Raw genomic sequence first — 223378 nt, forward strand, 5'->3', positions numbered from 1 at the left:
GGGTGGTGGGCAGTGCCCACCCTACAGGGGAATGCCTCCTACAACGCCAGCGCCATAGCCTCGCCCATGGCCTCGGACAGGCTGTGGGAGACATCGCGGCAGTAGCGGTTGAACTGGGCGGAGGTGCGGTAGTCGGGGTCGCGGGGGTGGGGGCTGTCGATCGCAATTTCCGCCACCACTCTTCCCGGTTTCGAGGCCATCACCACCACTCGGTGGGCCAGGTATACCGCCTCATAAATGCTGTGGGTGACAAACAAAATCGTCAGGTTGCGCTGATGCTGGAGCTGGAGTAAATCCTGGTTGAGCTTGCCTCGGGTCATCTCATCCAGCGCGCCGAAGGGTTCATCCATCAGCAGCACGCTGGGGCGGGTGACCAGGGCGCGGGCGATCGAGGCCCGCATTTTCATGCCGCCGGAGAGTTCGCGGGGGTAGACGCGCTCGAAACCCTGGAGACCGACCTGGGCGATCGCCTCCGAAACCAGCTCCAGCGCCTGCCGTTTGGGCACCCCCGCCAGCTTCAGCGGCAGGCGAATGTTGTCGATCACCGTGGCCCAGGGCATGAGCGCCGCTTCTTGGAAAACGTAGGCCAGCTTGTGACTGTCGCTGCTCTGCCAAGTCATGCGCCCGGTGGTCAGATCGCCCAGTTCTGAAATAATTCTCAGTACCGTACTCTTCCCGCAGCCCGATGGCCCCACCAAACTGGTAATCGTCCCCGGCTCCACCGCCAGGTTAAAGTCTTGCAGGGCTACTGTGCCGTTGGCATAGGTTTTGCCCACATGCTCCAGGGTGAGGATGGGTTGGGTCTGCATGGCGATCGCATTGGGTAACGTTGAAACAATCATCGGCCAAACCTCCGGCCTGGAGGGTCGAGAGTGAACAATTCGATAGCGGGCGGATAGGCGTACTTTGGTTTGAATTTTTAAGGAGGTTAGGCTATGCCATCCCCTGCTGGGAGGGTTGCCCAGAGGGCGGGGTGAGTTTAGCTCTGATACGCATCAGCCCCTTTGTTCACAAAGTCCAGAGAATACGCCTGCTTATAGTCCACCGAGGCGTCAAACGCGCCCAGGTCGGCCATAGTGGTAAAAATCTCCTGCCAGCGCTCCGCCGTCATCGCCCCAATGCCCTGGGTTTCGGCATCGCCGCTATTGATAATGCCGTACTCATTGAGCTTTTCTAAGCCAAAGGCTAGCTGTTCGTCGCTCATCTCGGGGTTGTCTTGCTTAATCAGCTCGTTGCCGGGGGCCGGGTCTGCTAAGTAGCTATACCAGCCCTTAATCGAGGCATCTACAAACCGTTGCACCAGGTCGGGGTTGCTCTCCATAATTTCGCGGCGGGTCTCAATGGTGGTGGTGTAGTTGGGATAGCCATGGTCGGCCATCAGCAGTACCACCGGCTCAAAGCCACCCTCCTTTTCAATGGCAAAGGGTTCTGAGGTAATGTAACCCTGCTGCACCAAGTTTTTGTCAGCCACAAACGGCCCCACGTTGAAGGTGTAAACCCCCATCTGGTCGTCACTCAGGCCATACTTTGCCTTGATGAAGGGCCAGTAGGTGGTGTGGGCACTGGTGGACATCAAAATGGTTTTGCCCTTCAGGTCTTCAAAGGATTCAATACCCACATCGGGGTGAGCCATTAGACCCTGGGGGTCTTTCTGAAAGATCGCCGCCACGGTCACCTTGGGCACCCCTTCTTGAATGGAGTTGATGGCGTCGATCGCATAGCCCATCTTGAAATCCTGCGCCCCAGCCATCAGCAGCTGGTTGCCATTCACCTGGGGGCCACCCATGCTGATGGTCACATCCAGCCCATGCTCGTTATAAATGCCCGTGGCCACGGCCTGGTAAAAACCGCCGTGCTCGGCCTGGGCAAACCAGCTGGTGCCAAAGGTCACTTTATCTAGCTCACCTTCACCAGGGGCCGCAGCCGAGTCAGCGGGAGCCGTCGCACTGGGGGAACCGCCACAGGCAGCCAGCACCCCGGCCCCCAGAGCCAGAGAGCTATAGCGGAGAAATCGACGCCGATTGAGCGCTACGGCAAACGCATCTGCACTACGAGAAACTGTCATGGCAAAACGCTCAGCTAGAGGAGAACAACAGCAAAACCTTCCAGACCGGGAGCCAACTACGACTCCCCAAGAAATTCTTAACCCCTAGTATTCAGAACCTAGGAGGTTGCGTATACTAGACATACACCGCTGAATGCCTTCGTGAATTCAACGTTGTATACAAGAAACGTTAAGGGCTTTAATCCATCGCTTCTGTAGCCTTTGGCACTATTTTTTGTTCATCCTGACATCTGGAGTGCGATCGTGGTCAAAGCAGGTTTTCAGGCTCCTGGGGCTCAGACAGCCAAGGCCCAAGCCCCCCCGGCAGGTCGTAAACCATCGGGCAGCAGCGTCGATCGCATCTATCAGCAGCTCAAGCAAATGGCGATGACCTACAAGTTTCGCCCCGGCGAACCCCTCAACGAGGTAGAACTAGCCGCCTCCTTCGGCGTCAGCCGCACCCCTCTGCGCGAAGTGCTCAACCGCCTGGTGGCCGAGGGGTTACTCGACTTCGTGCCCCGCAAAGGTTTCTCCTGCAAACCGCTGGATACCAAGCGCGTCTTTGACCTCTACGAAGTGCGCTGCGGCCTGGAGATGATGAGCGCCAAGCTGGCTACCCAGCGCGCTAGCGACGACGAAATCGATGCCCTCATTCAATTTTGGAAGGCCGCTGCCGAAAAGTTTTGCACACTTACCCCCGTAGACTGCGCCCGCTGCGACGAAACCTTCCACGAGCGGCTGGCAGAGCTATCGCAGAACAGCGAGCTGCTGCACATGCTGCAAAACGTCAACGCCCGCGCCCACTACCTACGACTGATCTCAATGGAGCAAGAGCCCTACCGCCGCAACACCTGCGCCGAGCACCAGCTAATTTTGCAGGCCATCCAAGACCGCAATGTGGAGGCGGCGGTGAACTGTATGGCCGCTCACGTCAGCCTGCGCCAAGAGCAGCTGGTGGAAGTCATTAAAGAAGGCGTGGCACGGCTCTACATGAGTTGAGCAAAAAATGTTAAATAGACGTCAAAAAATTTATGGAAAACCAAGATCTACCCGAAGACGTTCAGGAGTTGATTAAGCAACTGCCTGAAGACCGTCAAGAAAATCTTAAAGAAATAACTCAATCCGCAGTCAGGTATATGGAATCCGTTGTCTTACCTAGACAAGATTTTGTATATCCTGAAGCGCAAGAATCACTTCAACTGCCTTTAATAAAAGATATTCAACATCAAAGCTTAGAGTTTGATACTGTTGTCCTAGAGGATAACGAAATTAAAACCATTCACAAGACGGCCCAATATTTTACTGAAGATTTAGGAAGCGATACTAAGCTGGACATGATTTTGATTCCCAGCGGAGACTTCACCATGGGTTCGCCTGAGGAGGACACTTACGTCGGCTCGCCTCCACCGCATGAAGTGACAGTTTCTGAGTTTTATATGGGCAAGTTTCAGGTTACGCAAAAGCAGTGGAAAGTCATCATGCAGCATAATCTTTCTTCCCATGAAGGCGATGATCTGCCTGTGGAAAATGTTTCATGGTGTGACGCTATTGAGTTTTGCACGAGGGTTTCTGCACTAACAGGAAGGAGTTACAGATTACCAAGCGAAGCCGAGTGGGAATATGCCTGCCGTGCTGGTACTACTACTTACTATAGTTTTGGTTCAGAAATTAACACTCGACTCGCGAATTACTGGGATATGGATGCTTCTGAAAGCTTGCCTGTAGAAGCCCCTATTCCATCAGAGGGGTGTGTAGCGGCTTACAACCCAGATGGAGTGCAGTACTTGCAAACAATGCCGGTTGGCAGTTATTTCCCAAATGCATTTGGGCTTTACGACATGCACGGTAATGTTTATGAGCTTTGCCAAGATGCCTGGCATTATGACTACACAGGCGCACCTAACGATGGCAGTGCATGGGGAAGTGGAAGAGATACAGGCTTAGTTGTCATTAGAGGCGGTTCATTTGATTACTACGATTTCAACTGCTGCTCAGCATTTCGCTCTGATACCGGAATAAGTTACAGGTATCACGGTACTGGGTTTCGAGTTGCGTGTTCAATAAGTGATTTGAGAACAACTTAAATAGTATTTTTTCCATTGCGTCGATAAATCTAATTGTGATGAAGCGAGGCATTCGTATAACTAAAGTTAGGCTCGACAACGATACGGTTGAACTGAGAATCTCTGTGTCAGGCGGAGAATCGCTATTCTCGAATCGGGTCTATGTTGGGTACTCGCAGCTTGCTGATATTGTTGCACAGCTTGATGTATTTAAAGACCATATCTACGGCGGCCTGCTAGATATCCAATTTGGGGAGTTTGGCCCAGAGTATGCTATGGGAGCATTTCACGCACGGTTTCATTTTGCGAAGCCAGGTGAACTTTACATCAGTTGTAAGCAGCAGTCAGAATTCAAAGATTTTTCGGTCACAAAAGTCGCTAGTGAAGCAAAATTTTATTTAAAAACAGAGCCTGCTCTCTTGGATAATTTTTTAAATGATTTAAAGAGCCTCTATGAGAAGAGAAGTGAGGAAGCTTATCTTGAAACGATCTGATTAGAGCTTTTTTAGCGATCGCATCCATACCAATTATTCTACAAACCCCCGAGACCGATACAGTTCTAGGTCATTTTTGCCGAACAGTTCTGCAAAGCTGAACTGTTGCGGTAGCAATTCGCTGTAGCTGCATCTGTTCCGGTCGCCGCAGGTACACGAAAATTGAGCTATCGAACACAGCGATCGCGGGTTTTACCCAAACGAGCGGCGTTCCTCCCTCAAACTTTCTGACTAGTCGGAGGACGATCGCCATCATCAAGCTTGTCGTCCCTTCTGTCGGCCTGTGAGGCATTGGGGGTGGCTGGATTGCGCGATCGCTTGGCAAAACATGGTCACACCACAACATAAAAGGAGCTAGCATGCTTAGAGCCAATCACATTTCCAAAACGGTTCACAACCCTCAGGGCTGGACCCAACGCCTGCAAAACGCAATGACTCAGTTTTGGCGCTTTAGTAGTTTCTATGGTGACTACCAGTCTCTGCCTCCGGCGGAACGGCGACGGTTTGTTATCGAGCGACAAAAGCGAGACCAATAAGTTGCCCCTAAGTTGGCGAAACAGTGATTTGCTGGCTGCATTGGGGGGATGGTGGGCAGTGCCCACCCTACATTTAGGGTAAGTCGATGTTGCTTAGTTCGGCTTGCAGAGCGGCGATCGCATCGTATTCCCGCTCAAACACCACCGTCAGGTGCTCGAACACCGGCAAAATCTTTTGGTAGGCCCGCACATTCTCTGCGATCGGCTGGTGGCGATAGGTTTCGCCAATCATGGTTGATACTGCATCTAGGGAGGGCACTCGGCGCAGGGCGTAGAGGCCCAGCACTGCCGCCCCCAGGCACGAGCTTTCGTAGTGCTCCGGAATCGTCACCTCGCGGTTAAAGATATCGGCCATCATCTGTCGCCACAGGGGTGACTCGGCAAAGCCCCCCGTCGCCTGAATTAGAGTGGCGGGGCCAGCAAAATCTTCTAGCGCCTTAAGCACCAGGTAGAGGTTGTAGACAATGCCCTCCAGCACCGATCGCACCAGGTGAGACTTGGTGTGCTTGACGCTGAGGCCAAAAAGCGAGGCCCGCGCATTGGCATTCCACAGAGGCGATCGCTCGCCCATTAGGTAGGGGTGAAACAGCAGCCCCTCGGAACCGGCAGGCACCGCCGCCGCCATCTGGGTCAGCAGGCTGTACACATCTTTGCCCAGGCGTTTAGATGTCGCTACCTCGGCATCGGCCAACTGGTCGCGCACCCAGCGCAGGGCAATGCCGCCGTTGTTCACCGCGCCGCCAATCACCCAGTGGTGCTCGGTGAGGGGGTAGCAGAACAGCCGCTCTTGGGGGTCGGTCATGGGGCGATCGACCACGGCCCGCACCGCGCCGCTGGTGCCCACGGTGACGGCGACCAAGCCTGGCGAAATCGCCCCCACCCCCAGATTCGACAGCACGCCATCGCTGGCCCCCGCAATCAGCGGTGTCTCGGTCCGCAGGCCCATGGCCTCGGCCATGGCGGGCTTGAGCCCGGTGAGCACGGCAGAGGTGGGCACCAGTTCTGACAGGGAAGCGGGGGTGACTCCGGCGATCGCCAGCGCCTCCGCATCCCAATCCAGAGTCTCGATATTCAGCAGCCCCATGGCCGTGGCAATGGAGTGGTCAACTACGTAGCGACCCAGCAGCCGATAAAACACATATTCTTTGATCGAAATAAACCGCGCCGCCCGCTGAAACAGCTCGGGCCGCTCGTGGCGCAGCCAGGCCAGCTTCACCAGGGGCGACATGGGGTGAATTGGGGTGCCGGTACGTCGATAGACGGCGTGGCCATCCATATCGGCCTTGATGCGCTTTTCCCAGCCGGCGCTGCGGTTGTCGGCCCAGGTGATGCTGCGGGTAATAGGCTTACCGGCCGCATCGACCAAAATCAGGCTGTGCATCGCCGAGCTAAAGCAAAGCCCCAACACCTGGGAAGGGTTGAGCACGTAGGCTTCCATCAGCCGCCGCACGGTTTTGACCACGGCGGCAAAGATCTCCTCCGGGTCTTGCTCGGCGGTAGCGACATCGGGGGTGTAAAGGGGATAGGTGACCAGGGCTTTGCCCACCACCTTGCCCGCCTCGGTAAACAGCACCGACTTGGTGCTGGTGGTGCCAATATCGACCCCGATGATGTAGTTTTGGTCAGTCATAGTGAGGAAGGGTGTGAGAAAGGTTGACGGGGGGCAAACGCTGTAGGGGCAAACGATCGTTTGCCCCTACAGCGTTTGCCCCTATAGAAAGAGACTCACGATCAGCATAATCCCCAGGCCCACCAGGCCAACGATGGTTTCCATCACCGTCCACGATTGCAGGGTCTGCTTCTCGGTCATGCCCAAAAATTTGCCCACCAGCCAAAAGCCCGAATCGTTGACGTGGGAGAGCACCGTGGCACCCGATGCGATCGCAATTACAATCGCCGCCACCATGGGGGCTGAATAGTTGGCCATCTCCACAGCCGGAGCCACCAGGCCCGCCGCCGTCACCATCGACACGGTGGCTGACCCCTGGCTGACCCGCACCACCGTGGCAATCAAAAACGCCAGCAGAATGATCGGCAAATTTGAGGCGGCCATCGCCCCGGCCAGGGCTTCTCCGACCCCGGTTTCAATCAGAGTACGGCCAAACACGCCGCCTGCCCCGGTGACCAAAATGATCATGCCGATGGGCTCAAACGACTTGGTGGCAATGCGCTGAATGTCGTTGCGGGTGTAGCCCCGCATAGTGCCTAAAAAGTAGAACGACAGCAGCGTCACCAGGGTAAGCGCCACAAACGGGTGCCCAATAAAGGCCGCCCAGTTGCGCACCGCGTTGCCCTCGGGCAGCGTTACCCCCAGCACGGTGTTGAGCAAAATCAGCACCAGGGGAATCGCCACCAGGGTGATCACCATCGTAAAGCTGGGCAGGTCTTTGAGCGGTGTGCCCTGGGGCGGTGGGGCAGCTTCTTCCATCTCGGCGGGGACGTTGAGGTGAATTTTGCCCGCAATTTTTTTGCCGAAAAAGACCCCTCCAATGGCCATGGCCGGAATGCCCGCGATCAGGCCCATGAGAATCACCCAGCCCAGGTCGGCTCCAATCAGCGAGGCCACTGCCACCGGCCCCGGCGTCGGCGGAATGAATGAGTGGCCCACCGCAATGCCTGCCACCAGCGGAATGGCGTAGTAGAGCAGCGATCGCCCCGTGCGCCGTCCCAGGCTATACACCAGCGGAATCGACAAAATCAGCGCCACATCAAAAAATACCGGAATGGCAATCACTAGCCCGGCCAGGCCCAAGGCCCACTGGGCATTGTTTTCGCCAAACTTTTTTACCAGGGAGTTGGCGATCTGCTCGGCCCCGCCCGACACCTGCAACATCTCGCCAAACATCGCCCCCAGGGCAATCACAATGGCGATGTAGCCCAGGGTATTGCCCATCCCCGTCTGAATCACCCCGGCAATTTCAGCGGGGGGAATGCCGCCAATAACGGCGACGAAAAGACTCACCAACAGCAGGGCCAAAAAGGCCTGCAGCCGCACCACAATCACTAAAAAAAGCAGCAGGGCAATGCCCAACACTGCAATAAACAACAACGAAAAAGTAGACATCTTTGAAAACCCTAAACATCGATCATCGAGCAGCCATCTCACCCAACGCTTTGCGCCGCAGGGGAGTTTTAATCGTCACAAGTAGGCTAAAAATTTCTGGATTTCAAAAAGGTCAATCAGCCAAAAGACAGATATTTTACAATCGATGCCCCGCAATGAAAGGCTTGAGGCAACTATTCAACCTAGCTCAGACGCTATCTAAACCGCAACTCTGGCGCTAAACCAGGGGCGAACGCCCTCGATTCAGATTCAGCAGTTATTGTCATCAAAAAATCAGAAGAAAATAAAGTCTCTGTTTTTCTGAGACTCTAGTGCCGAAATTTCGTGTCAACTTTTATCTTAAAAAGAAAGGGTCAGTAAATATGAATCTGATTTACAAAAATAAACTGATATCCCATAAAAATGGAGAGATGACTGTTATCAACAAGACATCTCTCCATCGTTTCATCTGAGCAAAGTTGCCCCTAGCCCTTCATTAGTCGTCCAGAGTTGTAGCTTGCACAGCTCCGGCGTGCCGATTGGCAGTGCCCCGATAGCAGCCGCAGCAGATGCCGCTCGTCATGGTGTGCCGCCCTCGACTCGCGCCCTGGGGCACTGCCCCAATTGTCTGCTGCGATCGCCCAAAATGTCGTTCGTCAGCGTAGACTTATCCACCCTCGCAGCCTCGATCAGCGCTAGGGTAGGCCGTAAGTGCTGGGTAGGGCAGGCCGCTGCCCCTGCCTCAGGCAGAGCGTCGCCAACCTTGAAATAAATCTATAAATCCTGAGGGGGTGACTAAAATTCTGGCTCATTCAGGGAACACTAGCGCCCAGAGAACTTTCTCTAATAAACCAGTGACTGTTTAAGGGATAGTGATGATTAATGTTACTGCGGCTATCTTGTTAGCTCTTGGCATAACACTAGACTCTCTAGGAGAAAACTATACGCTTTTGGCGGCGATCGGCATTTTGTTCGCCATGGCGTTCTTCTTATTAATGTATCTGCAATATCCAGTTCTATTTACCGGCGCAGCGCGATATCCCTTAGCCAGAAAGTATTTTCCCCTTGTCCGCTGGGCCATCTTTGGCGTTTACTTCGCCGACCTGTCTACCACGCTCATGCGCTACTACGACGGCCCCGAGTTGAGCATTTCTGTCCATGCGTACAGCATTTGGGCTGGGGTTTACCTGGTGGTCTACAGCCTAGCCATCTTGACTGGGCCGCCCAAGCAGCGGCGGCGCAAAAAAATCGTCCTTCGCTATGGCCGAAGACGTTGGCAAGAGCAATTAGTCCCTGTTCCGGTCTGATACTCAGCCCAAAATTAACGCATTTAACCCAAATTATTCTCGAATTGTCAATATTCTCTCTCCCTGCCGCTAAAAAAGATAATTGTCTCGATCTAATCTCCAAATCCTTAGGATTGATCGGGATTTGCTTGCTGGCGATCGCAGCAACAGTAAAAAGCCGTCCCCGATTCGGGAACGGCTTTTAGAAGTAGGAGCCCTACAGGAACAGCTAATACGGCTAGCAGGTGGCAGTGGCCAAGTTGCTCTACTGGCCGGATATCGCTTGGCTAGAAAAGGCATCGCCACTGTAGGCAGGGACGCGATCGCCGAAATCAGTGGACTGGCCGGTCACCGACTGCGCCAACTGGTCAAAGGAGTCAGAACGCCAGTTGCGCTCGTGGATGGGCTTGGTTTGCTCGCCCCGAAAGTAAGCCTGGGTACCAATCAGAGCCGCGGCAACCCAGCCAACTACAAAGAGAGAAATCAGTAGAGCAGTCATAGGTAGAACCTCCAGTTCGGGATCGGGACAGTCGCAAAATACGCCGCTTACCAAACTCAGATTGGCAGGCAATGCCGACGCATTTCGCTTATGTAACTTAATGTAAAACAAATGTAACAAAATGTCAAATTAAGTTGCGCCAAGTAAATGCAAGGTGCTAAGCCCTAGGCCGCAACTGCGATCTCCGAGCACCCGGAAACAATGGGCCGCTTTAGGCCTGTCAACCCTTTAGAGCATGAACGGCTCCTGGGCAACCAGCCGCAGCTCTCTAGGGAGACACAAATATTTAAAGAGGCTGTCGGGTACGAGCCCTCTAAAACCACCTAGGATGACATTAAGGGTCATGCGCCAGTGACCAGTCACCGCAAGGGTTCCGAGCGACTGGTTAGACGCGTCAGTCATCTAAAGTGTGCAGGCGATCGCCTCCCTGCGATCGCTCCATCCCAGTCTGCTCTTCACGGCCTGCCCATGTATCCCTACACCCGCTATTCCCTTGATCTCCTCACCCAAAACTACACCCGTGGGCAGCTTCAGTTTCACCATCTCGATCTGCGAAACGTCTCGCTGGAGGGCATCAAGCTGCCCTTTGTAGAATTTATTGACTGCAACCTCTCTGGCTTAAATCTGTCGGGCGCGTTTATGCCTGGGGGCGTGTTTACCCACAGCCTGTTTCGCAAGAGCAAGCTCAACTGGGCTAACTTGATTGGCAGCGACTTTTTTCGGGCCGACTTATCGGCTGTTCAGATGAGCCGGGCGCTGCTGTCAGGGGCCAAGCTGACGGGCGCTAATTTTCAGGGGGCAACGCTCAAGGAAACCGTTCTCAGCGGTAGCGATCTGCGCGGGGCTAACCTCAAGCGGGCCAACTTGCGCGGCGCTAACCTCAGCTACGCCAACCTCCAGGGAGCTGACCTGCGCGACGCTGACCTCACTGACACCGATCTCGACGGGGCCAATCTGATCGGGGCCATGATGCCTGACAACACCTACATTGACTATCGCTTTGATCTGCTGCCCGCCGGAGCAGACTAGCCTCTATATGGGTTGACGCCCCTGGCTAATTGGCAGTTATCGAGAGGATGAGGCAAGGTGGGCGATCGCGCTAGTGCAGCGCTACCCCGGTGCCCCCAAACAAGACCAAAGACAGAAAAAAGTCGACCATAAAGAGCCCTACCCAGGTGGTAACCACCGCTGAAGTCGCTGCCCGACCGACCGATCGACTACAGGTGGTCGTTAGGCCCCAGGTGCAGCCCGCCAGGGCCACGAGTGCCCCAAACAGAACCGATTTGATCAAAACAGCAACCAGGTCGTTGAGCACCATCAGCGATCGCACCGAGTCTAAAAACTGCCCGACCGGCATTTCGTAGAACAAAAAGGCCACCCCCGCGCCGCCCGCGATGCCCAGCACCAGGCCCAATACCGTGAGTACCGGCAGCATTACGCAGCAGGCCACCACCCGAGGCACTACCAGATAGTCAATCGGATCTGTGCGCAGCACTTTGAGGGCGTCGATCTGGTCGGTCACCTTCATACAGCCAATTTCGGCAGCGTAGGCGGTGCCCACCTGCCCAGCCATAATGGCCGCAGTCAGAATGGGAGCCAGTTCTCGACAAAAGGCCATGGCAAAGGCACCCCCCAGGGCATGCATGGCCCCAAAGCGCTCTAGCTCGCGGGCGGTTTGAATAGTGAAAATCATCCCGGCAAAAACGTTCGTTAGCAGCACGGGGGTGAGGGTCTGTGGCCCCGCTGCAACCATCTGCTCTAGGGTGCGTTGGCGGTTAACTCTAAACCGCAAAATGCGCATCAGCACTTGCCCACCCAAAAAGCAGCCCATCACCATGTGATAAGGACAGGATTTTGGCCGCACTGCCATTGGCGCTCGGGAGTCAGTCCTAGGGCTACAGCCTGAGTTGGTTAGCTCTGGCAGGGCGAGAGAACGCCGCAGGGTTTTGTCGTAGGCCTTAACCATGGCAAAAACTCATAGGGTAGATCGGGCACGGGCAAATTACTAAGCTCAGAGTGCCCCAATAGAGCAGTTCCGTGGATCTATCTTGCAACGGCAGGGACGATAAAAAAGGTCTCCTGCCCCAGGGTCAAACCAAGCGTTTACAACGGCTACACCGTGCTGCAAGCCAGTACAGTCGCCATTGCCAAGACGAGCCCCAAAGGGCAATTGTGATAAATCGTCACCCGAGTGACCTCAATTTACAGAGTCGGCCTGAGTTACTGCCGTTTCTGCGGATAGTTTTTACATTGCTGGCCTAGGGGCGGGGCAAAACCGTCCGGCAGAACGGATCCCAATACTTATGTCACGTCTAGATCAGGCTATAGCTGGCCGATTGGTCAGCTATCCCGCTGCGGCTTCTCAAAAAGCCAAGCAGAATAGTACGCTCTTAGTACATATCCCCAGGAATGTGGTACACTTGTATCATATTCCTTCGGGGCTCTACTCGGTCTGGTGACTGATGGTCAACTCTGCACCAGTCAAAGTAGCCCGAAGGGTGGGGTTTGTAGTTTTTGGCGGCTCTCCACTCGGGTACTGGGCAATGGATTTTCAAAGCATTCAAACCAAACTCACCAATACGGTCAACGCCCTGAGCCAAAGCGATACCACCGTGCAGGTGGACTGGGCGGGGGAACCGGCGCTAGGGTCAGCAGTGAGCAACGCCAAGCCTATCCCTGGAGGGTCGTCGCGCCCCGGCGTCGATTTTTCCACCGCTGTTGCGGCGCTGCAGTGGCGAGCCGAACAGGGAGCCACTGAGCCAGCAACCGATTCGCCGACTGGCTCAGCACCTGCGGAAGTTTATCTCAAACGCCTAAACGCCATGGCCCAGCGGATCAACCAGCTGTCGTCAGAGCAGGAGCGGGCGATCGCAGAAATGCAGCTTATTCGTGTTCGCCTGGCCCGCGTGTATCCCACCGTCAATCTCCAGGGACAGCCGATTGACCCCCCCGAACTCGACACCGATCGGGCTGTGCTGGCCTCGGCGGAGATAGATAATCAGGGCAACATCGTGCTGGCCTATCGAACCGCTCGCCCCAGCCCACCGCTTGGGCCTCGGGCTAACCCTATCCCTGCCGAGGAGCTGGCGGGCCATCTGCGCACCACCTACGGATCGCCTAGAAACCGAGGCCGAGGCCAGTGGAGCGCCCTTGCCACAGACCTGTTGGCCCTAGGGCAAGAGCCTGCCCAACTGATCGCTCAACTGAGTCGCACCCTCTGGGATGCCGGGTTGGCGATCGCCCGATTTGTCACCCCTCGCCAACCCAGGCCCCGCACCCCTAGTCGCCCTCTGGGGCATTCCACTGGGGGCGCGTCTCTCTCCCTTGTCGATGGGGTGCTGTGGCTGGGGGGTGGAGTCATCGGTCGACTGGCGCTCAATCTTCTGTTGGCTGCATTTCCGGCCCTTTGGTCGGTGGCGGTGGCAGCGATTACCGCCATCACCGCCTATGCTCTCTACCGAGCCACCCTGGCCCCCAAACTGGCCTTTGGCCCAGCTATTCGGGTGTTTCTATTGGTCTTAGGGCTGGTGGTGGGCGGCCAACTCTAGTGCGGTGTAGCTCCATTCTTCACTGAGTTTCAAGGAGTCAGCTTATGGTTTCAATGCATCCGCAGGGGGAGAGAATCACCCTGGCAACCGCCAAGCCCTTTATCGCCGGAGGAATTTTGCTGGCCATTGGGCTGCTGGCTATTGACGGTGAGGGGGTGGGGGGCTGGTTGCAGGCCGCCAGCCCTCAGAGCGCCGAGGGGTGCGAAAAAATTGTGCAGAGTACGGCCCAGCTCAGCCGTGAACAGCTCGCTCAGCTGCTGGTAGTACCCGAGCGAGACCCTAAAGAAAACGTGCGCAAGATTGTGGCCGAGCCCTACTGCAGTCTGTCCCAGCTCCAGGTGCGCTCTGGGGTGGTCTCAGAGCGCGAAGCCTACCCGATGGCTTGGGATCCTACCGTTCAACTAGTAATTTTGTACGAAAATGACGAGTACGCAGGCTACCGCTTTCGGTTTCAATAGTGCTCTGCTGTTGGTGAGCCAGTTTGGCTGGGGATGTTCGAGCCTGTGGGCGAAACGGCCATTGTTTCAGCCCAAATTTCCACGCTTGGGTGCACTGCCCCCTCGTCTAGGTCGGTTGGCCCTGGGGCTGGGCTTAGGCCTACTGATGGCTGGCCTGGGCAGCTGTGGCCGGTTGAGTTCAATTACACCCCGTCAGATCGTGCTGAAGCAGGCCTGGGAGATCGAATCGGGCGATCGCGTAGCCGGGCAGTTGGTCACCGGCAGCCTAGGCGATATTTCCCTGCGACTCCAGGGCGCGCGGCTGCGCGCTCCGTTTACGGGCCAGGTAGAGCTGGCCGCTAAGGGATTCAACTGCATTTATTTTTCGACCCCCGAGGTACCGGCCTACCTGTTTCGCTACTGCGGCGTTAGCCAACCGCGCGTGGGGCCAGTGGAGGCCGGTACCGTCATGGGGCGCGGGCGCTACATTCACTTTGCCACCCTGCGACGCCAGCCCGATGGCTCTTGGGCCATGGTTGAGCCCTCCGATCGCGTACTGGAGCGATCGCTCAATCGTCCGCCACCCCGCCTACCGTTCTAGGCCCAGCCGTACTTACTTCAGAATTCACGCTTCCTGCTTAGCACCCCAATATTCTCGGCAATCTATCCCCCGCTGCCCCATGAAGCTACATCCCACTCTTCTAGCCGCCAGTGTTCTGCTAGCCCTGTTTAGCCCCACTGCCGTACGGGCCGACGACGGCATTCTCAGCTTTGAGCTCGCACAGCCTCAGTGGGCCAAGCAGCCCCCCGTTGTCGAAGCCGCGGCCGCGGTCCCAGCGGTAGACATCACCAATCAGCCCCTGCCTATTCCGGCCCAGGCCATCAACCCGCCCATGCGCTACCACTCACCCCAGCAGCTTCCCGCTGGGGTGTATCGGCGCGGGGTCGCCGTAGGCCTCAACGAAAGCACGTCGGCCACCGCCCTGCTGCCCCCGGCTCCGCCGTTGCCCGAGGCCCCAGTGATGGTGGCAGCAGCTCCCCCGCCTGCCCCCGAGCCCCAGGCCGAGCCCCCCAAAGAACCCCCGATCTTAGCCCTCGACTTTGGCCTAGAGCCATCGGCCGCAGTGGTTATGGCCCAGGCCAAGGCAGCTGAGCCCAAAGTTCCGGCGAATCCGCTGCCGGGTTTGTTTGAAGGCAATTCAGACTCGCTGGTGGCCTGGGCCGTGGGCAGTGCTGAGGGCACCCGCACCCCCAATGGCGCTATCAATCCTGCCTACTTTGGCCACACTGACCCCGGCAACCGGGTGTGGAACATGGGTACATTTTCTTACCAGCACGGGGCCAACACGCCAGCAGAAGCCGATCAGAAGCAGCTAGCGCGGCTTCAAAACCAGGGCGATGTGCTGCGGGCAAGGGCGCTCAAACACGGCCTCAATCTCACTCTGGAAGAAACCCTCAACGGGCTAGATCTGGCGAATCAGTCGCCCCTGGCGGCGATTGGGCGGGTGGGCTACATTGAGCGGCTGGCTGAAGCTAAAGCCAACGGCTATGAGGGGTCGGAAGCTATTTTAGTCGCCCGCACCCGCTCTTATATCAACCCCAATACCGGACGCTGGAATGCGCCTGGCTTGGGCAATACGGAGCCCAGCATTCGCCGCGATCAGCAGCGTCGCGCCGATGCTGTTGCTAAGGCGATCGCCGCCTATGAAGCCCAAAATCCTGAACTTCATGCTCAGAATTGGGTGCTTACCCCCGCTCCCGAACCAGAAACCCCGGTTGCTCCCGAGATCGCAGCGGCGGAACCTGTGGACGAGGTCCTCCAGATGTGGACTTCTCCCAGCGACTCCGTTGCCCAAGCTGAACCGGCAGAAAACGAGGCGATCGCCGCCGCACCTGACCAGGAAACGACTGATGCAGATCCCTTGGCAGCACTCTGGCAAGTCACCGTCGATCGCTTCTCCCAGGCCGCATTACCGTCTGGGGGCAGCACCTCCCCCCAAATCGCCTCTATTGCTAACGTGCTGTTCAACCGAGGCGATACGCCTCCTCCTACAGCCGCCGCCGGAGCTGACGGCGATTCCCAGATTCTCCCAGAGCCGCCGTCTGACGATAGTGCAAAGCCCGCCGAACTGGAAGCGCTATTGCCCCCAGAGGGCTCACCCGTTACCGATAGCAGCAGTGCAGAGGCTGTAACAGAGGTAGCGCCGCTGGCGATCGCCCCCTCAGCCGAGGTGACAGAAGCAGAGTCCGCTGTGATTCCGGATCGGAGCGATTCGCAAATTGCGCCACCCTCCTGGGCCGATGCCAAGGAAGGCAGTCAGACCGTTGCGACTCCAGGGATGACTGTATCCCCTGTACCTGGGGCAGTTCCCGAAAGCACGGTCTACCTGCCCCAGGCCGACGCCCCAGCGCCCGAGCACCCGGCAGCAGCCACACCCCAGAAAGATGCTGGATCTCCCGCAACCGACCTGACGGCTCCATCTGAACCCTTGGCCGAGTCCCTAGCTCCAACCCCAGAGGCTGCCGAGCCAGTGGCTACCGATGTTGTTCCCGCTTCCCCACCCCAGGCATCGCCCTTAGAGATCCCCAGCCCGGCTGACCTAACGATTGCCCCCGCGCAGGAGGAACCCCTGGGGTTTGAACCGGTTAGCGCCGCCGATCTATCGGCTGAGCCTTCCCCGCCGGATGCAGAGACCGCAGCAGAAGCGGCGATCGCCCCATCGGCTCCCGAGCCAGGCCAGGCCCCCACCCCAGACACGGCTCGGGAAGGAGCACCGATGCTGTAGCTCCTAAATCACCGGTGGCAGAGTTGCCTGGGAAGCTCTGCGGGAAGAAAGCTGCGATCGCAGAGCCGTCAGCCGGTTTGCGGGAGCAGAGGAATGACGCATTAGCAAAAACCTGATGGCAATCATTTCTGATAGTGTTTTAGGCCTTAAAAACGCTTTTTTCATCAACCACAGCGCTCATAGGGCCAAGGAAGGAAGGCCTCAAGTCTGGTGTAATGGTAAAGTTTCCCATAAAGATTGGTAGGCTGGTCTTAAGAAATCAACCCTGTTTCTTGCCCCACGCATAGCATAGGGGAATCCTGATCGTTAACTTGCCAGGCCCATGCCGGAGCCCAACACCCCCGCGCTACCTAACGACCTGTTTGCCCTAGACGTACAAAGCGGCAGTAAGGCCATCGATAGCCGTCTCAACGTGGCTCAAATGCTGTCCCTAATCGACAGCATTTTGCCCTTTGAGGCCTGTCTTTACCACGAAATTATTCCTCTTTCGGTCGAGTCGAGCTGCCTACACCTCGGCATGGTCAACCCGTCAGATACTGTTGCGACAGAATATGCCCGCAGGCAAGTCTCATTTATTCACTGCTCAGTGAAGTCGTGGCCCGTGGCCTCTGACTGGCAGCGCAAAATGCTGTCTAAGTATCTAAGCTACGCATCTCGTCAAAAGGCTCGACCCCAGCCGCAGATTGAGGCACCGGCCCACGCCCAAAACCAGGCTGATGAGTTTCTGACCTTTATTGTTGACAGCCCTGAGGATCTGCGCAGCGATCGTCCGTTGGGGCCGGTCTCTGACCATCGCCCCGCCCCAACACCTGATCTGCCACCGACGCCTGACCCGCCACCGGCTCCTTCCCCTCCCCCCATAGACCCACCTTCAGCGGCTGATCCAGAGTCTCAACCCCTCACCCTTACCCTCAATCCGATTCTTAGCCAGGTGCCCCTCGATCAGCTGCATCGCTTGCCGCCGCCCAAACTCACCCAGGCACTGCTCTACCAGGTTTTAACCGAAGGTATTGGGCGGCTCTATTTAGAACGACGCCCCAACCATGGCCAGGTACTTTGGAGCAAAGATGGCGTGGTGCAGGCCGCGCTAAAAAACCTCAGCCTTGACCAGGTTCAAAGTGTGATCAACGAACTCAAACGGCTGACTCACCTGCCCCTATTGCCAACCACTCAATCTAAACAGGCCGATATTGAACGGCTATACCAAGGCGATCGCGTGCTGCTGCGCCTGCGGCTGATGGCAGGCACCCACGGCGAAGAAGCCACCCTCCAGGTGCTGCGGGGAGCGGCGCTGAAATTCTACCAACAGCAGCAAATCAAGCAGATGGGGGAAGACGCCCTCGGCGTCGCCCAAACCCTGCAAAAACGGATTTGCAAAATTCGCCAGCGGGCTCGCCAGTCGCTTACCATCGAACCTCCCTCGGCACGCACCCTAGAGGCCCTGAGCCAGCTACTCAAAACCATGGAAGATCAGATTGAACAAATTATGCAGGCGGCTGTCGAACCAGACAGTGAGGACTAGATCGGAGCGAACAGTTATGTTCTCAGAGTCCACCGCTATAGCTATAGTCACCCGGGGTAGGACATTTAGAAGACGTGCCAGCGTCTAGAGGGCAAATGTCTCTACCAGACTGGCTACAGCTATAAAAGTCTTCCCACCAAAACTTATCCGGAACCTCACTGCGATCGGCCCAGTGGCCCAGTTCACGTTCTCGGGAAGGATGTTTTTTAGTTTGAATACGCTGACCCTAACGCTCTGACTTAGCACCCCAAGCGCTAGTCATACGGCCAAAGTTGAGCCGAAACTCATCTAGTCCCAACCGGGTGCCGGGGCGATCTTCATCCCAGGAAGCCGACAGCACACCGTAGGTAAGCCCCACCACTCCTAAGCCAAAGCAGCCCAGGGTAACCAGTAGCACAAAATAAGAAGGCAACTCCACCACCTGATTGGCCACCAGGTAATAGCTGACGAAAAATGTCAGTATTCCTGCCCCGGTCGGGACGCCAGAAAAGGCCAGCATCCGCCGCAGCATGCGATCGCTCACCACCTCAGGAATAGCGGTCGCTGCACTAGCCGTCGGCTTAGCTTTCTCTTTCCTTTTAGAAGCAACCCCCGGCTTTGCCGGAGCAGTCTTCTTGGCAGAAGCTGATTTCTGAGCTGCAACCTTAGCCGCCGATGGCTTAGCAGCAGCCTTTTTGGACTCTTCAGCAGGCTTGGCAGCACTCTTGCGAGGCTCAAAGGGTAGGCGCTTGCGAGACGAATCAGGGGCCATAGCGCTACATGACAACAACAGAAATATTGAGGCCAGGCTGCTATCCCTACTCATTCAGCTTGGATGCGTAGCCTGGGCAAATTGCTTGCAGGTCTGACGTGGAAACACAGTTCCAGTCGTCAACCCAGCCTACGCGCAGTCTTTAGCCTTGAGCGGCTTTTGGACAACAGTTTATCCAGTGGTGGGCATTGCCCACCCTACAGTTACTGGATAACACTGGGTCGTCTTTCCTGGAAATCTTCTTGTCAGACAAGCTCTAGCCGCGAATACCGAGCTTTTGAATCAGAGCCCGGTAGCGCTCTGAGTCTTGCTTTTGCAGGTAGGCCATGAGGCGCTTGCGGTGGCCAATCATTTTGAGCAGGCCCCGGCGAGACGAGTAATCTTTTTTGTTTTTTTGCAGGTGGGTGCTCAGCTGATTGATCCGAGCGGTGAGCATAGCAATCTGCAAATCGGCAGAGCCGGTGTCAGTTTCGTGCACCTGGTAGTCGGAAATAAGTTCCTGCTTGCGCGCTTGCAACAGAGTCATGGGACAGACAGCTTCTCTAGAAGGATAGGTTTGAGTCAGGATTTTCCACTATAGCATAGGGGTCGCTGCCCCTATCAACTCTAGCCAGAAGTCGAAGGCAGGATTACTGGCTGAGCCAGGCGATCGCCTCGCGTACCCAGCTTTCAGGATCCGCCGTCTTTTGCAGAGTCGAGTTACGACCTACGGCTTGCAGCGTCTTGAGAATTTCGCTCTGGCTATAGCCCAGGGCGCTGAGGGTGGTTTCAACCTCTTCGTAGAGGGTAGGCACCGGCCCAGCCGTGGGCACCAGCCCCACACCCGACTGGGTCTGCCAGTCTTGGAGCTTGGTTTTGAGCTCTAGCACCAGGCGTTCGGCGGTTTTATTGCCCACCCCTGGGGTGCGCGACAGCAGGCGGATGTTGCCGCTCACCACGGCCTGAGTCAGCTCAGCTTCGCCCAGGGTATCGAGCAAAGCCAGGGCCATCTGGGGGCCAATGCCGCTGACGCTAATCAACAGCCGAAACAGGTCGCGCTCTTGCCGCAGGCCAAAGCCAAAGAGAACCGCCTGGTCTTCGCGAAAGTAGAGGTGGCTAAAGAGCTGCACCATCTCCCCTAGGGGCGGCAGCAGCGATAGCTGGCGGGCGGGCACCTGCATGTCATAGCCCACCTGATTCACGTCCAGGGTCAGGATGATTTTGTGGTTGCCAGGCTTTTGAATGTCGGCCAGCACCCCCTTGAGATAGCTGATCATGGGTCGGCGGCAGGCTTTTGCGGCGATCGGGGGCGATTGGCGAAGCGCTCTGTGCCCGCATCAGCTCGTGGATCTGACGGTGGGGGGCTCGGCGGAGGCGCTTTGCTAACCTTAGGTCGCTGGGTTGGCGCAGGGGCCGGGGGCTCTTTGACAGGCTGAAGGTGGCTGCGCCCGTTTTGAATGATGCGCAACATTTGAGAGAGCTGCTGCTCTACGTTGGAGAGTACCTGGTCGGCATAGCCATCGGCCTCCTGCTGAATCATGTCTTGCTCGTCTAGAGCCTTTTGGCGCAGAGCCTCCCATTCGCGCTGGGCCTGGAGCTGCATTTGCTCAATGTCGCCCATCACCTGGGTGCGCAGGCCGTCGCAGTCTTGCTGGGCCTGGGTTTTAAGCTGTTGAGCCATCTGCTCGGCCTGGCGCACAATGCCTAGCTCATCGAGCATTTGGGCAGCCTGCTGCTCAGCGGCGGCAATCAAGTCTTGGGCGTAGCGCTCGGCTTCGGCTAGCAGGGTGTTGCGCTGCTGCAAAATTTGCACCGCCTGACGAAAGGCCGGTGGCAGGTCGAGGCGAATGGCGTCGAGCTGGTCGAGCAGCTGATCTTCATCTACCAGGGTGCGACCGCTGAAAGGCACCCGCGGGCTGGCTAAAATCAGCTCTTCGAGCTTATTGAGCTCCTGCTGAATGTCAATATCACCGGGGTTGGGCAGGGCCGAATTGGTTTCCGCCGCCTCTACCGGCAATCCATTGGCTTGGGCACCGGCACTGCGGGGCTGGGCACTGCGGGGCTGGGCATTGAGGCGGGCGGGGTCTGGGCGTAGCATTGGTAAATGTCTCGCGCTACATGGTGGGGAACTAGGTGGTCGATGGGGCCGCCAAAGCGGGCGATTTCTTTAACCAGGCTGCTGCTAAGAAAGCTGTATTCAGTGGAAGTTGACAGAAAAAGAGTCTCAATGTCGTCGGCCAAGGTTTTATTAGTATGCGCCATTTGCAGCTCTTTTTCGAAATCGGAGAGCACTCGCAGCCCTCGCAGCAGCACCTGGGCATGGCGCTGCCTGGCGTAGTTAATAGTGAGACCGTCGTATTGGTCAATTTCAATATTGTTGAGATGTGCCACCGATCGCTCGATTTGCTGAATGCGCTCATCGGTAGAGAACATCGGCACCTTGTTGGGGTTGCTAGACACCAGCACAATCACCCGTTCAAACAATCGACTGCCACGGGTGATGATGTCTAAATGACCCAGGGTGATGGGGTCAAAACTGCCGGGATAGATGGCAATCAAAGCAGGCTAGCCAGTATTCCAGTATTAATGTGGCGATTATAGCTAACTTCTGACTGTTGAGGCTGAAGCCAGCGTTTCTAGCCAACGGGATGAGCGGAAGCAGAGGGTAGGCGCTTGCGGTAGACGCGATCGCACCGAGCCGTTTCCACCCCGCTGGCAGGTTCATAACCGCTGGCTTCGTATAGCCCCACCGCTTCCTTTAGCACCGAGGCGGTTTCTAACCAAATATCGGTGAAGCCGCGCTGCTGAATGACAGATTCTAGCGTGCTGAGCAGATAGCGCCCCAGCCCCAGCCCGCGTGCCTGAGGCAGCAGATACATCTTGCGCAGCTCCACGGCACCCTCCCCGCGCTGGGTAGGACGATACCCAGCGGTACCGACCAGCACGCCATCGATTTCTACGACCCAAAATTCGCCACCCGTCTCCCAGTAGCAGGCCTCTACTTCTAGGGCATCGCGATCGCTGTCAGTCGGTTCGCAGGTGAGGCAGTATTCCTTCAGTACCTCGTCAATGATGGCAACGGCGGCGGCGCGATCGCCCGACTGCCAACTGCGAATCAGATAGGGGCCAAAGGTGCTGTGGTGGTCTAACGGCATGAAACGTCTCTAGCTATGAATGCGGGGCTGGGGATGCAGGCTGGCTAAAATCTCGCTTTCGGCGGTGGCCAGTTGCGCTAGTCGAGTTTCTACCTCGGCACGGGGAAAGCGCCCGGTGGCCAGTACCCAGTAGGCACCGTAGTGGCGAGCCTCTGAAGCCATGAGGCTGCGGTAAAACTGGGCGAGTTCAGGGTCGGGGCAGTGCTGGCCCAGCAAGCCTAACCGTTCGTGGCTGCGTGCTTCGATCAGTGCCGACACCAGCAGCACGTCGAGCTGACGGTGGGGTTCGGCGGATCGCACCTGCTGACGCAGGGCGGCTCCATAGGGCGGTGGCGGCAACGGGCCAAAGGGAATGCTGCGCCGATCTAGCCACTGATTAACCTGGGCAAAGTGGGCCAGTTCTTCTTGGGCGATCGCAGTCAGCGCCTTCACTAACTCAGCATCTGACGGGTAGCGGTTGATCAGGCTCATGGCCACCCCCGCCGCCTTGCGCTCGCACTGGGCATGGTCGAGCAAAATTACGTCCAGATTAGCCAGAGCTTGCTCAACCCACGCCTGGGAAGTTGGCGTCTCTAAAAATTTAATCGTGGCGGTGGCCATACAAATTCGCGGAAGGTCTAGCGTAGATCTATCAGCTATGGTCACATTGATTAGGACACCGAGAAATCTTGAAACGCTTCAACGTTCAAACGTTTCAGAGAAAATGTCTCAATCAGATGGGCTACAGCTAGTCTAAACCACTAGGAACCGGCGGGTATTGGCTGAAGGTCTTGAAGGTGCTTCACTAATGCGTGCAGTCCCAGACGATAGCTGTCGGCCCCAAAGCCGCAGATCTGGCCCACGGCCACCGCAGCAATATACGAGTGATGGCGAAAGGCTTCGCGCTTGTGGATGTTGCTGAGGTGCACCTCAACGGTGGGAATACCAACGGCGGCGATCGCATCTCGAAGGGCCACGCTGGTGTGGGTATAAGCCCCAGGATTGATTAAAATGCCGTCTTTTTGCCCAAAAGCAGCCTGGATGCAGTCCACTAACGCCCCTTCGCTGTTGGATTGAAAGCAGTCTAAAGCAACTCCCAGGGCATTTGCTTCGGCCACTAGGGACGCCTCGATGGTAGCTAGGGTTTGCCGACCATAGATATTGGGTTCTCGCAAGCCCAGCATGTTGAGATTTGGGCCATGGACGACTTGAACCCTCAGCAATGATCCTTATCCTCATGCATTAGTATTTGCGTTGGCAAAGCCAGTCACCCATCCTCTACGCGGGTGGGGCATCCTAGAGACTGAATACTACACCCAAGAATGATGTCAAGCGACAGTATCGCTAAACCTTGATCAAAAGCTGTTGAGAGCACCCTATCGGCGGGGTTCTTCTACCGGAATAGGAATCAAGTCAGGCTCTGCCTGGTGCTCAGGGCCAAATAGAGCCTCAATGACTCTATCAACCCAGTCGCGCAGTTTTTCGAGAGCCTTTTCGATGTAGTCCATTAGGGCAAAACTCCTTACTGGCACACGCCACCCTGGTTGCTCTTACCTAAAACCGGCCCTAGGCCAGCGGGGGCTGCATTCATCCATAATTACATAATAGCCATTTGAAGCAAATGATCAACCCAACCGTTACAGCAGGTTGCGCCGCAGAGCATCCAGGGCAGAAAGGGCGCTAAGCTGGCGCACCCAGTCACGACCTCGATATCCAGAGAACTCATGCTTATGGGTCAACACATTGCCCTGGGGAGTAGCCAGGCCAATGTAGACCAGTCCTACCGGTTTGGTCTCGCTGCCTCCGTCTGGCCCGGCAATGCCAGTGATGCTCACGGCCCAGTCGGTTTGCAGCAGGGTTTTGACGCCTAATGCCATCTGCTCGGCCACGATCGCACTCACGGCCCCCTGTTCTTCTAAAACAACCGGATCCACTTTGAGGATGTTGGTCTTGACTCGGTTGTCGTAGGCAATCACGCCGCCATAAAAGTAGGCAGAACTGCCCGCAATATCGGTTAAAAGCTGCCCTAGGCCACCGCCCGTACAAGACTCGGCCACCGCCACAGTTTGCTGCCGCAACCGCAGCAGTTGTCCGACCACCGAGGCCAGGGTATCGTCGTCGGCACCGTAGCAGTCGTGGCCCACCAGCGATCGAATCCCCGCTTCGACCGGCTCAATTTTGGCCAGGGCAGCGGCGGTAGAGTCGGCCCGCACGCTAATTCGCAGTTTGGCTTCACCTTTGCTGGCGTAGGGGGCCACCGTGGGGTTTCCCTGGCTCAGATAGGGGGCAACCTGCTCCGCCAGGGCCGACTCGCTAATGCCCCAAAACCGCAGCATGCGGCTGACAATAGTGGTCGTCACCCAGCCCTGGCTACGCAGGTAGGGTACGGCGGTTTCCTTCCACATCGCCTGCATTTCCCTTGGCACACCGGGGAAGGTCATCAGGGTCAGCCCAGGCCGGGGCGACCAGATAATCCCTGGAGCAGTGCCCTGGGGGTTGGGCAACACCGTGGCTCCCTGGGGCAGCAGCGCCTGCTTGCGGTTGCTGGGGGGCATCGTCCGGCCCCGGGCGGTAAATTTGGCCTCAATGTCGGCCAATAGGTCAGGGTGTTCAACCAGAGGCGCACCAAATAAATCGGCCAGCGTCTCTATGGTCAGATCGTCGGGGGTGGGGCCAAGGCCGCCGGTAAAGAGCAGGAGCTGGGATGCGGTTCCCGGCTCCTGGGCGAAGCGATCGGCAGCAGTGGTCACCGCCTGCTGAATGCGGGCCGGGTTGTCGCCCACCACGGTTTGGTAGTAGTGGGCAATGCCCAGACTGGCCAGCTCTTTAGCCAAAAACTGGGCATTGCCGTTGAGAATATCTCCCAGCAGCAGCTCGGTGCCTACGCAGATAATCTCTGCACTGGGGGGCGAATTTTCGGTTTCGGCAGGCTGAAACGCTGGACTGTGGGTCATGGGGCGTCCTTAGGGCGATGGGGGTCGATGGGATGGCCGGGGCGCAATAGTGTCATTATGACCATTGCAGGGAAGCCAGGAAAAGCCCGTTTGGCCCATTGGCGAAGTCCCTAGATTATGTCGCGGATTGGTTGTTTTTAAGGAGAGGCTACCCGATGGCAGGTTGGAGCGAGGGGGATAGAGCCGTCAGGGGGGGCGATGGTCAAAGACCCGCCCTAGGGGGCGATCGCAACAAACCAGGCTGGGCCACCGGGCTGCTAGCCCTAGTGCTGGGAGGTCTGCTCTACCGCACCATTGTTGCCATCTGGCTGTTTCCAGGATTTGACGAAGCCTACTACTATCTCTACAGCCGCTACCTGAGTCTGAGCTATTTCGACCATCCGCCCGTGGTAGCCCTTACCACCGGGTTGGGCTGGTGGCTTACGGGGGTGATCTCGCCCTTCACCATTCGCCTGGGGGCGCTGGTGCTTTATTGCCTCAGTTTAGGGCTGCTGTACCTGGCGGCAACGCGGCTGTTTTCAGCGGCGGTGGGGCAGATGACGGTGGCCATTGTCACGCTGATACCGCTGTTTACCATCGGCTTTGGCATTCTCACCTCCCCCGACAATGGGCTGATTTTATTTTGGAGCGCCACGCTGCTGGTCGCTGCCTGGGAGTTTTTTCCCCACAGCAGCCGGATTGGGAACTCTGAGGTGATTAGAGCGACCTACGTGCCCACCTGGCGCATTGTGCTGCTGGGGCTGACGGTGGCCCTGGCGGGGTTGAGCAAGTACCACGGCTTCGTGCTGGGCGTTAGTCTGGTGGGGTTTTGTGTAGCCTATCGACCCTACCGCGCGGCGCTGCGATCGCCCTGGACGCTCCTGGCCCTAGGCGTCTTTATCCTTACCCTCTTCCCCCTCTGGTACTGGAATAGCCAGAATGACTGGATTTCCTTTCGCTTTCAGCTGGGTATGCGGTTTGACGGGGGCACTGCAAGCAGCGGCTTTAGCCTGGGGCAAATGGTTGGCTACTGGCTGCTGTCGAACGTCTATCTGTTTCCCCTGTTTGGCTTTCCGCTGTGGTGGGTGGCGGCGCGACAGAGTGCCAAGCAGGCTTTGTTCTGGCGTTCTCCCAGGCTAGAGAGCGACGACGCGCAAGATCACTACAAACAGGGTCTCGTTTTGTGGCTATCGCTGCCGATCATGCTGCTGTTTACCCTGCTGGGGGGCAAGCAGCAGATTTTGCCCGCTTGGCCTGCCCCCGGCTACTGGGGCATCGTCATTTTGCTGGCCGCTCAAGTGCTGATTTGGCAGCGCGATCGCCCCCGCCTCATTCGCCGCTGGCTGTGGGGTTCGGGGCTGTTTTTAGTCTCTCTGTCGATGGTGGCGCTGCTGCACCTCCAGCTCGGCGTTCTGCAAAAACCCAGCACCTACGCCCTGTTTGGTGGGCTAGTACCTGTCGCGCAGGATGGCTCTACAGAACTGATCGACACTAGCCAGCTCAAACGGCGGTTTGCCAACACCCCAGAGATTCGCACAGCTCTTGATGAAGTGGGGTTTGTCTTCACCAACGAGTACTACCTGGGGGGCTACTTTGCTATGGCGATTCATCCCCTAGTCGATCTGCCGGTGACAGCCTTCAGCCAAGACCCGCGCGGATTTGCTTACTGGTTTAACCCCCAGGACTGGGTAGGTGAAGATGCCCTCTATATGACCTTAGATCGCTTCGCCCAAGACGACGAGATTGTTGAGGGCTACCGACCCCTCTTCGACAACATTGAGCCCTTGGCCACCGTGCCGCTAATGCGCGGCGGCGAAGTAACCGAAACTATCCACGTATACCGCGCCAATACTTTGCGGCGAGTCTACGAATACCCCTATGGCCCCTCAGCGGGTGCGTTGCCGCAGCCGCCAGCCGGTGTAGCTGAGTAGCGCCGTGGCGGCTAGGGCATAGACCAAACCGCTGGGCATGCCCGCAAACGCCAGAGCCAAACTGCCAGCCCACAGGGTCAGCACATAGATAAAGAGCACGGTTACTCGGTGAGAAAGTCCCGCCTGGAGCAACCGGTGATGCAGGTGGCGCTTGTCAGCTACAAAGGGGGATTTGCCGGCTCGCAGGCGATCGAGAATTACGGCTGACATGTCGAGAATCGGTACGGCCAGGATCAGGTAAGGCAGCAGTACCGCAGCGGTAGTCACTGTTTTAACCAGACCGATGACTCCCACCCCCGCCAGGGTAAAGCCCATAAAGTAGGCCCCCCCATCTCCCATGAAAATTTTGGCCGGGTTGAAGTTGTAGCGCAAGAAGCCCAGAGCCCCACCGGCTACCGCCGCTGCAATTAACGCCGCTGCGGGCTGATTCATGTAGAGACTCACCACCAGCATAATGAGCGCAGCAATGCCTGAGACCCCCGCCGCCAGGCCATCGAGGCCGTCAATCCAGTTGATGGCGTTGGCCATGCCCACTAGCCACAAAATGGTCACCGGCAGGCTAATAAAGTCGGGCAGCTGGATAAGTCCGTAGAAGGGAATGGTGAGGAAGTCGATACTCACACCCACGTACCAGGCCATGGTCGCCACTATGGCCTGCATCAGCAGGCGGCTGAGGGGCGAGAGACCAAATAGGTCGTCGGTGAGACCAATCAGAAAGAAGGCTAGCCCGCCGAGGGTAACTCCCCAAATTTGAAACTCCTGGGGGGGGGCTAGGTGGGCACCAGTGGCGTCGATGAAACCGCCCAGGGACCAGACCGCCAGTAGGGCCAGCAGAGTACCAATGAAAATTGACACTCCGCCCAGCCGCACCATGGGCTTGTCGTGTACCTTGCGATCGCCGGGCTGATCGACTCGCCCGCTCTTGAGACCAATGCGGCGCACAATGGGCGTCGTACCGAGTACCACCGCGGCGGAGATACCAAAGGCCAACACGTGATACAGATAAAACGGCATCTCACTCCCCTCTATTGTTGGAGACTCTGTCCCTAGCAGCCACCTCACCAGCCCAGGACTAACCCCGGCAAACTAGCGTTTTGGCACAGTCGAATGGCCTATGGAAGCCCTAGGGTACCGCCCCAGAATCCCAATCAAACAGGCCAAAGGGTATTTTGGCCTGAAACAGTCCATAGGATAGGTCGAGTCTTGCTAAACAGACAAAAACTCCATGCAATTATGACAGATCATTAAGGTGTCACCCTAACTTTCTGCGCATTGCCTGGAGTTAATGTCCCACTCAAGGGGTAAAAAGCCTCCCTAGAGGCTGGCGTAGCGCTTAGACCAAGGCCGGAACTAAGCCGCCCAGGTGGGTGTAGAGGGGGAAGCGATCGCACAAGGCCGCCACCCGTCGCTTGCAGTGCTCAGCGATCGCTGCATCTTCGGGGTTGAGCAGGCGATCGGCGATGATGTTGGCGATCTCGGTGAACTCAGCCTCGCCCATGCCGCGGGTGGTCATCGCCGGGGAGCCCAGCCGCAGACCGCTGGTGACAAAGGGCGACTCGGGGTCGTAGGGCACGGTGTTCTTGTTGGCGGTGATGTTGACCTCGCTCACCAGCTGATCGGCGCGCTTGCCCGTCATGCCGATGGAGCGCAGATCTACCAGTACCAGGTGGTTGTCGGTACCGTCAGACACCACCTTGATGCCGCGCTCCTGGAGCTGGGCGGCTAGGCGCTGGGCGTTAGCAATCACCTGAGCGGCGTAGGTATGAAACTCGGGCTTGAGGGCTTCGCCAAAGGCCACGGCCTTGGCTGCAATCACATGCTCTAGGGGGCCGCCCTGGCTACCGGGGAACACCGCCTTGTCAAACTTTTTACCCAGTTCGGCATCACGGGTCAGGATCAGACCGCCACGGGGGCCGCGCAGGGTTTTGTGGGTAGTGGTAGTGACTACGTCACAGTGGGGTAGGGGGTTGGGGTGTAGGCCAGCGGCCACCAGGCCAGCGATGTGGGCGATGTCGGCCATCAGATAGGCACCAACTTCGTCGGCGATCGCGCGAAACTTCTCAAAATCGATCACGCGGGGGTAGGCCGAATAGCCGCAGATGATCAGCTTTGGGCGGTGCTCCAGCGCCAGCTCGCGAATCTGGTCGAAGTCGAGCTGCTCACTGTCGCGGCTGACGCCGTACTGAGCCACCTTAAACCACTTGCCTGATACGTTCACGGGCGAACCGTGGGTCAGGTGCCCGCCGTGGGAGAGATCCATGCCCAGAATGGTGTCGCCGGGCTGGAGGAGAGCCAGAAACACGGCAAAGTTGGCCTGGGCTCCCGAGTGGGGCTGCACGTTGGCGTGGGCGGCACCGAAGAGTTCTTTGGCGCGATCGATCGCTAGCTGCTCAGCCTCATCCACAAAAGCGCAGCCACCGTAGTAGCGCTTGCCCGGCAGCCCCTCGGCATACTTATTGGTGAGCACCGACCCCTGGGCCGCCAACACCGCAGGCGAGGTAAAATTCTCGCTGGCAATTAGCTCTAGGTGGTCGCGCTGGCGCTGCAGCTCGCGCTGCACAATGCTGGCCAGCAGCGGATCAGACTCTTGTAGAAAATCAAAGTTAGTTTGAGGCACGGGCAAGGCTCCCAACAATCGACAGAACTAGACAGACAAAGGGGACCGTTAACGGGTAGCCGATAGAGCGCCTTCCCCCGGAGCGGTGCTGCTTACCGCCCTGCAATTCCCCAGAAACCGCTTCGCGCGGCGCAGCGCCGGGTTGGAGCTAGGAGAAGCCGCGCGAGGGTCAGGCATTGAGCAGGGCTAATACGCAGTCTATTATCTTATCTGGATGGCCTTCAAATGGGTAGTCAGCCCCCAACAGGCTTGCAACAGAAGGCTTGTCTTTAGAATTTGCGGGCAAACGTTACAGATTGCAACATATAATCTGTAGAAACGGCAGAGGCGGGGTTGCTTCGGGGAATGGGCCGATTTCAACTGTTTTGCCAAAGTTGGGTGCAGTTGTGAGAGGCTAAGTTAAGCAGAATTGCCTGTAGTCGGTTTGAGATTTATATTCTCCAGGTTTGGGTCATTAATGCTGCAACTGACGGATTCTCCCACCATCCAATCTCTATCCTCCGTTGAGGATGCCTACGAGGTGTGCCGACGCGTCACGGCAAAGTATTCCAAGACGTTTTACACAGGCACCATGCTAATGGCCCCCGCTAAGCGGCGCGCTATTTGGGCCATTTACGTCTGGTGCCGCCGCACCGATGAGCTGGTGGATGGGCCGCAGGCGCAGTTCACCAGCGAAAAGACGTTGGATCGATGGGAGTCACAGCTAGAGTCGATTTTTGCCGGCTGCCCAGTGGATGACGAAGATGTAGCTCTCGTCGATACTCTAGAACGGTTCCCCCTCGATATTCAGCCTTTTCGCGACATGATTGCGGGCCAGCGGATGGATTTGCACCGCAACCGCTACGAGACCTTTGAAGACCTAGAGCTGTACTGCTACCGTGTGGCCGGTACCGTAGGGCTGATGTCGACCACGGTGATGGGTATCAACACCCAGTTGCAAACCGCTCCCTGGAGCCAGCAGCAGCACCTTGACCCAACCCCTCAGGCGATCGCCCTAGGCATTGCCAACCAGCTCACCAACATTCTGCGCGACGTGGGCGAAGATGCTCGCCGGGGCCGCATCTACCTGCCCCTGGCTGACCTGGCCGCCTTTGACTACACCGAGGCCGATCTGATGGCCGGCGTAATCGACGATCGCTGGCGAGCCATGATGGCCTTTCAGATCGAACGCGCCCGTCGTTTTTACGCCGAAGCAGAGAGCGGCATTGGCCTGCTAAGTGAAGACGCCCGCTGGCCCGTGTGGTCGGCCCTGGCCCTCTACCGCCAGATCTTGGACGTGATTGAAGAAAACGGCTACGACGTGTTTACCCAGCGGGCCTACGTGCCTTCTCTGCGCAAGCTGCTGACCTTACCTGGGACGCTGCTCAAAGCTCGGGTGCTATAGGGCCGTTTAGCTCGAACGGGCGATCGCCCATGGCCCATTCAGCAGGCGAACGTCAGAGTTGTTAAGATATGTATAGGGATAATCTCTCTATTTCGCGTCTTAGCCACAGGTTTCTATGACGACTACCTCTGCCCCTGCTGCTACCCCAACCCCCCCCGCCGCCGGTTGGCAAATCAAGCTGCTCTATGACGGCGACTGCCCCCTGTGCCTGCGAGAGGTAAATTTTCTACGCCAAAAAGACAACGGGCGTGGACTGATCGCCTTTACCGACATTGCCGACGATGACTACAACCCCGATGACAACGGCGGCGTTGACTTTGCTACAGCCATGGGCCGTATCCACGCGGTCAAGGCCGATGGCACTGTGATTCAGAATGTGGAAGTCTTTCGCCAGGTCTACGACACCCTAGGCATTGGCTGGGTCTATGCGCCCACCCGTTGGCCAATCTTGGGTGCTCTAGTCGATTGGGCCTACGGGGTGTGGGCTAGCTGGCGGCTGGCGGTTACCGGCAGGCCCAGCCTCAAGACAATTTTGGCTGAGCGTGAGGCCCGATTGGCCGTAGGGTGTGGCGCGTCAGAGACCCAGCGCTGTCGTGTTTAGGTCTAGCATTGGCCAGAGCTTTCTAGCTGACAATCGGCAATCTAAAAATGCGGCCATCAGCTTTTTTTGATCAAGAAAGCGATCGCTGCGAGTACAGGCTACACCAAATCTCGAATGAATACCCCCTACGGGGTTCTTGACTATGAATCGGGGTTTACCAGATCGGATTTCGTATTACAGCTCTGCCAAACCAACAGAACGCAAAAAAGACCGAGTCTCTCAAAAATAGGACTCGGTCTTTTTACATCGAACCTTAAATTGTTTGAATAGAGCCCTTACCGCTCAGGCTCAGAGCCGCTATCTTCTGTGTCATCGATGGAGCTACCGGTGCCGTTGTAGAGAGCGTCGAGCTGCTCACGGGCGTCTTTAACCGAGATCGAGCGCATCACCAGCAGGGGTTCACGAATGACTTGACCATCTTGGTCGAGTAGCTCGGGGTGAGGCATGGAGCGATTCCCCCCTGGGGAGGCTTCGCCGTTGCCCTGGGCCGCAGACTGGCCGCCATAAGCTCTAGGCGCTTGGGGGTTGCGGGCATTGCCGCCCAGCAAAATTAAGTTTCTGACCAGATTTGCGATCGCCATAATGGCCAGAACCGCAAATGCGATGATGTAAATGACGTGCCACATACGCTGCTGTCCTCTGGCCAACCTTTGCCTGTATTGACTTTAACGCGTTTCAGGCCTGCGTGCTTCGCCAGACTCAAAACTCAAATATCCAGACTCTTTACCCTCTAGTTTAACCAGAATATGTCTTCCTCAGCCTTGGGGGGTGGAGGGCTGAGGGGTTGCCAACCCGGCTGCCAGAGGGAACGGTTTTTGAGCTGTTTGGCATTGACCCACAGTCGTACCGTGGGGTCGCAAGAGGCCACCAACTCCGCAAACACCCACTGGCCCTCCTGCTTGCGGTTGGCCACCTGAAAATGTCGCCAGCCTTCGGTTTTTTGGCAGGCCGTCCATTTAGAGCCGAGCAGATGGGGATACTTTTGCTTGCGGGGCATTGGGGAGTGATGCGTGGGTGAAGGTGACAGAGACAATTTCAAAGGTCATACCCATGATATTGCGCTACACCACTCGCCTGCCCATTAACGAATGCCGCTAGCCTCAAGCCGCTTCTTGATGCCGCCCATGTGAACAGCCCGGCTGCTGATTTGCACCTGTTTATCTTTAAGCAACACGTAGACCCGGCCTGACAGCAACTGACGAAAAAATGGACGACCATAGACCAAAACCCCGTCCAAGTTGGCGTCTGCGTCTTCGGCATAGCCCATGTCGGCTAGGGCGGCATCCAGTTCACGTTTAAAGGTTTTACGGCTGCTGATGGGCAGCTCTAGGTTAGTACTGCGGTTAACTGAGGCCCCTAGCAGGCCGCCAACAATACCAAACAAAAAGCCGTACTGATTGGGTAGCCCCGTCTCTAGGCCAATGCCTAAGGTTTTTACCGCCAGCAGAGAGGTGACTAGGGCGGTACCGCAAAAATAGTACAAAAACGTGAGGCCAAAGCTAGGCCCGGCTGGTAAAGTTGGTTCGTCGGTCATGGCAACACCCAGTCGTTATCGCATTGGAGCTGGGTCTATCTTGTCATTAAATCTCGTGTTTTTCACGACAAAGCTAGCCTAATGATAGATGTTTTCAAAGTTACAAAGCAGAATCATTTACATAACCCTGATATTTGATCATACGAATCTGAGCCATATTGGAACTTAGATACAGAACCTTGGGTCATACCTGAAGTAGAGTTCTGAAGCCTGACAGACGCCCCTAAGCCCAATCAGAATGATGCGACAGGATCTTTGCCTGCTAATGTCGATCTATCAAGCTGCCGAGCAGATTGTCGACACTACGAATCGCTGCACAAAGGAACGATTTCTGTCCAGTGTACAATTGCAAACAGCGGCCATCGTTAAGCTTTTGGCAGCGGCTGAAAGCGCGAAGGCATTGACAGCGCAGACCTATCAGAGTCTGCCCCAGGTTGCTGGCAAAGCCCTGGGCGATCTGCGGGACGGCCTTGTCGATGACGATGACAATGTTGACCCAGAGCAGCTTTGGCAGGTTGTCAGTCAGGAGGTGCCGCTGCTGGCGGCAGAGCTAAAATTCAGAATTCCTCCCCACGTCTGACTGACCCGTAGGCGGGATGAAATCGTCCCTGGTAGGCTGAGGTGGGATTGTTCAGGAGGCTTCTATGCTCGACCTGCTTCAGCTCACTGGTAAGCAGCGGCAGTTTGTAGATCTATCGCAGCACCAGCAGACGGTGGCTAGTTTGCGATCGCTCTGTGCCCAGGCCGGATTCGACTTTAACTTTATCAACGGCTTTTTGCGCAGCGGGGCGCTCGATGGCTACGTGCAGTGGCAAGAGCACAGCCAGCAAACCTGGGTGCTGACGGCTAAGGGAGAAGAGGTAGACGGGGTGCTGCCTGGATTTCCGCTGGTGGAACGGCTGTTGCAGGGGATAGGCGATCGCGCTACCCTCCAGGCTGAGTTAGGCACCGCCTTTAGCCTCAACTACGGAGCCCTGCGCCGTGAGCAGGCCGTAGATTTGGTGGATGGCGATGGCGAAGGGGTCGTGGCAGTGCTGAAGTCATCGGTGCTGGGGGCCTACCAGCAGCGGCAGGGGGTGTTTAAGGCGATCGCGGCGGGTCAAGTTTTAGATGGCAGCGCGTCATCTTCCCTGGAGTGGCTACAGCAGCAGGGCTACATTGTCAGTCGAGTCGAAACAGACTATAGCCTCACCGTGCTCCCAGCCTTGCACACCCTAGAGCTAGGGGATGTGGTGACCACCCTCACCAGCGACTTAATTTTGTCGGGTCAGTGGCGGCAGGCCGACCTCAAACCCTACGACATCCATGCCGAGGTGCCCGATGTTGCTTACGGACGGCCCACCATTCTCACCCAGTGCATTCAGCGCATTCGCGATATTTTTCTGAACATGGGATTCGACGAAATGTCGGGCTATATGGTGGAATCGGCCTTTTGGAACTTTGACGCCCTGTTTACCCCCCAAGACCACCCCGCCCGCGAGGTGCAGGACACCTTTTACCTGGCTAACCCCCAAACCCTACCCCTGCCCGAGGATGCAGCGCTAGTGCAGCGGGTCAGGCAGGTACACGAAGCCAACTACGGCGGCCAGTGGACTGAGGCCGAAGCCAGCCGCGCCATTCTGCGCGCCCACACCACCACCTCTACCGCCCGCCGCCTGCACCAGCTCCAGGGCAAAGACGGCAAGTATTTCTCCATCGATCGCGTGTTTCGCAATGAGACAGTCGATCGCACCCACCTGGCCGAGTTTCATCAGATCGAAGGGGTAGTCGTGGGCGAACTGCTCAGCGTGCGCACGCTAATGGGCTACCTCACCTATTTCTACGAGCGACTAGGGTTTAAGGATCTCAAGTTCAAGCCCACCTATAACCCCTACACTGAGCCGTCACTGGAGGTGTTTGCCTACCATCCGCCGAGCGATCGCTACATTGAAGTGGGCAACTCGGGTCTGTTTCGTCAAGAAATGCTCGAACCCCTGGGCTGTGGTGAAAAATCGACGGTGGCCTGGGGTCTGGGCCTAGAGCGCATCGCCATGCTGCTCTACGGGATAGAAAAACTCTCCGACCTGATTGGCCCCGATATTAAGCTCTAAAGGATTGCGTGAGGAATTGCCTTAGGCTGCAGATTCTTCGGGCAGGTCGTCCACAGAGCCAACCAGTACCTCTAGCTCTAGGGTAAGCTGCTCAGCGGGTTCAGCTTCGGCCTCTGCGTCTAGAGCCGTTTCCTCGTCACTCTCGGCTTCGCCATCGCGCTCTAGCCAGGGAGAGTCGAAATGATGCCAGGGCAGCACGGGTTCGTTGGGCAAGCTCTCACTCAGCACAGTAATGTTGCTGGCGTCTGGCTCAGGCAGCACTACGCGTCTTTCTAAGGTTGTCTCTTGCTGTGCATCACTCATACTGGTCCCCGCCGAAGGCGGTCAAAAACGTTAGAGTCAGCGCTTCTAGCCATTATGTCTAGACTGGGGCTAGATTAACCCAGAAGACGACCCACCTGCCACGTAAATTACCAGGATATGTACCAGCATAATAACAGTTGTGCCCCAGATGGTGTAGGCCGCGTATTTGAGGCTTTGGGACGTATCTTCGAGGCGCTGCTTGTTGGCGTTGTAGGTTTCCGACAGGTTGACCAGCATTTGCAGCTGGTAGTCTTGCTCGGGCAGCGCCAGGTAGGTTTCTAAAAATTTACGGTCTTCTAAATTCGGGGTGACGGCCACCTGACGGGGCAAAAACGCCCCCATCAGCAGCGAAAAGCTGGCCAAAAATCCGATAATTTCGGCCAGGCTAAACACGCTGCCGCTGACCAGCAGCCGCGAGATACTAAGGCTGGTCAGCAGCGCCCCGTTGGCCACAAACAAAATGTTGAGTTTGGTGGTCAAAATCTGGCTCTGCTCGTTTTGCTCGCGCAGCACCATGCGCACGTCTTGAGCCGCCAGCGTCAGGGTCGCTGGGGCGATCGCGGCAGGCTCAGGGATAGGGTCTTCTACGGGCAGGCTGAGCTGCACCTCATCGGGGGGCAGGGCTTCCACCGGAGGCAGGGTGTCGGCAGGGGTAGAAACGGCGTTGACCATGGCGGCGGCCACTGATAAGAGGAGCAGAAGAAAACTTGACGGGTGGCCGGGCGAGGATTCGCGGCATGCACTATTCCCATAGTAGTCAGAATTCCCCTGGCTGAGGGCGTTTGGGCGGGCTAAGTTGACTTCTATAGCAGCGGCATTAGCCGTCTTTTTGCAGCACTTCGGCAAACTCTAGCTCCTCGGAGGCCAGCACCAAGATTGTGGGCGGCAGTGAGGCGGTGCGCTTTTGCAGATCGAGATAGTAGTCGGTGAAATTTTCGCTGGGGGTGGCCAGGCCCAAAAACACCAGATCGGCGGTTTGAGACGAGGTTTGGAGAATGTCGTCAAAGCTGCGATCGCCCGCCACAATTACCCTCGGGATTGCCCCAATACGCAGGTTTTTCACCACACCCTTTAGGTTTGACTCAGCGGCGGCCTGAGCCTGGTCATTGGGCACCACCAAGTTTAGATAGACCTCGGCATTGCGCCAGCGATCGCTGGTGCGCAGCAGGTAGGCCAAAATCAGCATCAGGCCCCCGTTGGCCTGGAGACCGCCCCACCAGACATCGATCCGGCGATTGGTGAGCACCCGGCCCCCAAAGGCGGGGTAGTGCTCGGGCTGGCTGCGAAAGATCAGCACATTGCGCCGCGCCTGGTGGCAGGTGGCAATCATCTGGCAGAAGCGATCGCGCGTGTTTTCGGCCTCAGTGTCGCCCAGCAGCACCGTGTTGGGCACCAGCGGGCCAATGCCGTAGGCATCCACCAGTTTTTCCATGCCGCTAAAGGGGTCGGGGGCCGTGACCAGCCGCACAAAGGCCTCAGTGCCCTGACGCTCAAGATAGTCCTTGATCGTAGACTCAAGGGCATCTTGCTGACTGCCGCTGCGCGCCCCGGGAGGCAGCACGCTAGATAGGGTGATCAGCCCTCGGTTGTGGGTCAGATCAACGGCCAGCTCAGTGAGGTGGGGCCGCTTGGTCGGTGCACCCGAAAACACCAGCAGGTGAGGCCGCCAGTTTTTGGCGTCGGGAGTGGTCTGGAGTTGAAACAGGCCGGTGCGCACCAGGGTCATCCACAGACCGTTGCGCAGGTCGCCCCAGGCCCCCTCCATTTCTCGCCGTTGCAGCCAGAGAAAAATGCCCAGCACGATCGCAGCAGCCATCACCGTTGCGATCGCGTTGATCAAAAACATCACCATCAGGCAGCCCACCGCCCCCAGCAGCGACAGGCTCCAGTGCACCTTAAACGTGGGCCGAAACGACGGGCTCTGCAAAAACGTCTCCAGCCCCGCCGAGACATTCAGCACCAGGTAGGTGGTCAAAAAGAACATGGTCAGAATCGGCGCAATCAGGTTTAGATCGCCAACGCTGACCGCCGCCAGGGCAATGCCGAGGGTGAACCACGTCCCCATGCGCGGCTCATCCATCGGGCCGTAGCCCCGGCCCAGCCACCGCAGCCGACCGGGCAAAATGCCGTCGCGGGCCAGGGCCTGGAGTACGCGGGGGGCACCCAAAATACTGCCGATCGCGCTCGACAGCGTCGCCCCCCACACCCCCAGCAAAATCGCGTCGCCCCACAGCGCCATGCGCCGCATCACCAGCGGTTCGGCAATCAGCGTGGCCGGGTCGGCCCACCACGCCAGCAGAAACGGGATCAGCATGTAGATGACGTAGCCCACGGCGATCGCCGCCAGAGTACCCTTAGGAATCGCCCGCTGGGGTTCTTTCAGGTCGCCCGACATGTTGACCCCGGCCATAATGCCCGTCACCGCCGGAAAAAACACCGCCAGCACCGCCCAAAACCCCACCGACCCCGGTGCCTCGGTGGCGGGCAAGGCAGTCGGCTCTACCCCCTGCCCCAGCAGCAGCGACCCCAGCGACAGCAAAATCGCCGCCATGATGAAATACTGGGCCTTAATGGCAATATCCGCCGATTTCAGCGCCAAAATCGCCACCAAGATCGTGGTGATTAGCGCCACCAGAGTTTGAGACAGCGCCGGAAACACCTGCACCAGGCTCTCGGCAAAGCCAATGGTGTAAAGCGCCACCGAAAACGCCTGGGCTAAATACAGCGGAATGCCCACCGCGCCGCCGGTCTCAATGCCCAGGGAACGGCTGATCATGTAGTAAGCACCGCCCGCTCGCACCACCTGATCCGTGGCAATGGCCGAGATCGACAGCCCGGTCAACAGCGTGATCGAGGTGGAAATGGTGACAATCAGCAGGGTTTGCCACAGCCCCACATGGCCCACCACCCAGCCAAAGCGCAGATACATGATCACCCCCAGGATGGTCAAAATTGAGGGAGTAAACACGCCGCCAAACGTCCCCAAGCCCTGGGATGCAGCACCTTTGGAGACAATTACGCTGCTGTCGGGCGATTTAGACATGGGGTATTCCTAAACATTTGGTTTTACACCCTGCCACCAGTTCGGCGCGGGATATCTAGCTAAAATCCGATTGCTGTGCTGGATTGGATCCAGAGTGGGGCCGTTGCGGTGGTTCAGCCTGCCCCGGTAGGATTTTAGCCTTGATGCGACAGGGGCGTAGGCTATTTCTTTGAAGCTTTGAAGTTGGCAGGGCTGTGCCCATGGGTGCTGAGCAAGCGTCGATAGTGCTGGAGATGCAGCTCGGCTGAGCGAGACCAGGCATACTGAGACAAAACGGCGCGACTTTGATTAACTAGCCCTTGGGCGATCGCAGGCTCTAGCACCGCGACCATGGCCTGGGCGATCGCCTCTATCGACCCCGGATCCACCAGCAGTGCCTGAGCGGGGCTAAGAAACTCGGTAAAGGGCGGCTGGTTGGCGGTAATGATGGGGAGACCCGATGCGATCGCCTCCAGCACCACCAACCCCCAGCCCTCTTTGGTGGAAGGGAAGCAAAATACATCGGCAGCCCGATACAGCGTGGGCAAATCATCATCGGGGATCACCCCTGGCAGCAGGACAGATTTGCCAATCATTGGCCCGTGCTGTTGCTCTAAGGTTTCCGCTAAAGCGAAGAACGACCGGCGGTAGGGTTCGTAGTCGAATAGGGTGGCTCCGCCTGCAATCACCAGCTGCGCCTGGGCATAACTGGTCAGCACCTGGGCAAAAGCCGCCAGCAGCCGCATCGAATTCTTGCGCGGCTCGATGCCGCCCACAGTGAGAAAGATCGGTGAACCCGTGAGGCCGTAGCGAGCTTTGAGGGCATCCTCCTGGCCTGAGGAAGCTAGGGAAAAGCGCTTGAGGTCTACGCCATTGAGCACTCTGGGGGCGGCGATGTCGTACTCGTCGCGGAGGGCCGTCTGCCAGCGATCGCTCACACACAGACACAAATCTGGGTCACGAATCGACTTATCCTGGCACTGCCGCAGGTAGACGCTGGCGTAGTCTTCAATATGGTGGACGGTGCGCACCACGTTGGCCACTCGCCCCAGCTGTCTGAGCTTCACCAGGGCGTTGGCCCCAATGCAGTCTTGAGCATGGTAAATGTCGTGATTTTCTTCGGAATGGGCCAAAAAGTAATCGACAAATTCTTGAATGCGCTGGCGAATTAGCGCATCGGTGGCCTGGTTGGGGGAAAGGCGCGACGGCGGCGGCTGGGCAGGCACCAGCTGCACCCTGGCCGGAATCGCCCGATCAAAGCCCTGACCGTCCTTATCTAGCGCGTAGACGCACACCTCGTGGCCTAGCTCTGTGAGGGCGGTTGCTAGCTCTAGCGTGTGTACCACACTACCCCGCAGCTTGGTGGCGTAGGTCAGCAGAGCAACCCTGAGAAGATCTGCCATTAAAGGATTAACCAGCCAAAGATATCAGCAACCGTGAGCGACAGCTCAACACCTTCGATGACGGGCAGCAACGCCTCTCCTTCAAGAAATTGCACCCGTTGATCGGGCCAGACAATCAGCACGGTTTCTTCATCTGGATCGACGAGCCAGCCTAGCTCAGTGCCATGCTGAGCGCAGTGGAGCAGATTGCTCAGCACCCGCGACTGGCTTTGATCGGGCGAGAGGATTTCAATCGACCAGTCGGGGTGGAGGTTGAACCGATTGGCAATCCGCCCGGAGGACTGACGAGGAATTCGCTGCCAGCGAAAGACCGCCACATCGGGCACCACCGATTGATTGCCAAAGGTGCAGCGCAGTTCTGGAAACGCCATGGCCACAGCGACTTCTCTAGCCTGCTGGTTGATGGTTTCGCAGAGCTTGCCCTGTAAGAGGCTGTGTTCTCCCTGGGGCATGGGCTTTTGAATGATTTTGCCGTTGATAAATTCTGCGGCGGGCCTGGTCTCAGGGAGTTCTAAAAACTCGTCGAGGGTGAGGAGTTGGGTGGCAATAGTCATAGGCAGCGTCCTCGCAACAAACAGAACCAGCGATGCTTTCTTTCTAGCTTATGCAGATTGTGAGTCATTGGTTGATCTCGCTAGGTCACCCCTGCCAAATCCGGTAAGGGATTCGGTGGCAAAGTCCCAAAAGCAGAGGGAGGCATCACCCAGTTGCAGAGTGAGGGTTTGACCCTCGGTGATGGTGCCCACAGGGTTGCATACTAGCCCTTGGTTGTGAAACTGGGGCTGAATTTGCTCTACAGCTTCGGGGCGCACGCTGAGCAGATAGCCGTAGCTAGGGAAGCTGAGCAACCATGGGAGGAGTTCTACGCCGGGTGGGGGGGCGATCGCCCCCAAATCCAACACCGCCCCACAGCCCGATGTTTCCAACAGCATCAGCGCCGTGCCAACAATGCCGCCCATGCTGATGTCTTTGCCGGTGTCGCAGAGGCCCGCTTCGGCGAGATGGGGCAGTAGCTCTAGGTTGGCGCGCAGGCGATCGCGCTCACCTTCCGTCGCCGCATTCCAAAAGGGATACTGAGGGTGCATTTTCCCGGCCATATCTGTGACGTGCAGCAGCACATCCCCCGGCTGGGCGCTGAAGCTGGTGATCAGCTGGTTGGCGCGACCGAGGATGGCGACCGACAGCGCCGCGTAGGGGCTATGGCAGCTGGTGTGGCCCCCGACGATGGGGACGTTGAAGGCTTGGGAAGCGGCGACCATGCCCTGCCACAGGGGATCGACCGCTTCAGGCGACTGGCTCCAGATGGTGTCTACCACGGCGATCGCACGGCCACCCATGGCGTAGATGTCGCTTACGTTGACCATGACGGCGCACCACCCGGCAAACCAGGGGTCGGTGTCCACCAGGGTGGGCCACATACCCTCCGCCGCTAGCAGTAAATAACCATCGCCATCGGGGATGGCGGCGCAGTCATCGCCTAAGAGAATCGGCTCTTGGTGGGCTGATCCGACGTGGGCACCAAGGCGATCCGCCGCTGTTTGGATGTCTTGCTTGTGGAGAATGCCGAGCGATCGCCGCAGCTCGGCGGCCAGTTCCCACAGCTTTAGCTCGTCGGTCATAGCGGCATCACGACACCTGCTGCACCGACCAGGGTAGTTGTGGCCGCACCTCGTCGCCGGGGGGATAGTGGGCCAGGTCGGCTTCCATGAGGTGGTGGGTGCGATCGCACAGCACCATCTCCTCCAGCGAGTCCCAGTGCAGGCGCTGGAAGAAGCGCACGTTTTGCTCTTGCACGGTGGCGAGAAAGCGATCGCAGCCCCAGGTATTAGCCGTGGTCACCGCTTTGTGAATTAGCCCCTTGCCGATGCGCCCCACCCGGCGATAGTCAGGGTGTACCCCCAAGCGCCCGCCGTACCAGAGGCGGGGGGACTTCTCGTAGATGCGTACGACGCCGACCACGCGATCCCCTGAGGAGGCTTCATGATCTAGCGCGACGATGGGGTAGGCGACACCATCGAGGTTATCGGCATCGTCGTTGTCGAACAGGCCCTGTTCTTCGCAAAAGATGGCCTGACGGAGCGCGAAATAGCCTTCCAGGTCGTGGGGAGTTCGAGTCAGTTCAAAGCTATAGCGATGGAGTGCCATGGTCGTTAACCCTCAAACGTAGACAGGGCCGAACACGCGCCGCACTTGGCGCAGCCCGCTTTCATATCTGCCGAGGCCATACCCGACTGCTTTAGCAGTGTCCCTACCTGCTGGTAGAGGGCAAACATAAACTCGCTGCTGGGGGCGGGATGGTGAGCCAGCGGCGTTTCGCCAATGGGCACAAAGGGCACCACAAAGGGATACACGCCTAGCTGGATGAGGCGATCGCTCGCTTCCACTAGCGTCTCCAAACTGTCGCCCAGGCCCGCCAGCAGGTAGGTGCTCACCTGGCCCCAGCCAAACACGTTCACCGCCGCCTCAAAGGCTTGGTAATAAACCGTTAAGGGGACTTCGGCCTTGCCCGGCATGATTCTGGCCCGCACTTCGGGATCTACTGCCTCCAAGTGCATGCCCAGACTGTCGATGCCCGCCTCTTTCATGCGCTCGAACCAGACGAAATCGTCGGGCGGTTCGCACTGGGCCTGAATGGGCAGGTTTAGCACCCGCTGGCGAATGGCGGCAGCGCATTCGGTCAGGTAGGCCGCCCCGCGATCGCTCGTATTCGGCGTCCCCGTCGTCATGATCATGTTGGTCACGCCGTCCAGCCGCACCGCAGCTTCCGCGACTTCAGCCAATTGCTGGGGCGTTTTGCGGGCGATGGTGCGCCCGGCATCGAGGGATTTTTCGATGGCGCAGAATTGGCAGGCGGTAGCGGGGTCGCGGTAGCGCATACAGGTCTGCTGCACTGTGGTGGCCAGCACGTCGCGCCCGTGGAGCAGGGCAATTTTTGAATAGGGAATGCCGTCGGCGGTGGTGAGGCTGTAGAACCGGGGGGCGTTGGGCACGTCGATGGGGGTGATGGTCTCCCCGGAAGCCTCTAGATGCAGCGGGCTCGCGGCGGTAGCTCTGATGCTATAGGGAGATTGAGCGGCGCTGTCGGTGTAGACCGGCACCATGACGGTGGTGCCGTCGATGGTGATGGCGCGGTGATCCGAGGGGCCTGCGCCGCCCCGTCGCCCCGCTGCCCCTGGGGTCGAATCCACCACTCGCAGCCCGTGGGTTTGTAGCTCTGTAATCAGCCGTTGCTTGTTCATGGCCTGCTATGCGATACCCGATAAAAACCTGCGTCAATCTGCGCCACCCCTGCGAGTGACCTTTTTGTAGAGAAAAATTTGACCTCGAAAGCAACCCTCTCCAGAAACTCACTTTCTAAGTTTCTGGGTTGCACCCTGACAAATCGTTGGCCCCAGAAATCGGATTTCTCTTAACCCGCGCCTTAGACCGCTGGAAGCTCCACCCCGTTAGGCGATAGGCTGCCTGATTCGGCATCGATCAAGGAAACATCGTTTGCTCCGGTGGGTTGGGGAGAAAACGCTGGGGCGGCGGGCGTTTCCACCACCGCCCAGGGTTCGGCGTTTACCTTCAGGCGCAGCAGGTCGGGGCGGGCATAGTGGCCCACCGAGTCCATCATCCGCTTGCGTTTGGTGATGAGCGAGAAGTCTAGGTCTGCGATCGCCAGCCCCTCCCTCTCAGTAATTGGCTCGCTCAGCGGTACCCCCTCCGGGCTAATGATGGCGGTGTAGCACCCCCCCGACAGCACCCGATGCAGATTCTCATCGGGGGTGATCTGCCGCTTTTGCTCTTGGGTTAGCCAGCCCGTGGCATTGACCACAAAGCAGCCCGACTCCAGGGCGTGGTGGCGCATGGTGACTTCCATCTGGTCGCCAAAAATCTGCCCCACCATAGAGCCCGGAAATTGGCCGCAGTGGATTTGCTCATGCTGGGTCATCAGCGCGTAGCGGGCCAGGGGGTTGTAGTGCTCCCAGCAGGCCAGAGCGCCCACTCGCCCTGCCGCCGTTTCCACCACCTTCAGCCCGGCCCCATCACCCTGGCCCCACACCATGCGCTCGTGGTAGGTGGGGGTAATTTTGCGCCGCTTGAGCACCAGGGTGCCGTCGGCGTCAAAGATTAGCTGGGTGTTATAAAGGGAGCCACCGTCGCGCTCGTTCACCCCCAGCACCACCACCATGCCGTAGGAGCGAGCTGCCCGGCTCACCGCATCGGTCACCGGCCCCGGCACTGCCACCGCCTCGTCGTAGAGCCGCAGGTGCTCTTTACCCATCAGAAACGGCGGCTGCACAAAGGAGAAGTAGGGGTAGTAGGGGATGAAGGTCTCTGGAAAGACGATTAGCTGAACACCCGACTGGGCCGCTTCGGCGATGGTTTCCAGCACCTTTTCGGTGGTGCCGTCGCAGCTAAACAGCACGGGGCTGATCTGGGCGGCGGCGGCGCGAATGGTTTTGGCGTAGTCCATGGGCGTTGGTGGTGGGATGATGAGAGTTGCAGCCGATGAGCGAAGGGTGAACGGCGGAGCGAACCGCAGATGGGTGGATTGCAGCTTGGGTAGATGGTGGGCAGTGCCCACCCTACGGGGTCTGGGCGGTAGGGTGCATTCGCGGCCATCCAACTTTGGTCAAACACACCAGATTTAACCCCTGGGCCGCAATGCACCACCTACGTCATAGGGCTACATCGTCCAGGTGTCGAGAATAAAGGCCCCTTCTTTGCGGTGCATAAGCACAATATCGAGCACGTCGAGGGGGTTAATCGGGCGAATGCCGGGGATGAGAGAGGGCTCGCCGTGGCCATAGAGTGCCTGGAGGGCAAAGCGACAGGCGTAAATCTTGCAGCCCATCTCCAGCAGCTTGACAATCTGGTTATTCATCGCCAAGTGCCCAGGAAAGGCCTCGTCGTTGAGCTTGGGGAAGCCGCGCTGTACGCCTAGGGTGACGCCAGGGCCGTACAACAGCACCGAAGTCTCAAAGCCTTTGCGAATTAGGCGAGTGGCTTGCAGCAGGTTGACCAGACCAATAGAACCTTCAAAGGCCACAGTGTGGAAGGTGACGAGGGCTTTTTCGCCCGGCTCAGCCTGCACATCGGGAAATACTTTCTCTTCGTAATCAACCAGAAAATCCCCAGCCTGGTGAGCTGGCAAAGTTACTTCAGGCATAAATTTCAGTTCCTTGCAAAATTGCTGGCAGCGCTGGATGTCTGGCTGCACGTTCCAGCACATTAGGGGCGATCGCCCTGGGCTCCCGTATCAGCAACTACAAACCTTGGCGGTCTGGCCTAATCAACAGGGGCCGGGCTGCAAATTGCTAGTTCGACGTCCCAGGCTGACGGATACCCCTATCACTTTCGATAGGTACCCTGTTCAGATTCACGCCAATTGAGACTATGGCAGGGCGATCGCACTCACCCTCCCTCCCACTAGCGCTAGATCAATCCTTTCGGTAGCCGGGGTTACAAGCAGTCCCTAAGCAACGACCTAGGGTACGAAAACAAGGGAAATGAAAACAGAGCAACAGGAAAGTATTTCTTCCCAGATTTGCCCATCCAAAATCCAAAAAAATTGGTATCAGCTATGGCTATGCAATACGGCGTAATTGTTATCGGCGGCGGCCAAGCGGGGCTGTCGATTAGCTACTGCCTGCACCGCCTAGGCATTGACCACATCATTTTTGAACAGCACCAGGTAGCTCACTCCTGGCGCACTAAGCGGTGGGATTCGTTTTGCCTAGTTACCCCCAACTGGCAGTGCCAGTTACCGGGCTTTCCCTACCCCGGCGACGACCCCGACGGCTTTATGGGCCGCGATGCCATTGTGGAATACATTGAGCGCTATGCCAGCCACTTTGACCTGCCGCTCAAAACCGGAGTCAAGGTAGAACGGGTGCGCCAGCCCGAGGGCGGAGGCTTTGAGGTTGTTACCAACCAGGGCACCTTTACCGCTGACCAGGTAGTGGTGGCCACAGGTGGCTACCACACCCCCAAAATTCCTCGCCTTGCCGAGCGTTTGGCTCCCGATATTGTGCAACTGCACTCGGCGGAATACCGCAACCCTGAGTCGCTGCCGGAGGGGGCGGTGCTGGTGGTGGGCACGGGCCAGTCGGGCTGCCAGATCGCCGAAGACCTGCACCTAGCTGGGCGGAAGGTGCATTTGTGTGTGGGGGGTGCGCCGCGATCGCCCCGCCGCTACCGAGGCAAAGACGTGGTCGAATGGCTTGACCAAATGGGTTACTACGACCTGGCGATTGACGACCACCCTCAAAAAGAAACCGTGCGTCACAAGACTAACCACTACGTCACCGGGCGCGGCGGCGGGCGGGAAATTGATCTGCGCCACTTTGCCCTTCAGGGCATGGGGCTCCACGGACGGCTGATGGATATTCAGGGTACCCAACTCACCTTTAGCGACGACCTGAAGGAAAACCTCGACAAAGCCGACGCCGTTGCCGAAAGCATCAAGCGCACCATCGACACCTACATCGAGAAGAACGGCATCGACGCTCCCCTCGACCCGCCTTACCGTCCCGTGTGGGAACCGGAAACCGTTGAAACCTGCATCGACTACCGCGAGGCCAAGATCACCTCGGTGATCTGGTGCATCGGCTACGGTCTCGACTTTGGCTGGATTGAGCTACCTGTTTTCGATGGTCAGGGCTATCCCGGCCACCGCCGAGGAGTTACCACCGTACCGGGGCTGTATTTCCTTGGCTTGCCCTGGCTCTACACCTGGGGCTCTGCCCGCTTCTCGGGTATTGCCCGTGATGCCGAGTATCTAGCGGAACAAGTTGCTACCCGATCTGGGAGCAGTCATCCCCGTGCCCTGCAAACCGTCAACGAAGTAGCAATGGGGTCGTAGAGGTTTCTGTTAAGACTGCCCCAGTTCCTTAGACCGCAGGTAGGCCGATCGCACCGCTTCGATCAGGGCCGATCGCAGCCCGCCCGCCTCTAGGGCAGCAATGCCCGCGATGGTAGTACCGCCGGGGCTAGTCACGCGATCCTTCAGGACGGCAGGGTGTAGGTCGCCCTGGTGCAGCAGTTCGCCAGTGCCGCGTACGGTGGCGATCGCTAGCTCCAGCGCGATCGCCCTCGGCAACCCTACCGCTACACCGCCATCCGCCAACGCCTCGACCACCAGGGCAATATAGCCTGGCCCAGACCCCGACAGCGCCGTTACCGCATCCATTTGTGATTCAGGTACTTCTACTACAGTGCCGACGCTGGCAAAAATAGTGCGGGCCTGTTCTCGCTGGGCAGCACTTACTGCCTCCCCGGCGGCTAAGGCCGTCACCCCGGCCCCCACGGTAGCGGGCGTATTGGGCATGGCTCGCACCACTGCCCAGCCCAAAAATTCCTGTTCTAGCCGGGCCAGGGGCACCCCGGCCAAAATCGATAGCAGCAGCGGCGGCTTCTCGCGCTCTGGGAACCTGAGATTTTCTGCTACGGTCCCCAGCATTTGGGGCTTGATCGCCAGCAAAACGGTTTCAGCGGCATCGATAACTGCCTGGTTGTCGCCGGTGGTTTGCACGCCGTAGGTGTGGTGCAAAACCTCTCGCCGAGCAGCCTGGGGGTCGCTCACGACTACCGCCCCAGGCGCAAAAATATTCTGATCAAGAAGGCGGGCGATGAGAGCTTCTCCCATCATCCCGCCGCCGATAACCCCAAATGTTGCCTCAGGCATAACCATCCTCACCGACGACTCGATCGTTTGCGATCGCTAGTGAAGACAATAACCTAAGGTAGCCCCCGGCACTAGACCAGGGGCAGTGATAGTCATGTGTTGATCAAGCGTGGATAACGCTAGGCCATGCGAGCCATGGTCTCGGCACCCCAAGCGGGAGCGGGGGGCATTTGGCCGGGCATGGGCATACCCTGGGGCTGGCCCATGAAGACTTCTTCTTCGTACTCGGTGGGGGTGCTTACCTGTACGCAGTTGGGCGTAAACAAGAAGATGCTTTCGCCGATGCGCTCTTGGTGCCCGTCGATGGCGTAGGTGCCGCCCGCCACAAAGTCAACGGCCCGCTGAGCCTGATCGGGATCCATAATGGTAAGATTAAGGACGACCGACTTGCGCTCGCGCAGCGCCTGAATGGCCTGGGGCATTTCTTCAAAGGAGCGGGGTTCCATTACCACCACTTCGGAGGTGCCGTTCATGGCACCGGGCATACCAATTACGTTGCTGGCCATCGGGGTCATTCCTGAATCAGTGGGCATCATTCGTTCGCGACGGGGGCGGCTCCGGCGAATTTCTTCGGGCTGGGGCTGCTGCACAATCGGCTGGGTGTTCTCTTCTTGGTAGAGGTTCTGGTACTCCTCTCCATCCATTTCTTCGTATTCGTAGTCGTAATCTGCTGGGTCGTTAAGGCCAACGAAGTCCCGCAGTTTAGAAAACATGTTGCTCACAACTTACACTCCACGATGACTATCACTCTGGTAGACCAACCCCGTGGCCATTGACCAATGGGGGGCATCATGCTCCGGTTATCCGAGGGCCATGATAGCGCCAAATTTCCATTTGCAACGGCTGTTGTGAAAATTAGTGGGGTTAGTCTGGGGTTATGGGGTAGTCAGTCCCTCTAGGAGGGTGGCTGACCGCCTAAACCTATTCTAAAAACCCAGCGACAGAACGACACCGTGGGTGACTCTTCTCTCTGAGCTAGGGCAGGCTTAGGACTAATATCCTTACACAGAATATTGAGTTCACAGTATACACGAAAGCAAAAAAAGGAAGAGTCGATTCACAATTAGTTAAAGTTTTTTCTAACCAAGTTTTGGGTTTGGGTCAAATCGTATGTTTCTCTCTGAGAGAATAGCAGGAGCCTAAGGCGGTTAGCGATCGCCCCAACCCATTGCCCTACCGTTGTCTCTGCCGCCGATTCGAGTTAGGAACTGCGGCAGAAAATAGCTATATCCTGCCCTAGCTGAGTCAGGGCGATGACGGTCGAGAACCAAATAGAATGGTGCCCAGGCGCACCATGGTGGCTCCACAGGCGATCGCGGTGCCATAGTCCCCCGACATACCCATCGAGAGCTGGTCAAGGTGCAACCGGCTGAAGCCCCCTTGACTGATGGTGTCAGCTAGAGATTTTGCCCCCGTGAACACCTCGCGCACCGTATCTTCGCTCGACCCTTGGGGCGGGATAGTCATTAGCCCGCGAATTTTAAGATGAGTTAGCTGATCGAACTGAGGCAGCAGGGCCTTTAGCTCAGCAGCATCAATGCCATATTTGGGCGGATCGGGCACTAGCTTGACCTGGAGGCAGCACTGGGGAGCTTTCTCTAGCTCTTGGGCCGCCTGATCGAGGCGTTCGGCCAGCTTGAGGCTGTCTACCGAGTGAATCCAGTCAAAATGTTCGACGGCTTTGCGGGCTTTGTTGGTTTGCAGGTGGCCGATCAGGTGCCAGGTGATGTCGGGCAGGTCGCTGAGGTCGGCCTGTTTGGCGATCGCCTCCTGCACCCGGCTTTCGCCAAAGTGCCGAATTCCTCTGTCGTAAGCGGCGCGGATTGTTTCTACCGGCAAAAACTTGGTGACTGCAATCAGGGTCACTGAGGGGGGGATACTTTGCCGAATGCGGTCAAATTGCTCGGGCAGGGCACCGGGGGCAGCGGTCATTGAAAGGTTTGCTTGTAGGTGTGCTGAAGGCGATCGAAATCGGCCTGCTGGCCTGCCCGCCGCAAAATGCGCAGACGACTTTCGAGCATCAGCCGAGCGTTGCTGCGACCCAGGGGTTGAAACACCAGCCCCTCCGCAGCAGAATTAGTGACCAGAAAAAACAGCCGCTGGGCATAGAGCGTGGCATACAGCTCTTGGCCGTCGTCTACCATGCATACTCTGAAGAGCAGGCCAAAATTGGGGTGATTTAGATAGGTTTCTGTGCTCATTCAAGTGTGGGAGAGGCTCTTCCTTACGACAGGATGATGGTCACGTCTGTTCAATTCGCCACATGCATTCTAGAACCTGGTGCGCTGTCTGCATGCAATCTCAAGCAGATCGGCTATTAATTACAGAGAATGGCGGAGCTCACCCAGCCCCAACGCCAGCAGTTGTGCCCTGGCTTTTTGCAGAGATTCTTGCCACTCTTTGGCCGGATCGCTGTCGGCGACAATGCCAGCCCCAACCTGACCCCACACGGCAGACGCTGTCAATAAGCTATCAGTATGCCCAACCAACAGCGTGCGAATCAAAATATTTAGATCGAGATGACCCCGGCGATCGAGATAGCCACAGGAGCCGTAGAACAGGCTGCGACGGACAGGCTCTAGGTCTTCGATAATTTCCATGCAGCGCACCTTGGGGCAGCCGGTGATAGTACCGCCGGGAAAGGTGGCACGGATCAAGTCGATGGCGGTATGAGGACAAATGCCCCCAGCCCGAGCCGTGTTCCCTAGCTTTCCCACCACGTTGCTCACTAGATGCATCACATGGCTGTAGTACTCCACCGTCAGCAGCTCATTGACTTGCACGGTGCCCCACCGGCACACCCGGCCCAGATCGTTGCGCTCCAGATCCACCAGCATGATGTGCTCAGCCCGCTCTTTGGGGTTGCTGAGCAAGGTTTGGGCCAGCTCTGCATCCTGTTCTGGCGTTACTCCCCGAGGACGGGTGCCGGCAATGGGGCGAGTCTGGGCAATGCCATCCTGCAACTTCACCAGCCGTTCGGGTGAACAGCTGATCACATCGCCCCAGGGGGTGCGCCAGTAGCAGGCAAAGGGCGACGGGTTGATGCCGTGCAGCCTGCGATACAGCGCCCAGCTGTGGGCCGTAGTGACCGTTGAGAACCGCAGAGAAAGATTGACTTGAAACACATCGCCCGCCTGAATGTGCTGCTTGGCCCGCAGGACGGCCTGCTGGTACTCTGCCGCTGCCATGCCCAGGGTCACAGCGCGGGGATCGCCCGTCACCAGGGCAATTGGAGCCTCTTCTATCGCAGGCAGACTGAGCTGTTTTTCCAGATTGTCCAGCGCGGCTTGGGAAGGCGCAAACAGCCAGAGTTGCTGGGCCTGGTGGTCGAGCACGGCAAAGGTAGCTGGCTCGTACCAGAGGGCGACGGGGAAGGGCAGGGGATCACTATTTATAGTGGGCAAGCGCTCGATCTCCCAAGCCAGGTCGTAGCCTAGCCAGCCTAGCCAACCGCCGGTAAAGGGTAGAGCTGCTGCTGCGTCAGCCTCATCTCCACAAAGCTGGAGTTGCTCTGCCGTCGCTAAGCGTTCCGCCAGCATGGGCAGAATGCTCCCCACCGCTGGAGTCCACACCTGTGGACGGTCATTTATCTGGCCGGGGGGGCCAGCGCAGATCGAGTAGCGGCTGTGGACGGCGTGGGGCTGGGCAGCGGTGGGCAGGGGGTAAGGACTTTCTAGCAGCGTTACCAGGGTGGTGAGACTGGGGGGCTGCCGCAGCAGGTCGCCGTAGAGAGCCTGGAAGATGCCGCTGCCGGTGCGGTGGTTGAGGGACTGCGATCGCACCCAACTCTGCCGCTCCTGGGTCAAATCTCGCCTCCCCACACCCAGCGCGCCCACCAAAACACCGCCAGCAGCCCCAGAGCAAACCAGTCCCACCGCCGCAGCACCATCTGGTACCAGCGCACTCGGTGTTCATTGGGGCTGGTAAAGCCACGCACCTCCATCGCCGCCGCAATTTGTTCGGCCCGCAACAGCAGGTTTTGCAGCAGGCGCTCCATCACCGCCAGCCACACCTGGGCCGAGCCGCGAAAGCCCAGCTTCTTCCAGTTGATAGCGCGGGTCTGCACCGATCGCACCAGATTCTGCACCTCCTCTAGCACCAGGGGAATGAACCGCAGGGAAAGGGTCACGGTCAGCGCAATCTCCGTCACCGGCAGGCGAAACCACCGCAGCGGAGCCATCAGCGCCTCCATGGCCACGGTAATTTCCTCTGGCGCGGTAGTCAGCAGGTAGAGGTTGGTGCCGTAGATCAGCGTAAACAGCAGGGTGCCAATGCGAATGCCCAGATCGAGCGATCGCCGCGTAACCGTAATCGGCCCCCAGTCAAACACCACATAGCGGTAACCTGTCGGCTGGGGCAGCTCTGGCAGCACCTCCGGGGGATCTTCCATCTGGGTCATCGCCTCTGGCGTCGGCAGGCGAGGCGTCTGCGATACCTGGAGCCCGTCAGGCATGACAAAGGTCAGCAACATGACAATGCCGCTGAGCACCACCAGCCAGCCCATCTGCTGCCGCCACACCCGCAGCGGAATCAGCGCCGCCAAGGTCAACAGCACCAGCAGCGCCACCAGCCCAAACCGCCAGTAGGCATTCGCCAAAATCGGCGTGACCAAAATGCTCATCAGCCAGGCCATCTTGACCCTGGGGTCAAGCCGGTGCAGCCAGGTTACGGGCTGCTCCAGATAAAGACCAATGGGTAAGGAGCGGAGGAGATCCATGGAGTTGTGGGTTGGGTTTTGACTACCGTTACCAATTTTGGCTTTTGGATTGGAGATTTTGGGTGATGGCTATCCCGCCAGAGAATGCCTGCACGCTTGAGTCGCCCAGGATGCTAACCAACACGCCTCAACAATCCTAAGTCCAAAATCTCCAATCCAAAATTTCACTTCACCTTCGTCGCCCGGTTGGGGTTGTTGCGCTCTAGATCGCGCATGGCCTTGCCTCGCCAAAAGATGCGAATCGGCGTGCCCTCGAAGCCCAGGTTCTCGCGGAACTGCCGCTCGACGTAGCGGCGGTAGTTGTCTTTAAGCAAATGGGGATCATTCACAAACAGCGTGAAGGAGGGCGGACGCACGGTAACTTGAGTGCCGTAATAGATGCGTCCTTGACGCCCCTGGCGCGTGGTGGGCGGCGTATGCCATTTCACGGCATCCTCCAACACTTCATTGACGACTGAGGTGCTGACCCGGCGGCGGTGCTGCTCTACGGCATGGTCCACCAGTTCGAGAATTTTGGGCACCCGCTGGCCAGTTTTGGCGCTGACAAAGATGCGCTTGGCCCAGTCGAGGAAGTTGAGCCGGGCGGAAATCTGGTGGTCAAAGTCGTAGATGGTGTGGCTGTCTTTTTCGACGGCGTCCCATTTGTTGACGACAATGACGCAGGCGCGACCGTCTTCTTCTATGCGGCCCGCCAGCTTTTGGTCTTGCTCGGTCACGCCATCGAGGGCGTCGATCACCAGCAGCACCACGTCAGCGCGGCGAATAGCTTTGAAGGCGCGGTTAATGCCAAAGAATTCTGGCCCGTACTCGACGCTCTTTTTCTTGCGAATGCCCGCCGTGTCGATCAGGCGATAGATCTTGTCACCGTGCTGCACCTGCATGTCGATCGCATCCCGAGTCGTCCCCGAGATCGGGCTGACAATGGCGCGGGTTTCGCCCACAAAAGCATTCAGCAGGCTCGATTTGCCCACGTTGGGCCGCCCCACGATGGCGACCTTGATTTCCTCTTCGGCGGTTTCTTCCACGGTTTCGGGCAGAAACTCCACCAGGGCATCAAGCAGTTCCCCCGTGCCGTTGCCGTGGATGCCCGAGACGGCGTAGGGCTCGCCCAGCCCCAGCTCCCAAAACTGGGCCGCCTGCACCAGGCCGTTATCCAGCGATTCGCACTTGTTGACTGCCAGCAGCACTGGGACAGACTGCTGTCGCAGCCAGGAGGCGATTTCTCGGTCTGACTCAGTGGGGCCGGTTTTGCCATCGACCACAAACACTGCCGCGCTGGCTTCAGTGAGTGCCAACTGGGCCTGTTCGCGAATATAGGGCAAAAACTCGGTGTCGTCGTCGAAGACTAGGCCGCCGGTATCAACCACCAGGTAGTCGCGATCGCGCCAAAAGGCAGGCTGGTAGGTGCGATCGCGCGTCACCCCCGGCTGGTCGTAGACAATGGCATCTTGAGCCCCGGCCAGGCGGTTCACCAAGGTAGATTTGCCCACATTCGGGCGTCCGATAACCGCAACAACAGGCAGTGGCATAGCTTGGGCCTTTCAGGCAGATGAATGGTTCGATGGATCTGGAAGCCACACATTGCTAGACGCCCAGATCGTCACTGAGAAAATCTTCTCAATCTTTCCATTGTAGTCAAGGGATCACAGTCTGGGGAACTGAGTTGAGCAAAGGTTGACCTATAGCCTTAGACGGCGGCGCGGCAGTGACGACGGTAGAGCACGAAGGCCGAAAGGGCGATCGCCCCCGCTGACAAAATATGCACCACGTTAAACGGCGTACCGGGGAAAAACCACGAATCCGTCCGCAAAAACTCAATAAAAAATCGCCCCAGCGGATACCAGATTAAGTAAGCCAGGGCGAGATCCCCTGGCTTAAGCTGCTTTTCAAACTTGCGCGAAATCCAAAACAGCACCGCGAACCCCCCAAAGTTCCACAGCGACTCGTAGAGAAACAGCGGGTGAAACCGGGTGGAGTCGGGATACTGGTTGAGATCGTTATAGGGGGCAATGCGGTGCTGGGCATCGATGCGCAGACCCCAGGGTGCGGTAGTGGGCGGGCCGTAGAGTTCTTGGTTGATAAAGTTGCCCCAGCGACCAATCGCCTGGGCTAAAGGTAGCCCTAAGGCAATACCGTCCAAATAGGGCAGAGGGTTGAGCTGGCGGATGCGGCTGAAGATGAAGAGGGCGATCGCCCCAAAGATAAACCCGCCAAAAATGTGAATGCCGCCCCCCCAGATCTGCAAAATTTGCCCAGGGTTTTGCAGATAGTAGCCCAGCCCCTCTGGCCCTCGGGGAGACTGAACAAACACGTAGTAGAGACGTGCCCCAATAAAGCCCGGAATCAGAATCCAGAACAGCATGTCCCAGAGGTTGTCGGGGTCTTCGCCCTGGCGGGACACATAGCGACCACCCACCGTCGCCGCCGTAAGAATTGCCGCCAGCATCAGCAGCCCGTACCACCGCAGCGCAAAGGGGCCAAGCTCAAAGATGATGGGAGAGACAGGGGGATACATGGAGTGGGTGCGTAAGTGAGTGGGTGTGGGAGGAGGGGCAGACCCACGTGTCTGCCCAAAGTCTCGTACCGCGAGAATTAATCCTCCAGGTAGCCCAGTTCTTCTAGGCGGCGGCGGACTTCGGGGTCGTCGTAATCGGTGGCGCGGGTAAGGGCTGCCTGGGCCAGGTGCTGATCAGAGCGATCGGCGAAGGCTTGCAGGCAGTCTTGCAGCGCTTCCACATTTTCGGGCAGGATGGCGCTGAGGTCGAGGGCTTCGGTGGGGTCTTCGAGCACATCGTAGAGCTCGGCCACGGAGCCTTCGGTTTCGATCAGCTTGTGCTGGCCCATCCACACGGCGCGGCGAATGCGATCGCACCCCATGGTTTTCACCAGCTCCGGCTGCCGCTTCTGCATCAAATTCACCACATTTTGCGGCGGAATCGCTTCGGCAAACACGTAGTCACGATCGCTGGAAGTGCCCTGACTATGAACCAAATCCAGGGCCAGTTCTTTCTCGTTGGCAATACCCGCAGCGGCCAGCACCGTGTGGAATAGACGCCGGGTGGAGACAACAGAGTCCACTACGACCCCCTGTTCTAAACGATTCTGGGGATCGCGAATGATTAGCGGCACTCGCACTAGCTCGTTGTAGATCGACAGGCTGTGACCCATGTACTGCTTTTCGCCCAGGTGCTCGCCGTGGTCGGCGCAGATGATTACCAGGGTGTTGTCGAGCTGGCCGGACTCCTTCAGGCGATCGAAGAACTCGCCCAGCATGGCATCCTGATAGGCCACCTCGGCATCGTACATGCCGTCGAGGGTTTGCTTTTGCTGCTTGTCTAAAGCGCCCGTGAGAGGGGCTAGCCAGCCGTAGACATCGCCGTTGAACCGCTGCAAAAAGGTCTGAGCCTGGCGATCGGCCAGTACGTGGGGCGCAAACTGCTCGATGTAGCGGCGGGGCGGGTGGTAGGGCATGTGGGTGCCCATCAGATTCACAAAGGTGAAAATGGGCTGGTCGGCCTGTGCCCCGGCGCGGTTGATTAGCAGATTGGCGGTGTCTTCCAAAGACTTTTGAGTGTTGCCTTTAAAGCTCAGGGCCGTTTGCCACAGGGGCACCATCAGCGGCGTAAAACTGAGCGCTAGTAGCGCATCTGAGCGAGCAAAAGAATCTTGAACCCGATTGAGCAGAGCCGCAAGCTTACCTTTGAACCACTGGCGGTAACGGCTCACCAGATCGGGATGGCTTCCCGCCTGGTTGGGCTTGGAGGTGAGCAGCCCACTGTAGTTTAGAAAGCTGGTGAACCCGCGCCGCAGACCGTTGTTGATCACGCCGACTAAGGGATTGTTGCAGAACCCGGCGGTGTAGTAGCCGCTGGCCTCTAGCCGTTCTGCCAGGGTAGGGAGATCGCTCGGCAGCACTGAGTACGATTGCACCATCGTGTGCTCGGAGGGATACAGCCCGGTGAACATAGAGGCGTGGGAGGGCACAGTCCACTGGGCGGCGGCGACGGCCTGGGTGAAGCGGGTGGAGTCGGCGGCGATCGCATCCAAATTCGGCGAAGTCGGTTTGTCGTAGCCGTAGCACGAGAGGCGATCGGCCCGCTGGGTATCGAGCACGAGAAACAAAATATCGGGGCGAGCAGCCATGGGGTTGAGCCAATGAGTCAACAGAGCGCACAGCCCTATCGTAAATAGAACCATGCTTAATTACCTTAACCAGAGGTCAGGGCTTCCACTGATGGAGAGACGTTGCCACTATTTAGGCCAAATTGTGTAAGCACTGTAGGGTGCGATCGCCATCAAAACCGCCCTTAGCTCGGCAACAGGTGATAAGGCGGGCAATGCCCATCTCAATTCAAGCTCTCTTACAGAAAGCCACCGGTTGTTTTCCCAATCAAAAGGTGGGCAATGCCCACCCTACTCTGAGGATTTTTAGGCCGCTAGGATTTTGTCGTCCAGGGCGAAATTGACTTCGGCTTTGTCTGCACCTGAGGTCAGGTAGTCGTTCTGGAATGAATCCTTGAGTCCGGCAACCAGGTCGTAGGTGGGCGCCCAGCCTAGCTCGGCTTGGGCCTTGTCGATCGCAGTAAAGAAGTGCTGCACCCGCATGGGGAAAGCCTTAGCTTTGCCAAAATCAAAGACTTTAGGGTCGTAGTGAACAATTTTGAGGCTGTCGGGATCCTTGCCTGCCGCTGTGGCGCAGGCGCGGGCTAGCCCGTCAAAGGTGACGGCTTTTTCGCCAGAGATATTGTAGATCTGGCCGATCGCAGTTTCATTCCCCAACACCGCCGCCATCGCTGTCACCAGGTCTTGCACATGGCCGAGCTGGGTGAGGTGCATGCCGTTGCCGGGGATAGGAATGGGGCGATCGCGCACCACCCGATCAAAGAACCAGGCTTCTAGGGGGTTGTAGTTCTGCGGGCCGTAGATGTAGACCGGGCGCACCGAGGTAAAGGGCACCCCCTGGGCTTGCAGGTAGGCTTCGGTTTCAAACTTTCCCTTGTGGCGGCTTTTCGGATCCACCGCATCGCCTTCGATATGCGGCATTTGGTCAGACTTGAGGTAGACCCCGGCGGAGCTGACGTAGACAAAGTGCTGGAGTTTATCGCCAAACAGTTCGACCAGGGGCTGGGTGTCGCTCAGCTCGCGCCCGTTGTTGTCGAAGATGGCGTCGAAGGTTTCGCCCGCCAGCTGGGTTTTGAGGCTGTTGGGGTCGGTGCGATCGCCCACAATCGTCGGCACGCCCGCCACTGGCGCGGGATGGTTGCCCCGGTTAAACAGCACTACCTCGTGGCCCTGCTCAATCAATAGCTTGGTTAAATACACCCCAATAAACCGGGTGCCACCCATGACCAGTACGCGCATTGCCCTCTCCTTACCTGCTAACCAGCGGCCCAGACCATGCCGAAAGAAACATGCGGCCAGGCCCACTGAACTTAATGTATGTATATTAAGCTGCGCTGATCCCCCAAATTCTTTCGAAGAATCAAGGGATTTAGGCTCAAACCCGTTAAGCAAACCAGTAGATAACGGCTCAGGCCTTACGCTCCGGGGGGAACCCGCCTAAAATGTTATGAGTTGAGCCTCGGCCTTAACACCCCAAGCGTGAGATCGTCCCTAAATGCGAGAGCTGGACAACGCCTATCGAGTCCTAGACCTAGAGCCTGGTGCTTCCCTGGAGGAGATCAACCAGGCTTACAAAGATCTGGTGTTCGTCTGGCACCCCGATCGCATTCCCCAAGACAATGAGCGACTGTACCAAAAGGCCCAAGACAAGATCAAAGCGCTGAACCACGCCCGAGATTTGCTGCGATCGCACAACCGCGAGGGGCGCAGCGCCAGCTCAGCCAGCACTCGCTACGGTACTGCCAGCAGCAGCTATCGCCCCTCGGCGGCGAGCAGCTACGGCACCAGCGACTATCGCTCTGCCTACAGCAACGGCTATAGCAACAATGGCTACGGCAGTGCCCAGTCTCGAGATGACAACAGCGAAGAAGATCAGCGATCGGGTTCCCACAATCGCTACTACCGCTACCAGCGCAGCACCTACGGCAGCAGCTACTACGGGGCCAGCCAGAGCGATGGCAACCCGTCCTCAAGCTCTAGCAGCGGTACTTCTGCCTCAGGCTCTAGCACGGGCCAGTCGCAAACCTACCGCCAGCGGCGCGATGCGGCAGCGGGGGTAGGAGGCGACAAATCCGCCAGTGCCAGCGGCAGCTCGGGGCCCCAGGGGCAGGCCAGTTCTACCAACGGCAAGGCGTCTAGCTCTACCGCCACCGGCCAGGCCAGCCCAAAACCGGCCAACGACTCCTACAACAGCTACAACGCCCATACCCGCAACGGAGCTGCGCGATCGCGCCAAAGCCCCGACCTTAGCGGCACCGACATGAGCGGGGCTAACCTGCGCGAAAAAGACTTTGGGGGCCGCAACCTCAGCGAGGCCAACCTCAGCGGCGCTGACCTCAGCGATGCCTTTTTGCACAAGGTCAATCTCAACCGGGCCAACCTCAGCAAGGCCAAGCTGTTTCGTGCCAACCTGCTCCAGGCCGACCTCAGCCACGCCAACCTGCGCGAGGCCGACCTAATTGGCGCAGACTTTAGCGGGGCCGACCTCAGCGGGGCCGACCTCAGCGGCGCAAAGGTCGCCGTGGGGGGCCGCACCATGGTCAAGCTCACCGGCACCATTCTCACCGGAGCGATCATGCCCGATGGCTCCATTCACGACTAATTCAAAATTCCGTTTGATTGCCCTCCAACAGCCTCGGGCAAAATTAGCATGGCATCGCCAAAAGAATAGAAGCGGTAGTTTTGGGCGATCGCATCCTCATACAGCCTCAGTAACCGCTCTCGGCCTACTAGGGCGCTGACCAGCATCAGCAGACTAGATCCTGGCAGGTGAAAGTTGGTAATCAGCCCATCCACTACCCGGTACTGGTAACCGGGGTAGATAAATAGATTGGTTTTGCCCTGCCAAGGCTGCAGTTCGCCATCCTGGGCCGCTCCCTCTAGAGCACGTACGGCGGTGGTACCCACAGCAATTACCCGCCCGCCCCGAGCTTTGGTAGCGTTGATCTGCTCTACGGTTTCAGCCGAGACATCGATCCATTCGCCGTGCATTTTGTGGTCGAGAATGTTGTCGGCCTCCACCGGACGAAAGGTGCCCACGCCGACGTGGAGGGTAATGTGCGATCGCCCCACCCCCCTTTCCTCCAGCCGCTCAAACAGCTCTGGGGTGAAGTGCAGCCCCGCCGTCGGAGCCGCCACCGCCCCAGGGGCCTCGGCATAGACCGTCTGATACTGGTCGGCAGAAGCCGCCGTGTCGGTGATATAGGGGGGCAGGGGGACTTCCCCCAGGCGCTCAAACAGAGCAAACAGGGATTTTTTGCCAGAGTGTTCAAATTTCAGCAGGCGGCCGTTGGTGTCGGGGTCAGTGGCCAGCACCTGGGCCACCAGATCGGGCTGATCAGGGTTGGGGCCAAAGTGTACTGTGGCCCCTGGCTTCAGACGGCGACCGGGGCGCACCAGAGCCAGCCACTGGTTGTCGCCCCGGTCTTCCAGCAAAAACACTTCGACCTGGGCACCGCTGGGTTTGTACCCAGGTAGCCGCGCCGGGATCACCCGAGTGTCGTTGACGACGAGCAAGTCCCCCGGTTGCAGCAGGGTAGGCAGATCGCGGAAGTGGTGATGAGCGTGGGTAGTGGGGCTATCGACCACCAGCAAACGAGACGAATCCCTTGGTGTAACGGGAGTCTGAGCAATTTTTTCTGGTGGAAGAGAATACTGGTAGGCCGCTAGGGAATACTCAGCAGAGGGGCTTTGGCCCGTTGAATTCGCCTCTGGAACCAGTCTTTGACTATCGCGCATCGTCTAGCAGGTTGGGGGGATACACCCAGGTCGGGTAGGGGGACTTAACCCTAACAACCTGAGAGCCAATCCCAGACAATAAGGACATAAGAACTCTAGCACCTGCCTAAAGGTCAACGATGGAATACACCTACTATCTCGCCAATGCCAGTTTGACCCTCCGTGTGGTCGAACACCTGCTGGGCACCCCGAGATTGCCCCTAGAGTTTATGACGGTGATCCATCAGATCGATGGATGGGTCATTCGCGTCAAGATGAACGACAACATTGGCGTCCCTGATGCCGAAGATTTTCGCGCCTACATGAATGAGCTTGGGGTAGCCTACGATCCCGGCATTCGGGTACGCATGGCGCTGTGGGGCCTAGAAACCGGGCAGTCGCCCATCGATGTGATGCGCCGCTACCAGGTGGCGATCGTCTCCCACGGCAAGCCCGATCGCGAAGAGATTGAAGCCTTCCGCCGTCAGTTTGTTATGGGCCTGGGCTACTGCCCCGAAACCCTAGCCTGAGGGGCTAACAGGGGCATCGCCAACGATCGCCTCTGTCCATCTCAAGACATGTCCTTTGGGGGCGGGGTAACCTGCCCCTATTTTTTGACCCATAGGGCTAGCCCACCGCTGCGCCCCCGAGCGGCAACATAGCCTGCCTCAGCCACAAAGAAGGAGAAAAACGGCAGCTTAGCCGCTGAAGTAGTCGCAAAATCTCCTGTTTTGGCAGCTTTGCTGCGCAGGGGTAGATTGAGCAGCGTTAAACCGCCCGCTATCACCTGAAGGCGAACGAAGTCAAAGGCCAGCAGGTTTTTCTTCCGCAAAAACTTGGCTGGCCCCGTGAACCGCAGTTTGGTCGGCCCCACCTGAAGCTGGTTTTGAATGGTCAGCTGGCCATCGTCGTCACGGCTGAAGTGGAGGGAGGCGATCGCGACTCCTGGTATATAAAATCCGCTACCCTGGGGTTTCCCCACTTTGTAGGCAGGCTTTTTGGGAGCCGTAAACCGCAGCTGCCAGGTGCCCAACAGCGCCTCGGGAGCAAACTGCCGCCGCTCGGTCTTGGTTTGTCGCTCGGCCTCCAGCAGAGCCGCCGTCACCTGCTGAGCGCTGGGTTTCGCTCCAGAGGCAGCGGCCTCTAGAACCTGGGATGTAGTGAGAGCGGTGGCGCTATCGGTGACGGTCATGGGGGCTCCAGAAAAATTGGTAGGGCGATCGCAAGCTAAACCTTGTGTTGCAGTGTTTAGCTTAATTTGGACTACGCAATGGCTAAGGTCTGACCCATTTATTATGCCAAGGCCAGCTGGTGGACTGGGCGATCGCCCCCTGCCCCAGTCTGTGGCCCTGGCTCTGGCATAATGAGCCTATTCTTTACTGCCCGTGCGCCGCTATGGCTACCACTCCGCGATTGCCCCTGCTGCGCAACCGAGCCGCCAAACCGGCTGCCAACGTGTCGATGGTGCTGATGGGGGTGGGTTTGGCCATCACCCTGGCGTTTATTCTGATTGCCCTGCTTGCACCGCTGATGCAGAGCTGGGGCTGGCTGCTAGACCCCACCACCGCCCTGCAAAACCCGATTCATGAGCCCCCCGGCGGCAGCCACTGGTTTGGCACCACCCGCCAGGGCTACGACGTATTTTCGCGCACGCTGTTCGGCACCCGCGCCGCCTGGCAAGTGGTGCTGCTAGCCACGTTGCTCAGCGTGGCGATTGGGGTGCCCCTGGGCATGCTCAGCGGCTATCTAGGCGGCTGGCTCGATCGCGCCCTGCTGTTCTTTATGGATACGATCTACACCCTGCCGGGGCTGCTGCTCTCGGTCACCCTGGCCTTTGTGGTGGGTCGGGGGGTGGTGAATGCGGCGATCGCCCTCAGCATTGCCTACATTCCTCAGTACTACCGGGTGGTGCGCAATCATACCGTCAGCGTCAAGACCGAGCTGTTTATCGAAGCCGCCCAGGCCATGGGAGCTTCTACTTGGACAGTACTCAGCCGCTATCTGTTTCTCAACGTGATTCAGAGCGTGCCGGTGCTATTTACTCTCAACGCCGCCGACGCCATTTTGGTGCTGGGAGGGCTAGGGTTCTTGGGTTTAGGTCTGCCCGAGCAAGTACCCGAGTGGGGGGCCGACATTCGCCAAGCCCTCGATGCGCTGCCTACGGGCATTTGGTGGACGGCCCTCTTTCCGGGGCTGGCCCTGACCCTGATGGTGACAGGGCTATCTCTCGTGGGTGAAGGGCTGAACGAATTGATGAACCCCCTGCTGCGCCGCGAAAACTGGCGCTAGCGATCGAGCAGAGCGTTGAATTTTGCCACAACAGACTGCCGCTGCTCTAGGGAAGCCTGTTTGTAAGCCTCCACAATGGCCTCCGCTACCTGAGCCTCTACCGCCGCCGCTGCCGCTGCCGTCGGGTAAGCCCGGTAGAGGTCGGGATGCTGATCGAGGTCAAACATGGCCTGGGTAATACGCTTCAGCAATAGTTCGTCGAGACAATCACCCGAGGCCTGAAAGACATCGCAATAGGCTCCGGCACCATCTTCAGCGGGCTGAAATTCTAGGGATACGTCAACGGTGCCGTGGCGGTCTACATAGGCTGGCACCGCATGACCAGACAGGTCGGCGGTGAGCTGGCTTTTGGCGGCAAAGCGAATAAACGACCGGGTGGGATAAAACTGGCTGCTCATGGTGACCTACTTCAGGAACGAGGAAATGGTTGACAAGACTTAGCAACATAGTCTAAGACCGTGAGCTATTTTACCCTGAACCTAAGAGGTAAATTACTAAAGATTTTTTAGCCGCGAGAATATAGTAACCACCCGAAAATTCTGAACAGCGGTAGGCTAAACAATTTTCGAAAATTATTAGAAAACAGCTTCTACGCGTGAATTCCAATAATTTTATTGGAATTCAAATTATCTTTCAAACGCAAAATTTTATAGAAGTACCCATGGGGGTCATGGCAACTGATAAAGTCAGCTGACATGATAGTTTCAGTTGGCAAGGCAAGCAAAAACAAACGCTTGATTTTCCTTTTGTGGGCTTGTTAACTAATTCAAAAACCCTATTTTTCAGGAGACTGACTATTATGGAACGTGCAGGAATTGTCGAAAATATGGCGGCTAATGCAGCAGTTAAGGCTGATTCACCCCAGCCCAAAAATCAGCTAACTGATACCGAAACCTACTCCAAGAATATTCTTGGCCCGGTATCTTTCGTGCTGTCTAATCTACGAGTAGCTGGCCAAGCGGGCCTACCCGAAGATAAGACCGTTGCCCCCGATCAATCGCCTTACATTGTGGCTACCAACGAAGAGTTTTACCTCAGCGTTGATATCACCTTTAACGAGTCGCCCCTGAGCGCTCTGTTGATGTGCCTAGGCACCCGCATGACCGTTGACTTTTCCTTTGAAGGTCTGGGCGGTCGGGCTACCGAGATTGACTGGGCGGTAACGGATGTCACCCAGAAAGACGATTTCAGCTACACGCTGACCTTTGTCTCTACCCCTGAGGCCGCCAAGCTCGTGCCTGGTCTGTATGCGATCGCAGCGGTAGCTTCCATTGGCCCCGTTGAGAACAAGTGCAGCCAGCACATCTTGGGCTACGGCTATATTGCCAAGCAGCTGCTCCAGGTTTACCCCGCCTAGGCCGCTTAACGCCGGGGAACCCATCTAGCTCAGATGGGTTCCCTCCTCACCCCTCAGCTGCTCAGCAGTCTGAACTAGGGTCAAGTTAGGTCAGCAAAATAAATAAAAAAATTTCTTTTTTTATTTTATAGTTCTAAAGCTAGGCAATATCTCTACAGAGAATATTAAATGAGATCGACAGCAGTAAGACAGTTCGCAGTTGGGCTAGCCGCGATCGCCACTGTCGCTGCTGGGTTAGTGCCTGCGGCCCTGGCCCAAAGCCCTAAAAGCGTCGTCTCAGGTCTGCAAGAAGACCAGGATAAAATTCGAGCGTGCCGCCAGGTCAACCAAAGAGCCGCAGTTTTTGACAACACTAATCTATGGCCGATCGCCAATCGATTGGGCACTCTGGACGCGGGCCAGAGAGTCAGGCTAACCGGAGTTGTTTTACTAGGCCGGGCTCAAATCTTCATAGACAATGACTTTTTCCGTCTGGGACAGGCACAGCCTGTTGGATGGACTAGTTCCGGGGTTTTGGGACCCTGCGGTAGCCCTATATCGCCTGTAAGTAGGGTCTGTTTTCGTGCCGATGTGGATCTTAGGGTCAGACCCACGCGATCTTTGAACGACAATGGCATTTTTACTTACAGGATGAACGATATCCTTTTTGCCTCCACTAATCCACCTCTCAAAGTCCCCACTAATGGTCTTTCTTGGCTTGAGGTAACTATGAATGACGGCACCTACGGCTGGGTTGTTGAAACCATGAACAACGGGCAAAGGAACGCCACACAGATCAACTGCCCGTAATATTTAGGTTCCGGAGGGGTTCCCTTTCATATCTTGCCTTTTAGCCCGCAGGGAAGTCACCGAGTAAAGCAGCAAGGCAGACCAAATACAGCCAAAGGTTATCAGGTGGGTGTTCGTAAAGGGCTCGCCGTAGACAAACACCCCCAGCAGCAGCGATAGCGACGGGGCCAGGTACTGAAAGAAGCCCAGGGTAGCTAGCGTCAGCTGTTTGGCCGCCTTGTTAAACCACAGCAGCGGCATCGACGTTGCCACCCCGGCCCCGATAAACAGCAGAGTGATTGGCAGACTTTCCCCAAAATGCCCCTGGCCGCTGACGGCGAGCCAGCTCACCACCAGCAGCACCAGGGGGGTAATCAGCAGGGTTTCGACGGCTAGGCCCACCAGCGGAGCCACAGACACTACCTTGCGCAGTAGGCCATAGAACGCAAAGGAAATGGCCAGGGCCAGGGCAATCCACGGCACCGTGCCCAGCTGCCAGATGAAGTAGCCCACCCCCAGCACCGCCAGAGCGACAGCCACCTGCTGCCCCCGATATAGACGCTCTTTGAGAAAAATAAACCCCAGCAGTACGGTTACCAGGGGGTTGATGTAGTAGCCCAGGCTGGCTTCGACCACGCGATCGCTATTCACCCCGTAGATATACAGCCCCCAGTTAAAAGTCAGCAGACTGGCGGTGAGCAGCAGCACCAGCACCTTGCGGGGCGACCTGAGCAGCATGTGCAAGTCCCCCAGTCGCCGCTGCGCCAGCAAAATGCCGACCAAAAACACCGCCGACCAGATCATGCGGTGGCTGAGCACCTCTACGGCAGACGCCACGCCCAACAGCTTCCAGTAGATGGGCAGCAGCCCCCAAGTGCTGTAGGCCAGCAAGGCATAAATGGCCCCTGGGCCAGCATCGGGGCGATTCGCGAAGCGATCCCTGCGGGAATCGCCGGGGGCAGCAGAGGCAGATTTAGGTAAGGTCAAAGAACAAATTGCCGCTCAAACCACACATTTTAACGGTCAGGGTCGCCCGTGGTGAATCGGCAACCGCACCACCATCGTCGTGCCGGCCTCGGGCTGACTGTGGGCCACAATGGTGCCGCCGCAGTACAACAGCAGCTGCTGCACGATCGACAGCCCTAGCCCGGCCCCCTCAGTTTCGTCGGGCGGCAGGTTGCGCCCCCGATAGAAATGCTCAAAAATGTGGGGCAGATCGCTGGCCGAAATGCCAATGCCGGTATCGCGCACTTCAATTTCGGCGTAGTCTGCGGTGCTGCTAGCGGTCACCCACACCTGGCCGCCGCTGGGGGTGTATTTGAGGCTGTTGTTGAGTAAGTGAATGATCACCTGGCGTAGCCAGCTGTCGGGGCAGAGCACCGAGGGCACCTGACTGGGGATGGTGTAGGCCAGCATAACGCCCCTTTCTTCGGCCAGGGGCTGGTAGGTGCTGACCACCGGGGGTACCGTCTCTGACAGCTTCAGCGGGGCGAGCGGGGCCTGGCTGACGCTGGTTTCCATTTGCAGCAGGTTGAGCACGCCGCTGATGAGGGCACTCTGGCGATCGCACTCGTGGCTGATCATGGCCATGTAGCGCTGCCGCTGGGGCGGCTTGAGGTGGGGAGAGTCGAGCAGGGTGAGGGCGGTTTTAATGGTGGTGAGGGGCGTGCGCAGCTCCTGGCCCACCGTATTGAGAAAGTCATCCTTGAGGCGCAGGGTGTTGATCAACACCTCGTTTTGGGATGACAGGTTCGACATATTCAACGCCTGGCGGCGGTAGGTTGAGGCCGACTGGCGCAGGTGCTCTTGGCGTTTGAGCTGCCAGTTGAGCCAGCGATCGACTAGGGTTAGGTAGGCCGGGGTGAGGGATTGAGTCGGCCGCAGCTGCGGCCACTGCTGGGCCAGGGTAGCCAGGTCAAGCGCGGCATCGGCGGTGACCAGGCCCTGGTCAATCTGGTGGCGAATGGCGCTCACTACCGTTGCCACCAAGTCGGGATTGATCGAGCAGCACACCGACAGGTACGACGATCGCGCCGTCATCGTCTCCTCTAGGGGGGGCGATGCCTCGTCGTCATCGTCTGGGTCGCGCTGGTTCTCTAAGGCCTGCCGTTGCCCCTCGCCCAGGGGAGCCGCCGACAAGGGCTGAAACCGATGGGCCACCACCATGGCCGCAAAGGACTCAGATTGCACCACCACAAAGTAGTCGCCTCGCCAGGTATGGCCATCGGGCAAGGGCACCACCACCTCGCTGCCCAGGCTAGCGGCGAGATCGGCATCGGGGCGTACAAACCGCAGCAGTCGATGGGGCAGCACCAACCCCTGACCGTAGCGCAGCACATCCTCATTCCAGGGGTCACCGACGGGTAGCTTCACCAGCAGGTGCGCCTGAATGTCGTGGGCTTCGAGGAACTCTACAGTCGATTGCAGAATCGCCTTGAACCCCTTGGGTTTTACCTGGACATAGTCTGGGGCTGCCGCACTGAGTTGTAGAAGCCGGTGCAGCGACACCTCTTGCTCTTGGTAAGACTGCATAGTGCTCCAACGGGCCGAGGCCAGGCCAATGCTCACCCAGAATCAGATCAGCACTAGCACCTATTAGGGTATCTTTAACCACCGAGAATGGCGGCGAGAATGTTGCGTGTATTCACATAACACCCGCAGCCTGGGGGCAAAGTGTTAGTCTAAATACCTTTTTTCGAGAAAATGGCGGGCCTGTTCGCGGTCGTCAAAGTGAATTTTCTCTGTGCCAAGAATTTGGTAATCTTCGTGGCCCTTGCCCGCAATCAGGATGCCATCGCCCGGCTGGGCCATGGCAATGGCGGACTGAATGGCGGTGGCGCGATCGCCCACCACCTGATCGTCTCCCAACGTGGCCGGAATCCCCGCCACCACATCCCTCAAAATCTGCTCGGGGTCTTCGGTGCGCGGGTTGTCGGAGGTGACGACCACCACATCGGCCAATTCGTAGGCGATGCGGCCCATTTGGGGACGTTTGGTGCGATCGCGATCGCCACCGCAGCCAAACACGCAGATCAGCCGCCCCGGCACAAAGGGCCGCGCTGCGGTCAGGGAATTCTTCAAACTGTCCGGTGTATGGGCGTAGTCCACAATTACGCTGATGTCTTGGGCCTCAGAAATCTTCACCTGCTCCATGCGCCCCGGCACGCCGCCAAAGCTGGGTAGGGCGGCTGCGATCGTTTCCAGGGCAACGCCCAGGTGAAGCGCTGCACCCGCCGCCGCCAGCAGATTTTCTAGGTTAAACTGCCCCACCAGCGGCGAGCTAAAGGGCACCGTGCCCGCTGGGGTCTTTAGCGTTCCCGTCACGCCGTTAGCCTGGTAGGTGAGATCACCCGTGTACAGATCGGCACTGGGATTCTGCGTGCTGTAAGTCCAGACGCGATCGGCGGGCAGCTGGGCCACCAGCCTTTCCCCGTAGGGCGTATCGATATTCACGACCGCGCGCCCGGCCAGGTAAGTCTCGCTAAACAGCAGCGCCTTGGCGTTGAAGTAGTCCTCCATATCGCTGTGGTAGTCGAGGTGATCCTGCGTCAAGTTGGTGAACACCGCCACCTCAAAGGGGCAGCCCCAGACCCGCTTTTGAGCCAGGGCGTGGGAGCTGACTTCCAGCACCGCATAGCGACAGCCCGCATCCCGCGCCTTTGCCAGCTCTGCCTGGAGTTCTACCGCAAACGGCGTCGTGTATAGAGCGGTCTGCTGATGCCCCGGCCAGCGGGTGTAGAGCGTTCCCAGCAGGGCCGTAGACTGCTCGGATGCATTCAGCAAGTGCTCAATCAGATGGGTGGTTGTCGTCTTGCCGTTGGTGCCCGTCACCCCCACCAGCCCCATTTGCCGAGCTGGATAGTTGTAGAACCGCGCGGCCACCTCCGCACAGGCCATCGACATATCGGTCATTGGCACCACGCAGGCATCGCCCTCCGCAGGACGAGTTTGTAGGGCCTGAGCTGACACCAGCGCCGCCGCTGCCCCAGATTCGACTGCGCTGGGCCAAAACTCGCCGCCATCGACGCGGGTGCCCGGCATGCCGATGAACACATCCCCCGGCTGGCAGGCGTGAGAATTGGTGCACAGACCCTTGATGTCAGGATCGTTCCCTTCAGCTAGCGTGAATCCAGCGTCGATCAATCCAGTGGGTAAGCCCTCAAGCAGTTGGCGCAGCTTCATGTCAGCAACTCCTCACATCATTGAAGTTGCCCTATTCTGCCTTACTCTGGCCCACATAAGTCTGTATCAATTGCTCCACCTTGGCCTGGGGTGCCCTAGGCGACAGGCGCGGCAGGGGAATTTCCTGGGTGCCCGATTCTGCTTGGATCACCTGGCACAGCACCGGAATCTCGTACTGGTAGCGCTGAAACCAGTCGTCGTCGGTGGTAATGTCGCGCACCTCTAGCTCAAAGGGCAGGTGGGCGGCGGCCACCAATTTTTCTTCGAGCCCTTCGCACAGGTGGCAACCGGGTTTGCTGTAGAGCACAAATTTGGTCACGGAGTCAGTCACAGAAAGGGTGGTCACTGCACGATCGCTCGGTAGGCGCTGGGAGTGGTGCCAGTGGCCTGGCGAAACTGTTTGCTCAGGTGGCTATGGCTGTTAAACCCGCACAGCAGGGCGATTTCCACAATAGAGTGGTTGGTTTGTTTCAACAACTGCTTGGCCCGCTCGATGCGCTGTTGCAGCACGTATTGGTAGGGGGCCACCCCCATCGCCTGCTTGAACTGATGGCTGAAATGGAAGGGGCTGAGCCCGGCGATCGCCGCCAAATCCGCCAGTTTCAGGTCGGCATCCAGGGCTTCGTGGATGTAGTCCAACACAGGTAAGAGTTGCCGCTGAGGCAATCCACTGGGGTGAACAGACAATGACGGACTGGCCACGGCATACTGCCGCAGCAAATGCACCGCCAGTAGGTTGGTTAACGACTGGACATAGAGTTTGCCGCCGGGGTTGACCTGGTTGAGTTCGTCGAGCAGCATCAGGGCGATCGCCTCCAGCCGTCCATCCCGCAGCCGAAACTCGGGGATCAGCTCGATGCGATCGGGGTTCAACCCTAGGGATTCTTGAGCGACGGTGGCCATGAAACCGGAGTTGAGCCGCAGCTCAACATAGTGGTCGTCATCTTGCCAACGGGCAAAAAACGGCGTCTGAGCCGGAGTAATGGAAATGTCGCCCTTGCCGTAGAGGCTGCTGTGGGTTTTGCCGTCTTTGATCTGCAAAAACCGCACTGGCCGGGTCGCCAACGACACACAAATGGTATGCTCCGCATCCGAGGCGATCTGACATTCCCCCGGCGGATGCTGAAATTGCCCCACCTGAATGTGCTCCCAGCCCAAGTCTTGACTCGACAGAGTGGGTAAGCAAGTAAACTCAGCGCTATCCATCCCTAGGCGGTTTTGAAAACCCTTAGCATGCCTGGTTTTGGCTGCATCCATGGCTAGATTCTCCACTGCGGAGACAAATTTCGCTAGGCCTGTCTGCCCAGCCACCTCAAGTCTATCTGGCAAAATGGAACAATAGGTGAGTTTTCACTTCACATATCGGCAGAGAAAAGTGATGACCTCTGACGTAGCAATTGCAAAATGGGCTCTTGAGGACTCCCTCCAAATGATTGCGGCGGGCATGCCCAGCGATCGCCGGGTGGCGCTTTTGCACGGGACACAAAGCCCTTGCCACAAAGCCCTTGCCACACCGCTGAATTCTCAATCGGTTGCGATCGCGGCATCGCTGACATGGCCCGCCCCATCGAGTTTAATTACCAGCCATTCGTAGTCAATGCTGATGAAGCTGCGCTCTGGCCCCAGCACGTAGACCATGTCGTAGTCGGCAAAGCCGTTTTGCGGGTGGGGTGGGCCGAGCAGCTCAACCACGCCAGCTTGGGGTCTGCCCAGGAGAAGGTATTTTGCCAATAGGTCATCCACCATGCAGAGGCGAACGTAGGTCGGCTCAGTGCTGAGCTTTGGGTCGTTCCACAGGGTGGGGTTGAACTGGGTATAGCCCCGGCAGTGTTGCCACTGCTTCCAGTTGGTTTGGGCCAGCAGACCGCCCACCACCAAAAACGGGAAGCTCGTCACCAACAGGCCTCCAATGGCTAAGGCAATCAGCAGGCGGCGCTTTGATTTGGGGGTGCGGGCGGCAGGCGGCATCGTGAATTGAGAAGAAGGTCGCGGGTCTATGGAGACAGGCTACCCACGGTCAGCCAAAAATTCTAGATTGGGCCTCAATGTTGAACGGCGATGGTCGAGAACCAGCCCTCTAGGGCGATGGTCGAAGACCGGCCTCTAGGGCCATCGCACCTTAGCCCTACGCGTAGCGCCGCACCATCTGCTCTAGCGCATGAATGATCTGCTGAAGCCGCTGGTTTTCTTGGCGCAGGGCATTATTTTCGGCCTGAAGGCGTTGATTCTCTCGCCTGAGAGCCTGGTTGTCCGGGTGTAGCTGCTCTGGAAGTGAGGCGTACATGGTGGGTGACAGAGAATTGTCCATGGGGTCTGAGGGCGGCCAATTGCAGGGATGGCCTACCTAAAGGGGGTTGCGCTATATCTCTATTCTGGCCTGGTCCCAGGTCAGACCCGGAAACCGTAATCAAGCGCAATAGCTCCTGCCCAGCAGCCCGATGGCGGGCTCGATTATGCAGTTAAATGGGGGATGGTTCTGGATGCCAACGGTGGCCCGGATGCTGTTCACCCCCTGCGAGGCCCTGTGTCAGACGCCAAACCCTCCCGTTCGTTGGCCAATATTGCGGGTATTGTGGCGATCGCCACCATCCTCAGCAAGTTTGTGGGGCTGTTTCGCCAGCAGGCGATTGGGGCGGCCTTTGCGGTGGGGCCGGTGGCCGATGCCTACAGTTTTGCCTACATCATTCCCGGCTTTTTGCTGATTTTGCTGGGGGGTATCAACGGGCCGTTTCACAGTGCGATCGTCAGCGTGGTGGCGCGGCAAGATCGCAAAGACACGGCCAAGCTGATCGAGGCGGTCAACACTCTGGTGGGGTTACTTCTCATTGGGGTGTCGGTGCTGCTGTTTGGGCTGGCGGGGCCGATTATCGACACCATTGCCCCCGGTCTATCGCTGGCCGACACGGTGGCGCGAGACATCGCCGTGCTGCAACTGCGGATCATGGCGCCCATGGCCCTGCTGGCGGGGCTGATCGGCATTGGCTTTGGGGCGCTAAATGCGGACAGCCAATTTTGGCTGCCGTCGATTAGCCCGATTTTCTCTAGCGGGGCGGTGCTGGTGGGGCTGGGGCTGCTCTACGGGGCGATCGGCGGCGACATCACGAATCCAGAGTTTTATCTGCTGGGCGGGGCGGTGCTGGCGGCCAGCACCCTGGGGGGCGCGGTGTTGCAGTGGCTGGCGCAGATTCCAGCGCTGTGGAAGTCGGGGCTGGGGCGACCGCGCCTGCGGTTTGACTGGTCAATCCCTGGCGTGAAAGAGGTGATGCGGGTGCTGGTGCCCGCCACCCTGTCATCGGGAATGCTGCAAATCAACCTGTTTACCGATTTGTTCTTCGCCTCGTTTATACCGGGCACGGCGGCGGCGCTGAGCTACGCGAATTTGCTGGTGCAGACGCCCCTGGGCATTATCTCCAACGTGATTTTGGTGCCGTTTTTGCCGATGTTTGCCCGGCTGGCCGCACCAGAAAACTGGCCGGAGCTCAAGACCCGCATTCGCCAGAGTTTGTTATTCACCGCTCTGACCATGCTGCCCCTAGGGGCGCTGTTTGTGGTGCTGGCCCTGCCGATCGTGCGGGTGATCTACGAGCGGGGCGCGTTCGATGAAGATGCTTCGAACCTGGTGACCTCGGTGCTGATGGTCTACGGCATTGGCATGTTTGTGTACTTGGCGCGGGACGTGCTGGTGCGGGTGTTCTACGCCCTGGGAGATGGTCAAACGCCCTTTCGCATCAGCCTGATCAACATTGTGCTGAACGGGGTGCTGGATTTTTTCTTCATTCGCTGGCTGGGGGCACCGGGTCTGGTGCTGGCCACGGTGGGGGTGAATGTGTTTTCGACCCTGGCGCTGACGGTGCTCTTGCACCGCAAGCTGCGGGGGCTGCCGCTGAGGGAATGGGGGGGTGCGATCGCCCTCCTCACCCTGCTCAGCTTTGTCGCGGGCACCGCTGCCTGGGGCACCCTGCAAGGGCTCGAAACCTGGCTTGGTACCGAGGGCTTTGGGGTGCTGGTGCTGCAACTGGTGATCCCTGGCGGAGTGGGGCTGCTGGTGTTTACGGTGGGGGCGTTTCTGCTGCCGATACCTGAGGCGAAGCAGCTAGCCGCGCGGATTCGCGAGCGAGTGAGGCGGTAACAGGCAAAGGTTTGTAACTACGGTCGGATTTAGGCGACTTTTGAAGGGTAGTTCTAGTGGTGGGCACTGCCCACCCTACTGTTCGCGACGGGTGAATTTAAGCAACCATTAAGTTTCTGCTGAACTGGGGCAATCGAGGTTAACCAGGGAGGGAAGTTGTTGGTCTGGGCACCTTGACAGCAGCTTGGTTTTGACGCTCTACATCAGAATCAGAAGGTTTTTATGATCGCCCTGTCGATTCGTTCGCTGATTGAGACCCAGTATGCCAACCAGGTGAAAGCCTTTGCAGACTCCCCCTGGTTTCAGCGTCTGGAGCAGGGCCGGGCCTCCCGTCAGGAGTACGATGCCTTTATCTTTAACCTCTGTCAGACCCACCTGAAAAGTCCGCAAATTTTGGCCTTTCTCTACGCGGTGGCCCCGCCCGAGGCTGCACCCCAGATCAAACACAATCTGCTGGAAGAACTGGGGCTGGATCAGGTGGCCATCTGCCACCCCGATCTGTTGTATCAACTGGCCACGGCGGCGGGGTTTGATCGCGATCGCCAGACTCGTCTGGCTGAGGCGGCCCAGGCCCAAATCCGCCAGCTCTGCACCGATCCGCTGCTGTTTGGCACCATGCAGGAACTGGGGCTGTCGGTACTGCTGGAGGTGACCTGTTTTGAGTGGATGCTTTCTCGTTTGGCCAGCCGCATCGGTAAGGCACTGGCGACCTATCGCGGTTTGCCGACGGAGAGTCTGACCTGGTTTCACCACCATTCTGAGGTCGATATTCGCCACGCCGAGGAGGGGTTAGACAGCGTTGAGCAATACCTGGCCTACTACGAGATCGAGGCGGAGGATCTAGAGACCATTCTCGACATTACCTTTCGCGAGAATATTTTCATTAAGCGCTACTTCGCCGACCTGCCCGCGATCGCTGGAGCTGCCCATGAGAATCGTTGAGGCCACCCTGTTTGCCCTGCAAATTCCCTTTGTGGAAGCCTTTGCCCACAGCGTGCGATCGCGCAGCAGCTCCGACTCCATCGTGGTGCGGCTGCGGGCTGAGGACGGCACCGTTGGCTATGGGGAAGCGGTGGCTCGTCCCTACGTTACCGGAGAGACGGTGGCGAGCTGCTTGCAGTTTATGGAACGTACCCTATGGCCTGCGGTGCAAGCTGCCGACTATCCTCGCTGGGCGGGGCAGGAGGCGATCGCCTGGCTAGGGTCGCTGACCCTGCCGACGGAGGATTCTGCTGAAACCGATACCGGCGTGGTGACCTGGCATGCGGCGCGCTGCGGCTTTGAGCTGGCCCTGGTTGACTGTCTGCTCAAATCTGCCGGGGTCTCCCTGGGGGAACTGCTGCCGCCTCGGCACCCGGTGGTCTATAGCGGCGTGATCACGGCCAGCAGCGTTGAGGGCGCGGTGAAACACGCCAAGCGCTTTAAGCAATTTGCCCTGCCCCATATCAAGGTGAAGATCACCGGAGAGGCCGATCGCGAACGGCTGGCAGCGATTCGCGCGGCGGTGGGGCCAGGGTTATCGCTGCGGGTGGATGGCAATGGGGCTTATAGCGTGGAGGAGGCGATCGCCACCTGTGAGGCCCTAGCAGAATTTCAGATCGACAGCGCTGAGCAAATGATTCCGCGCGGCGACCCTCAAGATTTAGCGACGGTGCAGGCGGCCACCGCCATTCCTCAAATGGCCGATGAGTCGCTGATCACCTTGGCGGATGCCGAGGCTCTGATTGCGGCCAAAGCTTGTCGAGGTTTCAATCTTCGGCTGTCGAAATGTGGGGGGCTGGGGCCAACTTTGGCGATCGCCGACCTGGCTCAAACCGCTGGCATTGCGGTGCAGGTGGGCTGTCAGGTAGGCGAGACGGCGATTCTCTCGGCGGCGGGGCGGCACCTGGCGGCCTATCTACCCGAGATCAGCTTTTGCGAAGGCTCCTACGGCAGCCTGCTCTTGCGCGAAGATCTCAGCCGTCGCCCCATCCACTTTGGCCATCAGGGGCTGGCGAAACCGCTGAAGGGGCCAGGACTGGGAGTCGAAATTCAGGATGATCTGCTGGAAAAATATGCCCAGCAGATCATCAACCTTCCACCTCAGGCGGTGTGAAGATGGCCAAACTGTATACCCTGGGTCTGCGCTGGCAGGGACGGGCCCTGAAACAACGGCTAGAGGCCGCTACCCAGGAGCCTGATTTGGCGCAAGAGCGGCTCTTGCGCCAATTGCTCAGCCGCCATGGCGACACCCAGTTTGGCCGCGAGCACCGCTTCGAGCAGATTTGCACCCCGCTCGACTATCGCCGGGCGGTGCCCATCCGTGACTACGAAGGCTTTCGGCCCTACGTGCAGCGAATGATGGCAGGCCAGGAAAAGATTCTGGTGAATGACCCGGTGCGGATGTTTACCACGACCAGTGGCACCACCGGGCAGCCCAAATACATTCCTGTCACCGCTGGGGTAGAGCGGGGCGGGGCGAGGCTAATGCGGCAGTGGCTCTACCGCATTCTGCAAGACCACCCCACGTTCTTAAATGGGGCAGCGGTGGGCATTGTCAGCCCGGCGATTGAGGGCTACACCCCCGGCGGCATTCCCTACGGCAGCCTGTCGGGGCGCATTTATCAGCAGATTCCGGCCCTGATTCGGCGCACCTATGCCATCCCCTACCCCGTGTTTGAGATTGCTGACTACGATCGCCGCTACTGGGCGATCGCCCGCTACGCCCTAGCGCGGCAGGTGTCGTTTCTCTGTACACCCAACCCCAGCACCCTCAAGCGGCTGGCCACGGTGATGACGCACCAAGCAGAATCACTGATTCGGGCGATCCACGATGGCACGGACGGCGAGGGCATCCCGGCCCAGCGGCCTCAGCCGGAGCGGGCTAAACAGCTAGAGCAAATTTTCAATGCTACTGGAGCATTGCGACCGCAAGACTGCTGGCCCCACCTGGACCTGCTGGGCTGCTGGACGGGCGGTTCGGTGGGGGCGCAGGCCCGACAACTCACCGCTGACTATGGCCCCCTGCCGATTCGAGATCTGGGCTATCTAGCCAGTGAGGCCCGCATCACCCTGCCTTACGAGAACAATACGCCCGCTGGCCTGCTCGATCTGACCCTGAATGTCTACGAGTTTATTCCCGAAGACTGCGCAGAGATGGCCGACCCGCCGATTTTGCTCAGCCATGAGCTAGAACCGGGGCAGCGCTACCAGATTTTGCTGACCACCCCCGGCGGTCTCTACCGCTATCACATCAACGATGTGGTGGAGGTGACGGGGTTCTATCAGCGATCGCCCCTGATTGCCTTTTTGCGCAAAGGCCGCGACATGAGCAACCTGACCGGGGAAAAGCTGCACGTGAACCATGTGCTGGCCGCGATCGCCGCCCTGCAACGCCAGTTTCATCAGCCTATCGGCCCCTACCGGCTGGTGGCCAATGCCGAGGCCATGCGCTACGAGCTGTACTGGGAAATGTCAGACGTCCCCAGCCACGACTGGGTTCAGCAACTGCTATCGGCCCTGGATACGGCCTTGGCCCAAAACAACACTGAATACGCCCAAAAACGAGCCTCTCAGCGGTTGAATTTCCCTTGTCTCCATCGCATGAAGCCGGGCTGGGCGGAGGCGACTCAGCGCCGGGCCATTGCTCAGGGTCAGCGAGAAGTCCAGTACAAATGGCCGGTGCTCACCCAGCAGTCCCTCCCGTTGGATGCCGGGGCGATCACGCAAACCTATGAGCTAACGCTGCCCTATGCCCATCCCCACTGATAGTCTGCGGCAGAATGGTCTGTGGCCCAGTCGGCATCCGGTGGCCTGGCTGTGGGCGCTAACCCTGCTGTTTTTGCTGCGGGTGCTGGGGCAAGTGTTGGTGGCCTTTTTCCAGCTGCCCTTTTTACCCCCCATGCCCCACTGGTATTCGGGTCTGCTGCCCTACCCGCTGCTGTTGCCCACCCAGCTGCTGATTTTGGCGCTTCAGGTTAAGATCAACCGCGACCTGGCCCAGGGGCGGGGCTGGTTTCAACGGCCTCGCCCCCGCCTGGGTCGGGGTTTACAGTACGCAAGCTACGGCTACGCCCTGGTCATGGTGATTCGCTATGGCCTGACCATGAGCATCTATCCGGAGCGTCGCTGGCTGGGGGAAGGCACAATTCCCATTGTGTTTCACTGGGTGCTGGCCGCCTATCTCTGGCTCTGGGGCTGGGGTCATCGCTGGGGGATGCCACTATGAAGTCAGGAATTTTTCGCCATTGCGCTCTGCTGTTCTTCCGTAAGCGGGTCTGGCTGTGGCTGCTGGCGGGCGTGACTGCGCTGCTGCTGTTGGTGGTTGGGCGGGGGAGTGCGATCGCCGCCGCCTGGTTGGGCCACCAGTTAGATTATCCGCCCGCTGACTATGGCGTTCGCCTGGAGCGTCGGGTGACCGTGACAGCCCCCGATGGCACGGTGCTGGTGGCCGATGTCTACCATCCCCGCACCGCCGCCGCCACGCCCACCATTCTGGTGCGCATTCCCTACTCCAAACAGATTAAACACATTCTGTTTGCCCGCACCATTGGCCACCTCTGGGCCAGTCACGGCTACACCACGGTGATCCAGGGCACCCGAGGCCGCTACGAGTCGGGCGGCAGCTACGATCCGCCTTTTTTGAACGAGGCCCAGGATGGCCGGGCCACGCTGGAATGGATCACGCAGCAGCCCTGGTACGACGGGCAGATTGGCATGTGGGGCGGCTCCTACTTTGGCTATACCCAGTGGGTGCTGGCCGATCAGGTCGATCCGGGGTTGTCGGCCCTGATTCCACAAATTTGCAGCACCGACTTCTACCGTATGTTCTATCCCGGCGGCGCGTTTTCCCTAGAAAGCGCTCTCTACTGGGCGACCCTCAGCTACGGCCCCCGCGATATTCCCCTGCCCTCAGAGCAGCTACGGCGGGGCTTTGAGGGCTGGCCCCTGCTAGAGGCCGATGACCGCGCGGTGCAGAATATTCCGTTTTTTGATACCTGGGCCAGCCACACCGAGCGCGATCGCTACTGGCAAGCGGTCGATGGCACGGGTCGCGCCCGCCAGCTTCAGGCCCCGACCCTGCTGATGGCGGGCTGGTACGATCCATTTTTGCCCACCCAGCTGACCGACTTTGAGCAGATTCGCGCCCATGCGGCTCCCCCGGTCGCCGAAGCCACTCGCCTGGTGATTGGGCCTTGGACCCACGCCAACACTGTCACCTTTCCCGACGGCAGCCGCCCCCGCAACTACCGCTTTGAGAGCATTGGCCCCAGCCTGCCCTGGTTTGATCAGCAGCTCAAAGGTGACCCCACGATGGCCTACCCCGACCCGGTGCTGATCTACGTCATGGGTGCTAACACCTGGCGGGGAGAATCGGCCTGGCCCCTGCCCCGCACCCGCTATACGGCCTACTACCTGCACAGCAACGGTCGGGCCAATACCCTCAACGGCGACGGGCTGCTCAGTCTGGAGCCGCCGGGGGAGGATGAAGTGAGCGATCGCTTCATCTACGACCCGCAAAACCCGGTGCCCAGCGCTGGAGGCACCATGCTCGGGCCAAACGCAGGCATTCAGCCCCAAAACGCAGTGGAAGAGCGGCAGGATGTGCTGGTCTACACCACCCCGCTCCTGAGGGATGCGATCGAGGTGACCGGGCCAGTGCAACTGCGGCTCCAGGTTTCCACCACGGCTCCCCACACTGATTTCACCGCCAAACTGGTGGATGTCCACCCTGATGGAACGAGTTACAACGTTTCCGAAGGGATTCTCCGGCGGAGGTATGACAAAACTCAGACGCCCACCGAAATCGCGATCGATCTCTGGCCTACCAGCCAGGTCTTCTTCCCAGGGCATCGCATTCGATTGGAAGTCTCCAGCAGCAGTTATCCCCGCTTTGACCGCAACCCCAATACGGGCCGCAACATTCCCACCGAGCGCCAGCCAGTCACCGCGACCCAGACTGTTTACCACCACGCCGCCGCCGTCTCCCGGCTGATTCTGCCGATTATTCCCGAGTAGGGCCGGTACTTGCTCCTTCGCAGCTATACGGAGGAAGCAAGGTAGCAAAGAAAAACTCACCCCCTCACCGCCCCGCTATCCTAGTAGGACAACCCCTGGAGAACTCCTATGGTGACGGTTCCGTTGGTCAATCGGGAAGCCGTGTTGGCCGAAATTCGCGCCGGGCTCAGGCGGGGGCAGCAAGAATTGGCCGACTGGGAGAACGGGCGGCTGGCGGTGTCGGCGGTGCCCGGTTCGGGCAAGTCTACGGGGATGGCAGCGGCGGCGGCGATCGCGATCGCCCGCCACCAGCTCCACCTCAATCGTCAGCTGGTGCTGGTCACCTTTACGCGATCGGCGGCGGCCAACCTCAAAGCCAAAGTGCGCGGCCACCTAAAAGCATTGGGATTGCCCCAGACCAGCTTTACCGTCTCCACCCTGCACGGGCTGGCCCTCACCATTGCCACTCGCAACCCCGAGCTGTCAAACCTGAATCTGGACACGCTGACGCTGGTTTCCCCAGCGCAGAACAACCGAATTTTGCGGGTCTGTGTGGAGCAGTGGATTGTGGCCAACCCCGACCTCTACTACCGGCTGGTCGATGGTCGCCAGTTCGACGGTGAGGAAACCGAGCAACTGCGGCGGCAGTCGGTGCTGCGTACCGAGGTGCTGCCCAGCCTGGCCCACACGGTGATTCGCGAGGCCAAAAGCTCGGGCCTGATGCCGGGTGAGCTGGTGGAACTGGCCCAAACAGTCAACCACAACCTGCCCGGCGATGTTGAAGACTACGACGTGCTCACCATTGCAGCAGGTCTGTACGATCGCTACCAAACCCTGCTCTCGCAACGGGGCTGGATTGACTACGACGACATGATCCTTGGTGCCCTGCGCACCCTAGACGACCCCGATAGCCGCCGCTTTTGGCAGGGGCGCACCTTTGCCGTGTTTGAAGACGAGGCCCAAGATTCGTCGCCGTTGCAGAGTCGATTGCTCACCCTGCTGGCGGGCGACCCCGACGACCCGACCGGGGAGCCGAATCTGGTGCGGGTGGGCGACCCTAACCAGGCGATCAACTCGACGTTTACCCCGGCAGACCCGGTCTTCTTCAACCAGTTTTGCGACGACTGTCGCCGCCAAAATCGGTTGGTGACCATGGATCAGGCCGGGCGCAGCAGCGGGATCATTATGGCGGCGGCCAACCGCATGCTGGCCTGGGTGAATCAGGCGCAGGTGGCGGGGCCAGAGACACCCTTTCGGGAGCAGGCGATCGCCCCTGTCGCCCCTGATGATCCTCAGCCCGGAGCCAACCCCGACCCGCTGGGAGCCGGGGTCGAAATTCTCTCGCCGCCGACCACAGTGGATTCTGTCAAGCTGATCGCCCAGCGGGTGAAAGATCTCTACACCGAGAACCCTGAAACCAGCTTTGCGATCCTGGTGCGGGAGGGACGCCAGGGCCAGTTCATCGGCAACCTGCTGCGCGACCCCGAGCAAGTCGGGGTCGACCTGGCCGCAATGGGGCTAAAGTTCTATGACGTGGGTGAGCAAGACCGGCAGACTAGGGTGCCTGAAGACATGCTGGCCCTGCTGCAATTCATTGAGCGGCCCCACTCCGCCGATCGCCTCAAGGGAGCGCTGCGGGTGCTGGTCGATCGCCAGCGCATTCCTACCCAAGACCTCAACGCCCTGGCCCAGGCTCCCGAGCAGTTTCTCTACCCCGGCCCGCTGGATACGCCCCCCGACACCGAGGCCGCCCGCGAAGCGCGGCGCTACTGTGCGGGGCTGCTGCGATCGCGCCTCGAACTCCCCCCCTACAGCCTGTTCTCGTTCATTGGCCTCACCCTGGGCTACAACCAGAGCGAGCTGGCCACCGCCGACAAGCTCGCCGCCCGCGTCAGTCAGCAAATTCGCAATGACGACACGCTGGCCGCTGCGATCGCCGTGCTGCAAGACATCGTTGGCTCTGAGCGCTTCACCGCCGTCAATACCGAAGACACCGACGATCTCTACACCCGCCCCGGCCAGCTCACCCTAATCACCATGCACAAGGCTAAGGGATTGGATTGGGACGCGGTGTTTCTGCCCTTTCTTCACGACAAAACGATTCCTGGAACCCTGTGGGTACCGCCCCAGGGCGAATTTTTGGGCGACTTTACCCTGGCCGAAGTGGCTCGCGCCCAGATCCGGGCCTGTGCCCACGCGTCTGACGGTCAGGGGCCGGGCGAAATCCCCGATATTATTGCCGCCTGGGAGCAGGCCAAGCACCTCAAAGCCGCCGAAGAATATCGCCTACTTTACGTGGCCATGACCCGCGCCAAGCGCCTGCTGTGGATGTCTGCAGCCCAGCAGGCCCCGTTTACGTGGAGTAAGCCAGAGAATGTGCAGGCAGCAAATCCCTGCCCAGTGCTGCCGGTGCTGCGGGAGTGGATGGGTAGGGGGTAGATGTCCGTGGGCAGACCTGTGTGTTTGCCCACGGACATCGGGCGATCGCGAAGCGTCACCATCGTGAATCGCGAAGCGTTACCCACCAAGGCTTACTGCCTTTGGGTTTCGCTCCGCTGCACCCAACCTACGAGAACTACTAGATCCCTAATTTTTAGTCTTGATAATGTATTAGGGGTGAACTTGAAGATCCCCCTACAAAATCCAAAATCGCAAATCTAAAATCGCTAGTCTATCCGCTCAATCTGCCAGAGAATTTGATTGCCCTCACGCCGCACCCGCGACACTGACCAGTTGCGCCAGGCCCAAAATTCGCCTCGGCTGGTCACAGCGCTGGCGTTCACATCCATCAAATCGGCCAGCTCTGAGCTGGTGATCAGATAGCCCTGCTTGGCGATTTCGTCGGCAATTTGCAGGGTTTCTAGAACGTTGCGGAGGCTATCAACCCTAACCTCGCGGGGTAAAGAATCAAAGTTTTCACTAATTGGAGAAGTTCCAGAGTCTGCCATGATGCATGATGCCGTCCAAAGCTAAAAATCAAGCTAAATTCTACCCTCTGGCCCTGGGCTTAGGAGTAACCCAGGCCATAAATCATCTATGCTTTGTATTAAGAAAACTTATGCTTATTGTTCAGCTGCCCAGGGCTGAGGTGAGATTCACTGCTGCCTACCCTCAGATTTAGAGGTGAAAGTCTCACCACCTGACCCTGTAATTGGGGTCAGGTAAAGTGCTGATTCGTAATTCTGACGATGATTTGGAGAATGGTGTCGCACGCAGTTAGAAACGCTTCAAACCGAGATTCGAGGAATTTGGCCGGGGCCGGGTGATCCGAAAAAGGAGCCAGGCTGTGTACCGGGCTCCTTTTTGAGCAATATACCGAGTGCAGATTCAACTTAAGGGCAACCGCCGTTCGTTTAGCTCAATCGGCGGTCATCCAGCAGAATTCGGCGTGAGTCAGCAGGGTGGTCTGCTGACCGTAACTCTATACGCCACTGGTGGAAGGGCGCTGACGTTCTTGCTGAATGAGCAGATAGCCCACCGCCAGCCAGAAAATCAGCAGGCCGCCGGTAATAGCTAGCACAGGCACCAGCCCGAGGCGATCGATCAGCGCTGGGGCGGCGGCGGTAAACAGGCCGCCGCCCACGATGGGTTCAAAAAACAGCTGCTTGTAGGCAAAGCCCTCAAAGGCTCCGGTGCTGTTGTCGGGGTCAACCATACGCAGCAGCAAAATGCCCGTGGCGGTTACGCCCATCGACTGGCCCATGTCGCCGATGCCCTTCTCAAACCAGTAGCTGGGGAAAATGCGCGGTGCCCACCAAAGAAAGATCAGCACGTTCCACAAAATGCCGACAATGCTGAGAATGAGGAAGATCCCTAGGTTGCCGCCAATGACGCTGAGGGAAATGGTAGCGATCGCAGAAATCACCACCACATCCAGCGCCACCCCAGCGATATTCTGCACCATGGGCCGAATCACCAGCGCCCCCAGCCCCAGCCGGTTGAGAATTGACTGGGTGATAATGCCGCCAATCAGCGCCAGGGGAAACAATGGCACAAACTCAAACACGGCAAAGCCGCCCTCGCCGCCCCAGGTCGCGGCCTCAACCCACTTCAGGGCTTCGAGAATCAGCCAGCCGATCGCGATCGACAGACCGACGATGGCAAAGTTGATCGACAGCGGGTCTACCAGCAGATTGCGCAGCAGCCGAGCCCGCTCTTGCCGCAGTTCGGGCGTCTCGGCCACCACGTTAAGGTCAGGAATTTCTTCGGGTTCCATCACCCGACGGCTCACGGTATCCACATGGCCCTTGCGGCGACCCCAGTCGCACAGGGCAGTGCCGCAGATAATGCCCGACACAATCCCCACCGTCGCCAGGCCGACGGCCAGGTCGGCCCCGTCGTCATAGCCCAGGCTAATGAAGGTATCGGCCATGCCCCCGGCGGTGCCGTGGCCCCCCTCAAAGCCAATTTCAATCAGAGCAGCAGAAATGGGGTTAGCGCCAAACAGCGGGATCAAAATTAGCAGGGTTGCTAAACAGCCGACCACGTACTGGCCCCAGGCCAGGGTTTGGCCAAACACCACCTGGGGAGCAGCGGTGCGCCAAATCTCTCGCGGCGGCGGAATCGTTTCGCCCAAAAATAGGGCCGCAAACACCACGTTAATAAACACCCCCGGCGCCTGCGCCCACACCGCGCGAATGTCTTCGGCAAACAGACCGCCCGCCAGCAGCGACTCTGGCCCGAACAGGCTGGTAGCGATCGCCCCTAAGACCTCTGGCCCCAGCAGCAGTGCCAGCGCCCCCGCCACAATCGAGGCGGGCAGATAAAGTCGCTGAAAAAACTGAACGCGCTGCTTAAAGAAGCGCCCCAGCAGCAGCAGCAGCGCCAGCAAGACAAAGGCAAATAAAACGGTGCGCAGGTTGAACACGGTATTTCTCCGGGTAATTGCAGGCCAGAGTCGGTTGCAACGCCTGCCCTAGCTACTGCTATACAGCCATTGATTTTAGGAGTTTGCAGTAACCCTGGGCACATGCACTAAATTATCTATAGGGAGAATATTTTGGGATGCCAATTCCCAGGCTGAACTGCCGGGGTCTGTGCCCTGGTCGCTCAGGCTTTCCCTGTTCTTTTCGCTGAGGTATCTCCATGGCTAGCAAAGACCAAATCAAGCAGCACATTGCCCTAACCAGCAAGATCAACTTCGCTGGTGTCACCCCCGCCAAGAGCGAAGATCCCCGTAAGGTTCGCATCATGCAACACCTGAAGAAGAGCCTGGGGTAGGGAGATGGGGGTGCAGTGAGCGTGTGGATGTGTAGGTGAGACCTAGATGCATGGTCTAGCTTTGCGCCAAAACTATCCACCCACCTACTCACCCACCCGCCTACAAATACCCTGCCGGATTCACCGGATTCCCATTCTGCCGCACCTCAAAGTGTAGGTGCGGGCCGGTGGAGAGGCCGGTGGAGCCTACGGCGGCAATGGGTTGTCCCTGCTGCACCGCCTGCCCTTCGCTTACCAGCAAGCGGCTGGCGTGGGCGTAGAGGGTGCTGAGCCCGCCGCCGTGGTCAATAATCACCGCCTGCCCATAGCCGCCGTACCAGCCCGAGAAGATCACCCGGCCCGAGTCGGCGGCGCGAATGGCGCTGCCGTAGCTAGCGGCAAAGTCTACTCCGCCGTGGAAGCGGCTGTAGCCGAGAATGGGATGCACCCGGTTGCCAAATCCGCTCGAAATATTGGCGTTGGCCGGAAACACAAACCGCCCGGTGCCGCGAATTACCCCGGTGCTGGCGGCAATTTTCTGCCGTATCAGCCCGCCAATTTGCTCGGACTCGCGGGCCAGCTGAGATTCTGCCGCCTCTAATGCCCCCCGCCGATCTTGCAAACGAGAAATTAGCTGTTTCTCTTCGCTGGCTTCGGCCTCATACTGCTGCTTTTGCGAGAGCAACTGCTGGCGCAGCAGGGCGACCTGGTTGCGCTTTTCTTCGACGGCGGCCTTTTGCTTCTGAATGGCATCGGCCTGGGCCTTGAGGTCGGCCAGCACCTGGCGATCGGAGGCATAGACCCGCTTGAGCTGGTACTGGCGGTCTAGGAACTCATTAAAGTTTTGGCTTTGCAGCAGCACGGCCCAGCCCTCGCTGCCCTGCTGCCGCTGGAGATACTGGAGCCGCGCCACGGTGCCGGTGCGCACATTTTCGTAGTCGGCCTCGGCCTTGGCCAGCTTGGCCTCAAAGTCTTTGAGTTCTTGCTCGGCCTGGCTGAGGCGAAACTCGGTTTCGCTAATTTGGTTAGCGGTGTAGACGATGCTGTTCTCCAGGCCTTCCAGGTTAGATTCTGAGGTGGCCTGGCGATTTTGCAGCTCGGTTTGCTGCTGCTGGAGCTGGTTGCGCTGCTGGTCGAGAGTCTTTTGCTTATTTTGCAGGTCTTGAATGGACTGGGCCATCAGCTCAGGGGGGGCTGCCTGGACGCTGGGAACTGCAGTTAGCGCCAGCCAGCTAACCACCACCAGGGCTAGCGCCAGGCTGAGCCATCGTCCCCAGTCCACGGCAGCAGGCCGCCGGGTCGGCGTAGAAGAAAACGGATGAGTTCGCAGCATGGTCACAGGCAGTACCTGGAGTGGGAATCTGAGTTTAGCCCCTGACGGTGAGCGCAATCGCAACTACCCCAAAGCCAAAAATAGCTGCACCGGCCAGCCGATTTAACCACTTAAGGCGGGAGGGTGTCAGCTTTTGGCTAAAAAGCGTTACACCCCAGCTCAGGCACAGCCACCACAGGGCAGACCCTAAAAACACCCCAACAATGAGGGCTAGCGAGGTTCCCCACGACTGGCTGGTGCCCACCAGGCCCAGCCCAGCAAAAATCGCAATGAATGAAAGAATAGTGGCCGGGTTCGTTAGCGTCAAGAACAGCGTCGAGACATAGGCACCCCAAAGCCCTCGACTGGAGAGTTTCGCCGCCTCGGTGGCGGGGTCGGCCCGCAGGGTGGTGAGGCCCAAATAACAGAGAAACAGACCTCCGATGAGCTGCATAGTCTGGGTGTGGCTGACCAACAGATCGGCTACGGCGGTGAGGCCAAACCCGGCGATGCTGCCATAGATGCCATCGGCGGTGGCGGCCCCTAGCCCCGTCGCCAGCCCCATGAGCTGGCCCTGGGTGAGCGACCTGCGAATGCAGAGCAGCCCAATGGGGCCAACGGGGACTGCGATCGCCAGCCCCAGCCCCATACCCTTCAGCAACGTCCAGCCTTCCATTGTTTAGGACTCCTGTAGATGACCTAGAGATGACCCAGCGGCGGGGTCTGGGTCTCTTTCACCGTGGACAGCACAATCAGGGTGCGGGTTTTGACGACACCTGCGATCGCTTTCAGTCCTTCAGTAATCAATGCCTCCAGGGCACGGGTGTGGCAGCAGCGCACCTTCAGCAGGTAGTCGTCGTCGCCAGTGACGTGGTGGCATTCCAAAATTTCGGCGGTGGCCTGCACCTCGGCTAAAAAGCCCTCGCGGTGGTGAGGTTGGTCGAGGGTCACGGCAATAAACGCAGTCAAATTTAGCCCCAGGGCTTCGGCATTGAGCCGGGCGCTGTAGCCCATGATGAGGCCGCGCTCTTCGAGACGTTTGACGCGATCGGCCGCCGCCGGAGCCGACAGCCCGAGCTGACTCGCCAGCTCGGCCCAGGTCATGCGACCCCGCTGACAGAGCAGGGATAGAGTTTTGATATCAAGGCTATCAAGTTCCATGGCCTTATTTTAATAGGTAAAAGTAAATTCTAATATCCTAATAAAATTCAAAGGGCCAAGCTTGCCACGGTTCCATAACATAACTTTTGGTGTCGGGATGCCGATGCCCTATGCCCTGGGGTAGAGAAAATATGGCACCTTAGGGATGGCGCTTTACTTTGTTGGGAGATAGTGATGGTTTCTAGCATTCGCGGGTTCTTGCAGCCTATTGCCGACTTTTTTGCCGGGTTTGGCACCCCCGAGCCGATTGTGCACTGGGGCCACCCCGCCATGATGGGCATTGTGGTTTTTGTGATGGGCAGCTTTACGGCCTACATGGGCTGGAAGGGCCGCATCGGCAACGACGACGCCCAGAAAAAAGCCGAAAACCGTCACACCCACAAGCGCCTGGCTTTGTGGATGTTTACTTTTATCACCCTCGGCTATACCGGCGGGGTGCTGTCGCTGGTCATGCAAGAAAAAGAAATCTTCCAAAGCCCCCACTTTTGGACGGGTGGCCTGGTGATCGCACTGCTGGCCATCAACGGAGCGATTTCGTTCACTAAGTTTGGCGGCGGCAAAGATTCTCTGCGCACCGCCCACGCCTACCTGGGCAGTTTTGCCCTAGCCGTGATGTTTGTCCACGCCTTTTTGGGTCTGCGCCTGGGCCTGTCGATTTAGTAGAGGCTGATCGGCAATACCGCAGCCCGCTAGGCTAGCGGCTGAGGGCGACTGTGTGGGCGGGCCGGTGCAGCGCCGAACCTACGTTTAAAGTGATGCCCGGCAATACCTGGTACTGTCGGGTCACGAAAAGATGCCGCGAATGGTGGAAGAGCATTGAGGGAAAGGGGAGCTAGGAGGCGATCGCCCCCATCGCTATTTTTTCAAAAAAATAGAGTTCGCGATTTCAGTCTCCTGGGCGGGCACGACCACTAAAGTCCTTAGAGCACTTTTCCATCGCTGGAACCCACGTCAGCATTCCTTGGCGCAGAGTTGGTAGAGTCGAAGGAGCCTCTGACACTATTCCCTAACTGAGCGGAGACGCTACCCGCTGGCTCGACTCCGCTCAGCTAGCGAACGATCTCTCTTTACCGCTGTGCTTCGGCCATGGCCTCTGCCGGGGGACGCACTACACGGCGGGCTAGACCCAGTTTTTCTAACACCAGAATGGCGTACCAGGTGGCGTCAATTTCCCACCAGCGCCAGCCTGCGGGGGCCACGTTGGGGAAGGCGTGGTGGTTATTGTGCCAGCCTTCGCCGTAGGTGAGCAGCGCTGTCCACCACAGATTGCCCGAGTTATCGTCAATATGAAAGCGGCGCTTGCCCCACATGTGAGTCGCCGAGTTGATCAGCCAGGTCGAGTGCCACAGCAGGGCAATTCTCAGAAAACCGCCGTAGATCACGAACGACCAGCCGCCGAGGGCAAAGAGGGCGATCGCAACCGGCACTTGCAGCAGTAGAAAGTAGCGATCGAGCCAGCGATAGTAGGGGTCACGGGCAATATCTGGGGCGTAGCGACGGTAAATCTGTCCGTTAAAGACGGCTGGGTTGCGGTACACCATCCACAGCATGTGGCTCCACCAAAACCCGCGACTGGCGGCGTAGGGGTCTTTTTCGGCATCTTCGGTGTAGAGGTGGTGCTGACGGTGGCCCGCCACCCAAAAGATTGGGCCACCCTGGAGCGCCATTGCGCCAATGGTGGCGATTATGTACTCTAACCAGCGGGGCACCTGCAAACTGCGGTGGGTCAGCAGTCGGTGGTAGCCCAGGCAAATGCCAATGCTGCCAAACAGCCAGTGCAGCGCCACCATCACCCCTAAGGCCGACCATGAAAAGAACCACGGGGCCAGCAGGGCCACGCCGTGGATGGCGGCCAAAAAGCCTACCAATGTCCAATCTAGGTCTTTGATTCCCCGTTTCTCTGGGGCTTGCTTCAGCATTGTTGTCATAGCGCGTCCTTTTTTCTTGTAGGGTTAAAACCCTTGATCGTCTGTGTAGTGCGATCGAGGGGAAGTCCTTGCCCGACTCCTTTGTACCCCTAAGGGACTGGCTGGAGTCTTTTGCAAGTGTCGCTTGCAAACCAACCTTAGCAAACTTCTCTGGTAAAATGCAAGTGTTGCTTTCTTTTTGCCATGGCAGCTCAGCGCCAATCAGCCCGACAACGTCTCGTAGACGCGGCATTTCATTTATTTTCTAGTCAGGGAGTGGGCACCACCACGACTCGCCAGGTAGCCGACCTGGCTGGAGTTAACGAGGTCACGCTGTTTCGCCAATTCGGTAGCAAGCATGGCTTGCTTGCAGCGGTGATGACGGAGGCTGAGGTGTTGACTGGCCCAGAGCAAGGCTTTGATTTAGAGGCCTTAGCTCAAGCCCCTACCGATCAGGCTCTGAGGGAGTTTCTGAGCCAGTGCTTGGCCACCCTCGATCGGCTCTCAGAACTGGTGCGATCAGTGATTGGCGAGGGGGGACAGTTTTCCGCAGACAATAGCCAGGCCATGGGGCGAGGGTTGCAAACCATTCGCGACTTCATGGCTGAGTACCTAGAGACGCATCTGGCCCCTGGGGAAGCCGCTGGCCTGCCCCCTGAGGAGGTGGCGGGGTTGGTGATGGCGCTGCTGCTTGGCTATGCCGCCATTGACGGCACGACTGATGGAGCCGGTGAGGGCAGCGCAGAATTCCACGGCCTGTGGCCCGGCCGGAGCGCGTTTATCGACGGTGTGGTGAGCTGGCTGCTCAGCCTGCGGTCTCAAAGCGTGGGGGCCGATGTTGCCCCAGATCAGCCCGGCCTTACTGCCCCCCATACAGACACCTGGATCGATCTACCCGCTCCGGTGGTGCACGAGATTATGCAGGCGGCCCGCAAGGCTGGCAACCAGACCCATGCTCTGGTCTATGTGCTGCTGGGGGCGGGAGTGGCCGCCGCCGAGGTGCCGCTTTTAACGCGTGCCAGTGCGCTCTACGATAACAGCCAGCACATTTTGCTGGTGGGCCCTCAGCAGCGCCAGGTACCGCTGAACCAGTGGATTATGGGCAAGCGCTACGGTACCTACACCAAAAACCCGCTCACCCGCTGGCTCAAAAGCCGCAGCGATGCCTCACCCGCCATGTTTTTGGGGCCAGACGACCAGCCGATCACTCCCCTGAGGGTGCGCCAGCTGTGGAATGAGGTCACAACCGGCATCATGTCACCTACGAGCGAACCGTTTGGGGTTGATCAGGCCCGCGCCACATGGTGCGTAGAGATGCTGTTGAGAGGGTTAACTCGCCAAGAGCTGAGTCTGCTGAGCGGACTCTCGGTTGAGCAGCTCGACCCACTGGTGCAAAAGGCCCAAGCGCGATCGGCCCTAGCCCAGGCGCTACGGCTCGATCAGCAGCCCGGTTCAGCCCCAGCCAATCTCGACAAGCCTGCTGACGGTAGTGCTGGGAAGGACTAGCGATGTAGCAAAAGAACGAAGATAGAAGAGCGAAAAGTGCCCGCTGGGCATGGGCACTGGCATTTTGGGCTGTCCTAGCCCAGACTTTACCTTCTATGGAAGCAGAGGCTTCTCTGGTGCTGTGTGATTTACACAACGCCAAGTGTTATTCAGACAAATACCGTAGGGAACTCAGGATAGTGGAGATTACCGTCATGATGTTGCCCTTGCCATAGGGAAAACCCGCACAGCTTCAGGTGTGAAATGGCACGAAAGGGGGTGTAGTTACGGAGATGATTTGTACCTACAGGCAATCGAGCAACTATGGCATTTCCGCAAAACTTGTCAGCATTTTCCTCAATGAGTCAGGTGTTAGAGGCTATTGACAGCCTTTTTGCGGCTGAGTTAAAGCGCACAGGTTCACCTTGGGTAAGCAGCTACCAGCTAACAGAACTTTTTTTGGCTGCCTATAAATTGGATCTGGAAAAGCTGATTGAGCAGCGAGGCTATGGCAAAGACCTAAGGTATTTTTTGACCAGCAGCAGAAGATTCTCGATTTATAGCCATCAGCCATCCTCAAAATACTATCTTGCTCCGCTCAAGTTAATTGTGCCGGGCGTTTTGAAAAGTGGTCGGCCTAGGCCAAAGCTGCGCCATTGAGGACGTCTTGCTTAAGCAAAGAGCTTTTTAATTACTGACAAGCTGCGTGGAACCGCATAAACGTCGCCGCAGAGAGCGACGGCGAAACGTATCAGCCCAGGTTGTAAGGAGGCGATTATGCCAACGGCATCCAGGGCAAATCGGTAGGGCCAGGGTCGATGCCAAGCTGACATAACAGAGTGGTAACTTGGCCCCGGTGATGGGTTTGGTGGTTAAACAGGTGAGTGATCAGCAGCCAGGTGGGCAGCAGGCGAACCTGCCGATCGACGTTGCTGGTGTACTCAAAGGGCTGGGCCAGCCAGGCGGGGGTGAAGGTGGCGGCCCAGTCAATCAGCGCGGCATCCATCCTGGTGCGGGCCTGACGGAGTTGGTCGAAGTCGGCGTAGAGGTCTTGACCCAGGCTGAGGTTGGGGTAGGGCTGGTGGCTGAGACGACCCATCCAGACGCGATCGCCGTATAGCAAGTGGTCGAGCGTGGCATGGATAGACTTAAAAAACGCGCCCCGGTCGGCTTTGCGATCGCCATCCGAGATCTGGGCGCAGCAGGCGTAGATGTTCTCATTCATCCACTGGTTGTAGCGCGCCATGGTGCGGTAGTAGTCGGGGTGATTCATGGCTGCGGGTGGAAATTGCTGTTGGGCCAGGGGCCGGGCGGTTTATCGGGTAGGTCTTTGCAAGCGACCTTGGTGTCGTAGCGGGTGAACCCGCGCGACTCGTAGTTTTTGTAGGCAAAGGGGCCATCGAGGCTACAGGTGTGTACCCATACGCGGCTGGTTCCCCTGCCCCAGGCACGCTGCACGCCCACCGTCAGCAGGTGGCCACCAATGCCCTGGCCAATAAACTGGGGCAGCAGGCCAAAACAGGTGATTTCAATATCGCCTTGGGGATGGGCTTCTAGCTCGATGTAGCCCGCTGGGGTGCCCGAAATGTAGGCCACCCAGGTTTCAACCTGGGGACGGTTGAGGTAGGTGAGCCAGCGATCGCGGCTCCAGGCGAGGCGATCGCACCAGTACCACTGGCCACCCACGCTGGTGTAGAGAAACCGGCTGAATTCTGGACAGGGCACCTTGGCGTGGCGAATCTCCAGATCGGGGCGATCGCTGAGTTTGGGCCGCAGCTGGGCCGGGGCGAGCATTTCTAAATACCAGGTGGTGACCTCGACGGGCATCAGTGGAGTAACTCTCCTTTAAAGATGGTGACGGCCTGGCCGCTAAGCAGAATGCGGTCGCCCTTCTCTTGCACCTTGACTACGCCGCCCCGGGCCGACGACTGGTGGGCAAGAAAGGTGGGTTTGCCCAGCTTTGCGCGCCAGTAGGGGCCGAGGCAGCAGTGGGCCGCCCCGGTGACGGGGTCTTCATTAATGCCGAGGCCGGGGGCAAAGAACCGAGAGACAAAATCGTAGGGCGCGTCGCCCAGGCTGGTGACGATGATGCCGTGGACGGGGAACTGCCCGAGGGCCGCAAAGTCGGGTCGCAGGTCGCGTACCACCGCCGCCGATTCTAGCTCGACTAGATAGCCCAGGGAATTTTCAACGACGGCCTTGGGGGTTGTGCCGAGGGCGTTGGCTAGACCGTCGGGCTCGGCAATGGGGTGGGATGGGTTAGCAGGAAAGTTAAGCTCAATCCAGTCGCCCAGGCGGCGGGCGGTGAGCAATCCGCTGCGGGTATGGAAGGTGGCGGGCTGCTCGTTGCTTAGGTAGCCTTCGCTCCACAGCACGTGGCAGGTGGCCAGGGTGGCATGGCCGCAGAGATCGACCTCAACGGTGGGTGTAAACCAGCGCAGTCGGTAGCCGTCGGCCTCGGGGTAAAAAAAGGCGGTTTCTGAGAGGTTCATCTCCTGGGCCACCTGCTGCATCCAGCGGTCGGGGGGGGCCTCGGGCAGGGCGCACACCGCTGCCGGGTTGCCGCCAAAGGCGGCGTCGGTAAATGCATCAACCTGGGTCAGCGAAATGGTCATGGGGCTCTACCCTCACCGTTAGACTGGTCAACTCAGCATAAACGCCTGGCGAATTTGCTCGGCGGTCATAAAGCAGCGGTCGGCAGGAAAGTCTTTGGCCATCTCTTGGGCCACCTGGGGAAGGGTATCCGATGACTTCCCTTTAAAGCGACCTAGGCCAGCATAGCTAACTAGCCCCAGATATTCGCGAATGGCGAGCAGCGATCGCTCACGTTTGCCCACCTCGTCCGGCAGCGGCTCACTGTGGGGCACCACGGCAAACCCCAGCCCCTTAAAGGTGAGCCAGGCCCGCAGCATGTGGGGCGTATCGGTAATTAAAATAATTCGCTTTAACCCCCTAGTACCCAGGGCGGCGGCGGCTGACTCGGCCTCTTGCTTAGTGGTTTTGACACAGACAGCGCTGAGCATTAAATTGGGCGAGAGATCGCGCTGATCGAGGGCTTTGAGCACATCGCCCCCTTGGGAGCGCCCCATAATTAGAAGATTTTGCGATCGCCCCTCGGCCACCATATCTAGAGCCGTATTGTAGCGATCGCCTTGAACACGACGGGTGCGGGCCAGCACCACAATGGCATCGGCCGCCCCCCCGGTGTCGGGGGGCACAAAACTCGACAGCAGCGCCGTCGCCGGAATCGAAAACAGCGGCGACAGCACAAACAAATAGGTCATTAATAACGTCAGACTCGCCAAAACCATGCGCCGCCGATACCTAGGTTTGGCGGCGATTAGCGCTACTGCGGCTACCACTAGCAATGCCAGGGTGACTTTTGTAGGGCTAAAGAACCAGTAATACAGTTTCCAGGTGAATTGTGGCCAGTATTGACTAAACACACTCCGAAGTAGCTCTAGCATGGCGGTGTCCTGGGCAATGGGTAAAGCGGGTTGCCGAGAAAATTCTCAAATCCAGCCTACTCATCGGTGCGCTCAAGTCGGCCTATATACCGCGTCGTCAAGCAAAGTTTACAGATCTATGTAGTCACCGCAAACCCTCGGCCAGCCTCCCTTAACCGGTTCAGTCCCCAAATCTGTGGGGAAGACAGCTAGGGCCGTCTACCCCACAGAATCGATGAGGGAGTGCCGCCACTATTGGTAGTAGCGTTGGTCAACCCACACCCGCAGCTCTTGCTCAGAACTGAAGGTATGGCGCTGCTGAGTCACCGGATCGTAGGCAACAAAGAGGGTATTACCCCGGTGATTGCGCTTCACAGTCACACTGAGGTCTGTGGAGCCGCAGAGGTAGGTCAGCAGGGCGGTGCCCACAGTGCTGAAGCGCTGCTTGGCCCCAGCCCAAACCCGCGCAATGGAGTAGTCGGTCTGAACTGAGCGCTTGTGCGGCTCTGGAATGAGCTCTAGCTGAGCGTACAAACTATTGGGTTTCATGGAGCTGTCCTCTAATACAGGCGAAGGGCCAACGGGAACAGCGCGAATCGATTCGGCCTAGGTAAAGTTTCTGCGATCTACCCCTAGCGGAACAGAGGCAGTTAGCGTAAATTGTCTTGGTAACAGTTTAAGTTTTTGCAACTGTTCTGGTCGCGTCACCCCAGAACTGTTCCTGCCTACCCCCCGACTCCATCACTTTCCTCAATTCAAAATTCAAAATTCAAAATTCAAAACTATCCCCCCCGTCACTCCCCCTTTCCCCATCTCCCCTACTCCCCACCATGCCCCTCACCCCCGTCACCCTCGCCCCCAACCAGGTCCTCTACGAGCAGGTCGCCGATCGCCTGCAACGGCTGATCACCGACGGTACCCTGCAACCGGGCGATCGCCTGCCTTCGGTACGCAAGCTGCGGGCCCAGCTGTCGGTCAGCACCTCCACGGTGATGGAAGCCTACCGCCTGCTCGAAGACCGGGGCCTGATTGTAGTGCGGCCCCAGTCGGGCTACTACGTCAAGCAAACCAATCTGCAACTGCCCCAGGAACCGGCCCCTACTGCCCCACCCCGCCAGGCCACCGACATCGACATTTCCCTGGCCTTTGAGGTGATCAGCCTGATGCGCGAGCCGGGGTTGATTCAGCTGGGGGCCGCGCTGCCAGCCCTAGAACACCTGCCCCTGGCCCAGCTCAACCGCCTGATGGGCAAAATTTTGCGCGACAATACCCATGCGGCCCACTCCTACGGCACGCCCCTGGGCTGCCCCGAGCTGCGGGCCGAGCTGGCCAAGCGTATGCTAGACGCGGGCTGCTCGGTGCACCCCGACCAGATGGTGATTACCAATGGGGCCAACGAGGCGATCTATTTTTGCCTGCAAGCCTTGACCCAGCCCGGCGACACCGTGGCGATCGAGTCGCCCACCTACTTTGCCATGCTAGAGGCGCTGAAATGTCTGGGGCTGAAGGCGCTCACCCTGCCCACCCACCCTCGGGACGGCATTAGCCTGCCCCACCTCGAAGAGGCGCTGCAAACCGGCGAGGTCAAGGTGGTGCTGCTGGTGTCGAATTTCAGCAATCCCCTGGGTAGCTGTATGGATGACCGCAAGAAAAAGCGCCTGGTGGAGCTGCTTAACCAGTACGACACGCCGCTAATTGAAGACGATGTCTACGGCGACCTCTGCTTCGAGGGGGTTCGCCCCAAGGCCATCAAAGCTTTTGACAGCGAAAACCGCGTGCTCTACTGTGCCTCGGTGAGTAAGACCCTTTCGCCAGGGCTGCGGGTGGGCTGGTGCACCGGAGGCCGCTACCACACCGCGATCGCCCGCATGAAGTCAATTCTTAACCAAAATACGGCGATCGCCCCGCAGCTGACGGTGGCGGCCTTTTTGGCCAACGGCGGCTACGATCGCCACCTGCGGCAGCTGCGCCGGGCCTACTTCGACCAAATGGCGCACATCCAGCAGGCGATTCGCGACTGCTTCCCTGCCGAAACCTGCGTGACGCGGCCCACTGGAGGCCATGTACTGTGGCTGGAGATGCCCGAGGGCTTCGACTCGATGCGGCTGTACCAGGAAGCGCTGGGCCAAGGCATTGCGATCGCCCCCGGCGTCATGTTCTCGGCCTCGGGCCAGTGCTACACCAACTGCTTCCGGTTGAATACGGCGGTGCTGTGGTCTGACCAGGTTGAGCAGGCTCTGCAGACCCTGGGCCTGTTGGCCAAAAAGCAGCTGGCCGAAAATTTTCTGCGCGACGATGGGTGATGTTAGAACGTTCGAGCGAGTTTCACAATGTCCTTGGATTACTTGCTAAACATCTTCGCTTCAGGATGAGACGCGTTGCTGTCAAGGTCAATTCTCAAAAGATAGAGAATGCGCCGTAGGGGAATGGTGACATGGGTGGATTTGTTGGTGAGATGGCGACCCAAATCGTGGATAGCGCGCTCGATCAGGTAGTTGTTGAGCAGCACCTCTAACTCCTGCTGGGATTGGGGCAAGAAGCTGTCGCGCACCGCCGTGGACAGATAGGCTTTGACAAAGGTGGTGCTGACCCAGCGGTACCAAAACTCGGCCCACTGCGCCATGCGATCGCGCTGGTCAGGCTGGCCCATGCCGCTCTCGATTTCATTGTCGAGGGCCATGTTGACGGCGTAGTAAAACGATTGCAGCATGCCGGCTACGTCGCGCAGGGGCGATCGCTTCATGCGGCGCTCGCTCAAACTGCGGGCCGGGTCGCCTTCAAAGTCGATGATGTAGAAGTCTTTGCCCGTGTACAACACTTGCTCAAGGTGATAGTCGCCGTGGCAGCGCAGCCGCAGCGCCGTAATTTTGTGGTTTAAAACGAGCTGAAACCGCTTCAGGCAGGCATCGTGCTGGCTCAGCACGACCGTTGCCAGCGATCGCGTCTCTGGCGACAGCGTATTCAGCCGATTTTTTAGCAGCAAAAAGACCTGCCCGGTGAGGTTGCGGCTGTACTGGTAGATCGATCGCTGGTAGAGCGAGGTAAAAGGCTCGGGCGTAAAGGCCGGGGTGTCAGCATCCACCGCCAGCGCCACGTGGAGTTCGGCGGTGCGCTGACCCAGCAGCTGCATATTGGCCAGGTAGCTGTTGATCGCCTTGCAGGCCGGAATTTCAGACTCAACGGAGGGCAGCGGGCAGTAGGGCAGCGGAAAAAAGACCTCTTCCTCGGTAGCGCTGGGGCTGACCGCCTCCAGATCCAGGGGCGACCCCACGGGCATGGGCGCTTCGGCAATATCCGACTGATCCATCACCACGAGGTCGAAGTAGTCGCGCAGGTGGTCAAGGGTGTAGTCCCAAGCGCTGCGGGTGTTGGCGATAAACTCTTGCAGCAGGCCGATGGTGATCGGCTCTGCCGAGGGCCGGTGGTAGGTCAGCGTCCCGGCGATCGAGGGAATGTTGGTGAAGTGCTGGTGCTGATCTAAGAAGCGGCGGACTTCTAGGTCGGGGTGCTGCCCTTCCTCAACTTTTTGAAACAGTTTGAGTACCAGGCGATTTTGGGCCGAGACGCTGCCCGTCTGGGCGTAGGCGATGGAGGTGTTGTTGTGGGAGCCTTTCATCACCGTTCCTTCAAAGGGCAGACCGTCGCCCCTCGGCTCATCGCCCATCGCAGGGCTAGCTTCCCCTTTGCTCAACTCGTCGAACAGAGCCGTGGTGGTAGCCACTAGCTTACCGGCGGCATTTTGGTAGACCTGGCGCTGGGCCATGCCCGCTAGCAGGGTGGCTAAGAACGATTTGTCGGCGATCGCGTCGAACAGCACTGCTTCGCCGCTGCCCTTGGGCAGCCGCAGCCGGGCCACCACCGCCTGGGGCGTCTCGGCCAGCAGCTGGAGCGCCTGTTCGCCCTCGGCCACCGCCAAAAATAGCACGTAGGTCTGGGGGCCGCCCTGAATGTAGTCCACGTGCAGCTCCAGCATCTGGGCGTGGCCGGTGCTGTAGGGCATGGCGATCGCCTCGACAATGCGGGCCGTCTGCACTGTGCGGGTGCGGCCGCCAAACCAGGGGTGATTGGCCAGGTACTGGGGCAGCAGGGTCTCTAGGCTAAAGGTAAAGCTGCGGGTCTGGGCCGACTGAAGCTGCGAAAACGCCCTGGGCCAGGCCCCCTCCAGGGCCAGCGTGGGCAGCTCGGCCTGGGGGATGGCCTCGGGCAGGGGCGCAACCTGGGGCTTGAGGGTAAACCAGTAGACCGCGTAGGCCCCAATGCTGAGGAAATAGGGATCCTCGTCAATGGGGGGAAACTCGGTGCGGCCAAAAATCTCGACCGGCATCCACCCCTTCAGTGCCCCTAGCTCTAGCTCGACGGTCTGCACAAAGCGCGACAGGTTGGCGACCACCAAAATTTGCTCATCTTTGTAGGTGCGGGTAAAGGCCAGCACCTTGCGGTTGTCGGGGTGCAGCAGCTGAAAGTCGCCGCTGCCCAGCGCTTTGAAGTGGTTGCGCATGGCAATCAGCCGCTTGGTGGCGTTTAGCAGCGAGCTGGGGTTGGCCCGCTGGGCCTCGACGTTGACTGTGGCGTAGTGGTACTCGGCATCGACAATCAGGGGCAAAAACAGCCGCTGGGGGCTGGCGTTGCTAAAGCCTGCGTTGCGGTCAAAGCTCCACTGCATGGGGGTGCGCACGCCGTTGCGATCGCCCACGTAGACATTGTCACCCATGCCAATTTCGTCGCCGTAGTAGAGCACGGGCGTGCCCGGCAGCGACAGCAGCAGACTGTTGAGCAGCTCGATCTGGCGGCGATCGTTGCCCAGCAGCGGGGCCAGCCGCCGCCGAATGCCCAGGTTCAGCCGCATCTCAGGGTCTTGGGCATAGACCCGATACATAAAGTCGCGGTCTTCATCGGTGACCATTTCCAGGGTCAGCTCGTCGTGGTTGCGCAAAAACAGCCCCCACTGGCAGTTGTCAGGGATGGCCGGGGTCTGCTGCAAAATGTCGGCGATCGGGAAGCTGTCCTCCATGCGCAGGGCCATGAACAGGCGGGGCATCAGGGGAAAGTGGAAGTTCATGTGGCACTCGTCGCCGTCGCCGTAGTAGGCGGCGGCATCTTCAGGCCACTGGTTGGCCTCGGCCAGCAGCATGCGGTTGGGAAACTTTTCGTCGACGTGCTTCCGCAGCTTTTTCAAAAAGGCGTGGGTTTCGGGCAAATTCTCGCAGTTGGTGCCCTCGCGCTCGTAGAGGTAGGGCACGGCGTCCATGCGCAGCCCGTCAACCCCCATCTCCAGCCAAAAGTCCATGACGTCAAATACGGCCTGCTGCACGGCGGGGTTGTCGTAGTTGAGGTCGGGCTGGTGGGAATAAAAGCGGTGCCAGAAGTAGGCGTTGGCCACCGAATCCCAGGTCCAGTTCGAGGTTTCGAAGTCTTGGAAGATAATCCGCGCTTCCTGGTATTTTTCGTAGGTGTCGCTCCAGACGTAGAAATCGCGCTCTGAGCTACCCTTGGGCGATCGCCTGGCCCGCTGAAACCACGGATGCTGGTCAGAGGTGTGGTTGACGATCAGCTCAATAATGACGCGAATGCCCCGCTGGTGAGCGGCATCTAGCAGCTCTTTGAAATCGTCTAGGGTGCCATAGATGGGGTTGACATTTACGTAGTCGGCAATGTCGTAGCCGTCATCGCGCAGCGGCGACGGAAAGAAGGGCAGCAGCCAAATGGCGGTCACCCCTAGGTCTTGAAGGTAGTCGAGTTTGCCGGTCAGCCCCCGAAAGTCGCCAATACCATCGCCGTTGCTGTCGGCAAAGGCCCGCACGGGCACTTCGTAGATGATGGCATTCTTAAACCACAGGGGATCGTTCTTCAAGGTCGCTCTATCCATTTGCACGCAATGTCCGCCCCCAGGTTAGCGAAATTGGTTTGAGTCGTCATCGTCCGAAGGTAAGAGCGATCGCGCGATCGTTCCCCAGTCCATGGCGTTGGACTTGACCTATTGCTGATCGCCGAAAGCCTTGATGTTCAACAGCATGGACATGGCTTACCATCCCTAGCGGCGGCACATTACCCCGAGCAAAGACACTCCTATAGAATTCACAGGAAGACCAAGAACGTAAATAGAATGCTAAGAATGCAGCGCTTACATAGGTACTCGGGAACTGGCCACACCCAGCCCTTAGGAGGATGCGTTTGGCAGACATTTGCCACTATCAATAGCATTGCCGATGGTGTGGCAACATACTGTTCGGCTCGGCTGCTTGATGCGGCCTCAACTATTATTATTCATTTTGCAAGCGCGATCGCCGAATCCCTATGAGCTTTCCCCGTGCCAGTGGCGTTTTACTGCATCCCACCTCGTTCCCCAGCCGCTACGGCATTGGGGATTTGGGCCAAGCCGCCTACGCCTTTGTCGATTTTTTGGCGAAGAGTGGCCAAAAACTGTGGCAGATTTTGCCCCTGGGGCCAACGGGCTATGAGCATTCGCCCTACATCATGAATTTCAGCACCTTTGCGGGCAACCCGCTGATGATTGATCTCGATCAGCTGGCCGCCGAGGGCTTGCTGGAAGAGGAAGAGCTGACGCCTTTAACCGACGTGGACCCCGAAAAGGTCGATTTTGACCGAGTGATTGCCCACAAAACTCAGTTTCTCAAGCAGGCCCACGACCGCTTTCTCGCCGGGCGATCGCCCGAGCAGCAATCTCAGTTCGCCCAGTTCTGTGAAGAACAGGCCTCCTGGCTGGATGACTTTGTGCTGTTTATGGCCCTGCTAGAGGCCCACGACGGCAAAAGCTGGAATTTTTGGGATCCTGCGATCGCCCGCCGCCAGCCCGAGGCGCTGCAAGCCCAGCGGGAGGCGCTAAAGCCCCAGATTCAGTACCATCAGTTTGTGCAGTTCAAATTCTTTGAGCAGTGGCAAAAACTGCGCCGCTACGCCAACGACAAAAACATCCAGATCGTCGGCGATATCTCGATCTACGTGTGCCACAACAGCTCTGATGTGTGGGCCGACCCCGAGCTGTTTAAGCTCGACCCCAACACCTTTGAACCCGCCTTTATCGCGGGAGTGCCGCCCGACTATTTTAGCGAGACGGGCCAGCTCTGGGGCAACCCGGTTTACAACTGGGAGAAAGCCGAAAACACCAACTTTGCCTGGTGGATTAAGCGCTTTCAGGTGACGCTCCAGTACGTCGATATTGTGCGGGTTGACCACTTTCGCGGCTTTGAAGCCTACTGGCAGGTGCCCGCGAGCGAAGAAACCGCGATGAATGGCGAATGGATTGAAGCCCCTGGCGAAAAGTTCTTTACCGCCCTCGGCGAAGCCCTGGGAACGCTGCCGATTATGGCAGAAGACTTGGGCATTATTACGCCCGAGGTGGAGGCGCTGCGCGATCGCTTTGACTTCCCCGGTATGCGTATTTTAATGTTTGCCTTTGGCGACGACCCCAACAACGCCTACCTGCCCCACAACTACACCCGCAACACGGTGGTTTACCCCGGCACCCACGATAACGACACGGCGATCGGCTGGTGGCAGCAGGCCAGCGACAGCGAAAGACAGTTTGTGGCCCGCTACTCGGGCTACGCCTCGCCAGAGGCGATTGAAGACATCAACTGGCTGCTGATTCGCACGGCGCTGGCCTCGGTGGCCGATCTGGCGGTCATTCCCCTGCAAGACCTGCTGGATTTGGACGGGCGATCGCGCATGAATGACCCCAGCCGCAACGACGGCAACTGGCGCTGGCGCTACCGCAGCTCGGCCCTACTGACCAATGCCTTGAGCGATCGACTGCGATCGTTGACCCAGCTTTACAGTCGCTAGGCTAGGGCGCTACCGAGTATCAATTTGCCAGGGTCAGAGAGAACGCTCTAGCCTTGCGTCAGATAGTTCTACTTAAAACTATCTAGACTAAAACTATGGCTTCTCTACCCAGTCTGTTTGTTTCCCATGGGGCACCCGATCTGCCCATTCGCACCGGGCCGACCCAAGATTTTCTGCGATCGCTCTTGCAGACCATGCCGAAGCCAGAGGCCATTTTGGCGATCTCGGCCCACTGGCTCACGGCGCAGCCCACTGTCAGCGCCGCCGAGCAGCCCAAGACGATCTATGACTTTGGCGGTTTTGACCAAGCGCTCTACGAGCTGAACTACCCCGCCCCAGGGGATCCAGCGCTGGCAGAACAGGTGATAGCCAGGCTTGACGAGGCCGGGTTCTCAGCGGGCGTGAATCGCGATTCCGGAACGGATCGATTCGCGAATCGCGGCTTCGACCACGGCGTCTGGACACCGCTGATTTTGGCGGCTCCAGAGGCCACCATCCCTGTCGTACAACTTTCGCTTCAGCCCCACCAAACGCCACTGCACCACTACCAACTCGGCCAAGCCCTCGCCCCCCTGCGAGACGAAGGCGTGCTGATTTTCGCCAGCGGTGCCGCCACCCACAACCTGGGAGCCTTTGACGACAATTACAATGCCCCGCCGCCCGCCTGGGCCGTAGCCTTTGACGACTGGCTGGCCGAGGCGATCGCCGCCAACGACATCCCAGCCCTGCTCAACTACCGCCAGCAAGCCCCCCACGCGGCCAAAAACCACCCCAGTGAAGAGCACCTGTTGCCCCTATTTGTCGCTCTCGGCGCTGGTGGCTCTGGCCAGCAGATTCACCACGGCTTTACCTATGGAGCGTTTAGCATGGCCGCCTATAGGTTTGATTGATTTTGGATTTTGGACTATCTGAATTCATCTCCCAAAATTCCCAATCCAAAATTTCCTACCCCTCCCACTCAACAGGAGACACTGCCATGGCCCTCGGCAGATTGATCGATGGCAAATGGTCTACAGAATGGACAGAGCGCAGCGAATCGGGCGAATTTCAGCTGGGCGAACGCCGTTCGCCCCTACGGGAGGACATAGGTTAGGGCATGGAGCAGTCTCCGGCAGAAAGTAATGCCATGGGGTTGCAGAAATTAAGCAGGCTTAGCTAGAATTTAATTGGTCAACCAACCAATACTCTTTAAGGGAGGTTCAGTGGGGAGAAAGCCTGGGTCATCTACTGCCAACAATCGCTCGCTGATTGTTTCTGCAGCTTACAAACTGCTGGCAGAGGAGGGCTATGACGCAGCCACGATGAAGGAAATTGCCCAAGGAGCTGGGGTCGCCCCCGGACTAATTCACTACTACTTCAACAGTAAAGATCAGCTCTTGCAGGAGGTGCTCTACACCGCTGGCGAACGGTATGTGAAAGAGGTGGAGCACTGGTGCAACACGCTGACCGCACAGCAGTTGCTAGAGACCACCTTCACCGAGCCCAAGCGACGGGTGGCCAACGAGCCCGAATGGTTTCGGCTGCGCTGTGAGCTGTTTGCCCTGGGGCTGCGCAACGCTAACTTCCACGAGGCCGTGCAGATTATGCTGGCTACCGGGAGGCAGTGCATTGCTCGGCTAGTGCGCCAAATTGCGGGCGATGCGATTGCTAACCCAGAGGCCACGGCGGCGGTCTTGCTAGCTGCGTTTGACGGGCTAGCTTTGCAAAAGCTAGCCGATCCAGCGTTTGACCTTGACAGTGCCTATGGGGTTCTAATGCAGATGTTTATGACCCAGTTGGATAAGTCGTAGTCGCGTGGGGAGGGGAGTTCTCTTTTTTTGACCGTTTTTGGTTGGTTGACCAACTAATTATTGCGAGGCAACTCACTATGAATGTTTTAGTTACGGGCGCAACGGGCTACATTGGCAGCGCGATCGCCCGAGCCCTACAACTGGCTGGATACACGGTGACTGGCTTGGCCCGCTCAGACGCGGCGGCGCACAAGCTGGCAGCGCTGGGCGTACGTCCTCTAGTCGGCGATCTGCACCAGCCCCAAACCCTGGCCCAGGCGGCACACCAGGTCGATGCGGTGATCCATGCGGCATCGACCGGCGATGCCCAGATGGCCGGTGCCGAGAGATTAGCGGTTGATACGTTTCTCGAAGCCCTGGCGGGAACGGGTAAGCCGTTTATTTATACGACGGGTATCTGGCTGCTGGGCAACACGGGCGATCGCCTGGCCGACGAGACTACACCGCTGAATCCCACCCCGCTGATTGCCTGGCGGGCTGAGCTGGAGGCTCAGGTTTTAGCAGCATGCGATCGCCACATCCGCACCATCGTCATTCGTCCGGCGCTGGTCTATGGCCAAGGCGGAGGCATTGTGGCCATGCTGGTGGGGGCTGGGCGTCAGCAGGGGGTGGTCCAGTTTGTGGGCTCAGGCCGCAACCGCTGGACGCTGGTGCATGTGGATGATTTGGCGCGCTGCTATGTAGCCGCCCTAGGGCAAGCCTCGGCAGGTTCGCTCTTGATTGCCGCCGATCGTCAGGTGCTAACGCTGCAAGAGATTGCTGAAGCCGCCAGTCAGGCCGCTCAGATTCCTGGGCGCATTCAACCGTGGCCGATCGCGGAGGCGCGTCTGGCGATGGGAGCTTTTGCCAATGCCCTAGCCCTTGACCAGCAGGTGAGCGGAGCCAAGGCTAGAACAACCCTGGGCTGGCAACCCCGAGAAATTTCGCTACTCAATGACCTGAAGGAGGGATCCTATGCTGGCTGATGTGTTACTGATGCTGGCAGTTTTGTCAGCGGGAGTGGTTTACGGCGTGGATGTATTTTTTGCGGTGGTGGGGCGACCGGCTCTGGCCGCCAGTGATGAGCAGGCGATCGCCAATGTCATGGCCCATCTGCACCGAGTTGCCGATGCCCGCATGCCTATCTTTGGTGCCTTGGCGGTACTGTCAACGGCTGCCGTTGCGGCCACTAGCCCCCTGGGCAGCCTCTCTAGTGGGTTAGCGATCGCTGCCTTAGCTGGCTTGCTCGTACAGCTGGGTCTGTACTTGAGGGTGGCTAAACCCGTCAATGAAGCCATGAAAGCGGCAACGCAGCAGGGCACCCCCCTCGATAACCCTCGCGCCCTGCAAAACCGATGGGACAGCGTGATCGTGGGTCGCGCGATCGCCATGACCTGGGCAATGGCCTGTCTCCTCGCTGTAGGAGCTTTGCCTTAGCCCCTGGCAGAGAAGGCTATGGGTTTCCAACTGCTTGCTGAGACCTAAGTCTCTTCTGGGCAGCTTGTCGCAAAGTTTGCAATCAGTCTTCCAACGCAAGGCGAGCGTTGACGGCTAGGGTTTTTAAGTCAGTCAGACCGGGCGCTGAGACCGGCGGTTCTGTGTCGGTTTGGCTCAGCCACAGCAGGTATTCGATGTTGCCCGCTGGGCCGAGCAGGGGCGACCAGGTGAGCCCCTGGTAGACCCAGCCGAGAGATTGGGCCGAGGCTAGCACGCTGGCGATCGCATCGGCCTGATCCCCAGGGTCGCGCACGACGCCCTTTTTGCCGACGCGATCGCGCCCCACCTCAAACTGGGGTTTCACCAGCAGCACCACCTCGCGCGGCGGCACCAGCAGCGCCCAAAAGGCGGGCAGCACCTTGGTCAGCGAAATAAACGACACATCCATCACCCCCAGGTCGGGGCGGGGATCATTCTCGCTGTAGAGCTGCTCGGGGGTGAGGTGGCGCAGGTTGGTGCGCTCGCGCAGCACCACGCGCGGATCTTGGCGCAGCGCCCAGGCCACCTGACCGTAGCCCACATCAATGCCGTAGACCTGCGCGGTCCCCGCTTGCAGCAGGCAGTCGGTAAAGCCCCCGGTCGAAATCCCTCCATCCAGCGCAATGCGTCCCTTGGGTTCGATGGGGAACTCGCCTAGGGCTTTGGCCAGCTTTTCGCCGCCGCGCGAGACGTAGGGCGATCGCGCCTTTACCAGCAGTTCCACATCCTCGGCGAAGGCTGTGCCCGGTTTATCGACAACGGCGTGGTTGACCTGCACCTCCCCAGCGCGAATCAGCCGCTGGGCCTGCTGCCGCGATTCGCATAAACCCCGGTCTACCAACAGGGCATCTAGACGCTGTTTAGCCATCGGTGCATCCCCTAGGCAGCGGTGCTGGGTTTAAGACCCCGACGGCTGGCGATTTGTTCGAGCTGTTGCTTGACGAGATCGAGCCGGGGCTTGGTGCTTTGGCGATCGTACAGCTCGCTGGCTTTGAGTAATGCCTGCACCGCCTGCCCATCGGTGCCCATGTTGGCGTAGGCCAATCCACCGTTGTGAAAGGCTTCGGCACAGGTCGGCTCAGCGGTCATGACGGCGGTGAACTGATCGATCGCCGCCGGGTAACGGCCCTGGGCAAAGGCCGCACAGCCCGCCTCAAACTGGGTTCTGGCCTCGTCACCAATGGGCATCGACAGTTCCATCACCGGAGCCGCAAAGAGGGCGCTGTTGCCCAGGGGACGGCGGTAGGCCCACACCATTACCCCCATGCCAAAGCCCAGTACAGCTAGCACCACTGATAGCCAGATCACCAGTTCCACAGGGTTCAATCTCCGAGTAAAGGGGCGGGGTTGACGACGACGATATCACTGACTCACAGCCTTACCGGAAAACCAGCAGCTCAGACTGAATAATCTAACTATAGGACTTGGCACGTTAATCCTTAGCCCCACCATAACTATGCAACCTATTCCAAAGGGAATTGCGCTGGCTCTCAGGGGTCGGGCAAAGACCATGACCCAGGGCAGATCTCTGGCCGTGGCGCTGTTGATGGCGGGCGGCATGGCCCTCACGGGTTGCGAGCGAACCACTCCTCCTGAAACCACGGTTGCACCCGCCCAGGAAGCCCAGCCGACCATTGCAACCATTCAAGCTATTGTCGCTAACCCCGTGTCGGTTACCCTCGGCCAGGGCGAGCCAGAGCCAGCCCAGCTTGACCAGACCCTGGCCTACGGGGACCAAATTCGCACCGCCGACCAGGCCCTGGCCGAGGTGGGCCTAGTCACCGGAGCGATGTTTCGCATCGGCGGCAATGCGGCCCTCACCCTGCAACCCAACCAGCTTCAGCTCGATGCCGGGCAAATGATCACCTGGGTTGAGGGCGCATTGCCAGAGCCCGTGGAAATTGTCACCCCCGTCGGCATTGCGGGCATTCGCGGCACCACGGTGTTTGTCAACATCGACGACGACCCCAATGCCCCAGTCGAAATTTTTTCCTGGGAAGGGGAAGTCGCCTTTCGGCTGGCTGACGGCGAGGATGAGGTGGTTTTAACCAGCGGCCAACAGCTATTTGTATCCCCAGGGGAGCAGGATATTGAGACGCTGCGGCGGCAGGTGCAGCCCCTCGATCGCGCCATCGCCCAAGAGCGCTTAGAAGAAAGCCCGCTGCTTAACGGGTTTAACCAACCGCTGCCGACCCGGCCTGAGCTCGAAGCCACGGTAGACACTCTCAACTAACGGTCAGAGCGAACCCCTGTATCATGGAACATAGTCACACTTCGTTACATTTCTGACTATGGTTGCTGAACTGGTTTCTCTGTCGCTGGCCTCGCTACAAAAGCACACCTGGACTTGGCGGGGCTATGCGATCGCCTACACCGCAGCCGGAGAAGGCACCCCCATCATCCTCATCCACGGCTTTGGCGCATCCCTCGGCCACTGGCGCAAGAATATTCCCGCACTGGCAGCGGCAGGGCATCGAGTCTATGCGATCGATCTGCTGGGCTTTGGCGATTCCGATCAGCCTGAAATTCCCTATACCCTCGACCTCTGGCAAGACATGCTGGCCGACTTCTGGGCCGAGCTTATCAATACCCCCGCCACCTACATCGGCAACTCCATCGGCGGGCTGCTCACGCTCATGATGCTGGCCAACCACCCCGACAAAGCCAAAGCCGGGGCCGTGCTCAACTGTGCCGGGGGCCTCAACCACCGCCCCGAAGAACTCTACCCACCGCTCACCTGGATCATGGGAGCCTTTACCTGGCTAGTGAGTTCTCCCAGAGTGGGGCCACTGGTGTTCAATCAGGTGCGGCGCAAGGGCCGCATTCGTAGCTCGCTTCAGCAGGTCTACCGCGATCGCGCCGCCGTCACCGACGAGCTGATCGACATGATCTACACCCCCGCCTGCAAGCCCACCGCGCAAAAGGTGTTTGCCTCCATTGTCACCGCGCCGCCGGGGCCAAAACCCGACGATCTGCTGCCCCACATCGCCCAGCCCCTGCTGGTGCTCTGGGGCGAAAACGACCCCTGGACGCCGATCAAAGGGGCCGAGATTTACCGGCAGCTGACTGAGGATGTAGCTCGCCCCGGCCTAGTCACCTTCCACAGCATCCCCAACACCGGCCACTGCCCCCACGACGAGCGCCCCGAGGTGGTCAATCCCTTGTTGGTAGACTGGTTGAGCACGCTGCCCAAGGGTTAGGTGTAAGGTAGAACTGCAAGAGGTCAGTTCTTATGCGTATTCTGTCCCGTAGTACCCTGCGAGAGTTTTGGGAATCTCACCCTGATGTTGAAGAAGCATTAAAAGCTTGGTACTACGAAGCCTCTCACGCCAAATGGCAAAGCCCTGCCGACATCAAAAATGTTCATCGCAATGCCAGTATTCTCAGTAACAACCGCGTTGTTTTTAACATCAAAGGCAATAAATATCGCCTAATTGCATCAATCAGGTATGACATTGGCATCGTTTTTATTCGCTTTATTGGCACCCATGCGGAGTACGACAAAGTTAACGCTGAAACAATCTAAATAGAGGTCAGCTTATGGATTTACGCCCTATCAAAACAGAGGCGGACTACCAAAACGCACTCCAAGAAATTGAATTATTATTCGATGCTGCTCCTGGTACTGCCGAGGCTGATCGGCTAGAGGTGCTCAGCACCTTGGTAGATGCCTACGAGAAAGTTTACTTCCCAGTAGAGCTGCCCGATCCTATTGAAGCCATTCACTACTATATGGAAGCTCGCGGCTGGTCTCCGCAGGATCTAGAACCCTGTTTAGGAAGCCAGGCGTGGGTTGCTGAGGTGCTGTCGCGGCAGCGCTTCCTTACCCTGGAGATGATCCGCAAGCTTAACCAGGAGTTGGGTGTTCCAGCCGAAATCCTGATTCAACCCTACGGCGCATTTCAGACCTCCGCCTAGCAATGTCCCATGCTCAATCGTCAGTTGTCAGGCAAGTTCTGCATACCGTGTTGGCTCCTTGGGGTAAAAAGACCTAGGGAGCTAACACAGTATCTACAACTACAGAGGCCAGTCTATGGGTGCTTCAAAGACATCGGTCTCAGAGAATGGGCAAGACTGAGGCAGGTTTTTAGGATCAAGCGGTGTTTCTTGGCCCACCAGGTTTAGCCCCTTCTCGTAACCCACCGCGATCGCTTCTTTTAAGTAGGGCTTTAGGCTAGGGTTTTCTTTGAGGCGACGCTGAATTTCTTGGCGTTGCTCTTTGATGGTGTAGACCCAACTCTTAGATCGAGCCTCAGGCTGGTAGTTCCACTTGAGCAGATGCCCCAGCAGCACCCCCAGTCGATTACGCAACTCCTGCCGCTCCTGCCGACCCAATGATTCGATCTCCTCGATCAAGTTCTCAATGTCGAGTTCTCCCAGCTGACCCGCGCGCAGCAGCTCGGCTTGACGCTGAGTCCAGGCGTAAAAGTCTTGCTGGTAGAGAGTGGTAGTCGGCATTGGTAATACCATGCTGGTTTTCTCTAATTTTAAGGGGGCTGATAGGAGCGGGAGTTGACAGGGGGAAGATACGGTGACCCTATAAATTTGCGCCCAAGCAGAGGGCGCATTTCACCCCCCTGCTTAGCAGTGCCTCATGCCCAACCATCAGGATTCTGTGATTTCCATGACTACTATCTGGCCGATCGCCCCTAGAGTGGGTTAAAACCCGATTAATTTCCTTCCCTGTCGTTCCTACTGCCGTCGTCTATGTCTTCAGCCGCCCTTCAAGAGCAGCTCGATCGCTACTACCGCCAGGTTAAAACCGTGATTTTGTCGCGGCAGCACCCGGTGAGCGGCCTTTTGCCAGCCAGCACGGCGGTGAATGTGCACGGCAACTACACCGATGCCTGGGTGCGCGACAACGTCTTTAGTATTTTGGCGGTGTGGGGGGTGGCGCTGGCCTACCGCCATCTGGATGACGACCAGGGCCGCACCGTCGAGCTAGAGCAGAGCGTGGTCAAGCTGATGCGGGGCCTGCTGCAAGCCATGCTGCGCCAGTCTGAGAAGGTTGAGCATTTCAAAGAGCGGCAGGATCCGCTGCAAGCGCTGCACGCCAAGTACGACACCGGCACTGGGCTGCCGGTGGTGGGCGACGACGAGTGGGGCCACCTGCAAATCGACGCCACCTCGGTGTATTTGCTCATGCTGGCCCAGATGACTGCCTCAGGGCTGCAAATTATCTTCACCCAAGATGAAGTCAACTTTGTGCAAAACCTGGTCTACTACATTGGTCGGGCCTACCGCACCCCCGACTACGGCATCTGGGAGCGGGGCAACAAAATGAACCACGGCAAGCCGGAACTCAACGCCAGCTCGGTGGGGTTGGCCAAAGCGGCCCTAGAGGCGCTGCGGGGCTTCAACCTGTTTGGCATGCGCGGCGGGCAGGCCTCCACGATCCACGTGCTCACCGATGAGATTGCCCGCGCCCGCATCACCTTAGAGTCAATGCTGCCGCGAGAGTCTGGCTCGAAGGAGGTCGATGCTGCCCTACTCAACGTGATTGGCTACCCCGCCTTTGCCGTTGACGATGCAGACTTAGCCCGCAAGACCCGGCAAAAGATTGTCGATAAGCTCCAGGGGCGCTACGGCTGCAAGCGGTTTTTGCGCGACGGCCACCAGGCGGTGATTGAAGACACCACCCGGTTGCACTACGAACCCGAAGAGCTACGCCAGTTTGAGCACATTGAGTGCGAGTGGCCGCTGTTTTTTACCTATCTGTGGCTCGACAGTCTGTTTGCGGGCGACCAAGACCAGATTGCGTTTTACCAAGAGCGGCTGGCGGCCCTAGAGGTGGAGCGCGACGGGGTGGGCCTGCTGCCTGAGCTCTACTACGTGCCCGAAGAGAAAATTGAGGCCGAGCGGGCCAAGCCCGGCAGCCAGACGCGCCTGCCCAACGACAACCTGCCCCTGGTGTGGGCCCAGAGCCTCTACCTGCTGGGGCAATTGCTCCACGACGGGCTGCTCAAGCCCAGCGACATCGACCCTCTGGGGCGGTACCGCGCCCTGGGCGACCACCGCTATCCGGTGGTGCAGGTGGCCCTGCTGGCCGAAGATAAGGCTCTGCAAATGGAGCTGGCCACCTACGGTCTGCCCACCCAAACCCTAGACGAGATCGCCCCGGTGGAGGTGTTTCCAGCCGCAGAGCTATCGTCGATCTACGCTGAGATCGGCAAGAACGACAAACTAGGTGTCAGCGGTCGCCCGGTGCGGCGGCTGCGCAGCCTGACCACCTCCCGTATTTTTCGCATTAAGGGCGAGTCGGTGGTGTTTTTGCCGTCGTTCTTAGACCAGCAGCGGTTTTATCTCACCCTCGACTATCACTTTTTGGTGGCCCAGATGCGCAGCGAGCTGGCCTATATCTACGACCACTGGCGCGAGCCGGGGCGACCCACGGTGACGCTGCTACTCACCCACGCCATGTTTCAGCTGGGGCGCAAGCCAATTTATGAGTCGCCGCTGATGGCGCTAATGCAGGAGTTGCAGGGCGATCGCTGCGATCATGTGCCGGTCAAGCTCGGCCCCCTGCACCAGCTGATGATGACCACCAACCTGGAGCGCATCGACAACGTCAACGGCTACCAGCTGGGCAGCACCTCCGTGGGCTACACCCCCCTGTGGACGGCCTACCTGGGCTTTGAACCGGGGCACGACGGTCCCCTGTCGCTGGTCGAAGAGTACGACGTGGAAAATGAAACCGACCTGGAGCGGCTGCTCGCCCAGCTGCGCGAGTCGAATAACGTCTATGAGCAGATCGAGCTGCTGGCTACCCTTCAGCACCTGCACGGCAGCGACTTCAACACCGGCCTGGGTGGCCCCAGCCGCGCCGTCACCGTCGAAAACCTGCTGGATGAGGTCTATGCCAAGGCCAGCCAGCTAGAGCAGTGGAGCGTGCTGCGCCGGGCTGCTGGGCTGCTGGGCAAGGCCGATATTACCCTGTCGGATGCGGTGACCGAACTGCTGGTGCGCCAAAAGCAAATTTCGGTGGGCAAATCGTACAGCGAAGCGTCGCTGATTACCGAGCCCATGGGTCACAGCGAAATTGTCGATAAAATTCGCACCTTTTGCGGTGACGATGTGCGCGACCACGTGCTCACCCAAGAGATCTTGATCGATCTGAGCATTTTAATCAAAGCCGAACCTTCCCTATTTAAGGGGTTGATGACCCTGCGCATTGGCTACCTGCTGCTGCTGATCACCAGCGAGCTGGCCCGCGAGCGCGGCATCACCCAAGACGAAGCCTATGGTCAGCTGATCGACCTCAGCCCCTTTGAGCTAAAAACTCGCCTGCGCCAGGTACTGGCCGGGTTCGACGGGCTCAACCAGTCGGTGTTTCGCCGTGAGTCGCTGCACGTTAAGCCTCACATGCCAATCAACTGGCAGGTGCTGCCCATTGGTATTGAGGCTGAGCCCGAAACCGCCGAGGCCGAACCCACTGACTGGTGGCGCAAGCGGGTCATTGATGGGGAAATTGCCCGCATCTCTGAGGGGTTTTATACCCAGGTGTGGGAGGTGCTGAAGCACTCAAAGGGCATTGTGATTGGCAATAAGTTTGATCGCAAGAACAGGCTGGATAGCGATCGCATCCTCTCCGAAATGACCCCCGGCGAGCAAAATTTTGAGCGCCGCATCACTCACCTGCTGAACAAAATTCAGGCCCCAGAATATCGCCACCTCAACCTTGAGGCTCTGCGGGAAATGGGCGAAATCTTTAAGGTCAACTCTGACCTCTATTTTGAAGACCACATCTACCTCGATGTGCTGATTGGCCATGCCGTGCGCCTAGGCTGGCTCGACCAGCAGCCCGATCGCGCTGGAACCTACGAGGCCGACAAAGCCGCCGCCTGGCAGTCGTTCTATCGACTGCCGCCGACCCAGTGCGCCACTTACATCGCCATGGGGCTTCAGTTCCTGACGGTGCTGGGCGAGGCCGAGTCAATCTCTGACACCCTGGAAGAGGTAGCCTAGGTATTGAGCATCAACCTTGCCTAGTACTGAGATTGATCGCGGAACCCCGGTTTCTGCTGATGAGATTCACGCCTTCGCCGCGCCGCGCCCCGATAGGGTCATGGCAAACCATGCGGTCAGCAGCGTCAGCCCACCCGCAATCCAAAACGGGAAGCTGTAGCTGACGCTGACCAGCAGCCCCGCCGTAGCCGGGCCGATCGCATTGGAAATACTGAGGTACGAGGCATTTAGCCCCATCACTTCGCCCTGTTCGCGGGGGCCGCTGTTGAGCGACAGCAGGGCATCGATCAGCGGCATGGGAAACGAGTTGACGGCGCTGAAGACCACTGCGATCGCCGCAAAGGCCACAATATTTGGAAACGCGGGCATCAGCAAAAACAGCAGCCCCCGCGCCGCCAGCGCCCCTACCAAAATCTGCACCAGGGCAAACCGCCGCCGCAGGGGTTCTAGAACAAACACCTGGGTGACAAAGCCGATAATGCCCACCGCCGCAAACATGATCGCCAGGTTGCGGGCGTCTTGCCCCAGCACGTTGAGAAAGAAGGGCTGAAAGGCAAAGGTGAAGATTGTAAAGGTAAAACCGCTAAAAAACGTCAGCCAAAAGATGCGGCCAAACCGCCCGTCGGTGGTCGATCGGGCCAGGCGGTCAAAGCCAAAATCGCTCCATGAGAGCCGAGATGGTTCGCCCGCGTGCTCTAGGGTTTCGGGCAGCAGCACCAAACAGACGGCGGTGGCAAAGAGGGCGATCGCCGCCGAAAACAAAAACCCCATGCCCAGGCTGGTAAACCCCGGCAGCGGCGGCACCAGCTGCGCCACGTAGCTCAGCGGTGGCCCCACCACAAACCCCAGCCGAAACACCGCCCCAAAAATGCCGTAGGCCCGCGCCCGCTGATCGGGCGTGGTGATGTCGCTGACGATCGCCTGGGCGATCGAGGTATTGCCGCCCGTGATGCCATCGAGCAGGCGCGCCGCAAACAGCACCCAGGCCACCGGGGCCAGCCCCGCCATCAAATTCGCCGCCACGGTGCCCAGCAGGCTGACAATTAGCAGCGGCTTGCGACCCATGCGATCTGATAGCCGCCCCAGAATGGGCGTGGCGATGAACTGTGCCGCCGCGTAGGCCGTAGTCAGCAGGCTGGCCTGAAAGTCGCTGAGGCCAAATTCCACCGCATAGGGGTAGATCAGCGGAATAATTAGCGTGAACCCCACCGCATTGATAAACGCTACCAGCGCGGCAATCCAAAACCGCAGGGGCAGTCGAGAGGGGGCATTAGACGCCATAGAATAAATCCATGAAAACTGTTTTTGTCGCTGTATCGCTAGCGCTGGGGCTGCCGGTGGCGGCGCTGGTAGGCACTTTTGCCTACATCAGCTCTGCCAACGGTCAAGCTGCTGACTACGACAACCTGGTCACCTACGAGGCCTATGCCCCAGGCATTTCCAACCCTGAGCAGCTTAGCGTAGTCAGCTACAACATTGGCTACCTGTCGGGACTGACCAATCAGCAAGCTGTCGAGCGCGATAAGGCGCTGTTCGACAGCAATCAGGCCACCGCTGTCCAAGCCTTGGGAGAGCTGGAACCCGATATTCTGGCGCTGCAAGAAATCGACTTCGACGCCTACCGATCGTTTAACCTCAACCAGCAGTATGCGGTTTCGGTGGCGCTGGAGATGGCCTTTGGGGCGATCGCCGTCAACTGGGACAAACGCTACGTGCCCTTTCCCTACTGGCCACCCCAGGCTCACTATAAGCAGGTGATCTCAGGGCAGGCCGTGCTCAGCCGCTACCCCATTCGCCGCAACGAGCGGCTGGTGCTAGAAAAGGTGCCGACGAACCCGTTTTACTACAACGCGCTGTATTTGGATCGCGTCGCCCAAGTCACCGAAATCGATGTCTCCGGCCAAACCCTGATCGTGATCAACGTTCACCTCGAAGCATTTGACGCCCCCACCCGCACCCGTCAAACCCAGGTGGTGCGCGAGTTAGCGGAAAGCTACGCGGAGGACTACCCCGTTTTGCTGGTGGGCGACTTCAACAGCAGCCTCAACCGCGATGAGGGTGACGAGCCGCGATCGATTGGCCTCCTGCTCGACTCCCCGGTGCTGGCCTCGGCCCTGCCCACCGCCCCGTCGTCGTTTACCTTTCCGTCTGATCATCCCCAGTACGTTCTCGACTACATCTTCTACACCCCCGCCACCCTGGAAGTGGTGTCCGCCGAAGTCGTAGCCAAGGCTGCCCAAGCGTCAGACCACCTGCCCGTACAGGTTCAAGTGCAGTTGCGTTAAGCATCAGCTTAATTGTAGAGTTGGCCCCAGAAATATTGTATCTGCCCTGCATAGGGAATGCTGTTGGTAGCACTTTGAATTCTTTGCCATGACTGAAAAACAGGAAAAAACTGTTCAGCCGAAATCACCAGTTTCTAAAGTCTTGATCAAGGCTGGTAGTACCGCATGGATACTCCTAGCAGGATTGGCTGTAATTTTATTCGTGCTAAATCTTTTTGGAGTTGTGAACATTTGGCAATTCCCACTGAAGCATATCGGCATTTTTCTTGCCTGTGGCGGGCTTGCTTGCTTTATGATTTCGTGGATACTAAAAGTGTGGCGATCGTAGATTTTTAGAGCCAAATTTCTCATTAGTTTAGTAGGCAGAGATTGCCCAGCTTTGGTTTTATGCACCGCCAATTCAAATCTGGTGCCACTTTACCTTTAGAGACTAGGTGCCTGCTGCTACTGGCAAGAGCTTGGGTCAACACAACAGGCACCCGGTCTCTTTGAGAGCAACTACTCAATGAGCAGGGTCTTGGTCATGATCACCATCCACTGGTTGGGGTGGTCGGGTGCTGCGGCGCTGCTCGGCGGCACGGGGATGGGGTCGCTCCAGTCGTTGGGGTCGGCGTAGCCGAGGGAGTGGAGGATTTTGATGGTGCGATCTATGGCGGCCAAACTGCCGTAGAGCATATGGCGCACTTTCTCGGGGTTTAGGGATCGGGTCCCTCTGTTGGTGGTTCCAGATCTGGGTGGTAGCGGCAGGGACCCGGTCCCTTGAGGCTCTTGGTTATCGCTAGCGTCTGGTTCGAGATATTCAAACATCGGTTCTGTTTCCTTTTTTGGTTGCAGTGAGCAAGCCCTGCCCCCACAAGGGGTGGAAGGGTGAGGAAAGCAGAACGCGAAAACCCTAGCCACCCGCAGTTGAAGTGCAAACTGGAGTGACTAGGGTACGATCTCCCTAGCCTCGCAATCTGCCTCAGAGATTTGCGGGGTTAGCTGTCGGTTGGTGGTCTCAACACCTTCCGGCAGCGCCAAAGTTTTCGAGTTCTGTGTAACAACCGCTCTGGTCGAACGGCTTAGTGAATGAGTGTACTGGTACATATACTCTCCGTCAACCGTGGAGCCAGAAGCTCTTTAAAGCAGGCAGATCCCAGCAACAACTCTGGAACGGGCATGCAAATATAACGTCACACTCATACATAACCAACCCCCAGCGAAGTGGAAGAAATACAGCTCTTCGCTGCCTATCTATCCTGTAGAAGGCTATTATGCAGATTGTTCACTACTTATTTACCTTACAGGGGTGGTTAGACTTTAAGTAATCTGCCTATCTATCCTGTAGAAGGAATCGAGCAGATAGGAGCGATTTAATAAGTCGTTGTGCCTATGCGCGCGATTTGGTGTAAAACCCCACACTCGACATAATTGCTATGAATAACATTACTATTTCGCCAGCGGAAGAAAACACCCTATTAGAATTGGAGGAAAGTCACTTTATCGACTTAAAAAGCTCACGCATCGCTCCGGCTTCACTACAAAAACATTTTGTAGCTTTCGCAAACACAGATGGCGGCGAAATTTATGTGGGTATTGAAGATAAAAAAGTGACGGGCGAACGAATAATTGGCTTCGATAAGCCTGAGAGCGCAAATGATATTGTTCAAGTGCTGATGACAGCCACAAAACCGAGTGTGGAGGGAGTAGATTGGGAATTCATAAATTTTGGTAATCGCGGCTTAGTTTTGCATATATCAGTTCCCAAAAGTGCTCACCTTCATTACACCACATCGGATGAATGCTACATCAGAGTGAATGCGAGTACTAAAAAAATTATTGGTGAGGCAATTACTAAGCTTGCATACGCAAAGGGAACTTACAACTATGAAAAAGTTGTCGTACCAGAAGTGGATATAGAAAACATAACTGGCAGTGCTTATCTGGCTTCGTATATGGAGAGGATTGGAACTACCCAGGAATCTACGATCTTTCTCAGGAAGCAAAAGCTGTTATCAAAAGTAGACGAAAGTTACCGCCCTACAGTTGGTTCAATTCTTCTCTTTGACGAGGAACCACAAGCGTCACTTAATACCCGTTGTGCAATCAAAGTTTATCGTCTACAGACGACTGAGCGAGAATATAAGCGCGAATATTTGAAGCAAGCGCCATCAACTATCGAAGGACCAATAGAGCAGCAGATTACCCAAGTAATACAAAAAGTTCAAGAACTCCTCCAAGATGTTGAATACAGCGTTGCTGGAAAACTCGTAAAACTCGTTTATCCTGACGAAACATTGCATGAAATTCTTGTCAATGCTGTCATTCATCGTGACTACAGCGTAAATGACGATATTCACGTTCGCGTCTACGACAACCGAATTGAGGTTTTGAGTCCTGGCAAATTGCCAGGATATATAACGCCGAGGAACTATCTTGAAGAAAGATATGCCCGTAACCCCAACTTGGTTCGGATGCTCCATAAACTTCCGAATCCGGTAAACCACGATATTGGCGAGGGCCTAAATACCGCTTCTAACGCTATGAAGAAAGCTGGGTTAGTAGCACCTGTTCTGATGGAATTAGATAACGCTGTAGTACTTACCATAGAACATCGTAGGATTGCGTCACTGGTGGACATTATTCGTGAATATTTGGAAGATCACGAAACAGTATCCAATAAACTCATTCGTGAGATTTCAGGCGAGGATTCGGAAAATAAAGTAAAAAAAGCATTTGAAAAACTTCGTGGGAATGGTGAGATTGAACCTGTTGACCCTGATGCCAGCCGTTTCAAGTATGAATACCGGAAAGTGAATAGAAGTGACAATGGAACATCCGGTTTAGGACAGACCGTGCCTAACTCCTTAACATAGGCAAAACAAGGCGCTGTACCTGACCACCCATAGCTCTGTTCGTTCCTCACTTCGCTTCTAGCGGCAGGTGAGCTAAGTGTTGGACGCGCGACTCGAAGTCGTTCAGGGTAGTTGGAAAGTATGTTTAATTTTTTCCCTGCTAATGTTCAAACGGATGTCCGACTCGGAATGTTCAACCCGTAAAGGAAAGGCAATATCAGCAGACGGGTTAAGCGTTGAAGCACCTTCATAGCTAAGTTGAGAGCGTCTGCGCCACCTATAGAACCCATCATACTTTGTGCAAACTATGCGCTCAAACGTCGATCCTGAAAAGCTAGAGCAACTGATGGACATCTTGGGTAGAGAAGCCCGTGGTTCAGGCTCTATATACTTCACGGGCGGTGCCAGTGCTCTACTTATTGGGTGGCGTAGTTCTACCGTTGATGTGGATATTCGCTTAGACCCCGAGCCCCCAGGCATTTTTCAGGCGATTGCTAAAATCAAACAAGACCTAAATATCAATATCGAACTTGCCTCTCCGCAAGACTTTTTGCCCCCCCTGCCAGGATGGCGTGAGAGGAGTGTATTCATTGGAAAAAAAGGTCAAATTTATTTCTACCATTATGATTTCACTGCCCAAGCCCTCTCAAAGCTTTCAAGAGGATATGATCGCGATATTAATGATGTTCAATCTATGTTCGAGCAGGGATTATTTTCATTAGCAAATCTGCGCGATTGCTTTGATGCCATTGAACCCGATTTGATTCGTTTTCCTTCTCTTAACCCTGATGCTCTTAAAAGCAGAGTCGAAAATTTCATTGAGCAGGCTGAGCAAACACAAGCAGAGGGACCATCATGAATTTAACTGAGTTGCCAGGAGCAGAGCTAATTTTCCCTGGACTGAAAGATTTGCACAATGGCAAGACCGATACTGTCGGGGCATTGCTGGTTGCGATCGCATCAACCCGCTTAACCGCAGCGGGCTTAGATGTTCCCAAAGAGCATCTAGTCCCAGAGCCAGAGCTGGCCCTCTATGCGCGTCTTCAGGCTGAGCGAGACGACGCCTATCCCTACTACAACGCCTTGCTCAACAGCCTCAATAGCTTTTGCAATGCCCTTGAACTCAATTATCAATACGAGAAGTCTCAGTAACCAACCTACTAACCAAATTCCACGAAGAGCCAAGCAAAGAGGTCTTTTATGAAAGTTCCATTTTCAGGTGGCTGCGCTTGTGGTGACATACGCTACGAATGTCACAGTGCGCCTCTAGCAATGCTGAATTGTCATTGCAGCGATTGCCAACTATCCAGCGGAGCACCGTTCGCATCGGGCGTAGTCGTATCAACAAAGTCTATCAAGGTCACCGGCTCACCAAAAGAGTATTCTGTTCGCGCGGCAAGTGGCGCTCAGACAACGCGAAGCTTCTGCTCAAATTGCGGTAGTCCCCTGTTCACAACCGGCGAAGCAATGCCAGATTTCACATCCATACGCTTCACAACATTTGACGACCAAAGCAATTTTTCTCCTGCGCTAGACATTTGGACATCAAGCGCAGCCCCCTGGGTTTGCCTAAATGAGGAGTTGCCACACTTTTCGCAGTCCCCCTCACCGAGCGCACAAGCGTAACGATATACATTTGGTTTGTTTGATGGGCTGAACCAAATTGAGTTGCCGAGCGAAGATACTGCTTTGGTATTCCTCTAAACCTTTGTCGAAAGACAATCGATAGTGTCGAATGGTGATATAAAAATAGGGGCAACCTGACCAGGTTGCCCCTATTTTTGTGGAATAGCCACGCAGGCTTATTCGTCTTCTTCTAAAGGAACAGTCAAATTCAGCCGTTCCCTGGGCTCGGGTCGCTCTTGGCGAAACTCTACCCTGCCTTCATCGAACCGAATGCGCGTCTCGGGTCGGGGTTGCTCTTCAAGCTGAATATTGAGTTGGCCATCGTCTACCGACAGATTTGGCCGCAGCTCCGGATTGCGGTTGTCTCGCAGATCAAACTCAGCCTGGTCGCCAATTTCAAAGATTTGAGCCGTGGCCGAGGTAGCACCTAAAACTGCGGTGCCAACAACAGCAAGGCCAAGCAAGCTTTTAGTTAGGCGGTTCATAGTAGACCTCCTGTTCTAAACGTTTGCGTATATTTTGCCGCGCAAAAAAAGAGCTGCCGTCCTTCAAAAGGGCTAAATCGGTCTGGAGTAGGGGTGCCCTTTGCAACTTGCCCTAACACTCTCTACCTTTTGGCTGACTTTCTGGCCCCTGGCACCCTCGCTATAGTTATGGATAGCGGCTGTTGCGAGACTTTGACCATGACCCAACTTGACCAGACCGAGGATCAAGCTCCTTTGCCTGCCGCCAGCGATCGCGATTTGCCCCACAGTCTTCCTGCTGCCGAGCCCACGGCTGACTCTATGCCGATCGGCGGTGGTCTGCCGATCATTCAATATTGGGCACAAAAGACCCTCTCCCCCCAGGGGCCGCAGATCTGGAAAACGCTGTTTCACAAAAGCGCCTGCCTCTCCTGCGCCTGGGGCACGGGTGGGCAAAACGGCGGCTTTATCAACGAGCTAGAAGAACCGCTCCAGCGCTGCATGAAAAGCGTGCAGGCCATCTCCTCAGAGCTGCAACCCGGCCTGAGCGACCATTTCTTCGCCCGCCACACCATCTCAGAGCTGCAAGCGCTCACCTCCCGCGAGGCCGATCGCCTCGGTCGGCTCAGCTTTCCGGTGATTCGCCGCGCCGGGTCTGACCACTACGAACCGATCGCCTGGGACGAGATCTACCAGCTCACCACCGCTGGCTTTTCGCTGCCGCCAGAGCGAGTGGCCTCCTATAGCTCGGGCCGCTCCTCCAACGAGGCAGCCTTTCTGTTGCAGCTGATGGTGCGGGCGTTCGGCTCCAACAACCTGGCCGACTGCTCTGACCTGTGCCACGCCCCCTCCACAGTCAGCCTCAATAAAGTCTTTGGCACTGGCACCTCACTGGTCAGCCTAGAGAGCCTGCGCCAGGCCGACTGCGTGGTGCTGGTAGGCTCCAACGCCCCCGCCAACCACCCCCGGCTGATGAATGAGCTGATTGAACTGCGCGATCGCGGCGGCAAAGTTATCGCCATCAACCCCGTCAAAGAAGTGGGCCTGGTCAAGTTTGGCTCCCCGGCCCACCCGCTGCGGCTGGTGCAGGGGGAAGACATCGCCTCGCTGTTTTTGCAGCCGATACCGGGCAGCGACCTGGCCCTGTTTGTGGGCATTCAAAAGGTGCTGCTAGAGCGGGGCTGGGTGCAGTTTGACTACCTCAAGGCCCACACTGAAAACTGGCAAGCGGTGATCGACCAGGTGGCCGCTACCGATTGGGAGGCGATCGTCGCCACCTGCGGCCTAACGCTGACGGAGATTATGGCCGCCGCCGAGATGATTCATAACTCCAAGAACGTCGTCTTTGCCTGGGCCATGGGCATCACCCACCAGGCCAACAGCGTAGATAACATCTACAGCATCGCCAATACCGCCCTGATGACCGGCAACGTCGGCAAGCCCGGCGCAGGGATGATGCCAATTCGCGGCCACTCCAACGTGCAGGGCTTTGGCTCGATGGGGGTGACGGCCCACCTCAAAGCCAGCATTCGCGAGGCGCTGGAGAAACTGCTGGGCAAATCGCTCCAGCGCGAACCGGGCTACGATGCCCGCGCGCTGATTGAAGCCAGCGATCGCGGCGAGGTCGATACCCTGCTGTGTCTGGGGGGTAACCTCTACGCCGCCAACCCCGACCTCACCCAGGCCAAACGCGCCCTCGGCAACATCGACACGATTATCTACCTGGCCACCAAGCCCAACCAGGGCCACTTCCACGGGCTAGCGCGGCAAAACACGATCATCGTGCCCGTCTACGCCCGCTTCGAGAACCCCCACAAAACCACCGTGGAGTCGGGCAACAACTTTGTGCGGCTCAACAGCCCCGGCAAAACCCACCTGAAGGGGGCCGACCTGGTGACGGAGATCGACTTTTTGGCGGAGCTAGCCCACCGCATTCATGGCGACCAACCGATCGACTGGCGGCGGCTGTATGACACTCGCTATGTGCGCCAGCTGATCGCCCAGACCATCCCCGGCTACGAAAAGATTGGCGAGATCGATGAGACCAACGCCGAGTTCACCATTGGCGGTCGCATCTTTCTAGAGCCAAAATTCCCCACCCCATCGGGGAAAGCCGAAATGCAGACCACACCGCTGCCCGACCTGACGCTGCCGACGCTGCAAGACTTTGACCTATCTGATGATCAGCATCCCGCCCTGGTGCTAGCTTTGATTACCGGGCGCAGCTACGGCCAGCACAACACCGTGGTCTACAAAGAAGCCGACGAGTATCGGGGAATGCCCCATCGCCACTGCATTTTGATGAATCCTTTAGATGCTGAGCGGGCAGGCTTTTCGCAACACCAGCGGGTGAGTGTGCGGGGCGATGCGGGCCAGCTCGACAATATTGAGATTATTTTTGGGGAGGTGCGATCGGGCGCGGCGCTGATGTTTTACCCCGAGGCCAATGTGCTGATGAAGGCGCGAATTGAGAAACGGGCGGGAACCCCGGCCTATAAACGCGTGCCTGTAGCGGTGTTCTTTCGCTGATTCTAAGATAGGCATACAGGAACGATTGGCCTAGGAGTTCTGCCATGACCGCAGTGTTAGTTCCGCCCCAGCGCCAGGTAGTTTTGCAGGGGGTAAGCTGGGCCACCTACCAGAGCCTAAGCCGCGATTTGGAGGCTGCCCCCGGTAAGCGCCTCACCTACGACCAGGGAGCCTTAGAAATTATGGTGCCGCTGCCTCCCCACGAAAGCTACAAAAAGCTCATGGGTCGCATGGTGGAGGTCACCACCGAAGAAACCAACACTGAAATTCGCAGCCTAGGCTCTACCACCTGGAGCCGAGAAGACCTGAGCAAAGGGCTGGAACCCGACCAGTGCTACTACATCCAGCACGAGCAGGCCGTGCGCGGCAAGGATGAGATTGATTTGACCGTTGACCCGCCGCCCGATTTGGCGATTGAGATCGACAACACCAGCAGTTCTCTAAACCGTATGGCGATTTATGCAGCCCTGGGCGTGCCAGAAGTTTGGCGGTTTGACGGCGTAACGCTAACGATCTTGGCCCTGGTCAATGGCGAATATTGCCCTCAAGCCGTATCGACCGTCTTACCCCTCCTGCGGCCAGACACCCTGCTGCGGTTTTTGCAGACCAGCCAAACCATGGGCGAAACCAGCTGGGTTAAAGCCTTTCGCCAGTGGATTAGAGAACAGCACCGCAATGCCCATTGACCCCTACAGGCGGTCTTTGTTTTTGCTGCGGACGCGATCGTACAAACTTTCCATCGCTTCGATGAACGAGTTGTCGCGCGACCAAAAAGCGGGGAAATCGCCCTGTTTTTTGACCAAAATCGCTGGCACTGCCGAGGTCGTGGCCACCTCAATGGTCTGGGGCAGGCGCTTCTCTCCCTGCCAAAACTCCTTCAGGCTAGTGGCCGACGCTTCGACAGTCTTGGGCTGGGTGTAGTAGTGCTCTACGGGGTCGGGGGGGCGCTGCTGGGCCGAAAGCTCTGCCGAGAGCGCTTGCCCCAGGGGCGATTTGGCTAGCTCGGCTTTAAACTCTTTCCTCGGCAATCCCCGTAGCTCGAACAATAAAAAAGGATCGCGATCCAGCTCAGCGGCGATCAGGTAATAGACCCCGGCGATGTGTTTGCAGGGGTTGCTGTAGTCGGGACACGAGCATTTGGTCTTAAAATCTTTGGCGCTGGCGGGTAGCAGATTCAGTCCCAGGGTCTTGAAGCTGTCTTCGATGTTGTCGGGAATTTCGTTGAGTAGCAGCCGCGAGATCAGGCTGGCTTTGGAGGCGATGAGGGCGATCGCCGCTGACCACTTGGCTTTGCTAATGGGCGTAAAGTCAATGGTGGTCGTATACAACGGTTCTTTCGTCACCCCAAAGTACGGGTTCACCGACCCACGCACCTTGGCCGTAACCAAGCCACCGTCGATCTCAAAGCTCTTGACCTTGCCACCGCTGGCGTAGGAACGCCCCCGCTGTAATCGGCCCGAGTCGGTCAAGCGCTCGATCGCATCAATAAACCTCTTTCCCCACCAGGTGCGGCTAAAGTTTGCCATCGCTGCCTCCAGTGCCGGTTTTCTTACAATGCTGGTACTCTTGCTTTAAATAGGATACTGGCTATGCAGCGGAATACAATCCTACAAACTCTAAAGCAACATCAAACGGTGTTGAAGGATTTGGGGGTGCGATCGCTAGCCCTATTTGGGTCGGTCGCACGGGATGAAGCCACACCCAGCAGCGATATAGATATTGTGGTCGAGTTTGAACCTCCTATCACTTTCGATCGCTATATGGATGTCAAGTTTTATCTGGAAGACCACCTGGGCAAAAAGGTCGATCTGGTTAGCTGGAAGTCGCTAAGGCCTCAGCTGCGGGAAGTAGTAGAAAAAGAGGCGGTCTATGTCTCGTGACCTACGCCTTTATTTAACTGACATTTTGATAGCAGGAGAAAAAATTCTGCATTATACCGAAGGCATGAATTTTGAGAATTTTGTGTCGGATGACCGTACGTTTGATGCTGTCATTCGCAACCTTCAAATTATTGGAGAGGCTGTTAAAAACATTCCTGATGATGCGCGTGTTCTCAATCCTGTAATAGAATGGCGAAAAATTGCAGGACTGAGAGATATCTTAGCCCACGCCTACTTTCAAATTGAGGAGGAAATCATTTGGGATGTTGTACAAAATAAGATTCCTCATCTTCTGGAGGCAGTCAGCCAATTGTTGGAAAGCATGTCTTGAAAACATTTGATGACTCAACTTCTTTGCATTCGGGTAACTCGAAAACAGTTTAGGGATGAGGGCAGCGTTACGGTAAATCAAGGCTTTCTCAAGGTTTACAGATCCTCTAGTATCAAGGTGCTGCCTCAATTACGGAAGACATCAGTGCATCAATCTATGATGGCGCTTTTGTTGAGAGCGATCAGTTGTTTAAAGGCGTCGTTGTCTAGCTCCGTCAGCCACGATTCATCGGCACCGACGATCGCACCCGCTAGCTTCTTCTTATCCTCAATCATCTGGTCGATGCGTTCTTCCAGCGTGCCCATGGCCACAAATTTGTGGACGAAGACATTTTTCTTTTGGCCAATGCGGAAGGCGCGATCGGTGGCCTGGTCTTCGACGGCGGGGTTCCACCAGCGATCGAAGTGGAAGACGTGGTTGGCCTGGGTGAGGGTAATGCCTACCCCGGCGGCTTTCAGCGACAGCACAAAGATCGCGGGCTCAGTGTCGGGGTCTTGAAAGGCGGCGATCATTTGCTCGCGCTTTTTGCGGTTGGTGCCGCCGTGGATGTAGTAGGTGTTGTAGTGGCAGGTGTGGCGCAGGTGGTGTTCCAGGGCGTCGCCAATTTCGCGAAACTGGCTAAAGACCAGGGCGCTTTCGCCTTCGGCCACCACTTCGTCGAGCATTTCGAGTAGGCGGCTGAGTTTATGGGAGCGATCGGGCGAGAATTCACTCTCATCCTGCAAAAACTGGCGGGGATGGTTGCAGATTTGCTTCAGCTTGGTCAGGGTGGCGAGAATCAGCCCCTTGCGCTGGATGCCCTCGCTGGTTTCGAGTTGCTCGGTGACATCTTTGAGCACCGCTTCGTACAGAGATGCCTGCTCGGGGGTGAGGTTGCAGAACAGCTTTTGCTCGACCTTGTCGGGCAGGTCTTTGATGATCGACTGGTCGGTTTTAAGCCGCCGCAGAATGAAGGGTTCCACCAGTTTCTTCAGAGTGGCGGAGCGGGCGGGGCTATTCTCTTTTTGAATGGGCAGCTCAAACTGTTTGCGAAATTGGGTTTGGGTGCCCAGATAGCCCGGATTCAGAAAGTTGAAAATCGACCAGAGATCCATCAGCCGGTTTTCGACCGGGGTGCCAGTGAGGGCGAGGCGATGGTTGGCGTTGAGCTTGAGAATGGCCTTGGTCTGAGCGGTTTTTGGGTTTTTGATGTTCTGGGCTTCGTCGAGCACGATGCGGTGCCAGGTGACACCCTCTAGCAGCTTGGCGTCTTTGCGGGCCAGGGTAAAGGAGGTGATCACCACGTCGTGGTCGCGGCAGAGGGCTTTGAAGGCTTTGGTGTCTTGGTTGCGATCGCCCCCATGGTGCACCACCGCCCTAAGGTGCGGCGCAAACTTTTCGATCTCGTGGTACCAGTTGCCCACCACGGAGGTGGGCGCAATCAGCAGCGTGGGAGGAATGGGCTGATCGACTTCTTCGCGCTCTTGAATCAGGCGGGCGATCACCTGGATGGTTTTGCCCAAGCCCATGTCGTCGGCCAGACACCCATTTAAGCCCAAATTTTCTAAGTAGTGCAGCCAGGAGAGGCCGCGCTTTTGGTAGTCGCGCAGATTGCCCTGGAGCTGGTCGGGGTCGGGGGTGAGTTCGAGGCGGGTTTTGTCGCTGAGCTGGGTGAGCATGGTGGCCAGGGTGTCGTCGCGATCGAACTCCACCTCTAGGCTGTCGTCGGCCTCGCCGCTGGTCAGGCGCATGAAGTCGAGCAGGCTCATCTCGGGGTTTTCGGCCTGCTGCTGCTGCCAAAACTCCAGCATTTGCTGCATTTTGTCCTGGTCTAGCTCCATCCACTGGCCGCGAAATTTGACCAGGGGCGACTTGGCATTGACGAGCTGCTGCCACTCTTGCTCGGTGACAGGCTGATCGCCGATCGCCAGGTCGTACTGGTACTGCACCAGGGTGTCGTAGGAAAAGTAGCCCTTCGATTTGTTGCCGCCGCTTACCGATTTGCCCTTGGCCCGCAACCGCACCTTGGCTCGCTGGCGACCCTTGGGCGTCCACCAGGCGGGGACGATTACTTTGTAGCCCGCGTCTTCGAGCACCCAGGCAGATTCTTTGAGAAAGGTGAAGGCGGTGTCGAGATTCAGGTAAATTCCGATGGGCTGGTCGGTCTCCAGACCACGCCACAGGTCGGGATAGATGCGGGCAGCATAGCCGAGGTTCATCAGCAGATGCTGCTCGAAGTCATCGCCGAGCTGGGCTTTTACCTGGGCCTGCTGTTTGGGACGCATCCGCCAGTAATCATCCAAAGACACCCTGAGGGACGGGTCATGCTTGGGGGCAACTTGAAACTGGAGCTGCCAGGGATCTTCTGGTTTGAATGGGTCTTGCAGGTGAAAGTACAGATAAAAGGTCTGATCGGTTTGGGTGCGAACAATGCGATCGCGCCATCCCTGCCACTGCTGATACCGCTCTAGATCTGCCGCCGATTTGCCAGGAGCCTTGACCTGCAAACTGTCCTGGATCAGAGTATTTTCAATGGTTTTGAGATAGTTCTGGGGCATTGCCGTGCCCCGCACCAGATCATCCACAAAGCATTCTGAAAAGTGGCGGAGGAGGGTGGTGCGATCGTAAAAGGTAGGCGTTTGGGGCAGTTCCTCGAACCCGGCGACGCAGAGCAGGGGCATGTAGTCGATGTAGGTTTGGATATGCTCGTGGTAGCGATCGCCAATAATCTCCCACCCCGGATAAATCTCAAACCCTGCCTCTGGTTTGGATGATTGCTTCTTGGCCGTTGTCTTCGACCCTGCTGCTTTGCGTCCCGTGGATGCCTTGGCAGCCGCAACCTGCCGATACTTCAGGGCAGGAATGTATTGATCGCGCAGAATCACCTGCTTGAATGCTTGGGTGTAGTGGTACCAAAACAGCAGATCGGCCCCCAGTTGCACCTCCGCCAGGTTGTAGACGGCCAGAAAGTGCAGATTATTCAGCAGGCTAATCACGTCAGCTAGAACCGGGAGCCGATAGCAATCCACTTGCCAGAATTGCCAGTCAAAACTGTCTGGGGTTTCTACCTCCAGGTATCGTGATAGCTCCAGGGAGGGGAGCGGCTCACCATCCACCGTAGGCAGCAGAAAGGTGCGGGGGGTGATTAAGGTGGCTAAAGGGCGGCGATCGGAGGATTTTAGTCCCAGTTCATCGGTGAGCAGGGGCAATAAATCGGGTTCGGGCAGGTGTAAGGGATGGGCTTGGGGAGACAGGCGGCGACGGCTTTTAGCCTCGGTTTCTACCCACAGGCAAAAGCTCCCCGTCTGCACAAAGTCGGTGGTGGGCTGAGGTATCCAAGTGCCGTGGAGAATTTGCATGATTCGATCCCGACAATGGGGCGAACTGTCTAGTCAGCCCTGGTTCAGCACTGCTGAAAACAAGCGTCCCTAGGCTAGCAATATCAAGTGCTTACTTTTTACCATAAGCGCCTCGTGACTGTGCAGTTCGCTGTTACCAGACCGCTTGGCTCGGCAGAACTCGACCGCAGTGGGGAGAAATCTGAGCTGATGCTCAACTATGATCTAACCGCAGACGCTACGGATAGTTCTATGCTTGTGCTCTTCAATCGAATCAAGCTTCTCTGTTGTGCGGTGGGTCTTGGGTGCCTGATCTTGATGGCTGGCCCCGCCTACGCCGATGCGCTGACGGCCCAAGCCGACCTGATTGATAACAGCGGCACCACTATTGGTACCGTACAGGTTGAGCAGGGGCATAAAGGGGTATTGGTAAATCTCAAGGCCAAAGATTTGCCCCCCGGCTACCACGGCATGCACTTCCACGCCGTGGGCGACTGCTCTGATTTAACGGCGTTTAAATCGGCAGGTGGGCATGTGAACCCCTTCGACCAACCCCACGGGTTTCGCAACCCCGATGGCCCCCACGAAGGCAATTTGCCCAACCTGGTGGTTGCCGCCGATGGCACAGTTGAGGTTGAGCTGTACAGCGACCTGGTAGCGCTGGATTCTGGGGCCGCCAAACTGCTAGATGAGGACGGCACGGCGCTAATCATCCACACCGATAAGGATGACCACTATTCGCAACCCATTGGCGGTTCGGGCGATCGCATTGCCTGTGCCGTGATCAAGTAGTGACAGTGCATCGGACGGGTATTAGTCTCGCAAATTTACGAAGCTGAGTTCGTCACTCACGAAGGTGGGTTCACCATTCACGAGGCTGGGTTCACTATTTACGAGGCTGAGTTCGTCACCCGTGAAGCTGGGTTCGCTAGTACTGAAGCTGGGTTCGTCATTGATGAAGCTGAGTTCGCTACTCACGAAGCTAGGTTCGTCACTGATTGAGTTAGATCCGTCACCGAGGAAGCTGGGTTTGTCACCCACGAAGCTGGGTTGCTGTCTCGTGAAATTTCCTGCTGCAAGCTTAGGTGGGTGGCCGTCGTGGTCATCAACTGTTTGGCCGCAGGCCACAAAAACGATACGGAACGGATGAGCAACAGCGCGTAGTCTAGGGTGAGGTAACGATGCAGGCCCAACGGCGATGGCAAATGAAAAACATATTGCTTGGCTAAAGCAAGGAAGTAAGGTCTGGAATGCTTGGAGAAAGGAAAATCCTGAAGTTGAAATAGATCTCAGCTCTGCCGACTTTAGCAACGTTAACCTCAGCTTCGCTAACCTTACCTCTGTGAACCTCAGCTATGCCGACCTGAGATCTACCAACCTTGGCTTTGCCAGCCTCACCTCCGCCGACCTGAGATCCGCCGACCTGAGATCTGCTGATCTCAGCGACGCCGATCTTAGATTTGCCAATGTCAGCTCTGCCGAGCTTAACTTCGCGGATCTGAGATCTATTGACCTCAGATCTGCCGTCCTCAGTGAGACCGACCTCAGCTCTGCTGACCTCAGCGAGGCTGATCTCAGCGAGGCTAACCTCAGATCTGCCGTCCTCACCGAAGCCAACCTTAACTTCGCTAACCTCATCTCTGCTGACCTCTCCTTCGCCGACTTTAATGAATCTCAGGTTCTCCATGCCAACTTCACCAAGGCAACACTTACCGGAGCTTGCATAGCTAACTGGCAAATTGGCAGTTCAACCATACTCGAGGAAGTGGAGTGCGATTATATCTTTCGCACTTTTGATGACGAGGCATACAAGTTTTCAGGACGACTCCCTGTAGATCCTAAGAGCACCTTTGCACCAGGGGAGTTCACCCAGCGATTTCAGATTATCGCCAGTGCCCTAGAAACCATTGACATCACCTTCACCGAGGGCATCGACTGGCAAGCCTTTTTCCAATCCTTCCAAGATTTGCGAGACAGCCGCCCTAACGAAGACATCTCAATTCAAGGCATGGAGCGCAAGGGCAATGCCTTTGTCGTTCGATTAGAGGTTGAGGCCGAGGCCGATAAAGCCGCCATTGAAACAGAGGTTAAGCAGCGCTACGCCCACCAACTCGCCGCCCTCGAAGCTCAATATCAAGAGCGGCTGCGCCTACAATCAGACGAAATCGCCACCTATCGGCAAACCCAATCCTCACTCCTTCACATCGTGCAAACAATGGCAGAAAAAGATTCCATTTCTCAAACCTTCCATGGCCCGGTGGGTAATGTGGCAGGCACAAACCAGGGGCAAATGACCGCCTACATCAACCAAAACAACGAGGCCATCAGCCAGCTCATCGCCGCGCTCCGAGCATCGGCTCAGACCTTCCCCCCAGAGCAAAAAGACGACGTGCTCATGGAGCTAGACGATTTGGAGGGCGATCTCAGTAAGCCCGAAAAGCAGGAGCCAAAGCGCATCGGCAAGCGACTGCAACGGCTGATCGCAGCAGGGACGGCGGCCGCCACGCTGGCAGGGGGAGCAGCTACCTTTTCTGGCAACGTCAACGACTTCACCGCAAACGTGCTGGAGCTGGGGGAGAAAATCGGTTTATCTAGAGACGAGATCCAACCCTAGTGAATCTGGTGTAGGGTGGATTCGCGGCCCATCAGCCCTGGTTAATCACCCCAGAGAGGATCAATAATCGCTCCCAATATCCAAAGCAAAGCGAATAGCAGCCCGAATTTCCTCTAGCGTAGGTGAAGGTAGATCGCCGAGCTTGCGTTCTAGTCTTGCCGTTGGCACAGAGCCAATACCTTGAACATTGGCAAAAGAGTCACGGTTTAGAAAAGACAGTTTAGGCAAAGCCACCTCATAAGCGCTACCTCTGTACTGAGTTGTCAGAGGCACATAAATAACCAAGACTCTCGGTGGGTTAGGATCCAGACGAGAAACAATCACAACGGGCCGGGTTTTAGCCGCAAGCCCTAGGTCAGCCAACCAGACTTCACCAGGTTTCAGATTCATCTGACTCATCGAGCAAATTTAGCACCTCTTGTTCTACAGCCCGCGATCGCATCAACTCTACCGGAATACCTTGATCCGCCAATTGAATAATCTCCCAGATAAATCGGCGTACCTGATCGGCAATCTCAGGTTCCCACTGACCTAGCTTGGTATCGAGCTGTTCAACGATAGTGTCCATAAACGCTTCTACCGACTGGGTAAAGTAAGCATCGCTATTCATCAAATTATAGGGTTGCTCATCAGCCATCAGCCAATAGACTGTTTGGCTGCAAGGCAACGCTTACGGTGCCGATGTGTCTAGGTCTACAGAGTGAAAGCGCGGATGGAGGCGATCGCGCACCAGTTCCCCTTTCCCTAAATGTTCTTCGACAATTCGCGGCACATCTTCCGGGGTGACCCGGCAGTACCAGGTATTGCCGGGCATCACCTTCACCGTAGGCCCAGCGCTGCACTGGCCCATGCAGTCGCTCTCAGCCACCAAAATGTTGGGGCTCTGGTGCTGCTCAAACGCCGCCAGTACCGCCGCTGAACCGCCGCGATCGCACGATCGATGCCGACAGACCTGCACTAGCCAGCGATTAGAAACCACAGATAGATGTCCCTCTCCAGCAAGCGGCTTAACGTTAAAAGCGTAGTTATATCGATGATTGTGAGGCAATTAGCTCGCAAAGCAATCAGTCTAATGGGCCATGGTACGGGGTATAAAGATTTTTTTGGCAACAATTATTGTCCTGGGGCTGCTGTTTGCTGCCCTGCCAGCCTTTTTGCAAGTGCTCGACGTGCCTGCCTTTAGCGTCGGCAACGAGCCGTTTTTGCTCTTAAGCTGGCGCAACGACGCCAATGGCACCGGCATTCGCTTTAGCCTTCTGCCCTTTTGCCTGCTGGCTCTCGGGATAGGCCTGATCTCCTACGGGCTTAAACGGCAGTCTCCCCAGTAGAGCCTCCCAATAGAGCCACAGTATGGCGTTGGCCAGCCGTCTTAGGGGCTGGGCCGAGAGCAAGGCCCGCAGGCCGTCAGCAGCTCGTTTACCCAGAGTGTATCGATCGCCGCCTGAAGCCGCCGCTGCTGCTGGTGAAGATTTTGAGGGCCAAGGCAGGGCTGCAAGCGCGCCACCAGCCCATCGGCCTCGTCGATTAAAAAATTGAGCAACGGCTCTGCTTCGGCCCGCTGCAAAATTTCGCCCATACGCTCGGCAGCCGCCTGATCGAGGGTGGGGCGCAGAGCAAGCTGGCAATATTCGTAGACCGTGGGGCGGTAGGCCAGGGCGCTACCGAGCCATTCGTCAGAGTCTGGCATGGGGATTCTCCTACAGCCATTGGCCCAAGCCGCTTGGCCCAGGGTTTGATCAAACAAAACAGCAACGAGTTACCGCTGTGGGCAACCCACAAAGCGCCAACTCTGGCCCATGACGATACCCAGGCCAAAGTTGGTTCCTTGAGGGTTAAGTGTACCCATCTGCACCGTCGTGACAAGGGTTTTGGTGAAGTTTATGCCCTGAGCAGCAGATCTGTTTGAAGGAATGACGAAGCCTGCCCTAGGCCGCTACTAGCGATCGCACCAAACCCTCAAACAGCGGCAGCCCATCCACCCCGCCCAGCAACGCATCGGCGGCCCGCTCGGGGTGGGGCATCAGACCCAGCACGTTGCCCGCTCGGTTGCAGATACCCGCAATATTGTCTAGAGAGCCGTTGGGGTTGGATGCCTCATCCATAGACCCATCCGGGCCACTGTAGCGAAACACAATTTGCCGGTTGGCCTCTAGCTCAGCCAGGGTGGCCTCGTCGGCGTAGTAGCAGCCCTCACCGTGGGCGATGGGCAGGGTAATCACCTGGCCCGCAGAATAATTCGATGTCCACAGTAGGTCGGTGCGCTCGACTTTGAGGGGCACGCGATCGCAGATAAACCGCATATCCCGATTGCGCACCAGCGCCCCCGGCAGCAGCCCCACCTCGGTCAAAATCTGGAAGCCGTTGCAGATGCCCAGCACTGGCTTGCCCGCCTTGGCATGGGCCACCGTGGCCTGCATGGCGGGCGAAAAGCGGGCGATCGCCCCGCACCGCAGATAGTCGCCGTAGCTAAAGCCCCCTGGCACCACCACCACATCCACATCGCCCAGGTCGCTGTCTTCATGCCAGACCATGCGGGTGGGCTGAGCGAGAATATCGCGGGTGACGTAGGCCACATCGCGATCGCAGTTAGCTCCGGGGAAGACGATGACGGCGAATTTCATGGTGAGGAGGGTGGATAGGAGGGGATAGGGAAGATGGGGGGATGAGGGGATGAATTCAAAATTGAGAATTCAAAATTTTGTTCGTGCAGTGTCTCAGGAGACGAAACTTTGAATTTTGCACTCCCCTTCCTCACCCCCTCACTTTCCTCACGCCGTCGCCAGGGTTTGCAGTTCGAACCGATAGTTCTCAATCACCGGGTTAGCCAAGAGCTGATCGCACATGCGATCGAGTTGCTGGCTGGCGGCGGCTTCATCCTCAGCCTCCAGCGTTAGCTCAATGTATTTGCCAATGCGAATCGGGCCAACGTTGGTGTAGCCCATATGGGCCAGCCCAGACTGCACCGCCGTGCCCGCCGGGTCGAGTACCGAGGGGCGCAGGGTGACGTAGATGCGGGCGCTGTAGTGGGGCACGGCTGACTCCGGTGACGGGGAAAATCACAATAATTGGCACCCCTCATCCTACCGTATCAACCGATTGATAAAATTGAGTCAGTACAAGTGAGCCAGCATGGTACGACGCACCCGCAGCCAAGAGAAAGTTTTGACCGTTCTAAAGGGGTTGAGTAAGCCAATTTCGGCCCAAGATCTCTACGTTGAAATGCGGCAAGACGGCAACACCACGGGGCTTGCCACCGTTTACCGAGCGCTCGACGCCCTCAAGCTGGAGGGGGCGGTGCAAATGCGCACTCTGCCCTCGGGCGAAGCGCTCTACAGCCTGCCCCAAGAAGACCGCCACCACCTCACCTGCCTTCAGTGCGGCAACACCATCGCCATTGACCAGTGCCCCGTCCACGACCTAGAGAAACAGCTGCACAAGGCCCACGAGTTCAAAATTTTCTACCACACCCTAGAGTTCTTCGGCCTCTGTCCCCGTTGCCAGGGCAGCCTATCCACCACCGAAGCATCGGTCTCCTGAGGCTGCGGTCAATGGATTGGACTCCGGTTTCTATCAGTGCAGGTGCAGTTGTGGGTGCCCTAGGACGCTACTACGCCAACCAGTTTTGGGTGGCCTTCCAGGGCACTGGCTTTCCCTACGGCACGCTGTTTGTCAATTTGACCGGTGCCCTGGGGATTGGGTTTGCGGCCACCGTGCTAGAGCAGGGGTTGCACTCATCCCCTCCGCTAACCAATGTTCTGTTGGTGGGTTTTTTCGGAGCCTACACCACGTTTTCTACCTATGTTCTAGATATCGACAATCTGCGGCGGGTGAAGGCCCATGGGGTGGTTTTGCTCTACGGCCTGGGTAGCCCAGTGCTGGGGTTTGTGTTAGTTGAACTGGGTCGGCTACTGGCACTGGGCTTTTTAGGCTTCACCCCGTAGGTCTGTGGGTGTGGAGAGAATCCCTAGACCATCTCTACTGGTTAGGATCACCGTGCTGTGTTGAATCCAAGATATCTCAATCGCCGGACTGACCTTCGGGGTGGACTTTTTGGCCCAGGGCCATGCCGCTCCACAGACACAGCAGCCCCAGCAGAGGGCTACCCACCCAGTAGATTCCGTCTAGCCACCCCTGGTGCATTGCCGTCAGATGGGCCACATCTAACTCATAGGATGAAAAGGTGGTGAACGCGCCGATGAACCCCGTCACCACCATGAGTCTGAGTTCGGGGCTGACGGGCCCTTTTTTTAGGGTCAGGGTCAAAAAGAGGCCTAGCAAAAAACAGCCCAGCAGGTTGACGCCCAGGGTGCCTATAGGGAAGTCGGGCATTCCTGCCATGGTGGCTAAGCCCTTGCCGAGATAGTACCGACTCAATGCCCCAGGGATCGCCCCGAGGGCTACGGCGATGGGGGCTCTTAACCCAGGTGAGACCATAACCGGCTGATCCTTCAAGGCGGTTGGCAGTCAACGGCAGTCTTCCATAAGGATGCTGCCTAAACTTAATCGTAGCGATCGCGATCGCCCCCCCACCTCAGCCGTAGTAATCACCCGAAAAAAGTCATGCTCCAGACAGGTGAAGTTTGTTTGCAGCGGCGCAACCCTGTAGACAGGTAAACATTTGCAGGCTTTGCAGGAAAAATGCCCTGGACCTACGACGACTATCCAACCTCCCTGAAAAATCTGACCGCTGAGGTGCGGCGCAAGGCGATTGATATTGCCAATGCCCTGCTGGAGGATGGCTATGGGGACGGTCGGGCGATCGCGATCGCCACTGCCCAGGCCGAAAAGTGGGCCAAACGCCGCGATAAACAAATTGCCAAGAAAAATACTGGCGGCACCACGGGGCAGGCCGTGGCTGCCGACGCTGAAAAAGGCGATGGAGACTCCATTCACGTCTTTGCCGACCCAGAAGAGTCAGGTTGGATTGCCACCCAGGGCCAAAAGCGAGTCGCCCAGGGCCGCACAAAAGCCGATGTGGTAGAGAAAGCGAAAGAAAAAGCCAAAGCCCAAAAGACAGAACTCTGCATCCACAACCAGCAGGGCGATCTGATCGAAGAACGGGACTATTCCTAACGTCTCTGCTTCAGTATGGAAGCTTCGCACCTATTACAAATAGGGATCACGTATGCAAATTTCATTTCCTGCCTGACTTGCTGCGGATGCAGAACTGAGGCTTATTGACATTCTGGTTTCTGTTTCCCCAGTGTGAGAGGCTAGAAGCCTGTGTTAACTGGACGATCGCCCTATGCAGGTTGACTGGCAAGACGTAAAACCCTACGACGACATCATCTACCAAAAGGCCGATGGCATCGCCAAAATCACCATCAACCGGCCCCACAAGCGCAACGCCTTTCGCCCCAAAACCATCGTCGAGCTGTACGAAGCCTTCTCCAACGCCCGCGAGGACAGCCGCATTGGGGTGGTGCTGCTCACCGGGACTGGCCCCCACACCGACGGCAAATACGCCTTTTGCTCGGGCGGCGACCAGAGCGTGCGCGGCCACGGCGGTTATGTGGACGAGGGCGGCGTCCCTCGGCTCAACGTGCTCGACTTGCAGCGGCTAATTCGATCGATGCCCAAGGTGGTGATTGCGCTAGTGGCGGGCTATGCGATCGGGGGCGGCCACGTGCTGCACGTGGTGTGCGACCTCACCATTGCGGCCGATAACGCGATTTTTGGCCAAACTGGCCCCAAAGTGGGCAGTTTTGACGGCGGCTTTGGGGCCAGCTACCTATCCCGCATGGTGGGCCAAAAGAAAGCCCGCGAAATCTGGTACCTGTGTCGCCAGTACAGCGCCCAGGAAGCCTTGGATATGGGCATGGTGAACTGCGTCGTGCCTGTGGATCAGCTCGAAGCCGAAGGGGTGCAGTGGGCGCAGGAGATTCTGCAAAAAAGCCCGATCGCCATTCGCTGCCTCAAGTCGGCCTTTAACGCCGACTGTGACGGCCAGGCGGGGCTGCAAGAGCTAGCGGGCAACGCTACTTTGCTCTACTACATGACCGAAGAAGGCTCCGAGGGCAGGCAGGCGTTTTTAGAGAAGCGATCGCCAGATTTTCGCCAATATCCCTGGCTGCCCTAGGGGAGTGGATGGGTGAGGTCGCATGATGCTGAGAGCAATTGAGCGAGATCTTTGGGTGGCCAAATTTAGACCGACCGAGCCTGGGCAAGATGTTTGCCCTCGCAAAATTCCTCGACTATTTTGCTGTTGAAGGCGGGCAAATCTTTTGGGTTGCGGCTGGTGACTAACCCTTGATCGACAACCACCTCTTGATCGACCCATGTGGCCCCGGCATTGCGCAGGTCGGTCTTTAATGACGGCCAGGAGGTTAGAGTGCGACCCTTGACCACATCGGCTTCAATCAACGTCCATGGCCCGTGGCAAATGGCGGCGACGGGTTTGCTGGCGGCAAAAAATTCTCTGACAAATTGAACGGCTTGACTGTTGGTGCGGAGCTGATCTGGGTTGAAGTGCCCGCCCGGTAGCACCAGGGCATCGTAGTCGCTGGCGCTGACCTGGTCAAGGGTGCAATCGACCGGTATCTTGTCGCCTTTGTCCTGGTGATTCCAGCCTTGAATTGAGTCACCCTCGGGGGCGACGACATGCACCTGGGCACCGGCTTGCTCTAGGGCTTGTTTGGGGTCAGTTAGCTCAACTTGCTCAAAGCCATCGGTGGCTAAAATTGCCACTTTGCGGTTGGTTAGTTCTTGGGTCATGCTGATTCTCCTTAACGATCTATCTATGGCTAGCGATTTCGATGTTTAGAGCAGTGGCAACCCCAGCAGGTTAGAACGCTTGGTCAGAGGGGCTGGGCGGTTGCCAGGCAACTCATCGCCTCAGTCTTGGCGATGGGCAGTTGTAGTCTGAGTTCGCTAGCGCTATAGTCTCAGCTTAGGCAGCCAGGCTAGAGGCAGCGTCTAGCCATGGGCGGAGTTGATCAAGTGAGGTGCGTGTAGCGGGTAGATGAGGGGTTCTGTTTAGCTGTTAAATCATGCTCAGAGCAATTGATCGAAATCTTTGGGTGGCCGAGCAGCCGCTGCGGTATTTTGGGTTGAGCATTGGCACCCGCATGACGGTGATTCGCCTAGCCAGGAATGAATTGGTTATCATTTCACCAATTCAGGTGGGTGATGACCTGGTGGGTGAGCTAGATGAGCTGGGGACGGTTAGACATATTATTGCGCCCAACCTCTATCACTATCTATTTGCACCAGAGTTCAAAGCGGCGTACCCAGCGGCGACGTTTTGGGCTACGGCGGGGCTAAGGGCAAAGCAGCCAGGGTTGGCGATCGACCAAGTGATAGAAAGCGGTGCCAGCAGCCCGTGGAATGGGATTGATTGTCTGTTCTTTGACGGATTCAAAACCCTTAGCCCCAGTGGCCCGGATCCGCTGGATGAGTGGATCTTCTTCCATAGCGCTAGCCGTACCCTGATTTTGACGGATACAGCCTTCTTTTTTGATCGGAGCTTTCCTTGGCTGACCCAGCTGGTGACTAGAGTTGGCGGCGGCTACAAAAGCCTCAGCCCGTCATTGCTAGAGCGCATCTCGACTACAGACAAACCAACGGTTAGAGCAGCCGCTCAGCAGGTACTCAAGTGGGATTTTGAGCGGGTGATTATGGCCCATGGCAGCATCGTCGAGCAGGGCGGTAAAGAGCAGTTCAAACGGGGGTACGAGCAGTTTCTAGGATGTTTACTCTAGAGCCATTCAGCCATTTTGCCTGCATTAGGCAAGATCACTGAGGCAGATGACGATCGCGCCCTTCAGTGGTAGCCTGCGAAAGGTTTGTCTCGATAGATTTATTACCCGAAGCCATGAATCCCCTGCTTGAGCGCATCCAGACCAGTTTGCTTGATTTGGTCGGGCAGTTTATTCAGCTTTTGCCAGGGATAGTGGTCGGGCTGGTGCTGGTGGCGTTGACCGGATACGCCGCCAAGGTGGCCCAGCGCCTTGCGCGTAAGATGACCCAGCGGCTGGTACCGAGCCGATCGCTGCAACTACTGGCAGTGCAAGTCGCCCGCATTGGCACCTGGGTGATAGGCATCATTATTGCGGCGGTGATCGCGTTTCCTGACCTGCGGTTGGGCGATATTATTGGCCTGCTGGGGCTGGGTTCGGTGGCGATCGGCTTTGCCTTTCAAGACATTTTTAAGAACTTTTTGGCGGGCATTTTGCTGCTGGTAGAAGAGCCCTTTCGCCTGGGCGACCAGGTGGTCATGAGCGACTACGAGGGTACGGTGGAGGCGATCAAGATTCGCTCGACCCAGCTGCGCACTTACACGGGCGAACTGGTCGAAATTCCCAATTCCATCGTGTTTACCAACCCGGTGCGGGTGCTGACCGCCTTTCGCAGCCGCCGCACCGACCTGGATATTGGGGTCGATTACACCACGCCCCTGCCCCTGGCCAAGCAGACCTTTCTAGCGGTGATCAACCGCGCCGATGGGGTGCTGAGTGACCCGGCCCCCGAGGTCGATGTGGTGGGCTTTGGCGAGAGCTCGATCGACTTTAAGGTGCGCTACTGGACAACGCCGCAGATTGCCGAGGTGCGGCGGGTTAAATCGCGGGTGGCGATCGCCCTCAAGGCCGCCTGCGACGAGGCCGGAATTTCGATTCCCTACCCGATTCGCACGGTGCATATGTTTGACCAAACCGAGTTCAACGAAAGCCAGCGCTTGACCAACGGCGCTGGGGCTGGGGATGCTTCGAGCTAGAGAGGGTGGGGGCGTAGCATGCTACGCCCCTACGGGATTCCTGATGATGAATCGGGGTTTCCCAAATCGGATTTTGGATTAGATCTCAGGTTGGCTAGAGCAAACCGCGTTTGCCCCTACGCGGGCGCTGAATTGCGGATGCAGCGCCCGATGTGGGTGTCGATTTTGAGAATGTGGCTGGTCAGCCAGTCCACCAGTTTTTCGTAGATCTCTAAGGCAACGGTGTCGCTGGCCTCGCTGGCTTTGTACTGGTCGTGCAGGTGGCCAAAGGTGCTGATGAAGGTGGCATGGGCCTGCTGGTTGACCTCGGCGATCGGGCATTTGTGCTTGGCGGCACAGGCTTCTTCGTGCTCGAAGTGCCACTCGGCGTAGAACTTGAGAAAGGCAAAGAGTTTTTTGATGGCGGTACTGCCTTTTTGATGGGCGATCGCCAATCCCAGATCATTCACCGCAGCGATCAGCTCCTTGTGGTGGGCGTCGATCATCGGTACGCCGGTGCTGAGGGAGTCATCCCAGGTGAAGGTTTGGAGGGTGGTGGGATTCATGGAGAGATGGAGAGGTTTTGAATTGGGGCGTCGAACTGGGAATTTAAAATTTGTCTTTTGCTGCTTCATGGTTCGCCATTAGCAGCGGTACGAGGGTAGCCAGCCAAAGACCGAGGGCGGTGTCGTAGGGCAGCGTGAGCCAGAGCCAGAGCCAGAGGGTAAGGGCGAGGCCGGGGGGGCTAGTGAGTAGGTCGGCGAGTTTGAGCAGGCCGAGAAATCCTTGCAGCAGTAGGAGGGCGTCTTGGGTCATAGCTATACCTTGCCTTTGAGAAAGCCGACTAGGTTTTGTAGAAACGATTGGCTGATCGGGGCGGCACCGGCAGTGGTGCCTGGGATGGGGCTGTGAGCTAGCGCTTCGGGCTCGTCCAAGTCAAAGGAGGACGCGGGGGGCGCGGTTATCAAGGGCATTTCTTCGGCTAGGCCGGTCACAATCAGGCGAAAGGCGATCTGCTGGGTCTTGGCCACGGGCAGGTTGAGCTGCTGGGCGATGTCCTTAATGGCCATGGTGCCGTTGGTAAACTCCCACACCTGCCATTCGTTGGGGTTGAGGCGCAGGTTGGGCTTGCTCTCGACTACGCTGACCAGCGCTGAGGAGGGGTCGGGCAGTTTTTCGTCAAGGGCGGCCCAGTCTTTGAGGGCGCGCAGCCCGGCCAGGGTGACATCGGTGGCGGTGGCAATCAGGCCAGTCATTTCGGCGGAGGGCAGCGGGGCCTTGGGGTCAAACTGAAACCAGCCGTCGGTCAGGGCAAACAGGGCGCACACCTGGCGCATTACCTGGGTGTAGAACAGCAGCTTGAGCTGTTCGGCGGTAAGCACCCCCTGATTTTTAAGGCACAGCCCCAGGGGGGTCTGAATCTGGCAGCTTTGAGCCAGCCGAGAGACGGCGCGATCGCCCATCCAGCCCCGCTGGGCGATCAGCCGCATCAGTCCCTGCTGGTCGAGGCTGTTGCCAGCGGCGACAATTTGCCCCTGGCTAAACCAGATATGGTGGTTGTGGCGATCGATGCTGGTTTTGTCGGTGAGGGTGCAAATGGTGAGCAGGCCGGTTTTGTTGCCCTGTTCTAGCAGCTGAAACAGTTCGGGCAGAGAGAAATCGGCGAGGTATCCGGTGACAGTCATGGGTGCTATCCCTTTCTGTGGGCGAGTGGACGGGTGGGGAGCGAGGGGTGGGGAGCGTCGGGGCGTGGGGGAGTTAGGCCGGGGGAGTGACTGTTGTGTACCGGTAGCTTCAGCGTCGCCTCTGTAAATCCCGCATAGTGCTCATCAAAATTTCATGGTCAGATGGCTAAGCAGTGGGGGTTAAACTGCCAGCCCAGGTGTGCTGCACCAGGGCAATTACGGCCTGGGCGACAGAAGCAGTTTCGTTGGCGTTGACGGCCACCACAGGCGGGCGGCGGGCGGGGTTGGGGTAGCCCAAGGCCAGGGCAATGTTGGCGGCATCCCAGGCACCGGGGCAGTCGGTGTGGGTGAGGCCAATGATCATCGGCACGGGCGATCGCTGTTTCATGAACATCATGATGCGGCGGGCCTCGCGAAACTCGTGGGGCCGGTGGGCGGCCACCAGCAAAATGTAGGCGTGGGCCTTTTGAATCAAAATGTCCCACATGAAGTCGAAGCGCGACTGGCCGGGGGTGCCGTAGAGATGCAGTGCCATGTCAGGGCCAAATTGAAGGCGGCCAAAGTCAAAGGCAACGGTGGTGCGCTTTTTAAGCAAGAGGGCGTCGTCGGTGGCGCGGCGATCGGTGTCTACCACCTCAATCTCGCTGACCGATCGAATAAAGGTTGATTTCCCGGCCCCCACGGGGCCGGTGACCACTAAACGCATGATTTCCATGGATGGGCGGAGGCAATGAAGAATAAGGTCAAAGGTCGTGGGGGCACACCACAAATTCGCGCGGGCAGAGAGGTCTGGGGGATGGCAAGGGTGGGAGATCCCCCAGGCCCCCCTTAAAAAGGGGGGTGTTCTGCGGGTACTACATCAAAACGGCTTTTAGATCGGCCAGGGTGCGCTTGATTTCAAGCATCAGCAGGCCCTGCTTTGCCGCCTTGTCGGCCAGCACGAGAAACACGGCGTCTTCGCCGCAGCTGGTGAGAATGCCGTAGCCTTTGTCGCCCTCGACAAAAATGCGATCGATGCCGCCCCGAGCCAGTTCGCTGCCAATGCGATCGCCCAGGGAAAGCATAGCGGCCGACATCGCCGAGACCCGTTCTTCATCCATGCCGCCGGGCAGGGTGGCAGCCAGGGGTAGACCATCCGGGGTGACTACGGCTGCTCCTTGAATATCAGTGGTCGAGGTAACAAAACTCTGTAGAATGTGGGTGAGTTTTTCGGTGCTAATGGCCATGGTAATTCTCTCTGTGGGTAGGGGAAATCAATAAATTGAGCAGGCTTAAAATCAGCAGAAATGTTAGATTGACGAGCGCTACATCGCTCCGGCACCGGTGGCAACCAGGCGTCTGAAGAGACCCTCAGACCAGCCGGTTTCTCTCAGCACCGCAGCTGAGGAAACTTCGATGTAGGCTTGCTCAATAAAGGCCAGATCAACCATGCAAATTTTTGCCAGGGCGTCGCGCAACTGCTGATCTTTGCCGTCGGCTATGGCGCGCTTGCCAGCCTCGTGCACGACCACGGCCATAGCGGGCACCACATGCTGGGGGCCAATGCCAATGCGCACGTGAATCAGGCCAATGCGCCAGCGCCGCTCAGCGTAGGCTTCGCCCCAGTCATCCATGCCGGTAAACATCTCGTGAAACCAGGCCACAAAGGTTTCGCGCAGGCGGTGAATGCGGCCCTCAGACTCGTTGAGAATGGCGCTCATCTCGGCGTCTCGGCCCAGATACTGATAGAAGTAGTCGGCCATTTCTGGGGCGATTTCTAGACCCCAGACGGCATTCGTCTGGAGCACGGTTCTGTCGTCAGCATTGAAGTCAATGCGTGACACCATTTTAGACATGAATTCGTTCGGTTGAAGGCTCATTTAGCTAGTCCTTGAAAGAGGGCTTTGTGTCAACATCCTTGTTTTATCGCGTTAGCCATAGGCATCAACATGGCGTGAATACCTAAGATTTTTAAATCCGGACAATTTGCGGATTTTTGATGAAATAGTTTTTTCTTTTAACTTTGGTGACGATGGTGAAAGGCATACTGTGAAGCAGGGAACCTCCTTATTGCTTAAAGACCGTGCTAGCGATGTATTCAAATAAATAAAGTTTTGTGGTTGACTTAAACAACGCTGAAAGTGTTAATCTCAATTAAGGAATGCTAAAGTCAGTGCTAGAGCGATCGCACTTTAGAAACTCTCAAATTGTTTATTTCGAAATAACCTAAACAGCAGATTTGGTCTGTAGATAAAGGTTGCTTTTTCTCAGATGCCACCAGCTTTCATTAGAGGCAAACTTTCCCTGTCTGCAATTTGAATCGCCCCTCCTTTGTGGGCATGGTTAAGTTGTGTAAAGCTACGGCGGGTTTAGCCCGTGGCCAGAGGGCGTAAATTCACGGAGATAGGCGATACATTTCTTCAAGCATCGGGGTACCGAGGGAGTCGTGGTCTGCCCTATCCCTCGGAAGCGAGTCAGAGCGTTAGGGCAGTCAGAACGCTATATAGTGGGATGCGATCGCAAACCTACACAACCTTTGGCACCTAGAGGCGCTTAGACCCATGGCCCGACGACCAACAGCCGATGACGGGGTAGATCTGGCTCCTTATATAGATCACTCGCTGCTCAGCCCCGTGGCGACCACCGAGCAGGTGGCCCAGTGGTGTGCCGAGGGCGATCGCTACGGTTTTGCGGCGGTGTGTATTGCCCCCAGCCACGTGGCCCAGGCTGTCGATCTCTTGCACAACACCAAAGTTAAAGTCTGTACGGTCATCGGCTTTCCCACCGGGGCGACCACCTCGGCCACCAAGCTCTATGAAGCCCAGGAGGCCGCCGAGCGCGGTGCTGACGAACTCGACGTGGTGATCAATCTAGGCTGGCTCAAAGAGGGCAAAACCGAAGCCATTCACCGCGAAATCGCCACCATCTGCGAAGAGACGGGGCTGCTAGTCAAAGCCATTCTCGAAACCGCCGTGCTCAGCCCGCCAGAGATTGCCCTGGCCGCCGAAGTCTGTATGGATGCCGGGGTCTCATTTCTCAAAACCAGCACTGGCTGGCAGGGCGGTGCCACCGTCGAAGTCGTGCGCCAGCTGTGGGAACTCACCCAGGGACGGGTGGGCATCAAAGCCTCGGGGGGCATTGGCACCGCCGCTCAGGCCGTGGCCCTGGTGCAGGCGGGGGCGACCCGCATCGGCACCTCACGCGGGGTCGAGCTGCTGCGCCAGCAAAAAGAAGAGCCAGCGGCTGAAGGCCTCTAGCTCAAATTATTCTTGATGATGGCACGGGGTTGTGAATGACCCAGGCTAGGCCAGGCTGAGCTTCAAAACGAGCAAGCCCACCAGGGTAACTAGACCGATCGCCCGCCGAAAGTAGTTGACCCCTTCAAACAGTTCTTGCCAGGCCCAGGTAAACCAGGCACCAAAGGCCACCAGATCGGCGGCGGCTTGGGGCAGACCGCCGGAGAGAACCGTTTGTAGCACCGTGGCCGCCACCGCCACCAAAACTATCAGATTGGGCGGTTGACCAATGACGATGTTGCCTGCGTCGTCGCGAAAGATGCGATCGAATAGGGAGGGCGGCTGGGCCTCAGGGGGCTGTAATTCGCGATTGGTTGAAGATGACATTTGCCCGAGTTAGAGAAACGGCTTAGTGCTCATCCTAGGGCTGTGGCTCTCTAGAACGCCTGTACCGAATGTCAGATAAATGCTCTGCGGCTTGGCTGAGGTGAGACTACGATGCCGGCGCTGATGTTGGGCGGCTTTTGGTATACCGCGATCACCCCACTCCCGCCTAGGCCAGGTTGAAGTGCTCCATATGAACGTGGGTGACGGGCACCTCAAGATCAAACAGGGCGCGCTCCACGGCATCCATCATGACAGGCGCGGCACAGGTAAAGTACTGGCGGCTGCCCCGGTGGCGGGGAATATGGCGATCTAGCAGGTCTTTGTCCACATAACCGGTTTCGCCCTCCCAGCCGTCATGGCCTTTGCGCAGCACGTAGACGATGGTGAGATCGATCTTTTCCTTAAGCGCTTCTAAATCTTCGCGGTAGGTAATGTCGTCCCAGCTAGAGGCCGAGTAAATCAGCAAAAAGGGGCGATCGTCCTGGCGTTCGGCGGCGGTGAGCAGGATGCTGTACATGGGGGTGATGCCAACTCCCCCCGCGATCAGCACAAATCCGGCGGTATCCGAGTAAAGCTCGGTGGTAAACACGCCGTAGGGGCCATCGAGGAAGGCCTTGGTGCCGGGCTTGACATGCTTAATTTGACGGGTAAAGTCGCCCAGAGCTTTGATGCCAAACTCAATGCGATCGCGCTGGTCACCATTGGACGACATTGAAAACGGGTGCTCGCGCATGTGTAGCGGTGTCACTCCCAGGGTGAGCCAGGCAAACTGCCCCGGCTCAAAGGTAAAGCCATCGTGGCCGTGGGGGCGCAGGGCCAGGGTCCACACATCGCCCCGCTGCTCGACTACTTCTTCAACCAGGTAGGGGCGCTTGGTCATAATCAGCGGCTTCACCACCCGCACGTAGAGAATTAGCCACAGGGCCACGGCCATAAACCCCGACCACAGCACGATCTGCCAAAACTGACCTAAGTAAAAGCCCACCCCAATGCCGTGGCCAAAGCCCAGCCCCACCGCCAGCACCGCTAGCACCGAGTGGGCCGCCCGCCAAGGCTCGTAGGGAATCTTGAGCGGCTTGCGCCAGATGGTGGTCGCCACCATGGTGCAAAACGCCAGCACGCTCATCACCGCCAGTCGTGCCCGCCACGGTGCCTCAGGGAAGTTGAGTAGCGCTAGGGTTTCGGGCCGGGCGACAAACAAAATCAGCGGGTGAATCACCACCAGGCCAAAGGCCACAATCGAGGTGTAGCGGTGAAACTGAATCAAAATGTCGATGCCGTAGGAGGCCTCAATGCGGTTGACCCGCGCCGCCAGCACAAACTGCAAAGCCATCAGCGCCAGCCCAATAAACCCCAGCGCCACCGAGAACTCAGTCCAAAAACCGCGCGCCGCCGGGGCCGGGTGCAGCAGCAGCGCCGCCATGGGCAGCAAAATAATCACCAGGTAGGCCACAATCCACAGAGCGGCCAGGGCAATGGGGCTTTGCATAAATAGACGGCGCATGGTCAGGCTCCGGGGGTGAAGGCGTAGGGTGGGCACCGCCCACCAGCATTCAAGCCATACTACTGTCAACAGGCTTAAGCTCCAAAGGGGTTGGTGGGCAGACCGGGAACGGGGGCAGCGATCGCAAACACATCCCCCGAATAAAACCCCTGCTGAATCTCCTTTTGACTCAGCCCCACCGAGGCGGTAGTGACGTAGATGGTCGATAAGTTGGGGCCGCCAAAGGTCGGGCAGGTGGGGCGCTGCACGGGCAGTTCAACACGGCCCAGGGCTTGGCCCGTGGGGCTAAAACAGGCCAAGCACCCGCCATTCCACAGGGCCGTCCAGATGTTGCCGTCGCTGTCGATCGCCAGGCCGTCGGGTTCTACGCTTTCGTCTTCGTCGCCTAGGTCAATGGCAACGGTGCGATCGCTAATTTCCCCCGTGGCCCCATCAAACGCATAGGCAAAAATTTTGCGCTGAGGCGAATCGGTTAAATAAAAGGTGTCGCCGTTGGGGCTCCAGCCCAGCCCGTTGGAAATCGTCAGCTCCGTTTCCATGGTTTTTACGGATCCGTCGGGGTTGTAGCGGTACAGTGCCGCCTGACCGGGGTTCTCAGGGCACATAGAGCCGATCCAGAAACGGCCCTGGGGGTCGCACTTGCCGTCGTTAAAGCGGGTACCGGGGGCATCAAACTTAAAGGTATGGAGGGTTTCGACCGTTCCAGAGGTGAGGTCGAGGTGGGTGATGCGATCGCCCATCGCCACCAGCAGCTTCTCGCCCGCCATCAGCGCCATAGCGCTGCCCACATCGCCCACATCCCAGTGGCAGTCGTCGCCGCTGCTGGGCTCAAACACATGCACACGGTGGTTGAGAATATCGACCCAGTAGAGCACTTGTTTGTCGCCGTCCCACAGGGGGCCTTCCCCCAGGCGGGCGCGGGCGTAAAGCACGTTTTGGGCCGATAGCTCAGGCAGAGGGGCAGGGGTCATAGTGGGGCACCGGAATGGTTTACAGCAGCGTCGCACAGCGTGGCTTGGCGCATGCCTATCTAAGGGCAGAGGCCAGCGGTTTACTAGCATTAGCACCGCTGCGTTAAGCGAATGTCAAGGAGCTAGAGGAAAGAGCAGTTTGATGTGGGAGAAATTCAAAATTTTTCCTTCAGAGACGCTGCGCGAACACAACTTTTCTAAAGCCCCGCCGTCTGGCGAATTTCCGCCGTCGCCTCGATCTGCTCCTGGCTGAACCCGGCTTGTTCTAAATGGTCGAGGTAGTCGCGGCTGTTGTAGCGACCGTCTAGGCTCAGGGCCTGGCGATAGTTTGCTGTGGCCTCAGTGGCATCCCCCGCTGACCAGTGGGCTAGGGCCAGGGCCACCCAGGGGTGCGGGTTGCTCGGCTCTAGCTCAGTGGCGATCTGGGCGGCGGCGATCGCCTGCTCCGTCTGCCCCAGCCGCTGGTAGGCCAGGCTGAGGTTGTAGTGGGCGATTTCGTTGTTGGGCTCCAGTTCGGCAGCGCGGGTGTGAGTCTCCACCGCCGCCTCAAGCTGCCCATCCACCAGATACACAATGCCCAGGGCGTTGAGGGCGGGCACGTGCTCTGGGCTGTGGGCGAGGGCCGTTTGCAGCGCATCGACGGCGGGGGCTGCAAACCCGGCCAGGTGCTGAGTCCAGCCCAGCAAAACCTGGCCCTCGGGGTTGCGTGGGTCGAGGGCAGCGGCGATCTTAAGGGTGGCGATCGCCCGCGCCAGATCCCCCTGCTGCCGAAAGGCCAGCCCCTCCTGCCGGTAGCGCGCCGCCGCCTGAGCATCCACCAAAAACGGTGGATAGGCCAGATTCTCCAACGCCTCAGTCGAAAGCATAGTCGCCTGCCACGGCACCGCCGCCTCCCGCTGGCAGCCCACCAGCACTAAAGCCGTACAGAGTATCCAACCAGAGACTTTTCCCATAGATCGTGTTTGCTGCTTGCCTTCTGAAGGTTGAGTTTCTGATTTTGAGCAAGCATCCCTTGGCTTAACACTCTATCGGTTCCTGCCCCCCACTCACCCACGCCCTCCCCGATGTATCCCACACAGCACGCCAACCCCTCACCCCTGCTGTAGCGTGGCCTTAGGTTGCCCCTGACCCATCAAACCGCAGCAACCGAGGACAACGCTATGGCATCGATCAACTCATCCACCCTTGGCATTCGGCAGATTTAGCAGGCTCTGCGGGGCGGGGGCAAAGACGTGCTGGTGGTCAACGGCATTCAGCCAGCCCTGCCAGAAGCCGTGGGCACAGCGACGTAAACCCGCCCTGCCGACTAACTTTTCCCCAGAAAGTTCAGCCAAAATCTTCTGGGCATGCCCCTCCATGGCATACCAGGGCCGACGTTGTCTTCACTCACCTTAAGCAGCCCCGGCTGGTGGATGCAGCCCAGCCCGCCGTTAGCGTTTACCTTTTGCCTTAAAATTTGGTCAACGGTGGTTACCCTCCCGACGGCTCGGCACTCAGTTAACTTCTTCAACGGCACCCTATGGCTACTGGATATCTCGCGCTCGTACTCCATGCCCATTTGCCCTACGTGCGTCACCCCGAGAGTGACTACGTTCTAGAAGAAGAGTGGCTATACGAGGCCATCATCGAGACCTACGTGCCCCTGCTCACGATGTTTGAGGGGCTCAAGCGCGACGGCGTTGACTTCAAGCTCACCATGAGCATGACCCCGCCCCTGGTCTCCATGCTGCGCGACCCGCTGCTGCAAGAGCGCTTTGATAACCATCTGGCCATGCTCGAAGAGCTCACCGAGCTAGAAGTTGAGCGCCACGTCCACAACGGCCACATGCAGTACCTGGCCGAAAACTATGCCAAAGAGTTCAACCACGTTCGCAACGTGTGGGAGAGCTACAGCGGCGACCTGGTCACCGCCTTTAAGCAGTACCAAGACAGCAACAACCTCGACATCATCACCTGCGGAGCCACCCACGGCTACCTGCCGCTGATGAAAATGTACCCCGAAGCCGTGTGGGCACAGATTCAAGTCGCCGCTGAACACTACGCAGATACCTTTGGCCAGGCCCCCAAAGGCATTTGGCTACCCGAGTGTGCCTATTACGAGGGCCTAGAGCGCATGGTCGCCGACGCCGGCCTGCGCTACTTTTTAACCGATGGCCACGGCATTCTCTACGCTCGGCCCCGGCCCCGTTTCGGCAGCTATGCCCCCATCTTTACCGAGAGTGGCGTCGCCGCCTTTGGCCGCGATCACGAGTCGTCGCAGCAGGTGTGGTCGTCCCAGGTGGGCTACCCCGGCGCGCCCGAGTACCGCGAGTTTTACCGCGACCTGGGCTGGGATGCCGAGTACGAATACATCAAGCCCTACATCATGCCCAACGGCCAGCGCAAGAATGTAGGCATCAAATATCACAAAATTACCGGCAAGGGCCTGGGCCTCTCCGACAAGCAGCTCTACGACCCCTACTGGGCCAAAGAAAAAGCCGCCGAACACGCCGCCAACTTTATGTACAACCGCGAGCAGCAGATTGGCCACCTCCACGGCCTGATGCAGCGCCCGCCGATCATCGTGTCGCCCTACGACGCCGAGCTGTTTGGCCACTGGTGGTACGAAGGCCCCTGGTTCCTCGACTACTTGTTCCGCAAGAGCTGGTTTGACCAAAACACCTACGAAATGACCCACCTGGCCGACTACATCCAGGGTCATCCCACCCAGCAGGTGGCCCGCCCCTCTCAGTCGAGCTGGGGCTACAAGGGCTTCCACGAATACTGGCTGAACGAAACCAACTCCTGGATCTACCCCCACCTGCACAAGGCCGCCGAACGCATGATCGACCTGGCCAAGCGCGAACCCGCCGACGAGCTAGAGTGGCGCGCCCTCAACCAGGCGGCGCGGGAACTGCTGCTGGCGCAATCTTCCGACTGGGCCTTCATTATGCGGACGGGGACGATGGTGCCCTACGCCGTGCGGCGAACGCGATCGCACCTGATGCGCTTCCAAAAGCTGTGGGATGACATTCTGCGCGAAAAAATCGACTCCGGCTGGCTGGAGAAGATCGAGGTGGTAGACAACATCTTCCCCAACATTAACTACCGCGTCTATCGTCCGCTATAGAGGTTTTCCTAAGAACCCCGAGTTTTTAAAAACTCGGGGTTTTGCTTGTGAGACGCCCACAAGATTGCTGAGGCTTGGCTTTCTTGCGGATTTCTGGGGAATCCTTTGAAGAAGTGAAAGGATTCCCATAAATCAGAGCTATGACATTATTACTATTTTTGATGGCGATCGGTCTTGCCACCGCCACAGGGCTACTGTACCAGCAATTAAAAAAAAGCAAAGAAGAAAATAAAATAGCGCAGCAGCGCACCCAAGAAGGCAACAAAAAGTTGCAAGCTATAGATAAGAAGTATGGGGGATTAATTTCAAAAGAAGAAGAGGTTAAAAAGCTTCAAAGTCAAGCTTCCATCCTTCAAGATCGCATCAAACTTCTGCAAAAACAAGCTGACTCTGAAGAGCAGGAAATAAACCATAAAATCAGCGTTCTGAACACAAAGTTATCCGAGCTGGAAGAAAAAGACTTTGTAGAGGATTTTGGCTTTTACGAGTCAAAGTATGACTTCAAGGAGGCAGTAGAGTACAAGGATCGACTAGACAAGATTCGAGCAAGACAAAAACAACTCATCAAAAATCGACGTGCAGCGGTATGTGATACGGAATGGACAGTCTCTGGAAGCAAGAAAGAAGGCCGAAAAATGGTCGACAGCTTCCTCAAGCTTGTTCTCCGAGCATTTAATGGAGAATGTGATGCTGCCGTGGGCAAGGTGAAATACAACAACATTCAAACGATGGAGAAACGAATTCAAAAAGCTTATGAATCTCTAAACAAGCTCTCGCAGACTACGCATTGCGAAATTACTCCAGAATATCTCGATCTGAAAATTCAAGAACTGAGGCTCACTTATGAATATCAAGAGAAGCGATATCAGGAGCAAGAAGAGCAACGACAAATAAGAGAACAGATGCGGGAAGAGGAAAGGGCGCAAAGAGAACTAGAGCGTGCAAGACTAGAAGCTGAGAAAGAGGAGCGCCAGTATCAGGAAGCTCTTGAAAAAGCGAAAAAAGAAGCAGAAAGTGCAACAGGAAAGCTTCAACAAGAACTGCAAGCAAAAATCGAAGAGCTACAAAGGAGAGTCGCGGAAGCTGAAGCCAACAGAGAACGGGCTATTTCACAAGCGCAACTAACTAAGTCTGGCCATGTCTATATCATTTCAAATGTTGGATCTTTTGGCGAAAACATTTATAAAATTGGCATGACCAGACGGCTAAATCCAGATGAGCGAGTTAAAGAATTAAGCGATGCATCGGTTCCCTTTCCATTTGACATTCATGCGATGATTTCTTGCAGTAATGCCCCTGAGCTAGAATCAAGGCTACACAAGTTGTTCGACTCTAGACGTGTAAATAGCATCAACTCGAGAAAGGAGTTTTTTAGGATATCTCTGGCAGAGATAGCAAAAGCTGTGAAGCAAGTTGATAAAGAATTGAGTACTTGTACATCTGAAGTCAGAATCACTAAAGTAGCCGAAGCTTCAGAATACAGACAGTCTCTAGCGCAAGCTAGATTAAAGCACGACACACAGGTTACTACGGCAAGCTAATTAATGTTTGAACAATATCCACTCATTTCTGTACGGTGCTCTCGCGACAATGAGGTATCGCTATATGAACGCTGAAGACCTGGACCATAAATTCGATGATTGGGAAGACGTTCTAGAGTACTTTGATCTCTCTACCCTCAGGCAACCTGGGCTAGAGCCTCAGGCAATTGAAATTACGTTTCCGCATTGGATGGTAGTGGCTCTGGATAAAGAGGCCCAGCAGCTGGGGATTCAACGGGAGGCCATTATTAAGCTCTGGTTAGCAGAACGCCTGGATGCCAACCCTGTTGTGGGTGCTTAACGATCTGCCCTAGCCTAAAGCCTTCGCTTAAAATATAGGATGGCGATCGCAGGTTGACCAGAATCTTTTGTGAACTAATCAGCCAAACTCCTGGTATGCCTGGTGGGATAGGCATCTTGCCTGTTCTAATTAGACAGCCGAGACGGCTATCATACAAAACCATGAGCACTCCCTGCAATCGCATCATCTGGGTACTCTAAACGCGATAGAACTCTGTGGCATTGCATGGGCATTAACTCTAGGCAAACGCTGCGCTTTAGCATTGGGGCTATTGTGCTGGGCCTGGCTGAGGTTTGTGGGGCGATCGCAAGCCCAGCCCAGGCGCAGGCGGGGCCTATGCCCATTCCCCCTGCCTATTGGGATGCTGTCGAAGATGCCAGAATGCCCGAGCCTGACGAAGTGTTTAGAGACCTCACCGCCATCACCCGCCGCAACAGCTTCCTCCGTTGGGATGACCAGGGCCGCGTATTGGTAGCCACCTGGGCCGACTGGGTGGGCTATACCCAAAATGTGGGGAATCGGCTAATCGTCACCCGCGATGTTTGGGTTACGGTCGTCCCCGACTTGCAACGCTTTTGCCAGGCGTATACCCCAACCGCCGAGGTCCCCTTAGCGGCGCGCCTCGGCCAATTGCTTGGGCTGCCGCCTGAACCCGCTGCTCAGGCAGCCAATCGCCAGGTGGTTGAGATCTGGGTTGACCCCCAGTTTCTTTTTCGCCCCAGCCCCGACCCAGAAATTACCGACCACGAGGCCGAGCTGACTTTTCGCACCGGCAGTGAATTTGTCTCGGTGCCGATCGCCTATCAGCACTGGTTCTATGCCCAGTACGATCAGCGCTATCAATACCAGGGGCAGCCGATCGCCATCAACAGCGCAGAACCCCCCAGCGCCCTGCCCTATCCGTGGACTCAGCTGGGCTACACCTACGACTGGGGCGATCGCGCCGATTGGGCTACCCTTGACCGCGATCGCCCCGACAATGTGGGCCTGAGCGAGTTTGTGGTACGCCAGTGGTCGCCGATCGCGATCGAGGCCGCGCACCCGATTAACGATTATTGCCGTTAGTTTTTGGAAGCGACCATAGCTATAGATAGACCGCTTGATAGAGTCTTCTAGGCTTAGTTTTAGATGACAGTGAGCGGTGACGTCTATCTTGGCCCTCACCCCATGACTGCTTATACGCTTGAATCGGTGGCCACCCGAGCCGCGATCGCCTCGCTCAACGGTTACCGCACGCATATTTCACCGCGTAAAGGGTTCTCTTGCCCCCATGGGGTGCTGTACGGCGAATCTTGCTCAGACTATGTCAAGCGCGTTTTAATCGATCAAAATTTAAGCGCTGCCATTCGACTGGCGCCTCAGCAATTTAGAGCCTGCAAAGTGGCTGCCCAAACGTTGCAGGCTCAAAGCGCACAGGCCGGATGTCTGATTATTCCCTGCTGTATTCCTATTTGAGGGTTTTCCACAGCTCAAAGGCGATGTGGCGACGTTTGTTTAGCGGCTGCTCAGTCTATGTTGAATGGCCGTCACCCTCTGACGGCGGATTATAAGCGTCAAATGACCCTGGGATGCCAAGTTACTTTGAACTGCTAAGTATAGATATCGGCTTAGCTGCTTGGAGTTCGGCTACATTCGATGAAACGTGGCAAAATTCGTGGAATTGCCCACACCAACTCTAACTCCCAATGGAAATTGACCCCGAGCTTTTAGACCCCTCAATTCGCTACAAGCTGCTGATCGGCAGCGTTGTGCCCCGGCCGATCGCCTTTGTCTCCAGCCTGTCGCCCGAGGGCGTGGCCAACCTGGCCCCTTTTTCTTACTTCAACGCGGCGGGCCACAAGCCCCTGGCGCTGATGTTTAGCATTAGCCTCAAGCCCGACGGCAGCGAAAAAGACACCTTGCGCAACGTGCGCCCCCCCAGCGAAGGGGGCACTGGTGAGTATGTGATTAACCTGGCCGTTGAGTCCTACGCCCACCAGGTGGCGGAATGTGCCGAGCCGCTGCCCTACGGCGAGTCAGAGTTTGACTTCGTGAATCTCTCGCCCGCCCCCAGCCGCGTTATTCAGCCGCCCCGCGTGGCCGAGTCGCCCGTGGCCTTTGAGTGCCGCACGCTGCAAATTGTGCCGGTGGGCGAATTTCACATCGTGATTGGTCAGGTGGTGCACCTATTTGTGCGCGACGATGTGCTGGGCGAAAACAACCGCATCGATGTGGATAAAGTAGGGGCGATCGGGCGGATGGCGGGCTATGAGTACTGCCGCACGGGCGATCGCTTTGAGATTCCCAACGGCTTTCCTAAGCAGCCCCAGGTCTAATGGGATGATGGATGAGCGATTAACCAGAAGGTGACCTATGAGCGATGTGAGTGAGCAAGAGTTGGGCCATTTGCGGCGGGCGATCGCGCTCTCCCAAAGCGCCCGCGAGGCCGGCAACCGCCCCTTTGGTGCGGTGCTAGCCGATGCTTCGGGCCGGGTGCTGGCCGAAGCCGAAAACAACCAGATCACCGAGCAAGACTGCACCGGCCATGCCGAAACCGTGCTGCTGCGGCAAATGGATAAAAGCCTCAGCCCAGACACCCTCAAAGACTGCACCCTCTACGCCAGTACTGAACCCTGCCCCATGTGCGCCGGGGCGATCTTTTGGAGTGGGGTGGGGCGGCTAGTGTATGCCTTGGGCAGCGATCGCCTCTACAGCCTGCAAGGTGAGTCACCCTTTCAGCTGCCCCTGGGTGCCCGCGAGGTGCTCAAGCACGGCAAGCGTTCAGTCGAAGTCGTTGGCCCGGTGCTCGCAGACGAAGCGCTGGCGGCCTTTGAGGAATTTTTCTAAAACGGTCTGCGATCGCCTTAGTGCAGCGGACGATATTTAGCTAACAGTTTCTCGTCTTTGGCCTAGTCAATGCGGGCGGTGACCTGCTTGGCTTTGTACCGGTGCGCACCGTTTTGACAGGCTGGCGGTAGACCCCAAGACAAACGGTGATCGCTTTGAAATTGCCAATGGCTTGCCCCAAGACTTCGGCGGGCTAAGGCAGTGATGGTTAGGCGATAGAGCACAATAGCCAATTTATATAGTTAATAATCCTCCTCTCAGGAGATTTTTAGGTTAAAAACCTTATGCTACGGTTAAGAGCACCTCAAAAAACAGATTTTATTGAGAATAAACAGCGAGGTTGCAGGCGCTTTAGGTTCCAAAAATTCGCAATAAGGCAATTAATCGAGATCCTCCTGATAATGTTACAGAAAGAAAGCTATAAGCCGCAGCCATCTACTGAAGATGTAAATTTATCCCTTCATATCTCTGCCAAAAAAACGATAAAACGTTTAATTATGGCGATTGCATTCTTGGGTCTAACCGGCGCTATTAGTGCTTATTTTTGGGTTTCCGAGTTCTCGTTTCCAAGCTCAGAATGGTTTTATGAACTCTTTAGCCTTGATGAAGAGTTGAATATACCTGCTTGGTATTCATCGTTCATGTTATTGTCTGCTTCGCTATTGTTAGCAGTAATTACTTCAATTAAAAAGACAGATAAGTATTTTAGCTATTGGAAGAGCCTCTCTTTAATATTTCTTTTTCTTAGCTTAGACGAAGCCTTCAGCTTTCACGAGATTTTGATTATTCCAGCGCTTAGAGAAGCATTTAATCTACTCCCAATATTTTTTCATACCTGGGTTATATTTGGAATTCCTGCGGTGGTGTTTTTTGGATTTAAATATCTAAGGTTTTTCTTGGATTTGCCCAGGCAAACTCGATATTTATTCTTGCTTGCCACAGCTCTATATCTAGGCGGAGCTTTAGGCATGGAAATGGTCAGTGGGCTTTTAAGAGTATATTTTGGTCAGTTTGGTGTAAGCACAACGATCGCTATAGTGATTGAAGAGCTTCTGGAAATGGCAGGGACTGCAACTTTTATCTATGCCTTGCTAATTTACCTTGGCAGTCTGAAAGAAGTTATTCATCTCAAGATTTACATGTCTCAAAGTTAGGGTTAAGGGTTAACCCTGGGAGCTTTTCCTGTGCTGCCCTAATCAGTAAACCCTAAAGTGAGCGAGAATTAGGGCAGGGGCGATCGCGCTACCTTAGCGGATGATGCTCAGCCAAAAGCTTTTCGACCTTGGCTTCGTCAATGCGGGCAGTGACCTGCTTGGCTTCGTGCAGGTCGCGCACCGTTTTAGAGAGGCTGGCGGTAGACCCCAAAGCAAACATGGTGCCCATGCCCATATAGCCTTTCACCCAGGCATCCACCGGCAGGCAAAAGATGCCCAGCGATAGGCTGCCAACCGACAGCAAAAAGGCTAGCCAGGTTTGCACGACCCAAGCTTGGCTATGGCTAGATGGCGGCTGCACAGAATTCATCGGCTGACTCCTTAAGGGTGTGAATAACTACGTCAACCCTAGGCGAGTCTTCCGTTACGTCATCTACAGCGGAGACACTTTTTGAAATGCCCTAGGGTACAGCAATATCGAGGGCCGTTCATGACTATTGCAGCAGTTGGTTTAGTTAGGCCACTTCGGCAGGCGGAATCCTCGGCCCTTTGGGGGCCGGACTTTGACCATACACTCGCCATCTCGCAGCTGAGGTAAAGAATTCTCTCAGAGTTCCCCGGCCCACCCCTATGTTGGCGACAATCAGAACCGTTGGGTCTACCAGGGCTGCGCGGCTCAGGGTGTTTCGGCAAACTCACGCTGACCACCGCCACCAAGGAGACTCACCCGATGAAACTGGCCTACTGGATGTATGCCGGCCCGGCGCACATTGGCACCCTGCGCATTGCGAGCTCGTTTAAGAACGTGCACGCCATTATGCACGCGCCGCTGGGGGATGACTATTTCAACGTTATGCGATCGATGCTAGAGCGGGAGCGCGACTTCACCCCCGTCACCGCCAGCATTGTCGATCGCAACGTCCTCGCGCGCGGCTCCCAAGAAAAGGTGGTCGATAATATCGTCCGCAAAGACAAAGAAGAGCGCCCCGACCTGATTGTGCTCACCCCCACCTGCACCTCCAGCATTCTGCAAGAGGATCTGGCCAACTTTGTGCAGCGGGCTAGCCTCGACTCTCAGGGCGATGTGCTGCTGGCGGATGTCAACCACTACCGGGTCAACGAGCTGCAAGCCGCCGATCGCACCCTCCAGCAAATCGTGCAGTTCTACACCGAAAAAGCCCGCAAGCAGGGCACCCTGCCCGAGGGCAAAACTGAGAAGCCCTCGGTGAATATCATTGGCATGACCACCCTGGGCTTTCACAACAACCACGACTGCCGCGAGCTACGCACCCTGATGGCCCAGCTCGGCATTGAGGTGAACCTGGTGATGCCCGAGGGCGCATTGGTCACGCAAATTAAAGACATGGGCCGGGCCTGGTTTAACCTGGTGCCCTACCGCGAAGTGGGGCCGCTGACGGCGGAATATCTCCAGACCGACCTGGGGATGCCCTATGTAGAGATCACCCCCATGGGCATTGTCGAGACCGCCCGCTGCATTCGCGCCATTCAAACGGTGCTAAACGAGCAGGGAGCCGAGGTGAATTACGATGCCCTGATCGACGAGCAGACCCGGTTTGTGTCGCAGGCGGCCTGGTTCTCGCGCTCGATCGACTGTCAGAACCTGACCGGCAAAAAGGCCGTGGTGTTTGGCGACAGCACCCACGCCGCCGCTATGGTCAAAATTCTCGCCCGCGAGATGGGCATTCATGTGGTGCTGGCGGGCACCTACTGCAAGTACGACGCTGAGTGGTTTGCCGCCGAGGTGGGCGAATACTGCGACGAGATTTTGGTCAGTGAGGACAATGGGGAAATTGGCGATCGCATTGCCCAGCTCGAACCCGCCGCCATCTTTGGCACTCAGATGGAGCGCCACGTGGGCAAGCGGCTCGACATTCCCTGCGGTGTGATTGCTGCCCCCATTCACATTCAAAACTTTCCGGTGGGCTATCGCCCATTCATGGGCTACGAGGGGGCCAACCAGATCGTTGATCTGGTCTACAACTCCTTCACCCTGGGCATGGAAGACCACCTGCTGGAGTTCTTTGGTGGCCACGACACCAAAGAGATTCTCACCAAAACCATGAGCGCCGATGCCGCTGTCGAGGCGGGCCTGGGCTGGAGCGCCGACGGCCTGGCCGAGCTGCAAAAAATCCCCGGCTTTGTGCGCGGCAAGGTGAAGCGCAACACCGAGAAGTATGCCCACGAGCAGGGGATCGGCAGCATCACCGCCGAGGTGCTCTACGCAGCGAAAGAGGCTGTGGGAGCGTAAAAAAACAGATTTGTAGGGGCGCAGCATGCTGCGCCCCTACAAACTGCCAAGACTAGCTGCCTTGGCAGCCAACCCAGGTGCCCTGATCTTCATAGACAAAGGGGGTACCGGTTTCGCAGAGCACTGAAATCGAGCTCTGGGGGCCGGGGATGGTCACCATGGAGACGGTGCCGCCGACGGGGCTAGGCACATCTGACAGTTCAGGCTCGGTCAGCGCCGACTCAGGGCCAACGGCGTCGCCGGGGTTGGGCACCTGGCAGCCCACCCAATCAAAGCCCATGTCGCTGAAGCCAAAGGGCACAAAGCCTTCCTGGTCGCAGGCCACCATTACCGCAGTCTCAGGGCCAGGCAGCCGGAGCTGCTTCACCATGCCGCCCGCTGGACTCTCGACATCACCGAAAAATACATCAATTGTGGCTCCAGGCTCTTCGGGCATGGGCGCTTCCGTTGAGGGCGCTTCTTCATTGGGATCCATAACTTCTACGGGGGTGGTGCAGCCGACGGCACCAACCAGGCAGAGTGCTGCCGCTGCGCCTAGGCGACCCCAGGCAGAGGCCGACAATTTAGCACCAGGTAGACGAGAAAAGGCCATAGCAAAACTACCTATTGAAAGAGCATTTTTCAGCATTGAGCATTATAAACACTCCTGCGACGGGTTGCTTAAGTTGCTAGAGATAGATTTTTGTCTAGATAGCCGCTTTTTTGGTCGAAAATCCCTATTGCCCCGGCGCGATGGTGCTTTGCTGAGCCCCTTGCTGACTGAACAGATCGGGGAAGGCATAAGCGGGGTGCGGTGATTGGCTACTGGGCGATCGCAAAGATTCATCATCGGCGGCAGCGCCCCAAAAATGGGGCGATATGATGGCAATACCGCGTTTTGTACAGCATTTAACCGATGACCCAGGTTAACCCTCAACCCCCAACCTCCTCAGGTAAAAGCAACACGGCTAAGTGGGTGGCGCTGGGCTGCGGCGGCTGTCTCGGCGTAACGGTGCTGGCCGGGCTGGCCCTGGCGTTTTTTATTAGCCGCACCATGCGGTTCGCCGTTGGCCCCGACCAGGGTTCAGCGGATAGCCAAGAGCTATTTACCTACGCCATCCCCGGCGAGAGCCAGACCATTTTTAACATGGGCATGTTTGGCATGCAGGTGATTCAGGTGGCGAATACCGACTCGCCGCCGTCGGTGCTGCTGACCATGGGCCAAATTCCCCCCTACCTCCAAGGAAACGACGCCCAGCAAACCTTTGTTGAGCAGTTTCAGGACAGCGTTACTACCCAGGGCAGCTATCAACTCACCGAGCAGCGGGTCGAAGAGCGCACCCTCTGCGACCAACCCGTATCGGTTGTGGTTCAGACCGGCAGCTTTGAAGACGGCGGCACTACCTATAATGCTGCCAGTCTGCTGACCTTTGTAGAGCACAACAACGATGCTCGCTTTGTGTGGGTGCTGGCCCACGGCGATGCGCCCCAAACCGCTGCCGACCAGGTGTTTGCTACCCTCGACTGCCGTTGAGAAGGCAGGTACAATGCGAAATCCGATTTGGTAAACCTCGATTCATAATCAGGAAGCCCTTAGGGGCGTGGCATGCTATGCCCCTACTTCACCTGCGTTACCCGCCAGCTCAGCTTGAGGTTGAGCCAGAAATTCCAGAAGGTGACGATCGCGATCGCCACCAAATTTGCCAGGTAGGGCCAGCGCTGGTCAAACACCAGGTTGTAGACCACATTCAACACCAGCACGTTGAGCACCAGCCCCGCCAGGCACACCAGGTTGAACTTGAGAAACCGCTTCAGCCGCGCCGACCAGCCCTTTTGCAGCATGCTGATGTCGGCAAAGGTCCAGGCGTCATTCCAAATAAAGTTGTTGAGAATCGCCACCTCAGCCGCCACAATTTTGCTGCGGGTGAGGGGTAGCCCCAGGGTGGTGTGCAGCAGGTAGAGAATCACCATGTCCACCACGACGCCGCTGAGGCCCACCAGGCCAAAGCGCACAAACCGCTGCATGGGGAAACGCTGGTGTAGCTGCGACAGCCGCCCCCCCAGCCGCAGCCGCAGCAGGTGGTGAATGTAGTCGATGTACTGCCGCCAGGTGACCTTGCTGGCCCCCTCCTGCCGCTCCTGAAAGACGTAGCCCACCTCGGCGATGGTGTCGATGGTGCCGCGCCCCAGCACTTCTAGCAAAATTTTGTAGCCCTTGGGGTTGAGCAGGGGGCCTGCGATCGCCTTCCGCCGTACCATAAAGTAGCCGCTCATCGGGTCGCTCACCCGACCCACCACCCGAGGCAGCAGCAGCAGCCCCACCGTCTGCGCCCCCCGCGACAGCACTCGCCGCGCCAGGCTCCACTCGCTGACGCCGCCGCCCTCGACGTGGCGACTGCCCACCGCCAGGTCAGCCCCCTGCTGAATCGCCTCCAACAGCCCGAGCAGTACCTCGGGGGGATGCTGCAAATCGGCGTCGATCACGCCTAAAATGCGCCCTTTGGCGATCTGCCAGCCGCGAATCACCGCCGAAGACAGGCCTCGCTCCGCCTGTCGCCGCAGCACTCGCACCTGGGGATAGGTTGCCTGCAATTCTAGAGCCCTGTTCCAGGTGAGGTCAGGGCTGTCGTCGTCCACCACAATTAGCTCGTAGTCCTGGGGAATCGCGCTGTCGAGCAGGGTAATCAGGCGTTCCACCAGGGGGCCAATGTTCTGGCCTTCGTTATAGGTGGGGATAGCTAGGGATAACGTCAGGGTCTGTAGCGCCACCCCGTCATCCCCAGCTGGAGCTGGCAAGGGTTCAATCTGCAAGGGGCCGCTGGGGCAAGACTCAAGCTTTTGCAACTGGGAGGGGGGAATCATGGCACCGGCGCAACATACCAAGCATTCCGGTAGCCCGAGCCCTAGAGCGCGCTTTAAAAACTAGCGCCAATGCCTGAACCTAGCCGAAATTTTACACAGGCAACCATCCTACAGCAGTCAATCCCCCAACGTAAATGACTGGGTGTCCCAGCAAAAACCGTGCTATGGGGTTTTCACAGTTGCCAATCCTGTGCTAGCCAGCGGCTGTAAAACCCTAAACCCCTTGCCCTGCACCGAATCCTTCACAGCCCGCTAAACCTCAGCCCAGAGAATGTGCCTGGGGGTAGAGAGGGGCTGAGATTAGGTTTCGTACTATACAGTTCAATCTGTTGTGAGTTGTCAGCGACTCTATTCCGTCGCTTCCTTACCGATGGATTTTCCCCTACCTAAGGACTTCAGGAACGCTATGAAACGCCCTATGACGCTCTCAAAAGAATTTTTTAGCCGCCGCTTTCGCGCGATCGCCCTAGCTTGCCTGGTTGGTCTAATGAGCTGGCTAACGCTGGCTACCCAGCCCGCTGTCGCCGCTAATGACAAGGGCACTGCGACCCCACCCGTAGACCAAACTTTGACCGCAGAACCCCGTGACCAGGCCTACGAAGAGGCTGTAGACGTGATCGATAACCCCAACGGTGTGCAAAAGACCTACGAGGAAAACCTCAAGCAGTACCGTCAGGAAAATCCCGATCAAAAGAATCTGGTTGAAGACGCCAAAGACCTGGTCAACAAAGTCACAGGCGGCAAATAAACCCGCTGCCTACTATCTAATGCATCAACCGCGCTAGGGCTGCTCGATTTCGGTCACTACGCCAGCTTCTATGGGGCGATTGGTGGTTTGAATCGAGCAGTTGGTTGGCGAGCTTTGGCTCTGCAATACTCGAGTCGTTTGCTCACCGCGAATGTTGACGTAGGTTGTCGCCCCAGAGCCCGTTTCCATGCGGGCCGGGGTGTCGAGCCAGGTGAGGTTGTCGAGGCGATCGTGCACCCGCAGCTTGAGTTCGCCGTTTTGGCGGTAGACACGGGCCGTCGTGCGGTTGGTGCCGTTGCAAACCATAACGGTGGTTACGGGTGAGTCAACCCCAGGCCCAGGCTGATCTAAAACGGTGACGTAGGGGGCGTATACCCAACCCTCAATCGGGCCGGTGACAATGTAAAGCCAGTCCCCCTGGGTTTGAATAATCTTGGCCTGGGCACCCCTGGGTATGGTGCCGCGAATGCTGCTATTGAGACCGGGGCCAGAGCGCACGTTGAGACTGTCGATATTCACCTCGGCGACCTGGGCGAAGGCCGCAGAAATGGATAGGCCAACGGCAGCAGCGGTCGAGAGCAGGGCAACGGCCAGGGTTTTAAGTTTCATAGTTCATCGAGTTTCATTGCAGAAAAGGGAGCCGCCGCCCTCTAGGCCGCGGCTGATGAAGCGAGGTTGATTAATCGCCTAAATCAATCTAGGTGATCAATCTAAAGAACCGATAAAGCTGTAGTTCTATATACCAAGGTTCGCTGCTCTAGGTTTCCAGAGGGCTGTTCGATTGGCCTGCGCGGCGCTAGTGGATATCAGACTCTGGAGCGCAGTGGTGCAGCGATCGCAGCCCTGCAGCCGTGCGAGCAATTCCTAGGCGCGATCGCCCCAACCTTTCTCCCTCAACTAAGCCTGACGAAACGCCCCCAGGTGGGCAATCTGCTCAGACTGCTGCTGAATTTGTACCGACAGCGAGTCACACACCAGCTCGCACAGCTCAAATACAAAGCCGTTGGCAATCTGGTAATAGACGCAGACCCCCTGCTGCTGGCGCTTAACAATGCCCGCCTGAGCCAAGATCTTGAGGTGCTTAGACACATTGGCCTGGCCTAGCCCCGTGGCTTCAATTATTTCAGTCACGTTCTTCTGCCCAGTTTTGAGGGCACAGACAATCTGCAACCGGCTCGACTCTGACAGTACCTTAAAAAAGTCGGCCACCAGCTGTAGTGTTTCTGGCGACAGCCGCACCAGTCGGCAGTCATCGTCGAGGGAAGTTACCTGCGAAGCCGTAGGAGCAAGAGCCATAGCGATAGACCAAGAAGCCGGGTAAAAAGGAATCGGGATTTTATTACTGATCAGTAGTATAACGACTTCGGCTTAAGATTAAGCCAGTTGCAACGCTAGTCTATTCCCCTTTCTAAATACGCTACCTGTACCGTCCCTTACCTACCCATCCGCTCGTTACCCTTTCACCCCGCTGGCTGTCTCTGTCGGCACAATGTAGCGCTGCAACAGCACAAACACCAAAATGGCGGGCAGCACCGACAAAATCGACCCCGCCGCAATCAGCCGCCAGTCGAGGGAAAAGCTGCCCGCCAGCCGGGCAACGCCCAGGGGTAGGGTATAGCGTTCGGGGCGATCGAGCAAAATCAGCGGCCAGAGAAATTCGCCCCAGGTGCCAATAAATACAAAGATGCCCAGCGTCACCAGGGCGGGGCGCGTGGCGGGCAGCATCACATTCCACCAGATGCCCAGGTCAGAGCAGCCATCCATGCGGGCGGCTTCTTCTAGCTCCTTAGGCACGCCCTGAAACGCCTGGCGCATGAGAAAAATGCCAAAGGCCGAGGCCAGATAGGGCAGCACCAGCCCCAGGTAGGTGTTCCGCAGCCCCAAGTTCACCGCCAGAATGTACAGCGGTATCATCACCACCTGAAACGGAATCATAATGGTGGCGACAATCAGCGCCAGCAGGGTATCGCGGCCCAAAAACGCCAGCCGCGCCAGGGGATAGGCCGCCAGCGAGCACAGCAGCAGGTTTGCCGCCACCGTCAGCACCGCTACCACGGTGCTGTTGAGAAAGTATTGGCCAAAGGGGTTTGACTGCCACACCTGCCGGTAGTTGGCCAGGGTGGGCTGCTGGGGTAAAAGCTGGGGCGGGTTGGCCAGCAGGTTCTCGGTCGAGCCTTTGAGGGAGGTGCTGAGCAGCCACAGCAGCGGAAAGACCATCACCAGGGCGATCGCCAGCAGCAGCACATAAATCCCCGCATTCCGCCAGTGGGGCCACTTAGCCAGGCCATTGAAAAAAGCCATTCCCCTACCCCAGACTCAGCTCTTGCAGCAGCCAGAACCCGGCAAAAGACTCGCTCTCGCGGCTGTCTTGGATGCCAATGAAGTGCACCTGCTTGGCTTTGGCCTTGGCGGCTTCAAAGGCCTGGGCCTCGGCCAGCAGCTTAGGGCCGGGTAGACCCGCCAAAACCCAGCTGTCGGAGGCTCCGGTTTCGAGAATAATTTGGGGAGCTTTGCTGGACTCTATTCGCCAGTAGGCCAGCTCTAGGCCCGACATCCAGGCGGCGAGGGCGGTGGCGCGGGGGGAGAAAATCAGCAGGCCGGGGATTGGAGTATCGGGGTCTAGATTCGCCATATCTAGGGGAAACGACTCCCCAAAGCCAATCTCCCAGTCGGGCAGATCGGCAAAGGCGGCGGCTTCGAGGGTGACAAAGGTCCACTTCTGCCCCAGCAGGGCGTCGGGCAGGGCCTGGGGGCTGGGGGGTGGGGCTGCCACCGAGGGCGATGGAGCGCTGGTGTAGCCTTCCATCTGGGGATACAGGGTTTGGTTGCGATCGCTCAACCACCGCTGCAACGCCACCGTGCGTCGGCTAGGCCGAGCCGGAATACCCGCATCGTCGCAGGCCCGCAAAATCATGTTTTGCATCTGGTAGCGAAAGTACCGAATGCGGCTGGGGGGCGCGATGCCCTGACTGGCCGCCTCAGCGATCGCCTCCTCGATCGCCCCCTTGAGCACAATTGAGTTGACCTCGCTGCTGGGCAAAAACTTGCTGTAGCGAAACAGCTTGTCAGCCTCCACTCCAGTGCCGACTAACCCTTCGCAGAGCAGCACTTCCCAGAGTTTTTTGCCGTTCTCATCCAGCACGGGCCGGGAGTAAAAGTCGAGTTCCCACACGGTGCCCATAGTGCCTAGGCCTCGCTGTCGTTGAGCATGCGGCTGACGTCGCCCAGGCGATTTTCGGCGTCTTCAAACACGGCCTCAGACTCTTTGATCACCTCGCCGGGGTACTTCTCAAGCACCTTGGTCGAGAGCGAAATGCGGTTGCGCTCAGGGTCGAGGCCGACAACCACCGCCTTGATCGACTGGCCTACCTGCAGCACCGTGGGCAGCGACTCTACGTAGTTTTTGCTGATTTGCTTGATGTGCAGCAGGCCGCTGATGCCGTCGAACTCGACAAACGCGCCGAAGGGTTTGAGGCTGGCCACGGTGCCCTCGATCAGCTGGCCTAGCGCCAGGGTGCTCATCACCTGGCTGCGGGCGGCGAGGCGGGCCGACATCACCAGCTTGTTGGCAGCAGGGTTGACTTCGAGGAACCCCACGGTGAGGCGCTGGCCCACGGCGTCGGATAGATCTTCATAGGTGCGGCCCAGGTGCGATCGCGGCACAAACCCCCGCAGCCCTTCCACATCGACCGTCACACCGCCCTTGTTGTGGCCGGTGACTTTGACCTCCATCACGGCGCTCTCTTCAGCCTGCTGGGCCAGCTTATCCCACAGCTGTTTGAGCTGGAGTTTGCGAATCGACAGCAGCACCTGACCGTCGGCATCCTGGTCGCGAATCACCTGAAACGAGTATTCTGCGCCAGGTTCGAGCAAGCCCTCAAAGGAGGTGATGGCCCGCACCGCCGCCTCGCGAATGGGCATGAAGGCCGATGACTTGCCGCCAATGTCAATCGTGGCCCCATCGTTGGCTAGGGCAATTACGGTGCCCCGTACGGTGCTGCCCACCTGAAAATCGTAGTCGTGGGCCTCAAGGGCTTTGGCAAAATCTTCGGCGGAGAAAGTCAAGGCTGAGGCTCCTGGACAACAAACAGAATTTAACTAGCTTTCTACTATACAACGCCGTGCTGGGGCACCGCTGAGCCGCCGCCTCGGCATGGCAGGCCGAGACCCTCTACAATAATGCCAAGAGGATGATGTAGCCCCCAAGAATCGATGGCCAACGAGCAATTTAGCCTGTTTAACGCCGGTAGTGGTGCTAGCGAAGGCGCAACGGCAGATCCCAGCACCGTAGATTTTGATGCCATACCCACCGATGGCGCGGTGCCGATTCTCCCCGGCATTTACCCTGACCTAGAGACCCTGGGTACCCACTGTCGGGGCTGTCAGCGCTGCGATCTGGCCGTCACCCGCACCAATGTCGTGGTCAGCCGGGGCAGCCCGACTGCTCCCGTGCTAATCATCGGCGAGGGGCCAGGGCAGCAGGAGGATGAGCAAGGGCTTCCCTTTGTGGGCAAGTCAGGACAATTGCTGGAGAAAATTCTCGAATCGGTACGGTTTAACACCGAGACTGATGTGTACATTTGCAACATCGTCAAATGTCGCCCGCCCGAAAACCGCGTGCCCACCACCGCCGAAGTGACCGCCTGCAAAGGATATTTGCTGGAGCAAATTCGGCTGGTGGATCCTAAAATTATTCTGCTCACCGGGGCGACGGCCCTCAAGGCGCTGCTGGGGGTGAAGTTGGGCATCAGCAAAGTGCGGGGGCAGTGGATGGAGTGGGACGGTCGGCTGTGCATGCCGATTTTTCACCCGGCCTATCTGCTGCGCAACCCGTCGCGCGACAAGGGCAGCCCCAAGTGGCTGATGTGGCAAGACATTCAGGCGGTAAAGGCCAAGGTGGATGAGTTAACCGGCGGCTGATGACAATCTGGCCTGTCTAGAGCTGGCTGGTAGAGACACAGCAGTTAGATTCCTTACAAATCGTCGGTCGTCTACCGCTGCCAAAGAGCTTTGGTCAGAATGCTCTCTACTGTGCGATCGCCAGGCCAGAGGTCAGGGAGGCTCACTTCGGGATAGTCATTGCGCACCTGCTTGAGGGCACGTTGCCAGCTTTCTGCAAAGCTATCTTCGAGGAAGGACTCTAAGCTTGGGGATTGCTCTAAAAGATCTTGAAGCTGCTCCCGCTGTTCGTCGATAGTGTTTTCCCAGCCGCGATAGTTGTCAGGCAGAGGCACATAGATGCGTTTGAGCAGATGGGCTAGCAGAACCTTGAGGCGGGTTTTGATCTCCCGGCGATCGCGCGCGGCCAATCCTTCAATCTCCTCGATCAAGTGTCCTACGTCTAAATTCTCCAGATCGCCCGCTTTGAGCTGGGCTAGGGTCTCGGCATACCAACGGGCCAGGTCGCGATCGTACAGCTGAGATTGGGCAATGGCAGATTGTGCTGTCATGGGGGTGATCCTCTCCAGCCGTTAGCTTTCATCCTAGTTGATGAATGAATTGGACGATACTGGGGCGATCGGCCTCACCGACCCTCGGCAGCATTTTGCATAATCTCCGGCGTTTACCGGAGCATCCCCCAGTGCTCGGTACGGCTTTCTATACCCGGCAATCTGGGAATCTCTGACAGAATAGACGGGTGGCCGAAAAGTCTTTTGAGCATCCTTTGGCCTGCGGCTCAGACCTGGCAGACCACGCCCGCATATAACAAGGAGATTTCAATGGATACCAACAACCTTTTGCGCCAGTTGCTGATGATTGGCGTGGGCACCACCTCCCTGGTAGCCGAGCGGGTCAAGGTCGTGACCGAGGAGTGGGTGCGTGAGGGCAAGTTTAACCCCGAGCAGGCCCGCACCCTCATGGATGAGGTGATGGCTCAGCTCAACGAGGGCAATGGCGCGCTTGAAGATCAGTTTCAGCGGCTGTTTCGCAATACGCTGCAAGACCTAGGGGTGCCCCGCCAGGCGGAGATGGATGAGCTGCGCGGGCGGCTCGATCGCCTGGAGCGTCAGGTACGCGATCTAGAAAACCGCGCCTGGAAGTAGTCTGGTCTGTAGCACAGCCGCCGCTATAAACAGAAAAATAGCCGTAAAGTAGAACCAGGTTTGCTGGGGCAAAGCGGCAGTGCGAACGTTTCTAGAGTTTGTGGTAGGCACCATTGCGGCGCTGTTTCCGGTGGTAGACCCCATTGGTGCGGTGCCGATCTTTTTGGTGCTGACTACGGGGGTGCCCGCCTCGCTGCGCTATCGCTACGCTCTGAATATTGCCCGCAACGTGGTGCTGTTGCTGGTGGGCACCCTCCTAGTGGGGGGCAGCGTGCTGCGGTTTTTTGGGGTTTCTCTGGCGGTGGTGCGGATCGCGGGGGGCATTGTGGTCTTCCACGCGGCCTGGAAGGCGATGAACTCTGACCCCAAGCTCAGCGAGGTGGACAATCAGGATGCCGTCCACCGCATCGGTGAGCACAAAGATATCTCGTTTATGCCGATGACCATACCGCTGCTGGGGGGGCCAGGGGCGATCGCCGTCACTCTCGGCCTGGCCGCCCAGGCCGGGGGCGATCTGTCGGTACCTACGGCGATGAATCTACTGGCGATCGCCACCGCCATTGGTCTGATTGGCATCGTGATTTACCTATCGCTGCGATCGTCTACGCTCTTGCTAAAAGTTCTGGGGGCCAGCGGCATTCAAGCCATGAGTCGGCTGCTGGGCCTGTTTGTCATGGCCATTGGGGTGCAGCTGATTTTGAACGGCTTAGCCGACTGGTTAGCCTCACTAAATCTATTAGTTCCCTGAGACCGATGGGCCGCAATGGGTGGCCTGGCAACCTGACAAACGGCGTCACCGCATCATAATTTTGCCTTAGACTTGGGGTGTTCCCTGAAAACACTGCCCTGGCTCTGCTGATTCGAACCTAGAGATTGGGTGCAGGCCAAATGCAGCGAGTCCTGGTCAGGTTGGCGTGCTAACCCATGACCGGCCAATTGTCTAGCCTTGGTCTGCGCAGTCCACAGCACTTCATCTAGTGGTGAACTTTCTGTTTGCCGCCAGCTGTTTCAGGGAATCCTTGACCCATGAGCTACCCTAGCTTCCACAGCTTTATTAAACTGCTGCGCAGTCTGCTCAAGCGCAGGCAACCCCTGCTGTTTGAAGAATCGATCTTTCTGGCCGATCTCTGCCTGGCCTACGGCACCATTGCCGGACTGGGCGATCGCGACAAAAAGACGCTTTTCCTGGCCGCCCACTTCAAAAATCTGGGGGCCATTTACCTCAACGACCAACACCTCCGGCAAGAATATCCCGACCACGGCCAGGCCATCTCTGAAATGGAAGTGCTGTTTAACGCCAGCGCCCAACTGGCCCGCGATGCCGGACTCAACGATGTCGCCGACGTGCTAGAGCAATACCACCTGCGGGCGATTCCTCAAAATCACCTGGCCCGCATTTTTCAGGTGCTCAACGCCTGGGTGTCGTGCCGCCAGCGCAAAGGCTGGCGCAGCTCCATGAGCGATAAAGAGGCGCTGATTATTCTCAAGCAGCGGGCCGAGATGAAGTGGTCTGACCCCAAGGTGGTGTTTCACTTTATCGAACATCTCTGCCGCTATTCGTCGCGGCCCGAGCGGCGTCAGGCCTGCACCATTACCGGGTTTGAGGTGCCGCCCGAAGCGCCCGAGGTGCGAGACTACAGCTTTGACACCCTAGAAGACCAATTCCAGGAAGTCGAAACAGTAGGGTAATCGCAGCCATCCTAGGCTGTGACCTGGGGCCAGCCGTTCCCCCAAGAGGTTGGGAAGGCGATTGAGGGATAGTCAGAGCTAGCCGCAAGGGGCTACAGTTGGGAAAGCGCAGGATGGCTTCTCTGAGCCGGTCTCTGACCATCGCCGCTGCATTTTAGCGGTTGCGGGCCGCCGGTCTGGTGACGGTTGATTGACACCTGCTCTCACCGCAGTCTGACCACACGATTTAGTTTGTTGAGCAATAGCTACCAGGGGTCTGTTATGGCTAACGACGCAATAGATATGGATCTGTCCTATTCCACCCCGCCCTCTGAGGATGGGCTAGACATTGTGTCCTACGTGGACACCATTGAGGCGGTGCTGGCTTCCCTCGACCAGGGGGATGGGGCCATGGTCAATCAGACCGATGGGGGGCACCTGTGGCGCTTTAAGTACGGCAGTGTCGAGGTGTATGCCCAGCTCACTGGCGAAACCGAGACCGACACCCTGACGGTGTGGTCGCCCGTGCTAGTGCTGCCCGCCAAAGACGAGCCCCGGCTGATGAAGCTACTGCTGGAGAAAAACTGCAACGAAACCCTCGAAGCCCGCTTTGGTATCTCCGGCAATCAGGTGCTGGTGATTTCGAGCCGCATTCTGAAGGATATTTCTCCGGCTGAGATCTCGCGACTGATGACCATTGTGGCCACCATTGCCGACGACTCCGACGAGGCGCTATTGGCTGAATTTGGGATGGCGTAGGAAGAAGGGTTTTGGATATTAGGTATTAGGTTTAGGACTACCCCTGATACCTAAACCTGATACTTAATATCCTACGCCCTGGCTTCTTCAATCACCGACTTAGCGATCGAAGATAGCTGCAACCCCGGCGGGTACTGGCCTTCTTCTTTAATGCGCTGAATCATGGCCGGGGAGACGCGCAGGCCTAGGCGATCGGCGATCGCCCGCACTACATCGCCGCGATCGATGGTGCCCGCGACGGCATCGGCGGGGGTCAGCACCGTGAGCCTAGGGAGTTGCAGGGATTCGAGCTGGTCGATGGCCTCGGTTAGCGGTGTGCCTTCCCGTACCGACGGAATCTCCAGCAGCGGTTTGGCGATGTGGCTGAGGGGCAGCGTTTCCCACTGACTGCGCTCGATCGCCCGCATGTCGTCAACGCTGACCAGGCCTCGGTAGCGCCCGTCGGAGGCGGCGAAGTAGGCGGGGGCGCGGTTTTCTTCCAGCAGGTAGGTATCGGCAAACTGTCGCAGCGACATGTCGGCATCGACTACCTTAAAGTCGCGGGCCATAGCATCCACGGCGGACAGAGCCAGCATCGCCTCTTGCAGGTTGGTCACCTGGTTATAGGCGGCGGCGTTGCGTAGGGCAAACCAGCCAATGGCGGCGATCCAAAATCCTGAGAACGCCTGGTAGGCCAGGGCCATTACCAGGCCAAAGGTAATCGCCAGCCAGCCCAGGAGCTGGCCTGAGCGGGCCGCCCAGCGAATGCCTTTGATGCGGTTGTTGGTGACTTTCCACACCACGGCTTTGAGCACCTGGCCTCCGTCTAGGGGCAGGCCAGGAATCATGTTGAACAGCGTAAGAACCAGGTTGATCTGGGCGACGCTGCCGGTAATTACCGCCACTGGCGTCGGCAGGGTTGGAATTAGGGAGACGGCAGTGAGCAGCAAAAACAGCCCAAAGCTGACCAGGGGGCCTGCGATCGCCACCTTGAGCGCATTCTCTGGCGTCTTCGACTCTTTGTCGATGGAGGCGATGCCGCCAAACAAAAACAGCGTGATCGAGTTGACCGCAATGCCCTGGGTTTTGGCGGCAATGCTGTGGCCTAACTCGTGCAGCAGCACCGAGGCGAACAGCAGCAGCGCCAGGGCAAACCCCATCACCCAGGCCAAATTGCCCCAGGCCGAGTGCCAGCTGGGCTCTAGCCCGTAGGACACAGTCACCAGCAGTAAAATAATGAACCAGGAGCTATCGACAAACAGGGGAATTCCTAAAATAGCCCCAACGCGCCAGCTGGATTGCATTGCCTAGCTCCTATGAATGCTGTCAAATACCAGCCCAGCCCCGATGGTGTCTAGCAGCACTAGAGCCCTCAGGTCTGGGAGGTATGGCTTTATTCTATCAATCGGCCCATAAAGTCGCCGGGCGGCGGTCGTTGGCGGCAGCTAGAGCAAGCCAGCGTTGCCCAAACCTAAAATCATGCCAGCGCCGAGAATGTGGCCAAAGCTGGCGATCGCTAGCAGCTCGGGCAGACCAAAGCCCTCAAACACCATGGGCAGGCCCACGGGCAGTGCTGGCCCGACCCCAGGCTTGCGGATGGCGTACTTGCCAATGGCCAGCACAAACAGGTTGCAGGTGATCATAATCAGCGCCACTTTGTATGACCACTCGGGAGTGGTGGGCACGGTGTAGGCGGCAAGCAGGGTAGAAAACAGCAATGTTATTTCTCCGCTAGAGGTCTAAAATTGGGTCTTGAGAAACAGAATTTAACGGCGATCGCTTAACGCTTAGCTAGATGCGGCCCTAGCATGGGCATTTAGGCCTAGTTGGATTATAAAAATCCGGCGACACCCCCTCAGCGAAATGTTCAATAGAGTTAACATGCGGGTCAAGATTTGTGGCATTACCCAGGCAGAGCAGGCGATCGCGATCGCCCGCCACGGTGCCACCCACCTCGGCTTTATTTGCGTGCCCCAGTCGCCCCGCTACCTGACTCCCGATGCGATCGCCAAAATCACCCAGGCGCTCGATGCGGCTGGAGTGGTGACTAAAACTGTGGGAGTCTTTGCCGATGCCTCGCTGGCTGAGATGGCTGCCATTGCCCGTCAGGCCAACCTCAGCCACATTCAGCTCCACGGGCAAGAAACCCTGGAGCAATGTCAGCGGCTCCTCGCTGAGCTGCCTGGTATTTTCCTGATCAAAGCTATTCGTGTACGCACCGCCGCAGATTTAGTACGGGCCGAAACCTATGCCCCCTACGTCGATGCCCTGCTGCTCGATGCCTACCATCCCGATCAGCTTGGCGGCACGGGGCTAACGCTAGATTGGGATGCCCTGGTGTCGTTTCGACCTACCTGCCCCTGGATGCTGGCCGGTGGGCTCACTCCTGAGAATATCCCTACGGCCCTTGCAACCCTCAACCCCGACGGCATCGACCTCTCCAGCGGCGTCGAACACCAGCCCGGCGTGAAGGATTTGGCGTTGATTCAGCAGCTGTTTGAACAATTGCAGCCCTGGTTGCATTCTGCTGTGTAACGCCTGGCGTTTCCGTAAAGTCAATTTTGATCAGTTTTGGGTGTCAGCTGTGAGGTATCTAAAAATGAGGGGCTGATGGCTGCGATCGCCAGATTCTTGCTCTCTACTTCGTGGTGGGTAGTGTCTTTCGTCAGCACCTCGATCGCATCGGGTTGGTAGGCAGCTACGTCAAACCAAAAGGTGGTGCCGACCCCGACTTCGCTGACCAGGTGTACCTGGCTGGTGTGCTTTTCGATGATGTTTTTGACAATCGAGAGGCCCAGGCCGGTGCCTTCTAGGGTGTGAACGCGGTTTTCGACCCGGAAGAAGCGATCGAAAATGGCCTGCTGGTCTTCGGGGGCGATGCCAATGCCGGTGTCGGAGATTTCAACCCGAATATAGCCCCCGTCGTTAGGGTCATCGCCAGGGGGCACAATCTGGTGGGCTCGCAGCATCACCTGGCCGCCGGGTTCGGTAAACTTGAGGGCATTGCCCACCAGGTTGCTAAACACTTGCAGCAGCAGATCGTAGTTGCCCATGGCCGGGGGCAGGTTGGGTTCGACATCCTGCAAAAGCTCGATCTGCTTATCGCGGGCATTGAGCCGGTGGGTGCGCAGGGTCTGCTCAATGGGTTGAATGATATCCACCGCTTCGAGCTGGTACTGGCGGCTCGACTCTAGGCGCGACAGGTCAAGCACATCGTTGACCAGGCGGGTGAGGCGATCGGTTTCGTGGTTGGCGGTTTCGAGAAATTCTTTGCGCTCGCCGTCGCTGAGGTCTTCGCCGTACTCGTGCAGGGTTTCGATGAACGACTTGATATTAAACAGCGGCGTGCGCAGCTCGTGGGAGACATTGCTGATGAACTGGGCCTTGGCTTCGTTGAGGGCCACCTCGCGGGTGATATCCTGCACGGTGATGGCCAGACCTTTGACGTTTTCTTTGGCTTGGTCAAGCACGGTGTTGAGCAAAATCCGCAGGGTGCGATTGCTAGGCTCGGTGATGGGCACCCGAAACTCCATCGCCTCTGAGTCGCCCTTGACGGCCTGAAACAGGGGCCGGGTGAGCTGCACCCGCACCGGAGCGGGGAAGTGCTCTAGAATGTTGCGCCCGTCCAAAATCTGGTCGTCCCAGCCGAAGATGCGGCGGGCGGTGGGGTTGACCAGCACAGCGTGCATATCGCTGTCCAGCAAAATGGCTCCGTCGGCGATGGTAGAAACCAGGGTTTCGAGCTTGGCTTTTTCAGCGGTGAGCTCTTCGATATTTTGCTCTTCGTAGCTTTCCAGACGCTCGGCCATGTCGTTAAAGCTGTAGATCAGCTCGCCCAGTTCGCCGCCGAGGGGTAGATCGATGCGCTGCCTGAAATTGCCGTCGGCAATGTTTTTGACCCCCACCGAGAGTTCTTTGATGGGCTGGGTAATGGTCAGGGCGTTAAACACGGCCCCCAAAATCACCATCACCCAGATCGAGACAAACACCGCAATGGTGACATCCCGGGTCAGGTGCGACGAGGCCACCACCGTAGGGTTGGGGTTAATGCCCATGGCCAGCACCCCCAGGTGGTTGCCGTTGTAGTTGAGGGGCACAAACACATCGGTGACTTCACCCGCCGGGGTGAGATGCTGACGCACTAGGGGGCGATCGGTGTTTTGGGCGTAGCCCTCGGGCAGCTGCATGCGCCGCCTGAGGGTGAGGGAGTTTTGTACCGACGCTTCAGAGAAGGGAATGCCAAAGAATATATCGCCATTCTCATCGGCGTAGAGCATGTAGCGCACGCTAGAGGTGCTCTGGTAAAAGCTGTAGGAAAAGCGGGCCAGTTCGGTGCGATCGGCTTCATTAACTAGGGGTGCGACGTTGGCCGCTAGCAGCAGCCCCAAGTCACGGGCAAAGCGGGTGTCGTTGAGGCGGGCATCCATCTGGATGGTGTTGACGGCCCAAAAGGTGAGGGCGCTCGTAATCATTGACACCACCAGCGTGGCCCCGGCCATTAGCCGGGTCTGGAGGGTGAAATCGCCCCACCAGTGCAGGAAGATGTCGCGAATTTTAGCCAGGAGCCTGATCAACGGAACCTATGAAATGCGGGGTGCTAAATCAGCCTTTATTCTGGCATGTTCTTCCCATCTTCGCCCCGTCGCTTAGTTGTCGAACAGAGTTTCAAACTCGTGGCGCAGGCTGTCGTAGTTAACAATGCGGGCCACGATCAGGTTTTGATCGCCCTGGGCAACGGCAAACTGCTGTTTCCAGTGGCGCACGTCGTTTTCTTGGCTGAGCCAGAAGGCAACAATGGTGCTGACGATCGCATCCCAGTCCCAGTCGGGCTTGCGGTGCACGGCCTCGGTGGCGCTGATAAAGGCATCGAGGGTACAGCAGTAGCTGCCGAGGTAGGCCTGGCTGCGATCGCGCCGTGCCTCCACCCGCTGCTGGTGGTTGAAAAATTGCAGCACCGGGGCAATACCAATGATGTCAAAGCTATAGCTCATGGCTGGTAAGGGTGAAGCAAGTTAGCCAACAGTGTAGACAGTTTCCCCAGAAGAGTTGTTCGTCCGCAACGGTTTTTGACGATTTTCACAAGGTAGACGAGTCGCTACCATAGAAGGCACCGCCGTCAGTTAGAGATCGCCCCCTTCCACTGGAGCATCCTATGACCACCCTGGATTTGCCGCTTGAAATCAATCTTGAGGCTGTTCACTTTACCGATGAGCAGTTTTACCAACTCTGCATCCATAACCCGGAGATGGCGATCGAGCAAAATGCCCAAGGAGTGTTGATCGTTATGCCCCCCGTTGGCGGTGAGAGCGGCAATCAAGAGATGGAGTTAGGGATTGACTTAGCGTTGTAAAACCGACAAGCCAAACTCGGCAAAGTCTTTAGCTCGTCCACTGTTTTTCAGCTGCCCATTGGCAGCAAGCGATGGTCAAAGACCGGCCCGAAGGGCCATCGCCCGATGCTGCCTGGGTAGAACTATCCCGTTGGGAAGCGCTGACCCTAGAGCAGCGGCGCAGGTTTCCCCCCATTGCGCCTGATTTTGTCATGGAGGTGCGTTCAAGCAGCGATAGTCTGACTACCCTGCGTGAGAAGATGCGGGAATATATGGCCAGTGGTGTTCGCCTGGGCTGGCTGATGAATCCTCAGGATCAGCAGGTGGAAATTTATCGATCTGGGCAGGGGGCGGAGGTGCGATCGCTGCCTACCCAGCTTGCTGGAGAATCTGTGCTACCGGGCTTCGTTTTAGATGTTCCCCCTTTTGCTTAGCCGTGAGGATATTGCAGCGCAGCCAATCTTTATAACATTGGTGTGCGGAACTCTGTAAGTGATGGGCATCACAGTTCGCAAAACCCTTGAGGGCTGCTAACCCTTGGCCAATCTGCCATAAAGATGCGGAGAAAAGGATGACCGATCGCTTCATCTAAGGCATTCTAAGTACAGACAAGACGGATCTCGCGCAATTTATAGCTAACTCCCTATACTAAGCAGCCCCCGGTGCCTCGGCACTGGGGGTTATTTAATGGCAAAGCCCCAGAATGCTTTAAGCACCCTGGGGCTTTGGTTTAGGCGGCGATTCGCGCAGCGTAAAGCCTGCGGCATCCCAGAAACGGAAACTCGAAGCGAGCATCCGTCCCGGAATCGCCTAGGTGCCCACAGTCCAGGAGTTGATGTAGATCTCTTGCTCGGGGGTCAGGCTATCGACTTCGATGCCCATGGCGACTAGCTTCAGCCGAGCAATCTCCTTGTCCACCGCTTCGGGGATGGAGTGCAGGCCGGGCTCAAGGGAACCCTTATTTTTCACTAGATATTCGCAGGCCATAGCTTGGTTGGCAAAGCTCATATCCATAACCGCGCTGGGGTGGCCCTCGGCGGCGGCCAGGTTGACCAGGCGACCTTCGCCCAGCACAATTACCGACTTGCCGTTGGTGAGCATGTACTGCTGGGTGAAGTTGCGCACCTGCTTGACTTCGCTGGCCATAGAAGCGAGGGATTCGAGGTCGATTTCGATATCGAAGTGGCCGGAGTTGCAGACCATCGCGCCGTCTTTCATGGCCTCGAAGTGCTCGCGGCGAATAACGTGCTTGTTGCCGGTCACGGTGATGAACAGGTCGCCCACGGTGGCAGCCTCGGCCATGGGCATCACCCGGAAGCCATCCATCACGGCTTCAATGGCGCGCACTGGGTCAATCTCGGTGACGATAACGTTGGCCCCCATACCTTTGGCTCGCATGGCGGTACCCTTGCCGCACCAGCCGTAGCCAGCCACAACGACAGTTTTACCCGCCAGCAGCACGTTGGTGGCGCGAATAATGCCGTCGAGGGTCGATTGGCCGGTGCCGTAGCGGTTGTCGAAAAAGTGCTTGGTGTCGGCGTCGTTGACGTTCATGGCGGGGAAGCTGAGCACCCCGTCTTTAAACATAGCCTTGAGCCGCACGATGCCGGTGGTAGTTTCTTCGGTGGTGCCGATGATCTCAGACAGCTGGGCCTGGCGATTCTGCACCAAGGTGGCAACCACGTCGCTGCCATCGTCAATGATGATGTTGGGGCGGTGGTCGAGAGCGGTTTCAACATGACGTAGGTAGGTGGCGCTATCTTCACCGCGCATGGCGAAAACGGGAATGCCGTAGTCGACGACCAGGCTGGCGGCCACATCATCTTGAGTCGAGAGGGGGTTGCTGGCAATCAGCACGGCATCGGCACCGCCGTTTTTAAGGGCGATCGCCAAGTGGGCAGTCTCGGTGGTGACGTGACAACAGGCCGAAATTCGAATACCCGCCAGGGGCTTCTCTTGGGCAAAACGGTCTTGAATCTGGCGCAGCACGGGCATCTCGCGCCCAGCCCACTCAATCCGTTGTTTGCCCTGGGTGGCCAGGGAAATATCTTTAACGTCGTACTTAAATTGAAGAGATGTGGTCATAGCTTGGGTATCAACCGTAGTAAATCGTCTCTGTGCTAACTGCCAGCGTTCTTAGCTTAACGGAATTTTATGCGGGGTACTGCCCCGATATTTCATGCCGGGTACTGCCCCGATCGCACCTCTTCACAAAATTGCTGGGCTGCCTCCACCGCCTGCTGCCTAAGGTTGGCGTAGACCTTGGCAAAGGGCGGCTGCCAGGCCGACAGCCCCAGCACATCGGCGGTGACTAGCACCTGGCCATCGCAGTGCAACCCCGCCCCAATGCCAATGGTGGGAATGCTCAGTGCCTTAGTAATGTCGCGGGCCAGTTCGGCGGGAATGTGCTCTAGCACAATGGAAAACGCCCCCGCCCGCTCTAGCGCTTTGGCCTCAGCAAGGATGCGATCGCCCTCTGCTGCCGTTTTTCCCTGCTTGCGAAAGCCGCCCAACTGATTCACCGACTGTGGCGTTAGCCCCACATGACCCATCACGGGTATGCCCCACTGCACCAGGCGCTCTACGATGGCGATCGCGGCCTCGTGCCCTCCCTCCAGCTTTACCGCCTGGGCTCCGGCTTTGAGCATGTGCCCCGCCGTCCGCACGGCATCTTCTACACTGGCTTGATAGCTCAGAAAGGGCAAATCTACAACTAACAGGGCATTTTTAACCCCCCGCCGCACGGCTTTGGCGCAGATCAGCATGTCTTCTAGGGTCAGAGGCAGTGTGGTGTCGTAGCCCAGGGCCACCATGGCGAGGGAATCGCCCACCAGCACAATGTCGGCCCCTGCCGCATCGACAATCTGCCCCGACATCACATCCCAGGCGGTGAGCACAGCAATGGGCTGGGCCGGTTGGCCCGTCTGCTTCCACCGCAAAATTTGATCAACGCTAACGGCCATGGCTGCGCCTGAAAAGGGAATATGGTTGCCAGGATAACAAACCCTGATTCGGCTATCCCTCCACGCTGCCGCACCTTTGGGGAACACAACTCGCTAGAATCAGGTAAACCCGTACAAAGTGGCTTATCACGATGATCCCAACCGTTATTGAGCAATCCGGGCGTGGCGAGCGCGCGTTTGATATTTATTCCCGGCTTTTACGGGAGCGTATTATCTTCCTCGGCCAAGAGGTTACCGCCGATTCGGCCAACCTAATTGTGGCCCAGATGCTATTTCTCGAAGCCGAAGACCCCGATAAAGACATCTATCTCTACATCAACTCCCCCGGTGGGTCGGTGTCGGCGGGCCTGGGCATCTACGACACCATGAACCACATTCGGCCCCAGATCTGCACCATCTGCGTGGGGCTGGCCGCCAGCATGGGGGCGTTTTTGCTCACTGCAGGCGAAAAGGGCAAGCGCATGAGTCTGCCCAACTCCCGGATCATGATTCACCAGCCCTTGGGCGGTGCCCAGGGTCAGGCCACCGATATTGAGATTCAGGCGAAGGAAATTCTTTACCTGAAGAAGCAGCTGAATGACGCGATCGCCAAGAACACCGGCCAGCCCATCGATAAGATCGCCCAAGACACCGAGCGCGACTTCTTTATGAGCCCCCAAGAGGCCATGGAATATGGCCTGATCGACCAGGTGATCGATCGCACCGCTGTCGGGTCTCGTCCACTGACGGTCATGTAGGCCAGGTCAACAGCCGATAACGTTAGCCCCCCAGAGATCTGGGGGGCTTTTTGCTCCCAAATTTAGGGTTGGGGGACGGGCGACTGGGTTTCGAGAAAGAGCAAAAACTCCAGCAGTTCGTCGTCGGTGAGGTCGTGGCGCGATCGCTTGCCGTAGGTCTTCTCTAAAAACTCGCGCCCCTGGGTGACACCCCAGCCCAGCCGCTGCAGCTCGACATCGGTCTGGGCAATGATGTCGGATAGATCGATCGCCGCTGGTTCTATGCCCATCTCTGTAAACTCGTTTGCCGGTGCTTCGAAGCTGTCTGGCAGTTCTTCCTGGGATGGCGTGAACACCTGGGGTAGGGGTGGAGTTGCCACGGCTACAGTCGATTGGTCAGGAGCCGCCACTTCCAATGCCTGCTCTGGGTCTAGATGGGGCGGCACGAGGGTCAATGGCGGCGGGGTAAGTTTTGGACGGGTGGGTTCAATGCTCTCGTCGCTGGGTTGCTCTGATGGGTCGTTGGCGAAGCCTCTTCTAGGAAGAATTGCGCTGGGCTCAAGGCTGGGAAGGGCTCTTTGCGGCTCGGGTATCGCCACTTCAGGTTCCTGAAGTGGGGCATGATTGAGCGACTGGGACAGTCTGGGCGACTCAGCCGCAGCAAGACTTAGGCGCTCTAGGGCGCGGGTGGTGGCCATATCTTCGGCCAACTCTAGGGCGGGGTTTGCCCCCAGCCCGCTCGCTAGAATCCGGCTGTCTACCCCCGCGCAGACCCGCACTACGTACTGCCCGTCGTGGATGGTGAGTAAATCCGAAGTCAGGCTGCCCTGGGGATACTGTTGTCGAAATTGCGTCAGCAGCGAACTTAGCACTCGGGCGGTCTCCCCTGCGGGTGGATGGTAACCGTACTATTCTAAGGAAGTGGGGCACGTTAGACTGAAGCCATTGCGCCGCTGGCCGGGTTTAACGCAGGCGAGGGAAGTTCCCTGAATAGTCTGCGACCGTGGGTCAGTGAGGCTGTGAGCCCGATGCTTTTCCCCTGAACTATTTTGATCGCTACTCTAGGCGGCTGAACTGAGCTAATGCTAGACCGACTACTCGAAATCTCTAATAACTTTGGGGTCGATACCCTGCTGCTGCTGCCGGTGCTGATTGCCCTGGAAGCGGTGCTGTCGGCCGACAATGCGATCGCCCTGGCGGCGATCGCCCAAGGTCTAGAGAGCGAAGCCATGCAGCGCCGGGCGCTCAACTTTGGGTTGCTGATCGCCTTTGTCTTGCGAGTCGGGCTGATCTTGACGGCGGGCTGGGTGCTTCAGTTCTGGCAGTTTGAGGTCATGGGGGCCGCCTACCTGCTGTGGCTGGTCTATAAGCACTTCACCGCCGAATCTGATGAAGCAGCCCATCACCACGGGCCTCGGTTTGCCACAGTGCTCCAGGCAATTCCGGTGATTGCCTTTACTGATCTGGCTTTTTCCCTCGACAGTGTGACCACGGCCCTGGCGCTGTCTAAGGATGTAGTAGTGATTTTGCTGGGCGGCACCATTGGCATTATTACCCTGCGGTTTATGGCGGGACTGTTCATCCGCTGGCTAGAAGAGTTTGAGCATTTAGAAGACGCGGGCTTTATCACGGTTGGCTTTGTGGGCGTCCGTCTGCTGGTGCGGGTGATTGACCCCACCCTGGTGCCCCCCGAGTGGGCGATGGTGCTGGTGATTGCCCTGGTGTTTGCCTGGGGCTTTTCAAAGCGCATCGAACAGACGGGCAGCTTTGAGCCAGACTCCCTTAGCCAGGGCAAGGTGCCCACTGTGGCTGAGCTAGAGGCTCAGAGTAGCCTTCCTGTAGAGGCAGCTTCCCAGCAGGAAGAGGCTACCCCGGCACTACCCCTTCAGCAAGATTAGCGGTCGAGTATTGCCTTCAGCAACAGCCAAAATCTATTAGAGATATGAGCACCAGTCGCTCCAGCCGCCGGGATAGAGCTTAGCTGGCGATCGCCCCGCCACGCTTTGGGCCAGCAGGTTGACGCAGGCCGTCACCCCAGAGCCGCAGTAGACGATCACCTCTTCGGCGTCGTTCAAGCTGGCCCAATGCTGGCTTAGCGCATTGGCGGGTTTCATCTGGCCGTGCTCGTCAGAGACATCTTGCCAAAAGTAGTTCACCGCGCCGGGAATGCTGCCCGCCACCGGGTCGATGGGTTCGACCTCACCCCGGTAGCGTTCGGGCGATCGCGAATCGATCAGCACCGCGCCCTCCTGACGGTGGCGCACCGTCTCAATATCGACAATCCAATCCCGGCGCGGTGCGGGTATAAAGCTGCCTGGGCGAGGGGCTGGGATCTCGGTACTGGTAGGATAGCCGCCCTGCACCCAGCCTGACCAACCGCCGTCAAGCACGGCTACATTGTCGTGGCCCAGGTAGCGCAGCAGCCACCAGAGGCGCGAGGCAAAGGCAAAGCGGCTATCGTCGTAGGCCACAATCAGGGTGGGCTCTGGGCCGTGTGACTGCACCCCCATCGCTGTGAGCCGCTGGCTAAAGGTGTCTAAATCGGGCAGCGGATGGCGACCCCCGTGGGATTGTACCGGACTAGATAGATCTTGGTTGAGGTCTAAGTACCAGGCCCCAGGAATGTGGCCAGCGGCATACTGCTGCGGCCCCTGGTTGGCGTCGACCAGGGCAAAACGGCAGTCGGCCACCACCACGTTGGGATCATCTAAGTGCTGGGTCAACCAATCAGCGGGTACCAGGTTGCGAGGGTAGGTCATAGGTTAGATAAACGGCTTTGAACGGGACACAGTCAGACCTAGCGGGGGATGGCGGTGCACCTAAAAAGTAGGGTATAAGATTGCTGAACTGACAACATCCATCGTCGTGAGGCCATCGTCGTGGGCCAACCGTTGGGGCATACGGGGGCAAATCGATTGCGATCAACCTTTTTAATCAGCAGATCCTATTCATCGAGGCGCTGTTATGACTATGGACCCTCAATCGAGTACTGAGATTAAATCAGCGACGGCCTGGGTGATGGCCCTCAGCATAGGGTTGATTCTTCTAGGTATTTTGGCCATTTTAATGCCGAGAATTGCCTCTGCGGTCTTCACCTCCGCCATTGGGTGGGTAGCGCTAATCAGCGGCATTTTGCAGGTTATTCAGGCGTTTCAGGCGCGGGCGATCAAGGCGCTGTGGTTAAGTCTAGGGGTGGGCCTGCTCTACGTCATGGCTGGGCTATATATTTTGCTTAACCTGGCAAAAGCGACGGCGGTGCTGACGTTGGCGTTTGGTCTGCTATTTATTGCCGAAGGCATTTTCACCATCATTATGGCGTTTACCTACCGGGCGGGGCGCAGCATGTCGTGGTTTGTGGCGATTAACGGCATTATTACGCTGATCTTGGGAATTTTGGTGATCAATCGCTGGCCGTTTAGATCCCTTTGGCTGATTGGTCTGTATGTCGGCGTTAGCCTGCTGTTTAGTGGGGCTTCACTGCTGGGGTCGGCCCTGGCCGCGCGTAAGGAACTGGCCTAGAGCCGCCTATGCTCAAAGACTACATTCTTTTTGCTCAGCACGGCTGGGCCGACACCAACCAGTCAATGCTGACCCTGGCCGGGCAGCTGGTGGGCGAACAGGGCCAAATTGTGGCCCCCTGCCTCAACTACGCCATGACCTGGCTGCGCATGACCCCGCTGATTGACGAGGTGGATGCTCTGGCCACGGCTACTCTGGCCCGGCAGCCCAGTTTAGGAGTGCGGATTGTGGGCCACTCTATGGGGGGCTTAATCTGGCTGGAGGTGCTCAATCGCCATCCAGACTGGTGGCCACGGGTGGAGTTTTTGGTGCTGGTGGGCTCTCCGGTGGGCGGGGCCGATCTGGGCCGCATTCTCGACCCGCTTCAGGTGGGGGTGGGCATTGCCGCTGACCTGGGGCGCGATCGCCGCCCCCTAGCTGCCCGCATTGCCGCCGCCATCAACACGCTCTCCATTGCGGGCGATGTGGATGGCGGCAGCGACGGCACCATTCCTGTGGAGAGTACGCGGGTGCCCAACGGTCAGTTTGTCTGCCTAGGGGGCATTAGCCATGCCGCGCTGCGCTGCCATCCCCGCGTGGTAGAACAGATTCAACAGTTTTGGGGCGGCAGCAGCCTAAGCCTGCCGCTGTTGCCCCATCCATTAGTAGATCAGCTGCGTCAGATACCGGGTATGACCGATGCCCACCAGCGCGACTTTGACCGGGCCACCCCCTGGCATACCTTTGCCGATGGCAGCAGCATTCGCCTGTGGCGCAGCCCCTTTGGCATTCACCACGTGTTTTTGGCCTCGGCGGCGGGCGACTGTCTGTACGCGGGCTACGTCGGCTGGCTGCACATTGGCGAGATGTGGCAGGGTCTAGAGGCGCTGCGGTCAGCGGTAAAGCTATCCCAGAGTCGATGAGTCTGGGGCGGGGCGATCGCCCGGCTGGCGGGTCGAGGTCAGCGGACTGGAGATCGAGAGGCCGTCTCCACTCACCAAGCCAGCGGTGACATCAACGCTGCTGGCGCGGTGATCTCGGTATTGCTCGACGGCGGTGTTGACCTGGTCTGCGATCGCCCAGGCGGCCTTAGAGGGCGGTGGCGACTGCTGCAAAATATTTAGCTGAAAACTGACCTGCTCAATCAGCAGGTTTTCATCGATAACGCTGAGCTGAGTGTCGATGTTGAAATCGACCTGATTTTTTAGCACCGCGCTCAAAGCCGCAGCAATTAGGTCAGCCCCAATATTGATGAGGGTCGGGGCATGACTTTTGACGTAAGCGGTAACGGTTTCACCGACTGCCTCGGTCATCGGTCGCTGCGCTAGGGCAGTGGCTAAGGTTTCGGCGATCGCCAGGTAAGCCGGGTCGATGGCAGCGGCGATCGCACCACTGACATCAAAGGTTTGCACGATTTGACTGATCAGGCCGAGGGCTTCTGAGCGGGTGAGGGGGCGCTGGTCAGCCATTGCCTCGCCCAGCAGCGGCATGACAGCGGTGACTATTGTTCTCAAGTCTTCTGGGGTGAGATTGGGCCTGTAACGCTGCACGTAGGCCGCGAGAATGCCCTGCGCTTGATGCTCCAGATGCTGCTGCCAGCGGTGGGCGGCTTTGGCCAGAGCGCTGGTGGCGCGATCGACGATGGCATTTTTGAGATCGTCAGGGGTGAGGCCATCGAGCACCTGGTGTGTCATGGCCTCGATTAAAACGGCAGGCTGCTCGGGCCGGTACAGCCGCAGCAGTGTGCTGAGAATGCCCTGCACCTGCTCAGGTGAGTTGGGCAAGCCATAGAGTCGCCCATAGGCGCTGAGGCCGCTAATCAAGGTTGCGATCGCCTCAGGGTCACGGGAAGCAGAGATCAAATCCTCAGGCGGCATCGTCAACCTCCTCGGGCAAGTAAAGGAAAAATCGATCTACTCCTGTATCGGGCACCCTCCCCAATCCTAATCGTAGATTGGCCTAGGCATCCTCACCTCTGCGGGGACGCTGCATTTGTGCTAGACGGCCTGCTCCATAGCCGGTGAAGTCTGGATTGGGACAGCCCAACCTGCTAAGGTTCAAGCCTATCGGGCATTTTTTCGTTTTTCGCTCTTCTATCTTCGTTCTTTATAGGTTGCCGTTATAGCCCCTCGGGGTGATCAGCCACGGGCCGTGGCGCTGGGTGCTCTGGTTGCCAATCAGCACCACCGTCAGCATATCGATGGGGGCCTCGAGCAATTCCCCCAGGGTAGTGCGGTAGATGGTTTCATCGGGACGATAGACTGACTTCACCACCGCTACCGGGGTATGGGGCGAGCGGTGGGCCATAAAAATGCGGTGGGCCGTGGCAATCTGCTCGGTGCGAGTTTTGGATTTGGGATTGTAAATTGCCACCACAAAGTCAGCCTGGGCAGCCGCCTCTAGCCGCTTCACAATCACGTCCCAGGGGGTGAGCAGGTCGCTGAGGCTAATGGCGCAGAAGTCGTGCATCAGCGGGGCACCGACCCGCGCCGCCGCCGCTTGAAGGGCTGAAATGCCGGGGAAGACCTCCACGGAGGGCGTTGCGCCATCCCAGCCGGTGCCCTGGAGCTGTTCTAGCACCAGCCCGGCCATGCCGTAGATGCCGCAGTCGCCCGACGAGACCACCGCTACGCTTAAGCCCCAGCGGGCCAGGTCAATGGCGCGATCGGCCCGCTGGCGCTCTTGGGTAATGGGCCAGGGTTCGACAATTTGCCCAGGGCGGCAGAGGGGGCGAATTTGGTCGATGTAGAGGCCGTAGCCAATTACCACATCGGCCTGGGAAATGGCCGCCTTTGCCGCCGGAGTGATCTGGTTCAGATCGCCGGGGCCGGTGCCCACCAGCGCCAGATGGCCGGGGTGGGGAATGTATTCGCGCTCGGCTTGGGCGATTGCCACGGTCACCGCCCCCGGCTGCCCCTCCATCCGCACTACCTGTTTAGTCACCCGCAGGCTGCCTTTAGCCGCCAAAACAGCGGCGGCTTCCGCCACGCTGGGGGTCTGCACCGCCTGTTCCACAACCGTGGACGGGTTGGGTACGGGGATCGCCTTGAGTTGCTCAGCGGTAAAGCAGCGCAGGGGCCAATGGTGTTCTGTGCAGAGGGCCACTAACCCCACTTCGTCGGCTTTGAGGTCGAGGCTGGCGATGCCTGCGATCGCCCCTTCAGCAAAGTGCCCGGCCCGGCAGACTCGGGCGATCGCGGCCTCAATCACCGCCTGGGGTGTGCCGCGCTCGCAGCCGATGCCCACCCACAGCACGCGGGGATGCCACTGGGCCTTGGGGAAGCTGCTGTCGCTGGCAAACCGCCGCTGAATTGGGCTAATCCACAGGCGAGCAGCGGGCTTACGAACCGCTTCAAACACCAAGGGATGGGGCGTTGGCAGGTGATCTTGCCAGAGGGTAGAGCCGCAGTCTTGCAGCACTTCGACGGGTTTATTGTGGGCCAGAGCCGCGCTCACCCCAGTCCAGTCGCCCTCACCCTTGCTCCAGCCCCAGGGCACCCCCAGCACATCGACCCCCGGTAGCCCGTGGGCTTGGGCTGATCCCGTGAGAATTGGATCGGCATTGAGCAGATGGGCAATCTGGCGGGTCAGATCGTCTGCACCCCCCCGGTGCCCGCCGCAGAGGCTAATTGCCTGGGTGCCGGTTTCGGCCACCACCACTACGGCAGGATCGGTGGTTTTGTCGGCCAGTAAGGGGGCAATCAGGCGTACCACCGCCCCGGTCGCCAGGGCAAAAATTAGACCGTCGTGGGCCGTCCACAGCTCAGCGAGGGCGTCTTTGAGGGGGCGATCGTAAACCTGAGCCTTGACATTTAAAGCTGCCGCGTCGGCAACGAGGCTAGAGGGCACCCACAGCTCGGCGGGGAGGCCGGTGACCAGTGGTATTAGGGCTTTGAGCCCGGCGGGGGTGACAGCGATCGCAGCAAAAGACGACAACAGGAGACCTCAAAGAACCCGGAGTACTCAATCTTAGAAGACATCATTGTCCCAAGGCGCTGCAAACTCCGAGTTGTCTATAACTCGGCTTAGTAGTAGTTGCCGACCTTGCGGTGGTGGATGGCGGTCTGGCCATCGGGGTCAGACACCTTGCCGTCGTGCACCGTGCAGTAGACAATCCAATGGTCGCTCACCTCCATGCGGGTGGTGACTTCGCACTCCAAATAGGCCAGGGCGTCGGCCAGCAGGGGCGAGCCATTGGTGGCGGGGCGGGTGCGCACGCCAGCGAAGCGATCGGCACCGGGGGCAAACCGCTTGAGAAAGTGCTTCATCAGGCCCAGGTGCTTGCCCTCTTCGAGAATGTTGAGCACGAAGCTGTCGCCCACCTGCATCAGCGACTCAATGGCGCGATCTTTGGCGACGGCTACCGTAAAGCCCATGGGCTGAAAGCTAGCCTGGGCGACCCAGGAAGCCAGCATAGCGCTGGAAACCTCACCCTTTTTAGCGGTAATGATGTATAGCCCGCTGCTGATACGGCCCAGGGCTTTCTCTAGGTCAACATCGAGAGATTTGAGCTTCTTCAGCTTGACGGCCTGGGCGAGGCCCTGGCCGAGGTCAGTCCCGGCCTCTTCGCACGACTGGTAGACCCCGCCGGTGGGGGTATCTTTAATGCGAATGGGGGCAAAGGCCTGGATCAGCTCCAAATCTTGAAACTTATTGGCCAGGGGATCCACCGGCTCGTCGTCGCCGCCGTAGGACTCGTATAGGCCGATGGTTTGCTTGCCGTGCACCGCCGCCAGTATGGTGCCCAGGGTGGCTTGGGTTTCTTGGGCACCGACTCCCGAGGCGGGCGGCATGCCCACCACTAGCCCTTTGGCCCGGCCCACCAGCTCTGTCACCTCCTGGGGATCGGCGGAGCGCATGTCCATCATTTCGACGGCGACGCCGGTTTTAGTAATGCCTCGGGCAATGGATTGCGAGATGCGATCGCTAAATCCGTAATCCGACACGTAGAATACCGCCACCAGGTCTTCGGCCTTAGCTTTCTCCTGGCTCCAGCGCTGGTAGCGCCCGGTGAGTTCTCCCACGTTGTAGCGCAGCAAGGGCCCGTGGCCCGTGGCCACCAGCTTCACCGGGGGCAGGGCATCCATGCGCTTCATGGCACCGAGTACCGATCGCGCGTTGGGGGCCATCAGGCACTCATAGTAAAAGCGAAAATCGGGGGAAATTAGCTCTAGATTTTCGTCGTAGGGGGCATCGCTGCAAAAGTGCAGACCAAAGGCGTCGCAGGTAAACAGCACGCCGGTTTTGTGGTCGTAGGTAAAGATGGTGTCGGGCCAGTGCAGGTTGGGGGCGCTGACAAACTCCAGGGTGTGGCCGTTGCCCAGCTCCAGGGTGTCGCCGTTTTTGACGATCAGCCGCTCAAAGGGGCGGTGCACCAGGTCTTCGAGGAAGGCGATCGCCACCTTAGCCCCCACCACCACCGCCTGGGGTGCCAGCTCTAGCACGTCACGCACTAGGCCACTGTGGTCGGGCTCGGTGTGGCTAATCACCAGATAGTCGATGGTTTTGGGGTCGATTTCGCCGGTTAGGGTTTGCAGGTACAGCTCCCGAAACTTGGCGTGGGAGGTGTCGACCAGGGCCACTTTCTCGCCGCGAACAATGAAAGAGTTGTAGGTGGTGCCGTTTTGCAGGCCAAACTCGATGTCGAAGCGATCGCGATCCCAATCCAAAGAGCGAATGGTAGTGGTGTCGTCAGCCACCCCTTCGACCTGAATGGTGAGGCGTTTTTGTGCCGGTGCCGCTACAACCATGGAGAACCTCCTGCAAAGTTTAGGGGCTGCTAACCCAGCGCGTAACGCTGGTGTTTAGCAACTAAAACGTTTCTTAACTATGTGTATTCTCGCTTAAAACCGAGAGGCTGGGGGTTAAAATCCCTTATCGCTTTAATTGCGATCGGTAACCATTGGCAATCGGTAAGGGCGATTTTGCTTACCCTAAAGTAACCCTACCAAGTCCTGGGCACCGTGCTACCCAAACAGGTTTAGCCCCAGGGGAATCGGTTGAGTCCTGGGCGGGATGCCCCAGGTGGCTAAGCCAGACGGCGGGCCAGCGCGGCGGACATTAGCTCGGTCAAAATATCCCCACTGAATCCATGCAAAATCCATGCAAATCCCTACTGGGGCTCTGGTGCTTGAGCCCACCGCCGATGGGTCAATGACGCTGTTTTCAGCAGATTTTGGCGAATGGTTCCACAGCCGCGAGGGGGCCTACGCCGAAGCCAACGCCACCTACGTCGAGGCCACCGACCTGGCAACGCTAGCCCGAGCCCCGAGCCTGACGGTGCTAGATGTTTGCTACGGCCTGGGCTACAACACCGCCGCCGCCCTGACGGCGATCGCCCAGATCAACCCCGCCTGCCAAGTGCAAGTGATGGCCCTAGAGATTGATCCCCGCGTGCCGCGCCAGGCTGTAGAGGCCGACTTAATTGGCGGATGGCCCGCGATCGTGCAGGACGCTCTGCGAGAGCTAGCCGCCACCGGCCAAGCCACGCGCCCTGGCCTCAATGCCACCCTGCTGTGGGGCGATGCCCGCCAGCTCATTCAAGCGGTTGAAGCGCTGGGGTTCCAGGCCGACGTAATTTTCTTTGACCCCTTTTCGCCGCCCCACTGCCCCGAACTGTGGACGGTGGAATTTATCGCGCGGGTTGCGGCCTGCCTGCATCCCCAGGGCAAGCTTGTCACCTATTCCTGCGCCGCCGCCGTGCGCACGGCCCTGCAGCTAGCGGGGCTCTCAGTTGGCCCGGTGAATGCTGTTGGTCGCCGCTGGCCGGGTACTCTGGCTCAGGTGAACCCTAGGGGCCTAGCCCCACTATCGCTGCAAGAGCAAGAGCATCTGCTGACTCGGGCGGCCATACCCTACCGCGATCCCACCCTGAACGACAGCGCCGCTGCCATTCGCCAGCGCCGTCAGCAGGAGCAGGCTGGGTCAGACCTAGTACCAACGTCGCGCTGGCGCAAGCGGTGGCTGCCCCCGCATGAAAAAAAATTGCCAGCTCGATAGGCTATATATTCCGAGACCCCGCTTCACGCTTAGTCGTCGCCATCCTTAAGGTTGTTGCTGTGCCCTACCGAAACCCTCTGCCGCCCCGTGTGCTTGTGGTCGATGACCACGCCCCCAGCCGCATGACCGCCGTAGCGCTGCTGTCGGTAGACGGCTATCAGGTAGAGCAGGCCCACTGCGGGCAGAGCGCCCTGAGCCGAATTTTTCAGCACCAGCCCGACCTGATCTTGCTGGATGTGATGCTGCCTGGTCTAGATGGCTTTGAGGTGTGTCGTCAGCTCAAAGAGAACGACGACACCCGGCTGATACCGGTGGTGTTTGTTACAGCGCTGGGCGATCGCGAGGCGCGCCTGCGGGGCATTGAAGCGGGCGGCGACGACTTCTTAACCAAGCCCTTCGACCAGCTCGAACTCTCGGCCCGAGTCAAGTCGCTGATTCACCAAAAGCGCCTTAACGAAGATCTCGACCATGCCGAAAAAGTTTTGTTCTCCATTGCCCGCACCATCGAGAGCCGCGACCCCAATACCGGAGATCACTGCGATCGCCTGGTTAGCCTCGGGCGCACCTTCGGCGAATACCTAGGGCTGTGCCCGACCCACATTCGCGATCTCGCCTGGGCGGGCTACCTGCACGACATTGGCAAGGTGGGCATTCCCGATGCAGTGCTGCTCAAAACCGGCCCCCTCACCGTGGCCGAGCGCACCATCATGGAGCAGCACGTGGCCATTGGCGAGACCATCTGCCGTCCGCTGCGCACCATGCAGGGGGTGCTGCCCATCATTCGCCATCACCACGAGCGCTGGAACGGCAGCGGCTACCCCGATGGCCTAGCCGGCACGGCGATTCCGCGACTGGCCCAGATTTTTCAGCTGATCGACATTTTCGATGCCCTCACCCACGATCGCCCCTACAAACCCGCCTTCTCGATTGCAGAATCGCTCCGCATTGTGCGCCAGGAGGTTGACCAGGGGTGGCGTGACCCAGCTCTAGTCGATCAGTTTGAGGCCTTCATTCGCACCCGCCGAGCCGCTGATACAGATCTCGATTTAGAGTTGGTCAGCCGCTCTGCCGAGCATCCCCAGCCCGTCAAGCAGCGGTATGCCTAACGGGCGATCGGTAAGCCCTACTGAACCAAAACTACGGGTTTCGACGCGCTATCCCTCACAAATCTTCAGTTATGTAGCGCGTTTGTCTTTTTTGGGAGACAAACCGCCCGTACATTAGTCTAAATATTCCTGATTACGCCACCTAAACTATGTTTGGGCTGCGATTCCCACCGGGATCGCTTCGCGAATCGCCAGGGTGTTGACTGCAAAGCCCCAGCAAACTGCTTTTGAAACTCAGATTCAGCTAGCTCGCCCCAGCTAAGCGCTATTCCAGGTTGCCAGAGTGTGGCTATTCCTAGCCTGACACTTGGTTTCTGGCCCAAACCGAGGCGAATATCGCCAAGACTTAGAGATGACTGTTGGACGCACGTTAGGGGATTTTACACACCGTGGATGCACCGCAGAAGCTAGCCTTTATTGTTCAATCTAATCGCCTGCAGGGGCTAATGTGGCAGGCATTGCTAAAGTCCCAAAAGCTGGCCGTCATTTTAGAACCGGCCAAGGGCGACCTGGCCGACTGCATTAATCAAATCGCCAGTGCCGGGCTAACGCTGCCCGATGTTATTGTGCTAGATGCCGAAGCCGCAGAACTCAACCCCTACGAGTTTTGCCGTTGGTGCCGTGCCACCTTTCCCTCCATGCAGATTTTTTTGACCCGCTGTCGTCAGCTTCACATCTCTGATACCGAGCGACGCTGGGCCAAACAGCAGGGAGCCACCGACTTTCTCTGCGGGTTTGACCGCGACACGTTAATGAGCGGTGCGACCGATAACGTCAAACGAATATTGACCAGTCTTGACTACCCGTTTCTCAACGAAAAGGCGCTGCTTACGGTGCTGCTGAATATTCGTCGGCAGTTGGGCACGACCCAGGCAGCCGTAGCCCCTGCCAGTCGCCCAGAGCGCACCAAAGGCGCTGGGTTATCCCTAGCCAATGTCCAGACATTGCCAGAGTCGTCGGCCAGCCCCGACGGCCAGCCGGTTGCCCCCGATCCCCTAAACGATGTTGACTGGGTAACTGCCGGGCTCCGGGCTCTGAGCAATGGGAGGGTTCGCAAGGCGGCTAAGGAGTCCTTTGCACCCCCACCGCCAGCGGTTAAGTCGAGCGCATTGCCTAAGCCTTTGCCTGCCGATGAGAAACTGGCTGACGGTACTGCTGTGCGTCGCTATCGGGGAGTGGTTTACTAGCGCTAGTTAGCTAGCTAATTTGACTGATGTCGCTAGCGGACAACCCGGCAGGAATTCAGTAAATTCCTGCCGGGTTGTCTGGCTTTTCTTAATCGCCCCAGCCCAGCTAGGCGTCGGCCTCAGGAGTAGAATCGGCTTTTTTGGCGGCAGATTTACTGGGCGATCGCCGGGTTGTAGTCTTAGTCGTTTTTGAGGCTGCGGCCTTCTTAGTGCCGGTAGACTTAGTGCCCGTAGACGACTTAGCTGTAGTGGTTTTGGTCGTTTTCTTGGTACCGCTCGTCTTGCTGGCTGCCGCCGTCTTGGTGGTGCGCGAGGTGGTCGATTTGCCCTTGCCGCCCTTGCCCTTTTTGGTCGAGGCCTTGGCGTTGATCCAGCTGAGAGCCTCCTCTAGGGTCACAGCATCGACCTCGATGCCTTCAGGTACCGAGGCATTGACCTTGCCATGCTTAACGTAGAGGCCGTAGGGGCCGTTAAACACCGCCACCTGTTCATTGTCGTCGGGGTGGGCACCCAGTTCCTTGAGGGGGTCAACTTTCTTGCGGCCGCGCCCGGCCTTGGGCTGGGCTAGCAGCTCTAGCGCGCGCTCTAGGGTAACGGTGAGCACGTCGTCGTCACCTTTGAGGGAGCGGTAGTCGCGGCCCTCTTTGCCCTGGTCGTGGACGATGTAGGGGCCAAAGCGGCCCTGCCCAGCCTTGATGGACTTGCCCGTTTCTGGGTGGGCACCCAGGTTACGGGGAAGCTGCAGCAGCCCCACCGCCATCTCTAGGGTGACAGCCTCGGGCTGGGTGCCTTTGGGCAGAGAAGCCCGTTTTGGATTGGGGTTGTCGTCGGTGGGTTCACCCAGCTGCACGTAGGGGCCGTAGGGGCCGATGCGGAGAAAGATCGGTTCCCCGGTATCGGGGTGCAGGCCTACCTCGTCAGGGCCGTCGACCTTCTGCTTGATGATGCGCTCAATTTGCTCACTATCGAGATCGGCGGGGGGTACATCGGCGGGGATGGAGGCCTTGACCGACTCTTCGCCAGTGCCGATTTCGACGTAGGGACCGTAGCGGCCAATGCGGATTTTGGCGTCGAGATCGTTGAGCAGCACCGTGCGGGCAGCGGTGGGATCGATCTGGGTTTCGCGCTCCTGCACCATGGTCTCAAGGCCTTGATCCCCGGAGTAGAACGCCTTCAGGTAGGGTAGCCATTCGACTTCACCTGTGGAGATGTCGTCGAGGGTCTGCTCCATGCGGGCGGTGAAGTGGACATCCACTAGGTCGGGGAAGTTTTGCTCTAGCAGTTCGGTCACTGCAAAGGCCGTGAAGGTGGGGATCAGGCTGTTGTTGACCAGGTTGACATAGCCGCGATCGATAATCGTGCTGATTACGGTGGCGTAGGTGCTAGGGCGGCCAATGCCTTCACTCTCTAGGGTTTTGACCAGGGTGGCCTCGGTGTAGCGGGCGGGGGGCTGGGTTTCGTGGCCGATCGCATCTAGACCTGTGCAGCTGAGGGCGTCGCCCGTGGCCAGGGCGGGCAGCAGCACCTCTTGATCTTCGATCGCCGCATCGGGGTCGTCAGAGCCTTCTACGTAGGCCCGAAAGAAGCCGGGGAAGTCGATGCGCTTGCCGGTGGCGCGGAAGAGGGCATTTTCGACCTCAATGGAGGCGGTGATGTTGGTTTGGCGGGCCTCGGCCATCTGGCTGGCCACGGTGCGCTTCCAGATCAGGTCGTAGAGGGAGGCTTCGCGGCCGGTTAACCCCGTTTCTTTGGGGGTTCTAAAGGTGCTGCCGGCAGGGCGAATGGCCTCGTGGGCCTCCTGGGCACCCTTCGATTTGGTGGCGTACTGGCGAGGCTTGGGGCTGAGGTAGTCGGTGCCGTACTTGGTGGTGACACAGGCGCGGGCGGCGGCGATCGCCTGCTCCGACAGGTGTACCGAGTCGGTACGCATGTAGGTGATGTAGCCCTGCTCGTAGAGGTTCTGGGCCACCCGCATGGTGTCGCGGGCCGAGAGCCTCAGCTTGCGGTTGGCCTCTTGCTGGAGCGTAGAGGTAGTGAAGGGCGGGGACGGCTTGCGGGTGTTGGGGCGTTCTTCCAGATTGCTGACGGTCCACATCCCTTCCTGAAGGCGGGTCTGTAGCTCGCGGGCCTGGGTTTCGTCGAGCAGCACTACCTCGCGGCCCTCGGCCACACGACCGGTGGCTTCGTCGAAGTCGCTACCGTTGGCCAGGCGGGTGCCGCCCAGGGAGTAGAGCTTGGCCTCAAAGGCATTCTTATCCTTGAGCAGGCTGGCCTTGAGATCCCAGTAAGAGCCTCGGCGGAAGGCGCGGCGTTCTTGCTCGCGCTTGACCACGACTTTGACCGCCACTGACTGCACTCGACCGGCAGACAGGCCGCCAGCAATTTTCTTCCACAGCAGCGGCGACAGGGTATAACCCACCAGGCGGTCTAAAATGCGGCGGGTCTCCTGGGCGTGCACCAGCTGGCTGTCGATGTCGCGGCAGTTGTTGAGGGAGGCCTGAATCGCCTCCTGGGTAATTTCGTGGAACACCATGCGCCGGGTGGGCACCTTGGGGTTGAGCACCTGGAGCAGATGCCAGCTAATACTTTCGCCTTCGCGGTCTTCGTCAGTGGCCAGCAGCAGTTCGTCAGCGTTCTTGAGGGCGTCTTTGAGGGTTTTGACCACCTTTTTTTTATCGCTGGGCACGATGTACAGCGGTGCGAAGTCATCCTCTGGATTTACCCCGAGCTGAGCCCACTTCTCGCCCTTGACGCTGGCGGGAATCTCGCTGGCCGATCGCGGCAGATCGCGCACGTGCCCCATAGACGCCTCGACCCGGTACCCCGATGGCAGGTAGTTGCGAATCGTTTTGGCCTTGGTAGGAGACTCGACAATAACAAGGGTTGACATAGGGCTGCTGGCGCTTCGGTAATAATCGTTAGCAATCGCGGACGGGCTCGGTAACCTACAGCTTTATAGCGGGTTTTGGCAAACCCATCTATATAATTTATGGCGCAGGTGTGGGGGCCAGATGATCAACACTGTACTGCACACCTACCGAACTGCTGGTGCCTTTAACCATGAAAACTTAACCATTGGACGCCTTGCGGTCGGGTCTAGGGTTGAGTGAATCGGCCATAGGTTACATAAATAGATCATTCCGTTAGCTGTCGTCCAGCCCCACCTAAGTCGAGGCCCAGGGGATAGCTCGCGGGAAAAGTTCTCTGGTCGGCGGGCTGCGATCGCGCTACCATCGGCCCAGGGTGTGCCATCAATTTCTCCCAGGCTGGGCGGAAATTGGGCAATGGGCGATCGCCCACAGCGGGTAATCATTGAGTCCTAGCCCCTGGTCACCGCACGGTTGACCTGGTACGGTTAAAAATAATCTCGCGGGAAAAAGAACCCATGGATCTCGTCAACCTCGGGGCACAGCTCAACGCTGCCACTATCTGGCCAGAGGCCGTTCTGCTCGTCACGATTTTGGTGATTTTAGTCGGCGATCTGATCCAGGGTCGCTCGTCCTCGGCCTGGACGCCCTACGTAGCCATATCCGGGGGGCTGGGGGCCACCACATTGCTGGTGTTGCAGTGGTCGATGGCCAACCCCATCGGGTTTATGGGGGCCTTTAACGCCGACGACTTGAGCATTGTGTTTCGCGGCATTATCGCCCTGTCGGCGGTGGTGACGGTGCCGATGGCGATTCGCTACGTCGAGCAGTCGGGCACCTCCCTCGCTGAATTCCTGGTGATCTTGCTCACCGCTACCCTGGGGGGCATGTTTCTCTCGGGAGCCAGCGAGCTGGTGATGATTTTTGTCGCCCTAGAGACCCTGAGTATTTCGTCGTACCTGCTGACCGGCTACATGAAGCGCGACCCCCGCTCCAACGAGGCAGCGCTCAAGTATCTGCTGATTGGGGCGGCGAGTTCGGCGATTTTTCTCTACGGTTCGTCCCTGCTGTATGGATTGTCGGGGGGTGAGACGCGGTTAGCTGCGATCGCCACCAGCATCGTCAGCGACGGTACCGAAGCCCCCATTGGCCTGGTGGTCGCCCTGGTATTCGTGATTGCTGGTATTGCCTTCAAAATTGCCGCCGTCCCCTTTCACCAGTGGACTCCCGACGTGTACGAGGGCTCTCCCACCCCGGTGGTAGCGTTTCTCTCTGTCGGTTCTAAAACCGCTGGCTTTGCCCTGGCCATTCGCCTGCTGGTCACCGCCTTCCCGCTGGTGTCGGAGCAGTGGCACTTTGTCTTCACCGCATTGGCCATTCTCAGCATGGTGCTGGGCAACGTCGTGGCCCTAGCCCAAACCAGCATGAAGCGCCTGCTGGCCTACTCCTCCATTGGCCAGGCCGGGTTCTTGATGATTGGCCTGGTGGTGGGCTCCGACGCGGGCTATGCCAGCATGCTCTACTACCTGTTCATCTACCTGTTTATGAACCTGGGCGGTTTTACCTGCGTGATTTTGTTCTCGCTGCGCACCGGCACCGACCAGATCAGCGAGTACGCCGGACTATACCAAAAAGACCCGCTGCTCACCCTGGGCCTCAGCATTTGTCTGCTGTCCCTGGGGGGCATTCCACCCATGGCGGGCTTCTTTGGCAAAATCTACATTTTCTGGGCGGGCTGGCAGGCCGGAGCCTACGGTCTGGTGCTGGTGGGTCTCGTCACCAGCGTCATCTCGATCTACTACTACATCCGCGTCATCAAGATGATGGTGGTCAAAGAACCCCAGGAAATGTCTGACGTCGTGAAGAACTACCCCGCGATTCGCTGGGATCTGCCCGGTCTGCGCCCCATGCAGGTGAGTCTGATTTTGGCCGTAGTGGCCACGTCGCTGGCGGGCATTTTGTCGAATCCCCTGTTTACCATTGCCAACAACGCCGTTACCCAGACCCCTATGCTGCAAACCCCAGGTGCCCAGGTAGCCGTCACCCCGATCGCCACCACCGTACAGAATTAATCTGCTTGAAAATCTAGTCGATGTAGCCATTGTGTTTCGGACATGAGGATGATCTGAAAGCGTTTGAACACTTAGAATTTCGCAATGTCTCGGCTGAACTGGCTACGGCCATAAATCTCCAACAGTCCATCGAACCGATGGACTGTTGGAGATTTTTATCATGGGGAAATAAGGCTTAAAATTCCTAACACCAAACCCCGAAGGAATACCCCTGATTTGTAGGGGCGTAGCATGCTACGCCCCTACGGGGTGCCTGATTATGAATCGGGGTTTGCCAAAAATCGGATTTCGTATAAGCAATTGGTTGCAGCGGATTCATACCTCTAGACCCTACGTAGGACTGGGAGAACTGGCCTCTGTAGACGTCACCGAACTCAGCTGCGGTTTAGGTTTGTGCTGCTCGCTGTAGGCGGCTAGGGGCAGCAGCAGACGACTGTGGGTGCGGCCATCGTCGAGGGTCGAAAAGCTGATTTCGCCGCCGAGCTGATCGATCAGCAGTTTGCAGATGGCCAGATGCAGCCCTGGCGGGCCGTCTAGGGACGAGGGAGCCAGCACATCGGGGGGATGGCTCTGGTTGAGTTCTTCGAGCAGGCGCGGTGGGCAGTGACCGTCGTCGGTTACCGACAGCTCCACCCAGTCTAGGTTGAGCACCCGGCACCAGAGGTCAATGCGCCCCCCAACTGGCGATCGGTTACAGGCCGCCGCCATCACCTCGTAGAGAATCAGCTCTATCTTGAGCATGTCGCCGCCCAACACAACGTTGCTCTCGTTGTGGACTTTAGACCAGAGCTGGCGGGCCTCTAAGATTGGATTAACCCGATCTACCAGGCGGTTGAGCAAACTGATCAAGGGCATGGTCTGGGGCTGCTGGTGCAGCTGCCAGCGTTCGCCGACAAGCACCGTTTCGGCATTTTCCATCACGGCGGCCAGCTGATCGTGGAGCAGCTGAAGTTCGCTGGCGATCGCCGTATCTTTGGCCTGGAGATGGGCCAAATTTTGGGTCGTCTGCCCCAGCACGCGGTAGAGATGCTCCAGGCGGTGGTGTTTATACCAGTTGAGGTTTTCGAGTTCCTGGCGCTGCTGGGTGAGCATAGTGGTCATTGCCAAGTGTCGCCGCGACCAGGCCAGCTGACTGGTCAGCAGCTTAAAGATAGTCAGGTGGTGGTTGGCCCACTGCCGGTGGGACGGCGACACGGCGATGACCACGCCAGTAACCACGTGGGTTGGGGCAGTTCTCAGGGCGGTAATCAGCAGGCGGCTACCCGGGGGCGCGTGAAACCAAGTGGTGGTTTCGCTGGGCAGTTCATCGACCGTGAGCGGCAGCATACCGTCGGTTTGTAGCGCCCAGTTAATTACCGCATCAGACCCCACAGGAATCGGGTGGTCGGCCTTAATGCTGACGCTGGTGTCTTGGCTGACGATTTGGGTGACGGCAGCGTTGGGGCTACCCGGCTGCCAGCTCAACAGCAGCACTGCTGAGCCGTGCAGCAGCTGCATAACGTGCTGAAGGGTTGTCTGCTCTAGCTGGTCGGGGTGCAGCCCCTTGTGGAGCGCCTGGAGACCCCACTGAATCGATTCGTAGATATGCTGCTGCTGGTCGAGCTGGCGCTGGAGCTGCCACTGGTGCAAAATGACGCCGATTTGGCGGGCCACAGCCTCAAACAGCGACTGCTCGGTGGTAGTCCACTGGCGGCTGATGGTGTCGCAGATCAGCACCATGCCCTCGGGGGCGTTGCCGGGGGCCACATTGCCTACCAGCACCGCCTGAGCGCCGAGTTCCAGCAAGGAGGGTCGCCAGGCCATGAGCTTGAGATCGTGGGAGAGGTTGTCGATGCTGATGGCTGAGGGGCTGCGCTCGAGCATTTGCCAATCGACATCGTCGAGGCAGGGCCACAGCATGGGCACCCCCCGAGGGCGGCTGGCCTGGCTCTGAAAGCAGAGGTCATAGCCGTTGCGATCGGGGTTAAACAACAGCACAAAAAACTGCTGAATGCTCAGCCGGTCTTGGAGCACCTCGAAGCAGGTTTGCAGGGTGTGGTGCCAGTCCACATCGCCGTGGATGCCCTGAATTACGCCGGTAGTGAGATGCTGGTCGAGCTCGGTTTGGCGCACGGTTTCTTTAGCCGCAGCGGCAGGCAGCGCCACGGTGAGCAACTGCGCCGCACCAATTAAAAACTGCTTTTCGGGCTCTTTCCAAATGCGGGGAACGGTGCCCTCCACCGAGATAAAGCCCATCAGGTCGCCCTGGCGGCTGATGGGGGCAATCATCAGCGACTCGGCCTTGAGCTGCTGCATGAGGCGATCGGAGACGATGGTTTTGAGTGCCCCCCGGCTTTCGCCTACCACCACGAGCTGCTGATTGCAGAGGGCTTGGTAGAGGCCGCGCACCTCATCGACGGCAATGTGCAGCGATCGCTCATCCTCGGGCACAGCAGTGCGGGGCGCTAACCCCGGAGTGCGCTGCCAAAAATAATTGCCCTTGGGCTCGAACCAAAAGACGCGGGTGCGCTGGGGGCCAATAAACCGCTGGGTTTCGCGCACCACCTCTTTGAGCTGGCTATCGACATCGGGCAGGGTGCCCAGGTGGCCGATCAGGGTGAGCAGAGGTTGCTCAAGGCGCTTGGTCTGCTGCCGCTGCTGCTCAGACTCGAACTGGTGCAGGGCCTCTGCCAGTTCCCCCATAACAATGGCCAGGTAGGAGCGCTCTCCTAGGGAGGCACTCTTACCCCATTCAGGGGAGGCTAGCACCAGCAGGCCAAAGCATATGTCCTGGCGTTTGATGGGGAAGATAATGGCGCTTTGGAGGGTGAGCTGCTTGGCGATGGTGCCCCACTCTCCGGCCCGAATTTCGTTTTGCAGGTCGGCCACAATCAGGGGCCGCTGCTGCACCACCACCTGCTCCATCACATCCCCAGGGGTGAGGTTGATCATGGTGCGAATCGATCGCATCGGTCGGGGGCTGTGGCAGCCCTTAGTGACCAGGCGATGGTTGATGCGATCGTACAAACCGACCCAGGACACCTCAAAGTCCATCTCCTGGCGCACGTGGTCGAGGGCCAGGGTCACTGCTTCTTCTGCAGTGATGCTGCCTCGCAGCGCCTTGAGAATGCGCGACAGGGCCATAATTTTATGGTCGTGCCGGTCAGAGGGAGAGTCGTGGGGTTGGGATTGCGCCATGGGCGTCAACAATCTCCTCGGTTGCGGAAAGGGATTAGAAACAGATATTTGGCCCACCAGGCCGATCCCTAAGTTCCTAGGGAACTAATCGAGTCGCTGGGCTACCCCTCGGCTAGGGTAGCGGCTAGAGCCGTAACCCGCCGAGCACAGTGACTTGATCTCTGTAGACTTCACCCAGATCTGCCAAATAGTCTTAGCGGCTGTCTAGGGCTGCTTTAATGGGGAAAGCCAACCGCAGACGATGCGGTGCTGCCAGCCTAAAGACCGTTGACCGTGTGCTCCTGGCGTGTTCCGTGATGCACAGGCTATAGGCATCACCAGATCTCGCCTCTAGCGAGAATATTAGTCTACCCGCCCTCTATTTGCATACACCACCGCCGTTTGTGAAAGATCCCTACCGTCAGCTTGTGCGTCCAGTCTTGTTTCACGGGGTGACGCTCGACCCAGAGTTTTTGCATCACCGCACCATGGATTTGTTGGCTTGGTTGGGGCAGGCTGACAGGGGGGCGATCGCAGCCCAGACTGAGCCCTGGCTACAGCGGCAATTTTGTCTGACTGACCCACGCCTGGCCCAAATCTGCTGGGGCCTAGATTTCACCAATCCCTTGGGTCTGGCGGCGGGCTTTGATAAAGATGGTTTAGCGGCGCGGGCCTGGCCCCAGCTCGGCTTTGGCTTTGCCGAACTGGGCACGGTCACGCGCCACCCCCAGCCGGGCAACCCCCAGCCGCGTTTATTTCGCCTGGTCAAAGATGAGGCCGTGCTCAACCGCATGGGCTTTAATAACCAGGGGGCAGCGGCCCTGGCCGATCGCCTCGGATCCTACTGGAGCACCCAACGACCCAGGATTCCCATTGGCATCAACCTAGGTAAGTCGAAGGTGACTGAGCTGGCCGATGCCGCTGAAGACTATCGGTTTAGCTTTCAGCAGCTTTACCCCTACGGCGACTATTTTGTGGTGAATGTGTCATCGCCCAATACACCGGGGCTCAGGTCGCTCCAGGCCGCCGACCAGCTCGGCCCCATTTTGGCGGCGCTACAGGAGGAAAATAGCGATCGCAAACCGCTGCTGGTCAAAATTGCCCCCGACCTGGCTTGGCCCGATATTGACGCTGTGATCGAGCTGGCCCAAGCCTACGGACTGGCGGGCATTATTGCCACCAACACCACGATCGCGAAGGAGAGCCTCAAAACCCAGACCTTGCTACAGACCGGCAACGCTGTCGTAGATGAGGCGGGGGGGATTAGTGGTGCGCCGCTAAGGTCGCGATCGACCGAGGTAATTCGCTACATCTACCAGCGCACCGGGGGCACCCTGCCGATTGTGGGGGTCGGGGGGATTTTTACCGCTGCCGATGCCTGGGAGAAAATCACCGCTGGGGCGACGCTGCTGCAAGTCTACACCGGCTGGATCTACGAAGGCCCCTGGATGGTGCGGCGGGTCTTGGCCGGACTGCTGACCAAACTGGAGGAGCATCAGCTGTCTAGCATCGCCGATGCCGTGGGGCTGAGCCACAAGTCTTAGAGGGTGTTTGAAAAGTCCTATAGGGTAGCCAGAACTACCTTGACCACCGAGGAACTACTACGAAGGAATGAGGGTTTTAAGGATCAAGGTTATCCGTACAGGTAACTTTTGTTGCTCAATCTGACCCTTTTAAAACATCCTCTTAGACCTTAAGCTATCCATGTCAACGAAGGAGGTAGAGTCTGTTGCAGACACGCCCCTATCTTCACCTTAGATTTGAGTAATATGTTTTGCCCTACTTTAGGTCTTAGCTTCTTTATCTAGCGCAACCGGCTCAAACTGAACCCTGTTGTAGATATCGCGCAGAGAGATTTCAAACCCTAGGGATGCGAAGTTGAGGATGGTATCTAAGCCGTCGTATTCTTGCAGCATCCACTGTTTTGAGCCGGTTTTGACGTGGTGCTCTACATGGGCAGAGTACTGATCGATCAGGGTATATTCCTGGAATGTTGAAATGGTGCGATAGGCGGCAAATTTGTCGCCGCGATCGTAGCTGCGGGTTGATTCGGACAACACCTCGATAATCAGCGTTGGGTTAGTGATGGTGTCGCGTCGGCCCATCTGGTAAGTCAATTCTCCTGCGATCGCCATCACATCTGGATAGGTATAAATCTTGGCTTGGGGAATCCACAGCCGTTGATCAGCTACGAAAACTTCTAAGTCCTGGCCTTGCAGACCTACGGTTAGTGCCGTGCAAAGATTGCGGATAATGCGATTGTGGTTCGGCGTACCGCCAGTCATGGGCACGATCTCTCCATCAATGTATTCATGGCGGATCTCAGCGGCTACCTCTAAGTCGAGGTATTCCTCAGGGGAGTAGGTGGGGGAGACCTGGGGCTGGGCAATCATAGGACTTCTCTAAGCAGGTGCAAAATGCCTCAAACAAATTGGCTACAGCTATTCTTTTGATGGTAGGCCATTGCTCAAAGATGCGCTGAGCCCTACAGTTTGCCCTGGCTCTTGATCCGCAGGTAGCTCTCCACGAGAGGTTCTGAGATCTGGTGGGCAGGGGCATCGAGCACCAGCACACCGCGCCTTTTCAAGCGAGCAAAGGCTGCCTCACGCTGGCTGAGCAAGTCCAGGGCAACGGCTCGCTGGTAGGCGGCATCGGCTTCGGCGGTGGGTTGGTGAGCCTGGCGATCGATCGCCGGATCCCGCAGCGTAATACAAAAGGGCAGATGGCGAGGACGCAGGCGGGCCAGGGCCGAGAGCAGTTCGGCGCTAGCGGTTTCATCCACAATGTCGGTGATGAGCACCACCAGGGAGCGGCGGTGCTGCTGCTGGGCGGCTTGGGTGGCGGCGGCCAGGTAGTCTGATTCTTCGAGCACGGGCTGGATCGGGGTGAGGCGATCGATCATCTGCTGAAAGTTGGCCCGCCCGCCCTTGGGGGGAATCCAGGTGTGGAGGGTGCGATCGAATACCCCTAAGCCGACGCGATCGCCCCGACTCACCCCCGCCAACGCCAGCGACAGCGCCGCATTCATGCCCCAGTCGAAGCGGTTAAGTCCTTGCACCTGGGCGGTCATCAATCGACCGCGATCTAAAAGGATCAGCAATGTTTGCTCGCGCTCAGGCTCCAGCACCCGCACCAGGGGCTGGCTGAGGCGGGCGGTGGCCTTCCAGTCAACAAAGCGGAGGTCGTCGCCGGTGCCGTATTCGCGCAGCTCGGCAAACTCAGTGCCCACGCCCATGCGGCGCTTTTGCTTGAGGGTGCCAGTGGCCTGGAGGGCGAGTTTGACCGAAAGCTGGTTGAGGCCAATCAGGTCGGGGTACACAGCGACGGTTTCGGCAGCGGGAACTTGCCAATCGGCCCAGGCCAGCCCTAGGGGACTGCGCTGCTGAATCTGGAGGTCGCCCCAGGGATATTCGCCCCGCTGCTTGGGGTTGACGGTAAAGGTGAGAGTTTCGGGCTCTTTGCCGCTGAGGAAAATCGCCAGGGGCATGGGGGTGCCGTCGAAGGCGGTGGGGTAGTTGTCGAACAGGCGCAGTCGAACGGGGGTGGAAGCTTCCCCATGGAGCGAAATCGGATTGTCGCGTCCGATCGACAGACGGTGCAATGGATCCCGCTTGATCGTCACCCGACGGGCTTTGACTCGCAACCCATCCCAAAACATCGCGGCGAGCACTGCACCATCGAACAGCAGCAAGGCCAGGAGAGCAATGGTGAGTCGGTTGGGGGTGTCGAAAAAGTTGGTGAGCAGGGTGACGACCAACCCGCCCCCCAGCAGCAGTCCATAGGTGCGACCGGTGGGGATGATTGCCATTAGCGGGGCACCGCCACGCTGTCGAGCACGCCCTGGATGACGCGATCGCAATTCAACCCATCCAATTGCGCCTCTGCCGCCAGTATCAGTCGGTGACGCAGCAGCGGCATGGCTACGGCCTTCACATTGTCTGGCGTGACAAATTCTTGCCCGTTGATCCAGGCGTGGGCTTTGCTGGCGGCCAGCCACTGCACCGTGGCGCGGGGGGAGGTGCCCAGCTCCAGGTCAGCGTGCTGGCGGGTTTTGTGGGCCAGGGCCAGCAGGTAGTCGAGAATGGTTTCCTGCACGGGTATGGCTTTGACGGCCTGACGGGCGGCGAGAATATGTTTATCAGCAACGACGGGTTTGAGCTGACCCACATCCAATCGCTTAGCCTCGAACCCGCCCTGGGCATTCAGCAGCATCTGCTTCTCTGCCGCTGGGGCCGGGTAGCCGACCACGAGCTTAAAGAGGAAGCGATCGAGCTGGGCTTCGGGCAGGGGGTAGGTGCCCTCAAACTCCAGCGGGTTCTGCGTCGCCACCACCCAAAAGAGATCGGGTAAAGGATGGCTGGTGCCATCCAGCGTCACCTGCTGTTCTTCCATGGCTTCGAGCAGGGCCGACTGGGTTTTGGGCGGGGTGCGGTTGATTTCGTCGGCGAGGAGCACCTGGGTGAACACCGGGCCTTTTTTGAGGGTGAAGGTGCGACTGGTGAGGTCAAAGACGTTGGTGCCCGAAATATCCGACGGCAGAATGTCGGGGGTGAGCTGAATGCGGCCAAAATCGGCCTGGATCAGCCGCGACAGGGCGCGCACCATGAGGGTTTTGCCGGTGCCGGGCACCCCTTCAAGAATGACGTGCCCCCCCGCCAGCAGGGCCACCAACAGCTCTTGCACCAGGGGCTCTTGGCCTACTACCACGCCGCTGAGGGTGTTGCCAATGCGGGCGATCGCCCCCTGTAGGTCATTCTGACGCCCATTCTGGCGCTCACTGGGTCGCTCGGTCATGGCCCGCTAGTGTCTCCTGTGGTGTTGCCGGGGTAATGAAGGGATTGTAACCGCTTGAGCCAGTCGCGCAGCTGGCCTTCGCCTTTGGGGATGGGGGGATTCAGAATTGCCGCTAGGTCAGTGGTGGGCAGGGTAGGCTGAGCATCCCAGGCCGCTTGCAGTTGCTCCACGGGCAGCAGCGTGTTGCCCAGCCCCAGCGATTTTTGCAGCCGAATGCGCTCGGCCTGGCTCAGGGTCTGCACCACAAAGTCGTGGCTACCCGCCTTGTGCAGTACCCCGGCCAGAGCCTGAATGTAGGCCCGGCTGTTGTCTACCTGAGGGGCTGGCAGGGTGTGCCGCTGGCCCAGCCGGTGGTTGAGCGCCAGCAGCGCCAGCAGCATTACCGCTAGGGCTTGAAGCACCACAATGGCCAGGGGTGTGCGAGCCAGGTAGTTGAGCCAGCTGCCGCCGCCGACCTCTGTGGCGATCGCCTCCTGATCCCGATACCCATGCAGGTACTCATCCACCCACACCCGACCGCCTGAGCTGGTAACCAGCTCCGTCAGCAAGGCAAAATTTCCCGGCTCGTTTAGGTAAGCATTGGCAGCCAGGTAGGGCGTGGCAGCCATCGTCACCTCCCCGGATCCAAACACCTGTTGCCAGACCACTGCGCCATACTCGTCTTCGAGGGCAACGCCCAGGTTTGGCCCCTGGCTGTAGCGGCGGCGGGTGTCAATTTTGACTGGGCCAGCTTCGCTGGTTAGGGTTTGAGAGAAGGGGGCCGCTGTCGCTGGAAACTTAACGCCCAGCACCACCAGCCGATGCCCGGCTTCTATCCAGTCGGGCATCCAGGGCAGCAGGGCCGACAGGCCTGGCTCGTCGATAAACCCCGGCAGCACCGCTACCAGCGTTTCTGGGATGGCCGCTGGATTTTGAATTAGGGTAACGGTGGATTCTTCTACCTCCCCTAACTGCTCGATTAAATCGTCTACCGGGCGCTGCCAGCGCTGCACGGTGACGCCCTGCTGCTCTAGGGATTCATACCAGGCGCTGTAGCCCGCTGGCCCCCGATGCCAGGTCGAGCCACTGTCTGAATAGCTGGTGGCCGGAGCCGTCACCAGCATCAGCCCCAGCAGCAGCGCCAGGGCCAGCAATGCCAAAATCAAGGTGCGGCGGTTGAAGGGGAGCGATCGCGTCACGACTGGGCGATCTCCTGGTAGGCGCGGCGGCAGCGCTGGTAGGTTTCCTCCGTTGCCAAGGCCTCGCCGTAGGTAAGGCGTTCGTGGGTGCGAATCAGCAGTTCGTAGGGGCGGCTGGGGTCGGCGGCGATGCAGTCGAGGTATTCGCCATCGGTGCGGCTGGCGCGGTAGAGCACCCGCTCGGTATCGTTGAGCCGCGCTAGACCCGCCATATAGAGCGCTTGGCAGGCTCCAGCGTAGTCGCCCTGCTGGGCCAGGCGCTGGGCCTCGCGCCACCAGTGGGCCGCCTGCTTAAGGGCAGCTTCGGTGGGCGCTGAGAACTGGATCGCACCTGACTTCACCCGCCGCTGCCGGTAGTCGAGGTAGGCCAGGATAGCGCGGTAGAGCAGCCAGCCTGTCCAGAGGGCCAGGGCGGCGATCGCCAGCCAAAACAGCCCCTCGGCCACTGGGCCTAACCAGCCCCAGTCGGGCACCTCGGGCTGGTCAATATCGACTTGAGAAAACTGGTACTCAAACCATTCCCCCACGTTCTGCGCTCCCTGGCGAATTTGCCAGGCCAGGGAATTAGTGCGGTGGGGAAGGTCAGCCATGCAGACAATTTGCCAAATCTGGCCCCATTATGGCTCACGGATCGCTCGGTCTAACTCATTTGGGCTGTGCTTGGATACTGGTACCGACATTGCACAACCAGCGCTGACTATACCTAATTGCCTTTACGGGCGATCGCCCTCTCGTAAGCCGGGTCATGCTCGGCAAAACTCAGCACCAGCAAGCGCCTCGGGGCAGGCGTGTCATAGACGCGATAGACCAGGCGATAGGCCAGTCTGTTCCAGTCAATTTCCAGTGCGCGATAGCCCGCCAGTTCTCCCTTTAGGCCATGACTGGGCACCTTGCGGGTTTTGTAGGGGTCTAAGGAGAGAATCTGTTGGTAGCGGGGCAAATCTTCCCGCAGCAGTGCAGGCAGATCGAGCAAATCCTGCTGGGTCACCCCCCGATGCAGCTGAACCTTGTATCTAATCTTGGTAGCCACGGGCTTTTAACCAACGGTTGAGCGCGTCCTCATCCACCTCTTCGCCCTCTTCGATGACTGTCACCCATTGGCTGGGGTCGTCGAGGTCACCGATGCGATCGATCGCGCGCGCTTCGGCAGATCGCTTGGCCAGGGGCTGCCCAGCGTCGCCGTGGTGCTTCCAGATCAAATAATCGACAAAATCTTGGATGGTGTGCAGTTCCGCTTCCGAGAGGGTGCCAAGCTGCTGGGTAATGTGTTCGACCAGGGGTGCCAGAGCGGTATTTTGCATGGCTAGGGCGGTAGGGGGGTTGTTCTCAGTTTAGCCAGGAAGAATGTAGCCAGGACGTAGAGCGGCAGGATTGGGGCTCTGAGCATTATGACGGTACGGCTCCGCTGGTGCAGAAGATTTCTGAAGGGCGATCGCGCTGGTCGCCCCTGGTGCTGATTGCCGTAAAGCCCGCTGCATGCAGCAGTGCTTCAACCTCGGATGTCTCGTAGGCGCTAAACCCTTGCTGGGTTAGCCCCTGCCTTTCTAGATATGCCTTTGACGCATAGCCAATCACCAAGCGCCCGCCGGGCTGGAGCACCCGGTAACATTCGCCCAGCACCTGGGGTGCATTGGCCCAAAAATATAGGGTGTTGACGGTGCAAACCTGGCTGAACTGCTGAGTGGCAAAGGGTAAGGCCTCGGCGCTGGCCTGGTGAAGTTCGACCCTGCCCTGGTCAATCAGGGGTTGAAAACGGCGCTTGCAGATCTCGATGGCGTCGGGCGATCGCTCTACCCCCACCACCTGCGACGGTTTGCCTGTCGCCACCAGTTTGTCGATCAAGTCGCCGCCGCCGAACCCAACTTCAAGCAGGCGATCGCCCGGCTGAAGCTGTAAAGTCTCCAAAACCAGGTCATTGAGGGTGGCATTGCGGCGGTTGAGAAATTTCAGCAAGAGTCGCCCAAACCATCCCGACGGATCGCCCAACTGCCGGGCCAAGAACGGTCTGAATGAATGAATTCCCATGGTGTTGCCTACAGGGGGTGGAATGGGTCTGTTACCAATCGTTTCGATGGCACTCGCAGTAGGGACAACCCCACCAGCAGTAGCCAAACCTCCCACAGTATGAAGCCCATGGGGGTGCTCTCAATCACCGGCAGGTTGGGGATCACGGTGGCCAGCAGCTCACTCTGCCCCAGCAGCAGCAGCGGCGCAGTCAGCAGCCCCCACCAACCAATCCAGGGTTTGAACAGGGGAGAATGAATGATCGCCAACCCCAACCCCACTGTCCACCCGACCAGGAGTAGCTGGCCCAGCTGTTCACCAATTATCACCCCGCCGTACTGGTGCACCACCCGGTAGGCTACGCCCACCGCCGCGCGAGTCGCCTCATCGGTGGCTGGATTTGTTTGCAGCTCGGCCAAAACCGGTACGACAAACACCCAGCGCATCAGCCCGATCGCCTGCAAGAGGCCCGACAGCGCCCCCATCGTGGTGGCGGCCCCCAGGTAGGGAGTGCTGGGGCGATCGACCACCTGATGCAGCAGCAGACTGGCCGGAATCAGCAGCAGCGCCGCCAGCCCAAACACAAACCAGGTGAGAATCAGCGCTGTGCCCCCGGCCTGAAACTGAGCCAAAACGTAGTCCACCGGCTCGCGCAAAATGTCGTCGTACCCAAAGGTCTGGATCAAGCGCAGGTAGGGAATGTTGGACATCACCACCAGCCCAATCAGAAAGCTGCCGGTAGTGCGAACGAGCTGTAAACGATTCATAGCGCCTCTTAAGTAGTATTCGTGTAGAAAGAATTCGTCAGGGGCGTAGCGCCTGCTGGATGAGCCAGGTGTTGGCCATGAGAACAGTGAATAGAACCGCGATCGCCAAGCGACTAAGGTAAATAGAGCGCAGTAGCTGGGCCAAAGGACTTGTCCGCTAGGGGCAGCACTGGCCCGCTGGGCAAATCTGCCGGTGTACCTCAACGGTACGGGCAGCCCCAGCGCGATCGATTGACGCGTCGCGCCAAGACACTGACTGAAAACGACAGATTGAATTCCAAGTTCAATGCAAAGGGCAGCTGGGTATGCAAGAGGTTAAGTTCTCTGGGGCCATCGTGCGAGACATTGTGCAGTACGTGGCGGCCCAGGGCGGCGAGGCCGATCGCCTCTGTGCGGCAGCCGGAATCGATCCAACCTGGCTAGATGACCCCGATCGCCCAATCTCGGGCACAGTGCTGCAAGCGCTGTGGCGCGCGGCGGTGGTGCAGACCAGCGATCCTGACCTGGGCCTGCACATTGGCGAAGCCTTTGACCTGGCGGCGATCGGCATTGTGGGCTACGTGCTGCTCAACTGCCAAACCTACGGGCAAGCCCTCGACAAACTGGCGCGCTATACCCACCTGTTTAGCCAGGGCGTGGCCATTTCTCACACGGTCGCTGGGGGGCTGGTTCAATGCGACTGCGCCATTTTGGGAGATGTCAAAAACTATCTGCTTGACGAGCCGCGCCACCCGATCGAAAGCACTTTTTCGGCGCTACTCACCGCTACCCGGCAGCTCACGGGCCAGGGGCTCAGCCCCACCGCCGTTTGGTTTCAGCACCCGCAGCCAGCGAGCTGGGCCGAGCACGATCGCATCTTTCAAGCTCCGGTGCAGTTTGCGCAGCCCATCAATCGGCTGATGTTTACCGTCGATCGCCTAGCCTGGCCGGTGAAATCGGCAAACGCCACCCTGCTAGCGCTCTTTGAGCAGCACGCCACGGCCATGCTGGCGATTCAGGGCAACCGCTACGCCAAAACCGTGGGGCAGGCCATTGTGCAGCACCTGACCGGAGATGTGCCCACCCTGGAGGCGATCGCCCGCACCCTCAACCTCAGCACCCGCCAGCTCCAGCGCGAATTGCACAGCGAAGGTACCTCCTTTCAACGATTGCTCAATGAAACTCGCCGGGACCTGGCCCTGCGGTATATGCAAAATTCCGCTGTCTCAATGCACGACATGGCTTTTCTGCTGGGGTTTTCTGAACCCAGCGCCTTTCATCGCGCCTTTAAGCGCTGGACGGGGCAAACGCCCCGCAGCTACCGCCTGCTTCAACTGGGGCTACAGGGCGAAATGTAACCTGCACTCCGCCTGTAGCCGTTGCTCTACACAAATATCCTCGGGTGACAAGACCGGTTGGATCAAGTTGCATGGATCAAGTTGCGTAGAACGCCAGCCTTCGGAGCTAACGCTTTTTACCATCGAGATCAATTTTGAGGGTGAGCCGCAGGGGTAAAAATAGCTGCCAGCGAATGGCGATCGCGCGTACACCAAAAATCACCCCCATAGCAATCAATCGGCAGAAGGGCGACGGCATCAGATGCAGCAGCATCACATAGAGAATCCCCCCCAGCACAATCGGCGTCGCGTACAACTCCCGCGACAAGAGCAGCGTGGACCGGTGCGTAACCACATCGCGAATAATCCCTCCGGCAATACTGGTCACAAGCCCCATGACGACCGCTACGGCGGCGGGATGCCCAAAGGCCAGGGTTTTGTCGATCGCCTGCACCGCAAACAGAGCCACCCCCATGGCATCCATATACGACAGCAGGCGCAGCGGCAGCTTGAGAATCAGGCGAATGCCGATAAAGGTCGCCGCCGAGGTCGCCATGGCTACCCAAAAGGCGGTCAAATCCTCAAGCCAAAACACCGGCACATCGAGAATCACATCCCGCAGGGTGCCGCCGCCGATCGCCGTCAGCAGCCCCACCACCACAATGCTAAAAATATCGAGGCGCTGCCGGGTCGCCGACAGCACCCCAGAGATGGCAAACACCGCCACCCCCACCTGGGCCAGAACATATTCCATGGGGTTCTCCGAGTCGGGTAGCGTTCTCTCTTGGGGAGAACGCCCTGCCGATTATCCCCTACTGCCCCGGTCGGGCTCGGCCCCAATGGAGTGGTGAATGAAAAGTCGCCCAGCGGCGATCGCCTCTTCGCTGCTGGGGTAGACCTCGCCATCGTTGAGCACCGCCATCTCGGGGTTGATTACCCAGCAGCGGTACCCTAGCCCCTGGTGATAGGTCACCCCAGCCACCCAGCCAGGAAATACCGACACATGAATTAAACGACTGTTATCCATCGGTATTGACCCCTTCAGCCTGTGAAACCCTGTGTTTGTGCCGCCCTGCTGAGCGTGACCCTATGGGTAAGCCAATTCCCTGATTTACCCACCAGGGCGGCTTAATTTGGTTCAAGTGTACTATACTAATTGAGCGAAGACAATGCCTCCTCAGGTAAAGTCATGGCTCAGTTTCACTACAGCGCTTTTTCCCCAGGGGGCACTACCCTTCTAGGCTGAAGTGGGGTTTACTAAGGTCATCTTCCCGGCCCTTGCTCCAGGCCCATCCCATTCCGCTCACCCGATTCACCCCAGGTAGCTATGGCATCTAAAAGTAACGCAGGCTCCGAAAAGCAAAAAGCTCTGACCATGGTGCTTAGCCAGATCGAGCGCAACTTTGGCAAAGGGGCAATCATGCGCCTGGGCGAAGCCAGCCGTATGACGGTCGAAACCATCCCTACCGGCGCGCTAACGCTAGATCTGGCCCTGGGCGGCGGTCTGCCCAAGGGCCGAGTAATCGAAATCTATGGCCCCGAAAGCTCTGGCAAAACTACCATCGCCCTCCACGCCCTGGCGGAAGTGCAGAAATCTGGCGGCGTCGCGGCCTTTGTCGATGCTGAGCACGCCCTCGACCCGGTCTACGCCAAAGCGCTGGGGGTCAATATCGACGAGCTGCTCGTCTCGCAGCCCGACACGGGCGAAATGGGTCTGGAGGTGGTCGATCAGCTGGTGCGCTCCGCCGCCGTCGATGTGGTGGTAATTGACTCGGTAGCGGCCCTGGTGCCCCGCGCCGAAATTGAGGGTGAAATGGGCGATACCCACGTGGGCTTGCAGGCCCGCCTGATGAGCCAGGCGCTGCGCAAAATCACCGGCAGCATTGGTAAGTCGCAGTGTACAGTAATCTTCTTAAACCAGCTGCGGCAGAAAATCGGCATCTCCTACGGCAACCCCGAGGTTACTACGGGGGGAAATGCGCTCAAGTTTTACGCCTCGGTACGCCTCGACATTCGCCGCATTCAAACCCTCAAAAAGGGCACCGAAGAGTACGGTATTCGCGCCAAGGTCAAGGTGGCCAAAAATAAAGTGGCCCCGCCCTTTCGCATTGCCGAGTTCGACATTCTCTTCGGCCAGGGTATTTCGACCATGGGCTGCTTGGTAGATCTGGCCGAGCAAACCGGCGTGATTGTCCGCAAGGGGGCCTGGTACAGCTACGGCGGCGACAACGTCGGCCAGGGCCGCGACAACACGGTGCAGCGCCTGATTGAAGACGCTGCCTTTGCCGCCAAGGTAGAGGCCGAGGTGCGCGAAAAACTCGCCATCAACGGTGCCCCGGTCACGGTTGAAGAGCCCGAGGACGATGCCGAAGATCTGCTAGACGATGAGTAGGCTGGTGGTAATTTAACCGCTGGCTCTCACTGGGGATAGTGGCGTTTTGACGCTCCTCAGGGGAGGATAGGGCTACGATTACCATTTTTCCCCTATGGATACCCCCTCTAATCGCGCCAACTCGGGCACTGGTCTGGCGGTGGCTACGGCGATCGCGATCGTAGCTGCGGTGGTGTTCAACACCCTCTTCAACCGCTTCCCGCCGGGGGGACAAAACGTGGGTCAGATCGCCAACACGATTCTGGAGGGGGTGTTGATTACGCCCGCCAACTACGCCTTTGCCATCTGGGGAATTATCTACCTGGGGCTGTTTGCCTACGGAATTTATCAGTTTCACCCCGAGCGGCGGCGAGAGCCTCAGCTCCAGCGAGTGAACAAGCTGCTGATTGTGGCCTGCGTGGCCCAGACGCTCTGGATTTGGCTATTTTCTCTCCAACAGTTTGGCTGGTCGATTTTGGCCATGCTGGGCATTTTGATTCCTCTGATTGGCATTTACTTGACGCTGCATATCGGTCTCGATGGCCAACGACCGGCGCTGGGCCATCGGGTGTCTCGCCGCCGCCGCTGGATGGCGCACATTCCCTTTAGCCTCTACCTGGGCTGGATTGCGGTGGCCACCATCGTCAATGTGGCCTCGGCTCTCTATGCATCGAGCTGGGGCGGCTGGGGCATTTCGTCGGTGACCTGGACGGTGGCGATGATTGTGGTGGCCGCTGTCATCGCAGAGGTGGTGATCTATCAGCGCGGCGATATCGCTTTTACTTTGGTCTTCATCTGGGCATTTGTGGCGATCGCCGTGCGCCAAGGCGATATCCCGGCCATTCGCTGGATGGCGCTGATCGCGGCGGGAGTGCTGCTGTTTTGGCTGATTTTGGTGAAACGCGGCTGGCCGAAGCGATCGCAGGAGTAGCCAGCCGCCCTAGCTGAGAGAGCCGCCTGCTGCCTGAGACCCCACCCGAAGTCAAACCCAGTGGAATAATGGGAGGGTAGTGTTTTTCGCTACTGACCTTTTAACCGCCTGCCCATGACCCCTGAATCTGACTCAATGCAGCCCTGGCTTTCGCTGAAGCGGCTTTTTTTGATTATTGTGACGGCCCTGGTGGGGCTAGTACTGGTGCAATCGCTGCTGAGCAGTTGGAACGAACCCCAGGTGGCGAGCCAGCTTCAGCTCTACCAAACCGATCTGCTGCTAGAGGGCAGCGCCTGGAAGGGGGAGGGGTTGCCCGAAGACCAGTGGCCGGTTATTCGCGAGGGCTTGCTGGGCAAAGACCCTGTGGCCAATGCCAAACAGCAGTACGAAGAGGTGCGGGAGGGGGCCGTTGAGGGCATGGACCGCTGGCGATTCCCCCAGGGATCGCTTCGCGAATCGCAGCCCGCTCCCGCCGATTCCTTGGCGGATGAAACCAACGCGGGCAAGCCCCTGGCCCGACGGCTGCAAACCGCCCTCGACCAGCAGCAGGCGCTGATTCACCGCCTCGATCTGCGGCTGGGTTTAATGGATGCCTACCAGGGCCAGCCCGAGGCCGCCCTGGAGCGCTGGCAGCAGGTGCGCGACAGCGACACCGCCCTTGCCCCGGCGGTGCGCACCGCCGATACCCTGATTCGCCTTTGGCAAGACGGCGACGTGCTCCCCGAGGATGAGGCCTGGCTGGGGCAGGCGCTCAACGGCTGGTTTAAGTACCGCGCCCTCGACCAGCTCTACGGGGTAGAAGGTCGAGAGGGCGATCGCATCCAGATTCAGACCCAGGAGCAAACGACCGCCCAAGCCAAATTGGTCAAGCTGGCTCTGGTGGGCGCGCTGCCAGCCCTGGGGGCGATCGTCGGCGTGGGATTGATTATTTGGCTGGTAGCCCAGCGGGTGCTGCGGGGCAGCCAGTCGGTGCTTCGCCAAAACGCCGGGCGCGGCTGGGAAATTCCCTGGACGGGCGAAATCATCTGGCAGGTGCTGATTGTCGGCTTTTTCTTTGTGGGGCAAATTTTGCTGCCTCTGGTGCTGGGCGGGTTGGGCTTTAGCAGCGGCAGCCTCAGCAGCCGAGGGCGGGCGATTTTTTCGCTGGTCTACTACCTGCTGATGGCAGCGGGGTCTTTGGCGGTGCTGTGGTGGTCGATTCGCCCCTACCGCCCGGTGCCGAAGGAGATGTTTAGCCTGAAGCCGTCGGGATCTGGGCTGCTGTGGGGGCTGGGGGGCTACTTTGTCGCTGTGCCACTGATGTTTGGGGTGGCGCTGCTCAACCAGAAAATTTGGCAGGGGCAGGGCGGCAGCAATCCGCTGCTGCAAACGGTGCTCGAAGAGCAGGACGGCGTGGCGCTGCTGGTGTTCTTTCTGACGGCGGCGATCGCCGCGCCCATCTTTGAGGAATTTCTGTTTCGCGGCTTTTTGCTGCCCTCGCTGACCCGCTATGTGTCGGTGGGCTGGGCGATCGCCCTCAGCGCCCTGATCTTTGCCGCTGCCCACCTCAGCCTGTCGGAGGTGCTGCCCCTGACGCTGCTGGGGGCAATTTTGGGGTTTGTGTACACGCGATCGCGCACCCTGATCTCCCCCATGGTGCTCCACAGCGCCTGGAATAGCGCCACTATGCTGGGCCTGTTTATCCTCGGCGGCTAACGACGGGGTTTTGGCAAATGGGAAATTTCTGGTTGGCGACCCCCAAGAGGATTCACCAACCAGAGATCGATCTACGGAGCATAATGAGTAATATGTATGCTCACACTCAACGTGTGCTCAGCAATGGCTACCCCACCGCATAAGCGCCGAGTTTCAGTCATCATTGATGCCGATCTGTTGGATGCGATCGATCAGGTCTCCAACAACCGTTCAGCGGTGATCGAAGCAGCCCTGCGACTCTGGCACATTCAAAACATCAACGACCAGCTGCGGCAGTATTATCAAACTCAAAGCCAGCCTGACCTAGAGCACGAAAGGCAGTGGGCCGAATTTGCTCACCACCAGCTTGACGAAACCCTAGGGCATGAGGGGCTCTGAGCGATGGCTCAGCCCTACCCCCTACAAGGCCAAATTTATCTGATCAAAGCCATCTGTAACCTAGGCGATACGAAAAAGCGGCCAGCGGTGGTGGTTTCCATCAATCTGCGTAACGAACTTAGCCAAACCGTGCTGGTGGTGCCCTTCACCAGCGATACCCGCAGCGGCGAAACGCCGACCCGCATCTTGCTCATCGCCGGAGAAGGGGGCTTAGAGACAGACTCTCTAGCCACCTGCGACCATGTGCTTGCCGTTCGCAAAACCTATCTAGAGCAAGGCCCCTACGGCAGCATAGACCCGCGATCGCTCCAGCGCATTCAGCAGGGAATTCAACTCGCCATTGGCATCTATCCTGTCGGCGCTATCATGACCCCATGATCACCCTTCTCCACCTCTCCGACATCCATATGGGCAGCGGGTTTGCCCACGGTCGCCTCAACCCCGAAACCGGCCTCAACACCCGCTTAGAAGACTTCATCGCCGCCCTCACCCGCTGCATCGATCGCGCCCTGGCCGAGTCGGTCGATCTGGTGCTGTTTGGCGGCGATGCTTTTCCCGATGCCACGCCGCCGCCGCTGGTGCAGCAGGCCCTGGCCCGCCAGTTTTGTCGGCTGTCGGCAGCGGGTATCCCCACGGTGCTGCTGGTGGGCAACCACGACCAGCATGCCCAGGGCATGGGCGGCGCCAGCCTGTCGATCTACAGAACCCTGGGCGTGCCGGAGGTGGTGGTGGGCGATCGCCTCGAAACCCACCGCATCGACACCCGCAATGGCCCGGTGCAGGTGGTCACCCTGCCCTGGCTGACCAAATCGACCCTGCTTACCCGCCCCGAAACCGAGGGGCTCTCCATGGCCCAGGTCAACGAGCTGCTGCTCGATCGCCTGCGGGTGGCCCTAGAAGGCGAAATTCGCCGCCTCGACCCCGCGATTCCCGCGATTTTGCTGGCCCATGCCATGGTCGATACCGCCACCTACGGGGCTGAGCGATTTTTGGCCACCGGGCGGGGCTTCAACATTCCTATGGCAATGCTGGCCCGCCCCTGCTTTGACTACGTGGCTCTGGGCCATGTGCACCGCTACCAGGTGCTCTGCGAACAGCCCCTGATGATCTACCCCGGCAGCATTGAACGGGTTGACTTTAGCGAAGAAGCCGAAGCGAAGGGCTATCTCTTGGTTCAGGTGAGTAAAGAAAATACCAAGGCCGAGTTTTGCCCCCTGCCCGTGCGCCCCTTCAAAACTATCCAAGTCGATCTCACTGGGGTCGAAAATCCTCAGACGGGGCTGGAGCGGGCGATCGCCAAGGCCGACATCACCGATGCCGTGGTGCGCTGCCTCTACACCCTGCGCACCGACCAGGTGGACCAGATCGACCAGTCTGCCCTAGAAATCGTCTTGGCCGACGCCCACACCTACACCCTTCAGCCCGAGCTAAAGGCCCAAACCAACCGCAGCCGCCTGCCCGAACTGGGCACCGACAGCACCCTCGACCCGCTGGCGGCCCTGGGCACCTACCTGGCCAACCGCGACGACCTCAGCGATCTGGCCGAGGGCATGATGGCCGCCGCCGCCGCCCTCATGGCCGACGAAACTGAGGTGGATCTGCCCCTCGATACTGTTGACATAGACCTAACTGACCTGGACAGCCTGGTGCTTGAGGAAACAGCCCAGCAACTGCGACTGCTCTAGCCACCGCACTTAACCGATTGCAGAACCGCCCCTTGCAGTACCATTGAGCCCAGACCTTGAGCCCGGTGGCCCATGAACGAGGGCGAGTACCAACGCCGCATTAGCTACCGCCTGTTGTTGACGACCCTGTGGGCAACCCTGCTGCTGCTGGCGGTGCAGGCCATTGGCGGGTGGGCCAACCAGTCGTTAACCTTGCTGGCCGAGTCTTTGCACACCCTGATAGACGGGTTTAGCACCGTGCTCAGTTTGGTGGCGGTGACGTCGCCCCAGCGGCAGATGGGCCGCGAGGTGTGGGGCCACGGGCGCGCCGAGGTGGCAGGCACCCTAATTTTGTGCGCTTTTTTAGGCTTTACCGGGGTTAGCCTGATGTTTATTGCCCTGCGCCAGGTGTTTAGCGGGTTCACAGGGGGTGCGATTCCCTTTCCCGTCGCGATTGACCCGGCGGTGCTGCGGTTTACGGCGGCGATGGTGATTCTCAATGTGGCCCTGGGCATTTACGCCAGCTACCAGGCCCGCAGCCTCAGCAGCCAGGCCCTCAAGCTCAACACGCGCCACTTCTTAGCCGATGCCTGGCTGAGCATTGTCATGGTCGGGGTGCTGTTAGCGATCTGGCAGGGGCAGCGCTGGCTCGACCCGGTCTTTGCCCTAGTGCTGCTGCCCCTGGTAGGTCGCAGCCTATGGCGAGTGCTCAACGAACAGCTGCCAATGCTGCTGCGCCCGACGGCGATCGCCCCCGAAGCCATTTCCCACATTGCCACCCAGGTGGAGGGCGTCACCCGCTGCACCCGCATTCGCTCCCGAGGCATGGTGGGCCGCCAGGTCTGGGTCGAAATTCACCTGGTGCTGCACCCCGAGTTTGTAGAATCGGCAGAAACCATTGGCGAACAGATCGACGCCCAGCTGCGCCAGCGCTACGGCCCCCTCCGCACCCAGGTCTGGGTCGAATCGGCCCGCCCCTACCAAGATGCGTTTTCGGAACCGGGCATGCCAAATTATTTGCCGCCCTCTCCGGGAAATGGCGGTGGAGACTGGGCCTAGGGGATTTTGGATTGGCGATTTTGGATTTTGGTCAGATTGGCCTGACTGACCCAAGCAATTAAGAACCAACCAGCCAGCCGAATCGCCGATCCAACATCCTAACCAGCCACCCCAAATCGCCAATCCAAAATCTAAAATCCAAAATTCTACAGAGTTGGCCCGCTCTGCATCGGCCCCAGGTAGCGGGTCAGGTAGGGCGAAAACACTTCGTAAATCAGCGTCAACGGTTTGCCCCGGTGCCAAAACAGGTAGTGGCGGCCCCAGAATGGCCCGGCTTGGCCAAAGGCTTCCTCTAGGGCTGGTGAATCGCCGTAGTAGAGGCCCTGGATGTCGCGGTAGAGCTCAGTGCGTAGGCGAGCCAGGCTGGCCCAGATGGGCAGCGACTTATTTTGCAGATATTCATCGACATGGCTGGCCTCCCACCAGGAGGCGGCGTAGGCGAGGCGCTGGCCCGAGGCGGTGCGCAGCCACACCTGGCGGCGCAGGCGAGGGCCGGGCACTACGCGAATAATGTCGGGGGCACCGTCAAGATCCATACCCACGGGGGTCATGTCGATGACATCGACCTCGGTGCGATCGCGCGTCAGCAGCTGCAAGTGGCGGGTGGGTGAACCATCCCCCAACAGTAAAATTTGCCAGGCGGGGGCAAGCTGGTCGTGGGGCAGACCCTTTTGTACCGTGGGCTGCCCGGCCTGCCAGCGGGGGGCAAGGGCGTGCCAGTCGCTGGGCACCGCCGGGTCAATGATGGGCTGTAGGGCAGAAGCCAAGGGCGTTACAAAAATTCATGTGTTAATTCTATGCTATCGCGACAGCCCGGCCCTTTCCAGCTAAATCTGAAGAATCGGTGCAGGCTACAGTGAATCAGTTCATCACAGCCTATCAACACTATTCAATACTGGGGGAGTGCGCCACCATGGCGGAGGGAATCAAACTAGCGGTCAACGGCACCCTAATGCGGGGGCTTGAACTTAACCCAAACTTGCTCAACGCTGGGGCAGAGTTCCTCTACGAGGCGGCCACTACCCCTAGCTACCGCCTGTGGTCGATCAACGACGTGCACCCTGCCATGGTGCGAGTCAGCGATGGCGGCATCGCCGTGGTGCTGGAGGTATGGCAAGTACCCCCCGATGGGCTGGTGCAGGTGCTGCTGCAAGAGCCACCGGGGCTGAGCATCGGCAAAGTGCCCCTAGCCACGGGCGAAACGGTGCTGGGGGTACTGGGCGAACCCGTACTGTGTGAAGGTCAGCGCGAGATTTCGGCCTACGGCGGCTGGCGATCGTACCGCGCAGCCTTAGATAAAGAACTAAGCGGAGTGAGGAACGTTCATTCGCTGTAGGGGGCAGTTTGTCGGTCGAGAAGGAAGAGTGGAACGTTGACAGGTTAGCAGGTTGACAAGTCCAAACCTTGCGACTCTCAAACCTTTCAACCTGCCAACCCACCCCCCTTTCGCCAATCCCAAACTCCCTCAGCGCCTACTCCACCGTCAGCAGAAATCGCCCCTGCCCGCCTGCTTGGTAGCTGTTGACCAGCACCGAGTAGGTACCGTTGCGGGGCAGTGTGACCGCTATTTCAGAATTGGTGTTGTTGGGGTTGGCATCGTCGTTTTCGGCGAGGCGGTTGCGGCCTTCGTCGAGCAAAATCAGGTAGGTGTCGAAGTCGGGGCTCTCTAGCCGCAGGCGCACCGACTGCCCGGCCCGACCCGAAAAGCTAAATTCTTGGTAGTAGGAGCCATCTTGCAGGGTGCGATCGCCTGGTCCCAGATTACCCTGCTGCCGCAGTACCGCACCGTTCGGGGCGTTCGGGGTTGGGCCACCCTGACCGCCCCCCGTCTGGCTGAGCTGAAGCTGGTAGCGCCCTGACTCGCCCTGGCCATAGCTGTTGGCCAAAATAATGTAAGACCCGGTGTAGGGCAGTTGCACCGAGATGCGGGCGCTGCGATCGCCACCGCTGTCGTCATCCTGAATGGAAAAGTCTTCGTGATCGGGGGCTAGCAAAATCAGGTAGGGGTCAACCTCCTGGCTATTCATGGCAATGGTGACGGTTTGCCCCGCCTGCCCCTCAAACCGGTAGGGGTTGTAGAAGCTGCCGTCGGGCAGCACATTGCTGGTGTTGTTGAGCTGGCCCTGTACCGATGCGCCCAGGGCGATAGACGTGGGTTCGCGGCGGGTGCGATCGGCGGGGGCTGAGGCCGTAGCCGTGCCCGATCGCACCGAGGCCAAAAACGTCTGTACCGCGTCGGTGGGGATGGCAAAGCCAATGCCCACACTGCCGCCACCGCTACCGGTGGTAAAGATCGAGGTGTTGACGCCAATCACCTGCCCGGCACTGTTGAGCAGGGGGCCGCCCGAGTTGCCGGGGTTAATGGCGGCATCGGTTTGAATGACATTGCGATCGCGGTCAATGCGGCTGACAATGCCCACGGTGAGAGTGCCCTCTAACCCAAAGGGGCTGCCAATGGCAAAGGCGCTCTGCCCCACTCGCACCGAGTTGGGGGGGGCTAGCGTCACGGTGGGCAGGCCGGTGGGGTTGCCCCGCAGGCGCACTGCCGCCAGGTCGAGCCGGTCTTGGCCGTAGCCCACCACATCGCCCTGGAAGCTGCGGCCATCAGACAGGCGCACCGTGACGACGCGCTCAGTGCCGACCACGTGGGCGTTGGTGAGAATTAGCCCGCTGGCGTCGACAATGCTGCCGCTGCCGCCGCCATCGCGGGTGTTGACGGCCACCACCGCTGGGCTCACCTGATCGTAGACTCGAATCGTGGTGGCTTCATCCACGGTGGACTGCGCCAGGGCGGGAGCCGCCGCCAAGGGTGTCAATCGAGCGGGGGCGATCGCCGCCATCCCCGCCAGGAGCGTCCCTAGGGCCAACGAACTCGATGCCAATCGCTTCACTGCTGCCTGTGCCATATAGTCCCTAAATACTCTGTAAAACGCACTACCGAGTCGGCATGAGGTAGTACCTGATACCTACTATTTACCTATCCTTCCCGTACTTTCAGGATATATCTCTGGGTAGAGGCCCACTGGCCTCATCAGCCACTTTTATGGCAGGCACTGTTGCGACCACCACTCGATTACGTCCCTGAGCCTTGGCCTGGTAGAGGGCGTCGTCGGCAGCTTTCAAGACATCGCCAGCGCGCAGGCCGTGGTCGGGAAAGCTGGCCACCCCCAGCGAAGCCGACAGCGAATTGAGCATCAGGCCGCTGTAGCTGATCTGAAGCAGGCTCAGAGCCTGGCGAATCTCTTCAGCCCGTGTCAGGGTGGCCTCCGGCGGTGACACGGGCAAAATCAGAATCATCTCTTCGCCACCGTAGCGGCAGGCCACATCTGAGCCGCGCACGCTTTCACGGAGGAGTTGCCCAACGGTTTCTAAGACGCGATCGCCCGCATCGTGGCCATAGGTGTCGTTGAACTGCTTGAAATGGTCAATATCGAGCATAATTACGCCAATTGTGTGGTGCTGGCGTTGGGCTCGCTGCACCTCTCGGGTCAGCGTTTCTTCTAAGTAGCGGCGATTAAACAGTCTGGTCAGTGGGTCTCTAATGCTCTGCTGCTGAAGGGTTTCGCGCAGATGCAGGTTGGCCAGCGCCAGCGAGAGCTGCTCGGCTACAGTGCGGGCCAGCTGTTGTATTGGCTGGGGTAGCTCTAATATACTGAGGTAAAATAGTCCTAAGGTATCGCCCTGAGCTAGCAGAGGAATACAAAGGGTATTGGTCGAAATAGCGTGGGTCTTGTTGTGGCTGCACCGCAGACCTATGAAGTTGGGGCCGACTTGATACAATCGTCCCCGCCGCAATGCCCAGCAGTCCTGAGGGCTAAATTCCGGGAACGACTCCAGATGATCTCCCCAAGCTGCAATATTTTCAACCCGATCGCGGGAGTTGTCGATGATGAAAATCCCCCCCATGCTGTCGGGAAATAGCGGCTCAATCAGGTTTGGCAGCGCCTGATAGGCTTCTTCCTTTGTGATGCAAGCCTGTAAGAAATCACTCATTTCTCCCAACAGCTGCATTTCTCTATTGCGCTGATCTAGCTCTGCAACGCGAGTTTCAAGCTGTTGATTGGCCTGCTGAAGGGCCTGGGCTACTTGTTTCAGGGGGGTAATATTGCGGAAGGTAACCGCAAACCCATCCCCCAGTTTGACCGCGCCAATCTCAAACCAGGTGGACAGGCCGTCGTGGGTGTAGTGAAACTGCCGCTGCAGCGCGTCTCCAGAGCTGACGACGTCTACGTAGAGATCAAACAAGCCATCGGTTCGATTGCCCGGCATTTCTTCGAGCAGGCGTTTGCCCACCAGATACTCGGCGGTGCGACCCACCAGTTCGCAGGCGGCAGGGTTGCTCAGCAACCACTCAAAATCGACAAGGGTGTCCGCCTCGTTGCGCACGGATTGAAAAGCCATAATGCCGTCGAGGGAGCTATCTAGTACCCCCGTTAGCTGGAGCTTCGTTGACTCTAGCTCCAGCTCTGCCTGTCGTCTGAGGGTGATGTCTCGGGCTGTGGCATAGACCTGGTCACCCACAGGCACCGCCCGCCACTCCAACCAGCGGTAAGACCCATCCTGACAGCGGTAGCGATTGACAAAGTTAATAATCTCCTGCTGCCGATTGAGCTTTGCGATGCTCTCTAGGGTGCTGTCTAGGTCTTCGGGATGCACATAGTCTAAAGATCGGGCGTTTTCTAAAACCGCTAGCGGATAGCCCAAAATCTTTTCCCAGGCGTGGTTGAGACGGTGGAAATAGCCTTCTGTGTCGGAAATGCAGAGCAGATCTAAGACGACAGAGAAAAAGCGCTCTAGCTCTTCGGTCTTGGTTTTTAGCGCTAGCTCAACGGCTTTGCGATCGCTAATATCGCGCACAATCGCCAGGCATTCATCGTCCCCGCAGCGGATGAGACGCACCTCTTCGTAGAGCATTTTGCCGTATTTCTCAAACTGACGCTCCCAAACTTGTAGGGTGCCGGTGGCTAACGCTTGCTCGATGCGCTGCAGCTGATGGGCCAAGAGCTCAGGGGGCAAGACTTCTGAAATATGATGGCGAATCGGCACAGACATGCCCTCCACAGCATTCGCTGGGGCGCGAAAGTCGTAGCAGGTGCCGTCGGACCCGACCCGCAGCGGTAGGTCAGGAATCGCTTTGAGCATGGCCCGGTTAGTCGCCTCGCTGTTTCGCAGGGCGGCCTCGGTGTGCTTGAGCTCGGTGATATCGACCCCAATGCCCCCCACCCAGCGGGTCGCTGCCCCGGCTGGGTAGATCGGAAACTTGCGCACCAAAAAGATGCGGGTGGTGCCGTCGGGCAGGATGGCCTGTTCTATGGTTTCAAAAACGGCTTGGTGGTCGAGCACCCACTGATTGTTTTGCCGGT

At 58.0% G+C, this 223378-nt stretch carries 226 protein-coding genes and 3 pseudogenes (1 of these 229 only partly in view); 100 read left to right on the forward strand and 129 right to left on the reverse strand.

The genetic code is table 11. From position 1 onward, the window contains the following. Nucleotides 1-38: 38 nt before the first annotated feature. Together VB780_RS15055 and VB780_RS15060 are read right to left on the reverse strand one after the other, a co-directional pair. A complete protein-coding gene (locus VB780_RS15055; RefSeq protein WP_323351977.1) occupies nucleotides 39-842 on the reverse strand; it encodes an ABC transporter ATP-binding protein in 804 nt (267 codons plus the stop codon). Nucleotides 843-979: 137 nt separating this feature from the next. Next, nucleotides 980-2065 (reverse strand): ABC transporter substrate-binding protein, encoded by a 1086-nt coding sequence (locus VB780_RS15060; RefSeq protein WP_323351978.1) that lies wholly within the window; start codon nucleotides 2063-2065, stop codon nucleotides 980-982. Between the two features lie 201 nt (nucleotides 2066-2266). Between VB780_RS15060 and VB780_RS15065 the strand changes: the two genes are divergently transcribed. From VB780_RS15065 to VB780_RS15075, 3 genes are read left to right on the forward strand one after another with little or no spacing between them, the layout of a single operon-like run. Then, nucleotides 2267-3043, forward strand: a complete 777-nt coding sequence (locus VB780_RS15065; protein ID WP_323351979.1) for a GntR family transcriptional regulator — start codon at nucleotides 2267-2269, stop codon at nucleotides 3041-3043. Nucleotides 3044-3075: 32 nt separating this feature from the next. Further along, on the forward strand, nucleotides 3076-4128 hold the full coding sequence (locus VB780_RS15070) for a formylglycine-generating enzyme family protein (RefSeq protein ID WP_323351980.1): 1053 nt from the start codon (nucleotides 3076-3078) through the stop codon (nucleotides 4126-4128). Between the two features lie 38 nt (nucleotides 4129-4166). Further along, nucleotides 4167-4601, forward strand: a complete 435-nt coding sequence (locus VB780_RS15075; RefSeq protein WP_323351981.1) for a hypothetical protein — start codon at nucleotides 4167-4169, stop codon at nucleotides 4599-4601. Between the two features lie 609 nt (nucleotides 4602-5210). Here VB780_RS15075 and gntK read toward each other — a convergent pair. Then, complete coding sequence (gene gntK / locus VB780_RS15080; RefSeq protein ID WP_323351982.1) at nucleotides 5211-6767, reverse strand: gluconokinase; 1557 nt, start codon at nucleotides 6765-6767, stop codon at nucleotides 5211-5213. Nucleotides 6768-6848: 81 nt separating this feature from the next. Then, a complete protein-coding gene (locus VB780_RS15085) occupies nucleotides 6849-8201 on the reverse strand; it encodes a gluconate:H+ symporter (RefSeq protein WP_323351983.1) in 1353 nt (450 codons plus the stop codon). 854 nt (nucleotides 8202-9055) lie between these two features. Between VB780_RS15085 and VB780_RS15090 the strand changes: the two genes are divergently transcribed. After that, nucleotides 9056-9487, forward strand: coding sequence for a hypothetical protein (locus VB780_RS15090; protein WP_323351984.1), 432 nt, complete (start codon nucleotides 9056-9058; stop codon nucleotides 9485-9487). Nucleotides 9488-9731: 244 nt separating this feature from the next. Here VB780_RS15090 and VB780_RS15095 read toward each other — a convergent pair whose 3' ends face one another. After that, nucleotides 9732-9965: a photosystem II protein, Psb35-related gene (locus VB780_RS15095; protein WP_323351985.1), complete on the reverse strand. Its 234-nt coding sequence runs from the start codon at nucleotides 9963-9965 to the stop codon at nucleotides 9732-9734. A 351-nt stretch (nucleotides 9966-10316) separates the two neighbouring features. On the opposite strand from VB780_RS15095, the gene VB780_RS15100 reads away from it, so the two are divergent. Then, complete coding sequence (locus tag VB780_RS15100; RefSeq protein ID WP_323351986.1) at nucleotides 10317-10994, forward strand: pentapeptide repeat-containing protein; 678 nt, start codon at nucleotides 10317-10319, stop codon at nucleotides 10992-10994. Nucleotides 10995-11064: 70 nt separating this feature from the next. Here VB780_RS15100 and VB780_RS15105 read toward each other — a convergent pair whose 3' ends face one another. Then, nucleotides 11065-11931: an MlaE family lipid ABC transporter permease subunit gene (locus VB780_RS15105; protein WP_323351988.1), complete on the reverse strand. Its 867-nt coding sequence runs from the start codon at nucleotides 11929-11931 to the stop codon at nucleotides 11065-11067. 577 nt (nucleotides 11932-12508) lie between these two features. Here VB780_RS15105 and VB780_RS15110 point away from each other — a divergent pair. The 5 genes from VB780_RS15110 to VB780_RS15130 all read left to right on the forward strand — a co-directional run bounded on the left by VB780_RS15110 (nucleotide 12509) and on the right by VB780_RS15130 (nucleotide 18258). Then, on the forward strand, nucleotides 12509-13513 hold the full coding sequence (locus VB780_RS15110; protein ID WP_323351989.1) for a hypothetical protein: 1005 nt from the start codon (nucleotides 12509-12511) through the stop codon (nucleotides 13511-13513). Between the two features lie 44 nt (nucleotides 13514-13557). Next, nucleotides 13558-13971 (forward strand): hypothetical protein, encoded by a 414-nt coding sequence (locus VB780_RS15115; RefSeq protein ID WP_323351990.1) that lies wholly within the window; start codon nucleotides 13558-13560, stop codon nucleotides 13969-13971. 172 nt (nucleotides 13972-14143) lie between these two features. Beyond that, complete coding sequence (locus tag VB780_RS15120; RefSeq protein ID WP_323351991.1) at nucleotides 14144-14551, forward strand: hypothetical protein; 408 nt, start codon at nucleotides 14144-14146, stop codon at nucleotides 14549-14551. Nucleotides 14552-14630: 79 nt separating this feature from the next. Continuing rightward, nucleotides 14631-16736: a hypothetical protein gene (locus VB780_RS15125; RefSeq protein ID WP_323351992.1), complete on the forward strand. Its 2106-nt coding sequence runs from the start codon at nucleotides 14631-14633 to the stop codon at nucleotides 16734-16736. Between the two features lie 322 nt (nucleotides 16737-17058). Beyond that, the gene (locus VB780_RS15130; protein WP_323351993.1) at nucleotides 17059-18258 is read left to right on the forward strand and encodes a hypothetical protein; all 1200 of its coding nucleotides are present in this window, start codon (nucleotides 17059-17061) and stop codon (nucleotides 18256-18258) included. Nucleotides 18259-18484: 226 nt separating this feature from the next. Here the strand turns inward: VB780_RS15130 and VB780_RS15135 are convergent, their stop codons facing one another. From VB780_RS15135 to VB780_RS15180, 10 genes are all read right to left on the reverse strand, one after another. Then, a complete protein-coding gene (locus VB780_RS15135) occupies nucleotides 18485-19009 on the reverse strand; it encodes a PAM68 family protein (RefSeq protein WP_323351994.1) in 525 nt (174 codons plus the stop codon). A 256-nt stretch (nucleotides 19010-19265) separates the two neighbouring features. Continuing rightward, nucleotides 19266-19535: a 30S ribosomal protein S15 gene (rpsO, locus tag VB780_RS15140; protein WP_275334442.1), complete on the reverse strand. Its 270-nt coding sequence runs from the start codon at nucleotides 19533-19535 to the stop codon at nucleotides 19266-19268. Nucleotides 19536-19638: 103 nt separating this feature from the next. After that, a complete protein-coding gene (gene ruvA, locus VB780_RS15145; protein WP_323351995.1) occupies nucleotides 19639-20265 on the reverse strand; it encodes a Holliday junction branch migration protein RuvA in 627 nt (208 codons plus the stop codon). After that, complete coding sequence (locus tag VB780_RS15150) at nucleotides 20262-21086, reverse strand: hypothetical protein (protein WP_323351996.1); 825 nt, start codon at nucleotides 21084-21086, stop codon at nucleotides 20262-20264. Before VB780_RS15150 ends, ruvA begins: the two co-directional genes overlap by 4 nt. Continuing rightward, nucleotides 20996-21547 (reverse strand): pantetheine-phosphate adenylyltransferase, encoded by a 552-nt coding sequence (coaD, locus tag VB780_RS15155; RefSeq protein ID WP_323351997.1) that lies wholly within the window; start codon nucleotides 21545-21547, stop codon nucleotides 20996-20998. Before coaD ends, VB780_RS15150 begins: the two co-directional genes overlap by 91 nt. 77 nt (nucleotides 21548-21624) lie before the next feature. Further along, nucleotides 21625-22143, reverse strand: a complete 519-nt coding sequence (locus tag VB780_RS15160) for a GNAT family N-acetyltransferase (RefSeq protein WP_323351998.1) — start codon at nucleotides 22141-22143, stop codon at nucleotides 21625-21627. 9 nt (nucleotides 22144-22152) lie between these two features. Continuing rightward, the gene (locus VB780_RS15165; RefSeq protein WP_323351999.1) at nucleotides 22153-22743 is read right to left on the reverse strand and encodes a tRNA-(ms[2]io[6]A)-hydroxylase; all 591 of its coding nucleotides are present in this window, start codon (nucleotides 22741-22743) and stop codon (nucleotides 22153-22155) included. A 140-nt stretch (nucleotides 22744-22883) separates the two neighbouring features. After that, on the reverse strand, nucleotides 22884-23345 hold the full coding sequence (aroQ, locus tag VB780_RS15170; protein WP_323352000.1) for a type II 3-dehydroquinate dehydratase: 462 nt from the start codon (nucleotides 23343-23345) through the stop codon (nucleotides 22884-22886). A 153-nt stretch (nucleotides 23346-23498) separates the two neighbouring features. Then, nucleotides 23499-23630, reverse strand: coding sequence for a hypothetical protein (locus VB780_RS15175; protein ID WP_323352001.1), 132 nt, complete (start codon nucleotides 23628-23630; stop codon nucleotides 23499-23501). Between the two features lie 129 nt (nucleotides 23631-23759). Further along, on the reverse strand, nucleotides 23760-25076 hold the full coding sequence (locus tag VB780_RS15180) for a competence/damage-inducible protein A (protein WP_323352002.1): 1317 nt from the start codon (nucleotides 25074-25076) through the stop codon (nucleotides 23760-23762). Between the two features lie 155 nt (nucleotides 25077-25231). Between VB780_RS15180 and VB780_RS15185 the strand changes: the two genes are divergently transcribed. Next, a complete protein-coding gene (locus VB780_RS15185) occupies nucleotides 25232-26986 on the forward strand; it encodes an ArnT family glycosyltransferase (RefSeq protein ID WP_323352003.1) in 1755 nt (584 codons plus the stop codon). On the opposite strand, the gene VB780_RS15190 is transcribed toward VB780_RS15185, so the two are convergent. The 3 genes from VB780_RS15190 to VB780_RS15200 form a co-directional block, all read right to left on the reverse strand. Next, nucleotides 26942-28000, reverse strand: a complete 1059-nt coding sequence (locus VB780_RS15190) for an MraY family glycosyltransferase (protein WP_323352004.1) — start codon at nucleotides 27998-28000, stop codon at nucleotides 26942-26944. The genes VB780_RS15185 and VB780_RS15190 overlap by 45 nt on opposite strands. Nucleotides 28001-28319: 319 nt before the next feature. Then, complete coding sequence (glyA, locus tag VB780_RS15195) at nucleotides 28320-29603, reverse strand: serine hydroxymethyltransferase (RefSeq protein WP_323352005.1); 1284 nt, start codon at nucleotides 29601-29603, stop codon at nucleotides 28320-28322. Nucleotides 29604-29651: 48 nt separating this feature from the next. Beyond that, nucleotides 29652-29780 (reverse strand): hypothetical protein, encoded by a 129-nt coding sequence (locus VB780_RS15200; protein WP_323352006.1) that lies wholly within the window; start codon nucleotides 29778-29780, stop codon nucleotides 29652-29654. Nucleotides 29781-30060: 280 nt separating this feature from the next. On the opposite strand from VB780_RS15200, the gene crtB reads away from it, so the two are divergent. Together crtB and VB780_RS15210 are read left to right on the forward strand one after the other, a co-directional pair. Beyond that, nucleotides 30061-30987, forward strand: a complete 927-nt coding sequence (gene crtB / locus VB780_RS15205; RefSeq protein WP_323352007.1) for a 15-cis-phytoene synthase CrtB — start codon at nucleotides 30061-30063, stop codon at nucleotides 30985-30987. Nucleotides 30988-31102: 115 nt separating this feature from the next. Then, nucleotides 31103-31588, forward strand: coding sequence for a DUF393 domain-containing protein (locus VB780_RS15210; protein WP_323352008.1), 486 nt, complete (start codon nucleotides 31103-31105; stop codon nucleotides 31586-31588). A gap of 275 nt (nucleotides 31589-31863) precedes the next feature. On the opposite strand, the gene VB780_RS15215 is transcribed toward VB780_RS15210, so the two are convergent. The 3 genes from VB780_RS15215 to VB780_RS15225 form a co-directional block, all read right to left on the reverse strand. Continuing rightward, complete coding sequence (locus tag VB780_RS15215) at nucleotides 31864-32214, reverse strand: DUF2973 domain-containing protein (RefSeq protein WP_323352009.1); 351 nt, start codon at nucleotides 32212-32214, stop codon at nucleotides 31864-31866. A 104-nt stretch (nucleotides 32215-32318) separates the two neighbouring features. After that, nucleotides 32319-32585 (reverse strand): TIGR02450 family Trp-rich protein, encoded by a 267-nt coding sequence (locus VB780_RS15220; protein WP_323352010.1) that lies wholly within the window; start codon nucleotides 32583-32585, stop codon nucleotides 32319-32321. An 84-nt stretch (nucleotides 32586-32669) separates the two neighbouring features. Then, complete coding sequence (locus VB780_RS15225) at nucleotides 32670-33122, reverse strand: hypothetical protein (RefSeq protein WP_323352011.1); 453 nt, start codon at nucleotides 33120-33122, stop codon at nucleotides 32670-32672. Nucleotides 33123-33387: 265 nt separating this feature from the next. On the opposite strand from VB780_RS15225, the gene VB780_RS15230 reads away from it, so the two are divergent. Both VB780_RS15230 and VB780_RS15235 read left to right on the forward strand, forming a co-directional pair. Continuing rightward, entirely contained in the window at nucleotides 33388-33702 is a 315-nt protein-coding gene (locus VB780_RS15230) for a DUF86 domain-containing protein (RefSeq protein WP_323352012.1), read from the forward strand. A 64-nt stretch (nucleotides 33703-33766) separates the two neighbouring features. Next, on the forward strand, nucleotides 33767-35212 hold the full coding sequence (locus VB780_RS15235) for a phenylalanine--tRNA ligase subunit alpha (RefSeq protein ID WP_323352013.1): 1446 nt from the start codon (nucleotides 33767-33769) through the stop codon (nucleotides 35210-35212). A gap of 21 nt (nucleotides 35213-35233) precedes the next feature. Here VB780_RS15235 and VB780_RS15240 read toward each other — a convergent pair whose 3' ends face one another. From VB780_RS15240 to VB780_RS15285, 10 genes are all read right to left on the reverse strand, one after another. Continuing rightward, nucleotides 35234-35515, reverse strand: a complete 282-nt coding sequence (locus VB780_RS15240; RefSeq protein ID WP_323352014.1) for a hypothetical protein — start codon at nucleotides 35513-35515, stop codon at nucleotides 35234-35236. Between the two features lie 69 nt (nucleotides 35516-35584). Beyond that, nucleotides 35585-36187, reverse strand: coding sequence for a hypothetical protein (locus VB780_RS15245; RefSeq protein ID WP_323352015.1), 603 nt, complete (start codon nucleotides 36185-36187; stop codon nucleotides 35585-35587). 145 nt (nucleotides 36188-36332) lie between these two features. Beyond that, complete coding sequence (locus VB780_RS15250) at nucleotides 36333-38558, reverse strand: amino acid permease (RefSeq protein ID WP_323352016.1); 2226 nt, start codon at nucleotides 38556-38558, stop codon at nucleotides 36333-36335. A 161-nt stretch (nucleotides 38559-38719) separates the two neighbouring features. After that, nucleotides 38720-39940, reverse strand: coding sequence for an MSMEG_0565 family glycosyltransferase (locus tag VB780_RS15255; RefSeq protein WP_323352017.1), 1221 nt, complete (start codon nucleotides 39938-39940; stop codon nucleotides 38720-38722). After that, nucleotides 39940-40494: a Uma2 family endonuclease gene (locus VB780_RS15260; RefSeq protein WP_323352018.1), complete on the reverse strand. Its 555-nt coding sequence runs from the start codon at nucleotides 40492-40494 to the stop codon at nucleotides 39940-39942. The genes VB780_RS15255 and VB780_RS15260 overlap by 1 nt, the downstream gene beginning before the upstream one ends. Nucleotides 40495-40542: 48 nt before the next feature. Beyond that, nucleotides 40543-41559, reverse strand: a complete 1017-nt coding sequence (locus VB780_RS15265; protein WP_323352019.1) for a sll0787 family AIR synthase-like protein — start codon at nucleotides 41557-41559, stop codon at nucleotides 40543-40545. A gap of 7 nt (nucleotides 41560-41566) precedes the next feature. Next, a complete protein-coding gene (locus VB780_RS15270) occupies nucleotides 41567-42085 on the reverse strand; it encodes an MSMEG_0567/Sll0786 family nitrogen starvation N-acetyltransferase (protein WP_323352020.1) in 519 nt (172 codons plus the stop codon). Between the two features lie 5 nt (nucleotides 42086-42090). After that, complete coding sequence (locus VB780_RS15275; protein ID WP_323352021.1) at nucleotides 42091-43179, reverse strand: MSMEG_0568 family radical SAM protein; 1089 nt, start codon at nucleotides 43177-43179, stop codon at nucleotides 42091-42093. A 182-nt stretch (nucleotides 43180-43361) separates the two neighbouring features. Continuing rightward, nucleotides 43362-44399: a Nit6803 family nitrilase gene (locus VB780_RS15280; protein WP_323352022.1), complete on the reverse strand. Its 1038-nt coding sequence runs from the start codon at nucleotides 44397-44399 to the stop codon at nucleotides 43362-43364. 213 nt (nucleotides 44400-44612) lie between these two features. Continuing rightward, nucleotides 44613-45095 carry an MSMEG_0572/Sll0783 family nitrogen starvation response protein gene (locus VB780_RS15285; RefSeq protein WP_323352023.1) on the reverse strand — a complete coding sequence of 161 codons (483 nt, stop codon included), beginning with the start codon at nucleotides 45093-45095 and terminating at the stop codon, nucleotides 44613-44615. A 414-nt stretch (nucleotides 45096-45509) separates the two neighbouring features. On the opposite strand from VB780_RS15285, the gene VB780_RS15290 reads away from it, so the two are divergent. Then, nucleotides 45510-46790, forward strand: coding sequence for an MSMEG_0569 family flavin-dependent oxidoreductase (locus tag VB780_RS15290; protein WP_323352024.1), 1281 nt, complete (start codon nucleotides 45510-45512; stop codon nucleotides 46788-46790). A gap of 9 nt (nucleotides 46791-46799) precedes the next feature. On the opposite strand, the gene proC is transcribed toward VB780_RS15290, so the two are convergent. The 10 genes from proC to VB780_RS15340 all read right to left on the reverse strand — a co-directional run bounded on the left by proC (nucleotide 46800) and on the right by VB780_RS15340 (nucleotide 57690). Beyond that, on the reverse strand, nucleotides 46800-47612 hold the full coding sequence (proC, locus tag VB780_RS15295) for a pyrroline-5-carboxylate reductase (protein WP_323352025.1): 813 nt from the start codon (nucleotides 47610-47612) through the stop codon (nucleotides 46800-46802). A 119-nt stretch (nucleotides 47613-47731) separates the two neighbouring features. Next, nucleotides 47732-48334 carry a cell division protein SepF gene (locus VB780_RS15300; RefSeq protein ID WP_416349236.1) on the reverse strand — a complete coding sequence of 201 codons (603 nt, stop codon included), beginning with the start codon at nucleotides 48332-48334 and terminating at the stop codon, nucleotides 47732-47734. Nucleotides 48335-48857: 523 nt separating this feature from the next. Then, complete coding sequence (locus VB780_RS15305) at nucleotides 48858-49544, reverse strand: YggS family pyridoxal phosphate-dependent enzyme (protein ID WP_323352026.1); 687 nt, start codon at nucleotides 49542-49544, stop codon at nucleotides 48858-48860. After that, entirely contained in the window at nucleotides 49541-49813 is a 273-nt protein-coding gene (gene pipX / locus VB780_RS15310; protein ID WP_323352028.1) for a transcriptional coactivator PipX, read from the reverse strand. The genes VB780_RS15305 and pipX overlap by 4 nt, the downstream gene beginning before the upstream one ends. Nucleotides 49814-49933: 120 nt before the next feature. Then, entirely contained in the window at nucleotides 49934-51487 is a 1554-nt protein-coding gene (locus tag VB780_RS15315) for an anthranilate synthase component I (RefSeq protein WP_323352029.1), read from the reverse strand. Next, a complete protein-coding gene (locus VB780_RS15320; protein WP_323352030.1) occupies nucleotides 51415-52329 on the reverse strand; it encodes an energy-coupling factor transporter transmembrane protein EcfT in 915 nt (304 codons plus the stop codon). The genes VB780_RS15315 and VB780_RS15320 overlap by 73 nt, the downstream gene beginning before the upstream one ends. Before the next feature lie 164 nt (nucleotides 52330-52493). After that, entirely contained in the window at nucleotides 52494-53858 is a 1365-nt protein-coding gene (gene der, locus VB780_RS15325) for a ribosome biogenesis GTPase Der (RefSeq protein ID WP_323352031.1), read from the reverse strand. 158 nt (nucleotides 53859-54016) lie between these two features. Next, nucleotides 54017-54844, reverse strand: a complete 828-nt coding sequence (gene lgt, locus VB780_RS15330; RefSeq protein WP_323352032.1) for a prolipoprotein diacylglyceryl transferase — start codon at nucleotides 54842-54844, stop codon at nucleotides 54017-54019. Nucleotides 54845-54921: 77 nt separating this feature from the next. After that, nucleotides 54922-56472, reverse strand: coding sequence for a sulfatase (locus VB780_RS15335; RefSeq protein WP_323352033.1), 1551 nt, complete (start codon nucleotides 56470-56472; stop codon nucleotides 54922-54924). 285 nt (nucleotides 56473-56757) lie between these two features. After that, the gene (locus VB780_RS15340; RefSeq protein WP_323352034.1) at nucleotides 56758-57690 is read right to left on the reverse strand and encodes an NAD-dependent epimerase/dehydratase family protein; all 933 of its coding nucleotides are present in this window, start codon (nucleotides 57688-57690) and stop codon (nucleotides 56758-56760) included. A gap of 256 nt (nucleotides 57691-57946) precedes the next feature. Between VB780_RS15340 and VB780_RS15345 the strand changes: the two genes are divergently transcribed. After that, entirely contained in the window at nucleotides 57947-59053 is a 1107-nt protein-coding gene (locus VB780_RS15345) for a pentapeptide repeat-containing protein (RefSeq protein WP_323352035.1), read from the forward strand. Here VB780_RS15345 and queA read toward each other — a convergent pair. Further along, nucleotides 59050-60189 (reverse strand): tRNA preQ1(34) S-adenosylmethionine ribosyltransferase-isomerase QueA, encoded by a 1140-nt coding sequence (gene queA, locus VB780_RS15350; RefSeq protein WP_323352036.1) that lies wholly within the window; start codon nucleotides 60187-60189, stop codon nucleotides 59050-59052. The genes VB780_RS15345 and queA overlap by 4 nt on opposite strands. A 119-nt stretch (nucleotides 60190-60308) precedes the next feature. Between queA and VB780_RS15355 the strand changes: the two genes are divergently transcribed. Next, the gene (locus VB780_RS15355; RefSeq protein WP_073609919.1) at nucleotides 60309-60698 is read left to right on the forward strand and encodes a hypothetical protein; all 390 of its coding nucleotides are present in this window, start codon (nucleotides 60309-60311) and stop codon (nucleotides 60696-60698) included. Between the two features lie 77 nt (nucleotides 60699-60775). Here VB780_RS15355 and VB780_RS15360 read toward each other — a convergent pair whose 3' ends face one another. Beyond that, entirely contained in the window at nucleotides 60776-61360 is a 585-nt protein-coding gene (locus VB780_RS15360) for a hypothetical protein (protein WP_323352037.1), read from the reverse strand. Nucleotides 61361-61563: 203 nt separating this feature from the next. Here VB780_RS15360 and VB780_RS15365 point away from each other — a divergent pair, with 203 nt between their 5' ends. Continuing rightward, nucleotides 61564-62457, forward strand: a complete 894-nt coding sequence (locus tag VB780_RS15365; protein WP_323352038.1) for an ABC transporter permease — start codon at nucleotides 61564-61566, stop codon at nucleotides 62455-62457. Here the strand turns inward: VB780_RS15365 and VB780_RS15370 are convergent. Further along, nucleotides 62454-62855: a hypothetical protein gene (locus VB780_RS15370; RefSeq protein ID WP_323352039.1), complete on the reverse strand. Its 402-nt coding sequence runs from the start codon at nucleotides 62853-62855 to the stop codon at nucleotides 62454-62456. The genes VB780_RS15365 and VB780_RS15370 overlap by 4 nt on opposite strands. A gap of 401 nt (nucleotides 62856-63256) precedes the next feature. Between VB780_RS15370 and VB780_RS15375 the strand changes: the two genes are divergently transcribed. Beyond that, nucleotides 63257-63814, forward strand: coding sequence for a hypothetical protein (locus VB780_RS15375; RefSeq protein WP_323352040.1), 558 nt, complete (start codon nucleotides 63257-63259; stop codon nucleotides 63812-63814). A 792-nt stretch (nucleotides 63815-64606) separates the two neighbouring features. Here the strand turns inward: VB780_RS15375 and rarD are convergent. From rarD to VB780_RS15410, 7 genes are all read right to left on the reverse strand, one after another. Continuing rightward, on the reverse strand, nucleotides 64607-65569 hold the full coding sequence (rarD, locus tag VB780_RS15380; protein ID WP_323352041.1) for an EamA family transporter RarD: 963 nt from the start codon (nucleotides 65567-65569) through the stop codon (nucleotides 64607-64609). 36 nt (nucleotides 65570-65605) lie between these two features. After that, a complete protein-coding gene (locus VB780_RS15385) occupies nucleotides 65606-67114 on the reverse strand; it encodes a sensor histidine kinase (RefSeq protein WP_323352042.1) in 1509 nt (502 codons plus the stop codon). A 144-nt stretch (nucleotides 67115-67258) separates the two neighbouring features. Beyond that, on the reverse strand, nucleotides 67259-68764 hold the full coding sequence (locus VB780_RS15390; protein ID WP_323352043.1) for a UDP-N-acetylmuramoyl-L-alanyl-D-glutamate--2,6-diaminopimelate ligase: 1506 nt from the start codon (nucleotides 68762-68764) through the stop codon (nucleotides 67259-67261). 31 nt (nucleotides 68765-68795) lie between these two features. Beyond that, nucleotides 68796-69110 carry a glutaredoxin family protein gene (locus tag VB780_RS15395; RefSeq protein ID WP_323352044.1) on the reverse strand — a complete coding sequence of 105 codons (315 nt, stop codon included), beginning with the start codon at nucleotides 69108-69110 and terminating at the stop codon, nucleotides 68796-68798. Next, on the reverse strand, nucleotides 69107-70021 hold the full coding sequence (locus VB780_RS15400; protein WP_323352045.1) for an AraC family transcriptional regulator: 915 nt from the start codon (nucleotides 70019-70021) through the stop codon (nucleotides 69107-69109). Before VB780_RS15400 ends, VB780_RS15395 begins: the two co-directional genes overlap by 4 nt. A 267-nt stretch (nucleotides 70022-70288) precedes the next feature. Further along, nucleotides 70289-70732: a hypothetical protein gene (locus tag VB780_RS15405; RefSeq protein WP_323352046.1), complete on the reverse strand. Its 444-nt coding sequence runs from the start codon at nucleotides 70730-70732 to the stop codon at nucleotides 70289-70291. A 157-nt stretch (nucleotides 70733-70889) separates the two neighbouring features. Then, nucleotides 70890-71072 carry a hypothetical protein gene (locus VB780_RS15410; protein WP_323352047.1) on the reverse strand — a complete coding sequence of 61 codons (183 nt, stop codon included), beginning with the start codon at nucleotides 71070-71072 and terminating at the stop codon, nucleotides 70890-70892. 216 nt (nucleotides 71073-71288) lie between these two features. Between VB780_RS15410 and murJ the strand changes: the two genes are divergently transcribed. From murJ to VB780_RS15445, 7 genes are all read left to right on the forward strand, one after another. Next, on the forward strand, nucleotides 71289-72893 hold the full coding sequence (gene murJ, locus VB780_RS15415; protein ID WP_323352048.1) for a murein biosynthesis integral membrane protein MurJ: 1605 nt from the start codon (nucleotides 71289-71291) through the stop codon (nucleotides 72891-72893). Between the two features lie 222 nt (nucleotides 72894-73115). Next, nucleotides 73116-73835: an iron-containing redox enzyme family protein gene (locus VB780_RS15420; RefSeq protein ID WP_323352049.1), complete on the forward strand. Its 720-nt coding sequence runs from the start codon at nucleotides 73116-73118 to the stop codon at nucleotides 73833-73835. Further along, on the forward strand, nucleotides 73822-74988 hold the full coding sequence (locus tag VB780_RS15425; protein WP_323352050.1) for a mandelate racemase/muconate lactonizing enzyme family protein: 1167 nt from the start codon (nucleotides 73822-73824) through the stop codon (nucleotides 74986-74988). Before VB780_RS15420 ends, VB780_RS15425 begins: the two co-directional genes overlap by 14 nt. Before the next feature lie 2 nt (nucleotides 74989-74990). Next, nucleotides 74991-76640, forward strand: coding sequence for a GH3 auxin-responsive promoter family protein (locus tag VB780_RS15430; protein ID WP_323352051.1), 1650 nt, complete (start codon nucleotides 74991-74993; stop codon nucleotides 76638-76640). Next, nucleotides 76624-77100 carry a hypothetical protein gene (locus VB780_RS15435; RefSeq protein WP_323352052.1) on the forward strand — a complete coding sequence of 159 codons (477 nt, stop codon included), beginning with the start codon at nucleotides 76624-76626 and terminating at the stop codon, nucleotides 77098-77100. Before VB780_RS15430 ends, VB780_RS15435 begins: the two co-directional genes overlap by 17 nt. Next, nucleotides 77097-78890: a CocE/NonD family hydrolase gene (locus tag VB780_RS15440; RefSeq protein ID WP_323352053.1), complete on the forward strand. Its 1794-nt coding sequence runs from the start codon at nucleotides 77097-77099 to the stop codon at nucleotides 78888-78890. Before VB780_RS15435 ends, VB780_RS15440 begins: the two co-directional genes overlap by 4 nt. A gap of 108 nt (nucleotides 78891-78998) precedes the next feature. Next, nucleotides 78999-81308: an ATP-dependent helicase gene (locus VB780_RS15445; RefSeq protein WP_323352054.1), complete on the forward strand. Its 2310-nt coding sequence runs from the start codon at nucleotides 78999-79001 to the stop codon at nucleotides 81306-81308. Nucleotides 81309-81535: 227 nt separating this feature from the next. Here VB780_RS15445 and VB780_RS15450 read toward each other — a convergent pair whose 3' ends face one another. Both VB780_RS15450 and VB780_RS15455 read right to left on the reverse strand, forming a co-directional pair. Continuing rightward, nucleotides 81536-81817, reverse strand: coding sequence for a hypothetical protein (locus tag VB780_RS15450; RefSeq protein WP_017299368.1), 282 nt, complete (start codon nucleotides 81815-81817; stop codon nucleotides 81536-81538). Nucleotides 81818-82290: 473 nt separating this feature from the next. Further along, on the reverse strand, nucleotides 82291-83736 hold the full coding sequence (locus VB780_RS15455) for a sodium/glutamate symporter (protein WP_323352055.1): 1446 nt from the start codon (nucleotides 83734-83736) through the stop codon (nucleotides 82291-82293). A gap of 218 nt (nucleotides 83737-83954) precedes the next feature. On the opposite strand from VB780_RS15455, the gene VB780_RS15460 reads away from it, so the two are divergent. After that, the gene (locus VB780_RS15460) at nucleotides 83955-84089 is read left to right on the forward strand and encodes a hypothetical protein (protein WP_323352056.1); all 135 of its coding nucleotides are present in this window, start codon (nucleotides 83955-83957) and stop codon (nucleotides 84087-84089) included. Between the two features lie 100 nt (nucleotides 84090-84189). Here VB780_RS15460 and VB780_RS15465 read toward each other — a convergent pair whose 3' ends face one another. Genes VB780_RS15465 through VB780_RS15475 form a run of 3 tightly spaced genes read right to left on the reverse strand, consistent with a single transcriptional unit; the run spans nucleotide 84190 to nucleotide 86541 of the window. Further along, complete coding sequence (locus VB780_RS15465; protein ID WP_323352296.1) at nucleotides 84190-85401, reverse strand: murein hydrolase activator EnvC family protein; 1212 nt, start codon at nucleotides 85399-85401, stop codon at nucleotides 84190-84192. Nucleotides 85402-85435: 34 nt separating this feature from the next. Beyond that, a complete protein-coding gene (locus tag VB780_RS15470; RefSeq protein WP_323352057.1) occupies nucleotides 85436-86056 on the reverse strand; it encodes a LysE/ArgO family amino acid transporter in 621 nt (206 codons plus the stop codon). A 23-nt stretch (nucleotides 86057-86079) separates the two neighbouring features. Further along, nucleotides 86080-86541 (reverse strand): Lrp/AsnC family transcriptional regulator, encoded by a 462-nt coding sequence (locus tag VB780_RS15475; protein ID WP_323352058.1) that lies wholly within the window; start codon nucleotides 86539-86541, stop codon nucleotides 86080-86082. 174 nt (nucleotides 86542-86715) lie between these two features. Between VB780_RS15475 and VB780_RS15480 the strand changes: the two genes are divergently transcribed. Beyond that, a complete protein-coding gene (locus tag VB780_RS15480; RefSeq protein WP_323352059.1) occupies nucleotides 86716-87201 on the forward strand; it encodes a DUF4079 domain-containing protein in 486 nt (161 codons plus the stop codon). 407 nt (nucleotides 87202-87608) lie between these two features. Here VB780_RS15480 and VB780_RS15485 read toward each other — a convergent pair whose 3' ends face one another. Further along, on the reverse strand, nucleotides 87609-88469 hold the full coding sequence (locus VB780_RS15485) for an acyl-CoA desaturase (protein ID WP_416349237.1): 861 nt from the start codon (nucleotides 88467-88469) through the stop codon (nucleotides 87609-87611). Between the two features lie 183 nt (nucleotides 88470-88652). Between VB780_RS15485 and VB780_RS15490 the strand changes: the two genes are divergently transcribed. Both VB780_RS15490 and VB780_RS15495 read left to right on the forward strand, forming a co-directional pair. Continuing rightward, on the forward strand, nucleotides 88653-89954 hold the full coding sequence (locus VB780_RS15490) for a TetR/AcrR family transcriptional regulator (RefSeq protein WP_323352060.1): 1302 nt from the start codon (nucleotides 88653-88655) through the stop codon (nucleotides 89952-89954). A 303-nt stretch (nucleotides 89955-90257) separates the two neighbouring features. Beyond that, the gene (locus tag VB780_RS15495) at nucleotides 90258-90593 is read left to right on the forward strand and encodes a hypothetical protein (RefSeq protein WP_323352061.1); all 336 of its coding nucleotides are present in this window, start codon (nucleotides 90258-90260) and stop codon (nucleotides 90591-90593) included. A gap of 115 nt (nucleotides 90594-90708) precedes the next feature. Here VB780_RS15495 and VB780_RS15500 read toward each other — a convergent pair whose 3' ends face one another. The 5 genes from VB780_RS15500 to VB780_RS15520 all read right to left on the reverse strand — a co-directional run bounded on the left by VB780_RS15500 (nucleotide 90709) and on the right by VB780_RS15520 (nucleotide 93928). After that, the gene (locus tag VB780_RS15500; protein ID WP_323352062.1) at nucleotides 90709-91206 is read right to left on the reverse strand and encodes a DinB family protein; all 498 of its coding nucleotides are present in this window, start codon (nucleotides 91204-91206) and stop codon (nucleotides 90709-90711) included. Then, nucleotides 91203-91760: a GNAT family N-acetyltransferase gene (locus tag VB780_RS15505; RefSeq protein WP_323352063.1), complete on the reverse strand. Its 558-nt coding sequence runs from the start codon at nucleotides 91758-91760 to the stop codon at nucleotides 91203-91205. The genes VB780_RS15500 and VB780_RS15505 overlap by 4 nt, the downstream gene beginning before the upstream one ends. Then, nucleotides 91760-92548: a PhzF family phenazine biosynthesis protein gene (locus VB780_RS15510; protein WP_323352064.1), complete on the reverse strand. Its 789-nt coding sequence runs from the start codon at nucleotides 92546-92548 to the stop codon at nucleotides 91760-91762. The genes VB780_RS15505 and VB780_RS15510 overlap by 1 nt, the downstream gene beginning before the upstream one ends. A 27-nt stretch (nucleotides 92549-92575) precedes the next feature. Then, on the reverse strand, nucleotides 92576-93400 hold the full coding sequence (locus VB780_RS15515; RefSeq protein WP_323352065.1) for a YdcF family protein: 825 nt from the start codon (nucleotides 93398-93400) through the stop codon (nucleotides 92576-92578). A 231-nt stretch (nucleotides 93401-93631) separates the two neighbouring features. Next, nucleotides 93632-93928, reverse strand: coding sequence for a hypothetical protein (locus tag VB780_RS15520; protein ID WP_323352066.1), 297 nt, complete (start codon nucleotides 93926-93928; stop codon nucleotides 93632-93634). Nucleotides 93929-94209: 281 nt separating this feature from the next. Here VB780_RS15520 and VB780_RS15525 point away from each other — a divergent pair, with 281 nt between their 5' ends. Next, nucleotides 94210-95682 carry a PLP-dependent aminotransferase family protein gene (locus VB780_RS15525; protein ID WP_323352067.1) on the forward strand — a complete coding sequence of 491 codons (1473 nt, stop codon included), beginning with the start codon at nucleotides 94210-94212 and terminating at the stop codon, nucleotides 95680-95682. A gap of 38 nt (nucleotides 95683-95720) precedes the next feature. Here the strand turns inward: VB780_RS15525 and treS are convergent, their stop codons facing one another. Continuing rightward, entirely contained in the window at nucleotides 95721-99230 is a 3510-nt protein-coding gene (gene treS / locus VB780_RS15530; protein ID WP_323352068.1) for a maltose alpha-D-glucosyltransferase, read from the reverse strand. A gap of 443 nt (nucleotides 99231-99673) precedes the next feature. Here treS and malQ point away from each other — a divergent pair, with 443 nt between their 5' ends. The 5 genes from malQ (at nucleotide 99674) to VB780_RS15555 (ending at nucleotide 104388) form a co-directional block, all read left to right on the forward strand. Further along, nucleotides 99674-101182, forward strand: coding sequence for a 4-alpha-glucanotransferase (gene malQ, locus VB780_RS15535; RefSeq protein ID WP_323352069.1), 1509 nt, complete (start codon nucleotides 99674-99676; stop codon nucleotides 101180-101182). A gap of 95 nt (nucleotides 101183-101277) precedes the next feature. Then, nucleotides 101278-102072 (forward strand): class III extradiol ring-cleavage dioxygenase, encoded by a 795-nt coding sequence (locus tag VB780_RS15540; RefSeq protein WP_323352070.1) that lies wholly within the window; start codon nucleotides 101278-101280, stop codon nucleotides 102070-102072. Between the two features lie 312 nt (nucleotides 102073-102384). After that, nucleotides 102385-102972 (forward strand): TetR/AcrR family transcriptional regulator, encoded by a 588-nt coding sequence (locus VB780_RS15545; protein ID WP_323352071.1) that lies wholly within the window; start codon nucleotides 102385-102387, stop codon nucleotides 102970-102972. A 77-nt stretch (nucleotides 102973-103049) separates the two neighbouring features. Next, a complete protein-coding gene (locus VB780_RS15550) occupies nucleotides 103050-103937 on the forward strand; it encodes an SDR family oxidoreductase (protein WP_323352072.1) in 888 nt (295 codons plus the stop codon). After that, on the forward strand, nucleotides 103927-104388 hold the full coding sequence (locus VB780_RS15555; RefSeq protein ID WP_323352073.1) for a hypothetical protein: 462 nt from the start codon (nucleotides 103927-103929) through the stop codon (nucleotides 104386-104388). The genes VB780_RS15550 and VB780_RS15555 overlap by 11 nt, the downstream gene beginning before the upstream one ends. A gap of 82 nt (nucleotides 104389-104470) precedes the next feature. On the opposite strand, the gene VB780_RS15560 is transcribed toward VB780_RS15555, so the two are convergent. Both VB780_RS15560 and VB780_RS15565 read right to left on the reverse strand, forming a co-directional pair. Continuing rightward, entirely contained in the window at nucleotides 104471-105295 is an 825-nt protein-coding gene (locus VB780_RS15560) for a TlyA family RNA methyltransferase (RefSeq protein ID WP_323352074.1), read from the reverse strand. Between the two features lie 11 nt (nucleotides 105296-105306). After that, nucleotides 105307-105744, reverse strand: coding sequence for a hypothetical protein (locus VB780_RS15565; RefSeq protein ID WP_323352075.1), 438 nt, complete (start codon nucleotides 105742-105744; stop codon nucleotides 105307-105309). A 139-nt stretch (nucleotides 105745-105883) separates the two neighbouring features. Between VB780_RS15565 and VB780_RS15570 the strand changes: the two genes are divergently transcribed. From VB780_RS15570 to VB780_RS15585, 4 genes are read left to right on the forward strand one after another with little or no spacing between them, the layout of a single operon-like run. Further along, on the forward strand, nucleotides 105884-106660 hold the full coding sequence (locus VB780_RS15570) for a FecR family protein (protein WP_323352076.1): 777 nt from the start codon (nucleotides 105884-105886) through the stop codon (nucleotides 106658-106660). 58 nt (nucleotides 106661-106718) lie between these two features. Next, nucleotides 106719-107627: an alpha/beta fold hydrolase gene (locus VB780_RS15575; RefSeq protein WP_323352077.1), complete on the forward strand. Its 909-nt coding sequence runs from the start codon at nucleotides 106719-106721 to the stop codon at nucleotides 107625-107627. Nucleotides 107628-107659: 32 nt separating this feature from the next. Then, nucleotides 107660-107953 (forward strand): type II toxin-antitoxin system HigB family toxin, encoded by a 294-nt coding sequence (locus tag VB780_RS15580; protein ID WP_323352079.1) that lies wholly within the window; start codon nucleotides 107660-107662, stop codon nucleotides 107951-107953. A 14-nt stretch (nucleotides 107954-107967) separates the two neighbouring features. Then, entirely contained in the window at nucleotides 107968-108345 is a 378-nt protein-coding gene (locus VB780_RS15585) for a hypothetical protein (protein WP_323352080.1), read from the forward strand. A gap of 99 nt (nucleotides 108346-108444) precedes the next feature. On the opposite strand, the gene VB780_RS15590 is transcribed toward VB780_RS15585, so the two are convergent. After that, a complete protein-coding gene (locus VB780_RS15590) occupies nucleotides 108445-108885 on the reverse strand; it encodes a DUF29 domain-containing protein (RefSeq protein ID WP_323352081.1) in 441 nt (146 codons plus the stop codon). Nucleotides 108886-109134: 249 nt separating this feature from the next. On the opposite strand from VB780_RS15590, the gene VB780_RS15595 reads away from it, so the two are divergent. Continuing rightward, nucleotides 109135-112392, forward strand: coding sequence for a glycoside hydrolase family 15 protein (locus VB780_RS15595; RefSeq protein ID WP_323352082.1), 3258 nt, complete (start codon nucleotides 109135-109137; stop codon nucleotides 112390-112392). Nucleotides 112393-112458: 66 nt separating this feature from the next. On the opposite strand, the gene VB780_RS15600 is transcribed toward VB780_RS15595, so the two are convergent. Then, a complete protein-coding gene (locus tag VB780_RS15600) occupies nucleotides 112459-113673 on the reverse strand; it encodes an MFS transporter (RefSeq protein ID WP_323352083.1) in 1215 nt (404 codons plus the stop codon). An 11-nt stretch (nucleotides 113674-113684) separates the two neighbouring features. Here VB780_RS15600 and VB780_RS15605 point away from each other — a divergent pair, with 11 nt between their 5' ends. After that, nucleotides 113685-114677 carry an endonuclease/exonuclease/phosphatase family protein gene (locus VB780_RS15605; protein ID WP_323352084.1) on the forward strand — a complete coding sequence of 331 codons (993 nt, stop codon included), beginning with the start codon at nucleotides 113685-113687 and terminating at the stop codon, nucleotides 114675-114677. A gap of 88 nt (nucleotides 114678-114765) precedes the next feature. Continuing rightward, nucleotides 114766-115005 carry a hypothetical protein gene (locus VB780_RS15610; RefSeq protein WP_323352085.1) on the forward strand — a complete coding sequence of 80 codons (240 nt, stop codon included), beginning with the start codon at nucleotides 114766-114768 and terminating at the stop codon, nucleotides 115003-115005. Between the two features lie 170 nt (nucleotides 115006-115175). Here the strand turns inward: VB780_RS15610 and VB780_RS15615 are convergent, their stop codons facing one another. Beyond that, the gene (locus VB780_RS15615) at nucleotides 115176-115352 is read right to left on the reverse strand and encodes a hypothetical protein (RefSeq protein ID WP_323352086.1); all 177 of its coding nucleotides are present in this window, start codon (nucleotides 115350-115352) and stop codon (nucleotides 115176-115178) included. Nucleotides 115353-116092: 740 nt separating this feature from the next. Here VB780_RS15615 and VB780_RS15620 point away from each other — a divergent pair. The 4 genes from VB780_RS15620 (at nucleotide 116093) to VB780_RS31445 (ending at nucleotide 119137) form a co-directional block, all read left to right on the forward strand. Beyond that, nucleotides 116093-117532, forward strand: a complete 1440-nt coding sequence (locus VB780_RS15620) for an RNA-binding domain-containing protein (protein WP_323352087.1) — start codon at nucleotides 116093-116095, stop codon at nucleotides 117530-117532. 286 nt (nucleotides 117533-117818) lie between these two features. Next, the gene (locus tag VB780_RS15625; protein WP_323352088.1) at nucleotides 117819-118370 is read left to right on the forward strand and encodes a DUF6036 family nucleotidyltransferase; all 552 of its coding nucleotides are present in this window, start codon (nucleotides 117819-117821) and stop codon (nucleotides 118368-118370) included. Next, nucleotides 118367-118663: a hypothetical protein gene (locus VB780_RS15630; RefSeq protein ID WP_323352089.1), complete on the forward strand. Its 297-nt coding sequence runs from the start codon at nucleotides 118367-118369 to the stop codon at nucleotides 118661-118663. The genes VB780_RS15625 and VB780_RS15630 overlap by 4 nt, the downstream gene beginning before the upstream one ends. A gap of 120 nt (nucleotides 118664-118783) precedes the next feature. After that, a complete protein-coding gene (locus VB780_RS31445; protein WP_416349239.1) occupies nucleotides 118784-119137 on the forward strand; it encodes a GFA family protein in 354 nt (117 codons plus the stop codon). Between the two features lie 176 nt (nucleotides 119138-119313). On the opposite strand, the gene VB780_RS15635 is transcribed toward VB780_RS31445, so the two are convergent. After that, on the reverse strand, nucleotides 119314-119622 hold the full coding sequence (locus VB780_RS15635; protein WP_323352090.1) for a hypothetical protein: 309 nt from the start codon (nucleotides 119620-119622) through the stop codon (nucleotides 119314-119316). Between the two features lie 198 nt (nucleotides 119623-119820). Between VB780_RS15635 and VB780_RS15640 the strand changes: the two genes are divergently transcribed. Then, on the forward strand, nucleotides 119821-122130 hold the full coding sequence (locus tag VB780_RS15640; protein WP_323352091.1) for an FdhF/YdeP family oxidoreductase: 2310 nt from the start codon (nucleotides 119821-119823) through the stop codon (nucleotides 122128-122130). A gap of 44 nt (nucleotides 122131-122174) precedes the next feature. Then, complete coding sequence (locus tag VB780_RS15645) at nucleotides 122175-122816, forward strand: Uma2 family endonuclease (protein ID WP_323352092.1); 642 nt, start codon at nucleotides 122175-122177, stop codon at nucleotides 122814-122816. A gap of 3 nt (nucleotides 122817-122819) precedes the next feature. Here the strand turns inward: VB780_RS15645 and VB780_RS15650 are convergent, their stop codons facing one another. After that, a complete protein-coding gene (locus tag VB780_RS15650) occupies nucleotides 122820-123656 on the reverse strand; it encodes an SWIM zinc finger family protein (RefSeq protein WP_323352093.1) in 837 nt (278 codons plus the stop codon). 63 nt (nucleotides 123657-123719) lie between these two features. Between VB780_RS15650 and VB780_RS15655 the strand changes: the two genes are divergently transcribed. Next, complete coding sequence (locus VB780_RS15655; RefSeq protein ID WP_323352094.1) at nucleotides 123720-124010, forward strand: nucleotidyltransferase family protein; 291 nt, start codon at nucleotides 123720-123722, stop codon at nucleotides 124008-124010. Continuing rightward, on the forward strand, nucleotides 124000-124341 hold the full coding sequence (locus VB780_RS15660) for a DUF86 domain-containing protein (protein WP_323352095.1): 342 nt from the start codon (nucleotides 124000-124002) through the stop codon (nucleotides 124339-124341). Before VB780_RS15655 ends, VB780_RS15660 begins: the two co-directional genes overlap by 11 nt. Nucleotides 124342-124490: 149 nt before the next feature. Here the strand turns inward: VB780_RS15660 and VB780_RS15665 are convergent, their stop codons facing one another. Next, entirely contained in the window at nucleotides 124491-127679 is a 3189-nt protein-coding gene (locus VB780_RS15665; protein WP_323352096.1) for a DEAD/DEAH box helicase, read from the reverse strand. 297 nt (nucleotides 127680-127976) lie between these two features. Between VB780_RS15665 and VB780_RS15670 the strand changes: the two genes are divergently transcribed. Both VB780_RS15670 and VB780_RS31450 read left to right on the forward strand, forming a co-directional pair. Next, entirely contained in the window at nucleotides 127977-128450 is a 474-nt protein-coding gene (locus VB780_RS15670) for a superoxide dismutase family protein (protein ID WP_323352097.1), read from the forward strand. Between the two features lie 406 nt (nucleotides 128451-128856). Next, nucleotides 128857-129108: pseudogene (locus VB780_RS31450) on the forward strand (pentapeptide repeat-containing protein); the annotation flags it as partial. Here the strand turns inward: VB780_RS31450 and VB780_RS31455 are convergent. Further along, nucleotides 129012-129251: a pentapeptide repeat-containing protein gene (locus VB780_RS31455; RefSeq protein ID WP_416349240.1), complete on the reverse strand. Its 240-nt coding sequence runs from the start codon at nucleotides 129249-129251 to the stop codon at nucleotides 129012-129014. The pseudogene VB780_RS31450 and the gene VB780_RS31455 sit on opposite strands and share 97 nt — an antisense overlap. On the opposite strand from VB780_RS31455, the pseudogene VB780_RS31460 reads away from it, so the two are divergent. Together VB780_RS31460 and VB780_RS15680 are read left to right on the forward strand one after the other, a co-directional pair. Continuing rightward, nucleotides 129190-129339: pseudogene (locus VB780_RS31460) on the forward strand (pentapeptide repeat-containing protein); the annotation flags it as partial. The gene VB780_RS31455 and the pseudogene VB780_RS31460 sit on opposite strands and share 62 nt — an antisense overlap. Nucleotides 129340-129423: 84 nt before the next feature. Continuing rightward, nucleotides 129424-130272: a hypothetical protein gene (locus tag VB780_RS15680; RefSeq protein WP_323352099.1), complete on the forward strand. Its 849-nt coding sequence runs from the start codon at nucleotides 129424-129426 to the stop codon at nucleotides 130270-130272. 60 nt (nucleotides 130273-130332) lie between these two features. Here VB780_RS15680 and VB780_RS15685 read toward each other — a convergent pair whose 3' ends face one another. The 3 genes from VB780_RS15685 to VB780_RS15695 are packed head-to-tail and all read right to left on the reverse strand — an operon-like array spanning nucleotide 130333 to nucleotide 131251. Then, nucleotides 130333-130671 carry a type II toxin-antitoxin system PemK/MazF family toxin gene (locus VB780_RS15685; RefSeq protein ID WP_323352100.1) on the reverse strand — a complete coding sequence of 113 codons (339 nt, stop codon included), beginning with the start codon at nucleotides 130669-130671 and terminating at the stop codon, nucleotides 130333-130335. After that, nucleotides 130643-130909 carry a hypothetical protein gene (locus VB780_RS15690; RefSeq protein WP_323352101.1) on the reverse strand — a complete coding sequence of 89 codons (267 nt, stop codon included), beginning with the start codon at nucleotides 130907-130909 and terminating at the stop codon, nucleotides 130643-130645. The genes VB780_RS15685 and VB780_RS15690 overlap by 29 nt, the downstream gene beginning before the upstream one ends. Before the next feature lie 33 nt (nucleotides 130910-130942). After that, nucleotides 130943-131251: a (2Fe-2S) ferredoxin domain-containing protein gene (locus tag VB780_RS15695; protein ID WP_323352102.1), complete on the reverse strand. Its 309-nt coding sequence runs from the start codon at nucleotides 131249-131251 to the stop codon at nucleotides 130943-130945. A gap of 124 nt (nucleotides 131252-131375) precedes the next feature. Between VB780_RS15695 and VB780_RS15700 the strand changes: the two genes are divergently transcribed. Then, complete coding sequence (locus VB780_RS15700) at nucleotides 131376-131600, forward strand: hypothetical protein (RefSeq protein ID WP_323352103.1); 225 nt, start codon at nucleotides 131376-131378, stop codon at nucleotides 131598-131600. A gap of 41 nt (nucleotides 131601-131641) precedes the next feature. Here VB780_RS15700 and VB780_RS15705 read toward each other — a convergent pair whose 3' ends face one another. From VB780_RS15705 to purS, 3 genes are all read right to left on the reverse strand, one after another. Continuing rightward, the gene (locus VB780_RS15705; protein WP_323352104.1) at nucleotides 131642-131959 is read right to left on the reverse strand and encodes a hypothetical protein; all 318 of its coding nucleotides are present in this window, start codon (nucleotides 131957-131959) and stop codon (nucleotides 131642-131644) included. Nucleotides 131960-132197: 238 nt separating this feature from the next. Continuing rightward, entirely contained in the window at nucleotides 132198-132893 is a 696-nt protein-coding gene (gene purQ / locus VB780_RS15710; protein WP_323352105.1) for a phosphoribosylformylglycinamidine synthase subunit PurQ, read from the reverse strand. Nucleotides 132894-133040: 147 nt separating this feature from the next. Beyond that, a complete protein-coding gene (gene purS, locus VB780_RS15715; RefSeq protein ID WP_323352106.1) occupies nucleotides 133041-133304 on the reverse strand; it encodes a phosphoribosylformylglycinamidine synthase subunit PurS in 264 nt (87 codons plus the stop codon). 97 nt (nucleotides 133305-133401) lie between these two features. Here purS and VB780_RS15720 point away from each other — a divergent pair, with 97 nt between their 5' ends. Beyond that, entirely contained in the window at nucleotides 133402-133809 is a 408-nt protein-coding gene (locus tag VB780_RS15720; protein ID WP_323352107.1) for a Fur family transcriptional regulator, read from the forward strand. An 11-nt stretch (nucleotides 133810-133820) separates the two neighbouring features. After that, nucleotides 133821-134213 carry a CrcB family protein gene (locus VB780_RS15725; RefSeq protein ID WP_323352108.1) on the forward strand — a complete coding sequence of 131 codons (393 nt, stop codon included), beginning with the start codon at nucleotides 133821-133823 and terminating at the stop codon, nucleotides 134211-134213. 76 nt (nucleotides 134214-134289) lie between these two features. Here VB780_RS15725 and crcB read toward each other — a convergent pair whose 3' ends face one another. Then, entirely contained in the window at nucleotides 134290-134706 is a 417-nt protein-coding gene (gene crcB / locus VB780_RS15730; RefSeq protein ID WP_323352109.1) for a fluoride efflux transporter CrcB, read from the reverse strand. Between the two features lie 204 nt (nucleotides 134707-134910). Between crcB and VB780_RS15735 the strand changes: the two genes are divergently transcribed. Both VB780_RS15735 and menB read left to right on the forward strand, forming a co-directional pair. Continuing rightward, nucleotides 134911-135345, forward strand: coding sequence for a DUF2188 domain-containing protein (locus VB780_RS15735; RefSeq protein WP_323352110.1), 435 nt, complete (start codon nucleotides 134911-134913; stop codon nucleotides 135343-135345). A 172-nt stretch (nucleotides 135346-135517) separates the two neighbouring features. Then, nucleotides 135518-136351: a 1,4-dihydroxy-2-naphthoyl-CoA synthase gene (gene menB / locus VB780_RS15740; protein ID WP_323352111.1), complete on the forward strand. Its 834-nt coding sequence runs from the start codon at nucleotides 135518-135520 to the stop codon at nucleotides 136349-136351. A 65-nt stretch (nucleotides 136352-136416) separates the two neighbouring features. Here menB and VB780_RS15745 read toward each other — a convergent pair whose 3' ends face one another. Next, the gene (locus VB780_RS15745) at nucleotides 136417-136986 is read right to left on the reverse strand and encodes a type 1 glutamine amidotransferase domain-containing protein (RefSeq protein WP_323352112.1); all 570 of its coding nucleotides are present in this window, start codon (nucleotides 136984-136986) and stop codon (nucleotides 136417-136419) included. Between the two features lie 275 nt (nucleotides 136987-137261). Here VB780_RS15745 and VB780_RS15750 point away from each other — a divergent pair, with 275 nt between their 5' ends. Both VB780_RS15750 and VB780_RS15755 read left to right on the forward strand, forming a co-directional pair. Continuing rightward, nucleotides 137262-137972 (forward strand): DUF4336 domain-containing protein, encoded by a 711-nt coding sequence (locus VB780_RS15750; RefSeq protein WP_323352113.1) that lies wholly within the window; start codon nucleotides 137262-137264, stop codon nucleotides 137970-137972. 113 nt (nucleotides 137973-138085) lie between these two features. Continuing rightward, a complete protein-coding gene (locus VB780_RS15755; RefSeq protein ID WP_323352114.1) occupies nucleotides 138086-138985 on the forward strand; it encodes a mechanosensitive ion channel family protein in 900 nt (299 codons plus the stop codon). 116 nt (nucleotides 138986-139101) lie between these two features. Here the strand turns inward: VB780_RS15755 and VB780_RS15760 are convergent, their stop codons facing one another. From VB780_RS15760 to VB780_RS15785, 6 genes are all read right to left on the reverse strand, one after another. Then, nucleotides 139102-139530 (reverse strand): hemerythrin family protein, encoded by a 429-nt coding sequence (locus VB780_RS15760; RefSeq protein ID WP_323352115.1) that lies wholly within the window; start codon nucleotides 139528-139530, stop codon nucleotides 139102-139104. A 43-nt stretch (nucleotides 139531-139573) separates the two neighbouring features. After that, complete coding sequence (locus VB780_RS15765) at nucleotides 139574-139780, reverse strand: hypothetical protein (RefSeq protein WP_323352116.1); 207 nt, start codon at nucleotides 139778-139780, stop codon at nucleotides 139574-139576. Nucleotides 139781-139782: 2 nt separating this feature from the next. Beyond that, nucleotides 139783-140649, reverse strand: coding sequence for a DUF4388 domain-containing protein (locus tag VB780_RS15770; protein WP_323352117.1), 867 nt, complete (start codon nucleotides 140647-140649; stop codon nucleotides 139783-139785). Nucleotides 140650-140815: 166 nt separating this feature from the next. Beyond that, nucleotides 140816-141364, reverse strand: coding sequence for a GTP-binding protein (locus VB780_RS15775; RefSeq protein ID WP_323352118.1), 549 nt, complete (start codon nucleotides 141362-141364; stop codon nucleotides 140816-140818). A 139-nt stretch (nucleotides 141365-141503) separates the two neighbouring features. Then, nucleotides 141504-141875: a roadblock/LC7 domain-containing protein gene (locus VB780_RS15780; RefSeq protein WP_323352119.1), complete on the reverse strand. Its 372-nt coding sequence runs from the start codon at nucleotides 141873-141875 to the stop codon at nucleotides 141504-141506. Between the two features lie 78 nt (nucleotides 141876-141953). Continuing rightward, a complete protein-coding gene (locus VB780_RS15785; RefSeq protein ID WP_323352120.1) occupies nucleotides 141954-142508 on the reverse strand; it encodes a protoglobin domain-containing protein in 555 nt (184 codons plus the stop codon). Between the two features lie 681 nt (nucleotides 142509-143189). Here VB780_RS15785 and deoC point away from each other — a divergent pair. Beyond that, nucleotides 143190-143885, forward strand: a complete 696-nt coding sequence (gene deoC, locus VB780_RS15790) for a deoxyribose-phosphate aldolase (RefSeq protein WP_323352121.1) — start codon at nucleotides 143190-143192, stop codon at nucleotides 143883-143885. A 45-nt stretch (nucleotides 143886-143930) separates the two neighbouring features. On the opposite strand, the gene VB780_RS15795 is transcribed toward deoC, so the two are convergent. The 5 genes from VB780_RS15795 to VB780_RS15815 form a co-directional block, all read right to left on the reverse strand. Beyond that, entirely contained in the window at nucleotides 143931-144251 is a 321-nt protein-coding gene (locus tag VB780_RS15795; RefSeq protein ID WP_323352122.1) for a hypothetical protein, read from the reverse strand. 166 nt (nucleotides 144252-144417) lie between these two features. Continuing rightward, nucleotides 144418-145755 carry a ferric reductase-like transmembrane domain-containing protein gene (locus VB780_RS15800; RefSeq protein ID WP_323352123.1) on the reverse strand — a complete coding sequence of 446 codons (1338 nt, stop codon included), beginning with the start codon at nucleotides 145753-145755 and terminating at the stop codon, nucleotides 144418-144420. Nucleotides 145756-145829: 74 nt separating this feature from the next. Further along, nucleotides 145830-146726 carry an SMP-30/gluconolactonase/LRE family protein gene (locus VB780_RS15805; protein ID WP_323352125.1) on the reverse strand — a complete coding sequence of 299 codons (897 nt, stop codon included), beginning with the start codon at nucleotides 146724-146726 and terminating at the stop codon, nucleotides 145830-145832. 197 nt (nucleotides 146727-146923) lie between these two features. Beyond that, nucleotides 146924-147679, reverse strand: a complete 756-nt coding sequence (locus VB780_RS15810; protein ID WP_323352126.1) for a tetratricopeptide repeat protein — start codon at nucleotides 147677-147679, stop codon at nucleotides 146924-146926. Nucleotides 147680-147901: 222 nt separating this feature from the next. Next, nucleotides 147902-148084 carry a hypothetical protein gene (locus VB780_RS15815; protein WP_323352127.1) on the reverse strand — a complete coding sequence of 61 codons (183 nt, stop codon included), beginning with the start codon at nucleotides 148082-148084 and terminating at the stop codon, nucleotides 147902-147904. Between the two features lie 161 nt (nucleotides 148085-148245). Here VB780_RS15815 and VB780_RS15820 point away from each other — a divergent pair, with 161 nt between their 5' ends. The 8 genes from VB780_RS15820 to VB780_RS15855 all read left to right on the forward strand — a co-directional run bounded on the left by VB780_RS15820 (nucleotide 148246) and on the right by VB780_RS15855 (nucleotide 155657). Next, the gene (locus VB780_RS15820) at nucleotides 148246-149835 is read left to right on the forward strand and encodes a glycoside hydrolase family 57 protein (protein ID WP_323352128.1); all 1590 of its coding nucleotides are present in this window, start codon (nucleotides 148246-148248) and stop codon (nucleotides 149833-149835) included. 140 nt (nucleotides 149836-149975) lie between these two features. Continuing rightward, nucleotides 149976-151376 (forward strand): DUF4041 domain-containing protein, encoded by a 1401-nt coding sequence (locus tag VB780_RS15825; protein ID WP_323352129.1) that lies wholly within the window; start codon nucleotides 149976-149978, stop codon nucleotides 151374-151376. Between the two features lie 64 nt (nucleotides 151377-151440). Next, nucleotides 151441-151677: a type II toxin-antitoxin system BrnA family antitoxin gene (brnA, locus tag VB780_RS15830; RefSeq protein ID WP_323352130.1), complete on the forward strand. Its 237-nt coding sequence runs from the start codon at nucleotides 151441-151443 to the stop codon at nucleotides 151675-151677. Between the two features lie 225 nt (nucleotides 151678-151902). Continuing rightward, complete coding sequence (locus tag VB780_RS15835; RefSeq protein ID WP_323352131.1) at nucleotides 151903-152742, forward strand: hypothetical protein; 840 nt, start codon at nucleotides 151903-151905, stop codon at nucleotides 152740-152742. A 102-nt stretch (nucleotides 152743-152844) separates the two neighbouring features. Beyond that, a complete protein-coding gene (gene yidD / locus VB780_RS15840; protein WP_323352132.1) occupies nucleotides 152845-153132 on the forward strand; it encodes a membrane protein insertion efficiency factor YidD in 288 nt (95 codons plus the stop codon). A 230-nt stretch (nucleotides 153133-153362) separates the two neighbouring features. After that, nucleotides 153363-153992 carry a flavin reductase family protein gene (locus VB780_RS15845; protein ID WP_323352133.1) on the forward strand — a complete coding sequence of 210 codons (630 nt, stop codon included), beginning with the start codon at nucleotides 153363-153365 and terminating at the stop codon, nucleotides 153990-153992. Between the two features lie 37 nt (nucleotides 153993-154029). Then, a complete protein-coding gene (locus VB780_RS15850; RefSeq protein ID WP_323352134.1) occupies nucleotides 154030-154503 on the forward strand; it encodes a nucleoside deaminase in 474 nt (157 codons plus the stop codon). 401 nt (nucleotides 154504-154904) lie between these two features. Then, nucleotides 154905-155657, forward strand: a complete 753-nt coding sequence (locus tag VB780_RS15855) for a hypothetical protein (RefSeq protein ID WP_323352135.1) — start codon at nucleotides 154905-154907, stop codon at nucleotides 155655-155657. An 88-nt stretch (nucleotides 155658-155745) separates the two neighbouring features. Here VB780_RS15855 and VB780_RS15860 read toward each other — a convergent pair whose 3' ends face one another. Continuing rightward, the gene (locus VB780_RS15860; protein WP_323352136.1) at nucleotides 155746-156027 is read right to left on the reverse strand and encodes a YiaA/YiaB family inner membrane protein; all 282 of its coding nucleotides are present in this window, start codon (nucleotides 156025-156027) and stop codon (nucleotides 155746-155748) included. A 360-nt stretch (nucleotides 156028-156387) separates the two neighbouring features. Here VB780_RS15860 and bchB point away from each other — a divergent pair, with 360 nt between their 5' ends. Next, complete coding sequence (gene bchB / locus VB780_RS15865; RefSeq protein WP_323352137.1) at nucleotides 156388-157926, forward strand: ferredoxin:protochlorophyllide reductase (ATP-dependent) subunit B; 1539 nt, start codon at nucleotides 156388-156390, stop codon at nucleotides 157924-157926. Nucleotides 157927-157978: 52 nt separating this feature from the next. Here bchB and VB780_RS15870 read toward each other — a convergent pair whose 3' ends face one another. Next, complete coding sequence (locus VB780_RS15870) at nucleotides 157979-158518, reverse strand: hypothetical protein (RefSeq protein WP_323352138.1); 540 nt, start codon at nucleotides 158516-158518, stop codon at nucleotides 157979-157981. Nucleotides 158519-158821: 303 nt separating this feature from the next. Here VB780_RS15870 and VB780_RS15875 point away from each other — a divergent pair, with 303 nt between their 5' ends. Then, nucleotides 158822-159439: a hypothetical protein gene (locus VB780_RS15875; RefSeq protein ID WP_323352139.1), complete on the forward strand. Its 618-nt coding sequence runs from the start codon at nucleotides 158822-158824 to the stop codon at nucleotides 159437-159439. Between the two features lie 83 nt (nucleotides 159440-159522). Here VB780_RS15875 and VB780_RS15880 read toward each other — a convergent pair whose 3' ends face one another. Next, nucleotides 159523-160767 carry a glycosyltransferase gene (locus VB780_RS15880; protein ID WP_323352140.1) on the reverse strand — a complete coding sequence of 415 codons (1245 nt, stop codon included), beginning with the start codon at nucleotides 160765-160767 and terminating at the stop codon, nucleotides 159523-159525. A 418-nt stretch (nucleotides 160768-161185) separates the two neighbouring features. Here VB780_RS15880 and VB780_RS15885 point away from each other — a divergent pair, with 418 nt between their 5' ends. Next, on the forward strand, nucleotides 161186-161515 hold the full coding sequence (locus VB780_RS15885; RefSeq protein WP_323352141.1) for a hypothetical protein: 330 nt from the start codon (nucleotides 161186-161188) through the stop codon (nucleotides 161513-161515). 33 nt (nucleotides 161516-161548) lie between these two features. Here VB780_RS15885 and VB780_RS15890 read toward each other — a convergent pair whose 3' ends face one another. The 5 genes from VB780_RS15890 to VB780_RS15910 form a co-directional block, all read right to left on the reverse strand. Further along, nucleotides 161549-162124 carry an SH3 domain-containing protein gene (locus VB780_RS15890; RefSeq protein WP_323352142.1) on the reverse strand — a complete coding sequence of 192 codons (576 nt, stop codon included), beginning with the start codon at nucleotides 162122-162124 and terminating at the stop codon, nucleotides 161549-161551. A gap of 288 nt (nucleotides 162125-162412) precedes the next feature. After that, nucleotides 162413-162811 carry a metalloregulator ArsR/SmtB family transcription factor gene (locus VB780_RS15895; RefSeq protein ID WP_323352143.1) on the reverse strand — a complete coding sequence of 133 codons (399 nt, stop codon included), beginning with the start codon at nucleotides 162809-162811 and terminating at the stop codon, nucleotides 162413-162415. 156 nt (nucleotides 162812-162967) lie between these two features. Then, on the reverse strand, nucleotides 162968-163816 hold the full coding sequence (locus VB780_RS15900; RefSeq protein WP_323352144.1) for a carbohydrate ABC transporter permease: 849 nt from the start codon (nucleotides 163814-163816) through the stop codon (nucleotides 162968-162970). A 4-nt stretch (nucleotides 163817-163820) separates the two neighbouring features. After that, complete coding sequence (locus tag VB780_RS15905) at nucleotides 163821-164696, reverse strand: Tab2/Atab2 family RNA-binding protein (RefSeq protein WP_323352145.1); 876 nt, start codon at nucleotides 164694-164696, stop codon at nucleotides 163821-163823. Nucleotides 164697-164701: 5 nt separating this feature from the next. Further along, the gene (locus tag VB780_RS15910; RefSeq protein WP_323352146.1) at nucleotides 164702-165580 is read right to left on the reverse strand and encodes a S1 RNA-binding domain-containing protein; all 879 of its coding nucleotides are present in this window, start codon (nucleotides 165578-165580) and stop codon (nucleotides 164702-164704) included. Nucleotides 165581-165727: 147 nt separating this feature from the next. Between VB780_RS15910 and VB780_RS15915 the strand changes: the two genes are divergently transcribed. Next, on the forward strand, nucleotides 165728-166435 hold the full coding sequence (locus tag VB780_RS15915) for a uracil-DNA glycosylase (RefSeq protein WP_323352147.1): 708 nt from the start codon (nucleotides 165728-165730) through the stop codon (nucleotides 166433-166435). Nucleotides 166436-166506: 71 nt separating this feature from the next. Here the strand turns inward: VB780_RS15915 and VB780_RS15920 are convergent, their stop codons facing one another. After that, nucleotides 166507-166965, reverse strand: coding sequence for a DUF29 domain-containing protein (locus tag VB780_RS15920; RefSeq protein WP_323352148.1), 459 nt, complete (start codon nucleotides 166963-166965; stop codon nucleotides 166507-166509). A gap of 270 nt (nucleotides 166966-167235) precedes the next feature. Between VB780_RS15920 and VB780_RS15925 the strand changes: the two genes are divergently transcribed. The 4 genes from VB780_RS15925 (at nucleotide 167236) to VB780_RS15940 (ending at nucleotide 169986) form a co-directional block, all read left to right on the forward strand. Then, nucleotides 167236-167559, forward strand: coding sequence for a phasin family protein (locus tag VB780_RS15925; protein ID WP_323352149.1), 324 nt, complete (start codon nucleotides 167236-167238; stop codon nucleotides 167557-167559). Nucleotides 167560-167638: 79 nt separating this feature from the next. Then, nucleotides 167639-168307 (forward strand): MarC family protein, encoded by a 669-nt coding sequence (locus VB780_RS15930; RefSeq protein ID WP_323352150.1) that lies wholly within the window; start codon nucleotides 167639-167641, stop codon nucleotides 168305-168307. 278 nt (nucleotides 168308-168585) lie between these two features. Further along, on the forward strand, nucleotides 168586-169248 hold the full coding sequence (locus VB780_RS15935; RefSeq protein WP_323352151.1) for a hypothetical protein: 663 nt from the start codon (nucleotides 168586-168588) through the stop codon (nucleotides 169246-169248). A 261-nt stretch (nucleotides 169249-169509) separates the two neighbouring features. Continuing rightward, entirely contained in the window at nucleotides 169510-169986 is a 477-nt protein-coding gene (locus VB780_RS15940) for a YbjN domain-containing protein (protein ID WP_323352152.1), read from the forward strand. Between the two features lie 71 nt (nucleotides 169987-170057). On the opposite strand, the gene VB780_RS15945 is transcribed toward VB780_RS15940, so the two are convergent. Continuing rightward, nucleotides 170058-171269, reverse strand: coding sequence for a site-2 protease family protein (locus VB780_RS15945; RefSeq protein ID WP_323352153.1), 1212 nt, complete (start codon nucleotides 171267-171269; stop codon nucleotides 170058-170060). Nucleotides 171270-171410: 141 nt separating this feature from the next. After that, nucleotides 171411-171683 carry a photosystem I reaction center subunit PsaK gene (gene psaK / locus VB780_RS15950; RefSeq protein WP_323352154.1) on the reverse strand — a complete coding sequence of 91 codons (273 nt, stop codon included), beginning with the start codon at nucleotides 171681-171683 and terminating at the stop codon, nucleotides 171411-171413. Nucleotides 171684-171846: 163 nt separating this feature from the next. On the opposite strand from psaK, the gene VB780_RS15955 reads away from it, so the two are divergent. Beyond that, complete coding sequence (locus VB780_RS15955) at nucleotides 171847-172500, forward strand: phosphoribosylanthranilate isomerase (RefSeq protein ID WP_323352155.1); 654 nt, start codon at nucleotides 171847-171849, stop codon at nucleotides 172498-172500. A 20-nt stretch (nucleotides 172501-172520) separates the two neighbouring features. Here VB780_RS15955 and nblS read toward each other — a convergent pair whose 3' ends face one another. Both nblS and VB780_RS15965 read right to left on the reverse strand, forming a co-directional pair. Continuing rightward, the gene (gene nblS / locus VB780_RS15960; protein ID WP_323352156.1) at nucleotides 172521-174539 is read right to left on the reverse strand and encodes a two-component system sensor histidine kinase NblS; all 2019 of its coding nucleotides are present in this window, start codon (nucleotides 174537-174539) and stop codon (nucleotides 172521-172523) included. Between the two features lie 72 nt (nucleotides 174540-174611). Further along, complete coding sequence (locus VB780_RS15965; protein WP_323352157.1) at nucleotides 174612-174956, reverse strand: hypothetical protein; 345 nt, start codon at nucleotides 174954-174956, stop codon at nucleotides 174612-174614. Nucleotides 174957-175117: 161 nt separating this feature from the next. Here VB780_RS15965 and VB780_RS15970 point away from each other — a divergent pair. Continuing rightward, nucleotides 175118-175728 (forward strand): annotated as a pseudogene (locus VB780_RS15970) (Uma2 family endonuclease). A 376-nt stretch (nucleotides 175729-176104) separates the two neighbouring features. Here the strand turns inward: VB780_RS15970 and ahcY are convergent. Both ahcY and panB read right to left on the reverse strand, forming a co-directional pair. Next, nucleotides 176105-177379 (reverse strand): adenosylhomocysteinase, encoded by a 1275-nt coding sequence (gene ahcY, locus VB780_RS15975; RefSeq protein WP_323352158.1) that lies wholly within the window; start codon nucleotides 177377-177379, stop codon nucleotides 176105-176107. Between the two features lie 92 nt (nucleotides 177380-177471). Beyond that, on the reverse strand, nucleotides 177472-178257 hold the full coding sequence (gene panB, locus VB780_RS15980) for a 3-methyl-2-oxobutanoate hydroxymethyltransferase (RefSeq protein WP_323352159.1): 786 nt from the start codon (nucleotides 178255-178257) through the stop codon (nucleotides 177472-177474). 131 nt (nucleotides 178258-178388) lie between these two features. Here panB and clpP point away from each other — a divergent pair, with 131 nt between their 5' ends. Continuing rightward, nucleotides 178389-178994, forward strand: a complete 606-nt coding sequence (gene clpP, locus VB780_RS15985) for an ATP-dependent Clp endopeptidase proteolytic subunit ClpP (RefSeq protein ID WP_323352160.1) — start codon at nucleotides 178389-178391, stop codon at nucleotides 178992-178994. Nucleotides 178995-179056: 62 nt separating this feature from the next. Here clpP and VB780_RS15990 read toward each other — a convergent pair whose 3' ends face one another. Next, nucleotides 179057-179845 (reverse strand): hypothetical protein, encoded by a 789-nt coding sequence (locus tag VB780_RS15990; protein ID WP_323352161.1) that lies wholly within the window; start codon nucleotides 179843-179845, stop codon nucleotides 179057-179059. A gap of 210 nt (nucleotides 179846-180055) precedes the next feature. On the opposite strand from VB780_RS15990, the gene VB780_RS15995 reads away from it, so the two are divergent. Next, the gene (locus VB780_RS15995; protein ID WP_323352162.1) at nucleotides 180056-180871 is read left to right on the forward strand and encodes a TerC family protein; all 816 of its coding nucleotides are present in this window, start codon (nucleotides 180056-180058) and stop codon (nucleotides 180869-180871) included. Between the two features lie 36 nt (nucleotides 180872-180907). Here the strand turns inward: VB780_RS15995 and VB780_RS16000 are convergent, their stop codons facing one another. Next, on the reverse strand, nucleotides 180908-181732 hold the full coding sequence (locus VB780_RS16000; protein WP_323352163.1) for a sulfurtransferase: 825 nt from the start codon (nucleotides 181730-181732) through the stop codon (nucleotides 180908-180910). Between the two features lie 205 nt (nucleotides 181733-181937). On the opposite strand from VB780_RS16000, the gene VB780_RS16005 reads away from it, so the two are divergent. Continuing rightward, on the forward strand, nucleotides 181938-182492 hold the full coding sequence (locus tag VB780_RS16005) for an HdeD family acid-resistance protein (RefSeq protein WP_323352164.1): 555 nt from the start codon (nucleotides 181938-181940) through the stop codon (nucleotides 182490-182492). Nucleotides 182493-182500: 8 nt separating this feature from the next. Then, nucleotides 182501-183394: an alpha/beta hydrolase gene (locus VB780_RS16010; RefSeq protein WP_323352165.1), complete on the forward strand. Its 894-nt coding sequence runs from the start codon at nucleotides 182501-182503 to the stop codon at nucleotides 183392-183394. On the opposite strand, the gene VB780_RS16015 is transcribed toward VB780_RS16010, so the two are convergent. The 4 genes from VB780_RS16015 to VB780_RS16030 form a co-directional block, all read right to left on the reverse strand. Further along, complete coding sequence (locus VB780_RS16015; RefSeq protein ID WP_323352166.1) at nucleotides 183377-184348, reverse strand: hypothetical protein; 972 nt, start codon at nucleotides 184346-184348, stop codon at nucleotides 183377-183379. The two genes, VB780_RS16010 and VB780_RS16015, sit on opposite strands and share 18 nt — an antisense overlap. Nucleotides 184349-184577: 229 nt before the next feature. After that, the gene (cobJ, locus tag VB780_RS16020; RefSeq protein ID WP_323352167.1) at nucleotides 184578-186407 is read right to left on the reverse strand and encodes a precorrin-3B C(17)-methyltransferase; all 1830 of its coding nucleotides are present in this window, start codon (nucleotides 186405-186407) and stop codon (nucleotides 184578-184580) included. 89 nt (nucleotides 186408-186496) lie between these two features. Then, nucleotides 186497-188221, reverse strand: a complete 1725-nt coding sequence (locus VB780_RS16025) for a diflavin flavoprotein (protein WP_323352168.1) — start codon at nucleotides 188219-188221, stop codon at nucleotides 186497-186499. A 216-nt stretch (nucleotides 188222-188437) separates the two neighbouring features. Further along, nucleotides 188438-188575 carry a hypothetical protein gene (locus VB780_RS16030; RefSeq protein WP_323352169.1) on the reverse strand — a complete coding sequence of 46 codons (138 nt, stop codon included), beginning with the start codon at nucleotides 188573-188575 and terminating at the stop codon, nucleotides 188438-188440. On the opposite strand from VB780_RS16030, the gene VB780_RS16035 reads away from it, so the two are divergent. From VB780_RS16035 to VB780_RS16045, 3 genes are all read left to right on the forward strand, one after another. After that, nucleotides 188574-189470 (forward strand): tRNA (5-methylaminomethyl-2-thiouridine)(34)-methyltransferase MnmD, encoded by an 897-nt coding sequence (locus VB780_RS16035; protein WP_323352170.1) that lies wholly within the window; start codon nucleotides 188574-188576, stop codon nucleotides 189468-189470. The two genes, VB780_RS16030 and VB780_RS16035, sit on opposite strands and share 2 nt — an antisense overlap. Before the next feature lie 59 nt (nucleotides 189471-189529). Continuing rightward, a complete protein-coding gene (locus tag VB780_RS16040) occupies nucleotides 189530-190576 on the forward strand; it encodes an HD domain-containing phosphohydrolase (protein WP_323352171.1) in 1047 nt (348 codons plus the stop codon). Between the two features lie 389 nt (nucleotides 190577-190965). Then, nucleotides 190966-191763 carry a hypothetical protein gene (locus tag VB780_RS16045; RefSeq protein ID WP_323352172.1) on the forward strand — a complete coding sequence of 266 codons (798 nt, stop codon included), beginning with the start codon at nucleotides 190966-190968 and terminating at the stop codon, nucleotides 191761-191763. Between the two features lie 106 nt (nucleotides 191764-191869). On the opposite strand, the gene topA is transcribed toward VB780_RS16045, so the two are convergent. Next, nucleotides 191870-194653 (reverse strand): type I DNA topoisomerase, encoded by a 2784-nt coding sequence (topA, locus tag VB780_RS16050; protein ID WP_323352173.1) that lies wholly within the window; start codon nucleotides 194651-194653, stop codon nucleotides 191870-191872. 495 nt (nucleotides 194654-195148) lie between these two features. On the opposite strand from topA, the gene VB780_RS16055 reads away from it, so the two are divergent. Next, the gene (locus VB780_RS16055) at nucleotides 195149-196702 is read left to right on the forward strand and encodes an NAD(P)H-quinone oxidoreductase subunit N (RefSeq protein ID WP_323352174.1); all 1554 of its coding nucleotides are present in this window, start codon (nucleotides 195149-195151) and stop codon (nucleotides 196700-196702) included. 330 nt (nucleotides 196703-197032) lie between these two features. Here the strand turns inward: VB780_RS16055 and VB780_RS16060 are convergent, their stop codons facing one another. Next, nucleotides 197033-199879, reverse strand: a complete 2847-nt coding sequence (locus tag VB780_RS16060) for a GAF domain-containing protein (protein WP_323352175.1) — start codon at nucleotides 199877-199879, stop codon at nucleotides 197033-197035. A 383-nt stretch (nucleotides 199880-200262) separates the two neighbouring features. On the opposite strand from VB780_RS16060, the gene VB780_RS16065 reads away from it, so the two are divergent. After that, entirely contained in the window at nucleotides 200263-201402 is a 1140-nt protein-coding gene (locus tag VB780_RS16065) for a quinone-dependent dihydroorotate dehydrogenase (protein ID WP_323352176.1), read from the forward strand. A 240-nt stretch (nucleotides 201403-201642) separates the two neighbouring features. On the opposite strand, the gene VB780_RS16070 is transcribed toward VB780_RS16065, so the two are convergent. From VB780_RS16070 to VB780_RS16110, 9 genes are all read right to left on the reverse strand, one after another. Next, on the reverse strand, nucleotides 201643-202251 hold the full coding sequence (locus VB780_RS16070) for a Uma2 family endonuclease (protein ID WP_323352177.1): 609 nt from the start codon (nucleotides 202249-202251) through the stop codon (nucleotides 201643-201645). Between the two features lie 92 nt (nucleotides 202252-202343). Then, nucleotides 202344-203666: a DUF58 domain-containing protein gene (locus VB780_RS16075; RefSeq protein ID WP_323352178.1), complete on the reverse strand. Its 1323-nt coding sequence runs from the start codon at nucleotides 203664-203666 to the stop codon at nucleotides 202344-202346. Beyond that, nucleotides 203666-204652, reverse strand: coding sequence for a MoxR family ATPase (locus tag VB780_RS16080; protein ID WP_323352179.1), 987 nt, complete (start codon nucleotides 204650-204652; stop codon nucleotides 203666-203668). Before VB780_RS16080 ends, VB780_RS16075 begins: the two co-directional genes overlap by 1 nt. Beyond that, nucleotides 204649-205830, reverse strand: coding sequence for a DUF4350 domain-containing protein (locus VB780_RS16085; RefSeq protein WP_323352180.1), 1182 nt, complete (start codon nucleotides 205828-205830; stop codon nucleotides 204649-204651). The genes VB780_RS16080 and VB780_RS16085 overlap by 4 nt, the downstream gene beginning before the upstream one ends. Continuing rightward, on the reverse strand, nucleotides 205827-206420 hold the full coding sequence (locus tag VB780_RS16090; RefSeq protein WP_323352181.1) for a DUF4129 domain-containing protein: 594 nt from the start codon (nucleotides 206418-206420) through the stop codon (nucleotides 205827-205829). The genes VB780_RS16085 and VB780_RS16090 overlap by 4 nt, the downstream gene beginning before the upstream one ends. A 113-nt stretch (nucleotides 206421-206533) precedes the next feature. Next, entirely contained in the window at nucleotides 206534-206860 is a 327-nt protein-coding gene (locus VB780_RS16095; protein ID WP_323352182.1) for a hypothetical protein, read from the reverse strand. Then, complete coding sequence (locus VB780_RS16100) at nucleotides 206844-207131, reverse strand: hypothetical protein (RefSeq protein WP_323352183.1); 288 nt, start codon at nucleotides 207129-207131, stop codon at nucleotides 206844-206846. The genes VB780_RS16095 and VB780_RS16100 overlap by 17 nt, the downstream gene beginning before the upstream one ends. 85 nt (nucleotides 207132-207216) lie before the next feature. Continuing rightward, nucleotides 207217-207855 carry a class I SAM-dependent methyltransferase gene (locus VB780_RS16105; RefSeq protein ID WP_323352184.1) on the reverse strand — a complete coding sequence of 213 codons (639 nt, stop codon included), beginning with the start codon at nucleotides 207853-207855 and terminating at the stop codon, nucleotides 207217-207219. Between the two features lie 8 nt (nucleotides 207856-207863). Further along, the gene (locus VB780_RS16110; protein ID WP_323352185.1) at nucleotides 207864-208601 is read right to left on the reverse strand and encodes a DUF4386 domain-containing protein; all 738 of its coding nucleotides are present in this window, start codon (nucleotides 208599-208601) and stop codon (nucleotides 207864-207866) included. 305 nt (nucleotides 208602-208906) lie between these two features. Here VB780_RS16110 and VB780_RS16115 point away from each other — a divergent pair, with 305 nt between their 5' ends. Continuing rightward, nucleotides 208907-209938 carry an AraC family transcriptional regulator gene (locus VB780_RS16115; RefSeq protein WP_323352186.1) on the forward strand — a complete coding sequence of 344 codons (1032 nt, stop codon included), beginning with the start codon at nucleotides 208907-208909 and terminating at the stop codon, nucleotides 209936-209938. Nucleotides 209939-210044: 106 nt separating this feature from the next. Here the strand turns inward: VB780_RS16115 and VB780_RS16120 are convergent, their stop codons facing one another. Then, nucleotides 210045-210671 carry a trimeric intracellular cation channel family protein gene (locus VB780_RS16120; RefSeq protein WP_323352187.1) on the reverse strand — a complete coding sequence of 209 codons (627 nt, stop codon included), beginning with the start codon at nucleotides 210669-210671 and terminating at the stop codon, nucleotides 210045-210047. 51 nt (nucleotides 210672-210722) lie between these two features. Then, nucleotides 210723-210944, reverse strand: a complete 222-nt coding sequence (locus tag VB780_RS16125) for a hypothetical protein (protein WP_323352188.1) — start codon at nucleotides 210942-210944, stop codon at nucleotides 210723-210725. 300 nt (nucleotides 210945-211244) lie between these two features. On the opposite strand from VB780_RS16125, the gene recA reads away from it, so the two are divergent. From recA to VB780_RS16160, 7 genes are all read left to right on the forward strand, one after another. After that, nucleotides 211245-212309, forward strand: coding sequence for a recombinase RecA (gene recA, locus VB780_RS16130; RefSeq protein ID WP_323352189.1), 1065 nt, complete (start codon nucleotides 211245-211247; stop codon nucleotides 212307-212309). Between the two features lie 94 nt (nucleotides 212310-212403). Next, nucleotides 212404-213219 (forward strand): tryptophan-rich sensory protein, encoded by an 816-nt coding sequence (locus VB780_RS16135; RefSeq protein WP_323352190.1) that lies wholly within the window; start codon nucleotides 212404-212406, stop codon nucleotides 213217-213219. 114 nt (nucleotides 213220-213333) lie between these two features. Further along, nucleotides 213334-214914: a type II CAAX endopeptidase family protein gene (locus VB780_RS16140; RefSeq protein WP_323352191.1), complete on the forward strand. Its 1581-nt coding sequence runs from the start codon at nucleotides 213334-213336 to the stop codon at nucleotides 214912-214914. A 123-nt stretch (nucleotides 214915-215037) separates the two neighbouring features. Next, nucleotides 215038-215292, forward strand: a complete 255-nt coding sequence (locus VB780_RS16145; RefSeq protein ID WP_323352192.1) for a ribbon-helix-helix domain-containing protein — start codon at nucleotides 215038-215040, stop codon at nucleotides 215290-215292. 3 nt (nucleotides 215293-215295) lie between these two features. Next, nucleotides 215296-215670: a type II toxin-antitoxin system PemK/MazF family toxin gene (locus VB780_RS16150; RefSeq protein WP_323352193.1), complete on the forward strand. Its 375-nt coding sequence runs from the start codon at nucleotides 215296-215298 to the stop codon at nucleotides 215668-215670. Further along, nucleotides 215667-216977, forward strand: a complete 1311-nt coding sequence (sbcD, locus tag VB780_RS16155; protein WP_323352194.1) for an exonuclease subunit SbcD — start codon at nucleotides 215667-215669, stop codon at nucleotides 216975-216977. The genes VB780_RS16150 and sbcD overlap by 4 nt, the downstream gene beginning before the upstream one ends. Before the next feature lie 72 nt (nucleotides 216978-217049). Then, entirely contained in the window at nucleotides 217050-218015 is a 966-nt protein-coding gene (locus tag VB780_RS16160; protein WP_323352195.1) for a cation diffusion facilitator family transporter, read from the forward strand. 146 nt (nucleotides 218016-218161) lie between these two features. On the opposite strand, the gene VB780_RS16165 is transcribed toward VB780_RS16160, so the two are convergent. Further along, nucleotides 218162-218782: a chorismate lyase gene (locus VB780_RS16165; RefSeq protein WP_323352196.1), complete on the reverse strand. Its 621-nt coding sequence runs from the start codon at nucleotides 218780-218782 to the stop codon at nucleotides 218162-218164. Nucleotides 218783-218928: 146 nt separating this feature from the next. Here VB780_RS16165 and VB780_RS16170 point away from each other — a divergent pair, with 146 nt between their 5' ends. Continuing rightward, on the forward strand, nucleotides 218929-219351 hold the full coding sequence (locus VB780_RS16170; protein WP_323352197.1) for a glutamyl-tRNA amidotransferase: 423 nt from the start codon (nucleotides 218929-218931) through the stop codon (nucleotides 219349-219351). Nucleotides 219352-219487: 136 nt separating this feature from the next. Here the strand turns inward: VB780_RS16170 and VB780_RS16175 are convergent, their stop codons facing one another. Both VB780_RS16175 and VB780_RS16180 read right to left on the reverse strand, forming a co-directional pair. Further along, nucleotides 219488-220897: a trypsin-like peptidase domain-containing protein gene (locus tag VB780_RS16175; RefSeq protein WP_323352198.1), complete on the reverse strand. Its 1410-nt coding sequence runs from the start codon at nucleotides 220895-220897 to the stop codon at nucleotides 219488-219490. Between the two features lie 112 nt (nucleotides 220898-221009). Next, nucleotides 221010-223378, reverse strand: partial view of a diguanylate cyclase gene (locus VB780_RS16180; protein WP_323352199.1) — the 3' portion only. The gene runs 319 nt beyond the window's last position; 2369 of the gene's 2688 nt are visible here — the last part of the coding sequence; the start codon falls outside the window, past its right edge; the stop codon is at nucleotides 221010-221012.

Origin of the sequence: Leptolyngbya sp. CCNP1308 (genome assembly GCF_034932455.1) — a bacterium.
Classification (GTDB): Bacteria; Cyanobacteriota; Cyanobacteriia; order Phormidesmidales; family Phormidesmidaceae; genus Nodosilinea.

Bases quoted from the DNA above. Each gene is read 5' to 3' on its own strand.
- VB780_RS15475 (WP_323352058.1), bottom strand. From the start codon at position 86,541: ATGGAACTTGATAGCCTTGATATCAAAACTCTATCCCTGCTCTGTCAG.
- VB780_RS15785 (WP_323352120.1), bottom strand. From the start codon at position 142,508: ATGAGCCTTCAACCGAACGAATTCATGTCTAAAATGGTGTCACGCATT.
- VB780_RS15075 (WP_323351981.1), top strand. From the start codon at position 4,167: ATGAAGCGAGGCATTCGTATAACTAAAGTTAGGCTCGACAACGATACG.
- VB780_RS15580 (WP_323352079.1), top strand. From the start codon at position 107,660: ATGCGTATTCTGTCCCGTAGTACCCTGCGAGAGTTTTGGGAATCTCAC.
- VB780_RS16005 (WP_323352164.1), top strand. From the start codon at position 181,938: ATGACTATGGACCCTCAATCGAGTACTGAGATTAAATCAGCGACGGCC.
- VB780_RS15815 (WP_323352127.1), bottom strand. From the start codon at position 148,084: ATGGAGGGGCATGCCCAGAAGATTTTGGCTGAACTTTCTGGGGAAAAG.
- VB780_RS15160 (WP_323351998.1), bottom strand. From the start codon at position 22,143: ATGCCGTTAGACCACCACAGCACCTTTGGCCCCTATCTGATTCGCAGT.
- VB780_RS15480 (WP_323352059.1), top strand. From the start codon at position 86,716: ATGGTTTCTAGCATTCGCGGGTTCTTGCAGCCTATTGCCGACTTTTTT.
- VB780_RS15365 (WP_323352038.1), top strand. From the start codon at position 61,564: ATGGCTACCACTCCGCGATTGCCCCTGCTGCGCAACCGAGCCGCCAAA.
- VB780_RS15250 (WP_323352016.1), bottom strand. From the start codon at position 38,558: ATGTCTAAATCGCCCGACAGCAGCGTAATTGTCTCCAAAGGTGCTGCA.
- proC (WP_323352025.1), bottom strand. From the start codon at position 47,612: ATGCCTGAGGCAACATTTGGGGTTATCGGCGGCGGGATGATGGGAGAA.
- VB780_RS15200 (WP_323352006.1), bottom strand. From the start codon at position 29,780: ATGCCTGACCCTCGCGCGGCTTCTCCTAGCTCCAACCCGGCGCTGCGC.
- VB780_RS15340 (WP_323352034.1), bottom strand. From the start codon at position 57,690: ATGCGCGTACTGGTCATGGGTGGCACCCGGTTTATTGGGGTGTATTTA.
- VB780_RS15880 (WP_323352140.1), bottom strand. From the start codon at position 160,767: ATGATTCCCCCCTCCCAGTTGCAAAAGCTTGAGTCTTGCCCCAGCGGC.
- VB780_RS15360 (WP_323352037.1), bottom strand. From the start codon at position 61,360: ATGACCGTCACCGATAGCGCCACCGCTCTCACTACATCCCAGGTTCTA.
- VB780_RS15260 (WP_323352018.1), bottom strand. From the start codon at position 40,494: ATGACTATTGCCACCCAACTCCTCACCCTCGACGAGTTTTTAGAACTC.
- VB780_RS15555 (WP_323352073.1), top strand. From the start codon at position 103,927: ATGCTGGCTGATGTGTTACTGATGCTGGCAGTTTTGTCAGCGGGAGTG.
- VB780_RS15270 (WP_323352020.1), bottom strand. From the start codon at position 42,085: ATGGCACTCCATCGCTATAGCTTTGAACTGACTCGAACTCCCCACGAC.
- der (WP_323352031.1), bottom strand. From the start codon at position 53,858: ATGCCACTGCCTGTTGTTGCGGTTATCGGACGCCCGAATGTGGGCAAA.
- VB780_RS15890 (WP_323352142.1), bottom strand. From the start codon at position 162,124: ATGAAACTTAAAACCCTGGCCGTTGCCCTGCTCTCGACCGCTGCTGCC.
- VB780_RS15600 (WP_323352083.1), bottom strand. From the start codon at position 113,673: ATGGCGTCTAATGCCCCCTCTCGACTGCCCCTGCGGTTTTGGATTGCC.
- VB780_RS15615 (WP_323352086.1), bottom strand. From the start codon at position 115,352: ATGCTCTACGGCAGTTTGGCCGCCATAGATCGCACCATCAAAATCCTC.
- VB780_RS15805 (WP_323352125.1), bottom strand. From the start codon at position 146,726: ATGACCCCTGCCCCTCTGCCTGAGCTATCGGCCCAAAACGTGCTTTAC.
- VB780_RS15640 (WP_323352091.1), top strand. From the start codon at position 119,821: ATGACCCAACTTGACCAGACCGAGGATCAAGCTCCTTTGCCTGCCGCC.
- VB780_RS15430 (WP_323352051.1), top strand. From the start codon at position 74,991: ATGGCCAAACTGTATACCCTGGGTCTGCGCTGGCAGGGACGGGCCCTG.
- malQ (WP_323352069.1), top strand. From the start codon at position 99,674: ATGAGCTTTCCCCGTGCCAGTGGCGTTTTACTGCATCCCACCTCGTTC.
- crcB (WP_323352109.1), bottom strand. From the start codon at position 134,706: ATGGTCTCACCTGGGTTAAGAGCCCCCATCGCCGTAGCCCTCGGGGCG.
- VB780_RS16015 (WP_323352166.1), bottom strand. From the start codon at position 184,348: ATGCCGCCTGAGGATTTGATCTCTGCTTCCCGTGACCCTGAGGCGATC.
- VB780_RS15885 (WP_323352141.1), top strand. From the start codon at position 161,186: ATGACGCTCTCAAAAGAATTTTTTAGCCGCCGCTTTCGCGCGATCGCC.
- VB780_RS15725 (WP_323352108.1), top strand. From the start codon at position 133,821: ATGGATTGGACTCCGGTTTCTATCAGTGCAGGTGCAGTTGTGGGTGCC.
- VB780_RS15625 (WP_323352088.1), top strand. From the start codon at position 117,819: ATGCGCTCAAACGTCGATCCTGAAAAGCTAGAGCAACTGATGGACATC.
- VB780_RS15935 (WP_323352151.1), top strand. From the start codon at position 168,586: ATGAGCTACCCTAGCTTCCACAGCTTTATTAAACTGCTGCGCAGTCTG.
- VB780_RS15105 (WP_323351988.1), bottom strand. From the start codon at position 11,931: ATGGTTAAGGCCTACGACAAAACCCTGCGGCGTTCTCTCGCCCTGCCA.
- VB780_RS16080 (WP_323352179.1), bottom strand. From the start codon at position 204,652: ATGACCGAGCGACCCAGTGAGCGCCAGAATGGGCGTCAGAATGACCTA.
- VB780_RS15620 (WP_323352087.1), top strand. From the start codon at position 116,093: ATGAATAACATTACTATTTCGCCAGCGGAAGAAAACACCCTATTAGAA.
- VB780_RS16145 (WP_323352192.1), top strand. From the start codon at position 215,038: ATGGCTACCCCACCGCATAAGCGCCGAGTTTCAGTCATCATTGATGCC.
- VB780_RS15585 (WP_323352080.1), top strand. From the start codon at position 107,968: ATGGATTTACGCCCTATCAAAACAGAGGCGGACTACCAAAACGCACTC.
- VB780_RS15670 (WP_323352097.1), top strand. From the start codon at position 127,977: ATGGCTGGCCCCGCCTACGCCGATGCGCTGACGGCCCAAGCCGACCTG.
- VB780_RS15135 (WP_323351994.1), bottom strand. From the start codon at position 19,009: ATGGCCCCTGATTCGTCTCGCAAGCGCCTACCCTTTGAGCCTCGCAAG.
- VB780_RS15660 (WP_323352095.1), top strand. From the start codon at position 124,000: ATGTCTCGTGACCTACGCCTTTATTTAACTGACATTTTGATAGCAGGA.
- VB780_RS16160 (WP_323352195.1), top strand. From the start codon at position 217,050: ATGAACGAGGGCGAGTACCAACGCCGCATTAGCTACCGCCTGTTGTTG.
- VB780_RS16110 (WP_323352185.1), bottom strand. From the start codon at position 208,601: ATGAATCGTTTACAGCTCGTTCGCACTACCGGCAGCTTTCTGATTGGG.
- bchB (WP_323352137.1), top strand. From the start codon at position 156,388: ATGAAACTGGCCTACTGGATGTATGCCGGCCCGGCGCACATTGGCACC.
- VB780_RS15775 (WP_323352118.1), bottom strand. From the start codon at position 141,364: ATGGAAATCATGCGTTTAGTGGTCACCGGCCCCGTGGGGGCCGGGAAA.
- VB780_RS15770 (WP_323352117.1), bottom strand. From the start codon at position 140,649: ATGACTGTCACCGGATACCTCGCCGATTTCTCTCTGCCCGAACTGTTT.
- VB780_RS15280 (WP_323352022.1), bottom strand. From the start codon at position 44,399: ATGGACTACGCCAAAACCATTCGCGCCGCCGCCGCCCAGATCAGCCCC.
- VB780_RS15755 (WP_323352114.1), top strand. From the start codon at position 138,086: ATGAATCCCCTGCTTGAGCGCATCCAGACCAGTTTGCTTGATTTGGTC.
- VB780_RS15265 (WP_323352019.1), bottom strand. From the start codon at position 41,559: ATGACCGACGAGCTAAAGCTGTGGGAACTGGCCGCCGAGCTGCGGCGA.
- VB780_RS15630 (WP_323352089.1), top strand. From the start codon at position 118,367: ATGAATTTAACTGAGTTGCCAGGAGCAGAGCTAATTTTCCCTGGACTG.
- VB780_RS16000 (WP_323352163.1), bottom strand. From the start codon at position 181,732: ATGACCTACCCTCGCAACCTGGTACCCGCTGATTGGTTGACCCAGCAC.
- VB780_RS15335 (WP_323352033.1), bottom strand. From the start codon at position 56,472: ATGGCTGCTCGCCCCGATATTTTGTTTCTCGTGCTCGATACCCAGCGG.
- yidD (WP_323352132.1), top strand. From the start codon at position 152,845: ATGACTGCTTATACGCTTGAATCGGTGGCCACCCGAGCCGCGATCGCC.
- VB780_RS15400 (WP_323352045.1), bottom strand. From the start codon at position 70,021: ATGGATGCAGCCAAAACCAGGCATGCTAAGGGTTTTCAAAACCGCCTA.
- VB780_RS15590 (WP_323352081.1), bottom strand. From the start codon at position 108,885: ATGCCGACTACCACTCTCTACCAGCAAGACTTTTACGCCTGGACTCAG.
- VB780_RS15505 (WP_323352063.1), bottom strand. From the start codon at position 91,760: ATGCCCGTCGAGGTCACCACCTGGTATTTAGAAATGCTCGCCCCGGCC.
- lgt (WP_323352032.1), bottom strand. From the start codon at position 54,844: ATGTATCCCCCTGTCTCTCCCATCATCTTTGAGCTTGGCCCCTTTGCG.
- sbcD (WP_323352194.1), top strand. From the start codon at position 215,667: ATGATCACCCTTCTCCACCTCTCCGACATCCATATGGGCAGCGGGTTT.
- VB780_RS15445 (WP_323352054.1), top strand. From the start codon at position 78,999: ATGGTGACGGTTCCGTTGGTCAATCGGGAAGCCGTGTTGGCCGAAATT.
- VB780_RS15760 (WP_323352115.1), bottom strand. From the start codon at position 139,530: ATGAATCCCACCACCCTCCAAACCTTCACCTGGGATGACTCCCTCAGC.
- VB780_RS15855 (WP_323352135.1), top strand. From the start codon at position 154,905: ATGTTACAGAAAGAAAGCTATAAGCCGCAGCCATCTACTGAAGATGTA.
- menB (WP_323352111.1), top strand. From the start codon at position 135,518: ATGCAGGTTGACTGGCAAGACGTAAAACCCTACGACGACATCATCTAC.
- VB780_RS15425 (WP_323352050.1), top strand. From the start codon at position 73,822: ATGAGAATCGTTGAGGCCACCCTGTTTGCCCTGCAAATTCCCTTTGTG.
- VB780_RS16115 (WP_323352186.1), top strand. From the start codon at position 208,907: ATGCAAGAGGTTAAGTTCTCTGGGGCCATCGTGCGAGACATTGTGCAG.
- VB780_RS16070 (WP_323352177.1), bottom strand. From the start codon at position 202,251: ATGATTGCCCAGCCCCAGGTCTCCCCCACCTACTCCCCTGAGGAATAC.
- VB780_RS15055 (WP_323351977.1), bottom strand. From the start codon at position 842: ATGATTGTTTCAACGTTACCCAATGCGATCGCCATGCAGACCCAACCC.
- VB780_RS16035 (WP_323352170.1), top strand. From the start codon at position 188,574: ATGCAAATCCCTACTGGGGCTCTGGTGCTTGAGCCCACCGCCGATGGG.
- VB780_RS15655 (WP_323352094.1), top strand. From the start codon at position 123,720: ATGCAGCGGAATACAATCCTACAAACTCTAAAGCAACATCAAACGGTG.
- VB780_RS15705 (WP_323352104.1), bottom strand. From the start codon at position 131,959: ATGCCAGACTCTGACGAATGGCTCGGTAGCGCCCTGGCCTACCGCCCC.
- VB780_RS15525 (WP_323352067.1), top strand. From the start codon at position 94,210: ATGCCCCTCACCCCCGTCACCCTCGCCCCCAACCAGGTCCTCTACGAG.
- VB780_RS15635 (WP_323352090.1), bottom strand. From the start codon at position 119,622: ATGAACCGCCTAACTAAAAGCTTGCTTGGCCTTGCTGTTGTTGGCACC.
- VB780_RS16170 (WP_323352197.1), top strand. From the start codon at position 218,929: ATGGCGGAGGGAATCAAACTAGCGGTCAACGGCACCCTAATGCGGGGG.
- VB780_RS15485 (WP_416349237.1), bottom strand. From the start codon at position 88,469: ATGACAACAATGCTGAAGCAAGCCCCAGAGAAACGGGGAATCAAAGAC.
- VB780_RS15500 (WP_323352062.1), bottom strand. From the start codon at position 91,206: ATGAATCACCCCGACTACTACCGCACCATGGCGCGCTACAACCAGTGG.
- VB780_RS15860 (WP_323352136.1), bottom strand. From the start codon at position 156,027: ATGAATTCTGTGCAGCCGCCATCTAGCCATAGCCAAGCTTGGGTCGTG.
- VB780_RS15410 (WP_323352047.1), bottom strand. From the start codon at position 71,072: ATGGACAATTCTCTGTCACCCACCATGTACGCCTCACTTCCAGAGCAG.
- VB780_RS15150 (WP_323351996.1), bottom strand. From the start codon at position 21,086: ATGCTACGCCCAGACCCCGCCCGCCTCAATGCCCAGCCCCGCAGTGCC.
- VB780_RS16105 (WP_323352184.1), bottom strand. From the start codon at position 207,855: ATGGGAATTCATTCATTCAGACCGTTCTTGGCCCGGCAGTTGGGCGAT.
- VB780_RS15810 (WP_323352126.1), bottom strand. From the start codon at position 147,679: ATGGGAAAAGTCTCTGGTTGGATACTCTGTACGGCTTTAGTGCTGGTG.
- VB780_RS16135 (WP_323352190.1), top strand. From the start codon at position 212,404: ATGGATACCCCCTCTAATCGCGCCAACTCGGGCACTGGTCTGGCGGTG.
- VB780_RS15520 (WP_323352066.1), bottom strand. From the start codon at position 93,928: ATGAAACCCAATAGTTTGTACGCTCAGCTAGAGCTCATTCCAGAGCCG.
- VB780_RS15905 (WP_323352145.1), bottom strand. From the start codon at position 164,696: ATGGGCACCGTGTGGGAACTCGACTTTTACTCCCGGCCCGTGCTGGAT.
- VB780_RS15870 (WP_323352138.1), bottom strand. From the start codon at position 158,518: ATGGCCTTTTCTCGTCTACCTGGTGCTAAATTGTCGGCCTCTGCCTGG.
- VB780_RS15125 (WP_323351992.1), top strand. From the start codon at position 14,631: ATGAAGCTACATCCCACTCTTCTAGCCGCCAGTGTTCTGCTAGCCCTG.
- VB780_RS15450 (WP_017299368.1), bottom strand. From the start codon at position 81,817: ATGGCAGACTCTGGAACTTCTCCAATTAGTGAAAACTTTGATTCTTTA.
- VB780_RS15915 (WP_323352147.1), top strand. From the start codon at position 165,728: ATGGCCAACGAGCAATTTAGCCTGTTTAACGCCGGTAGTGGTGCTAGC.
- VB780_RS15820 (WP_323352128.1), top strand. From the start codon at position 148,246: ATGGCTACTGGATATCTCGCGCTCGTACTCCATGCCCATTTGCCCTAC.
- VB780_RS15460 (WP_323352056.1), top strand. From the start codon at position 83,955: ATGGCTAGCAAAGACCAAATCAAGCAGCACATTGCCCTAACCAGCAAG.
- VB780_RS15185 (WP_323352003.1), top strand. From the start codon at position 25,232: ATGGCAGGTTGGAGCGAGGGGGATAGAGCCGTCAGGGGGGGCGATGGT.
- VB780_RS15575 (WP_323352077.1), top strand. From the start codon at position 106,719: ATGGTTGCTGAACTGGTTTCTCTGTCGCTGGCCTCGCTACAAAAGCAC.
- VB780_RS15720 (WP_323352107.1), top strand. From the start codon at position 133,402: ATGGTACGACGCACCCGCAGCCAAGAGAAAGTTTTGACCGTTCTAAAG.
- VB780_RS15495 (WP_323352061.1), top strand. From the start codon at position 90,258: ATGGCATTTCCGCAAAACTTGTCAGCATTTTCCTCAATGAGTCAGGTG.
- VB780_RS15800 (WP_323352123.1), bottom strand. From the start codon at position 145,755: ATGCGCCGTCTATTTATGCAAAGCCCCATTGCCCTGGCCGCTCTGTGG.
- VB780_RS15190 (WP_323352004.1), bottom strand. From the start codon at position 28,000: ATGCCGTTTTATCTGTATCACGTGTTGGCCTTTGGTATCTCCGCCGCG.
- VB780_RS15685 (WP_323352100.1), bottom strand. From the start codon at position 130,671: ATGAGTCAGATGAATCTGAAACCTGGTGAAGTCTGGTTGGCTGACCTA.
- VB780_RS15470 (WP_323352057.1), bottom strand. From the start codon at position 86,056: ATGGAAGGCTGGACGTTGCTGAAGGGTATGGGGCTGGGGCTGGCGATC.
- VB780_RS16090 (WP_323352181.1), bottom strand. From the start codon at position 206,420: ATGGCTGACCTTCCCCACCGCACTAATTCCCTGGCCTGGCAAATTCGC.
- ruvA (WP_323351995.1), bottom strand. From the start codon at position 20,265: ATGATCAGCTATCTCAAGGGGGTGCTGGCCGACATTCAAAAGCCTGGC.
- VB780_RS15230 (WP_323352012.1), top strand. From the start codon at position 33,388: ATGTCGATCTATCAAGCTGCCGAGCAGATTGTCGACACTACGAATCGC.
- VB780_RS15745 (WP_323352112.1), bottom strand. From the start codon at position 136,986: ATGACCCAAGAACTAACCAACCGCAAAGTGGCAATTTTAGCCACCGAT.
- crtB (WP_323352007.1), top strand. From the start codon at position 30,061: ATGCTGCAACTGACGGATTCTCCCACCATCCAATCTCTATCCTCCGTT.
- rpsO (WP_275334442.1), bottom strand. From the start codon at position 19,535: ATGACTCTGTTGCAAGCGCGCAAGCAGGAACTTATTTCCGACTACCAG.
- VB780_RS15875 (WP_323352139.1), top strand. From the start codon at position 158,822: ATGACCCAGGTTAACCCTCAACCCCCAACCTCCTCAGGTAAAAGCAAC.
- recA (WP_323352189.1), top strand. From the start codon at position 211,245: ATGGCATCTAAAAGTAACGCAGGCTCCGAAAAGCAAAAAGCTCTGACC.
- VB780_RS16100 (WP_323352183.1), bottom strand. From the start codon at position 207,131: ATGCAAAATACCGCTCTGGCACCCCTGGTCGAACACATTACCCAGCAG.
- VB780_RS15215 (WP_323352009.1), bottom strand. From the start codon at position 32,214: ATGTGGCACGTCATTTACATCATCGCATTTGCGGTTCTGGCCATTATG.
- VB780_RS15895 (WP_323352143.1), bottom strand. From the start codon at position 162,811: ATGGCTCTTGCTCCTACGGCTTCGCAGGTAACTTCCCTCGACGATGAC.
- VB780_RS15110 (WP_323351989.1), top strand. From the start codon at position 12,509: ATGGATTTTCAAAGCATTCAAACCAAACTCACCAATACGGTCAACGCC.
- VB780_RS15665 (WP_323352096.1), bottom strand. From the start codon at position 127,679: ATGCAAATTCTCCACGGCACTTGGATACCTCAGCCCACCACCGACTTT.
- VB780_RS15850 (WP_323352134.1), top strand. From the start codon at position 154,030: ATGAGCGATGTGAGTGAGCAAGAGTTGGGCCATTTGCGGCGGGCGATC.
- VB780_RS31445 (WP_416349239.1), top strand. From the start codon at position 118,784: ATGCTGAATTGTCATTGCAGCGATTGCCAACTATCCAGCGGAGCACCG.
- VB780_RS15085 (WP_323351983.1), bottom strand. From the start codon at position 8,201: ATGTCTACTTTTTCGTTGTTGTTTATTGCAGTGTTGGGCATTGCCCTG.
- VB780_RS15095 (WP_323351985.1), bottom strand. From the start codon at position 9,965: ATGACTGCTCTACTGATTTCTCTCTTTGTAGTTGGCTGGGTTGCCGCG.
- VB780_RS15550 (WP_323352072.1), top strand. From the start codon at position 103,050: ATGAATGTTTTAGTTACGGGCGCAACGGGCTACATTGGCAGCGCGATC.
- VB780_RS15650 (WP_323352093.1), bottom strand. From the start codon at position 123,656: ATGGCAAACTTTAGCCGCACCTGGTGGGGAAAGAGGTTTATTGATGCG.
- VB780_RS15225 (WP_323352011.1), bottom strand. From the start codon at position 33,122: ATGACCGACGAACCAACTTTACCAGCCGGGCCTAGCTTTGGCCTCACG.
- VB780_RS15540 (WP_323352070.1), top strand. From the start codon at position 101,278: ATGGCTTCTCTACCCAGTCTGTTTGTTTCCCATGGGGCACCCGATCTG.
- VB780_RS15845 (WP_323352133.1), top strand. From the start codon at position 153,363: ATGGAAATTGACCCCGAGCTTTTAGACCCCTCAATTCGCTACAAGCTG.
- VB780_RS15245 (WP_323352015.1), bottom strand. From the start codon at position 36,187: ATGGTCAACGCCGTTTCTACCCCTGCCGACACCCTGCCTCCGGTGGAA.
- VB780_RS15180 (WP_323352002.1), bottom strand. From the start codon at position 25,076: ATGACCCACAGTCCAGCGTTTCAGCCTGCCGAAACCGAAAATTCGCCC.
- VB780_RS15070 (WP_323351980.1), top strand. From the start codon at position 3,076: ATGGAAAACCAAGATCTACCCGAAGACGTTCAGGAGTTGATTAAGCAA.
- VB780_RS15175 (WP_323352001.1), bottom strand. From the start codon at position 23,630: ATGGACTACATCGAAAAGGCTCTCGAAAAACTGCGCGACTGGGTTGAT.
- VB780_RS15090 (WP_323351984.1), top strand. From the start codon at position 9,056: ATGATTAATGTTACTGCGGCTATCTTGTTAGCTCTTGGCATAACACTA.
- VB780_RS15345 (WP_323352035.1), top strand. From the start codon at position 57,947: ATGCGAGAGCTGGACAACGCCTATCGAGTCCTAGACCTAGAGCCTGGT.
- VB780_RS16125 (WP_323352188.1), bottom strand. From the start codon at position 210,944: ATGGATAACAGTCGTTTAATTCATGTGTCGGTATTTCCTGGCTGGGTG.
- VB780_RS15515 (WP_323352065.1), bottom strand. From the start codon at position 93,400: ATGCTAGAGCTACTTCGGAGTGTGTTTAGTCAATACTGGCCACAATTC.
- VB780_RS15645 (WP_323352092.1), top strand. From the start codon at position 122,175: ATGACCGCAGTGTTAGTTCCGCCCCAGCGCCAGGTAGTTTTGCAGGGG.
- VB780_RS15220 (WP_323352010.1), bottom strand. From the start codon at position 32,585: ATGCCCCGCAAGCAAAAGTATCCCCATCTGCTCGGCTCTAAATGGACG.
- VB780_RS16140 (WP_323352191.1), top strand. From the start codon at position 213,334: ATGACCCCTGAATCTGACTCAATGCAGCCCTGGCTTTCGCTGAAGCGG.
- VB780_RS15995 (WP_323352162.1), top strand. From the start codon at position 180,056: ATGCTAGACCGACTACTCGAAATCTCTAATAACTTTGGGGTCGATACC.
- VB780_RS15920 (WP_323352148.1), bottom strand. From the start codon at position 166,965: ATGACAGCACAATCTGCCATTGCCCAATCTCAGCTGTACGATCGCGAC.
- VB780_RS16030 (WP_323352169.1), bottom strand. From the start codon at position 188,575: ATGGATTTTGCATGGATTCAGTGGGGATATTTTGACCGAGCTAATGTC.
- clpP (WP_323352160.1), top strand. From the start codon at position 178,389: ATGATCCCAACCGTTATTGAGCAATCCGGGCGTGGCGAGCGCGCGTTT.
- VB780_RS15605 (WP_323352084.1), top strand. From the start codon at position 113,685: ATGAAAACTGTTTTTGTCGCTGTATCGCTAGCGCTGGGGCTGCCGGTG.
- VB780_RS15510 (WP_323352064.1), bottom strand. From the start codon at position 92,548: ATGACCATTTCGCTGACCCAGGTTGATGCATTTACCGACGCCGCCTTT.
- VB780_RS15165 (WP_323351999.1), bottom strand. From the start codon at position 22,743: ATGGCCACCGCCACGATTAAATTTTTAGAGACGCCAACTTCCCAGGCG.
- VB780_RS15255 (WP_323352017.1), bottom strand. From the start codon at position 39,940: ATGGCAGATCTTCTCAGGGTTGCTCTGCTGACCTACGCCACCAAGCTG.
- VB780_RS15795 (WP_323352122.1), bottom strand. From the start codon at position 144,251: ATGTCATCTTCAACCAATCGCGAATTACAGCCCCCTGAGGCCCAGCCG.
- VB780_RS16010 (WP_323352165.1), top strand. From the start codon at position 182,501: ATGCTCAAAGACTACATTCTTTTTGCTCAGCACGGCTGGGCCGACACC.
- VB780_RS15405 (WP_323352046.1), bottom strand. From the start codon at position 70,732: ATGCCGCCTGCCGCCCGCACCCCCAAATCAAAGCGCCGCCTGCTGATT.
- brnA (WP_323352130.1), top strand. From the start codon at position 151,441: ATGAACGCTGAAGACCTGGACCATAAATTCGATGATTGGGAAGACGTT.
- queA (WP_323352036.1), bottom strand. From the start codon at position 60,189: ATGCGCGATAGTCAAAGACTGGTTCCAGAGGCGAATTCAACGGGCCAA.
- VB780_RS15320 (WP_323352030.1), bottom strand. From the start codon at position 52,329: ATGGATCTCCTCCGCTCCTTACCCATTGGTCTTTATCTGGAGCAGCCC.
- VB780_RS15390 (WP_323352043.1), bottom strand. From the start codon at position 68,764: ATGAAGCTGCGCCAACTGCTTGAGGGCTTACCCACTGGATTGATCGAC.
- VB780_RS15115 (WP_323351990.1), top strand. From the start codon at position 13,558: ATGGTTTCAATGCATCCGCAGGGGGAGAGAATCACCCTGGCAACCGCC.
- VB780_RS15610 (WP_323352085.1), top strand. From the start codon at position 114,766: ATGACTGAAAAACAGGAAAAAACTGTTCAGCCGAAATCACCAGTTTCT.
- VB780_RS15275 (WP_323352021.1), bottom strand. From the start codon at position 43,179: ATGAACAAGCAACGGCTGATTACAGAGCTACAAACCCACGGGCTGCGA.
- VB780_RS16060 (WP_323352175.1), bottom strand. From the start codon at position 199,879: ATGGCGCAATCCCAACCCCACGACTCTCCCTCTGACCGGCACGACCAT.
- VB780_RS15570 (WP_323352076.1), top strand. From the start codon at position 105,884: ATGCAACCTATTCCAAAGGGAATTGCGCTGGCTCTCAGGGGTCGGGCA.
- VB780_RS15900 (WP_323352144.1), bottom strand. From the start codon at position 163,816: ATGGCTTTTTTCAATGGCCTGGCTAAGTGGCCCCACTGGCGGAATGCG.
- gntK (WP_323351982.1), bottom strand. From the start codon at position 6,767: ATGACTGACCAAAACTACATCATCGGGGTCGATATTGGCACCACCAGC.
- VB780_RS15955 (WP_323352155.1), top strand. From the start codon at position 171,847: ATGCGGGTCAAGATTTGTGGCATTACCCAGGCAGAGCAGGCGATCGCG.
- VB780_RS15355 (WP_073609919.1), top strand. From the start codon at position 60,309: ATGGAATACACCTACTATCTCGCCAATGCCAGTTTGACCCTCCGTGTG.
- VB780_RS15735 (WP_323352110.1), top strand. From the start codon at position 134,911: ATGCCCTGGACCTACGACGACTATCCAACCTCCCTGAAAAATCTGACC.
- deoC (WP_323352121.1), top strand. From the start codon at position 143,190: ATGGCCCGACGACCAACAGCCGATGACGGGGTAGATCTGGCTCCTTAT.
- VB780_RS15765 (WP_323352116.1), bottom strand. From the start codon at position 139,780: ATGACCCAAGACGCCCTCCTACTGCTGCAAGGATTTCTCGGCCTGCTC.
- VB780_RS15825 (WP_323352129.1), top strand. From the start codon at position 149,976: ATGACATTATTACTATTTTTGATGGCGATCGGTCTTGCCACCGCCACA.
- VB780_RS15385 (WP_323352042.1), bottom strand. From the start codon at position 67,114: ATGCAGTCTTACCAAGAGCAAGAGGTGTCGCTGCACCGGCTTCTACAA.
- VB780_RS15595 (WP_323352082.1), top strand. From the start codon at position 109,135: ATGTCTTCAGCCGCCCTTCAAGAGCAGCTCGATCGCTACTACCGCCAG.
- VB780_RS15490 (WP_323352060.1), top strand. From the start codon at position 88,653: ATGGCAGCTCAGCGCCAATCAGCCCGACAACGTCTCGTAGACGCGGCA.
- ahcY (WP_323352158.1), bottom strand. From the start codon at position 177,379: ATGACCACATCTCTTCAATTTAAGTACGACGTTAAAGATATTTCCCTG.
- VB780_RS15060 (WP_323351978.1), bottom strand. From the start codon at position 2,065: ATGACAGTTTCTCGTAGTGCAGATGCGTTTGCCGTAGCGCTCAATCGG.
- pipX (WP_323352028.1), bottom strand. From the start codon at position 49,813: ATGAGCACAGAAACCTATCTAAATCACCCCAATTTTGGCCTGCTCTTC.
- VB780_RS15925 (WP_323352149.1), top strand. From the start codon at position 167,236: ATGGATACCAACAACCTTTTGCGCCAGTTGCTGATGATTGGCGTGGGC.
- VB780_RS15130 (WP_323351993.1), top strand. From the start codon at position 17,059: ATGCCGGAGCCCAACACCCCCGCGCTACCTAACGACCTGTTTGCCCTA.
- VB780_RS15690 (WP_323352101.1), bottom strand. From the start codon at position 130,909: ATGGCTGATGAGCAACCCTATAATTTGATGAATAGCGATGCTTACTTT.
- VB780_RS15435 (WP_323352052.1), top strand. From the start codon at position 76,624: ATGCCCATCCCCACTGATAGTCTGCGGCAGAATGGTCTGTGGCCCAGT.
- topA (WP_323352173.1), bottom strand. From the start codon at position 194,653: ATGTCAACCCTTGTTATTGTCGAGTCTCCTACCAAGGCCAAAACGATT.
- VB780_RS15835 (WP_323352131.1), top strand. From the start codon at position 151,903: ATGGGCATTAACTCTAGGCAAACGCTGCGCTTTAGCATTGGGGCTATT.
- VB780_RS15420 (WP_323352049.1), top strand. From the start codon at position 73,116: ATGATCGCCCTGTCGATTCGTTCGCTGATTGAGACCCAGTATGCCAAC.
- VB780_RS15560 (WP_323352074.1), bottom strand. From the start codon at position 105,295: ATGGCTAAACAGCGTCTAGATGCCCTGTTGGTAGACCGGGGTTTATGC.
- VB780_RS15440 (WP_323352053.1), top strand. From the start codon at position 77,097: ATGAAGTCAGGAATTTTTCGCCATTGCGCTCTGCTGTTCTTCCGTAAG.
- VB780_RS15940 (WP_323352152.1), top strand. From the start codon at position 169,510: ATGGCTAACGACGCAATAGATATGGATCTGTCCTATTCCACCCCGCCC.
- VB780_RS16055 (WP_323352174.1), top strand. From the start codon at position 195,149: ATGGATCTCGTCAACCTCGGGGCACAGCTCAACGCTGCCACTATCTGG.
- VB780_RS15945 (WP_323352153.1), bottom strand. From the start codon at position 171,269: ATGCAATCCAGCTGGCGCGTTGGGGCTATTTTAGGAATTCCCCTGTTT.
- VB780_RS15290 (WP_323352024.1), top strand. From the start codon at position 45,510: ATGGCTATGCAATACGGCGTAATTGTTATCGGCGGCGGCCAAGCGGGG.
- VB780_RS15780 (WP_323352119.1), bottom strand. From the start codon at position 141,875: ATGGCCATTAGCACCGAAAAACTCACCCACATTCTACAGAGTTTTGTT.
- purQ (WP_323352105.1), bottom strand. From the start codon at position 132,893: ATGAAATTCGCCGTCATCGTCTTCCCCGGAGCTAACTGCGATCGCGAT.
- VB780_RS15285 (WP_323352023.1), bottom strand. From the start codon at position 45,095: ATGCCTGAAGTAACTTTGCCAGCTCACCAGGCTGGGGATTTTCTGGTT.
- VB780_RS15375 (WP_323352040.1), top strand. From the start codon at position 63,257: ATGGAACGTGCAGGAATTGTCGAAAATATGGCGGCTAATGCAGCAGTT.
- VB780_RS16075 (WP_323352178.1), bottom strand. From the start codon at position 203,666: ATGGCAATCATCCCCACCGGTCGCACCTATGGACTGCTGCTGGGGGGC.
- VB780_RS15240 (WP_323352014.1), bottom strand. From the start codon at position 35,515: ATGAGTGATGCACAGCAAGAGACAACCTTAGAAAGACGCGTAGTGCTG.
- VB780_RS15370 (WP_323352039.1), bottom strand. From the start codon at position 62,855: ATGAGCAGCCAGTTTTATCCCACCCGGTCGTTTATTCGCTTTGCCGCC.
- VB780_RS15465 (WP_323352296.1), bottom strand. From the start codon at position 85,401: ATGCTGCGAACTCATCCGTTTTCTTCTACGCCGACCCGGCGGCCTGCT.
- VB780_RS16150 (WP_323352193.1), top strand. From the start codon at position 215,296: ATGGCTCAGCCCTACCCCCTACAAGGCCAAATTTATCTGATCAAAGCC.
- VB780_RS15305 (WP_323352026.1), bottom strand. From the start codon at position 49,544: ATGACCGCTGCCCCCGGTGCCCTGCCCGAGCAATTTGACCGCATTCGG.
- VB780_RS16120 (WP_323352187.1), bottom strand. From the start codon at position 210,671: ATGGAATATGTTCTGGCCCAGGTGGGGGTGGCGGTGTTTGCCATCTCT.
- VB780_RS16025 (WP_323352168.1), bottom strand. From the start codon at position 188,221: ATGGTTGTAGCGGCACCGGCACAAAAACGCCTCACCATTCAGGTCGAA.
- panB (WP_323352159.1), bottom strand. From the start codon at position 178,257: ATGGCCGTTAGCGTTGATCAAATTTTGCGGTGGAAGCAGACGGGCCAA.
- VB780_RS15750 (WP_323352113.1), top strand. From the start codon at position 137,262: ATGCTCAGAGCAATTGATCGAAATCTTTGGGTGGCCGAGCAGCCGCTG.
- VB780_RS15235 (WP_323352013.1), top strand. From the start codon at position 33,767: ATGCTCGACCTGCTTCAGCTCACTGGTAAGCAGCGGCAGTTTGTAGAT.
- VB780_RS15965 (WP_323352157.1), bottom strand. From the start codon at position 174,956: ATGAGCTATAGCTTTGACATCATTGGTATTGCCCCGGTGCTGCAATTT.
- VB780_RS15210 (WP_323352008.1), top strand. From the start codon at position 31,103: ATGACGACTACCTCTGCCCCTGCTGCTACCCCAACCCCCCCCGCCGCC.